Source organism: Pseudomonas chaetocerotis (assembly GCF_015712105.2).
In the GTDB taxonomy this organism is placed as follows: Bacteria; Pseudomonadota; Gammaproteobacteria; order Pseudomonadales; family Pseudomonadaceae; genus Aquipseudomonas; species Aquipseudomonas chaetocerotis.
This window is the reverse complement of sequence record NZ_JACFYX020000003.1, coordinates 1-225,952: the sequence shown is the minus strand read 5'-3', so window position 1 is coordinate 225,952 and position 225,952 is coordinate 1. Positions and strand designations below refer to the sequence as shown.

The following is a 225,952-nucleotide window of genomic DNA, read 5'->3' as shown; positions in this document are numbered from 1 at the left end:
CAGCAATCACCGCTGTTGCTACTCGACGAGCCCACCTCGGCGCTGGACCTGGCGCATCAGTACGAGCTGATGCGCCTGCTGCGCCAACTCAATCGCGACAGCGGACGCGGCATCGTCGCCATCCTCCACGACATCAACCTCACCGCGCGGCATGCCGACCGGGTGATCGCCCTCAAACAGGGGCGGATCTTCTTCGACGGCAGCCCGGATGAGCTGCTTAGCGGGCCGTTGCTCAGCCAACTCTATGACATCGATATCGAACTGATCGAGCAGCCCGGCAGCGCCCGCAAGATTGCCGTGGTGACCTGAGCATGACGGCTGTTTCGGCGCCGTCACGCCACCTTCTGACGCTGCTCGCGTTGCTGCCCCTGGCACTGCTGCATCTGTGGCTGGCGGCCGATCTTGATCCGTTCGAACTGTGGGCGATGCTCGATTCTGCCGAGCACGGCTTCGCGTTTCTCCAGCTGCAATTGTCGGCGCTGCCCAGGCTGAGCATGGCACTGCTGACGGGCGCTGCGCTGGGTTTGTCCGGCAGCCTGCTGCAGCAGATCACGCAGAATCGTCTGGTTTCCCCCATGACCATCGGCGCCTCGTCCGGGGCCTGGCTCGGGCTGGTGCTCGCCACCCTGCTGGTGCCGACCTTCGCCGCCAATCACGGGCAGTGGGCGGCGCTGGTTGGCGCGCTGGTAGCGGTTGGCCTGGTGCTGCTGATTGCCGGGCGCAGCGGCATAGGCGGGCTGCCGCTGGTGCTGGGCGGCATGGCCATGAACCTGCTGCTCGGTGCTTTGGCCGCCGGGCTGGTGCTGATCAACAACCAGTACACCCAGGGCTTGTTCGTCTGGGGCGCGGGTGATCTGGCGCAGATCGACTGGCATTGGGTGCAGTGGCTGTGGCCCAAGCTGTTGCTGGCGATGCCGCTGCTGATCCTCGCGCCGCGCCCGTTGAGCCTGCTGCAGATCGGCAGCGCTGCTGCACAGGCCCGTGGCCTGGCCTTGTGGCCAGTGATGCTGGTGCTGTTTCTGGCGGCGCTATGGCTGTGCTCGGTGTCGATCACGGCGGTCGGCCTCATCGGTTTCATCGGCCTGCTCACACCGAACATGGCGAAGATGCTCGGCGCCCGCACGGCGCGTGACGAGCTTTTCTACAGCGCACTACTCGGCGCCTTGCTGCTACTCGGCACTGACGTTCTGGCGCTGCTGGCCAATAGTGTCAGCGGCCAGATGGTACCCAGTGGTGCCGCAGCAGCGTTGATCGGTGCGCCGGTACTGTTGTGGCTGGCGCGCCGGCACCTGGCGGCGGAAGACCCGCGCGGCCTGCAGTTGCCGCGCGGTACCGAGCGGTTCGGCTGGCGCAGTGGGCTGTGGGTGGCGGCTTTTGCCTTGTTGGCGTTGATCGTGGCGCTCGGGCTGGCCCGTGGTGTCGATAGCTGGCACCTGCAGTGGCCGTCGGCGCTGGTGTGGTCGCTACGCTGGCCGCGTGTACTCACCGCGGCGTCTGCCGGCGCCGGTTTGGCGATTGCCGGTCTGCTGCTGCAGCGCCTGTTGCGTAACCCGCTGGCCAGCCCGGATGTCCTCGGCCTGTCCGCAGGCGCCACGCTGGCGGTGATGCTGGCGCTGATCGTCTTTGGTGGCGCGGTGTTCGGCGCGGTCGCACCGCTGGCAGCCTTCGTCGGTAGCCTGGCGGTGCTGGCGGCGTTGATGCTGCTGGGGCGGCGTCATCACTACTCGCCGGCACTGATGGCGCTGTTGGGTATTTCCCTTGGCGCGCTGCTCAACGCTGCCTTGCAGTTCGTGCTGGCGAAGGGGACCGGGGATTCGTTCGCGTTGCTCGGCTGGCTGGCCGGCTCCACCTATCGCGCCACGCCTGCGCAGGCGTTGTGGCTGACATTTGGCGTGCTGCTGTTCGGTGCCCTGGCACTGCTGTGCCAGCGCGCCCTGACGCTGATCGGCATCGGCGACGGGGTGGCCGCCAGCCGTGGCCTGAACGTGCCGCGTTTGCGTCTGGTGCTGCTGGTGCTGGTGGCACTGTTGTGTGCGCTGGTGACCAGCCTGCTCGGGCCGGTGGCTTTCCTGGGGCTTTTGGCCCCGCATATCGCGGTGATGCTCGGCGCGCGTCGGGTGATGCCGCAGCTGTTGCTGGCAGCCTCGCTGGGCGCGGTGCTGATGCTGCTGGCGGACTGGCTCGGCCGCACCTTGATCTTCCCGCTGCAGATTCCGGTGGGCATCGTTGCGTCGGTGTTATGTGGGGGCTACTTCGTCTTCCTGCTCATTCGTGGGAGGTTGGCGTGAAGCGTTGGTTGCTTGGCTTTCTACTGCTTTGGCTGACGCCTGCCTGGGCCTGCGCCGCGCCACGGGTGGCGGCATTGAGCTGGGAGGCCACCGAGCACCTGCTGATGCTCGACGTGACCCCGCTGACCGTGGCCGATGCTGGCGACTACCGCGCCTGGGTGGTGCGGCCAACGCTGCCCGAAGGCGTGCCGTCGGCCGGTTCGCGTCTGGAGCCCAACCTGGAGTTGCTGGCCGAGTTGCAGCCCGAGCTGATCGTCATTGCGCCTTTGCTGGAAGACATTCGTCCGTTGCTCGAACGTATCGCACCGGTGCAGGTGTATCAGGGTTTCAGCCAGGAGCATGACAATCAGCAGGTGCAGCGCGAGGCGTTTCTCGATCTGGCGCGCTCGCTGGGGCGCGAGACGCTGGCCGAGCAACGCCTGCAGGCGATGGACGCCGAACTGGCGCAGTTGCGTGAGCAGCTAAGGGCACATTACCGGGAGCGTTTGCCAGCGGTCACGGTGATTCGGTTCTCGTCGCCGACAGCTGCCTTCATCAATGGCCCCAACTCCATGCCGCAACATGCGTTGGCGCTGCTCGGCCTGCAGCCGGCCATGGACCTGGCGCCAAGCCCCTGGGGCATCACTCAGGTACCGATCACTGCGCTCGGTCGCATCGAAGAGGGTGTCGTGCTGCATATCGAACCCTTTGCCCAGGCGGCGCAGTTGTTCGCCTCGCCACTGTGGAAGGCGATGCCTTTCGTGCGTGAGCAGCGCTTCGCCGCGATGCCCTCGACCTGGACCTATGGCGGCGTGTTTTCCCTGCAGTATCTGGCCGAGGCCATAGGTGAAGCGCTGCTTAAACTGCCGTCTGAATCTGGAAAAGCGACCCAACAGTCCCTAGAGTAGGGCGATTCGAATATAAGTCTGCCGTGCGTGACGGTGCCATCTGATGGGCTAATGGGGGCCTGGGCGCCGTTCGACAGGGTTCTGGAGTCGTATGTACCGGCTGCTCCTGCTCATCGTGAGCTTCGTTTTTTCCTCGCTCGTGGGCGCCGTTACCTTCGACGAACAGACGCGTGCATTGCCGCTGGGCCAGAGCATGTACGTGTTCGAAGACGTGCGTGGCGACGCCAGCATCGACGATGTTGCCTCGCCGGCCGTGCAAGGCAGCTTCCGCCTGCATGACAAACCCGTGCTCAATGCCGGCTATTCGCGCTCTGTGTTCTGGCTGCGGCTGGATCTACACTACCTGCCGCAGCAGGCGCAGGGCCCCCGCAACTGGTTGCTGGAGCTGGCCTATCCGCCGCTCGATCATCTGGAACTGTATCTGCCGAGCGAAGCGGGCGGCTTCGCCTTGGCTCAACGTACCGGTGATGCCTTGCCCTTCGACAGCCGGCAGATCCGGCAGAACAACTACCTCTTTGAATTGAACCTCGAGCCAAACCAGGAGAAGCGCATTTATCTGCGCCTGGAAAGCCAGGGTTCGATCCAGGCGCCGTTGACCCTGTGGGCGCCCAATGCCTACCTGGAAGAGCAACCGGGACGCATCTACGTGCTCGGCATCATCTACGGCGTGTTGCTGGTGATGCTGGTCTACAACCTGTTCATCTTCCTCAGCGTGCGCGACACCAGCTACCTCTATTACATTCTCTACATCGCCTCGTTCGGTCTGTATCAGGTATCGGTCAACGGTGCCGGTATCGAGTATTTCTGGCCCAACAGTCCCTGGTGGGCCAATGCCGCGACACCCTTCCTGATCGGTTCGGCTGCCTTGTTCGGCTGCCAGTTCGCCCGCAGCTTCCTGCACACCTCCGAGCACAGTCCCTGGGTCGATCGCCTGTTGTTGCTGCTCATGGCCTGTGGTGCCGTGGTGATGATCCTGGCACTGAGCGTCAGCTATGCGACCGCACTGCGTCTTGCCACCTACCTTGCGCTGTTGTTCACCGTGGTGATCTCCGCTGCCGGGGTACTGGCCTGGCTGCGCGGCATGCGCGTGGCGCGCTACTTCATCTTCGCCTGGACCGCCTTTCTCATCGGCGGCCTCGTCAACACGCTGATGGTGCTGGGCTACCTGCCGAATATCTTTCTCACCATGTACGCCAGCCAGATTGGCTCGGCGCTGGAGGTGGGCCTGCTGTCGCTGGCGCTGGCCGACCGCATCAACGCGATGAAGGAAGAACGTACGCGTATCCTCCAGGAAGCCGGACGCAAGCTCGAAACGCTGAACCAGGAATTGGCCGACAGCAACCGCTTCAAGGACGAATTCCTCGCCACCGTCACCCATGAGCTGCGTACGCCGATGAACGGGGTAATCGGCTCACTGGAGCTGATGCAGACGGTCAAAATGGACATCGAACTGGAGCAGTACCAGAAGACCGCCGCAGCGTCCGCGCGCGACATGATGCGCATGGTCAACGACATCCTCGCGCTCACCGAGCTGCAGGCCGGCAAACTCTATCCGCGACGTGAGACGTTCAGCCTGCGCGGGCTGTTCGATGGCCTGCGTGCCCAGTATGCCTCGCGCGCCGAAGACAAGGGGCTGACGTTCGCTCTGGAGCTCGATGACAACCTGCCCGACACCCTGGAAGGGGACGCGACCAAGCTGGCGCAGGCGCTCGGCTATTTGCTGGACAACGCCATCAAGTTCACCAGCGAGGGCGGCGTGACGCTGCAGGTCGGCCTGGCCGGCAACGTGGGTAGCAACCTGCCATTAAGTGTGGTGGTCAGCGACAGTGGTATCGGTTTCGTCCATGAGGGCGATCTGTATCAGCGTTTCCACCAGCTCGACGGTTCAATGACCCGCAAGTACGGCGGTTTGGGCATTGGCCTGGCGATCTGTCGGCAACTGGTCGATCTGCTGGGTGGCAGTCTCAGTCACGAGTCTCAGTCGGGGCAGGGCAGTCGTTTTCGCCTCGATGTGCCGCTGACTCTGCCGCTGCAACCACAGGCCAGCGATGTACGCCCGGCACGGCCACTGGGTGGCGCGCTGCAGCGCCAGGCACAGCAATGCACGGTACTGATCGTCGAGGACAATGCGATCAACCAGCTGGTGACCCGCGGCATGTTGCTCAAGCTCGGCTACCGTGTGCGCACTGCCGACAACGGTGCCGAGGCGCTGGAGTTGCTGCGCGGCGAGGCGGTGGATGCGGTGCTGCTCGACTGCCAGATGCCGGTGATGGACGGTTTTGCCACCTGTCGCGCACTGCGCGCCCTGCCGGGCTGCGCCGAGTTGCCGGTGCTGGCGATCACTGCGCACAGTCACAGTGGCGACCGCGAGCGCTGTCTGGCTGCGGGTATGAGCGACTACCTGGCGAAGCCGGTGAAGTTCGACGAGTTGCGCGTGCTGCTGCATGACTGGGTGCTGTGCCGCCCGGCGACGGTTTCCGGTGGCGCCGCTCCGGTCTGACGCGTCTTCGTCGGGTGTGATGTAGCCGCTCCGCCCTGTAGACGCTGGCTTGCCGGCGATGCCTTGCTCCGGCGTGATCGATACCCGCCAGCCAGCAGACTCCTGCACGTGCCGCATTGCACGAGCCACCCGATTCCCGATTCGGCGGCAGATTTGGCCGTATCGTCCCTTTAGCCATGGTCTGAATCCTGATTCACTGAGCGCAGATGAATCAGGATTCAGATCATGGCTTATCGCACCACCGAAGCTCGACTCGACCGCGACCAGGCGTTGCGCGCGCGTATTCTCGACTGCGCCCTGCTGCGCGTTGCCGAGGGTGGTTTCGCCGCTCTGACCATGCAGGCGCTGGCCGACGATGTCGGCATCGCCACCGGTAGTCTGTACCGCCACTTTCGCAGCAAGGGTGAACTGGCCGCCGAAGTCTTCGCCAGCGCCAGTCAGCGTGAGGTAGATGCCCTGGCCGCCGCCTTGCGCGGGCCGGGCCGCCCCAGCGAGCGCCTGCGCATCGGCCTCGAGCAGTTCGCCGCCCGCGCCTGGCATAGCCGCCGCCTGGCCTTTGCGCTGATCGCCGAGCCGGTCGAACCCGAAGTCGACGAGCAGCGCCTGCTCTATCGCGAAGCCTACGCCGAACTGTTCAGTGACCTGCTGGAGGAGGGCGCCGCTGCCGGCGAGTTTCGAGTCGAGCCGATCGGCCTGATGGCGGCCTGTCTGGTCGGCGCCATTGCCGAAGCGCTGGTCGGTCCGCTGTCGCCACCTGCCCGCGCCGCTCGCGAAGCGGGCCAACCCACTCTGGAGCTGGCGCAGGTCAGCGCCAGCCTTGCCACCTTCTGCCTGCGCGCCGTCGGCGCCAAGGAGCTCGCGCGATGAAACCCAGTCTGCACGCCGAAACCCATGAAGTGTTCAATCAGGTGCCAAGCTTGGACGGCGCCAATCTCTATCGCCTCGACCTGCCGTTGCAGGAGTGGATTCGCCGCTACGACGGCGCCTGGGCGGATGAACGCTTGAGCGCTTATGGCGCCCTGGCAGGCGGTACCCTGATGCAGGCCGGCTTTCTCGCCAACGAGAACAAACCGGTGTTCAAAAGCCACGACCGCTACGGCAACCGTATCGACCTAGTCGAGTTTCATCCGGCCTACCACGAGCTGATGCGCACGGCGGTCGAGCACGGCTTGCCATCGCTGCCCTGGACAGATCCGCGCGCCGGCGCTCATGTCGCCCGCGCCGGGCTGACCTATATGCACAGCCAGGCCGAAGCGGCCAGCGGCTGTCCGCTGACCATGACCTTCGCCGCTGTGCCGGCCATCCGCCTGCAACCCAACGTGGCCGAGCAGTGGCTGCCGAAGATCCTCGCCACCGAGTACGACCCGCGCAACCTGCCGATGGAGCAGAAGTCCGGCGTCACCATTGGCATGGCCATGACCGAGAAGCAGGGCGGCACCGATGTACGCGCGAATACCACACGGGCCTATCCCATCGGTCTTGGCGGGCCGGGACAGGGCTATGAACTGGTGGGGCACAAATGGTTCTGCTCGGCGCCGATGTGCGACGCCTTTCTCACCCTGGCGTACACCGACAAGGGCCTGTCGTGCTTTCTGCTGCCGCGTCACCGGCCGGATGGCACGCGCAACGCGTTCTACATCCAGCGACTGAAGAACAAGCTGGGCAACTGGGCCAACGCCTCCAGCGAGGTGGAATACCGAGGCGCTTTCGCCTGGATGCTCGGTGAGGAAGGGCGCGGCGTGCCGACCATCATCGAGATGGTGGCCATGACCCGCTTCGATTGCATGGTCGGCTCCAGCAGCCTGATGCGCCAGGCGTTGACCCAGGCCGCGCACCACTGCGCGCATCGCCAGGTGGGTGGCAAGCTGCTCGCCGACCAGCCGTTGATGCAGAACGTGCTCGCCGACCTGGCGCTGGAGAGCGAAGCCGCGCTGGCGCTGTGCATGCGCATGGGCCGCGCGCTCGACCATCAGCATGATGAGCAGGAAGACAAGTTTGCCCGTCTGGTTACTGCCGTGGGCAAGTACTGGATCTGCAAGCGCGCGCCGGAAATGATCTACGAGGCCAGCGAATGCATGGGCGGCGCTGGCTACGTCGAGGAAACCATCATGCCGCGCCTGTATCGTGAAGCGCCGGTCAACTCGATCTGGGAAGGCTCGGGCAACGTGCAGTGCCTGGACGTGCTGCGTGCCATGTCCAAGGAGCCCGGCGTGCTCGACGCGCTGTTCGCCGAGCTGGGTGATGGCCACGGCGATGTTCGCCTGAAGGCGCATATCCAGCGGCTGAAGGCCGATTTTTCCGATACCTCCGACATCCATTACCGCGCCCGCCAGCTTACCGAAGACATGGCCGTGGCGTTGCAGGCCAAGCTGCTGCTGGAGGCAGGCAATGCCAATGTGTCCGACGCTTTCATCGCCAGCCGCCTGGAAGGTCGCGGCCGCGTCTATGGCACGCTGCCGCGCGGTGTTGACGTCGAGGCGCTGCTGGCGCGCAGCACGCCCCATCTGCCCTGAGCGAGTGCCGAGGGCGGATTGCCTGGCGCGCTGTTTTTTAGCCGGGCAGGCGAGTAATCTTGCGGCCGATGGTTCTGCGTGCACGCCTGTGGCGCGGATGAAAAGGGAACAGGGTGCGGCGAATCTCGCCAATGCCCTGGCTGCCCCCGCAACTGTAAGCGGCGAACGATGCCCTGATGCCACTGACTTCGGTCGGGAAGGCGGGCGGAGTGCCAAGCCGTGAGCCAGGAGACCTGCCATCGACAACGGGCGTTTCGCCCACTCCCTCATCCGAATCGTCGCGCGGTGGGCGCGGCAAAGGAACTCGCATGCATATCGAACCGGACGTCGTCGAAGGCGCCAAGATCCTGCTTAGCTACGCAACGGCCGTCACTGCCTTCGGCCTGACCGCCAAACTCGCCCAGGACAGCGTACGCAACAACGGCGGTGTCGCTGCCCTGGCGCTCCGCAGCCTGCTGACCACCGCCCTGGTGTTCTGCTTTTTCGAAGTGTTCCCGCATCATGCGGTGGGCGTTTCCGAGGTGCATCTGATCCTCGGTTCGACCCTGCTCCTGCTGTTTGGTGCCGGTGCCGCGGGCATTGGCCTGGCGGCAGGTCTGCTGCTGCAAGGACTGCTGTTCGCTCAGTTCGACCTGCCGCAGTACGGCATGAATGTCACCACGCTGTTGATCCCGCTGTGGGGCATCAGCCTGCTGGCCAAGCGCATCGTCGCGCCGGGCACCGCCTACATCGATCTTTCCTACAAGCAGGCGCTGGCGCTTTCGACCGCTTATCAGGGCGGCATCGTCGCCTGGGTGGCGTTCTGGGCCTTTTACGGCCACGGTTTCTCCAGCGAAAACCTGGCGGCCGTGGGCAGCTTCGGCCTGGCCTACATGAGCGTGATCCTGATCGAGCCGCTGATCGACCTGGGCGTGCTGGCCGGTGCCAAGGCGCTGTCGCGTTTCAGTCAGGGGCCGCTGTTCAACGTGCGTCTGCACCAGCCAGCCTGACCTCGTCGCGCTGACGGTCATGCGCCAAGAAGCGTTCTGGATGATGAAAGCCTGTGCTGCATGCCTGCCCTCATCCGGCGCTTCGCGCCACCTTTTCCAAAGGGAGAGGAGCATGAAGGAAGGCGTCGCTGCGCGACTGTTACGCTAACGGCGGCGCTGCCAGATGATCTTGCCGGTATTGCTTTCGGTGACCAGGTACGGGTCGCTGAAGCGGTAGTAGGCGGCGGGTTGATAGTCGGCGGTGCCTGTCAGGCGCACCATCAGCATGCCGTCCTGGCTGCGCCAGTGGCCGCTGTACTGCACCTCGCCAGGGCTGTCGTAGTTCCAGTCGTTGCCGCCGCCGACCGAGCGAGCCCACTGCGTGACGCTGCCATCGGCGTTCAATTGCAGGGTCATCAGGGTGTTGAACGAGGCGAAGTTGGTGCCGCCGCTGTTGATGATCTTCTCGTGTACCCAGGTGCCAACAAGCGCCGGCTCCTGAGCGCCGGCAGTGGACGGCGTCGCCGCTATGGCTACCGCTTCACGCTGAAAGAGAGCCTGGCGCTCTAACACTTCGCCGTTGCGTGGATCGCGCGCGGCGATGCTGGTATTGAGCATGGCATTGGCATAGGTGGCGTTCATGTTGGCCAGTAGCAGTCCGGTCTGTGGGTCGCTGATTTCGGCACGCAGCAGCTTGCCGTCGTAGTGGCCTTTGACGATCAGGCGCAGGCGCTGGCTTTCCACATACTCGCCTTCCACCACGGAGTCGCTCTGGCGCAGGATCAGCTCGCTCGGCTGGCCGTCGAGGGTTGCTCGGTAATGACCGTCGAGTTCACCGGCCTGAATGCTTGAGCATGAGACCATGGCTAACAGCAGAACGATTGCACGGGGCATGATGGTGATCTCTGACGAGTTGATCCAAGCCTAGTCGCTAGCAGTGATGCGCGAGGGCTGTCGCGCTATGTTTTCGTCACCGTATGCAGGCAAGATAGGGGCGTACGTTCAGTCAGGAAGATGCACTGTGAAAGCCTGCTCAGATGATTTCATCATTGCCCACACCCCCGAAGAGGCGGTCGACCGTCTTGCCGCCCTGCACCAGGAAGCCACCGGTGCGTTGAGCCAGGCGCTCAAGCGTTACCTCAAGGAGCGCATCCGCCCCGATGCCAGCGAGCACTGCCTGTTCCGTTATCCCGAATTGCGCCTGACCTACCTGTGCCAGGGCGAGGTGCCGACCACCGTGCGCGCCTACGCCAAGGTGCAGGTGCCGGGCACCTACGCCATCACCGTGACCCAGCCGGCGGCCTTCCGCAAATACTTGCTGGAGCAGTTGAGCCCGCTGATGAACGACTTCACCCTGCGTGTGGAAGTCGGCCGCAGCCAGCAGAACATTCCCTACCCGTACGTGGTCGAGGGTGGCGATGAGCTGGCTGGCAGTGGCGTAACCGCCGCCGAGTTGGCGCGCGTATTCCCCAGCACCGACCTGTCCGCTGCCACCGACGGCACCGCCGATGGCCTGTACGACTGGGAGAACATCGATCCGCTGCCGCTGGCGCTGTTCGACGCGGCGCGCACCGACTTCTCCCTCAAGCGCATCCAGCACTACACCGGCAGCGACTGGCGCCATGTGCAGCCGTGGATCCTGCTGACCAATTATCACCGCTACGTCGATCAGTTCATTCGCCACGGCCTGGACATGCTGGTGGGCGACTCGCGTTTCACCCGCATGGTGTTGCCGGGCAACGTGGTGATCGAGCGCGGCATGGCCGAAGGTGAGATGCAGGCGATCATCGAAAACGTGGTCTGGCACCGCTACCAGATGCCGGCCTACCACCTGCAGGCTGAGGATGGCCACGGCATCACCCTGGTCAACATTGGCGTCGGTCCGTCCAATGCCAAGAACATCACCGACCACCTGGCCGTGCTGCGCCCGCATTGCTGGCTGATGATCGGCCACTGCGGCGGCCTGCGCCAATCGCAGACCATCGGCGACTACGTGCTGGCCCACGCCTACATGCGCCGCGACGGCATTCTCGACCGCGTACTGCCGCCGCATATCCCGCTGCCGGCATTGGCCGAGGTACAGCAGGCGCTGCAGGAAGCCGCCAAACTGGTGACCGGCGAGCAGGGCGACGAGCTGAAGAAGCGCTTGCGCACCGGCACCGTGCTGACCTACGACGATCGCAACTGGGAGCTGCGCTGGGCCCAGGAGCGGCCGTTGATCAACCTGTCGCGCGCCGTGGCGGTGGACATGGAAAGCGGCACCATCGCCGCGCAAGGCTATCGCCTGCGGGTGCCCTATGGCACGCTGCTGTGCGTGTCGGACAAACCCCTGCACAGCGAGATCAAGCTGCCCGGCGCGGCTGGCGCCTTCTACGAGCGCGCCGTGACCCAGCACCTGCATATCGGTATCGCGGCGCTGGAGCTGATGCGCAGCCAGCTCAACTCGCTGCACTCACGCAAGCTGCGCAGTTTCGACGAGCCTCCGTTCCGCTGAGTCAGGCCGCGACCGGCGCCTCGTCACGCAGCAGTTCGGCCAGCGCGGCGCGGTCTATGTTGGCGCCGCTGAGCACCACGGCCACGCGCTGACCGGCATTGAGCTCGCGCTCTTGCATCAGCGCGGCCAACGCCGCAGCACCGGCACCCTCAGCGAGGTTGTGGGTGTCCTCGTGGTAGGTGCGGATGGCTGTGCGGATTTCCTCATCGCCGACCCGCACGATGCGCGCGGCGCCAGCGCGTATCATGTCCAGCGCCAGTTGCTGCGGCTGACGGCAGGCCATGCCGTCGGCCAGGGTGTCGGCGCGGTCGGTCTGCACCAGGCGGCCCTGCTCGAAGCTCTGCGCATAGGCGTCGGCGCCGCTGGCGACCACGCCGACGATCTCGGTGTCGAGGCCAAGCAGGTCGCGGGTGCGGATCATCCCGCAGATGCCCGAGCCGAGGCCGATGGGCACGTAAACCCGGCGCAGGTCCGGCACCGCCTCCAGCAGTTCCAGTGAGTAGGTTGCCACGCCACGCACCAGGTCCTCGTGCAGTGACGGGACCCAATGCAGGCCGTCGCGTTCGGCCAGGCGCGCGGCCTCGGCGCGCGCTTCGTCGAAGTCGCGACCATGCTCGATCACCTCGGCGCCGAGGGCGCGCATTGCCGCATTCTTCTCGCGGGCGTTGCCGTGCGGCACCAGGATGCGGATCGCCAGTCCCGCCGCGCGCGCAGCCAGCGCCAGGCTCTGGCCGTGGTTGCCACGGGTGGCTGTGACCAGCCCGCGCACCTGCGGTTCGCGGCGCAACAGGGCGTCGATATAGACCAGCCCGCCGCGCACCTTGAAGGCGGCGGTCGGCGCGTGGTTCTCGTGCTTGACCCAGACCTCGCAACCCAGACGCTGGGCCAGCAGTGGCCAGGCCAGTTGCGGTGTGGGCGCCATGTGGCGGTGAACCAGTTCAGCGCTCTGGCGCAGTTGGGCAAGGTCGAACATGACGGGCACTCCGAGTGGTGTTGACCCGGATGCTAGATCGGTACATTGTATGGGTAAATCTTTATATTGCATGGCAAGCAATGTGGCTTCCTGATCTTCAAGACAACGCCCTTCCGACGTATCTCGCGCTGGTCGAGGCCATCGCCGCTGCCGTCGGCCGTGGCGAACTCAAGCCCGGTGAGCGCCTGCCGCCGCAGCGACGCTTGGCCTGGACGCTGGGCATCAATCCGAGCACGGTGATGCTCGCCTACCGCGAGGCGGCGCGTCGGCACCTGGTCTCCGGTGAGGTCGGGCGCGGTACCTACGTACTCGCCAGCAGCCACGAAGCGAGCCTGTTCCGCCTCAAGCAGCCGGCCGCCCAGGGAGAGCTGATCGACCTGTCGACCAACGTGCCGGTGCATGACCCGGATAACCGTGACCTCTCCGTCAGCCTCGCCGCGCTAGCTGCACGTGGCGAACTGGACGCGTTGCAGGCCTACCCGTCGGCAGCACTGATCGAGCGCGCTCACCTGGCTGGCGCCACCTGGCTGCGCCGCCGTGGTCTGAAGCTGGCGCCGGGCGGTCTGCTGCTCTGCGCCGGCGCTCAGCAGGGCGTGTCGGCCGCGCTGCTGGCGCTGTGCGAGGCGGGTGAGCCGATTCTGGTGGAGCGCTACACCGCGCCTGGGATCAAGGCCGCCGCACGTCAGTTGCGTCTGCCGCTGCACGGGGTGGCGATGGACGAGCGCGGCATCCTGCCCGATGACCTCGACCGCCTGGCCCGTGCCACCGGGGCTCGTGTCGCGGTGCTCACGCCCTGTTTGCAGAACCCAACCGGCGCCAGCCTGGACGCCGAGCGCCGCACGGCTATCGCCGAGGTGGCGCGGCGGCGCGGGTTGTGGATCGTCGAGGACGATGTCTACGGCGTGCTGGGCAGCGAGGCGCCTTTGGCAGTGCAGCTTCCCGAGCGCTGCCTGCTGATCAGCAGCCTGTCCAAGAGCGTCGCGCCGGGGTTGCGCCTGGGCTTTATCGCCGGCGCGCCGGAGCTGCTCGAACGCATCGACCCCGAGGCCCAGGCCACGCGCTGGGCGGTGACGCCGCTGAGCTTGGCCTTGGCGTGTGAGTGGATCGAAAGCAGCATTGCCGATCAGCGCCTGGCCTGGCAGATCGGCGAGCTGCAGCAGCGCTGGCGCCTGGCTGCGCGCGTGCTTGGCCCGCGCATGCCGCAGGGTAGGGCGGTGGCGCCGCATTTGTGGCTGGACACTGCAGCGCCTGTCGGTCTGTCTGAAGCCTGTCGACAGCATGGCGTCGAGGTGGTGCCGGCTGAGGTATTCGCGGTCGAGGCCAATCCGGGGCACGCCGTGCGCGTCAGTCTAGCGGCGGCAGCCAGCCGGGTCGAACTCAAGCGGGCGTTGGAAGGGATAGTGGCGGCCTGGCCTGTTTAGCGCTGTAGGGCGTACCGGGACGCCGGCCGCTCGGAAGCAGTACGCCGCCGTGGTGGCAGGCTTGAATCTGGCAATGAAGCGCCGAGGGCGTTTTTCTGGCAAGTGTGTGGTGCCAGCTTTTGCATGGCCCGGCGGGCTGTTCGCTTCGCTACGAGCGGCTGGCGTCCCGGACCTACGTCCTTGCGAGTTTCATATGCAGGATTGGAAAGGGCCGGCCGCCCCCGTCCAGGCGCGAGCGATCGGTCACCACGAATCCCAGGTGTTGGTAGAACCCCACGGCCTGCGGGTTCTGTTCGTTGACGTCGACCCGAGTGGCGCCCAGTTCGTCGACGGCATGGCGCATCAGCCGCTTGCCCACGCCCTGGCCGTGGCAGGCCGGATCGACGAAGAGCATTTCCACCATGCCCTCGGTCGTACCGAGAAAACCCAGTATTCGCCCGGTGTTGTCCCGCGCGCAGGTCAGTTGCACGGCCGGGAAATATTGCTCGCGCAGCAACGGCTTGATCACCTGCAGATCGCTTTCCGGGAGGAAGTGGTGGGTGGCGCGCACGGCAGCCTCCCAGATGTCCACCAGGGTGGGCAGTTCGGCATCGGTGGGGGTGTCGAGCATCGGTGACATGGTGACAGGCATCCAGGATAAAGCTGGGCGCAGAGCATGCCAGCTCTGCGCCCATGCTGTCATTTGCTGGCGTCGAGTACCACGCGGTAGCGCGCCTTGCCGCTGCGCAGGTGGTCGATGGCCGCATTCACCTGGCTCATGGGGAATTGCTCGACCTGCGGCAGGATCTGGTGACGCGCGCAGAACTCCAGCATGGTCGCCATGGTTTTTGGAGAGCCCACTGGCGAGCCGGACAGGCTCTTTTGTTGCGGGATCAGGTTGAACACGTGCACCGGGATGGCGCTGGGCACGATGCCGACGAAGTGCAGCCGGCCCTTGCCACGCAGGGTGCCGATCAGTGCTTGCCAGTCCAGATCGGCGCTGGCGGTGACCAGGAGGAAATCCAGGCTGCCGGCAATCGCCTTCATTGCCGCGCTGTCGGTGGAAGCCACCACCTTGTGCGCGCCCAGGCGTTTGGCTTCGTCCTGCTTGTTCAGCGACGAGGTGAAGGCCGTCACCTCGCAGCCCCAGGCGTTGAGAAAACGCAGCGCCAGGTGACCAAGGCCGCCGATACCAACCACGCCGACGCGGTCGGTGGGTTTGATGTCGTATTCAAGCAGTGGGCTGAACACCGTCGAACCGGCGCAGAACAGCGGTCCCACCAGCGCCGGGTCGAGGCCATCGGGTAGTGGCACGGCCCAGGCCCAGTGCGAACGCAGGCGATCGGCGAAACCGCCATGGCTGCCGACGATGGTCGGCTTCACCGAGCGGCACAATTGGTGTGAGCCTTCCATGCACGAGCCGCAGTGCATGCAACTGCCCTTGTACCAGCCGATGCCGACCCGTTGACCCAGCTTGAGCCCGCGCGCCTGCTCGCCGAGGCGGACAATGGTGCCGACCACCTCATGGCCGGGGATGAAGGGGTAGCGCGCATTGCCCCATTCGTTGTCGATCATCGACTGGTCGGAATGGCAGATGCCACAGTATTCCACCGCCACTTCCACCTCTTCGGCGCCGAGCGGCCCGGGATCGTAGCTCAGCCGCTCCAGCGGTGCCTTGGGTGCGGTGGCGGCCCAGCCGCTGAAGGTGGCGAGTTCGGCACTGTTGCTCATCGGTGGCTCCTGAATGCAGGGGGTGAACCGGCAGCTTAGTCGGTTTGGCTGGGCGTGGAAGCACCATCAGCGGCGCTTATCGTGGGTTACACTGCGCGGCCCAGTTCCATCGAAGCCCGCCGCATGTCTCGCCCGCGTCTACCTGCCAATCACCGTACTGCCGCTCCCCGGCGCGTTGCCAAGGCGCCGCCTGCCCAGCCGCGCCTGCTGGTATTGAACAAGCCGTTCGACGTGCTCACCCAGTTCAACGATGACCAGGGCCGCGCCACGCTCAAGGATTTCGTCGACGTGCCTGGCGTCTATCCGGCCGGGCGTCTGGATCGTGACAGCGAGGGGCTATTGCTACTGACCAATGACGGTCGCCTGCAGGCGCGTATCGCCGACCCTAAACACAAGCTGCCGAAGACCTATTGGGTGCAGGTGGAGGGGGAGCCAAGCGATGAGCAACTGCGTCAGTTGCGCGTTGGCGTGACGCTCAATGACGGCCCGACCCTACCGGCCGAAGCTCGACGGCTGGACGAGCCCGAGCTGTGGGAGCGCAACCCGCCGGTACGCTTTCGCAAGAGCGTGCCGACGGCCTGGCTGGAGCTGGTGATTCGCGAGGGGCGCAATCGTCAGGTGCGGCGCATGACTGCCGCCGTCGGTTTGCCGACCCTGCGTCTGGTGCGCGTGGCCATTGGCCCCTGGCGTCTGGACGGATTGCCGCCCGGTCAGTGGCGCGAGGTGCCGGCGTTATTGCCATAGGGGGCGTCATTGCGGGCGAAGTTGGTGTGCACGGCGCACCCTACGGCCGGCGGTGTCCCTGTAGGGGGCGCCGCGCGCACCAGGTTTACGCCGATAGTTCCCGTGTCGCCGCTGGACGGGTATAGGGGGAGAATGGCGGCGCCCGCGGTGATCAGTGAGGCGCACCGCGCAGCGGACGTTTTGTCGCAGGGCCGGAGCCCTGGCGACATGACCTGAATCAATAACCGGCCTTGATCACGGCGATACCTTTGTTCAGCACTTCACGCCAGGCCTGGCGCACGTCTGCGTCGCACTCCTTGTCGTGTTCGCTGATGGTCAGCAGCAGCGCGTCTAGCCACAGGTCGTAGAGTTCGGGGCGAATGTCCAGGTGCTGGCGCGAGTGCGATTCGCCGAGGGCGCGCAGCTTGGTGTCGGGCATGCCGCGGGCGTGCATCACCAGGTTGAGAATGCCCTGGCGCAGCAGCTGCTTTTGCGCGCCCATGTCGGTGTCGACGAACTTTTCGCGGATCAGCGGCGAGCTGGCGAGGAAGTGGCGGTAGAAGCTGTCGAAGAAATCGGGGCTGGCGCAGCAGCGTCCATAGCTCTGCATCACCAGATTGGCGGCGCTCATGTGTAACTCCTTGAGTAGGCGGCAGGTCGCATCGAGACGATGGCCAGGAGGCGATCAGATGTAGCGCAGGTTACTGCGGTCGTTCAACCGTGAATGCCGCGCGCGGTCTCGATGATGTAAGTGATGATCGGCTTGGCGAGGAATGCGAACAGGCACAGGCCCAGGCCGAGGAACAGGATGGCGGTGCCGAGACGACCCGCCTTGGACTTCTTCGCGAGGTCCCAGATGATGAAGAACATGAACAGCATCAGGCCGCCCACCAGGACGTACATCATCAACGCTTCAAATTGTTCGGTTTCCATGCTGCCTCATGATTCGGACGGAAAACGCAGGGCGGGAATTATACGCGCCCTGACCTGAAGCGCGGCATGATCCGCTTCACCCTGCGACTTTCAGTCGCGCAGGTGCTGCAAGGGCAACTGCGTACTGGAGAGAATCTGCTGCAGCACGAAGCTCGAGCGCACGCTGGAAACGCCGTCGATACGGGTAAGGGTGCCGAGCAGCAGCTTCTGGTAATGATCCATGTCCGGTACCACCACCTTGAGCTGGTAGTCGGCGTCCATCCCGGTCACCAGGCAGCACTCCAGCACTTCGGGACACTTGCGGATTTCATCCTGAAAGTGTTCGAAGCGCTCGGGTGTATGCCGGTCCATGCCGATCAGCACGTAGGCGGTCAGGCTCAGGCCAAGCTTCTTGCGGTCGAGCAGGGCGACCTGGCCAGTGATGTAGCCGTCGTCTTCCAATTGCTTGACCCGACGCGAGCAAGGCGAGGGCGAAAGGCCAATGCGCTCGGCGAGCTCCTGGTTGGACAGGGCAGCGTTGCGCTGCAATTCGGCGAGAATGTTCAGGTCGTAACGGTCAAGTTTGTCCATTTTTCTACTGGCTCATTACTGGATTGCGCTAGATGGTGCTCCTTTAGTTGTTAATTGCGCAATTGGTAATTTTGTAAGCAATCTTAGCAATCTTATTTCGCTGCTCAAGGCGTAAGCTTTCTCTCAGTTTCACGGCCCGGACGACAAGTCCTACCGGCCTCGCCCAACCAGGTGAGCCGGCGCCGACGGTCCTACCGGATCGCACCGGCACCCGGGTCCGCACTGCCCAACCAGGCGGGCGACGAAAGCGGCGACAGCATCGCCAGCACCGGACAGATTTCCCGAAGGGGCCGCAAGGCCCCTTTTTATTGCCTGTGATTTTTGCTGCTTGAGGATCACTGAAAGGCAGGGGAGGGCATCGAGATCAGTGTCGGACCACTTCCGACGGATCGGCGTGTACCAGCACTTCGGCGCGTGGATAGTGTTCATGGATCGCCTTTTCCACGGCCTCGCAGTGCGCGTGTGCGTTGGACAGGCTCATCTCGCCCGGCAGCTCCAGGTGCAACTGGACGAACCAGCGCGTACCAGAAATACGCGTGCGCAGGTCATGGGAGCCGAGCACGCCGGGGACGGCATTGGCCAGCGCGTACATATGCCGAGTGGTTTCGCTGGGGAGTTCTTCATCCATCAGTACGCCGATTGCACCGCGTACGATGCTGATGGCGCTCCAGAAGATGTAGAAGGCGATGCCGATGGCGAAGATCGCATCCATCTGCGGCCAGCCGAAACGGGTCAACAGCAAGGCGATAAGAATACTGCTGTTGAGCAGGATGTCGGAGCGGTAGTGCAGCGAGTCGGCATGAATCGCGGTGGAGCCGGTCTCGCGCACCACTTTGTGTTGGAACATCAACAGCGCGACAGTCAGCGCCAACGACAGCAGCATGACGGCAATGCCGAGGCCTTCGGCCTCCAGCGGCTGTGGCGCTTGCAGACGCTCGATGCCTTGCAGGCCAATGAGGATGGCACTGATACCAATGAACAGCGCCTGGGCCAGACCGGCCAGCGCTTCCGCTTTGCCGTGGCCATAGCGGTGATCCTCGTCCGCAGGACGCAGGGCGAAGTGCACGGCGATCAGGTTGATCAGCGAGGCGGCGCTGTCGAGCAGCGAATCGGTGAGGCCGGCCAGCAGGCTGACCGAACCACTCAACCACCAGGCAATCGCCTTGGCCAGCACCAGCGTCAGCGCTACGGTCAGCGCCGCGCGAGTGGCCAGGCGCATCAGCCTGGCATGCTGCGGGTTGTGCATGGACTCAGGCAGCCGGGCGCAGGCCGTAGGCGGCCAGTTGCTCAGCACTGCCGCTGTGCTGGATCAGGCGCGGGTCGTCCAATGGCAGCTGGTGCCCGGTGCTGGTTTCGATCAGCGTCTTCAGCGCGTACTGATCGACCTTGCCGTCTTTGCCGATCAGTTGCTTGAGCTGCTGCGGGTCGACTTGAACGGTCTGGCCTTCGGGCAGGTAGATGGCGCCGGTGGCGAAGTCCACGGCGAAGGCGATCAGGCCCGGAATCACGTAGAACAGGATGCCGATGGCGTTGGCTCCGGCGATTACCGGGTCGATCCGGCCTTCGATCTGGCCACGCCGATCCGGGTAGAAGATCGAGCCACAGGCGCTCAGTTGAGCGAGCAGGGTAGCGGCGACAACGCCGACAATAACGCGGGATTTCGTGCGCATGAGCACCTCCAGAAAAAAGTGGCGCAACTATACCAAGGCGATGATTGCAAAACTGCAGGGCGCTGTTTCAGACCAGCAAGTTGACAGGCGGTTCGCCGTTATAATCGCCGGCTTGCTGTGGAGAAATCATGAACACCCTGCCTATCGATTCGCTGCTGCCTGATTTGCGCGATGCGCTGAGCGCCCGCCACGAAGTGGTGCTGGAAGCGCCACCCGGCGCCGGCAAGACCACCCGCGTGCCGCTGGCACTGCTCGATGCGCCCTGGCTGGCCGGGCAGTGCATCCTTATGCTCGAACCGCGTCGCCTGGCGGCCCGCGCCGCTGCCGAGCGTCTGGCCAGCGAGCTGGGCGAGCAGGTGGGTGAGACGGTCGGCTATCGCATTCGTCTGGACAGCAAGGTAGGGCCGAACACGCGCATCGAGGTGGTCACAGAGGGCATTCTTGCCCGTCGTCTGCAGGATGATCCGGCGCTGGACGGCGTCGGCCTGGTGATCTTCGATGAATTCCACGAACGAAGTCTGGACGCCGATCTGGCCCTGGCACTGACCCTCAATGGCCGCGCCATGTTTCGCGGTACGGACAGCGGCGAGACGCCGCTCAAGGTGCTGCTGATGTCCGCCACGCTGGAAGGGGAGCGCCTGGCCGCGCTACTCGGCGATGCGCCGGTGCTGCGCAGTGAAGGGCGCATGTTTCCGGTGGATATTCGCTGGGGCTCGCCGCAGGCGCCCGGTGAGTGGATCGAGCCGCGCGTGGTGCAGACGGTGCAGCAGGCGCTGGCCGACGAGCCGGGCAGCCTGCTGCTGTTCCTGCCGGGGCAGGCCGAGATTCGCCGCGTGGCCGAGCAACTGGGGGATGTCCTGGGCGGTCGCGACGACATCCTGCTCTGTCCGCTGCATGGCGAGCTTGATCTGTCCGCCCAGCGCGCGGCCATCGAGCCAGCGCCCGCGGGCAAGCGCAAGGTGGTGTTGGCCACCAACATCGCCGAGACCAGTCTGACCATCGACGGCGTGCGGGTAGTCATCGATGCTGGCCTGGCGCGGGTGCCGCGTTTCGACCCGGCCAGCGGCATGACGCGGCTCGATACCCAGCGCATTTCCCGCGCCTCCGCCACCCAGCGCGCGGGGCGTGCCGGCCGCCTGCAGCCGGGTGCCTGCTATCGGCTGTGGTCGCAGGCGCAGCACGAGCAGCTCAGTGCCTACTCCACTGCGGAAATCCTTGCGGCTGATCTGGCCGGGTTGGCCCTGCAACTGCTGCGTTGGGGCGTGACGCCACAGGAGCTGAGCTGGCTCGATATACCGCCGCCGGCTGCCTACGCCCAGGCGCTCGAGCTGCTCGGCCGACTCGGCGCCCTGGACGAGCGTGGTTCGCTCAATGCCCACGGCCAGGCCATGGCCGAGCTGCCGAGTCACCCGCGCATCGCCCATCTGCTGCTGCGGGGCCAGGCGCTAGGCCTCGGTGCGCTGGCTTGCGACCTGGCGGCGCTGCTGTCCGAGCGCGATATCCTGCGCGGCGGTGGCGCAGACTTGCACAGTCGTCTGGCGCTGCTTAGTGGCGAAAGCCGCGCCGTGCGCTCGGCCCAAGGGGGCGTGCAGAGGGCGCGGCAACTGGCGAAGCAGTTTCAGGGCCTGCTCAAGGGCCGGCCGGTGACCCAGGCCGTAAGCGACCCCGAGCACCCGCGCTGGCTCGGCTGTCTGCTGGCCTTCGCTTACCCGGATCGCATCGCTCAGCAGCGCCGCGCCGGTGGCACCGACTATCGCCTGGCCAATGGTCGCGCCGCGCAGTTCGGTGAAACCGATGCCCTGATGAAGCACGAATGGCTGGTGGTCGCTGATCTGGGCAGCCGCCAGGGCCAGCGTGAGGAGCGCATCTACCTCGCCGCCGATCTCGACCCGGCGCTGTTCGAGCGTGAGCTCGCCGAGCAGGTCGAGGCGCTGGACGTGCTCGACTGGGACGAGCGCGAAGGCGTGTTGCGCGCCGAGCGCCAGCGCAAGGTCGGCGAACTGGTGCTGGAACGCCGGGCGCTGGCTGCGCTGGAAGAGGACGCGCGCAGCCGTGCGCTGGTCGGCCTGGTGCGGCGCAAGGGCCTGGAGCTGCTGCCCTGGACGCCCGAGCTGCGGCAGTGGCAGGCGCGAGTGGCGCTGCTGCGCGAGTTGGACATCCAACAGCAAGGGCAAAGCGAATGGCCGGACCTGTCCGATGTCGCGCTGCTGGCCAGCCTCGAACAGTGGCTGACGCCCTTCTTGGGCAAGGTCAATCGCCTCAGCCACTTCGCCAACCTCGACCTGCCGTCGATCCTGCAGACGCTGCTGCCCTGGCCGTTGCCGCAGCGCCTCGACGAGCTGGCGCCGCGTGCGCTGAACGTGCCGTCCGGTTCACGCATCGCCATCGACTACACGGAGCACCCACCGGTGCTCGCCGTGCGCCTGCAGGAGCTGTTCGGCCTGGCCGCCACGCCGCGCATCGCCGGTGGCCGCCTCGGTCTCAAACTGCACTTGCTGTCACCCGCGCGGCGGCCGGTGCAGGTGACCCAGGATCTGGCCAGCTTCTGGGCCAATACCTACCTGGATGTAAAGAAGGATCTCAAGGGGCGTTATCCGAAGCACTATTGGCCGGATGACCCGCTGATTGCCGAGCCCACCGCACGGGCCAAACCGAGAAAATGAGAAGTCGATGCTGACCCTGGATGTCGGGCCCCTGGCCCTTGGTGTATCCCATGTGCTGCTGTTTGGCAGCCTGCTGCTGGCCACACTGGTTGGCTGGTTGATCGGTCGTCGTCACGGCTGCAATCCGGAAAGTCAGTTGTTCCGGATGCTCATGCTGGGGCTGCTGGTGGCGCGGCTGGCGTTCGTGCTGCTGTATGCCGAGTATTACCGCGATGAACCTTGGCGAGTGGTGGATATCCGCGATGGTGGTTTCATCGCCTGGCCAGGCGTGCTCGCAGGGCTGGCGCTGGGTGCCTGGTATCTCTGGCGTCACGCACAATTGCGTCGGCCGTTGGGGGTGGCGATGAGCGTCGGGCTGGCACTGTGGCTCGGCGGCAACCTGATGTTGCATGCGCTTGAGCAGGGCACGCGGTTGCCCGGTCTGCAGGTGCGGGATATGCAGGGTGAGCCGGTGAACCTGCGTGACTACGCCGGTCAGCCGCTGGTGATCAACCTGTGGGCGACCTGGTGCCCGCCATGTCGGCGCGAGATGCCGGTGTTGATGCAGGCGCAACAACGTGAGGCGGCTATCACCATCTTGTTCGTCAACCAGGGTGAAAGCGCTGCGCTGGTGGATGAGTTCCTCGCCGCGCAGCAACTGAGCCTGGACAACCTGCTGCTCGACGAGCAGGTGCAGCTGGGTCAGTTGGTGGGCTCGCGGGCCTTACCCACCACGCTGTTCTACGACGCCGAGGGCCGACAGGTCGGCAGTCACCTGGGCGAGCTGTCACATGCCAGTCTGGAGCGGGCACTGGCCCGATTGCGGGAAGATTGAAGCGTCAATTCAGCCACAGATCCTCGCCGGCATCCTGCAATTGCTGATACACCCGATCCAGCTCCTCGCGCAGGCGCTCGGCATCAGGCGCATGACGGGAGTGGATCAGCCGCAGCGGCAAGCGCTGTACCTCGACGAAGGGCAGGTCGACCATGCCCAGTGCGCGTTTGGCCTGTTCGACGGGGGCCTGATAGTCCAGCAGGTAGTCGCCGCGTCGGCGCACCAGCATTTCCAGGGCCGAGGTGTGGTTGGCGGTACGGTGATGAGTGATATTGCGCGCCGGATCTTCCAGCCATTGATTGACGTCCTGCCAGTAGCTGTAGCCGGTGATCAGGATCACCCCGCGATCCTGCAGATCATCCGGAATGCGCGGCGCAGGTGTGTCATGGCGAAAATACAGGTTGAGGGTGATCTCCCCCAGCAGGTGCTTGCCTTCGAGGGTGTGCTCGGTCAGCTCCGGCTTGCCTGAGGCGCCGGCCCAGATATGTATGCTGCCGTCGCGCAGACCGCTGTAGAGGCGGGCACCGGGGTAGGAGCGAAAGTCTGCCTGGTATCCCGCCTCGCCGAGCAGGCGCGCGGCCAGCTCCAGGCCCGAGCCGCTGGGCTGGCCTTGCGCGTCGGTATAGGAATAGGGCGGGAACTCGTAGTAACCCACGTGAACGCGTTGCCTGGCCTCGGCAGCATGAGCGGCGTGCAGCCATAGCAGGACGATGAATATCAGGCAGAAGCGTCTTGGCATCCGGGTATTGCGGCTCTTGGCCGTCATTTGTTGTTATCGAGTGGTGCCCCATGAGCATGGACACGTCGCGGTGGACTTGTCCAGTTCTGCACGTTTATTCCTGACTTGGCAGGAAAAAGCGACCGATCACCGGCAAATGGTCGGAAATGGTCAGGGTATCGCGCTGGCGAACCTGGCTGGCGAAGGGCGTCAGGCGCGGGCTGTAGAACAGGTAGTCGAGGGTGCGATCCGGGCCGCTGGCGGCGGGATCATTGGGGTAATGGGTGTACCACCTGGCCTGATCCTCGCCGCTGGCCTGTTGCAGGCTGGGGATCATCGGGTAGCGCTGGGCCAGGTCCTGCAGTTCGCTGTCGGCTGCGTACCAGCTACGTTGATCCTCCGGCAGATGCTGGAACTGGCCGGGCGGCAGCAGGTTGAGATCGCCACCCAGCACCCAGGTCTTGTCGCTGTTTTGCAGCTGCTGGAGCAGGCCGTCGCTCATCTCCACCTGGCGCTGCATGGTGTCCGCGCCCTGGGCGAAGGCATCGAAATGGGTATTGATCGCGACCAGTTCGTCGCCGCCACGAATCGGCAGGTAGCTGACCAGCAGGGCGCGCTTGAGCTGGAACTGACGGCTAAGCAGGTCGCTTTCCAGCATGGGCAGTTGCAGGCGCTCGGCGCGGGCTATCTGGAAGCGGCTGAGGGTACCGAGCTTCATGCCGACGCTGCCGAGGATGCGCGGGTGCGGGACGAAGCCGGCCTTCCAGTAGAACGCCTGGGTGCTGCAGGGGTAAAGGTCGCTCAGGCGCGCCTGCAGCAGGACCAGCTGATCCTGGTAGTCGCTGGCCCTGGCGTTGTCGTGCAGCTCCTGCAGCAGCACGACATCCGGTTGTTCGTCGCGCAGCACGCGCACCACTTCATCCAGGGTGACAGCCAGATCGGCGCTGCTCGGGCGCTCATCCGGGCCATCGCCGCCGGGCAGGTCGTACCAGAATACATAGCGTTTGCCGGCCAGGTACTGCACGTTCCAGGTCATCACCTTGAGTGCCTGACCGGGTTGCAGCTGGGCGACCTGGCCACTGCATGACACGGCTGCCTCCTCACGGGGGAGTGGGCGCCAGGTCAGGCTGTAGACCAGCGCAATCAGCACCGCGAGCAATGGCAGCACAATGAGCAGGAGCAGACGAAGCGGGCGGGGCAGGGACATGGCGAAACGGGCGGCTATGCTGGAAGGAGGCGAGGATACCTGACTGCGGCCTGTCGGCCCAGGCATGCGCGATCCTGCCGGGAGGTTGCGATGAACCAGCCGCTGATCGCCCAGCGTGGCCCCTACGCGGTGGATGTGGAGGCCGGGCGGGATTATTTCTGGTGCCGTTGCGGGCACAGCGCCAGTCAGCCATTCTGCGATGGCAGCCACAAGGGCAGCGGGCTGACGCCACAGAAGTACCATGCCAAGCGCGCCGAACGGGTATTTTTCTGTGGCTGCAAGCACACGGCCACGCCACCCTGTTGCGATGGTAGCCATAACAGGTTGTAGTGTCGGCGAGGCCAGCGCAGCGGGAGCAACGCATGTATCGCAAGGTATTCGCCAACAAGGTGTTCGACCGCAAGGTCGTACTCATCACGGGAGGTTGTGCCGGCATCGGTCGCGCCCTGGCGATGCGCCTGGCCCAGGCCGGTGCGCGGCTGGTGATTCTCGATCTGCAGCAGGCCTCGCTGGACAGCCTGGTGCAGCACCTGGCCGATCATCACAACGCTGAGGCTCTGGGCCTGCTCTGCGACGTCGCTGACGCCGAGGCGGTGCAGCGCGCGGTGGCGCTGGCGGTGGAACGTTTCGGCGGCATCGACGTGCTGATCAACAATGCCGGCATCACCCATCGCAGCACCTTCGCCGAGACCAGTCTGGAGGTCTTCCAGCGGGTCATGGCGGTCAACTATTTCGGTGCGCTTCACTGCACCCAGGCGGCGCTGCCCAGCCTGATTGCTCGGGGCGGACAGATCATCGTGCTCAGTTCGTTGTCTGGTATCGCACCGTTGCTCTATCGCAGCGCTTACAACGCCAGCAAGCACGCGCTGCACGGTTTATTCGAGACACTGCGCTTTGAGCTCAAGGGCTCGGGTGTGAACGTGATGCTGGTGTGCCCTGGCTTTACCGCGACTGATCTGCGCAAGAATGCCCTGGTCGGTGACGGCTCGGTGGCCGCCCAGCCACCCTTGGCGATGGGCAAGGTGGCTTCGCCGCAGGATGTCGCCGAGGCCATCTACCATGGGGCGCTCAAGCGTCGGCGTCTGTTGGTGTTGTCCAACGTCGATTGGCGCGCTCGGGTGCTGGCGCGCTTCTTCCCGAGGCTGTTCGAGCGGGTGCTGCTGCCGCGGCTTTCCGGGTTGCGGCCACAGCGTTCGGGGCGCAATTGATGCGCCTCTGGCTGCTCGCACTGCTGATCCTGGCGCCTCTGTGCCGTGCTGGCGAAGGCGAACCCTTGCGGGTGATCACTGACCTCTGGCCGCCCTTTCGCATGGAAGGCGAGAACGGTCAGTTGCAGGGGCTGGATATCGATCTGCTGGCCGAACTGTCACGGCGCACCGGGCTGCGCTTCGACGTGGAGCGGGCGCCCTGGGCGAGAGGTCTGGCTGCGCTGGAGCAGGGCAAGGCCGACCTGATGACCGGGCTGGCCAGGACGGCGGAGCGTGAGCGTTATATCCAGTATCTGGATGCGCCGTACTACGCGTGTTCGCCGCGTTTCTACGCCAATCCGGTGCTGGCCACGCGCCTGGATGACTACGAGAAGCTTCGCGGGCTGCGCATCGGCCATGTGCTGGAGTCGGTGTACTTCCAGCCGTTCGATGGCGATCAGGCGTTGAACAAGGTCGGTGTCAGTAACGAGAGCCAGTTGCTGCAGATGCTCGTGCGCGGTCGTATCGACGTGCTGGTGGGCACCGACTGCCAGGTCGACTACGCCTTGCTGACCCCCGAACTGGGCGGTCGCATCGTCAAGGCTGCCTACCGTCCCGAGGCGCGCACCGATCTCTACATCGGTTTTTCCCGTCAGCGCCTGGAGCGTCTGCCGCAACTTGCGGCTGCGCTGGAGACCCTGCTACGCGAGGGTTGGGTAGCGCGAGCGGCTCGGCGTTACCAAGTGGTGGTGGCGCATCAATAGCAGGCCCTGTCAGCCATGATCGTGTGGTTCGACGTATAGCTCGTACATCAGCTCCATATCCCAGTAAGCCGCCTCGATCTTGTGGCCGTCGAGGTCCCTGACGAAACAACCGTAGTACGGCTCGCCGTAGTCCGGGCGCGGGCCTGGCTGGCCTTCGTCCGTGCCGCCGGCTGCCAGCGCCGCCTCGTGAAAGGCATGTACCGAGGCCTTGTCCGGGGCGACGAAGCCGAAGTGGCTGCCGTTGCCGAGCGTCGCCGGCTGGCCATTGATCGGCGTCTGCACCCAGAACTCCGGGTACTCGCGGCCGAAGGCCACTGCCCCGGGATGGCGCATGATTTCCCGGCAACCGAGAGTGGCCAGCACCTTGGCGTAGAAGGCGCTGGCAGCGTCGAAGTCATTGGTGCCGATGGAAACGTGGGACAGGATGCTGGGATTCGTTTCGCTCATGGCGCTCTCCTTGATTGGGCCAAAGCTGCAAGCCTAGTCACTGTTCTCGCTATTCGCCGCTTGCTGCGGTTCGAGCAACATGAAAAGGCGAAATAGCACCACGATGGCGAACAGTTGCAGGAAACCGTTGCCGGTCTGATGCAGCACCCATAGCAGGGTGTCGCTCTGGCTCGGTTGCGTCCACCAGTCGAGCAGCCACAGCGGCACCAGCACGTTGGCCAGGCAGGCGAACACCGGCCAGAAGCGCCCTTCGGTCAGCGTGAAGCTGGCCTGCAACGCGCGTAGCGGCGGCTCCTGGCGCAGTACCAGAATCAGTTCGGAGAAGGCCAGGCGCATCATGATCCAGATGCCCGGCACGATGAACAGCGACAGACCGAGCATGATTGCCAGGGTGCTCAATCCGGTCATCAGGGCGAAGGCTGGCCACAGTTGCAGGCCGGCCGCGAACAGCGGCGCGTTGCTGGGCGTCTGGCCGATGCTGCGCGCATGCAGGAAGAGAATCAGCGGCGCGGCATACAGCGGGTAGAAGAGGATGCCGAGTAGCACGCCATAGGCCGGGTTGGCACCTTCGCCGAGCTGGGCGGCGAGGATCGTCTGGGCAATGGCTTCGAGCAGCAACAGCGGCAGGGTCAGGCGGGCAATTGCCAGCAGGTTGTGGCTGGAGAAAAACCAGGCGTCGCGCAGGACGGACAGAGGCTTCATCGGCAGGTTACCAAGTGTGTGGGCGTGGGCGCTGTAGCCGTTCGCCGGGGCAGTCGAATGAGTTCAAGGGTACTCCAGCTGCGCGTTGGGCAGTGCAGCGAGCAGACGCGGTAGTTCGTTACCAGGCACTTCCAGAGTCAGCTCGGGCGGGCCGGGTGAATACAGCAAAAAGTCGCAGGCCAGCACCGCACGATCGATCAGCAGGGTGATGCTGGCGTCATGTCCGAACGGACAGGCGCACATCGGCACGCAGCCGGTGCGCTCGATCAGTTCCTCGTCGCTGGCGATGCGCGGGCGACTACCGAGCAGCGTTTTGAGCCTGGCCCAGTCGGCGCGGGCGCCTTCGACGCTGATCATCATTGTGTATCTCTGCGGCCCAATGCGCAGGAACAGGCTCTTGCTCTCCACGCCGCGCAGCCCAAAACGCTGGCGTACGGCGTGAGCGGTGGGGTAATCCAGCACCGGCTCGTGTTCGACCAGTCGATGAGCGATATCCAGGCGTTGCAGCAGTTCGAGATTGCGCTGGCAAAGCAGTTGTAGAGGCGTCATGGCGGCAAGGATAGGGTCTGCGCCGCGCCAGGGCCAGCCTCGGCCGCATCCGCGGCCCAGCTCTGGCATACTGACGGCTTCGTTGCCCCCGAGGACTCCCGGTGAAGAAGATCGCCGTATTCGCCGATGTGCAGAACCTCTACTACACGGTTCGCCAGGTCTATGGCTGCCACTTCGACTACAGCGTGCTGTGGGCCGAGGTCAGTCGCCGTGGTGTGATCGTCGAAGCGTACGCCTACGCCATCGACCGTGGCGACGCCAAGCAGCAGCAGTTCCAGCAGATCCTGCGCAAGCTGGGCTTCACCGTGAAGCTCAAACCCTACATCCAGCGCAGCGACGGCTCGGCCAAGGGCGACTGGGACGTCGGCATCACCATCGACGTGCTCGATGCCGTCGAGCGCGTCGACGAGATCGTTCTGGCCTCTGGCGATGGCGATTTCGACTTGCTGCTCGAGCGCGTGCGCAGCCGCGGTGTCGAGGCCATCGCCTATGGCGCGCCCGGGCTGACGGCGCAGTCGCTGATCCGCGCCGCCAGCTTGTACGTACCTATCGAGGGTGAACTGTTGCTGCGCAATCACTGAGAACTTGTAAGCAGGTCTACTGCGTTCGGCATCCCGCGCTTCGGCTGTGCTCGCAATGCTCATTTATTTCAATACACTCCGCTTGCTGCGCGCAGGCGAAACCCGACCTGCCTTCGCTTGCGACGACTTCTCAACACGCTCTGAGGTTTTATTTGGAATCCATCGCTGTCATCGACTTCGAAACCACCGGCGTGTCGCCGAGCCAGGCGCGCGCCACCGAGATCGGCGTGGCGATCATCGAGGACGGGCGCATCGTCGACCGCTACCAGAGCCTGATGAATAGCGGCGCCTGGGTGCCGCCATTCATCGAGCAGCTCACCGGTATCAGCAACGCCATGCTGCGCAACGCGCCGCCGTCGGATCAGGTGATGAACGAGGTGGCCAACTTCATCGGGGAAAGGCCGCTGCTGGCGCATAACGCGTCCTTCGACCAGAAGTTCTGGGACGCCGAACTGGCGCGTGTGCGCCGTCGTCGTGCGCAGCCCTTCGCCTGCTCGCTGCTGCTATCTCGACGTCTGTTGCCCGAGGCACCTAGCCACAAGCTGGGCAATCTCAACGCTTGGGCCGGCTTGCCGGACACCGGCCGTGCTCACCGCGCCCTGGCCGATGCCGAGATGGCAGCGAACCTGACGTTGCATCTGTTCGGCCTGCTGCGTGAGCGCCATGGCCGGTACCAGGCCGACCATGCCTTTCTCTGTCAGTTGCAGAATCTGTCAGCTGCCAAGGTACGGGCGCTGCTGGCCGCGGCGTAGCCTGGATTACATTCGGGCCGTGCAGTACGTCGCTTCTTGTGTAGGAGCCCGCTTGCGGGCGATCCGCTGCCAATCGCCCGCAAGCGGGCTCCTACAAGCGGGTTGGCACGGGTAAACTACTCGCCAGTTCTTCTACTTCCTGCGGTTACCCTTCATGACCTTCGCCTCCCTCGGTTTGATCGAGCCGTTGCTGCATACCCTTGCTGATCTCGACTATCAGACGCCGACCCCGGTGCAGACTCAGGCCATCCCAGCCGTACTCAAGGGCCGTGATCTGATGGCCGCGGCGCAGACCGGCACCGGCAAAACCGCTGGTTTCGCCCTGCCGCTGCTGCAGCGCCTGACCCTGGAAGGCCCGCAGGTCGCCGGCAACAGCGTGCGTGCGCTGGTGCTGACGCCAACCCGCGAGTTGGCCGAGCAGGTACTGCAGAGCTTTTTGAGCTACGGCCAGCACCTGCCCCTGACCAGCTATGCGGTGTACGGCGGGGTCAGCATCAACCCGCAGATGATGAGGCTGCGCAAGGGTGTCGACGTGCTGGTGGCCACGCCGGGGCGGCTGCTCGACCTGTATCGGCAGAATGCGGTGAAGTTCTCCCAGTTGCAGACCCTGGTGCTGGATGAGGCCGACCGCATGCTCGACCTGGGTTTTGCCCGCGAGCTGGATGAGCTGTTCAGTGCACTGCCGAAAAAGCGCCAGACCCTGCTGTTCTCCGCCACCTTCTCCGATGCCATCCGGCAGATGGCCGGCGAGTTGCTGCGCGACCCGTTGTCAGTGGAAGTAAGCCCACGCAACGCCGCCGCCAAGAGCGTCAAACAGTGGCTGATTCCGGTGGACAAGAAGCGCAAGAGCGAGTTGTTCCTGCATCTGCTGCAGGAAAACCGCTGGGGCCAGGTGCTGGTGTTCGCCAAAACCCGCAAGGGCGTCGATCAGCTCGAGCAGGAACTGCTGGCGATAGGCGTATCGGCCGATTCGATTCACGGCGACAAGCCGCAGCCGAGCCGCCTGCGTGCGCTGGAGCGCTTCAAGGCCGGCGAGGTGCAGATTCTGGTGGCCACCGACGTGGCCGCGCGTGGCCTGGACATCGACGACCTGCCGCTGGTGGTCAACCTCGACCTGCCGATCAATGCCGAAGACTACGTACACCGCATTGGCCGCACGGGGCGTGCTGGCGCTACGGGCGAGGCGATTTCCCTGGTCTGCGCTGACGAGGTGGATCAGCTGGCGGCGATCGAGAACCTGACCCAGCAATTGATCAAGCGCGTCGACGAGCCGGACTTCATTCCCGATCACCGCGTACCGCAGACGGCGGTCGGTGGTCAGGTGCTGAAAAAACCCAAGAAGCCCAAGCAGAAACTGATCCCTGGCGCGGGCAAACCGGCCGGCAAGGGCAATATCCACCTCGGCCGCTGGTTCGAGGAAGAAGACGCCAAGCCCAAGGCCAAGGCGGTGCGCAAGGTGCCGAGCTTCGGCAGCAAGCCCAAGGGCGGCAAGAAATAGGGGGGCTTGCCATGTGGGAGGGGCTTTAGCGGCGAAAGTGCGCAGGGCGAACAACGCGAAGCTTGTCCGCCAATGAGGCTCAGGTATTCTGGCCGATGCGCCACAGCACGCCGCTGGGGTCGAACACCATGAACTCGCGTATGCCCCAGGGCTGATCCTGCGGCGCGATCACTCGCGTGTCGAACCGTTCATCCAGGCGGGCTGCTTGAATGTGCTCCCACCAGGCATCGACTTCTTCCACCAGCAGATGCATGACGAAGTTCTCCGCCTGTTCCTTCACGTAGAAGTTCTGCAGCAGAAAGGCGCAGTGCTCGCCGTGGCTGAAGTAGGCCAGCTGTTCGTCCGCCCAGCCGAGCTTGAAGCCCATCGTCTGGTAGAAGTCCTTGCTCAGTTCGAAGTCCCGTGCCGGGACGAAGGTTTTCAGTTCAACGCTGCGCAGCATGTAAATCCCTTTTTCGTCAGAACCATAGCCCGGATGCAATCCGGGAGCACCTGGCACCGGCCCCGGATTGCATCCGGGCTACGGCGGTTTCATCGAGCCGGTTGCGCTAGTGCCGCCACGGCAGCAGCGGTCATGTCGTAGATCACCAGACACACATGTTCTACCGGCTGGCCAGCCAGCGGCAACAGGGTGACGTTCTGGTACATGAAATCGGCCTGGCCGGTGATCGGCTGGTAACTCTTGAAACGCATCAGGTACGGGCGTTGCTGCCACAGGCTGAAAGCGCGGGTGCCCAATTGCACCACGCTTTCCACCTTGCGCTCCAGCCAGGGCCGGTCAATGTCCGGGAACAACTCGAACAACGAGCGCCCCTGTACCTTGTCCGGGCCAAGCCCGGAGTGGTTCTCCATGAAGGCATTCCACACTTCGACGCGGTATTGGCGGTCGAGCACCACCACACCGACGTCGATGCATTGCACGATGTCGAGCAGCCAGTGAACTTCCTTGATATCGATCTGTGCGGGCATCGCCTCACTCCATCAGGTAGCCGATCTTGTCGGTCAGGCGTTTGATCGAATCTTCGGTGAACAACAACAGCAGGTCGAAGTGGATGGCATGGCCTTCCAGGCTGTAGCTGATCTCCACGGCCAGGGTCTTGCGCCAGCGCTGGCGGTTGACCTGGATCAGCTGGTCGAGACTGGCATGCTGGCCGAGCAACTGCGGGTGGCCCTGGGAGAAGCGTAAGTCGAGTTGCTCGGCGACGCCGGCCAGGCACGCACCGATCAGGATGCTGGCCAGGTCCAGCAGCATTTCCGAGGTTTGTGCTTCGTTCTCCGGTTGCCAGCCGAGCAGGCGCGCCATGTCGTCCACTTCCGAGTCATGGAACAGCAGCAGCGCCTCGCCGGCGATGGCCTCGCCGATGAAGCCCTGGCAGATGGCGCTGAAGCGCTCGCCGCGTTGGGCGTCGAGCAGGGTCATGTGCAGTTCGCTGACTTCGAAGATGTTCACCTGCGGCACCGGCAATTGCACGAACACTCCCAGTACCTTGGCCAGTAGCGCGGCGGCGCGGCCCATGGCGACGTTGCTGACTTCGCGCAGGGCATCGCGGAAGCTGACCTTGAGTTCCGACAGTGCAGCGGCCTGGGCCTGTGCCGCTGGCGTGGCCTGCGGGTCGAACAGCTTCAGGTCGATCAGTGTCTGGCGCAGGATCTCGGGGTCGGCGGGTTTCTTGAGGAAGGCCAGGGCGCCCAGTTCACGTACGCGGCGTACGGCTTCTTCCTGCACGTCGCCGGACACCACGATGACCTGGCTGCTGAGCCCTTCAGCGCGCAGTGCGGCCAGGGTCTGGTAGCCATCGAGCACCGGCATGGTCAGGTCGAGCAGCATGACCTGGCCCAACCCCTGGCGGATCGATGCCAGCGCCTCTTCGCCGTTGCTGGCCTGGCTGAGGGAAACCGGCCACTCAGCCGGCAGCGCGCGGATCAATTGCTTGCGCGCCATGTTGGAGTCGTCACAGACCAGCAGCGGGATCACGGCGGGGAATTACCTGTGTGGGAAGCGCCAATTCTGAGCATAGACGCAGCCACGCGGCGCAGTAGCCCGGATGCAATCCGGGGAATGTCTGGAGGATGCCCCGGATTGCATCCGGGCTACGAATTGCCTATCGCCCGAGCCAGTTCAGCACGCCCCGCGCCGCTACCCGGCCGCTGGCGAAGCAGGCGGTCAGCAGGTAGCCGCCGGTGGGCGCTTCCCAGTCGAGCATCTCGCCGGCGCAGAACACGCCGGGCAGGGTCTTGAGCATCAGGCCGGCGTCCAGCTCCGCGAAGGGCACGCCGCCGGCGCTGCTGATGGCCTCGTCCAGCGGTCGGGTGCGCAACAGGGTGATTGGCAGCGCCTTGATCCAGGTCGCCAGATCGGCTGGTTCGGCAAAGGCTGCGGCCGGCGCCAGTTCACGCAGCAGGGCCGCCTTCACCCCGTCGAGACCGGCCTGGCGATGCAGATGCTTGGCCATCGAGTGTTTACCGCGCGGTTTGGCCAGCGCCTGTTGCAGTTTTGCCAGCGGCATCTGTGGCAGTAGGTCGAGGCTGATCACGGCCTGGCCATCGGCCTCGATGGTGCGGCGCATGTCGGCGGAAAAGGCGTACACCAGGCTGCCTTCGATACCGCCAGCAGTCAGCACGAACTCGCCGACGCGAGGCGCCTGGTCGGGCAGGCTGAGGGCGACGTTCTTCAGCGGCGCACCGGCGAACTTGTCTCGCAGATACTCGCTCCAGCCGGCGACCTCGAAACCGCAGTTGCTCGGTTTCAGCACCGCCACCTCGACACCGCGCGCTTGCAGCAGGGCCGTCCAGGCGCCGTCGGAACCCAGCCGCGCCCAGCTGCCGCCGCCCAGTGCCAGCAGGCAGGCGTCGGCGGCCAGTGCGCGGTCGCCGTCCACACTGGCGATACGCAGGCTGCCGTCATCGTTCCAGCCCAGCCAGCGGCTGCGCGTGTGGATCGTCACGCCCTGCTCGCGCAGGCGGCGCAGCCAGGCGCGCAGCAGCGGCGCAGCCTTCATGTCGGTGGGGAATACGCGGCCGGAGGTGCCGACGAAGGTGTCGATGCCCAGGCCGTGGATCCAGGCGCGCAAGGCATCGGCGTCGAACTCGCGCAGCAGTGCCGCGACTTCGGTCTGGCGCTCGCCATAACGGCCGATGAAGGCGTCCTTGGGCTCGGCGTGGGTGATGTTCATGCCGCCGACGCCGGCCAGCAGGAATTTACGCCCCACCGAGGGCATGGCATCGAACAGCTCCACGCGCACGCCGCCTTGCGCCAGCACTTCGGCAGCCATCAGCCCGGCAGGGCCGCCGCCGATGATGGCGACGTGATGAGCGGTGGGCTGGGTGGCTGTGGTCATGGCGGCAGGATGGTCAGGGGATGGCCGCGTATTCTACCCGAGTGCTCCCTGGCCTTGTCATTTGCTCAGGCTTAGGGCAGGTTCTGGGCGAACCTTTTCGGCTGGAGCCCGTTATGTCCCAGATCTGCCCCGACATCGATCCCGATGGCCTGATCGAATATTCGGTGGTCTACACCGACCGCTCGCTGAACCATATGTCGCAGTCGTTCCAGGGCGTGATGCGCGATATCTCCGCCACCCTGAAACAGGTCTACAACGCCCATGCCGTAGCGATCGTGCCGGGCAGCGGCACCTATGGCATGGAGGCAGTGGCGCGGCAGTTGGCGACCGATCAGACGTGCCTGGTGATCCGCAACGGCTGGTTCAGCTACCGCTGGACGCAGATCTTCGACATGGGCCGGATTCCCGCCGAGGCGCACGTGCTCAAGGCGCGTCCGGTGGCTGACGGCCCGCAGGCGGCCTTCGCCCCGGCGCCGCTGGACGAAGTGCTGACCACCATCGCCGCCGAGAAACCACAGGTGGTGTTCGCCCCGCATGTGGAAACCTCCTCGGGCATGATCCTGCCGGACGATTACCTGCGTGCGGTGAGCGACGCGGTGCACGCCGTCGGCGGCCTGTTCGTGCTCGACTGCATTGCCTCCGGCACCCTCTGGGTGGACATGCAGGCCTGTGGCATCGACGTGCTGATCAGCGCCCCGCAGAAAGGCTGGAGCGCCTCGCCCTGCTGCGCCCTGGTGATGATGAGTGAAGCGGCTCAGGCGCGTGTCGAAGCGACCCAGAGCACCAGCTTCGCCTGCGACCTGAAGAAGTGGCTGCAGATCATGCAAGCCTACGAGCAGGGCGGCCATGCCTACCACGCCACCATGCCCAGCGACGCCCTGGCGCGTTTCCGCGATGCCATGCTCGAGGCCAAGACCCTCGGTTTTGGCAGGGTGCGCGAGCAACAGCAGGAGCTGGGCGACCGGGTGCGTGCGCTTTTGGCTGCGCGTGGTTTCAGGAGCGTCGCGGCCAAGGGCTTCGAAGCGCCGGGGGTGGTGGTTTGCTACACCGACGACGCGCAGATCAAGAACGGCGCCAAGTTCGCCGCCATCGGCCTGCAGATCGCCGCCGGCGTGCCGCTGCAATGCGACGAGCCGGCGGACTTCCAGACCTTCCGCCTCGGCCTGTTCGGACTGGACAAGCTCGGTAACATCGACCGCACCGTGGCAACGCTGGAGCAGGCGTTGGACAAGGTGCTGGCCGGCTGACCTGGGCTGGGTTCGTCAGCGATTCTTCATGGCCTGCAGCGTGTAGCTCAGCGGCAGGCGCTCGGGCCCTGAACGCAGGCGCCATTCGCCGTCTGCGCCCAGCTGCATCTGTCCGGGCAGCGCTTCCCAGGGCACGCAGTCGTGTTCTTCCAGGGCGGTGAGCGTCATACCATGACGCAGCAAAGCCGAGATGATCTCACCCAGGCCGTGATTCCATTCGTGGGTCACGGTGGCGGTCAGCGTCGCATTGGTCTGCACGTAAGTCTGCTCGTCATCCCAGACCAATGGTTCGCGGTGTTCGAAGTACGGATGGGCGATGCGCAGTTCGTCCTCGCACGTCTCGTCCAGGCTCAGCAGAATGGGGTGCGCCTCGCGCAGAAAAAGCCGCCCACCGGGCTTGAGCAGGGCCGAGACGTTCCGCGCCCAATCATCGATGCGGGGCAGCCAGTTGAGGGCGCCGATGCTCGTGTAGACCAGCTCGTAGCGCTGCTCGCCGAGCACGCGTGCGGCGTCGTAGACCGAGGCTTCGACGAAGCGTATGCCCTGCTGGCAGGCCTCAGCCAGGCGCAGTGCCTGCTCCAGCGAGGCGCAGGAAAAGTCCAGGCCGGTGAGCCGCGCGCCCAGGCGGGCCAGTGACAGGGTATCGGTGCCGATATGGCATTGCAGATGGAGTGCCTCCAGCCCTCGGATATCTCCGAGGCGAGGCAGATCGAAGCGCACGACATCGGACAGGTGTTCGGCCGACTCGATGAATGTCTGCACCTGATAGTCGGGCGAGGCTGCGTGCAGTGCGGCGCGTTCGTTCCAGTTGGCCTTGTTCAGCTCGAATGAGTCATCCATGACGCTGTTTCCATTTAGGGATAAAACACGATTATGCCGAGGTATCGTGAGGTGTGCTCGTCAACCCAACCCACGCGCCGCCCACACCTTTGCCGCGCTGTGGTGCAGGATGCCGTGGCGGCGGGCGAGGGCGGCGTGATCCCTGGAGTAGCCGCCGCCGATCACCCCCAGCACCGGAATATCGCGGCCCAGGCAGTGCTGCAGCACGGCTTCGTCACGGGCGGCCAGGCCCGCGTCGGTGAGTTGCAGGTAGCCCAGAGCATCGTCCTTGTGCACATCGACGCCCGCGTCGTAGAGCACCAGGTCCGGCTGATAGATCGGCAGCAGGTAATTGAGTATGTCGTCCACCACCTTGAGGTAATCCTCGTCGCCCATGCCGCGCGGCAGGGGGATGTCCCAGTCGCTTTGAGCCTTGCGTGCCGGGAAGTTCTGCTCGCAATGCAGTGACACGGTAACGGCATCCGGCTCGTCTTCCAGCAGCCGCGCGGTGCCGTCGCCCTGATGCACGTCGCAATCGAAGATCAGTACCCGGTGCACACGGCCCGCTTCGAGGAGGTAGCGGGCGATCACCGCCAGGTCGTTGAAGATGCAGAAGCCCGAGGGGAAGTCGTAGTGCGCGTGGTGCGTGCCACCGGCCAGGTGGCAGGCCAGGCCATGACGCAGCGCCAGTTCGGCGGTCAGCAGCGAGCCGCCCACGGCGCGCACGGTTCGCCGCGCCAGGGCATCGCTCCAGGGCAGGCCGAGGCGGCGCTGGTCTTCATATGACAGCTCGCCGGCCATGTAACGGGCGATGTAGTCCGGGCAGTGAACCAGGGCGAGGATTTCTGCGGAGCACAGCTCGGGGCGTTGCAGCTCGGCATCGGTGGTCAGGCCACTGTCGATCAGGTGATCGCGCAGCAGGCGGAATTTTTCCATGGGGAAACGATGCCCGACCGGAAACGGCGGGCTGTAATCCTCGTGGTAGACCAAAGGTAGCGGCATGGACTAAGTGCTCATCGAATCGACGGCCTATGGTCGCAGCCAATCGAGGCAATCTCCATGCCCCTGATCGAAACCTGCTTCGAGCGACAGCTGACACTCTGCGCTGACGGCCACTCGTCCACAGCGGCGGACGGAGCCAATGCTATGGACGAGTGGCCTGGTGGGCAATGATCCTGGTGCTGTAATCGGTGACCGAACCGAAGTCGCTTCGATGATCACCGTCAGGGCACGGATGACGCGGGCAGGCTTATTCTCCCGGCCACACGCGCATCACGCGATAAGGCGGTTTGCCGCTGTCGGTGCCACCGGTGAAGGCCGGGGTTTTGTATAGCTGATTGACCGAGATATACAGCCAGCCGTCGTGACCGACATGTACGCTGTCCGGCCAGTCCAGTCGGGCGTCGCGTACCAGCGGCTTGAGCGTGCCATCGGTATCGAGCAGGTCGATGCCGTTGTCGTTGAGGTTGGTGAAAAAATGCCGGCCCTTGGCGTCGGTGCCGGCGCCGTCGGAAACGGGCTTGGCCCCGACTCGCTGTATGGCAGCCGCGATTTGCTCGTCGCTGGCGCCGTCACGCAGCAGCTTGCTGGGCAACGAATACCAGGTCTTGCCGTTCATGGCGCCGAAATACAGGGTGGCATGGTCGGCCGACAGGGTGATCGGATTGACCGCCACGTTGGCTGGTTTGCCCTGGAACTGGATTGGCACGCCGCCGATGATCATCCTGGCGTCGGGCTCTGCTTGCAGCGCGGCATGGCCGCTGAAGCGCCGCGTCTTTCCGCTGCTGATTTCCACGGCGATCAGGCCGGGATTGGCAATGTCCGCCAGGTAGATCCAGCCAGCGTTGTCGTCGACGGCTAGATCCTGAATGAAGCTGCCTTTGGGCGCGATATCGGCAGGCAGCTCGATGCGATACAACTCATCGCCAGTCGCAATATCGAAGCCCCACAGACGTGTTTTGCCCAGGTTCAGGCCCATGTCGGTTATCCACAGGCGGTTCTTGCCATCGATGGCGATACCCAGCGGCGTATCGATCTGCGCATCGTTGGCAGCGGCGGTGCCGCGTTGCACCGTGCTGTTGGGCCAGGGCTTGTAGCTGTCGCGGCCGGTGATTTCGATCAGTTGAGCGGCAGCGGGCGCACCCAGGGGATGGACCGTGGCAAACACCCGGTTGTCCGCGCTGGGGGCGACGTTGCCGGGGCGGATCGGTAGTTCGGCGACTACTTCCAGGTCGCCGACCTTGGCTGCAAGGGCCGAGTTGAAGAACGGTATGGAAAGAGCCAGCAGGGTAGCGCTGGCTGCCCGGCGGATGGGGCGAGAAAGAGACGTCATGACAGGTTTCCTGTTGTGCGCTGGGAAAGGCGAATGCGCTACACAAGCGTTATTCGCCGTTGCGGCTGCCTCGGTGATTGATGGCGGCGAATATTCGCCCTGAGGCCGGTAGGCAGTGAGGTCCAGTGTGGCTTTATCAGCAAAGATGAAAAAGACTGGCCAGGTTGAACGTCTTTCAATCGGCGCACGAAAGTCGTCACAGCACGTAGAACAGAATCGCCACGAAGTGCAGCAGGCTGCCGGCCATGACGAACAGGTGCCAGATGCCATGCCAATGGCGAAAGCGACTGTCGTAGGCGAAGAATATGATGCCCACGGTGTAGAGCACGCCGCCAGCCGCCAGCCATGTGAAACCGGTCATGCCCAGGGCGGCGATCAAGGGTTTTACTGCCACCAGTACGATCCAGCCCATCACCGCGTAGATGATCAACGAGAGCACGCGTGCTTCGGAACGGGGTTTGATTTCCTGCAGCATGCCGATCAGCGCAAGGCTCCATACGATGCCGAACAAGCTCCAGCCCCACGGGCCGCGCAAGGTTACCAGACAGAAAGGGGTGTAACTGCCGGCAATGAGCAGGTAGATCGACAGGTGATCGAGTTTTTGCATCACCCGTTTCGCCGGGCCACGCATGCTGTGGTAGAGAGTGGAGATGCTGTACAGCAATAGCAGGGTGACGCCGTAGATGGCCACCGCGACGATCTTCCAGAGATCGCCCGTGGAGCTGGCCAATGCCAGCAGCCATACCGCACCGATGGCTGCAAGCACAGCGCCGATCAGGTGGCTCCAGGCGTTGAATTTTTCTCCGTGGTACATGCTATCTGCGGTCTTCCGTTACGCCTGGCTTTGCCAGACCTTTTCTGCGCGGGTTTTCGTATGACAGCTCGCCAGCCATGTAGCAAGCCCCGTAGTTGGAGGGCGGGGACCTCCGCTGGAGACCGTTCGGGACGATGCAGTTCAGCATCGGTGGTCAGGCCGCTGTCGACCAGATGCTCGCGCAGCAGGCGGGAAAGGCGGGCTGTAAGCGGCTTACAATAAGTGCTCATCGAGTCGACGCCCTATGCTCGCAGCCAATCGAGACAATCGCCATGCCCCTGATCGAAACCTCCACTGAGCGCCTGCTGCTGCGCACCTGGCGCGACAGTGATCTGTCGGCGCTGGTCGCACTCAATGCCGATGCCGAGGTGATGCGCCATTTTCCCGCTCCTCTGGACGCCGAGCAGAGCGCGCACTTGTTGGCGCGCATACGCACGCACTTCGATGAGCACGGTTTTGGCTTCTGGGCGCTGGAGCGGCGCGACACGGGCGAGCTGATCGGCGTCACCGGGCTGGCGCAGGTCGGTTTCGACGCGCCGTTCGTACCGGCGGTGGAAATCGGCTGGCGCCTGGCGCGGGCGCACTGGCGTCAAGGCTATGCCCGCGAGGCGGCGCGCGCTTCACTGGCCGTGGCCTTCGAGCAGCTTGGGTTGGACGAGGTACTGAGCTTCACTGTGCCGGCCAATCTGCCGTCGCAGGCGGTGATGCGTACTCTCGGCATGCAGCGTGACGAGGCCGCCGATTTTCTCCATCCGCGCGTGCCGGCTGGTCATCCTTTGCAACTGCACGTGCTCTACCGAATAAGCCGCGAGCAGTGGGAGGCGCAGCGATGACTGACGTGCTCGCCTACCACCAACTCAGCAAACACGCACCTGAGCGCTTCGCGCCAGGGCCGGGACAACTGGACTGGGCGACCCAGCCAGCGCCCTTTCGCCGTTACGAGGGGGCTCGGCTGATCGAGCTGTACCACCGCCCGCTGGAGGAGGGGCCGGCTTACGACTGCGCTTTCGCCGGAGCGCAAACGCCGCCCGCGCCACTGAATCGAGCCAGCGTCTCGCAACTGCTGTACGACAGCCTGGCCATTTCCGCCTGGAAGGAGGCCGGCGGCAACCGCTGGGCGCTGCGGGTCAACCCGTCGTCTGGCAACCTGCACCCGACCGAGGCTTATCTGCTGCTGCCGCCGGGTGTCGTCGATGAAAGCGGTGTGCTGGCGCATTACGCGCCGGATCTGCATGCGCTGGAGGTGCGCTGTGACCTGCCTGCGCCGCTCGGCCAGCAGCTTGCCAACAGCCTGCCGCCGGGTGGTTGTCTTCTTGGCCTGAGTAGCATTGCCTGGCGCGAAGCCTGGAAGTATGGCGAGCGGGCCTACCGCTACTGTCAGCACGATCTCGGCCATGCCCTGGCTGCGCTGGCCATCGCCGCCAGCGTGCAGGGCTGGCAGGTGCGCATGCTGCATGGCGTGGCCGAAGTGCATCTGGACGGCCTGCTGGGGCTGGATGATGAGGGCTTTCATGAGGCCGAACATGGCGACTGTCTGCTGTGGATCGGCCCGGCGCAGACGATGGAGTTCGCGCTGCCCGAGCCCCTGCTGACCGGGCTGGCGCAGCTTGAGCGGGCCGGGGTGCCCAATCGTCTGTCACGCGATTATCGCCGCTGGCCCGAGCTGCAGCGCATACATGGGCTATGCCGTGCACCGGCACGTCCTCGCGCCGCCTGGAGCGTAGATGTTGCTGCTGTTCGCAATGACAACCCCGGCCTGCCCTTGAGGCCCATCCTGCATCGCCGGCGCAGTGCGCAGAGCATGGACGGCCGCAGCGGTATTCAGGCTGCACTGCTGCTGGCCTGGCTGCGCCGCCTGATGCCGGTGCAATCGCCGGTGCCGTTCGCCGTCACCGGTGAGCCGAGCGAGATCGACCTACTGCTGTTCGTTCATCGTGTGCAGGGCCTGGCGCCCGGTCTGTACTGGCTGGATCGCACGGGCAGCGGCGTGCAGCCGCTGCGCGAGGACTATCTGTGGCAGCGGGTGGACGACGAACTGCCGCTGTACCGTCTGCTCGAAGGCGACGCCCGTGGTCTGGCGGGCTTTCTCAGTTGCGGTCAGGATATTGCCGCCGACGGTTGTGTGGCCCTGGCCATGCTGGCGCGGGTGGAGAGCACTGTTGCCAATGGCAATTGGCGTTATCCCAGGCTCTACTGGGAATGTGGCCTGATTGGTCAGCTGCTCTATCTGGAGGCCGAAGCGGCCGGGCTTTCCGGCACTGGCATTGGGTGTTATTTCGACGATGCTTTGCGGGAATTGCTCGGAGATGCCGACAGCGGCTGGCAAAGTCTTTACCATTTCACCCTTGGCCGCGCTGTATGGGATGAACGTCTGACGTCCCTGCCGGCCTATTCCCAACCGCGATTACCAGACCGTTGAAAAAACGTAGGCGAGGCAGGCAAGACAATACCGATGGCGGCCCCGCAAAAACGACCGAAAGAGCGCAGTTTAGTATACTAAACGAGCATTTTGAGGGCGTTTTTAACGCAGTGTTGCCAACGCAGGTAGTTTTTCAACGTTCTGTTACCCCCTGCACAAGGAGAGACTCCATGACCCAGGTACTCGACGATCTGGTCGCGCTGCTGAGCCTGGAACAGATCGAGGAAAACCTGTTCCGTGGCCGCAGCCAGGATCTCGGTTTTCGCCAGTTGTTCGGCGGCCAGGTGCTTGGCCAATGCATTTCCGCCGCCAGTCAGACGGTCGAGGAAGCGCGCCACGTGCACTCCATGCACGGCTACTTCCTGCGCCCGGGCGATGCCAGCCTGCCGGTGGTTTATCAGGTCGAGCGCACCCGCGATGGTGGCAGCTTCAGCACCCGTCGCGTGGTGGCGGTGCAGAAGGGCAAGCCGATCTTCTTCTGCAGCGCCTCGTTTCAGTATGACGAAGAGGGCTTCCACCATCAGAGTCAGATGCCGGAGGTCCCCGGCCCCGAGGACCTGAAGTCGGAAACCGAGCTGGCGCGCATGGTCGCGCCGATGATTCCCGAGCGCATGCGTGAGCGTGCGATCAGCGACAAGCCTATCGAGATTCGCCCGGTTACCCTGATCAACCCGTTTGCCCCGCAACCCTGCGATCCGGTCAAGTACGTGTGGTTCCGCGCCGCCGGCGAGCTGCCTGACGACCCGCAGCTGCACAAGTACCTGCTGGCTTACGCCAGTGACTTCAACCTGCTGACCACCTCGATGCAGCCCCACGGTGTGTCGGTGTTCCAGAAATTCATGCAGGTGGCCAGCCTTGACCATTCGCTGTGGTTCCACCGCAACCTGCGAATGGACGACTGGCTGCTGTACGCCATGGACAGCCCCTGGGCCGGCAATGCCCGTGGTTTCTCCCGCGCCAGCATTTACAACCGTCAGGGCGAACTGGTGGCCTCCGTCGCCCAGGAAGGCCTGACCCGCGTGCGTGAGGACTGGAAGTGAAGACACTGCGTGAGGTGCGTCACTGGGTGTTCGACATGGACGGCACCCTGACCCTGGCGGTGCACGATTTTCCGGCGATCAAGCGGACGCTGGGCATTCCCCAGGAGGACGACATTCTCCATCACCTGGCGGCGCTGCCGGCGCAGGAGGCCGCGCAGAAGCATGCCTGGCTGCTGGAGCATGAACGCGAGCTGGCGGTGGCCTCGCGCCCGGCACCAGGTGCCATCGAGCTGGTGCGTACCCTGAGCGAGCGTGGCTGCCAGCTCGGTATCCTGACCCGCAATGCTTACGAACTGGCGCTGCTGACGCTGCAGGCCATCGGTCTGGATGACTGCTTCGCCACGGCGGACGTTCTCGGCCGCGATGAAGCGCCGCCCAAACCCCATCCGGGCGGATTGCTGCACCTGGCCGAGCGCTGGCGCGTCAGGCCGCGTGATCTGGTAATGGTTGGCGACTACCGCTTCGACCTGGAGTGCGCCCAGGCCGCTGGCGCGCGCAGCGTGCTGGTCAACCTGTCGGACAACCCCTGGCCGGAGCTGACAGAGTTACATGCGCATGACTGCGCGCAGTTGCTGGCCGAGCTGAGCTGAGGGCGCACCAGCGTGATGCTGTCCATGCCGCGCCGCCCAGGCAGCGCCAACTGCACCCGGATTTCATCCGGGCTACGGTATGCAGCCCGGTCTCGTCAGACCGCGTAAAAAAACGCCCCCGCAAAGACTGCGGGGGCGGCGCGTTGGATAAGGTCGTCCTTGAAGCGGGTCACGCGCGATCAACCTTGTGGGGTGTGGCTCCCCGTATTGCTCCAGCCACCACCCAGGGCCTTGTACAACTCCACTTCGCTGCTGAGCTGGGCCAGGCGGTCGGCGATCAGTTGCTGGCGCACGCTGAACAGCTGACGTTGGGCGTCGAGCAGGGTCAGGTAGCTGTCCACGCCGGTGCGGTAGCGGCGTTCGGCCAGGTCGTAATAGGTCTCGGTGGTTTCCAGCAGGGCACGCTGGGCGTCCAGTTGCTGGCGGTAGGTGGTACGTGCGGCGAGGCGGTCAGCGACTTCCTGGAAAGCCACCTGAATGGCTTTCTCGTACTCGGCGACGCGGATATCGCTCTGCAGTTCGGCATAGTCGAGGTTGGCGCGCAGACGACCGGCGTTGAAGATCGGCAGGCTGATCTGCGGCTGGAACAGCCAGGTACCCGAGCCGCCGTCGAACAGGCCGGACAACTGGCTGCTGGCGGTACCGGCATTGGCGGTCAGGCTGATGCTGGGGAAGAACGCCGCACGCGCCGCGCCGATATTGGCGTTGGCGGCCTTGAGCTGGTACTCGGCCTGCAGCAGGTCGGGGCGACGCTGCAGCAGGTCGGCGGGCAGGCCAGCCGGCACCTGTTCCAGCAGTTCTGCATTGAGCTTCAGCCCCTGCGGCAGATCGGCCGGTAGGCCAGTGCCGAGCAGTTGAGTCAGGGCGTTGCGATCCTGAGCGACCAGGCGCTGGTATTGCGCCAGGCTGACGCGTGCGCTGTCCACCGCGCTGCGTGCCTGGCTCAGGGCCAGGGCATCGGCGACACCGACGTCGAAGCTGCGCTGAGTCAGCTGGTAGCTTTCCTCGAAGGTCTTCAGGGTGTCCCGGGTCAGCTGCAGCAGCGCCTGGTCCGCCTGCCATTGCAGGTAGGCGCTGGCGACGCTGGCGACCAGGCTGATCTGCGTGCTGCGCTGGGCCTGTTCGGTCGCCAGGTACTGCTGCAGGGCCTGCTCGCTGAGGCTGCGGATACGGCCGAAGAAGTCCAGCTCCCAGGCGTTGACGCCCAGTGTCGCGCTGTACTGACCGCTGGTGCGGGCTTCGCCGGTCTGGCTCAGGTCGGCAGGCAGGCGCTGGCGAGTGCCGGCGCCGTCGGCGGAAACCGAAGGCAGCAGGTCGGCACGCTGGATGCGGTACAGCGCGCGATAAGCTTCGACGTTCAGCGCAGCAACGCGCAGGTCGCGGTTGTTTTCCAGTGCCACCTGCACCAGTTGCTGCAGCGCCGGGTCGCGGAAGAACTCGCGCCATTGCAGGTCGGCCGCCGCACGGCGGCCTTCGCTGGCGGCGCTGCCATAGGCTTCGCCTTGCGGCCAGTCGGCGGCCACCGGAGCGTCCGGGCGCTCATAGTCGGGAATCAGGCTGCAGCCGCTGAGCAGAGCGGCGGCCACGGCCAGGGACAACAGGGACTGCTTCATTGCAGTACCTCCTTCTCGTTTTCACGGGTCGGCTCGGGGCGCTTCTTCTCGAAAATCGAGCAGACCACTACGTAGAACAGCGGAATCCAGAAGATCGCCAGGATCATCGCGCTGAGCATGCCGCCGATCACCCCGGTGCCGATGGCGTGCTTGCTGCCGGCGCCAGCACCGCTGGCGATGGCCAGCGGCAGACAGCCGAGGATGAACGCCAGCGAGGTCATGATGATCGGGCGCAGACGCATGCGGCAGGCTTCGATGGCGGCTTCGGCGAAGGTCATGCCCTGCTCGTACTGGGCCTTGGCGAACTCGACGATGAGAATCGCGTTACGCGCCGACAGACCGATGGTGGTGAGCAGACCAACCTTGAAGAACACGTCGTTGGACAGGCCACGCAACTCGGTGAACAGCAGCGCACCGATGATCCCCAGCGGCACCACCAGCATCACCGCGAACGGGATCGACCAGCTCTCGTACAGGGCTGCCAGGCACAGGAACACCACGATGGCGGAGATGACGAACAATGCAGTGGTCTGCGAGCCTGCCAGGCGCTCCTCGTAGGACAACCCGGTCCAGGAGTAGCCGACGCCCTGGGGCAGCTGCGAGGCGATTTCCTCGACGGCGGCCATGGCATCACCGGTGCTGTAGCCGGGCGCCGGAGCACCGAGGATTTCCACCGCCGACACGCCGTTGTAGCGCGCCAGCTTCGGCGCACCGTAGGTCCATTCACCGCTGGCGAAGGCGCTGAACGGCACCATACGGCCCTGATCGTTGCGCACGTACCACTTGTTCAGGTCTTCCGGGCTCATGCGTGCTTCGGACACACCCTGCAGGTAGACCTTCTTCACTCGACCGCGATCGATGAAGTCGTTGACGTAACTGGCACCCCAGGCAATCGACAGGGTGCTGTTGATATCCGCCAGCGACAGGCCGAGGGCACGGGCGCGCTCGTCATCAATCAGCAACTGGTACTGCGCCTCGTCGCGCAGGCCGTTGGCACGCACGCTGTCGAGCACCGGGTGCTGGTTGGCCAGCTGCAGGAACTTGTCGCGTGCCTCGTTCATCACCTGGTGGCCAACACCCGCCTGATCCTGCAGGAAGAAGTTGAAGCCGGTGGCGTTACCCATCTCCATGACCGCAGGCGGGGCGAAGGCGAACACCATCGCATCGCGGAAGCTGAAGAAGTGCATCTGCGCACGTTGCGCCAGCGCGGCTACGCCATTCTCTTCACCCGGGCGTTCCCCCCAGGGCTTGAGCATGATGAAGGCCATACCGGAGCTCTGACCACGGCCGGCGAAGTTGAAGCCAGTGACGGTGAACACCGACTTGACCGTGCTCGCCTCGTCTTCCAGCAGGTATTGGCGCATTTCGTCGACCACCACCTGAGTACGCTCGGCACTGGAGCCGGACGGTGTCTGCACCTGGGCGAAGAGCACGCCCTGGTCTTCCTCTGGGAGGAAGGCGGTGGGGATGCGGGTGAACATCCACGCCATGATGATGACGATCACCAGGTACAGCAGCAGGTAGGGTGCCTTGCGCTTGATCATGCCCGCAACGCCGCGCTGATAGGCATTGCTGCCGCGCTCGAAGGTGCGGTTGAACCAGCCGAAGAAGCCGCGCTTGGCCTCGTGGTGATCGCCGTCGATGGGCTTGAGCAGGGTGGCGCACAGCGCCGGGGTAAAGATGAGCGCCACCAGCACCGACAGAGCCATGGCTGAGACGATGGTGATGGAGAACTGCCGGTAGATCACCCCGGTGGAGCCGCCGAAGAACGCCATTGGTAAGAATACTGCCGAGAGCACCAGGCCAATGCCCACCAGTGCGCCCTGGATTTGCCCCATGGACTTGCGCGTCGCTTCCTTGGGTGACAGTCCATCCTCGCGCATCACCCGCTCAACGTTTTCCACCACCACGATGGCATCGTCCACCAGCAGGCCGATGGCCAGGACCATGGCGAACATGGTCAGGGTGTTGATGGAGAAACCGAACGCGGCAAGGATACCGAAGGTGCCGAGCAGCACCACCGGCACCGCCATGGTCGGAATGATGGTGGCGCGCAGGTTCTGCAGGAACAGGAACATCACCAGGAACACCAGCACGATGGCCTCGAACAGGGTGTGCACCACCCCTTCGATGGAGGCCGAGATCACCGGCGTGGTGTCGTAGGGGAAGACCACTTCCATGCCGGCCGGGAAGAACGGCTCGAGATTGGAGATGGTTTCACGCACTGCCTTGGCGGTATCCAGGGCGTTGGCACCGGTGGCCAGGCGAATCGCCAGACCGGATGCCGGCAGGCCGTTGAACTGCGCGTTGATGGCGTAGTTCTCGCCGCCCAGCTCGACCTTGGCAATGTCACCCAGGCGTACCTGGGAGCCGTCGGCCTGCACCTTGAGCAGAATCTTGCGGAACTCTTCCGGAGTCTGCAGGCGCGTTTTGCCGATGATGGTCGCGTTGAGCTGATTGCCCGGTACCGCAGGCAGGCCGCCAAACTGGCCAGAGGAGACCTGCACGTTCTGCGCCTGGATGGCGCTGCGCACGTCAACCGGAGTCAGCTGGAAGCTGTTGAGCTTGGCCGGGTCGAGCCAGATACGCATGGCGTACTGCGCACCGAACACCTGGAAGTCGCCGACGCCCTTGGTCCGCGAGATCGGGTCCTGCAGGTTGGAGACGATGTAGTCGGACAGGTCTTCGCGGGTCATGCTGCCGTCATTCGACACCACGCCGATGACCATCAGGAAGTTGCGCACCGACTTGGTCACGCGGATGCCCTGTTGCTGGACTTCCTGTGGCAGCAGCGGTGTCGCCAATTGCAGCTTGTTCTGCACCTGAACCTGGGCAATGTCCGGGTTAACCCCCTGTTCGAAGGTCACGATGATTTCCATGCTGCCGTCGGAGTTGCTCGACGAGCTGACATAGCGCAGGCCGTCGATACCGTTGAGCTGCTGCTCGATCACCTGCACCACGGTGTCCTGCACTGTCTGCGCCGAGGCGCCCGGGTAGCTGACCTGGATGGCAACGGCAGGCGGCGCGATGCTCGGGTACTGGTTGATCGGCAGCTTGAGGATGGACAGGCCACCCGCCAGCATGATCACCAGGGCGATCACCCAGGCGAAGATCGGCCGGTCGATAAAGAATCTGGACATTCAGTACTTCTCCGTTAGTCCTGGCCGCTGGCTTGTTCGGCGTCTTGGGCAGGCTGTTCGGTGTTGACGTTGCCGGCCGGCACGGCCTTGACCTCGGCGCCAGGCTGCACGAACTGCAGGCCCTCGGTGATCAGGCGGTCGCCTTCGTTCAGGCCTTCCTCTACCAGCCAGGCACTGCCGGCGGTGCGATCAGCCTTGAGTACGCGCAGTTCAACCTTGTTGTCGGCACCCACCACCATCGCCGTGGGTTCGCCGCGCTGGTTGCGCGTTACACCCTGCTGCGGGGCGAGGATGGCGTTCTGCTTGACCCCGGAGAGCAACTCGGCATGCACGAACATGCCCGGCAGCAGCAGGTGGTCCGGGTTGGGGAACACGGCGCGCAGGGTCACCGAGCCGGTGCTTTCGTCCACTGCCACTTCGGAGAATTCCAGGGTGCCTTCATGGGCGTAGCGGCTGCCGTCCTCCAGTTTCAGCGCGACCTTGGCGGCGCTGTCGCTGGCTTTCTGCAGGCGACCATCGGCCAGGTCTCGGCGCAGACGCAGCAGTTCCTTGCTCGACTGGGTGACGTCGACGTAGATCGGATCGAGCTGCTGGATGGTGGCCATGGCGCTCGCCTGGCCGTTGCTGACCAGCGCACCTTCGGTCACCGCGGAGCGGCCAATGCGACCGCTGATCGGCGCCATCACTCTGGTGTAGCGCAGGTCGATGCGCGCCTGCTCCAGTGCGGCGTCAGCCTGCAGGGCGGCGGCGCGCGCTTCGTCATAGGCCTGTTGGCTGACGGCCTTGTCGGCGACCAGCAGTTTGTAGCGATCAGCCAGGGACTTGGCGGAAAGCTGCGTAGCCTGGGCGCTCTTGAACGTGGCTTGGTAGGTGGCTGGGTCGATCTGGTACAGCTGCTGACCCGCCTTGACCTCGCTGCCTTCGGTGAACAGGCGCTTCTGAATGATGCCGTTGACCTGTGGGCGCACCTCGGCGATGCGATAGGCGCTGGTACGGCCTGGCACTTCACTGGTCAGTGCAAAGGGTTTGGCTTCGAGCGTGACCACTCCGACTTGCGGGGTTTGCTGGGTCTGTGGGGCGCTGGATTCCTGGCAGCCGGTGAGACTGAGCATTGCCACGGCGATGGCGGAAACCAAGACAGCGAAGGCTGGCTTCGAGTGCATCTGAGAACCTCGTTTTTATCGAATCATGGCCCAAGGGGCGAAGGGGACGAAGGCAGGGGAAAAAATCGATGCAGGAATATACTTACGTACGTGAATGTTTGTAAATGCCTAAAGCTGCCTGCATACTCTCGCCCGTCCTTCCTTACCGAAGGGTTACGGCAAAGCGACAGTAGGTGACAGATGGCCAGAAGAACCAAAGAGGAAGCGCAGGCGACGCGAGTGCAGATACTCGATGCCGCCGAGCGGGTGTTCCATGCCCAGGGCGTTTCCCGTGCCTCTCTGGCGGAAGTGGCGAAAGAAGCCGGCGTCAGCCGCGGCGCCATCTATTGGCATTTCGAGAACAAGATCGACCTGTTTCAGGCGATGCTCGAACGTCTGCGCCTGCCGCTCGAGGAACTGGCGCGTGCCAGCGAGAGCGAGGACGAGCCGGACCCACTGGGCTGCATGCGTGAATTGCTGATCAAGGCGCTGACGCGCCTGGCTTGCGAGCCACAAACTCACCGCATCCATGACATCCTGCGTTACAAATGCGAATACACCGGTGAGCTGCTCGGTCTGCGCGAGCGCATGCAGGCGCTGAGCCTGGAGTGCGATCAGCGTATCGCCAAGGCGCTGAGCAACGCGGTCAACAAGGGCCAGCTGCCGAGCGATCTGGACTGCGCGCGCGCCGCCGTCTGTCTGCATGCCTATATGGAAGGCATCGAGTCGAACTGGTTGCTGGTGCCCAACTTCGACCTGGCGCAGCAGGCGCCGGCACTGGTCGACACCGCGTTGGACATGCTGTGCAGTCCGGCGTTGCGCCTGATGACGGGCGGCCAGGTGCCTGACGAGAGGTAGGGTGCGCCGCGCGCCCCAAGGGCGAGCCCGTTGTTTTCCGGTGCGCACAGCACACCCTACGTCGTCGCAGTCGGCGCTGAGTTCAGCTCGCCTGGCGTTGCGCGGGCCAGTCAGGCAGGCTGTGCGGCGCCCGCAATCGTGCCTGCAGCCTGGCGACGAACTGGTGCGCCTCTGCTTCGCTGCGAAAACTCACACAGTGTTGATCCAGGCGAACCTGCCACAGGCATTCGCCGCCCTGACTCTGTGCTTGGACGACAATCTTCATACTGATCACCTCCTTGGAGCGGCGGCGAGTCGTCGCCGCTACTTGGGGAGCGTCAGGATAGTCCGCTTGCGTGACCCTTTTCTGATCTGGGTCAAATAGCCGATCAGCATGACGGCCGCTTCGCGATAAGCGGTACCGCGAAGGCAGCGTGACAGGGGCAGGCGAGGCGGCAGAAGCAGAGAGGTAGGGTGCGCCGTGCGCATCAGGTGCTAGCCGGTTTTTCGGTGTGCACAGCGCACCCTACGACATCGTAATCAGGGCTGAGATTCAATCTGTAGGGTGGGCCGGGCGGCATTCCGCTTCAGCCCACCACACCGGCTCACCAGATGCGACCCAGCCCCGCATCGCGCCTCAGAACCCTTCGAGCACGATCTTGCCCTTGGCCTTGCCACTCTCCAGCAACGCATGGGCACGACGCAGGTTGGTGGCATTGATGGTGCCGAAGTGCTCACCTAGGGTGGTCTTGATCACGCCGCTGTCGACCAGATCGGATACTCGTTCCAGCAGACGATGCTGCTCGATCATATCTTCGGTCTGGTACAGAGAACGGGTGAACATCAGCTCCCAGTGCAGTGACAGGCTCTTGCGCTTGAGTTGCATCACGTCCAGTGGTTGCAGCGGGTCGTCGATCAGCGCCAGGCGCCCCTGCGGCTCCAGGGATTCGACCAGCTGTGCGTAGTGCTGGTCGGTCTGGGTGAGGCTGGCGACATGGGTGACCTGGCCGATGCCAATGCGCGCCAGTTCCTCGCTCAGCGGCTTGCTGTGATCGATCACATGATGTGCGCCCAGCTCACGGACCCAGGCCTGGGTTTCCGGGCGCGAGGCGGTGCCGATGACGGTCAGGCCGGTCAGGCGACGTGCCAGTTGGGTGAGGATCGAGCCCACACCGCCGGCGGCGCCAACGATCAGCAGACTCTGGCCCTGATCGGTCGAACCCTCGGCAACCTGCAGGCGCTCGAACAGCAGTTCCCAGGCGGTGATGGCGGTCAGTGGCAGGGCCGCAGCTTCGGCGAACGACAGGCTATTGGGCATATGGCCAACGATGCGTTCATCGACCAGATGCAGTTCGCTGTTGGCACCGGCACGGTCGATGGCTCCGGCGTAAAACACCCGGTCGCCGGGCTGGAACAGGCTGACCTCGCTGCCCACGGCCTTGACGATGCCGGTCGCATCCCAGCCCAGCACCTTGGCGGCGCCGTTCTCCGGTTTGACGCCGAGGCGGATCTTGGTATCGACCGGGTTGACCGAGATGGCCCGAACCTCGACCAGTAGATCGTGCGGGCCCGCAGTGGGGTCGGTCAGCTGTACGTCCTGCAGTGCTTCGGGATGGTCGGCAGGCAGGGATTGGTAGTAAGCGACAGCTTTCATGGAAATGGTCCTCTGTGAGATATCAGGCAAGGGGTTGCAGCGATAGCAGATCGATGCCCGTAAGCCGCTCGCCGAATGCGTTGGTGAAATATGGAAAGTGCGGCGCTGCGCGATGCTGATCCAATGCCTCCGCGTCGCGCCATTGTTCGTTCATCACGAACGGGTGCGGGTCCAACTTGTTGCGGTGCAGCGCATACTGCAGACAGCCCGGCTCTGCGCAGGTGGCCGTGACCAGGCGTTGAAGGCCTGCGGCCACTGCCTCGGCATGACCTGGCAGGGCCTTGATGGTGGCGACCGGTGTGAGAGCAGTGGTCATGGCTGGCTCCGGTGGAGTGTTGGAGCCATGCTCGTTTATTTGTGTGGCAAGAAAAAGCGGCGGGTAATAGAGTCTCTTTCATCATTATTTTGAAAGTGAGCGGCCATGCTGCGTTTCGACGACCTGCAACTCTTCGTGCGTACCGCCGAAACCGGCAGCCTGTCCGCTGCGGCGCGCCAGCTGGATGTATCGCCAGCGGTCGCCAGCGCCGCCCTCAAACGTCTGGAGCAGCAACTGCAGGTGCGCCTGCTGGCGCGTTCGACGCGCAGTCTGCGCCTGACGCCCGAGGGCGAGCTGTATCTGGTGCACGCCCGGCTGGCGTTGCAGAGCTTGGAGGAGGGACGTCAGCAACTGGTCGGCAGTCAGGAGGGTATTTGCGGCGTATTGCAGCTTTCTGCGCCCTCGGATCTGGGGCGTAACACGCTGTTGCCCTGGCTCGACGAGTTTCAGGGCGAGCATCCGCAACTGCAACTGCGCCTGCTGCTGGCAGACCGGGTGACCGACCTGTTTCGTGAGCCGGTGGATATCGCCTTGCGCTACGGCGCACCGGAGGATTCAAGCCTGGTGGCACTGCCGGTGGCAGCGGACAATCGTCGGGTGCTCTGCGCTTCACCTTCCTACCTCGCCCGGCACGGTTCGCCGCAGAGCGTGGAGGAGCTGCATCAGCACAACTGCCTGCTCTATATGCTGCATGGTCGCGCGCATGATCGCTGGCGCTTTCAGGACGGCAAACGCGAAGTGCTGATGAACGTCGCGGGCGACCGGGTTTGCGACGATGCCGATGTCACTCGACGCTGGGCCGTGGCCGGGCGAGGTGTGGTGTACAAGTCCTGGCTGGATGTCGCCGAAGACGTTCGCGAAGGACGCCTGCAGGTGCTGCTGCCGAACTGGCTGGGCGAGCCGACGCCTTTGTATCTGGTGTGTGCGCACCGTGCTCAGCTGAGCAAGGCGGTGCATCTGCTGCGCGAATTCGTGCAACTACGCTGCCAGCGTTTGCTGGACGCTGCGCCATGGAGTCAGCACTCGACGCGATAATGCCCTGAGGCACGGTGGTGGTGGTGCGTTACAAACCGGCTGCCTGCAACTGTTCGCCTGATGCAAGTCAGTGCGGCCCCGAAGTGGCGAGTGGCTTTCATGCGTGTCTACCCATTGCCTGCCGGTACTGCTGCGGGGTAAAGCCGGTGAGTTGCTTGAACTTTCGGCTGAAGGCGCTGTGGTCGGTGTAGCCGCATTGCAGGGCGATATCGGTGATGGGCAGATCGGTCAGCAGCAGACCATGGGCATGCTCAAGTCGGGCCTTGCTGATCATCTGTCGGGGCGTGAGATGGAAGACGCGTTTGCAGTAGCGCTCCAACTGGGCGACGGACAGCCCGGCGATCTGCGTCAAGGCTTCCAGGGTGATGGTTTCGTGGAAATGCTGACGAATGTGTTCGTCCACGGCGGCCAGGCGCTCGTAAGCCGGGTGGCTGGCGCTGACCGACTGCAGGTCCACGGAGATGCCTACCAGCCCGATGATGCGCCCGTCGCGATCATGCAACGGGCGCTTGTGCGTCAGGCACCAGCCAGGTTCGCGGCTGCCGTAGAGATGCAGCTCCAACTGGTCTTCCAGCATCTGGCCTTGTTGCAGAACACAGCGATCCTGCTCGGTGTAGCCGGGGCCGAGCTGGGCGGGGAAGACCTCGGCACTGGTCTTGCCCAGCAGGGGGCGCAGGTCCTTCAGCCCGCAGCGCTGAACCAGGGTGCGGTTGGCCAGCAGGTAGCGCGCCCGGGTGTCCTTGATGAAGATCACCGCATTCGGGATCGCATCCAGCATGGGCAGCAGCAACCTGGCGCTGCCCAGTAACTCTTCCATGTTCTTCGGACGCGTCTGCTCGCTCTGCGCGAACAGGACACCGAGCGCGTTTCGCGACATTTTCCTTTCTCCGGCGGTGGGTCTGTTGACGACCGTCCGGCAGGTTGCCCCACGGCCATGGCTGCTGTCGAGAGGCACTCGGCGACATCGCACGGGTGGGGCGCGTTGTGCCGATTTCGTCATGGTGGCCGGGGAAAAGTATCAAGCCCAGGCACGCTTCGCCGGGCCAATCTATGGCCGCTGCAGATGTCGGGAGGCCTTTGGCCCGGCTTCTGGCGGGTGCCTGAATCGTCTCCGAATCAAGACACTGCAGCAGACTCTCTCCAGCCCATCCAAAACATACAAGAGGGCGGCACCATGTCTGGAAAGTTCAAGAAACAACTGTCTCTGACGGACCTCACCTTCATTGGCCTGGGGGCCATCTTCGGTTCCGGCTGGCTGTTCGCTGCCAGCCATGTATCCGCCATTGCCGGTCCGGCAGGCATCATCTCCTGGTTTCTCGGCGGCTTTGCAGTGCTGCTGCTGGGCATCATCTATTGCGAGCTGGGCGCGGCGCTGCCACGTGCCGGTGGAGTGGTGCGCTACCCCGTGTTTTCCCATGGTCCACTGCTGGGCTACCTGATGGGATTCATCACGCTGATCGCCTTTTCCAGCCTGGTGGCGATCGAGGTGGTGGCGGCACGTCAGTATGCAGCGGCCTGGTTTCCTAGCCTGACCCAGTCGGGCAGCAGTAATCCGACGCTGCTTGGCTGGCTGCTGCAATTCGCATTGCTGTGCCTGTTCTTCTGGCTCAACTACCGCAGCGTGAAAACCTTCGCCCGCGCCAACAACCTGGTCAGCGTATTCAAATTCATCGTGCCACTGCTGGTCATCGGTGTGCTCTTCACCTTCTTCAAACCGGCCAATTTCCAGGTACAGGGCTTCGCGCCGTTCGGGCTGTCGGGCATCGAGATGGCGGTGTCGGCCGGCGGCATCATCTTCGCCTACCTGGGGCTGACGCCGATCATTTCGGTGGCCAGCGAGGTCAGGAATCCGCAGCGCACCATTCCCATCGCGCTGATCCTCTCGGTGCTGCTCTCCACGGCTATCTATGTCCTGCTGCAGGTCGCGTTCCTGGGCGCCGTGCCGACCGAAATGCTGGCCAACGGCTGGGCCGGTATCTCCAAAGAATTCGCCCTGCCATACCGCGACATCGCGCTGGTACTCGGGGTGGGCTGGCTGGCCTATCTGGTGGTCGCCGATGCCGTGGTTTCGCCCAGTGGCTGCGGCAACATCTACATGAATGCGACGCCGCGAGTGATCTATGGCTGGGCGCAGACCGGCACTTTTTTCCGCATATTCACTCGCATCGACGAAGCCTCTGGCATTCCGCGTCCGGCACTGTGGCTGACCTTCGCCCTGTCGGTGTTCTGGACCCTGCCATTCCCCTCCTGGGAAGCGCTGATCAATGTGGTGTCCGCCGCGCTGGTACTGAGTTATGCGGTCGCGCCGGTCACGGTGGCTGCGCTGCGCCGCAATGCGCCGGACATGCCGCGGCCGTTTCGTGTGCGTGGCCTGGCGGTGATGGGCCCGCTGTCCTTCGTGATTGCCGCGCTGATCGTCTACTGGTCCGGCTGGGGCACCGTGTCCTGGCTGTTGAGCCTGCAGATTGCGATGTTCGTGATCTACCTGCTGTGCCGCCGCTTCGTGCCGACCGAGCACCTGAGCCTTGCCCAGCAGGTGCGCTCGTCCGCCTGGCTGATCGGCTTCTACGCCGTGACGCTGCTGCTTTCCTGGTTGGGCAGCTTTGGCGGACTGGGTGTGCTCGCTCATCCCTACGACACCCTCAGCGTGGCGCTCTGTGCCTTGGGCATTTACCACTGGGGCGCTGCTACCGGGGTGCCAGCCGAGCTGATTCGCCTGAGCGGCGAGGACGAAAGCGAGGCGGATGATGACGTCGATGTGGTGCCTGCCTCGACGCTGTTCCCCAGCCGCGCCTAGTCGCCATTGACCGGAAGGAGTACGGCCATGACTGATCTCGTCAATCTCAGCCTCGATCAGGTGCACGCGCTCGCGTTGCGTGCCCTGACCGTCAACGGCATGGGCCAGGATCACGCCCGCGCCATCGCTGACACCATCACCCAGGGGCAGCGCGATGAGTGCCATTCCCACGGCTTGTACCGCGTGCTGGTGTGCGTGCACTCGCTGCGCTGCGGCAAGGTGGACCCGCTGGCGCAGCCTCGCGTGAGTCGCCCGGCGCCGGCCATCGTCCGTGTCGACGCGCAGCGGGGTTACTCGCTGCTGGCGTTGCAGACCGGGCTGCCGCTGTTGCTGGAGCAGGCCCGCGAGCTGGGCGTTGCGGCGCTGGTGATCCGCAACTGTTTCCACTTCTCCGCGCTGTGGCCGGAGGTGGAAGCCATTGCCGCCGAGGGACTGGTGGGCCTGGCCATGACCCCGAGTCATGCCTGGGTGGCACCGGAGGGCGGCAGCAAAGGGGTGTTCGGCACCAATCCGCTGGCATTTTCCTGGCCACGCCAGGGCCGTGAGCCCTTCGTCTTCGACTTCGCCACCAGCGCTATCGCCCGAGGCGACATCGAGTTGCATGCGCGCCAGGGCAAGCCGATTCCCCTGGGCTGGGGGCTGGATGCCAACGGGCAGCCCAGCACCGATGCCCGCGCTGTACTGGAAGGCGCCATGCAGACTTTCGGCGGTCACAAGGGCTCGGCCCTGGCGGCGATGATCGAACTCATGGCCGGGGCACTGATCGGTGACCTGACCAGTGCCGAGTCGCTGGCGTTCGACGCAGGTGCCGGAGCGACGCCATGCCATGGCGAGCTGTTGCTGGCGTTCGATCCGGCGCGTTTTCTGGGCAGCGAACTGGAAACCGGACGGCAGCGCGCCGAGACCCTGTTCAGCGCCATGACCGGGCAGGGCGCAAGGTTGCCCTCACAGCGGCGATTCGCGGCCCGCCAGCGCAGCCAGCAGGAGGGTGTCTGGGTAAGCCGGGTGCTGCTGGACGATATCCAACGGCTGATCAATCAGCCTAATTCCCTGATCTGACGGACCTTGCCATGAAACGTATCCATGTCATCGATTCGCACACTGGCGGCGAACCTACGCGCCTGGTCATAGACGGCTTTCCCGAGCTGGCCGGCAGCACCCTGGCCGAGCAGCGCGACAGCTTGCGCAAGCAGCACGACCGCTGGCGCCGTGCCTGTCTGCTGGAGCCGCGCGGCAATGACGTGCTGGTGGGCGCGTTGTACCGTCCGCCGGTTTCGCCCGGCGCAACCTGCGGGGTGATCTTCTTCAACAACGCCGGTTACCTCGGCATGTGCGGCCACGGCACCATCGGCCTGGTGGCGTCCTTGCAGTACCTGGGCCTGATGGCGCCCGGCGAGCACCGCATCGACACACCGGTGGGCACCGTCAGCGCCATGCTGCACGAGGACGGCAGTGTCACCCTCGGCAACGTGCCGGCCTATCGCTATCGCCGTCAGGTGCCGGTGGACGTGCCGGGACACGGCGTGGTCCACGGCGACATCGCCTGGGGCGGCAACTGGTTCTTCCTGGTCAACGACCACGGCCAGACCCTGCACCTGGACAACGTCGACGCCCTCAGCGCATACACCTGGGCGCTGTTGCAGGCCCTGGAGGCACAGGGCATCGGTGGCGAGGACGGCGCACCTATCGACCATATCGAGTTGTTCGCCGAGGACGATGAAGCGCACAGCCGCAACTTCGTCATGTGCCCCGGCAAGGCTTATGACCGTTCGCCCTGCGGCACTGGAACCAGCGCCAAGCTCGCCTGTCTCGCCGCAGACGGCAAGCTCGCTGCCGGGCAGACCTGGGTCCAGGCCAGCATCACCGGCAGTCGCTTCGAGGCGCGTTACCAATGGGAGGGCGAGCGCATTCGTCCCTTCATTACGGGGCGCGCCCATCTGACCGCCGCCAACACCCTGCTCATCGATGAGCAGGACCCCTTCGCCTGGGGCATCTGAGCCCCCTTCGGCCCATTCTCAATCCCTGCTCAAGGAGCGACAGCAATGAATATCGATATCTTCCGTGGCTGCATTCCCGCCCTCATGACGCCCTGCACCGAGACGCGTCAACCCGACTACGATGCCCTGGTTGCCAAGGGCCGCGAACTGATCCAGGCCGGTATGAGCGCCGTGGTCTATTGCGGCTCCATGGGTGACTGGCCGCTGCTCAGCGAAGCGCAGCGTCAGGAGGGGGTGGCGCGTCTGGTGCAGGCTGGCGTGCCCACCATCGTCGGCACGGGGGCGGTGAATACCCGTGAGGCGGTGTCGCACGCGGCCCACGCGGCCAGGGTGGGTGCCCACGGGCTGATGGTGATTCCGCGCCTGCTCTCCCGTGCGGCTTCGCCGGCTGCGCAGAAGGCGCACTTCAGTGCCGTGCTGCAGGCGGCGCCGGAGCTGCCTTCGGTCATCTACAACAGCCCGTATTACAGTTTTTCCACCCGCGCTGATCTGTTCTTCGAATTGCGTGGGCAGCACCGCAACCTGATCGGCTTCAAGGAGTTCGGTGGCGCGGCCGACATGCGCTATGCCGCCGAGCACATCACCTCCCGCGATGACGACGTGATTCTCATGGCCGGTGTCGATACCCAGGTGTTCCACGGTTACGTCAACTGCAACGCCACCGGCACCATCACCGGCATCGGTAACGTGCTGCCTCGTGAAGTCCTGCAACTGGTCGCTCTGAGCCGTCAGGCTGCCAGCGGTGATGCCCGCGCGCGGCGCCTGGCCCTGGAGCTGAGTGCTGCGCTGGAGGTGCTCTCGTCCTTCGACGAAGGCTGCGACCTGGTGCTGTTCTACAAGTACCTGATGGTGCTCAACGGCGACCGCGAGTACCGCCTGCACTTCAACGAGAGCGATGCCCTCAGCGATTCCCAGCGCCGCTATGCCGAGCAGCAGTACAGCCTGTTCCGCCAGTGGTATGCCACCTGGACCGCCGAACACAACCTCGCGTGAGTTCGCCCGCCCCGCCAGCCATCGGTACGGCGGGGCCAACCCCGTAACGCTAAGGATGCACCATGACTCTTACAGGCAAGATGCTGATCGGCGGCGCGGCCGTGTCCGGCGTCGGCAGCGTGTTTCACGCCATCGATCCCGCCACCGACCAGCTCCTCGATCCGGCCTACCACGGCGCCTCTCGCACGCAGGTGGAGCAGGCGTGCGCCCTGGCCTGGGCCGCCTTCGATGACTACCGAGAGACCACGCCGTCAGCCCGTGCGGCCTTTCTGGAGGCCATTGCCGAGTCCATCGAAGCCCTGGGCGAGGCGCTGATCGAGCGGGCCATGGCCGAGACCGGCCTGCCCCAGGCGCGCCTGCAGGGCGAGCGTGCGCGTACCTGTCAGCAACTGCGTACCTTCGCCCGCACCCTGCGCGCGGGTGAGTGGCTGGACGTGCGTATCGACCGCGCGCAACCCCAACGTCAACCCCTGCCGCGACCCGACTTGCGCCAGCGCCAGGTGCCACTGGGGCCGGTGGCGGTGTTCGGCGCGAGCAACTTCCCCCTGGCGTTCTCCGTGGCCGGTGGCGACACCGCCTCGGCGTTGGCGGCGGGCTGTCCCGCGGTGGTCAAGGCCCACGGCGCTCACCCCGGCACCAGTGAGCTGGTCGGCCAGGCGGTGCGTCAGGCGGTGGCGCGCTGCGGTCTGCCCGAGGGTGTGTTTTCGCTGCTGTTCGGTGCCGGGCGTGAGGTCGGCCTCGGCCTGGTCGGTGATCCGCGTATCAAGGCGGTCGGCTTCACCGGTTCGCGCGGTGGCGGTCTTGCCCTGTGCCAGGCGGCCCAGTCCCGACCCGAGCCGATCCCGGTTTACGCCGAGATGAGTTCGATCAACCCGGTGCTGCTGTTTCCGGCCGCGCTTGAGGCGCGCGGTGAGGAACTGGCTCAGGGTTTCGTCGCTTCGCTGACGTTAGGGGCAGGTCAGTTCTGCACCAATCCGGGCCTGCTGCTTGCCCCGCGCGGAGCGGCATTGGATAGGTTTCTCGTGACGGTGGCCGAACAGCTCAGGCAGTGTCCGGCACAGGTGATGCTTACGCCGGGTATCCATCAGGCATTCAGCGCCGGTGTCGAGGCGCTGGCTGCACACCCTCAGGTGACGAAGGTCGCCAGCGGCTTGCCGGGAGACGGGCCGAACCGCTGCCAGGCGCAGGTGTTCATCACGGACGCCGAGGCCTTCCTCGCCGATCAGGCTCTGCATACCGAGGTCTTCGGCGCGGCGGCGCTGCTGGTGCAGTACGACGACGTGGCGCAGGTTCGCCATCTCCTCGACGCGCTCGAAGGCCAGCTCACGGCCACCTTGCAACTGGACGCTGCCGACTTCGACGCCGCTCATGCCCTGTTGCCGGCGCTGGAGCTCAAGGCCGGTCGGGTGCTGGTCAATGCCTGGCCGACAGGTGTGGAAGTGTGTGATGCCATGGTTCATGGCGGGCCGTTCCCGGCCACCTCGGATGCGCGTTCCACCTCGGTGGGCACGGCCTCCATTCGTCGCTTCCTGCGGCCGGTGTGCCTGCAGGGTTTCCCGGATGGGCTGCTGCCGTTGGCCCTGCGCGACGCCAATCCGCTGGGGTTGCGGCGACTGATCGACGGCGAGCGGGAGGTCTGATCGATGAGCGATCACTTGGCGGTCGATGTCGATGTGGCCGTGGTCGGCGCCGGTATCATCGGGGTCGCCTGCGCCTTGCAACTGGCGCGTCAGGGGCTGCGGGTGCAGGTCTTCGATCCGGATGGCATCGGACAAGGCGCCTCGTTCGGCAATGCCGGGCACCTGGCCACCGAGCAGGTGTTTCCGATTGCCGACTTCTCCATCCTCAAGCGTCTGCCCGCCATGCTCCTCGACCCGATGGGGCCGCTGCGTCTGGACTGGACCTATCTGCCGCGCGCCACGCCCTGGTTTCTGCGCCTGCTGCTCAATCTGCGGGCCGCGCCGTTCGCGCGCACCGTGGCCGGGCTGCGCGGGCTCAACGAAGCCAGTCTGAGCGCCTGGCGGCGCACCTTGCAGGCTATCGGTCGGCCAGAGCTGTTGCGTGAGGACGGCTCGCTGCTGGCCTATGAGCACGAGCAATCGCGCCCGGCGCTGCAGGCTCTGCAGGCGCGCATGACGGCGCAGGGTGTCCCGGTCGACTACTGGGACGCGCAAGCCGTGCGCGCGGCGCTGCCCACACTCAGCGATGGCCTGCGCGGTGGGTTGTTCTTTCCCGCCACCGGGCACTTCATCGACCCCTACCGGGTGGTGGCTGAACTGGCTCACGCCGCTCAAGCACTGGGCGTGGTGTTCCATCAACGCCGGGTGGTGGACGGGCACCTGTTGCCGGGCGGCGTTGCGCTGCGCTTCGACGGCGGCGTACTGCGCGCGCGCCAGGTGTTGCTGGCCTGTGGTGCCCACTCGGCCGCACTCACCGCGCGCCTCACCGGCAGGCGGGTGCCGTTGGATACCGAGCGCGGCTATCACCTGATGTTGCCCCGGGAGCAGGGACGCTTACCCTTCGCCCTCACCTCCTTCGAGCGCCGCTTCATCATGACGCCCATGCAGGACGGCCTGCGCCTGGCGGGCACCGTGGAGTTCGCCGGGCTCAACAAGCCTGCGAACATGGCCCGTGCCTGGCAGTTGCAGCGTCTGAGCGAGGGGCTGTTTCGCGATGAGTTGAACCTCGAGGGCGCCAGCCCGTGGATGGGCATGCGGCCTTCGTTGCCGGATTCGCTGCCGGTCATCGATCAGGTCGAACAGGGACGCGTACTGCTCGCCTTTGGCCATCAGCACCTGGGCCTGACGCAGGCTGCCATCACCGCCGAATACATTGCCGAGCTGGTTCGGGGGCAAGCCTTGCCGGAGCTTGCGGCCTATCGGCTGGGGCGCTTCGCCGGCTAGCTGGCGATGGCTCGGGTATCACGATCACGGGCCGGTCGGTGCCGGCCCGATCATGTTGAACGCGGATCAGTCCGCCCCCCATTGCTTTGCTAGACTCTTGCACTCAAGGCCTGCGGCAACGCACCGCAGTGTCGTGCTGACATCCTCTGTTTAGAGTCGCGCCCCATGAAACTGGCTCGCAAAGACCGCTCACTGACCGCCTGGGTGCTGTACTTCAGCATCCTGTTCGGTGCGTTCGTCTGTGCGATCAGCCACGGCCAGATGGCCGGTATGCAGCTCAGTGGCCTGGATGGCCAGTACTGCTCCTTCGATGGCAATTTCGGTGCTGGCGCCGACCTCGATGGCTCCGGCATCGTCGCGCCGAACCCGGCTACCGGTTCCAACTGTGCGCTGGCCAGCCTGTTCAGCGCGATCATTCTCGCCGCCTTCTTCGGCTTGCTGGGGCTGCTGGTTGCCGAGCGCATACGCCCGCTGGCGGCTCTGCATATCCCCCGTCTGGCCCGCTATCGCTGGCCTCCTGCCAACCCCCGCGCTTCTCCTTTTCTCGCCTGATCCGTCCGCCCGTTCAGGGCGTCCCTATCATGCGAATGCCTCGCCCTGTGTCCATGACTGCGGCAGGCTGGAGAAAGCTCCATGGCGTCTTCCCCCGATTGCACCGCACCCGCCCGTGAGCGTGCGGCGTCCTCGTTCTACAACCTGGCCTGGCGCTGGCACTTCTATGCCGGGCTGTTCGTCATCCCGTTCATGATCCTGCTGTCGATCACCGGGATCATCTACCTGTTCAAACCGCAGCTCGACGTCTGGATGTACGCCGAGCTGATGCACGTACCGGTCGCCGAGCAGCGCCTCAGCGCCGATCAACAACTGGCCATCGTCCGTGAAGCCTACCCGCAGGCAGTGGTCAGCCAATATCTGCCGCCCGCTGCGGCGGATCGCAGTGCGCAGTTCGTGATCGATCAGAACGGCCAGGTGTTGAACCTGTTCGTCGATCCCTACAGCGGTAGCCTCCTTGGCAGCCAGGATGCGCTGTGGAACCTGCAGGCGGTGGTGCGCAAGCTGCACGGTGATCTGCTGATCGGTACCGTCGGCGACCGGCTGATCGAACTGGCCGCTGGCTGGGGCATCGTGCTGGTGGTGTCCGGGATGTACCTGTGGTGGCCGCGCGGCAGCAGTTGGGCGGGTGTGCTGTGGCCACGCCTGAGCGCGCGAGGGCGCCTGTGGTGGCGCGACCTGCATGCGGTGACCGGCTTCTGGGGCAGCGCGTTGCTGCTGTTCATGCTGCTCACCGGCATGACCTGGACGGGCTACTGGGGCGCGCAGTTCGCCGGCGCCTGGAACCACTTTCCCGCCGCGATGTGGGATGACGTGCCCAAGTCCGGGCAACTGACCGGAAGCCTCAACAGCAGCAGCCAGCAAACCGTGGCCTGGGCGGTGGAAGTCACGCCGCTGCCAGCGTCCGACCCGCATGCCGCGCATCACGGCCATGCCGGGCATCAGGCCGCAGCGGCCTCCACCAGCCTGCTGCAGCATGTGGTCGACAGCGCCGCCGAGCGCGGTGTTCAGCCCGGCTACAGCATCAGTCTGCCGAAAGGCGAGCAGGGCGTTTATACCGTGGCGTTGTTCGCTGACGACCCACGTAACGACGCCACGCTGCATTTCGATCAATACAGCGGTGCGGTACTCGCCGACGTGCGCTGGAAGGACTACGGCCCAGTGGCGAAAACCGTGGAAACCGGTGTGATGCTGCATGAAGGCAAGCTGTTCGGCCTGGCCAACCAACTGCTGATGGCGGCGATCTGCATGCTGATCATCTTCAGCTCCGTCAGTGGCTTGGTGCTGTGGTGGAAGCGCCGCCCTGCCGGACGCTTCGGTGTGCCGCCGCTGCGCCACGACCTGCCGCGCTGGAAGACCGCCATCGGCGTGATGATCGTGCTCGGCGTGATCTTCCCGCTGGTCGGTGCTTCGCTGTTACTGGTCTTCGCTCTTGACGGGCTACTCTCGCGCTTTCGCCAGCTGCGGCCAGCGACCCGGCCGCTGGCATGAGTGAAAGTGAACAGTTCCATCGTCGCAAGACCTCATAGGCGCGACCCATGATTCGATTTCAAACCCGGAGGTAATACCATGACCCTGAAGAAAACCCTGCTCGGCCTGACGCTGTTGCTGCCGGCGCTGTTCGCTCAAGCCCACGAGTACGAAGCCGGCCAACTGCATATCGACCATCCCTGGTCGCGCGAGATGCCGCCGGTGGCGCCGACTGCCGCCGCCTACTTCGTCATCCACAACAAGGGCAGCGAAGCGGATCGCCTGCTCGCCGTGAGCACCCCGGTAGCCGGCAAGGCCGAGTTGCACGAGCATGTGCATGCAGGTGGCGTAATGAAAATGCAGCAGGTGCAGGACGTGGCCATCCCCGCAGGTGGCGAGGTGAAGTTCGAGCCCATGGGCTATCACGTCATGCTGTTCAACCTGAAGCAGCAGGCCAAGGACGGTGAGCGCTTCCCGCTGACCCTGACCTTCGAGAAGACCGGTGCTGTCGAGGTCGAGGTCGCCGTGCAGAAAGACGCGCCGGCGGGCCATGATCATGGCGACGCTCACGACCACGGCAAGCACCAGCACTGATGCTGTTCACGGCGCGCAGGCGCACGTTCGCCGCCCAGCTTGGGCTGCTGGCGTTCGTCCTTATCGTGCTGGCGCCCCTGGCGTCGCAACTGCGTGCCGAGCCGGCTGACTGGCGCTGGCTGAGCGAGCTTGGCTGTCATGACGGTTCGGGCAGCGTGCCGGCCTCGTTCGACAGGAGCGAGCCGGTGCTGCAGGCGGATGCCTGCGGCTACTGTTCGTTGTTCTCCCACTGCCCGGCGCTGGCCGACGACAGCTTGTCGGTTGCAAGGTGGCAGGGGCCGCTTCAGCAAACGGGCAGCGTGCAGCCGACACAGCCACTGCCTCGCGCTCATTTCCCACACGCGTTGTCACGCGCACCGCCGATGCGCGCCTGAAGTCACCCTTCCCATGAGGCAATGACCAGGCCTCTCCGCCAATCGACTTATCAGGTATTCGCATGTCCGTTTCCTTCGTTTCGGGCGCTGCTTCCGTGCGCCCTCGTTTTCCCCTGTCCGCCTTGGCTGTCGCCTGCGGCCTGTGTTCCATCCCGGCTCTGCAGGCTGCCGAGGCGCCTGTGCACGAACTGCCACCCAGTGTGATCACGGCGATCCAGCAAAGCTCGCCGCTGACCGTTGTGGCCAATCCCAAGGACCCGCGTCAGCCGGTGCCGGCCAGCGATGCGGCGGATTATCTGAAGACCATTCCCGGTTTCTCCGCGATTCGCAGCGGCGGCAGCAACAGCGATCCGGTGTTGCGCGGCCTGTTCGGCTCGCGCCTGCTGCTGCTCACCGATGGCGGGCAGATGATCGGCGCCTGCCCGGGCAGGATGGACGCGCCCAGTTCCTACATTTCGCCGGAAACCTACGATCTGCTGACCGTCACCAAGGGGCCGCAAACCGTGATCTGGGGGCCGGGCGCTTCGGCTGGGGTGGTGCGCTTCGACCGCGAGCCGGAACGTTTCGGTGAGCAGGGCACGCGCCTGCATGCCAGTGTACTGGCCGGCTCCAATGGCCGCTTCGACCGCCTGATCGATGGCGCCGTCGGCAGCGAACAGGGCTATCTGCGGGTGATGGGCAACCGCTCGCAGTCGGATGATTACGACAACGGTGACGGCGACACCATCGCCTCGCGCTGGGACAAGTGGAACGGTGACGTGGCCCTGGGCTGGACGCCGGATGCCGATACCCTGATCGAATTCAGCGCCGGCCGTGGCGATGGCGAGGCGCGCTACGGTGGTCGTGGCATGGACGGCACCCAGTTCAAGCGCGAAAGTCTCGGCCTACGCATCGAGCGCAGCAACCTCGGCGGTGTGCTGGATAAGGTCGAGGCCAAGGTCTACTACAACTACGCCGACCACATCATGGACAACTTCCGCCTGCGCGTGCCGGACCCGAGCAGCATGATGGCCGGGCCCATGGCTTCGCAGGTCGACCGTCGTACCCTGGGCGCACGCCTGGCTGCGACCTGGAAGTGGGACGACGTCGAGCTGATCACCGGCGTTGACGCTCAGCGCAGTGAGCACCGTGGTCGCCGCTCCAGCTACAGCATGATGAACGGCTACACGGACGCCGATCGCTATCCGTGGAACAAGGATGCGCTGATGCACAATTACGGCGTGTTCGCCGAGGCCGTCTGGAGTCTCGCCGAGCGTGATCGGCTGATCTCCGGCGCACGCCTGGATCGCGCTTCTGCCAGGGATTACCGGCAGCGTTTTAGCAGCATGATGGGCATGTCGCGGCCCAATCCGACGGCGGACCAGACGCGCGCCGAGACCCTGCCCAGCGGTTTCGTGCGCTACGAGCACGATCTGTCCGGCTCGCCGACCACCGTCTATGCCGGCATCGGCCACGTGCAGCGCTTCCCCGATTACTGGGAGCTGTTCTCCGCTGGTCTCAATGGCCCGGCCGGCGCGGACAACGCCTTCGCTGGAATCGAGCCGGAGAAGACCACCCAGCTCGATATCGGCATCCAGTATCAGGACGACACGCTGCAGGCCTGGGCCTCCGCCTATGCCGGGCAGATCCGCGACTACATCCTGTTCGACTACCGTGGCATGAGCACCCGTGTCGACAACGTCGATGCGCGCATCATGGGCGGCGAGTTGGGTATGGCTTACGCCTTCGATTCCAACTGGAAGGCCGACGCGACCCTGGCCTACGCCTGGGGCAAGAACAGCAGCGACGGTGAGGCGCTACCGCAGATGCCGCCGCTGGAAGCGCGCCTGGGCCTGACCTACCAGCGCGACGACTGGAGTGTCGGTGCGCTGTGGCGCGTGGTCGACGGCCAGGGGCGCATCGCCGAAGGGCGGGGCAATGTGGTGGGACAGGACCTCGACGACAGCGCCGGCTTCGGCGTGCTCTCGCTCAATGGCGCCTACCGCGTCAGCCAGCAGGTCAAGCTCAGCGCCGGTGTGGATAACCTGCTCGACAAGCGCTACGCCGAGCACCTCAACCTGGCCGGCGACGCCGGCTTCGGCTTCCCGGCTGAGACCCGCATCGACGAGCCGGGCCGCACCCTCTGGGCCAAGGTCGATTTCGACTTCTAAGGCGCTTGATTGTGGGAGGGGCTTCAGCCGCGACTGGCAGGGCCCCAGTCCCTCCCTGGGTCGTAGCCCGGATGCAATCCGGGAGTTTCCCTGCCGACCTCCCCGGATCGCATCCGGGCTACTGATTTGCATGCGCTAAGAGAGTCTTAAGGTTCAGGCGCCAGAGTACTCCCCGCAGACATACTTTCCCCTGCATCGAAGAGGACTCCACCATGCGCAAACTGCTTCTGCTATCCCTGGCTCTGGCCAGCCCGCTGACCTTCGCCGCCACCGAATGCACCACCGCCGACAAGGCTCAGTGGCAGGATCAGGACAAGTTCCAGGCCGGCCTCAAGGCCCAGGGCTACGAGATCAACAAGTTCAAGGTCACTGACGGCAACTGCTACGAAATCTACGGTTTCAACAAGGACGGCAAGAAGGTCGAGATCTACTTCGACCCGGTCAGCGGTAACGCCGTCAAGAGTGACGTGGAAAGCTGATGAGCGCACCGACCACGCGCTTGTGGGACCCAGTGGTGCGCTTGTTCCACTGGTCCTTGGCCGGCGCTTTCCTGGCCAACTACTTCTTCACCGAAGAGGGCGAGAGCTGGCATCGCTGGCTCGGCTATTACGCTGTGGCCTGGCTGGCGATTCGTCTGGTATGGGGCTTCGTCGGTACGCCGGCGGCGCGCTGGGCGGATTTCTGGCCGAGCCGTGCGCGTTTGAGCGAGCACCTGCGCGCACTGGTTTCCGGGCAGCCATATCACCGCCTGGGGCATTCGCCGCTGGGCGCGCTGGTGATGCTCCTGATGATGACGCTGATGCTTGGCCTGGGTGTGACCGGCTTTCTGATGGAGGAGGTCGATTATTTCTGGGGGGCGGACCTGCCGCTGCAGATCCATGAATTCTGTGCCAACGGCCTGATGGCGCTGGTCGGCCTGCATATCGCCGCGGCGTTGTTCGAGAGCTATCGGTTGCGCGAGAACCTGCCGCTGTCGATGGTGACTGGCAAGCGGCGCACGCTCTCGGAACACTGATACCACAGTCGCGGCTGAAGCCCCTCCCACAACTCATGGGCACCGTGGGAGGGGCTTCAGCCGCGACGCTCTTGCTCAGACCAGTCGCGCGTCCAGGCTGTTCTGCGCCAGACGCCTGGCCTGGTCTTCGGTCATGCCCAGGTGTTCGTGCAGGGCGGCGAAGTTCTCGCCGACGTAGCCGCCGAAGTAGGCTGGATCGTCCGAGTTCACCGTCACCTTAACGCCGCGCTCGAGCATCTCGAGGATGTTGTGCTGGCCCATGTGCTCGAACACGCAGAGCTTGATGTTCGACAGCGGACAGACGGTCAGCGGGATCTGCTCGTCGATGATGCGCTGCATCAGGCGTTCATCCTCGATGGCGCGCACACCATGGTCGATGCGCTTGATCTTGAGCAGGTCCAGCGCCTCCCAGATGTATTCGGGTGGGCCTTCCTCGCCAGCGTGCGCCACCGCGTGCAGGCCTTCGCTACGTGCCTTGGCGAACACCCGCTCGAACAGCCGGGGCGGGAAGCCCTTCTCCGAACTGTCGAGGCCGACGCCGATGAAGGCATCGCGGAACGGCATGGCCTGCTCCAGGGTCTTGAAGGCTTCTTCTTCGGGTAGATGACGCAGGAAGCTGAGGATCAGGCCGTGGCTGATGCCCAGTTGCTTCTCGCCGTCGAGCAGCGCCTGCTGAATACCGCGCAGCACCACCTCGAAGGGAATGCCACGGTCTGTGTGGGTCTGCGGGTCGAAGAAGGGCTCGACGTGGATGACGTTCTGCGCCTTGCAGCGTTGCAGATAGGCCCAGGTCAGGTCATAGAAGTCCTGCTCGGTGCGCAGCACGTTGGCGCCAGCGTAATACAGGTCGAGAAATTCCTGCAGGTTGTTGAAGGCGTAGGCTGCGCGCAGGGTCTCGACATCGGCCCAGGGCAGGGTGATCTGGTTGCGTTCGGCCAGGGAGAACAGCAGCTCAGGCTCCAGCGAACCCTCCAGATGCAGGTGCAGTTCAGCCTTGGGCAGGGCATTCAGCCATTCGGGCATGTTCGGTTCTCGTTGTCAGGCTTGGGAATCGGCAAAGTTTAACCGCTGGGACATGATCGTGCTGCGTCGCCTAGCCCGCTGCGTAGGGTGGACACCGCTTTTCATGTCCACCGATTTGCAGGCTCCGATGCTGAAGCGGTGGATGAAAAAAGCGTCATCCACCCTACGTGGCAGTCAGCCCTATCAGGCCGTTGAATAACGTAGGCGAGGCAGCCAGTGCAAGGCAAAAACAGGCGTAAAAGCGCAGTTTACGAGTTGTAAATGAGCATTTTGAGCCTGTTTTAACGCAGCAATGGCAACGCAGGTAGTTTTTCAACAGCCTGCTATGCCTCCTCACGCCGGTAGGCATAGGTGTCGGCGAAGCGCGACAGCAGGTACTCGGCGCTGGTCACAGGCGAATACTTGGCCGGGTTGCCTGCGCTGGAACAGTTCGGCAGGCAGTCGATCAGCGTGTCGGGATGCGGTTCGGCGAAGAACGGCATGGAGTAGCGATCCACCCCCAGCGGGCTGATCACCCGATGCGGCGTGGAGGTGTAACGGTCGTTGCTCCAGCGCGCCATCATGTCGCCGATGTTGACCACGAAGCTGCCGGCAATCGGCGGCGCGTCGATCCACTCGCCACCGCGCGCGCGCACCTGCAGGCCACCGGCATCATCCTGGTAGAGCAGGGTGATGCAGCCGTAATCGGTATGCGCGCCGGCGCCTTGCTGGGAGGCCGAGCTGGCGGTGTGACGCGGCGGATAGTGGATCAGGCGCAATACGCTGATCGGCTCGTGGAAGCGTACGTCGAAGAAGTCGTGCTCGATGTCCAGGGCCATGGTCATGGCCCGCAGCAGGGTCTTGGCCAGCTCGTGCATGTCGCTGTAATGCTGTTCCATAAGCGCGGACCAGCCGGGTATGTCGGGGTGACGATTCGGCCCGCGCAGCGGTTTGCCGGCCAGCACCTCGGGGTGATCGGCGGGCATGTGGAAACCCATGTCGAAGGTTTCCTTGAGGTCGCTCGGCTTGTTCGGGTCGAGCTGCTCGGTGGCAATCGCCCCGTAGCCACGGTGGTGGGTGGTCCGGGTGATATCGATCTTGAGTTTTTCCTCGGCGGGCAGGGCGAAGAAGCGCTTCGCCGCAATGAGCAGGGCGTCGATGCGCTCCCTGCCGATTGGGTGGCCGATGATGTAGAAGAAGCCCCAGTCGCGGCAGGCGCGGTCGATCCGCTCGGCTACGGCAGGCCAGGCCGACGCGTCGTCTGTGTAGAGAGGGGCGATGTCGATGATGGGTAATGCGTTCATGTTGAGCCTCGGGTGGGCGTTGCTGCGAGTCTTCTCGTACCCAGGGCAGCGGTACGTGGCGCCGAAGACCGGCGCCACGGTGATGCGGTTCTGCTGAGACAAGCAGGGACGGCATCGGTAATTGCAAGGCGGCGGGTTTCACCTGCCCTACGATCGCATGTAGGGTGGGTGCAACCCGCCAGCCACTTACTTCGGTATTTCGGCCTTCACGTTTTCCACGTAGTAATTCATCGAGGCCAGTTCGGCGTTGGTCGCGCTCACGCCTTCGGCGATGCGCACCGCGCCGCTCTGATCCTTGATCGGGCCGGTGAAGGGGTGGAACTTGCCGCTGCGAATGTCGGCGATGATCTGCTCGGCCTCGCTCTTCACATCAGCCGGCACCAGGTCGCTGATCGGCAGTGAGAGGGTGTCTTCGGCCAGGCCGCCCCAGAAATCTTCGGATTTCCAGGTGCCGTCGATCACCGCCTGGGTGGATTTCACGTAGTGCGGGCCCCAGTCGTTGACGATCGACGTGAGCACGGCTTTCGGCCCGAAGTGGGCCATGTCCGAGGCGTAGCCGACGGAGTAGATGCCACGGCGCTCGGCGGTCTGGATCGGCGCCGGGCTGTCGGTGTGCTGGAACATCACGTCCACGCCCTGGTCGATCAGCGCATTGGCAGCGTCGGACTCCTTGCCCGGATCGAACCAGGTGTTGACCCACACCACTTTGATCTCGGTGCCTGGGTTGTACTTGTCCAGCGCCAACTGGATGGCGTTGATATCGCGGATCACCTCGGGGATCGGGAAGGAGGCGACGTAGCCGACCTTCTTGGTCTTGGTCATCTTCGCCGCGAGGAAGCCGCCGACGTAGCGACCTTCATAGGAGCGCGACAGGTAGGTGCCGACGTTCTTGTCCTGCTTGTAGCCGGTGGCGTGCTCGAAGGTGACCTTGGGGAATTGCTTGGCCACCTTGATGGTCGGGTTCATGTAGCCGAAGGAGGTGGTGAAGATCAGGTCGAAGCCGCCCTTGGCCATGTTGCGGATCACCCGCTCGGCGTCGGCACCCTCCGGTACGTTCTCGACGAAGCTGGTGGTGACCTTGTCGCCCATTTCCTTGATCAGCATCTGCCGGCCTTGTTCATGCTGGTAAGTCCAGCCATGGTCGCCGATGGGGCCGATGTAGACGAAGCCGACCTTCAGCGGGTCGGCGGCGGACGCGCTGAGCATGGTGCCAAAGCCCAGGGCGGCGACGAGGGTGCGCAGCAGCGGTTTCTTGCTCTTCTTGTGCATGGTGGGTACAGCTCCAGTCTTGGTGTTGGGATGGCCGTTGGTTGGCTGATCCCCTGACTGCAAAAAGCTGACCAACAAGACAGATAGCCGTACTGAAAGCTTTTGTGGGCAAGAGCGGAGAATGGTGTGGAGCGCTATTGGTGCGATGGGCCTGCAGATGCTGCGTTGTGGTGCGATTGCCCTGCTGCAAACCGTAGGGTGCGCCATGCGCACCGGCAGTTTCCGGTGCGCACGGCGCGCCCTATGGTTCAGGATCAGGCGTTGACCAACTGCTTCGCTGCCTGGCGGTGATCGGCGATCAGCTGCGCCACGTCCAGCCCTTCGATCTGCCCATCGATGACGCGCCAGGTGCCGCCGATCATCACCCGGTCGGCGCGGTCGGCGCCGCACAGCAGCAGTGCGGACAGCGGATCGTGACTGCCGGAGAAACGCAGCTCATCGAGTCTGAACAGCGCCAGGTCGGCCTGCTTGCCCGGCGCCAGCTCGCCGATATCGCTGCGGCCCAGCAGTTTCGCCGAGCCCTTGCTGGCCCAGCCGAGCACGCGTTGCGGGGTGATCTGCTCGGCACCGTAGCGCAGGCGCTGGATGTACAGGGCTTGGCGCGCTTCGAGGATCATGTTCGAGGCATCGTTGGAGGCCGAGCCGTCGACGCCCAGGCCCAGCGGCGCGCCAGCGGCCTCCAGTTCCACACTGGGACAGATGCCCGAGGCCAGGCGCATGTTGGAGCTGGGGCAATGGCAGATGCCGGTGCCGGCAGCGCCCAGGCGGGCGATTTCGTCGGGGTTGAAGTGGATGCCGTGGGCCAGCCAGGTGCGCGGACCGAGCCAGCCGACGCTGTCCAGATAATCCACCGTGCGCAGGCCGAACCGTTGCAGGCAGAAATCTTCCTCGTCGAGGGTTTCGGCCAGGTGGGTATGCAGGCGCACGTCCAGTTTCTCGGCCAGCTCGGCGCTCTGGCGCATGATCTCCTGGGTCACCGAGAAGGGTGAGCAGGGCGCCAGGGCGATCTGAATCTGCGCGCCATCGCCGCGCTGGTGGTACTGGCTGATCAGGCGCTGGCTGTCGGCCAGGATCACTTCGCCTTGCTGCACCGTCTGCTGCGGCGGCAGGCCCCCGTCGGCTTCGCCCAGGCTCATGGAGCCGCGCGTGAGCATGGCGCGCATGCCCAGTTCACGAACTGCTTCGACCTGCACGTCGATGGCATTTTCCAGACCGCCGGGGAACAGGTAATGGTGATCGGCAGCCGTGCTACAGCCGGAGAGCAGCAGCTCGGCCAACGCCACCTTGCTGGCCAGAGCCAGTTTCTCGGGCGTGAGGCGCGCCCAGACCGGATAGAGCGTCTTCAGCCAGGGGAACAGCGGCTGATTGACCACCGGCGCCCAGGCGCGAGTGAGGGTCTGGTAGAAGTGATGGTGGGTGTTGACCAGGCCGGGCAGCACCACGTGCTCGCGGGCATCGAAGGTTTGCTCGCAGGGGGTTGACGGCTGCTGGCCGGCACCGAGCACTTCGGCGATGCGGCCATCCTCGATCACCAGGCCGCCGGTAGCGTCCAGGTCGTTGGCGGTGAAGATGGCGAGAGGGTTCTTGATCCAGATACGGGTAGCTGCCATGAGCAGGCTCCTCTGAGGTTGATGTCAGGTAAGCCAGCTCAGTGTTGACCCTGTCTGCTGATCCAGGTGCGCCGGAACGGCGTGCAGCGCACGATAGCTGACTCGTGAGTCAGGTGCAATGTCCGGTGCGCACGGCGCATCCTAACTGGCTGCGCGCACCGTTGTTCATCTCAATGCCCCGGCTGCCAAGGCTGGCCCAGCGACACCGGCGCATACAGCCGGGTCTTGATCGCGTCGCGCGAGAGCAGCACCAGCACCACGATGGTGGCGACATAGGGCAGCATGGCCAGCAGGTTCGACGGGATCGACAGGCCGATGCCCTGTGCCACCAGGTGGAGGATGCTGGCCAGACCGAACAGGTAGGCGCCGAGCAGCACGCGCAATACGCGCCAGCTGGCGAATACCACCAGCGCCAGGGCGATCCAGCCGCGTCCGGCGGTCATGTTCTCTGCCCACATCGGCGTGTAGGCCAGTGAAAGGTAGCCGCCCGCCAGGCCGGCCATGGCGCCGCCGAACATTACTGCCAGAGTCCGCACGCGCAGCACCGGCAGGCCCATGGCGCTGGCAGCGTCCGGGTTCTCGCCGACGGCCTGGATGATCAGGCCGATGCGGCTTTTCAGCAGCACCCAGGCCACCAGGGCGAACAGGGCGAAGGACAGGTAGATCAGCATGTCCTGGGCGAACAGCATGCGCCCGATCAGCGGGATGTCAGACAGCAGCGGGATGACGATGGGCTCGAAGCCGGACAGCGGCTTGCCGACCCAGGCGGCGCCGACGAAAGTGGACAGGCCGACGCCGAAGATGGTCAGGGCCAGGCCGGTGGCCACCTGGTTGGCGTTGAAACCCAGCGCCACGGCGGCGAACAGCAGCGACAGCAGCATACCGGCGGCGATTGCCAGCAACACGCCGAGCCACAGACTGCCCGTGCTGAAGGCGACGATGAAGCCGATCACCGCGCCGAACAGCATCATGCCTTCCTGGCCGAGGTTGAGCACACCGCTCTTCTCGCACACCAGCTCGCCCAGGGCCACCAGCAGCAGCGGCGTGCCGGTGCGCACCATGGCGTAGAAGATATTGGTCAACAGATCGAGATCCATGGGGATTCCTTTGCGTGTAGCTTTTTGGGAGCGAGGGGGACGCCCAGTTCCTGCTCAAGATCAGTGTCGTCAAGGATCGCGAGCACGCTCGCTCCTACAGGTTCTTTGTCAGGCCATGGCCTCGGTGTTGTTCTTGGCGTCGCGCCTCACCCATTTCCACTTCAGCCGTGGCCGGTAGAGGATCAGCACGTCGCAGGCCAGCAGGTAGAACAGCATCATTCCCTGGAACAGCTGGGTGATCGCCTGCGGCAGGTTGAGGTTCATCTGCGCGTTCTCGCCGCCCAGGTAGAGCAACGCCATGAGCAGGCTGGCCGCGACGATGCCGAGCGGATTGAGGCGACCGAGAAAAGCCACGGTGATCGCCGCATAGCCATAGCCGGGCGAGACCTGCGGCACCAGTTGACCGATGGGCCCGGCCACTTCGCCAACGCCGGCCATGCCGGCCAGCGCGCCGCTGACCAGCAGGGCGAACCACACCAGACGCTTCTCGCGAAAGCCGACGAAGCCGGCGGCGCGGTTATCAAGGCCCAGTACCTTGATCTGGAAACCAAGAAAGCTCTTGTGCAGCAGCACCCACACCGCCACCAGGGCCAACAGCGCCAGGTACAGGCCGCCGTGCAGGCGACCGTCCTCGCTGACCAGCGGCAGGCGGCTGGCATCGCCGAACATCGCCGATTCGGGGAAGTTGAAGCCTGCCGGGTCTTTCAGCGGCCCATGCACGAAGAACAGCAGCAGGTTCAGCGCGATGTAGTTGAGCATGATGCTGGTGAGAATTTCGTTGGCGTTGAACTGCGTGCGCAGCCAGGCGGTGAGCCCGGCCCAGGCGGCGCCAGCGCAGGTGCCGGCCAATACCACCCAGGCCAGTGCCCAGCGGCTGTCCCAGTCGATCAGTTGCAGAGCCATGGCGCTGCCGGCCAGCGCGCCCATCAGCAGTTGGCCTTCGGCTCCGATGTTCCAGATGCGCGCCTGGTAGGCCACCGCCAGGCCCAGGGCGCAGAGCAGAATCGGCAGTGCCTTGACCAGCAGTTCGGACACGCCATACCAATCGCTGACCGGGGCGATCAGCAGGGTGTGCAGGGTTTGCAGCGGGTCATGGCCGAGCAGGGTGAACAGCAGCATGCCGCTGATCAGGGTCAGTACGGCGGCCAGCAGCGGCGACAGCCAGAGCATGGGGCGCGACTCCTGGCCGCGCGGTTCCAGGGATAACAGCATGACGGGCTCCGTCAGCAGGCCGCAGCAGCGGCGGGTTGATCGAATTCACCGGCCATCCAGCGGCCGACTTCCACGGTATTGACCTGTGCGGTGTCGACCAGCGGCGATAACCGCCCGCTGCACAGCGCGCCGATGCGGTCGCTGATCTGGAACAGCTCGTCGAGGTCTTCGGAGATCACCAGGATCGCCGCGCCGGCATCGCGCAGGGCGATCAGGGCGCGGTGGATGGCGGCGGCTGCGCCGACGTCCACGCCCCAGGTCGGGTGCGCCGCCACCAGCAGCTTGGGCTGTTGCAGGATTTCCCGGCCGAGGATGAATTTCTGCAGGTTGCCGCCAGACAGGCTGCGCGCCGCCGTATCGGCATTCGGCGTTTTCACCGCGAAGCGGCGGATGATCTCCTCGGCCAGCGCGCGAACCTTGCCACGCTGCACCAGGCCGCCCTTGACCAGGCCCTGGCCGAAGGCGGTGAGCAGGGCGTTGTCCACCAGGCTCATTTCCGGTACGGCGCCATGACCCAGACGCTCGGCCGGCACGAACGCCAGGCCCAGCCCCCGCCGTGCATCGGGATGCAGGTTGGCCACCGGCGCGGCATCGATGCTCACCCGTTCGCGTTCGCCACGCGGCAGGGGTGTTTCGCCGCTGAGCAGGGCGAGCAACTCGTCCTGGCCATTGCCAGCCACGCCGGCGATGCCGACGATCTCGCCGCTGCGCACTTCCAGGCGAATGTGCTCGAGCGAGCAGCCAAAGGGGTCGGGGTTGTGCCAGCTGAGGTCATCGACGCGCAGCCGTGGCAGGCCGCCGCTGACCTTCGGGTAGCTGCTTTCCAGTCCCTCGGCATCACCGACCATCAGTCGCGCCAGCTGCAGATCCGAGCACTCGGCCGGTACGCAATGACCGGACACCCGGCCGCCACGCAGCACCGTGGCGCTCTGGCATAGCGCGCGTACCTCGCCGAGTTTGTGGCTGATAAACAGAATGCTGCAGCCCTCGGCGGCCAGGCGGCGCAGGGTGACGAACAGCTCGTCGGCCTCCTGTGGAGTGAGCACCGAGGTGGGCTCATCGAGGATCAGCAGTTTGATGTCCTGCATCAGGCAGCGGACGATCTCGACCCGCTGGCGCTCACCGATGGACAGGCTGTGCACCAGGCGCGTCGGCTCCAGCGCCATGCCGTAGCGCTGCGACACCTCGCGGATCTTCGTCTCCAACTGCTTCGGTGTACCGGCCTGCGCGCCCATGGCCAGGGCGATGTTCTCGGCAACGGTCAGCGTCTCGAACAGGGAGAAATGCTGGAACACCATGCCGATACCCAGGCCGCGCGCCATGGCCGGATCGCGCATCGTCAGCCGCTCGCCCTGCCAGCGGATTTCGCCGCTGCTGGGTTGGGTGACGCCGTAGATGATCTTCATCAGGGTGCTCTTGCCTGCACCGTTCTCGCCCAGCAGGGCGCGGATCTCGCCGGGGGCGATGGCCAGGTCGATACGATCATTGGCCAGGCAACCGGGGTATTGCTTGCTGATGGCTGTCAGGTGCAAGCGTGTGGCATCGGGTGAGGCAGGCATGGAAAACGCTCATGGCAATAACTGAGCAGGGCTAAAGCAAAAACTTGGCCAGGAGGTCAGAAAAGCCTGCGGCGTGTGATTACGCCAGCGACCTGTTTTTGATCCATGCACACAGTTGGTGCTATCCGTCTCGTAGAGTGCGCCATGCGCACCGCATTCGGGCGCCTGTTGCAGGTGACATCGGTGCACACGGCGCCCCCTGCGGTCGTGGCCGTAGCCCGGAGGCAATCCGGGAATGGCTCGAAGCCACAGCCTGCGGCCACCAGAAAAGCAAGTAGTCTGGCTTGAGCGCAGCGATACCGGGGGCGGCTTTAATGCTGCTCAACCCATCTTGTGATTGCCACGTCTGCGCTTGGGCTTCAGAGAAATACACCGACCAGAACGAGCAGCCACAGCAACGCGCCAGGGATGATGAACAGCAGGTTCAGGCCGCTGATTCGCGCGTTGCTTTGCCCTGATTCATCGCCGCTCGCCTGGTTGGCTTGCTGTTGAATGTGCGCGAGGGGAAAGGCTGGAACCATCACGCAACCGATCAACAGCAGCAGGTCAAGGATCTCGTTTTGGGCCTCCATGCGTGCCAGGCCATTACTGGCGATGGTCAGGCCGACATAGAGCCAGGCGGTGCTTGAGTAGTCCCAGGCCATCTGACCCAGGCGCTGCTTGTGTTCGTTGATCAGCCTGCATAACGAATGGGTGAAGAATATCTGAAAGACCGAGCGCGCCGCCGGCCATATCTTTTTCGGCAGCATTGCGGCGCGCTGGCTGTCCCACTGCTTGTAGAACCAGTAGATGGAATACAGGCTGAAGGTTACGAAGTACAGCAGGTAGAGCTTGTTCGGTGAGGTGACGAAGAATGCGTCACGGGGAGAGGAATGTTCGTCCAGCAGTTCGGCTTTAGGGGGCTGATAAAGGTTATCCATTGACCTAGGTCCATATAGCGTTTTCAGAAGGCTCGCATCCAGCGAGTGCTCATGGCGCGGCGTATTATACGGATGTCACGATACAGGCGGAGTGCGACATGGCGCGCATGGTGCTTGGACGGCTCGTGGCAATGCAGGTATCGACGTTACAGCGCCTGGTAGTGGACAGCGGCCTATATCTGAACAGGTAGCGACGCAGAGCGTCGCTGTATTGCTCGGCCCGGATAGCGTGGGCCGGGCAGACCACGCTGGCACTTACCAGGGGAGCGGAGTGCCCTCATGGTCCAGGTAGCGCAAGCCTGATTGGCCGACAGCAGCGCTGACCTGTTGGGCCATGCCCTTGCAGCTGCTGGCGATGTCCAGCGGGGCGTCGCCGCCGCCCATGTCGGTGCGCACCCAGCCTGGGTGCATCAGCAGTACGCCGAGCTTGGGGTTGTCCTGAGTGCGCACGAAGCACTGCGCCAGGTGGTTGAGCGCCGCCTTGCTGGCGCCGTACAGCGGCATGCCAAGGCCGGCGCCCGCCTCGATGCTGCCGAGGATCGAGCTCATGAACACGATCAGCCCGTGCTCGGCGACCAGGTTCGGCAGCAGGCGCTCGGCCACGCGTAGCGGGGCGACTGCGTTGGTCAGGAACAGCTGGCCCATTTCCTCGGCCGTAGCTTGTGCGGCGCTGTGGTGTGTCGGACCGGCGACCCCGGCGTTGACGAAGATGACATCGAAGCGTTGCCCGCCGAGACGTTCGGCCAGTTGTTCGAGGCTGGCCGGGTCGGTCATTTCCAGCTGCTGCACGTGCACGCCGGGCAGTGCCTGCAACGGCGCTTGCTGCGCGGCGTTGCGCACGGTGGCAGTAACGGCCCAGCCCTGGGTGGCGAATTCACTGGCCAGACCAAGACCTAGGCCGCGTGAAGCGCCGATGATCAGAATGGATCGGGAGGCAGTCATGTCAGGCTCCATGGCGGATGAGAAAAGAAGGTCAGCATAGCGAATGCCGATCGAATAAGCCCGGCACGGCAATCCTCAGCAGGAGCCCCGCCCCGACTCGGGACGAAGCATTCCGAGTCCTTCCAGCGACGATCCGCGGTGTGCCAGGCCCCTGCATTTTGCTGCAGTGTCATTCTGTCAGCCAGGCACCCTGCGTGCGGCCGTGACCGGTTTGCCGGTCATACTGCCGCTCCTGCTCTATATGGCGCTGCAGGATGGCGTTGGCGCGCTGGTTGGCTTGCCGTTGCAGCTCGGCACAGCTGGGGTACTCAGGTGTCTGCCGCAGAGCCGTATCGATCTTTGCGGCGGCTGCCTGGCCGATGCGGTAGTGGCCTAATTCATGTTCGCGCAGCGCGTTCAGGTACATTGCAAAACGCTGACGCTGCTGGGCGTCGCCACCACCGAGACGGGGCAGTGTGATGGTGGCGTTCAACCGGGTGCGGGTGAGATCTATTCGGCAGCGCCCGTCACGCTGTTCGCGCCACCAGAAATTCCACTGCACCTGCCAACGTGCGTAAGCGTGGTAGATCTGGCCGTTCTGGCGAATTGGCGAGGCCTCGTTGAGGGCGCGGTTCAGGGATTGGCCGGAGACCACCTGCACGTCGTAGTACTGCTCCTGCAGGTGCTCTTGCACCTCGGCCCGGGTCGGCAGGGCCAGCCACAGCAGCAGAGGCAGAAGGGTAATGATCGTCCGCTTCATGGTGCCCTCAGCGTCTCGCGGCCTCGGCTGATGTCGCCAAGAAGGCGCTCCAGCGCAGCGTGCTCGTTCGGCACGACGGCCAGTTGCAGACGGGCACCCGTGGAGTCGTAGTGTTCGCTTTCGATCAGGCTGCCGAACTCGTTCAGGCGCGCCTTGAACACGGGCAGCTCGGCGAACTGCAAATGGCAGGTGAAGGATAGGCGCAGCACCAGTTCGCGCCGCTCGCCGGCCTGCAGGCATCTGGCTGCGCTACCGCCGTAAGCGCGGACCAGACCGCCGGTGCCGAGCTGAATACCGCCGTACCAGCGGATCACCAGCACCACCACCTGATCGCAGTCCTGCCCCTCGATAGCCGCGAGGATCGGCCTGCCAGCGGTGCCGCTCGGTTCGCCGTCGTCGTTGAAACGATACTGGTTGCCGACCTTCCACGCCCAGCAGTTGTGCGAGGCGGCCAGGTCGCTGTTGCTGTCGATGAAGGCTTGCGCCTCGACCGCGCTGGCAATCGGCGCGGCGAGGGCGATGAAGCGGCTCTTGCGAATCTCCTCGCGGTATTGGCAAGGACCGAGCAGGGTGAACGCCATCAGGCTTTGGCGGCAGGTGTCAGGCCGCAGCCCTTGAGGATGACCTGTACAAGCTGGTCGGATGCTTGCTCGAAGTCCTGCTTGGTCAGGCGTGAGCTCTGCTTCACGCGGCAGATCTGCGAGGCGAAGTCGGCATAGTGCTGGGTGCTGCTCCACAGCAGGAAGATCAGGTGAAGCGGGTCGACCGGGTCCATCTTGCCGGCGGCGATCCAGCCTTCGAACACGGCGGCGCGACCACGGAACCAGTCCAGGTAGTTCTGGTTGAAGTACTGCGACAGGCATTCGCCACCGCTGATCACTTCCATGGCGAAGATGCGCGAAGCCTTCGGCTGGCGCCGGGAGAATTCCATCTTGGCGCGGATGTAACGCTCCAGCGCTTCGGCCGGGTCGTCATCGATGCTCAGATTGTTGAAGGTGCTGTCCCACAGTTCGAGGATATTGCTCAGCACCGCCAGGTACAGCCCCAGCTTGTTATTGAAGTAGTAGTGCAGATTGGCCTTGGGCAGGCCGACGTTCTGCGCGATGGTATTCATGCTGGTGCCCTTGAAGCCATGCCGGGCGAACTCTTCCTCGGCAGCCTTGATGATGGCTTCTTCGTTCTTCTGGCGAATGCGTCCGGCGGGCTTGCCGTTGGCGCTGTGGGCGGGGACTTCGAAGGTCATGGGGTGATTCCGAACTGATCAGGGAGCCGAGCGATTGCACAGATACCCCAGCCTTGGCTGGGTGACAAGCATTACGGTGTGAAAAAGCCCGTTTGTGTCAGGCGCGTGACCCTGCACAGGCGATCTGCCCGCTTTTTTCTCTCCGAGAAGGGGCATTTGCCAGTGCGCACCTCAGGCTTCGGCCAGGGCTTCGAGAAAGCTCTCCAGCACCAGGTGTGCGCGGCGGCCCTTGCGCGTTACTGCTGCCAGGTTGATGTCGTAGTAGCGCGTGGACGCCTTGAGCGCGCGCAGACGCCCCTGCTGCACCCAGGCCTGGGCGTAGTGGTCGGGCAGGTAGCCGATATAGCGCCCGGTCAGAATAAGGAAGGCCATGCCCTCGCGGTCCGAGGCGCTGGCGGTGCAGTTCAGCGCCTGGTAGTGGCTCTGCACCTCCGGCGGCACGCGAAAGGTCGGGGCGATGGCCTCCTGGGCATTGAGTCGTTCGTCCTCGAGCTGCTGGTCATCGACGTAGAATAGCGGGTGGCCGACGGCGCAGTAGAGCAGTGAGCGCTCGTCGTACAGCGCCTGATATTCCAGGCCGGAGAGGGCGCCGACCTGCGGTACCACGCCGATATGCAGGCGACCGTCGAGCACGCCCTGTTCCACTTCCGAGGGCGGCGTCATGCGGATATGGATGCGCACGTCCGGACCTTGCACCTTGAGGCGCGCCAGGGCATTGGTGATGCGCATGTGCGCGATGGTCACCAGGTTGTCGGTCAGGCCGATGTTCAGCTCGCCGCGCAGGTGCTGGTGCAGACCGTTGACCTCGGTGCGAAAGCTCTCCAGCGCCGCCAGCAGCTGCAGGGTGCTCTGGTACACCTCGCGGCCTTCCTCGGTCAGGGCGAAGCCGGCACGGCCACGCTGACACAGGCGCAGGCCAAGGCGCTGTTCCAGGTCGCTCATCTGCTGGCTGATGGCCGAGCGGCCGATGCCCAGCGCGCTTTCCGCCGCGGAAAAACCGCCGCATTCCACCACGCTGCGAAACAGTTTGAGCAGGCGGATTTCAAAGTCGCTGACCTGGGCCAGCGGATCGGGACGACGGCTGCTCATTTGTTTAGTAGGCCTTGAACTGAAGATAAGAAGAGTGTTGTTTTACTGACTCTATGCCCGTGGCACCTTTGCTGGCAACTACCCTGTAGGAGCTGGCTTGCCGGCGATCATCGCCCGCAAGCCGGCTCCTACATCCGATTGCCTGCCCGAGTGAGGCTCCCAATGAACATGCCGCAGACCGCAACCCCGTCCCTGGCCAGCCAGCTCAAGCTGGATGCGCACTGGATGCCGTTCTCCGCCAACCGCAACTTCCAGCGTGACCCGCGCCTGATCATGGCGGCCGAGGGCAACTGGCTGACCGACGACCAGGGCCGCAAGATCTACGACAGCCTGTCCGGCCTGTGGACCTGTGGTGCCGGCCACTCGCGCAAGGAAATCCAGGAAGCCGTGGCCAAGCAGCTCGGCACCCTCGATTATTCGCCGGGCTTCCAGTACGGCCATCCGCTGTCGTTCAAGCTGGCCGAACAGGTCGCCGACCTGATGCCGGGCGAGCTCAATCACGTGTTCTTCACCGGCTCCGGCTCCGAGTGCGCCGACACCGCGGTGAAGATGGCCAAGGCCTACTGGCGCCTGAAAGGCCAGGCCTCCAAGACCCGCTTCATCGGACGTGCCCGTGGCTACCACGGCGTCAACATCGCCGGCACCGCGCTGGGCGGCATCGGCGGCAATCGCAAGATGTACGGCCAGCTGATGGACGCCGACCACCTGCCGCACACCCTGCAACCGGGCATGGCTTTTACCAAAGGCATGGCCGAGACCGGCGGCGTGGAGCTGGCCAACGAGCTGCTCAAGCTGATCGAACTGCACGACGCTTCCAACATCGCTGCGGTGATCGTCGAGCCGATGTCCGGCTCGGCCGGTGCCATCGTGCCGCCGGTGGGCTACCTGCAGCGCCTGCGCGAGATCTGTACGCAGCACAACATCCTGCTGATCTTCGATGAAGTGATCACCGGCTTCGGCCGCATGGGCAAGTGGAGCGGCGCGGAGTTCTTCGGCGTCACCCCGGATCTGATGAACGTCGCCAAGCAGATCACCAACGGCGCCATCCCGCTGGGCGCGGTGGTCGCCAGCAGCGAGATCTACAACACCTTCATGCAGCAGCCGTCGCCGGAGCACATGATCGAGTTCACCCATGGCTACACTTACTCGGCGCACCCGGTGGCCTGTGCCGCCGGTCTGGCGACGCTGGAGTTGCTCAAGCGCGAGAACCTGATCCAGCAGTCCGCCGAGCTGGCGCCGAAGTTCGAGGCCGCGCTGCATGGCCTGAAGGGCACCAAGCACATCGTCGACATCCGCAACTGCGGCCTGGCTGGCGCCCTGCAGATCGCTCCGCGTGATGGCGACGCCGTGATCCGTCCGTTCGAGGCCGGCATGGCCCTGTGGAAGGCCGGTTTCTACGTGCGCTTCGGTGGCGACACCCTGCAGTTCGGCCCGACCTTCAACGCCAAGATGGAAGACCTCGACCGCGTCTTCAACGCTGTCGGCGACGTGCTGAACAAACTGGATTAAGCGAACACCGATCACCCGTAGGGTGGATGACGCCTTTTTCATCCACCAATTACCAAAGCCGCAACGGTGGATGAGAAGAGCGTCATCCACCCTACGCCAGATTTCTATTGAGGAGCTTCCCCATGAGCCATATCCCGCACCTGATCAACGGCGAGCGCGTTGCCGGCAACGGTCGCAGCGCTCCGGTGTATAACCCGTCCACCGGCGACTCCACCAGCGCCGTTGGCCTGGCTGATCGCGCCACCATGCAACTGGCCATCGACGCCGCCAAGGCCGCTTTCCCGGCCTGGCGCAACACACCGCCGGCCAAGCGCGCGCAGATCATGTTCCGCTTCAAGCAACTGCTGGAGCAGAACGAGAACGAAATCGCCGCGCTGATCAGCGCCGAGCACGGCAAGACCCTCGAAGACGCCGTCGGTGAACTCAAGCGCGGTATCGAGAACGTCGAATTCGCCTGCGCCGCCCCGGAAATCCTCAAGGGCGAGTACAGCCGCAACGTCGGCCCGAACATCGACGCCTGGACCGATCTGCAGCCTATCGGTGTCGTGGCAGGGATTACCCCGTTCAACTTCCCGGCCATGGTGCCGCTGTGGATGTACCCGCTGGCCATCGTCTGCGGCAACTGCTTCATCCTCAAGCCGTCCGAGCGTGACCCCAGCTCCACCCTGTTCATCGCCGAACTGCTGAACCAGGCCGGCCTGCCCAAGGGCGTGCTGAACGTGGTCAACGGTGACAAGGACGCGGTCGATGCGCTGATCGAAGCGCCCGAGGTCAAGGCCCTGAGCTTCGTCGGCTCGACCCCGATCGCCGAGTACATCTACAGCGAAGGCACCAAGCGCGGCAAGCGCGTGCAGGCCCTGGGCGGCGCCAAGAACCACGCCGTGCTGATGCCCGACGCTGACCTGGACAACGCTGTCAGCGCGCTGATGGGCGCGGCCTACGGCTCCTGTGGCGAGCGCTGCATGGCCATCTCCGTAGCCGTGTGCGTGGGCGACCAGATCGCCGACGCGCTGGTCGAGAGGATCGTTCCGCAGATCCAGGCACTGAAGATCGGTGCCGGCACCTCCTGCGGCCTGGACATGGGCCCGCTGGTCACCGCCGCTGCGCGTGACAAGGTCAAGGGCTACATCGATGCCGGTGTCGCCCAGGGCGCCAAGCTGGTAGTCGATGGTCGTGGCCTGGTGGTGCCGGGTAATGAAAATGGCTACTTCGTCGGCGGCACCCTGTTCGATCGGGTGACGCCGGAGATGACCATCTACACCGACGAAATTTTCGGCCCGGTGCTGTGCATCGTTCGCGTCGGCAGCCTGGAAGAAGCCATGCAACTGATCAACGATCACGAGTACGGTAACGGCACCTGCATCTTCACCCGCGACGGAGAAGCAGCGCGCCTGTTCTGCGACGAGATCGAAGTGGGCATGGTCGGCGTCAACGTGCCGCTGCCAGTGCCGGTGAGCTACCACAGCTTCGGTGGCTGGAAGCGCTCGCTGTTCGGCGACTTGCATGCCTACGGCCCGGATGGCGTGCGCTTCTACACCCGCAAGAAGGCCATCACCCAGCGCTGGCCGGCACGCAAGAGCCACGAAGCGGCGCAGTTCGCCTTCCCCAGCAATGGCTGAGTGAGCTGCAGCGTTGAATAAGAAGGCCGGTCGCAAGATCGGCCTTTTTGCTATCGGCCCTATGCATATCTCCCATCTGCCGCCTCTGGTACAACAGCCGGCAGGTAGAAAGGGAGAAACACCATGACCGAAGCATTCAAGCTGGATCTGCACACATACCTCGGGCGCCTGGGCTACTCGTCGGCGCCTCCAGCGACCCTCGACACCCTGCGCGAGCTGCAGGCGCGGCACACTGCCGAATTCCCCTTCGAAACCCTGACCAGCATGCTGCGCGTGCCGGTCGAGGTCGAACCCGCCGCGATTCAGGACAAGCTGCTGCGCCAGGGCCGTGGCGGTTACTGCTTCGAACTCAACCGCCTGTACCTGCTGCTGTTGCAGGCGTTGGGGTTCGACGCGCGCGGGCTGACCGGCCGCGTGGTCATGGGCGGCCCGGAAGATGCCCTGCCGGCGCGCACCCATATGCTGGTGCTGGTGAACATCGATGGTGTGCGCTACATCACCGACGTTGGTTTCGGCGGCATGGTGCCGACCGGTCCCTTGCAGCTCGATAGCGAGGCCGAACAGGCCACGCCGCATGAGCCCTATCGGCTGACGCTGGTGGACGGCACCTACACCCTGCGCGCATTGGTGGCGGGTAGCTGGCGGGCAATGTACGTGTTCGATCTGCAGAAGGTGGCGGATATCGATTACGTGGTGGGCAACTGGTACGTGTGCACCCACCCGGATTCGCCCTTCCTCGGCCAGATGATCGCTGCGCGCACCGGCCCAGGCTTGCGCAAGACCCTGAATAACGGCAGCTTCGCCATTCACCGCCTGGGGCAGCCCAGTGAGCGGGTGCAGTTGCAGAGTGTCGATGAGGTGCTGAGGGTATTGCGAGATGAGTTTGGCATTCAGGTGCCGGAGCATCCTGAGCTACGGCAGATCATCGAGCGGTTGATTGTGGGGGCGTGAAGGCAAGGGCGGCTGATAGCGCCATGCTCTTGTGGGAGGGGCTTCAGCCGCGACCCGAAGCCACCCAAATCTGTAGGGGCGGCTTCAGCCGCGAAACTCTCGGAAGCCCCGAAAGCCTGCTGAGATTGTTGAAGGACCGCGATCAGCAAGTAGCCCGGATTTACGTAGGGTGGACAACGCGAAGCTTGTCCACCGTTTCATTCAGGGACAGGACGCGTTCGCCCAGTCGGTTGGCCTGGTGTTGCAGACACACCTGCCTCCCGCTCTAGCTGCATGCACTCTTGGCTTTCGCCCGACCCTGGCGTTCAGGCCAGTGCGGTGCGCTGTCGGCCCTCTACCCGGCGCTTCAACGCCGCACCTTCGACGATTTCCAGCCCGCCACCCTGGGCGCGAGCGGAGCGGCCCCAGTCTTCCAGCAGCTCCATGCAGGCATGGTCGATGTAGCTGACCCGCGCCAGGCTCAGGTGCAGGCGGGTGCCCGGCTCGACACTGGCCAGCAACTTGGCCAGTTGTGGCACGCGGAGGAAGGTGGCGGCGCCGCTCATGCGCAGCTCGGCGCTGTTCGGGCCGGTGGGTACCAGTTTCACGCGCAGGCGCGAGGCACTCCAGACCAGTTTCAGCAGCGTCAGGCCGAAGCCCACCAGCACGCCGGTCAGCAAGTCGGTGAAGACGATGCACAGCGCCGTGGCGGCGTAGATGAACACCGGGGCACGGCCGTACTGACCGAGGTTGCGCATGGCCTTGGGGTCGACCAGTTTGCAGCCGGTGTACACCAGGACCGCGCCGAGGCTGGCCACCGGGATGCTCTGCAGTACGACCGGCAGCAGAGCGACCAGGGCCAGTAGCCAGGCGCCGTGGAGGATGGTCGAGGTGCGGCCGCGAGCGCCGGCCTGGACATTGGCCGAGCTGCGTACGATCACGCCGGTCATCGGCAGGGCGCCGACCGCGCCGCAGAGCATGTTGCCGATGCCCTGGGCGGACAGTTCGCGGTTGAAGCGCGCACGCGGGCCATCGTGCATGCGGTCGACGGCGGCGGCAGACAACAGCGTCTCGGCGCTGGCGATAAAGGCCAAGGCGAGGGCGGCGATCAGCAGTTGCGGATCGGCCAGGCTGGCCAGGCCCTGTGGGGTGATCCAGTCAATGGCATCGCCGAGATTGGCCGGCAGTTCGACGCGCTTGACCGGCAGAGTCAGCCACAGGCTGGCCAGAGTGGCGAGCGTTACGCCGACCAGTGCGCCAGGCAGAAAGCGCAGCGGTGCCGGGCGAAAACGCTCCCACAGCCAGATGCTGGCGATGGTGCTGAGGCTCACTGCACCGGCGATCATGGCGTTGCTGCCGAGCAGGCTCAGCGCATCACGCACGGCGCCCGGGAAGGCCAGCAGGTTGTCCAGGCCGGAGGCCTTGGGCGCGGCATCGATCATCACGTGCACCTGCGACAACACGATGAGGATGCCGATGCCGGCGAGCATGCCGTAGACCACTGCAGGCGCGGTAACGCGAAACCAGCCGCCCAGGCGCAAGGCGCCGGCGACCAACTGGATCAGTCCGGCCAGCAGCAATACCGGGCCTAGCGCGGCCATGCCGTGAGTACGCACCAGTTCGAACACCAGTACGGCGAGGCCGGCAGCCGGGCCGCTCACCTGTAGTGGCGCACCGGCGATGAAGCCGACTACCAGGCCGCCGATGATGCCAGTGATCAGTCCCTTGGCCGGTGGCATGCCGGAGGCGATGGCGATGCCCATGCACAGCGGCAGGGCGACGAGAAAGACCACCACGGACGCCAGCGCGTCCCGTGGCAGTGTGCGAAATATATTCATGGGGAATCTCCTTGCCCATTTCTTGGGCAAAAGCAGCCCGTGCCCGCGCGCTCTGTTCGCGCAGGCTCGGGGGAAACGGATGGATCAGGCGTTGGCGTAGCGGGGTTGCGGTGTGGCGCAGGGCTGCTCGTCGCCGTCGAGCGCGAGGAAGTGGCCCGAGGCGGCGTCGTAGGCGCGGATGCCGCCGCTGTCGATGTCGTAGACCCAGCCATGGATCTGCAACTGGCCACTGGCCAGACGGGCGGCGACGGAAGGGTGAGTGCGCAGGTGGTCGAGTTGGGCCATTACGTTTTCTTCGGTCAGCACACCGAGGGTTTCATGGGCGCTGCCGCAGTTGCAGTTGTCCGCTACCACACTGCGGGCCACCTCGGCGTGACGCAGCCAGGCGCGTACCGTGGGCATGCCGTCGAGGCTATCCGGGTTGAGCACCGCCTTCATCGCGCCACAGTCGGAATGGCCGCAGACGATGATGTGCTGTACGCCGAGCGCCAGTACGGCGTACTCGATGGCGGTGGATACGCCGCCGTTCATCTGTCCGTAGGGCGGTACCACGTTACCCACGTTGCGGGTGACGAACAGGGTGCCGGGGTCGCTCTGGGTGATCAGCTCCGGCACGATGCGCGAGTCGGCGCAGGTGATGAACATCGCGCTGGGCGATTGCGCCGAGGCAAGACGCTTGAACAGCGCCTGCTGCTGCGGGTAGACCTCCTGGCGGAAACGCCGAAAACCCTGCAGCAGTTGTTGCAGGGCGGCCTGAGCGCTGTCCTTGGCGACGGGGCGCAGGGTGTTGCCGGTTCGGGAAGCGGTTGAGTTCATCGTTGCATCTCCTGTGATTTTCATCGGTGACGTTCTCGACTGCCAGCCAAACGCCTGTGACCAACCGGTCACTTCCAGGGCAACGATAAGGATTATTACTTAATCAAAACTGAACGAGAGGCTCTAAAACGCCACTATGCGGGTGATGCTGTCCACAGAAGAAATGGCCGGACGCGATCAGTCCCCTCGCCCCTCTGGGGGAGAGGGTTAGGGCGGGCCGCGTTCGGAGAGCGAAGCTAAGCGCACGCAGCCTTGAGTGAACAGCATTGCACTTATGCGGGCACTTTCAGGGGCTTGGCCCTTGTGACGGTCGGGCGGGGAATGGGGGATACGAATGAGCAGTACGGCTACTCGAGCAGCATGGGTGCAAGTGTCAGAAGCTGACGCCTGGCGGGCCACCTGCGGATGCAGATCAGCCCGCTTGGCGAGGCCTGATCGTGGGGGCTTACTGCTCGCCCTTCATCGCACCACTGAGGCCGAACATCAGCACAAGCAGGTTGGCGTCCGGTTTGGCGGCGGGTTGTACCTGCTTACGCAAAGGTGCGGTTGAGCAGGGTTGCACAGCGGTGCAGGCCTGTGCTTCCAGTACGCGGGGGCCGGGCTCCTGCCAGGCTGCGGCAGCGATTGCCGTTACGCTGAGTGCGAGGCCAAGGAACAAACCTCGTGCTATTTCTAATTTCATTTTGCTAACCCCTTGAAAGCGCTGCCAAACGCTGTTCGCTAAACCTAGATCACCCATTGCTTTGTCGTCGTCTCATGCGACGAACGGTCTTAGCGCGTAGCTGACACCAGCCGGGGCTGTGCTGGGACACGGGCCTTGTTGGGTGGTTCAACAATGGTGCGGGTAACGTATCGACGTAACCTTAGGTGCCTGTTACGGCCCCCTGTAACAGCCGGCCCTGGCAGTTGCAATCGCCTGCAGCTTTTCTTGCTACCCAGCGCAAAGGTGCAAGGTAGAGCCACTTCCTGGTGGGGATGATGCGGATGGAACGACGTGTTGCGGATAAAACACTGCCGGCCCTGGACTGGCAGCCGTTTACTCAGGCAATAGACGTGCCGAGGTCCTTGACGCCACCGGCGAAAATCTGGCGATAGCCCTGCAGCAGTCGCTGCCAGTCGTCGTCGGACCAGGGGCTGTGACGTCGTAGTTGAGACAGGTCGTGCTGAGCGGCCCGGGCGCGAGTCAGGCGGCGCCGGCTTTTCTCCAGATCCAGCAGAGCAACCTGCGGCGTTTCGTCGACAAGGTTGACGAAGATATGTTTGGCATACAGGCAACCGTGCTGCCAGCGCCCCAGATGCATACGCGCCAGAGTCGCGCCAACAAGTTGCAGCAGCCGGGCATGTACCGCTTCGCCACAGGCTTCGCGGCCGCCTTTGGCGTACCAGCTTTCGATATCCATGAAGCCTTCGAGCTCTGCGGTCACCAGCAGGCCGCGCCAGCCTTGCTGTGGGTCGTGTTGGACGCCGCAGTAGATCAGCTGGGGAACGGGCACGCCGAGTGCATCCAGAGCCAGCAATGCACTGCGCTCGCGCAGTACGGTCGGGCGTCCTTTTGGGTGCAGCAGGCTGCGATAGATGTGGCCGATCTGTTTCTTGGCGTAGAGCACGCCGGTTTCATCCAGTAGGCGCTGCACGCCACTCTCGCCGCCACGGCGAACGTTGGGCTCTTCGACCCAATCACCTTGCTGTTGCCACCAGTGTTGGAATGCCTGCTGAGGGATTTCGCTCGTACTGCAAAGGGCCATATTTTTTGTTCTTCTATTTGGAGGTTGGCGCAGCGCCGTCTCGTGAACGGCTGCTACGTCGTTCAGGGTGGTAACGAAACATATGCAAACAACGTTCCCGAGTCCACCGGCAATGTCATCGGATTTTTCGGCCTGTATCGCTTTTCATCGGGCATAAAAAACCCCGCGACAGGCGCGGGGTTCTTGGTACTGCGTAGGGTGCCGGTCGGCTTACATCATGCCGCCCATGCCACCCATACCGCCCATGCCACCCATGTCAGGCATGGCCGGAGCCTTGTCGTCAGCCGCTTCGGCAACCATGGCCTCGGTGGTGATCATCAGGCCGCCGATGGAGGCAGCAGCCTGCAGGGCCGAACGGGTGACCTTGGCCGGGTCGAGAATACCCATCTCGATCATGTCGCCGTAGGTGTCGGTAGCGGCGTTGAAGCCGAAGTTGCCCGAACCCTGCTTGACCTTGTCGACCACTACGCTCGGCTCGCCGCCGGCGTTGGCAACGATCTGACGCAGCGGCGCTTCGACAGCGCGGCGCAGCAGAGCGATACCGACGTTCTGGTCTTCGTTGTCGCCTTTCAGCTCGTCGATGGCCAGCAGAGCGCGAACCAGGGCCACGCCACCGCCAGGTACCACGCCTTCTTCCACAGCAGCGCGGGTAGCGTGCAGGGCGTCTTCAACACGGGCTTTCTTCTCTTTCATCTCGACTTCGGTGGCTGCGCCAACCTTGATCACGGCAACACCGCCAGCCAGTTTGGCCAGACGCTCTTGCAGCTTCTCCTTGTCGTAGTCGGAAGAGGTTTCTTCGACCTGCTTGCGGATCTGTGCAACGCGGGCTTCGATGTCGACCTGGGCACCAGCACCATCGATGATGGTGGTGTTGTCCTTGTTCAGCACGACGCGCTTGGCGTTACCCAGGTGCTCCAGGGTGGCGCTTTCCAGGGACAGGCCAACTTCTTCGGAGATCACGGTACCGCCGGTCAGGATGGCGATGTCCTGCAGCATGGCCTTGCGGCGGTCGCCGAAGCCCGGAGCCTTGACGGCTGCGACTTTGACGATGCCGCGCATGTTGTTGACGACCAGGGTAGCCAGGGCTTCACCTTCGACGTCTTCAGCCACGATCAGCAGCGGACGGCCAGCCTTGGCAACGGCTTCCAGAACCGGCAGCAGTTCGCGGATGTTGCTGATCTTCTTGTCGACCAGCAGCAGCAGCGGGCCTTCGAGTTCGGCAACCATGGTGTCCGGCTTGTTGATGAAGTACGGCGACAGGTAGCCACGGTCGAACTGCATGCCTTCTACGACGGACAGTTCGTTTTCCAGGCCCGAGCCTTCTTCAACGGTGATGACGCCTTCTTTACCGACCTTTTCCATGGCTTCGGCGATGATGTCACCGATGGAGTGGTCGGAGTTGGCGGAGATGGTGCCTACCTGAGCGATGGCCTTGGTGTCGGTGCACGGCTTGGCCAGCTCTTTCAGTTGGGCAACGATGGCGATGGTGGCCTTGTCGATGCCGCGCTTCAGATCCATCGGGTTCATGCCGGCAGCGACGGACTTCAGGCCTTCGTTGACGATGGCTTGAGCCAGAACGGTAGCGGTGGTGGTGCCGTCACCGGCAGCGTCGTTGGCCTTGGACGCTACGTCCTTGACCAACTGGGCGCCCATGTTTTCGAAGGCGTCTTTCAGTTCGATTTCCTTGGCAACCGAAACACCGTCTTTGGTGATGGTCGGGGCTCCGAAGGATTTGGCCAGCACCACGTTACGGCCTTTCGGGCCGAGGGTGGCTTTGACGGCGTCGGCCAGTACGTTGACACCAACGAGCATTTTCTTGCGGGCGGAATCGCCAAACTTGACTTCTTTAGCAGCCATGTTGATCAGTCCTCAAATTCTTGAAGGTTAAAACGGAGATTCGTGGGAATCAGGCTTCGACGACAGCGAGGATTTCGTTCTCGCCCATTACCAGCAGGTCTTCGCCGTCGACTTTGACGGTGTTGCTGCCGGAGTAAGGGCCGAATACCACCTTGTCACCGACCTTGACGGCCAGCGGACGGACTTCGCCGTTATCCAGAACCTTACCGGTACCGACGGCAACGACTTCACCCTGGTTCGGCTTCTCGGCGGCCGAACCCGGCAGCACGATGCCGCCTGCGGTTTTGGTCTCTTCTTCGCTGCGACGGATCACGACGCGGTCATGCAGAGGACGAAGCTTCATTGTCGATCTCTCCTAACAATTGAATGGCCAACTTGCCGACTCTTGATTGGTCGGCGGGTTTGTAAAATCCGGCGAGGCCGGGCGCGGCACGCTGGGCGCACCGCGAAAGTCGGACTGCCTCAGAGGGCAGGCACCTTGCGGTGACTGCTACATGTGGGCGGGCAAAGGCATTTCAAGGGGCGGGGGTGAAATTTTTTGCGTAAGAGCAGGGGATATCGCACGGGCCGGCTCGGCGTCAGTGGTGCTATCGAGCAAGAGCCGGCTTGCCGGTGATCAGCCTCTGGGGGGGATCGCCGACAAGCTGCGCAGCATGCTCAGTCGCGGCGCTCGTACTCGCCTTCGAGTACATTGGGGCGGGTTTGCCCGGAACGGGCGGCTTGGTCATCGAAGAAGGCGCGTTGGCGCAGGGCCTGCTCCTCGGCGCGGCGGCGAATCTTGCCCACCACGAGGCGACGGGTGAAGGGAATCAGGCAGAGCACACCGAAGATGTCGCTGATGAAGCCCGGCAGCAGCAGCAGGCCACCGCCGACTGCGATCAGCAAACCTTCGAGCATTTCCTGCTCGGGCAGCTCGCCGCGCGAAAGTTTTTCACGGGCGCGCCAGGCTGTGGCGACACCTGCAACGCGCAGCAGCACGCTGCCGAGGATGGCGGTGCCGATCACCAGCAGGAGCGTGGGCAGCACGCCAATGGCGCTGCCAACCTTGATCAGCAAGGCCAGCTCGATGATCGGGAACAGCAGGAAAAGAAACAGAAACGCGCGCATTTTCAGAGGGTCCTTGGCGGAAGCGAGCTTCCAATAGGGAGTAAGTATGGGGTGATGGTCTGAATTCAAGCTTAAGCCAAATCATCGGTCGGCCAGCTCTCGGCGCGAGCCAGCTTTACCAGGGCTTCACGCACCTGTCCCGGGTTGTCGCAGGATGTTGGAAAGGCCAGCCAGTAGAGGCTCTGGCCAATGCGTAGATGGAAGCCTTCCCTGTCGACACCGACCATCTGCGCGGGTTCGTGCTGCGGCAGGCCGGCCAGTTCGACGTAATGCGTGATGGCCTTGGCGTGATCGTCGTTCATGTGCTCGACCATGCTCGCTTCGCTGCCGTCTGTCGCGAAGGGATTGGCCAGGGCGACCTGGTCGATCCAGTGAATGGCGCCGAAACCGCCGATGAAGCGCCAGCGCACCGGCTCCAGGCGCCAGAAATCGAAATCATGCGCCCGATGGTAGTCGCGCGACTGGGGGAAAAAACGGTAATAACGCTGTGCGGCCGCTTCGATTTCGCTTTCGTCATGCAACTGTCGTGCTACGGCGAGCAAAGTGAGGCGGCCGACCGCCTGCACATCCTCTGCGCCACGTTCGCCGACCAGTAGCGAACATTTGGCGTCCTGCCCGAGATTATGGGTGTGCTGGGCGATGCGGCTGATCAGGATCAGTGGGCGGCCTTCGGCGTCCAGGCAGTAGGGCACCACCGATCCGAAAGGGAAACCCGGCATGGCCTTGGAGTGGGTGCTGAGCACGCCACGGTATTCCTTGAGCAGCAATTCTCGTGCATGCTTGCCGGCTTTCACGCTCACCTTATGACTCCTCGCAAAGAATCCGTCAGAAACGGACAGACGCCCTAGCATAGCGGTTAGCGGGCATCAGCGGGGTCGGTAAATGCTGCACCTTGAGGGGATAAAGCGATGCAACTGAAAGACAAAGTCATCATCATCACTGGCGGTTGCCAGGGACTGGGCCGCGCCATGGGTGAGTACCTGGCAGCCAAGGGCGCCAGGCTGGCGCTGGTCGATCTGAACCAGGAAAAACTCGACGAAGCAGTGGCTGCCTGCAAGGCCGCCGGTGGCGATGCCCGCGCCTATCTGTGCAACGTGGCCGATGAAGAGCAGGTGACCCATATGGTCGCCCAGGTGGCCGATGACTTCGGCGCCATCAACGGGCTGGTCAACAACGCCGGCATCCTGCGCGATGGCCTGACCATCCGCGTGAAGGATGGCGAAATGACCAAGATGAGCCTGGCGCAGTGGCAGGCGGTGATCGATGTCAACCTGACCGGTGTGTTCCTCTGCACGCGTGAAGTGGCGGCTAAGATGATCGAACTGAAGAATGAGGGCGCGATCGTCAACATCTCTTCCATTTCCCGCGCGGGCAACATGGGGCAGGCCAACTACTCCGCTGCCAAGGCCGGCGTCGCTGCCGACACCGTGGTCTGGGCCAAGGAGCTGGCGCGTTACGGTATTCGCGTGGCAGGCGTGGCACCGGGCTTCATCGAGACCGAGATGACCAGCAGCATGAAGCCGGAAGCGCTGGAGAAGATGACCTCGGGCATTCCGCTCAAGCGCATGGGCAAGCCGGCCGAGATCGCGCACTCGGTGGCCTACATTCTGGAAAACGACTACTACACCGGTCGCATTCTGGAGCTGGACGGCGGTCTGCGTCTGTAATCCGCCAGGCCTGAACGCAAAACGCCCCGACTGGTTCGGGGCGTTTTCGTTTCTGGCAGCGGGTGCGCACGGCGCACCCTGTGGGCATGATGCACGCGACTTTCCGTAGGATGCGCCGTGCGCACCGCTGCTTTCAATGCGTGCGAGCGACAGCGAAACGGCTCAGCTCGACCAGTGCCTCGCGATATTCCCCGGTCGGCAGCACTTCCAGGCAGGCAACTGCGCGTTCGGCGTAGTCGCGAGCGAGCCTGGCGGTGTAATCCAGAGCGCCGGCGGCATCCACGGCGGCGCGGATGCTTTCCAGGTCTTCGATACCGCCTTTCTGAATCGCGCGGCGCACCAGTGCTGCCTGTTCCTCGGTGCCTTCACGCATGGTGTAGATCAGCGGCAGCGTCGGCTTGCCCTCGGCGAGATCATCACCGACGTTCTTGCCCAGCTCGGCTGCGTCACCCTTGTAGTCGAGCAGGTCGTCGACCAGTTGGAAGGCGATGCCCAGGTGATCGCCGAAGGTGCGCAGGGCTTCGCGTTGCGCTTCGTTGGCGCCGGCCAGCGCGGCGGCGGCATGAGTCGAGGCTTCGAACAGCATCGCGGTCTTGCCGCGGATGACTTCCATGTAGGTCTCTTCCGTGGTGCTGGCGTCGCGTACCTTGGACAGTTGCAGCACTTCGCCTTCGGCGATCACTCGCGTGGCGTGGGAGAGAATCTTCATCACCGGCATGGAGCCGAGCTCGACCATCATTTCGAACGAGCGTGAATAAAGGAAGTCGCCCACCAGTACGCTCGGTGCGTTGCCCCACTGGGCATTGGCGGTGCTGCGGCCACGGCGCATGTCGGACATGTCGACCACGTCATCATGCAGCAGAGTGGCGGTATGCAGAAACTCGATGGTGGCGGCCAGCAGGCGCAGGTCGTCGGCCTGGTAGCCCAGCGCGCGACCGCTGAGCAGCACCAGCAGCGGGCGCAGGCGTTTGCCGCCAGCGGAAATGATATAGTCGCCGATCTTTTCCACCAGCGGCACGCGGGAAACCACCTGTTGGCGAATGATGCCATCGACGGCGGTGAAATCGTCCGCTACCACGCGGTAGAAAGCCTGGGGTTGCATCGGCGACAGGTGCTCCTTTGAGGTTGCGCGGCATGCTAGGTGGCGGGGTGGGGGCTGTCAAGGCAAGTGCCTGTGGGCCTTGCGAAGCGGTCTGCGCTTGCGTACAATCGCGCACCCTGAACTTCCCCCTGGGCATTTCCCTGCCTTACGCAATTGCAAGGGTGTCACTTCCGGCCCCAAGCAGCCATGCCAGCCAATAACGACTTTTCTAAAGCGCTGGGTGAGCAGGATCAACGGAGATTTACCATGTACGCAGTAATTGTTACTGGTGGCAAGCAATACAAGGTCACCGAAGGCGAATTCCTCAAGATCGAGAAGCTCGAAGTCGCCACCGGCGAAGCCGTGACTTTCGATCGCGTTCTGCTGATCGGCAATGGCGACGACGTTCAGATCGGCGCTCCGGTCGTAGATGGCGCTAAAGTGGTTGCCGAAGTCGTTTCGCAAGGCCGTCACGACAAAGTGCGCATCATCAAGTTCCGCCGTCGTAAGCACCACATGAAGCGTCAGGGCCACCGTCAGTGGTTCACTGAGATCAAAATCACCGGTATCCAGGCCTGATTCGTCGGCCCCGATCCTTTATAGGAGTATTGACTCATGGCACACAAAAAAGCTGGCGGTTCTACCCGTAACGGCCGCGATTCCGAAAGTAAACGCCTTGGCGTGAAAATGTATGGTGGTCAGGTCATCAAGGCCGGCAACATCATCGTTCGTCAGCGCGGCACCGAGTTCCATGCCGGTTTCGGCGTGGGCATGGGCAAAGACCACACCCTCTTCGCTAAAGTCGAAGGCGTGGTCAAGTTCGAAGTGAAGGGCGCTTTCGGCCGTCGCTACGTGAGCGTCGTTCAGGCCTAATCGCCTACGCGCTGGAAAAGCCCTGTCCGTAGGACGGGGCTTTTTTATTGGCCCGCCGTCCATGGCGGCAACCCTCCGGGCCGTCGCAAGCGACGTTAAAAAACGCTCCAGGCGTTTTTTTTGTTTCTGTATCCTTGGGTTCTTGCCCGATCACCCGTAACGCCACGCTGTTTGCGTGGGGTCATCCGGCAAGGGCCTTTACGTTGTTCTGTTGACCCGCAGCGCTTGCGGGAGGCGTATCCATGAAATTTGTCGACGAAGTTTCGATTTTTGTAAAAGCCGGTGACGGCGGTAACGGCATGATGGCCTTCCGTCGCGAGAAATTCATCGAGAAAGGCGGCCCCAACGGTGGCGACGGTGGCGACGGCGGCTCGGTATTCCTCGAGGCCGACGCCAACCTCAACACCCTGATCGATTACCGCTATACGCGTAAATTCAACGCGCAGAATGGCGAGAAGGGTGGCAGCACCGATTGCACTGGGGCCAAAGGCGAGGATCTGATCCTGCCGGTACCGGTCGGCACCACGGTGATCGATGTGGCTACTCAGGAAGTGATTGGTGACCTGGTCAAGGCAGGTCAACGCCTGATGGTTGCCCAAGGTGGCTGGCACGGCCTGGGCAACACCCGCTTCAAGTCCAGTACCAACCGTGCGCCGCGCCAGACCACGCCGGGCAAACCGGGCGAGTCGCGCGATCTCAAGCTCGAGCTGAAAGTGCTGGCCGACGTCGGTCTGCTCGGCCTGCCCAATGCCGGCAAGAGCACCTTCATTCGCGCCGTTTCCGCTGCCAAGCCGAAAGTCGCCGATTACCCCTTCACCACCCTGGTGCCGAACCTGGGCGTGGTCAGCGTCGATCGCTTCAAGAGCTTCGTCGTCGCCGACATTCCGGGGCTGATCGAAGGCGCTTCGGACGGTGCTGGCCTGGGTATTCGCTTCCTCAAGCACCTGGCGCGTACTCGCCTGCTGCTGCATCTGGTGGACATGGCGCCGCTGGACGAGAGCGATCCGGCCGAGGCTGCACAGGTCATCATCGACGAGCTGGGGCGCTTCAGCCCGGCGTTGGCCGAGCGCGATCGCTGGCTGGTGCTGAACAAGATGGACCAGGTGCCCGAGGACGAGCGTGAAGCACGCAAGGCCGATATCGTTGCCCGTCTGAACTGGCAGGGTCCGGTTTACGTGGTTTCGGCCATCAGCCGCGACGGCACCGAGCGCATCAGCCGCGACATCATGCATTACCTGGAGGTACGTGCCGAGCGCATCGCCGAGGACCCGGTATTCGCCGAGGAGCTGGCCGAGCTGGATCAGCGCATCGAAGACGAGGCGCGTGCCCGTCTGCAGGCACTGGACGATCAGCGTGCGCTGCGTAAATCCGGTGTGCGCAGTGTCGATGATATCGACGAGGACGATGACTTCCTCGACGAAGAAGACGACGATGGCCCGGAAATCATTTACGTCCGGGATTAAGCAAATTTCCAACGCCGCTTAATTGCGGCGTTTTTGTAGGTGGGGTGGACCCCATCATTTTCTGGCTAAGGTTGGAAGATCATGCGTGACAAGGTGACCGGCGCGCGGCGCTGGGTGGTGAAGATCGGCAGTGCGCTGCTGACCGCCGATGGGCGTGGCCTGGATCGTGCGGCCATGGCGGTGTGGGTCAAGCAGATGGTCGCGCTGCGGGAGCAGGGCGTGGAGCTGGTGCTGGTGTCCTCCGGCGCTGTGGCGGCCGGTATGAGCCGCCTGGGCTGGACCAGCCGACCGAGCGCGATGCACGAGCTGCAGGCCGCTGCCGCCATTGGCCAGATGGCCCTGGTGCAGGCCTGGGAGTCGAGCTTTGCCGAACACGGCCGCCGTACCGCACAGGTGCTGCTGACGCACGACGATCTCTCCGACCGCAAGCGCTATCTCAACGCGCGCAGCACCTTGCGCACCTTGGTGAATCTCGACGTGATCCCGGTGATCAACGAGAACGACACCGTGGTCACCGATGAAATCCGCTTCGGCGACAACGACACCCTGGCCGCGCTGGTGGCCAACCTGGTGGAAGCCGATCTGCTGGTGATCCTCACCGACCGCGACGGCATGTACAACGCCGACCCGCGCCACAACCCCGATGCTGAACTGATCTTCGAAGCCCGCGCCGATGATCCGGCACTGGATGCGGTGGCCGGTGGCGTCGGTGGTGCGCTGGGGCGTGGCGGCATGCAGACGAAGTTGCGCGCCTCGCGTCTGGCTGCGCGCTCCGGCGCGCATACGGTGATCGTCGGTGGTGCCATCGAGCAGGTGCTGGCGCGGCTCAAGGCTGGCGAACGCTTGGGCACGCTGCTGGCCCCCGAGCGTGGCTTGCTGGCGGCGCGCAAGCAATGGCTGGCTGGCCACCTGCAGACCCGTGGCACGCTGGTGCTGGATGCCGGTGCGGTCAAGGCGCTGAGCCAGGATCGCAAGAGCCTGCTGCCGGTCGGCGTGAAGGCTGTGCAGGGTAGCTTCCGCCGTGGCGAGATGGTGGTCTGCGTATCGCCTGACGGCCGTGAGATCGCGCGCGGCCTGGTCAACTACAGTGCGCTGGAAGCACAGAAGATCATCGGCCAGCCGTCGGACGCCATCGAGAAGCTGCTGGGCTATGTCGATGAACCGGAACTGGTGCACCGCGACAATCTGATCCTCGTATGAAGGAGACGCTCATGCGACTGTTCAAGGGTATTGCCTTGGGTGTGCTGATGCTGCCTGGCCTGGCGCTGGCCGAAACCATCGGTGAGGTGTCGACGGTGTTCAAATGGGTCGGGCCCAACGACAAGATCGTCGTCGAGGCATTCGATGACCCCAAGGTTGATGGGGTGACCTGCTACCTGTCGCGCGCCAAGACCGGCGGAGTGAAGGGGGGGCTGGGGTTGGCCGAGGATCGTGCCGAAGCCTCCATCGCCTGCCGCCAGGTCGGCCCCATTGCATTCAAGGGCACGCTCAAGGACGGTGAGGAGGTGTTCAAGGAGCGCACTTCGCTGGTGTTCAAGACCATGCAGGTGGTGCGTTTCTTCGACAGCAAGCGCAACACGCTGGTGTATCTGGTCTACAGCGACCGGGTGATCGAGGGCAGCCCGCAGAATGCGGTGACAGCCATTCCGATCCTGCCCTGGGGCCAACCGTAGGGTGCGCCGTGCGCGCCGAACATCCCATGCATGATGGTGCGCAAGGCGCACCCCGCGTCTAAAAGAAAACCGCCCCGAAGGGCGGTTTTTTCATGCGCGATGATCAGGCGCTGGGGGTATCCAGCTGCAGGCGCTGGTTCGATTGCGTTTGCACTTCGTGGTAGCGCTCGGCGTCGTTGGACAGAACATCGGCCATGGCCGGGAAGATCTGGTCCAGCTTGCTGCGCCAGTCTTCGCTCTTGGCCTGCTCGGGGAAGCAGCGACGGATCAGGTCGAGCATGATCGACACAGTGACCGATGCACCCGGCGAGGCGCCGAGCAATGCGGCGATGGTGCCGTCGGCTGCAGCCACCAGTTCGGTACCGAACTGCAGCACGCCGCCGTTCTTGCTGTCCTTCTTGATGATCTGCACGCGCTGGCCAGCCACTTCCAGGCGCCAGTCCTCTGCCTTGGCTTCGGGGTAGAAGCCGCGCAGGGTGTTCAGGCGCTGTTCCTCGGACTGCATCACTTCCTTGATCAGGTAGCGGGTCAGGTCCAGGTTGTCGCGCGCCACCGCCAGCATCGGGCCGAGGTTGTTGGGGCGTACCGACAGCGGCAGGTCGAGGAACGAGCCGTGCTTGAGGAACTTGGTGGTGAAGCCGGCGTACGGGCCGAACAGCAGAGATTTCTTGCCGTCCACTACGCGGGTATCGAGGTGCGGCACGGACATCGGCGGCGAGCCTACGGCAGCCTGGCTATAGACCTTGGCCTGGTGCTGCTTGACGATTTCCGGGTTGTCGCAACGCAGCCACTGACCACTCACCGGGAAGCCGCCAAAGCCTTTGCCTTCTGGGATGCCGGACAGTTGCAGCAGCGGCAGCGCGCCGCCGCCAGCACCGAGGAAGACGAACTTGCTCTTGAGCTTGCGCGTGGCGCCGGAGCGGGTGTCCTTGATGTCCACCAGCCAGCCTTCACCGTCGCGCTTGAGGTCGGTGACCCTCTGGTTGCAGGTGACCTTGGCGTTGGGCTGCGTGGTCAGGTAGGCGAGCATCTGCTCGGTGACCGCGCCGAAGTTGACGTCGGTACCGGCCTGCACACGGGTCATCGCCAGCGGCTCGTTGCTATCACGACCCGGGATCAGCAGCGGCGCCCATTCGGCGATGGTGGCGCGATCCTCGGTGTACTCCATCTCGGTGAAGGCGTGATGCTGACGCAGGGCCTCGAAACGCTTCTTGAGGAAGGCGATGCCGCTTTCACCGCGCACGAAGCTCATGTGCGGGACCGGGTTGATGAAGGTCTTCGGCGAGTTGATCGCGCCTTTTTCGATCAGGTAAGCCCAGAACTGCTTGGACTCCTCGAACTGGGCGTTGATGCTCACCGACTTCTTGATGTCGATGCTGCCGTCAGCGCCTTCCGGGGTGTAGTTCAGCTCGCACAGCGCGGCGTGACCGGTGCCGGCGTTGTTCCAGGGGTTGGAGCTTTCCACTGCGCCGGACTCGCGCAGCTCTACCACTTCCAGCGTGATGCCGGGGTTGAGTTCCTTGAGCAGCACGCCCAGGGTCGCGCTCATGATGCCAGCGCCAACCAGCACCACATCTACGCTTTGGTAATCGTTATGCGCCATTAACCTCTCTCCAAGAAAACTGCACCAGATGGACGGCCGTTCGGCCTTTCAGGGCGATACCGGCAGACTCAGGCGTGATGCCCTGTCGTTCGGCGGGGAGGGTCAAGGCTGGGATTTGCGGACGCAAAACTGTTCATTTGTTCGCCACACTCTTGTGAAGTTGTAAAAACCGTTTTTTCACGCTCTTTTGGAGCGGTGAACCTCAAAAGCTCGACTGCCTCGGCACGCTTTTGCCCGTGCAAATCATGCAACGCATGGCTGCTATCGGCTCTGCATATGGGCTGAAAGCGGCTGGCCGGAAGCGGCAGCTCGAAGTGGGCGACTCTCTGGGGCGGGGCGATGACGTTGCATCGGCGAGGTCGTGCGGCCCGATCAGGAGACGTCCTTATAATCGGGGCGCGATTATAACGGTGAATGAGGGGAAATTGGTCGCCCCTGCGTGACTTTTATTCTTCCGCCGGTCAGGCCGCCAACGGGCGAGCGGCTGGTGCGTGTGTGACGACCGGGGTGATCCGGGCACCGGCGGGCAGGTGGCAGCCCAACCAGGTGATGCTCGGCTCGTGAACTTCCACCCAGCCAGCCTGGCTCGGGTGTTCCTGCATCTGCCGCAGGGCGCGGCAAAGACCCTCACCATCGATCAGGGCAAAGTGGCGTATCGGGCGAGCGCGGCTGAACAGGCGGCGCAAAAGCATGGCGAAGGCTCCGGCGAATTGACAGGTACTTTTATGCCAGGGCGCGGTGACAGACTGATGACAGGAACCGCAACGCTGTGCTGACGGTCCTATGCGGCACTACTGTCGGCCTCAGGCCGCGCTGGGTATACTGCCGGCCACTTTTACCTCACTCGGAGAGATGAGCATGCTGCACCGTGCGTTGATCGCCTTGCTTGCTGCCGCCAGCCTGACTCTGGCCGGTTGCGCCCTCAGCCCTCAGCAACTCACCCCGCAACCCAAGCTCACCAGCTCGCTGACCGCTGTGGGTCAGGGCCAGCCGGTGGTGGTGCGTGTGGTCGACGGCCGTCCTTCGCCGGTGCTTGGCACCCGCGGCGGCCTGTACCCTGAAACCAGTTCCATCAGCGTCAGCCCTGAATATGTGCTGCCCAGGCTGCAGGCTGAGGCCGAGGCTGCTGTACGCCTGCTCGGCTTCACCCCGTCGGCCAACGCCTACAACGCGCCACAGCTGACCATCACCCTGGCGGAACTGAAGTATCAGTCGCCCAAAGAGGGTATGTACGTCACCGAGGCAGATATCTCCGCCTCCATTCGTGCCGACGTGCAAGGTGGCAGCCGCCGTTATACCGGCCGTTACGGCGCCTCGCTGAACCAGCGCTTCGGCACCGCACCGAACCAGCAGACCAACACCAAGCTGGTGGGTGACGTGCTCAGCGACGCGCTGACCCGCGCGTTCAAGGACCCGACCATCGGCCAGGTTCTGCTTCAGTAGTTGCTGGCGACGCTACGAAAAACGCCCCGCATTGCGGGGCGTTTTCATTTGTCCTGGGTCTTCATGCTGCTTCCGCGTAGAACTCTGGCAGGCTCATGCCGGTACGGTTGTCGATGTCCGGCAGGTCGTAATGCTCATGGCCGCCAAGGGCGCAGTACACCAGCCAGTGCTGATCCTGCACGTTGAAGGAGAGTTCGTCGACCACGGCGTTTACTTCATCCAGCGAGTCGATCAGGTAATCGCGATCCAGCGGTTGTGAATTAAGCATGGCAGGTCCTCCAGGGACGTTGGGTTTTGGCTCCAGTAACAGTCGTGACTGCTTGGTCACTGTTGGAGATACAAACCCTAGGCCAGACATATGACAGTTTTCAGACGATTTCGGGATAGCGGGCTGCGTTCGTCGGAAACGAACCTTATAAAAGCGGTATTTCAGTACACTGCGCGACGACTTTTCGAGAGCTGAGACGTACCGTTTCTCGGCAAAAATCCCCATTCTGGTGCAGTGGCGGGGTGGCTGCACCATGCTGTTCCCGAGGTGTTGCATGTCGCTGCAGGTGTTGTGGTCGCTGTTTCTCGCCCATCCGGCCGGAGCGGTCAATTCGTTGGCATTGTTCTTCGCTGTAGCCGGTGCCTGGCTGTGTCTGATGACCCGCTTGCGTGAGCAGCGCGGTATGGCGCGAGTGCTGGCTCAGGGCGAGCTGGATGAAGCCGAGATTCAGGATGAGCGCACCCTGCGGATCAATCGCTTCTTCTATCGTTTCGGTGCCGTCTGCCTGGGCGCAGCCCTGATACTGTCCTGGGCCAGCACGCGGTTTTGACACCTGGGTGATAAACGACAACGGCAGCCAGATGGCTGCCGTTTTCGCTTGTAGCTCGGGGTTTTTACAGGGGGAGCCCCGCCTTGATCCGGTACTGGTTCCGCACCGGATTGGCGTACTGCAGGATCAGGAACGGCTTTTCTTCGGCGCTGCAGGCGGCCAGGCGTTTGTTCCACTGCGCTTCGGCCTTGGCCAGCTCTGCGGCATCGAACATGTCGCTTGCTGCTGGTACGTTGAGCTCTGCCTCGCGGCCTTCCCACATGGCGTAGGCCAGGTAGTGCACGGGGAACAGGCGATACTGGCCGAGAATGTGACGATCCATCTCCTGTGCAAGCTGCTTGGTGTCTTCCAGGCCAGCGACAGGCGGACTGAAGTGCAGGTGCACGCGCCCTTTGTAACCGGTGATGCCCAGGGCGATGCTGGCGTCGTCTTCGCCCGGCGCCTTGGTATAGCTGCCCGTGGTGGCACGCACGCACAGTTCGCGGGCCTTGGCCAGGTCGCAAGGATCGTACTCGTAGCTGATCGACACCGGGATCAGGTTCAGCGACGCGATCACGTCTGCGAACGGCTCGTCCTTGCGGCTCATGTGGAACATCTTGAGGATGGCCGAGTCGGTACGGTCGTCACCGTCCTTGGCGCGCCCCTCGGCCTGGGCGATCCAGATCGACTCGCCATCATTGCGGATCGAGTGGTTGATATAGGCCGAGAGCAGTTGATAGGCCGCCAGCTTCTCGCGTCGCCCGCTGATCGAGCGGTGCACGATGAAACTCTTGTTCAGGCGCATCAGGTCGCTGACGAAGGGACGCTGCAACAGGTTGTCGCCGATGGCGATACGTGGCGTCTGCAGGCCGGCATGGTAGACGGCGTAATTGACGAAGGCCGGGTCCATGACGATGTCGCGGTGGTTGGCCAGGTACAGGTAGGGCTTGCCGGGCTGCAGGTGTTCCAGGCCGGAATAGCTGATGCCATCACTGGCGTGCTCGATGGTGCGGTCGATGTAGGGCTCGATCTTCTCTTGTAGCTTGGTGACCGAGTCGACGCTGGCGAACTCGCTGCGCAGGCGTGCGGCGATCAGCGGCTTGAGCAGCCAGCCCAACGGCCCGGCCAGGCGCGGGAAGCGAAAACGGGTGAGGGTGCCGAGAAACGCCGGGTCGGCGAGCAGGCGCGCCAGTACGGGGCGCACTTCTGCATCGGCATAGGGTCGGATGGCATCGAATGCGCCCATCATGCTCTCTTGTTCTAGAACGGCTAAGGTTGAAAGGGTGTCTGCTTAAACAGGGTGAGCAGTAGACCGGCGATTATACCGCCAAGTCACAAGGAGGCCGCGATGCTGGAAAGCGAGTCGTATTATTGCCCCTATTGCGGCGAACCGGCCGAGGCGCTGCTGGATCTGTCGGGCGGTGACCAGTCTTACATCGAGGACTGTCCGGTATGCTGTCGGCCGATTCAGTTCGAGTTGCGTACGGACGGCACCGAATGGGAGTTGGACGTTCGCGGGGAGAACGACTGATGCAACGAATCTACGAACCGGAAAACCTCCTGGAAGGGCAGATGCTGCTGGACATGCTGGCCAGTGAGGGCGTCGAGGCGCACCTGCTCGGGCAGCATCTGGTCGGCGCGGTGGGTGAGTTGCCGGCATGCGGGTTACTCGGTTTGGTCGTCGCTGATCCTTACGCCGAGCGGGCGCGTACGCTGATCGCTGAGTACAATGCGGCGCAACCTGTGCCTGGCGATGAGCCAGAGTCCTTTCAGGGTGTGTTGCTCTGTTGACGCGCCCCCTGCCTGTCGAGTCGTGTCATGTGTGGACGTTATGCCCTGTTTCGCTGGTCGCCCGCTTTTGCGGCGTTGCCCGGCTTTCCCGCTGACCAGAAGCCCCACTGGAACCTGGCACCCAATGGCCAGGTGCTGATGCTGCGTGCTGGCGAACAGGGGCCGCAAGCGGCAGCGGCGCGTTGGGGACTGACGCCGTCCTGGCTCAAGGACCTGTCCAAGACCCCGGCTCATGCGCGCGCCGAAACCCTGGCCGAGCAGCCTATGTTCCGTGAGCCCTTTCGTCAGCGCCGCGCGCTGCTGCCGGCCAACGGCTTTTATGAGTGGCGTGGGGGGGCGCGCAAGCGGCCTTACTGGATGAGCAACGGTGACCCGCTGATGTATTTCGCGGCGTTGTGGGAGCTTTATCCGGTGGGCGGGCAGGAGTACCTGAGTGTGGCATTGATCACACAGGAAGCCGCCACGCTGCGGCGGCCGTTGATTCTGAGTGAGCACGAACAGGCATTGTGGTTGAGCAATGACACGCCGCCCGAGCAACTGGCGGCACTGTTGGCCAAGCCGCAGATGGCGTTGCGTGAACGCGCGCTGGCAACGCTGGTCAACGATCCAAAGCTGGATGCGCCGGAGTGCCTGACGCCGGCTTGAGCTTGCGTAGGGTGTCGCGTCACAGCCCGGGTCGTGCGCACTGCGACTGATGCGAAATCGGTGTGCGCGGCGCACCCTACTCGCTGTGCCTCCCTCACACCTTGAACTGGTTGATCAGACGGCGCTGCTGTTCGGCCAGTTTGGTCAGTTGGGCACTGGCCTGACTGGCTTCGTCGGCACCGCCGGCCACTTCGTTGGCGACCTTGCCGATGTTGGTGACATTGCGGTTGATGTCCTCGGCCACGGCGCTTTGCTCTTCCGCTGCACTGGCGATCTGCGTGTTCATGTCATTGATCACCGACACCGCCTGGGTGATGGACTCCAGCGATTGGGCCGCCTGGTTGGCGTGCTCCACACTGTCATCGGTCTTGCTCTGGCTCTGCTCCATCACCTTGACCACTTCGCGTGTGCCTTGCTGCAGCTGCTGGATCATGTTCTGGATTTCTTCGGTGGCTTGCTGGGTCTTCTGCGCCAGGTTGCGCACCTCGTCGGCGACCACGGCGAAGCCGCGACCCTGTTCGCCAGCGCGGGCTGCCTCGATGGCGGCGTTGAGTGCCAGCAGGTTGGTCTGCTCGGCAATGCCGCGAATGGCGACGAGGATGGCGTTGATGTTCTCGCTGTCCTTGGCCAGGTTCTGCACCACGCCCACGGCGCGGCCGATTTCGCTGGCCAGGGCTGCGATGGCGGTGGAGGTTTCCTGTACCACCTGCTTGCCCTGATTGGCCGCGTGGTCGGCGTGGTTGGCCGCCTCGGCAGCATGAGTGGCGTTGCGCGCGACGTCCTGGGCGGTGGCAGTCATCTCATGCACGGCAGTGGCCACGAGTTCGATCTCGGCCAGTTGCTTCTGTACGCCCTGGTTGGTGCGGATGGCGATATCGGCCGTGTGCTCGGAGGAGTCGCTGACCTGCTGCACCGAAGTCACCACGGAGGCGATCATGCTTTGCAGCTTGCTCAGGAAGGCGTTGAAGCCGGCGGCGATCTGGCCGAGTTCGTCCTTGCGATCAACCTTCAGGCGTACCGTCAGGTCGCCGTCGCCCTTGGCGATGTCATCGAGCATGCCGACCATCTGCCGCAGCGGACGGGCGATGCCGTAGCCGACGAACCAGATCACCAGCAGGCCCAGGCCGGCGATCAGCAGTCCCACCAGCGCCATGCCCAGCGTGTCGCCGTTGCGTTGGGTGACAAGCTCAGCCTGTAGTTGGCGCAGGTCAGCCATCACGGTGTCCAGCGGCAGTACCAGCATCAGCACCCAGCGCGTGTCGGTCTGGCCGATGGTGAAGCTGAGAAACAGCTCGATGTGGCTGTCGGCGGGATCATCCTCGACATGCACGTCGTACTTCGGCAGGCCTGGCTGCAGGCTGCTCAGGTTGGCCAGCTCGTTGGCGCCGGAAAAACTCGGTGGCTGGCTCACCGAGTTTTTCCGGCGCCTGGGTCGAGGCGACCAGCCGACCGTTACTGGCGATCAGCGCCATTTCACCTGCGCCGCCATAGAGCTGGGCGTCGGCCTTGACCAGCAGTTCCTGAATGAAGTTGACCGCCAGGTCGGCGCCGGCGATACCACGAAACTCGCCGTTGACCAGAATTGGTGAGGTAAAGGAGGCGAGCATGGTCATCTTGCCGCCGACATCGTAGGGAGCAGGATCGATCACGCAAGGGCGTTTACGTTCCTTGGGGCACAGGTAGTACTCGCCGGCGCGCACACCGGTCGGTAGTAGCTCCTCGCTTTCGGTCGAGCCAATGGCATCGACACCGAGGCTGCCGTCGGCATTGCGGTACCACCAGGTCAGGAAGCGGCCGGTACCGTCGTAACCATTCTCCTTGCTGCCGGCATACATATCGTCGCTGGCGTCGAAGGCGTTTGGCTCCCAGCCCAGGTAACTGCCGAGCAGCTTGGGGTTCTGCGCCGTGGTTTCGTGCACCAGATTGGCCAGTTCTTCGCGGCTGATGCTGAGCAGCGGGCTGCCATTGCCATCGGTCATGCCGAGCATGGCATTGACCCGCGCCAGGTCGGCGGTGATCTGCAGGGGCGCTTCCAGTTCTCGCTGGATTTCGCTGACTTGCGCATGCGCCAGCGAGGAAAGACGCTGCTCGATGACCTGCTCGAGCAGGACCTGGGTGCGTTGCTGCACCAGATTCTGGGTTCGGTCACTGGCGAACAGGGCGTAGAGCACCAATGCCACGACCACGGCCAGCACGCTGGCTCCGGCGAGGAATGCGACGGAAAACTGGATCGACTTGAACTTCATGGGAGCTCCCGAACGCAGCGTGTCCTGTTACGGGCTATCGGCCGTGACAGGGAAAAACCTTAATGGGCTGATGCGAAATATCTGGCTGCTGCTGCATTCAGCAAAGATGGCGCACGGCCATCGTGCAAGTGACGCTGTTGCTCGTACTACCTGGGCGGCCTAGCATAGGACGCTCGATTCAAGGAGGTAGCTCGATGAGCAAGGTTCTATATCTGAGTGGCTTGGCGGTGGCTCTGCTGCTGGCGGGTTGTCAGGCCGTCAATACCACCAGTGGTGGTGCGGTTGGTGTGGAGCGCAAGCAGTACATGTTCAGCATGCTGTCAGCCGAAGAAGTCAATCAGATGTACGCGCAGTCCTATCAGCAAACGCTGAGCGAGGCCTCGGGCAAGGGCGTGCTGGACAAGAGCAGCGCTAACGCCAAGCGTCTGCAGACCGTCGCTGGTCGCCTGATTCCGCAGGCGCCGCGTTTTCGTCCGGATGCGGCCAACTGGCAGTGGGAGGTCAATCTGATCAAGAGCCCCGAGCTCAATGCCAACTGCGGTCCGGGCGGCAAGATCATTTTCTACAGCGGCATCATCGAGCAGCTAAAGCTGACTGACGATGAGATCGCCGCGATCATGGGCCACGAGATGGCGCATGCTCTGCGTGAGCACAGCCGTGAGGCTATGTCCAAGGCTTACGGTATCGAGGTAGCCAAACAGGGCGCCAGTGCCTTGCTCGGACTGGGTGAGAGTGGCATGGCACTGGCCGATACCGTGGTGCAGTACAGCCTGACCCTGCCCAATAGTCGGGGTAACGAGAACGAAGCCGACCTGATCGGTCTGGAACTGGCTGCCCGTGCGGGTTACAACCCGAATGCGGCCATCAGCCTGTGGCAGAAGATGGAGGCCGCCGGTGGTGGTGCGCCGCCCGAGTTCATGAGTACTCACCCATCGTCCAGCAGTCGAATCGCTGCACTGCAGGCGGCGATCCCCAAGGTGATGCCGCTGTACGAGCAGGCCAGAGCCGGGCGTTAATTTTGGACCCAGGAACGGCGCGACGTGATGGTTCACGGCGCGCCGTTTGCGTTTCAGGGCAGGGCGGTTTCGGCAAGTGGACGGGTCTGCAGGCCCAACTGAGCACGGAAGCTTTCCATGTCGAACATGGTGCAGATTTCCTGGACTTCGTTGCCGGGGGTGAGCGTCCAGAACGCCATGGCCGAGATGCTTAGCACCTTGTCGCTGGGCGGGTAGCCCAGCGCCGGTTTCTGGATGGTGCCGATCAGTGTGCTCCAGGTCACCACCTTGTAGCCCTCGGCGATGCACTCCTCGACCACTACCTGCAGGTCCGGCATTGCAAGGCGGATGTCCTGCACCATCTGCACGAAGCCGGCGCTGTCAAGTGGTCGGCCAATGAATGAGCTTTTATAGAGAAAGTCGCGGCTGTGCAGTTGTTCAGCCAGCGCCAGGCGTCCCTTGTTCCAGGTCAGGTCGATGTGCTGGCACACCACCTTCTTGCGATCATCCAATGACATGCTGCCCTCCTGACTGCAGGCCTGAACCAGTGATGTGGCACTTTAGCATCAGGCAGGAGGGGGCTGGGATTGGCCGAAGTGCCGGTCTGTTGACGTCGGCGATTCGTCAGGTCAGGCCGCTCAGCTTCAACGCCTGGTAGCCGGCATAGATTGCCAGAGCGGCGAAGGCGCACGCGGCCAGGCGGCGGATCAGGGTCAGCGGCAGGCGCTCGGCCGCGAAATTGCCCGCCAGTACCACCGGCACGTTGGCGATCAACATGCCCAGGGTGGTGCCGACCACCACCAGGATGAAGTGCGGGTACTGCGCGGCCAGCATCACGGTCGCGACCTGCGTCTTGTCGCCCATCTCGGCGAGGAAGAAGGCGATCAGGGTGGTGAGGAATGGACCGTATTTCTTCAGGCCGGATTCTTCGTCGTCGTCGAGTTTGTCCGGTACCAGGGTCCAGGCCGCTACGGCGACGAAACTGGCAGCAAGAATCCAGCTCAGGGTGGCCGGGGAAAAGAAACCAGCGACCCAGTTACCCACGGCGCCAGCAGCGAAGTGGTTGGCCAGGGTGGCGACGACTATGCCCCAGATGATCGGCCAGGGTTTGCGAAAACGGGCGGCCAGTAGCAGGGCGAGTAGCTGGGTCTTGTCGCCGATTTCGGCGAGGGCAACGATCAGGGTGGGGACGAACAGCGATTCCAGCATCAGGTTTCCTACAGGGGGCGGGTCAACACGGCTTATGACACGAACGACCTTCCCGCCCCGGGTATAGGTTGTGCGTGTCATAGGTCTTGTCAAACCGCAGGCCTCTTTGTGAAGGCCTTGGGTCGTATACGCCATGCTCTGCGGAGCAAGTGTGTTGACGTATACCGGGCGAGCAGGGCGCTCGCGGGAGACTACTCCCCTAGGACGGGCGCAATTGTGCCCAAGCGCCGCGTTGGGAGCAACCTCAATTCACTGTCTGGCGCTGTAGATGCGAAATCCATCGGTGTCTGCCAGGGTGCGGCAGGGGCCGAGATGACGCTCAATCAGGGGGGGATACTTGAGGAAGCTGTTGGCCACCAGGCGCAGCTCGCCACCTTTTACCAAGTGGCGAGCCGCCTGGCTCAGCAGGTTCTCGCTGGCCTGGTAGTCGGTATGCACGCCCTGATGGAACGGCGGGTTGCTGATGATGGCGCTGAGTCCCTCGGGCGCCGATTCGATGCCCGTGCCGGCGATCAGGTTGGCTGACAGGCCATTGCGCGCGAGGGTCAGCCGGCTGCTTTCCAGGGCGAAGGCGTCGACATCCAGCAGGCTCAGCTCGTTGTCTGGGTAACGTCGTTTGAGCGCGGCGCCGAGCACGCCAGCGCCGCAGCCGAAATCGAGCATGTGGCCGCTCGGTAGGTCATCCAGGTGTTCGAGCAGCAGCGCGCTGCCGCGATCCAGGCGGCCATGGGCGAATACACCGGGCAGGGTAACGATCTCCAGTGCATCGTCGGCCAACTGCAATGGATAGCTCTGCGCCAGAGCGTGCAGGTCCGGTACTGCTGGCGCCTGTACCACCTCGACGCACCAGAGTTGGCAATGTCTCGCGCTGTCGAGCTTGCGCGGCTTGCCATAGGCGGCCAGCTGTTTCGCCGCGCGTTCGATACCGCCACGTTTTTCACCGACCAGGTACAGCGCTTTGCCTGCCAGGCGTGAGGCCAGTGCTTGCAGCAGGTAGTCAGTCAGCTCGCGTGACTTGGGCAGGAACAGCACAGCGGCGCGGTAGTCGCCTTCCGGCATGCGTGTATCAAAGTGGCTGCGACCGGCAAAGCGCGCAGCGAGCAGTGTCTGATCGCCCGCATGCCAGTTCCAGCCATGTGCCTGCGGCAGGGCGCCAAGCAGGTCGTCAGCCGGCAGACCTGCCAGCAACAGCTCGTCACTGAACAGCTCGGCCTGACGCAGGAGAACTTCGCTTCGCGGGTCCATGGTGCTTCCTGAAATCTGTGATGCGGAAAAGTAAGAGGGGCGGGAGCGATCTAGGCTCGCGAAATCTGGGCACCGCTGTTAAAGCGCAGCGCTGGCCCGTCGCTCCCTGAAAAAGCTGCGCAGCTTACCCGACGACTCGCAGCGGCGCACCGGCGAAGAAACCAGCGGCGTTTTCCACGACCTGGCCGACGATGCGCTGGCGCGCTTCCTGGCTGCCCCAGGCGCTGTGCGGGGTGACGATCAGGCGGGGAATATCGGCAGCCAGCAGCGGGTTGCCGTCCTTCGGCGGCTCCTGCAGCAGCACGTCGGTCGCCGCGCCGCCCAGATGGCCACGGCGCAGGGCATCGGCCAACGCCTGTTCATCGACCAGACCGCCGCGTGCGGTATTGATCAGGAAGGCGCGCGGCTTCATCAGTGCCAGCTCCTCGGCGCCGATCATGTTGCGCGTCTGTTCATTGAGCGGGCAGTGCAGGGTCAGGGCATCGACCTGGGGCAGCAGTTCGTGCAGCGGCAGGCGATCGGCGCGCGCCGGGCGGCCGGGCAGTTGGCCAAGCAGCACGCGCATGCCGAAGGCTTCGGCCAGACGGGCGACGGCGCCGCCCAGTTCGCCATGGCCGAGCATGCCCAGCGTCTTGCCTTCGAGTTCGACGATGGGGTGATCGAGCAGGCAGAACTGGCTGGCCTGCTGCCAACGACCTGCGGCGATGTCGCGCTGGTAATCGGGCAGGCGCGTGGCCAGGGCCAGCAGCAGCATCAAGGTGTGTTGTGCCACGGACGGGGTGCCATAGCCCTGGCAGTTGCAGACGGTCACGCCATGGGCACTGGCGGCTTTCAGGTCTATGTTGTTGGTGCCGGTAGCGGTTACCAGAACCAGTTTCAGGTCAGGGCAGGCGGCGAAGGTGGTGGCGTCCAGCGGTACCTTGTTGCTGATGGCGACCTGGGCACCTTGCAGGCGTTCGGCGACCTGATCCGGACGCGTGTGCGCGTGCAGGGTCAGCTCGGCGAACGCCTGATGCAGCGGTTGCATGTCGAGGTCGCCAAGGTCGAGGGAGGCATGGTCGAGGAAGACGGCGCGTGGACTGTTGCTCATCAGCTGTACCTTTTCGCAGGAGGGTCGCAAGAGTAGATTGGCGAGCCTACCAGACCTTCAGCGTCGATGCGGAGCCACCATGTACTGGACTGAATTTCTCACCGTTGCCCTGATTCATCTGCTGGCGGTGGCCAGCCCCGGGCCTGATTTCGCCATCGTCGTGCGCGAGAGCGTCGGCTACGGTCGACGCGCTGGGTTGTTCACCGCTTTTGGTGTGGGTACCGGAATTCTGGTCCACGTGACTTATTCGTTGCTGGGTATCGGCCTGATCGTGTCGCAGTCCATCGTGCTGTTCAACGCGCTGAAGTGGCTGGCGGCTGCTTATCTGCTGTATATCGGCATCAAGGCGCTGCGTGCGCGTCCTGCCGACCCGGCCAGTGCCGAGCTGAATCTGGCAGCAGGCGAGCGCAGCGGGCGTGGTGCTTTCGTCACGGGGTTCATCACCAATGGCCTGAATCCCAAGGCGACTCTGTTCTTCCTGTCGCTGTTCACCGTGGTGATCAATCCGCATACCCCAGTGGCGGTTCAGGCCGGCTATGGACTCTATCTGGCCTTGGCCACGGCTTTCTGGTTCTGCCTGGTGGCCTGGCTGTTCAGCCAGCCACGCGTGCGCGCCGGTTTCGCCCGTATGGGGCATTGGTTCGATCGGCTGATGGGCGCAGTGTTGGTGGGTATCGGTGTGAAGCTGGCGCTGAGCGAGATGCGCTGAACGAAAGAGCCCCGCAATTGCGGGGCTCTTTCGTGATGGGCTGGCTTACAGCAGTTCGATGGCGACTGCAGTGGCTTCGCCGCCACCGATGCACAGCGAGGCGACCCCGCGTTTGCCGCCTTTCTTCTGCAGGGCGTTGATCAGGGTGAGGATGATTCGCGAGCCGGTGGAGCCGACCGGATGACCCTGGGCGCAAGCACCGCCGAAGACGTTGACATTGGCGTGGTCCAGGCCGTGCTCGCGCATGGCCAGCATGGTCACCATGGCGAAGGCTTCGTTGATCTCGAACAGGTCGATCTCGTCCTTGTTCCAGCCGGTCTTCTTCAACAGGTTGCTCATGGCGCCGATGGGCGCCAGGGTGAACTCGCTCGGGTCCTGACTCTGGGTGGCATGAGCAACCACTTTGGCCAGTGGCTTGAGGCCGCGCTTGGCGGCTTCATCAGCTGTCATCAATAGCAGTGCGCTGGCGCCGTCGGAAATAGAACTGGCGTTAGCGGCGGTGATGGTGCCGTCTTTCTTGAAGGCAGGTTTGAGCGCAGGAATCTTGTCCAGGTTGGCCGTCAGCGGCTGTTCATCATCCTTGACCACCACCTCGCCCTTGCGCGAGGTGACGGTGATCGGGACGATCTCGGCATCCAACGAACCGTCCTTGATCGCTGCCTGTGCGCGGCGCAGCGATTCGATGGCGTAGGCATCCATTTCCTCACGACTGATGCTGTACTTGTCGGCTGTCTCCTGGGCGAAGGAGCCCATCAGGCGACCTGTGCGCGCGTCTTCCAGGCCGTCGAGGAACATATGGTCCTTGATCTCGCCATGGCCCATGCGCAGGCCGGTGCGGGCCTTTTCCAGCACATAGGGCGCGTTGGACATGCTTTCCATGCCACCGGCGATCATTACCTGGTTGCTGCCGGCCTTGAGCGAGTCGAAGGCCATCATCACCGCCTTCATGCCCGAGCCGCACAGCTTGTTGATGGTGGTGCAACCGGTGGCGGAGGGCAGGCCGGCATTGAGCGACGCCTGGCGGGCCGGGCCTTGCTTGAGACCAGCAGGCAGTACGCAGCCCATGATCACTTCCTGCACGTCGGCTGGCTCGATACCGGCACGCTTGACTGCCTCACGAATAGCGGCAGCGCCCAGCTCGACAGCTGGCACGCTGGCCAGGCTGCCTTGAAAACCGCCCATGGGAGTGCGGGCGCCGCTGACAATGACGATATCGGACATGGTGTTACCTCGAGCGAAAGTATGGGGCGATGAAGCCTGTTTCAGGACTGACTAGCTGGATTGATTCTAACCTGTGACCAAAAGTGGCCATAGGGTCACGTGGCAAATCATTCTTTGGGCTGATTTCGCTATGCAGGAGCCGCTCTAGAGTCGCTGCATACCTACTCCTCGCGTGCCTCAAGGTGACTTCATGCTGCAGACTCGACTGATCCCTCCCGCCAACAACGCCCACGCCTATCCGTTGCTGATCAAGCGCCTGCTGCTCTCCGGTAGTCGTTACGAGAAGACCCGCGAAATCGTCTATCGCGACAAGCTGCGTTACAGCTATGCGACCTTCAACGAACGTGTCGCGCGCCTGGCCAACGTGCTCAGCGAGGCAGGGGTCAAGGCCGGCGATACCGTGGCGGTCATGGATTGGGACAGCCACCGCTATCTCGAATGCATGTTCGCGATTCCCATGCTCGGCGCGGTGCTGCATACCATCAACATTCGCCTGTCGCCGGATCAGATCCTCTACACCATGAACCACGCCGAAGACCGCTTCGTGCTGGTCAACAGTGAGTTCGTTCCGCTTTACAACGGCATTGCCGGGCAGCTCACCACTGTCGAGAAGACCCTGCTGTTGACCGATGGCGAGGACAAGAGCGCCGAGCTGCCTAACCTCGTTGGCGAGTACGAGAGCCTGCTGGCCGCAGCCAGCCCGCACTACGACTTCGCCGATTTCGATGAGAACTCGGTGGCTACGACCTTCTATACCACTGGCACCACTGGTAACCCCAAGGGCGTGTACTTCACTCATCGGCAACTGGTGCTGCACACCATGTCCATGGCGACCACCATGGGTGGCCTGGACAGCATCCGCCTGCTGGGCAACGACGATGTCTACATGCCCATCACGCCGATGTTCCACGTGCATGCCTGGGGCGTGCCATACGTCGCCACCATGCTTGGGGTCAAGCAGGTATATCCCGGCCGCTACGAGCCGGACATGCTTTGCCGCCTGATCAAGGAAGAGAAGGTCAACTTCTCGCACTGCGTTCCGACCATCCTGCAGATGGTGCTGAGTGCGCCGGGGGCTCAGGGCCATGATTTCGGTGGCATGAAAATGATCATTGGCGGCAGTGCGCTCAATCGCTCTCTTTACGAGGCGGCCAAGGCGCGCGGTATTCAACTGACGGCGGCCTACGGCATGTCCGAGACCTGTCCACTGATCTCCTGTGCCTATCTCAACGAAGAGTTGCGTGCTGGGGGGGAGGACGAGCGCACCACTTACCGGATCAAGGCCGGTATTCCGGTGCCGCTGGTTGAGGCCGCGATCATGGATACGGACGGCAAATTGCTGCCGAGCGATGGCGAATCCCAGGGCGAGCTGGTGCTGCGTGCGCCCTGGCTGACCCAGGGCTATTTCCGTGAGCCCGAGAAGGGCGAGGAACTCTGGGCTCACGGCTGGCTGCACACCGGCGACGTGGCAACCATCGATGGTATGGGTTTCATCGAAATTCGTGATCGCATCAAGGATGTGATCAAGACTGGCGGCGAATGGATTTCCTCGCTGGAACTGGAGGACCTGATCAGCCGTCATGCTGCGGTGCGTGAGGTGGCTGTGGTGGGGGTGCCCGATCCGCAGTGGGGCGAGCGCCCGTTTGCGCTGCTGGTACTGCGTGAAGAGCAGGAACTGGATGCCAAAGGCTTGAAGGACCATCTCAAGCCTTTCGTCGAGCAAGGCCACATCAACAAGTGGGCGATTCCCACGCAGATCGCCCTTGTTACTGAAATTCCCAAGACCAGCGTCGGCAAACTGGACAAGAAGCGCATTCGCGTCGAAATCGCTCAGTGGCAGGAGGCTGGCAGCGCATTCCTGTCCACGCTGTGAGGTGCGAACTGGCTGGGTGGTGAAAGTGACCGCTCAGTCAAACAAGCGTTTGGCTTGCTAATTGCTGTTTCACGTCCATGCTTGGCTAGGGGCAGGACCTGAAACCTGCGAGCCAGAGTGCCTGGGGGCTGCAAATCACACTTTCGAGGGATCAAGCAGTACCACCTGCTGGCTATAGTCCAAGCATCCATAACAAAAAACACATGGAGTAGCGTCGATGACAACAAAAACAAAACCCTACTGGCGCCTGGCAAAACTGCCGCTGGCCGTCAGCCTCGCTTCCACCCTTGCCGCTCCGGCATTCGGCGTCACTTTCAATATCGGCGAGATCGAAGGGCAGTTCGACTCGTCGCTGTCGGTCGGTGCTAGCTGGTCGACTGAAAGCGCGGATAAAGACCTGATCGGCGTGAATAACGGTGGTCGTGGTCTGTCGCAGACCTCCGATGATGGTCACCTGAACTTCAAACGAGGAGAGACTTTCTCGAAAATTTTCAAGGGTATTCATGACCTTGAACTGAAATACGGTGATACCGGCGTATTCGTGCGCGGCAAGTACTGGTATGACTTCGAGTTGAAGGATGAAAGTCGTCAGTTCAAGGACATCAGCGACAGTAATCGCAAGGAGGGAGCACAGTCCTCTGGCGGTCAGATACTCGATGCATTTGTCTATCACAACTACGCAATTGGTGACCAGCCTGGCTCCGTACGCCTGGGTAAGCAGGTCGTAAGCTGGGGTGAAAGTACCTTCATCGGCAACAGCATAAACTCCATCAACCCAATTGACGTATCAGCGTTCCGTCGTCCTGGTGCAGAAGTCAAGGAAGGTTTGATTCCAGTTAATATGTTTTACGTCTCGCAGAGCCTGACAGACAATCTTTCTGCTGAGGCTTTTTATCAAATCGAATGGGATCAGACCGTTGTCGATAACTGCGGTACATTCTTTTCCCAGGCAGATATCGTCTCTGATGGATGCGACGACAATCTTCGAGTGTTGAACAAACGTTCCACTCTGAGCGGTCCTGCTCTTGCGGGATTGTCCGCCTTTGGCGTCGATGTAAACGAAGAGGGTGTTCGTGTAGCTCGCGCAGGTGATCGCGATGCCCGTGATAGCGGTCAGTGGGGTGGTGCCTTCCGCTACTTTGCCGAAAATATCGACACGGAATTTGGCCTTTACTTCATTAACTACCATAGTCGTGCGCCGATTTTCAGTGCTACAGGCGCACCTGCATCCCTTTACACGGCTGTGGCAGCTAGTCCGCTTGCTCCGCTTATCATTGCCGGTAATTCCTCTTACTTCATGGAGTACCCAGAGGACATCCAACTTTACGGCCTTAGCTTCTCCACCACGCTACCTACGGGCACTGCTTGGAGTGGCGAGTTCAGCTACCGTCCAAATGCGCCAGTGCAATTAAATAGTACAGATATCCTGTTCTCTGGCCTGACGCCTTTGCCCGGTCGCAGTGGGGTATCTTTGCTGCAAGGGGTTCCTGGGCAGGATCAGCATGGCTATCGTCGCAAAGAGATAAGTCAGTTCCAGACGACCTTTACTCACTTCTTCGATCAGGTAATGGGTGCGTCTCGCTTGACTCTGGTGGGTGAGATTGGCGTTGTTCATGTTGGCGGCCTGGAGAGCAGTTCAGATGTTCGCTACGGGCGTGATCCCGTTTATGGTCCGGGACCTCTCGCCGGTGCAACTTGCCAAGGGTTGAACGCCAACACCGTTGCAGGTGCGGGAGCCGGCGCTTCTTCGGCGAACGTTTCTAAGTACTGTGAAGACGATGGTTTTGTCACCAGTACTTCCTGGGGCTACCGCGCCCGGGCCATCTGGAACTACCCGAACGCCATCGCCGGCGTCAACCTGAACCCCAGCGTCGCCTGGTCTCATGACGTAGAGGGTTATGGCCCCAATGGACTGTTCACCGAAGACGCTAAAGCGATCAGTCTGGGCCTCAACGCCGAGTACCAGAACACTTACACGGCCGACCTTTCGTACACCAGCTTCTTCGGCGGAAAGTACAACACCTCCATTGACCGCGACTTTGTTGCTCTCAGCTTCGGTATGAACTTCTAAGCGGCCAGGAATTTCGAGGAATCATGATGCAAATGAAAACAACAAAAAAACTGTGGCAAAGCGGTGTCCTGACCCTGTCTCTGCTGGCGACCAGCGTGATGGCGGCAGTGTCGCCTGACGAGGCGGCGAAGCTGGGCAACACCCTGACTCCGGTAGGCGCCGAGATGGCAGGCAATGCCGATGGCTCGATCCCGGCCTGGACCGGCGGCCTGCCGGCCAACGCCGGTGCGGTCGATCCGCGTGGCTTTTTGGCCGATCCGTTCGCCAACGAGCAGCCACTGTTCACCATCACCGCGCAGAACGTCGACCAGTACAAGGACAAGCTGACTCCCGGCCAGCTGGCGATGTTCAAGCGCTACCCGGAAAGCTACAAGATGCCGGTTTTTCCGACTCACCGTTCGGCCAGCCTGCCGGCTGCGGTGCTGGAGGCGACCAAGCAGAACGCGGTGAACACCAAGATGGTGGAAGGTGGCAACGGCCTGGAGAACTTCCAGACCGCCAACCCCTTCCCGATCCCGCAGAACGGTCTGGAAGCGATCTGGAACCACATCACCCGCTACCGCGGCGGCAGCGTGCGTCGTCTGGTGACCCAGGCGACGCCGCAGGCGAACGGTTCCTACTCGCTGGTCTACTTCCAGGACGAGTTCACCTTCCGTGATGCGCTGACCGACTTCGATGCGAGCAAGGAAAGCAACGTACTGTTCTACTTCAAGCAGCGCGTAACCGCTCCGTCGCGTCTGGCCGGTAACGTGCTGCTGGTGCACGAAACCCTCAACCAGGTGAAGGAGCCGCGTCTGGCGTGGCTGTACAACGCTGGTCAGCGTCGCGTGCGCCGTGCTCCGCAGGTGTCCTACGATGGTCCGGGTACCGCCGCTGACGGTCTACGTACTTCCGACAACTTCGACATGTACAACGGTGCGCCGGATCGCTACGACTGGCAGCTGGTCGGCAAGAAGGAGATCTACATCCCCTACAACGCCTACAAGCTGGACTCGCCGAGCCTGAAGTACTCCGACATCATCAAGGCCGGCCACATCAACCAGGATCTGACTCGTTACGAGCTGCACCGCGTATGGCACGTGACCGCGACCCTGAAGTCTGGTGAGCGTCACATCTACGCCAAGCGTGACTTCTATATCGACGAGGACACCTGGCAAGCCGCTCTGATCGACCACTACGACGGCCGTGGCACCCTGTGGCGTGTAGCTGAGGCGCATGCCCAGTACTACTACGACAAGCAAGTGCCGTGGTACACCGTGGAAACCCTGTACGACCTGCTGTCCGGTCGCTACCTGGCCCTGGGTATGAAGAACGAGGAGAAACAAGCCTACGACTTCAACTACAAGGCCGCTGGCAGCGATTACACCCCGGCTGCTCTGCGTCAGGCTGGCGTTCGCTAAAACCTGCCTCAGGCAACACGACGAAGCCGGCCTTGTGCCGGCTTTTTCGTTACGGACTGTAGCGGGCGCTTCAAATGGCCATTGCAAGTCGCTAGGCTGGGTTCAGATCGAGCCCGCCGATGCACCTAGAAGACTTCCAAGAATAGGCCGATGACAGATCTCTCCCGCTCGCCAGGTTTTCCCTACACGCCGGCCACACCGGTGGAAGCGCGTTTCTATCGTCCGCCACTGCCGGCAGGGCATATGCCGCGGCCCAGGCTGTGTGAGCGTCTTGAAGAGGGACTGCAAGGGCGCTTGCTGCTGGTCAGTGCGCCAGCGGGTTTTGGCAAAAGCTCACTGGCCATCGAGTTCTGCGAACGGCTACCCGATCACTGGCACAGTCTCTGGCTCGGGCTGAGCGAGCGCGATCATGATCCGGGGCGCTTTCTCGAGCGTCTCCTGCATGGGCTGCAGCAGTTCTACCCTGGCCTCGGCGAGGAAGCGCTCGGGCTGTTGAAGATGCGCCAGCGACACCAACCCTTCGCATTCGAGCAGTGGCTCGACGGCTTGCTCGATGAGCTGACCCAGCAACTCGATGATGGTCAACCACTGTTGCTGGTGCTGGACGACTACCATCTCGCGCAGGGGCCGGTGCTGGACCGTTGTCTGCAATTCTTCCTCAACCATTTACCCCCTGGTGTGCTGTTGTTGGTCACCAGCCGTCAGCGGCCTGACTGGCATCTGGCGCGCCTGCGTCTGTCGCGACAGTTGCTGGAACTCAACGAACAGGACCTGCGTCTGACGGCTGCCGAACTCGACGCGCTGTTGGCGAGTCAGGGCGCGCGTCTCGAGAAGGAGCAGGTCACCGGGATTCTGCGGCGCAGCGAGGGATGGATCGCTGGCTTACGCCTCTGGCTGTTGGCTGTCGAGGAGCTGGCGGAAGCTGGCGACGGGCTTCAATTGCATGGCGGTGAAGGGCTGATCCGTGAATACCTGCTCGAGGAAGTCATCGAGCGGCAGCCCACCGAGGTGCAGCAGTTCCTCTATGACACCGCCTGCATGGAGCGCTTCTGCGCTGAGCTGTGCGATGCGGTTCGTGACAGTCATGATAGCGCCGCGATCATCCGCCATTTGCAGGCCAATCAGGTGTTTCTGGTGCCGCTTGATGAACAGGGGCACTGGTTTCGCTATCACCACCTGTTCTCCGACTTGCTCAATGCGCGCTCTGCCGACGGATTGAGTCGTTCGCGCGGTAGCGCCCACCTGCGTGCCTGTCGCTGGTTTGCTGCGCAAGGCATGCTGGATGCCGCCATCGAGCAGGCGCTGCTGGCGGGGCAGGCTGACGTGGCCGCCAGCCTGGTGCAGAACCTGTCCGAGGAGCAGATGCTGGCGGAACAGAACGTCGCCATGCTGCTGCGCTGGAAAACCAATCTGCCGGACGATCTGCTGGCCAGCACACCACGACTGATCATGCTCTATGGCTGGGCACTGGCATTGGCCTGCCAGCTGGATGCCGCCCAGGAGTTGCTTGACCAGCTCGCACGCTTCCTGCCGGCTGCCGAGCCTGCCGCCCAGCGCAGTCTACTGGCGCAATGGCAGGCTCTCGATGGAGTCATCGCTCGTGGCCGTGGCGATGGAGCCCGCGCCGAACAGCAATGCAGCGAGGCCCTGGCCGGTTTACCGGCGGAGCGTTACGGTCCGCATTTCATGTGCCTGTCGGCGTTGTCCAACCTGGCCATGGTGCGTGGCGATCTGTGGCGTGCGCGTGGGCTGAACCGCGACGCCCTGGAGCTGGCGCAGCGTATCGACAACCCTCTGCTCGAGGCGCTTGCCCACTATGAACGCGCACGCGTGTTGCAGGCCCGTGGTGAGGTGCTGCGCGCACAGGAGGAGGTGCACCAGGGATTGCTGCTGGTGCAGCGTCTGCCTGCACAGCGTAGTTACTCGGTGCGGGCGCGCTTGACGATTTATGAGGGCTATCTGCTCAGTCTGCGTCTGCAGCCTCAGGCCGTGGAGCGCTTACGGGTGGGGATTGCCGAAGCCAGGGCTTGCCGCGACGTCGGTGCGTTGATTGGCTATTGCGTGCTGGCCAGCCTGGAAGGGCGTGATGGACGGCCTGCCGAGGCGTTTGCCCTGCTGGGTGAGGCCGAACGCTTGATGCATGTCTGGGATGTGCCGGCGATCTACTACCTGGCGATGATCACGCTGATCAAGTGTGAGCTGTGGCTGCGGCAAGGACAGGTCGAGTTGGCTGCCGCCTGGCTGCCTCAACTGGCGGAAACCTATGGTGAGCAGGGGCGGGCATTGGCGCCGGAGTTTCACCCGCAGTTGGCGTTGCATATCGATCTGCAGCAGGCGGCTCTGGAGCGCTTGCAGGGCGAGCTGGAGCATGCGGAGCGCCGTCTGCGTCTGTTGCAACAGCGTGCACAGGCGCTGGGTGGTCAGTTGGTCGCCCTGGCGGCACAGGCGCAGCTCGCCCAATTACTGAAGCAGACCGGGCGAGAGCGGGAGGCGCAGCAGCAGCTCGACAGTTGTCTGGATCTCGCTCAGGGCGGCGCGCTGCTACCTTTCATCGAGCTGTTGCAGCATCAGCCGCGCTGGCTGCGCGAGCGTCTGCAGTTGCGTCCGCCGTGTCCGCTGCGCGACGCGCTGCTCGCGCAGTTGCCAGGCAGCCGGGATTCGGACGAGGAGGTGGTCGTAGAGGCGGGCGGTCTGACGGAAAAACTCAGTGGCCGCGAGTTGGCCGTGCTGCAGTTGATCGCGCGTGGCTGTTCCAATCAGGAGATCAGCGAGCGTCTGTTCATCTCCTTGCACACGGTCAAGACCCACGCCCGTCACATCAACAGCAAACTCGGTGTCGAGCGGCGCACTCAGGCGGTAGCGCGGGCCAAGGGCCTCGGTCTGCTGCGCTGATGTAGGCATTGCAGCAGCCGATCAAGACGGTGCTTGGCTCAACCTAGGTTGGGAAGTGTTTGGCGCCTACTCATGCTCTGATCACGGATACCTATTGCAAGAATCAAGGTATCGCGCATGTCCGCCAATAGACTGTCTCTGCAAATGCCGCTGGCTGCCGGCTTCGCCCGTCTGGGCTTCGGGCCTCTGCCGCTGGAGCGCCTGAAATCGCGTTATGGCAACCCGACTCAAGGTTCTCGCTATGTCGAAATCGACGGCTTCGATGTCCATTACCGTGACGAAGGTAGTCGTGACAAACCGGCGTTGGTACTGATCCACGGCGTCGTCGCTTCGCTGCACACCTGGGACGGGTGGGTGCAGGCCTTCGCCCCGCATTACCGCATCATCCGCTTCGACGTCCCGGGGTTCGGCCTCACCGGTCCGGCGCGCGACGGTGTCTATTCGGTCGAGCGAATGATGCACGTGCTTGGCCAACTGCTCGATTACCTGCAGGTGGGCAAGGCGGATATCGCCGGCAACTCCCTTGGTGGCTATATCGCCTGGAACTTCGCCCTGGTGCTGCCGCAGCGTGTCGGCAAGCTGGTGCTGATCGACCCGGCCGGTTATCCCATGCACAAGGTACCGTGGATGATCGCTGCGGCCGCGCTGCCCGGTGCGACTGTCGCGATGCCGATGTGGATGCCACGCGCCTTGATCTCCCTGGGCATCAAGGAGGTCTACGGTGAGCCGGGGCGAATCAAAGCGGGCGTGGTCGAGCGCTACTACGACCTGTCGCGACGCCCGGGTAACCGCCGCGGCATGATGGAGATCTTCCGCGTGCTACTGAAGGTCAACAAGGAGGAGCTGCACACGACGCCAGAGCGGGTTGCGCTGATCAAGGCGCCAACTCTGCTCATGTGGGGTGATCGCGATCGTTGGATCTCACCCAAACATGTGCCGCTTTGGCAGCGTGATCTGCCGGGTGTTCAGGTCAGGGTCTATCCGGGTGTCGGGCATATCCCCATGGAAGAAATTCCCGAGCAGAGCGCGGCCGATGCAATGAGATTTCTGCTGGGTTGAGTGGGCCCTGGAAATAGTCCAGAGAAAATCGGGGCCACGAAACAAGCCCGGACAGATTCCGGGCTTGTTTGTATTACGTGGCAGGGGCTGCGTTTCAGGCGGCTCCGGCCTGAAGCGGGGTACCGTCAAACTCCTCGCGGGTGGCGTGCAACAGATCCAGGTTGTTGTGTTTCCAGGGGTGGAAGCCGTCCTTGAAGAAGTCCAGATAAGTGCTGATCAGCGGGCGGAACACGCCTTCCTTGCCCCACATCCAGCGGATGCCGTTGCGCCATACGCGCCAGTTCCACAACAGGCCGTCCACTTTGAGCATGTGCGCCAAGCCGCGGGTGGTATCGAGCACGAAGAAGAAGGTGCCCATGAGCATCGCCCGGCGCAGCAGCTTGCGGCTGCCGCATACCTGGTTGTAAACGTCGAATGCCACCGCCTTGTGCTCGGTCTCCTCGAGCGCATGCCAACGCCACAGGCGGGCCAAGACCGGGTGAGCGTCGGCCATGTACGCGTCATTTCTCAGCAAGCCATCGGCCATGATCGCGGTGATGTGCTCCAGCGCTGCGGTTGCGGCCAGCTGGCGTTGTGGAGAGAACTTCTTCTGGGTGTAGCGGATGCGCGTCCGGGCGCGTTTCTCGATGCGCTCTACGTCGTAACCCAGGTCGCGCAGGCGCTGGCTGTACTCGAGATGTTCACGGCTGTGGTGGCCTTCCTGGCCGATAAAGCCGCGAATCTGTTCATTGAGTACCGGGTCGTCGATGCGGTCGCGGAACTGGCGCACCGAATCGATGAAGAACCGCTCACCGTCGGGAAACAACACCGACATGGCATCGAACAAATGGGTCTTGAAGGCGTCGCCGCCGTTCCAGTGGCGCGGCAGCGGGTTGGGCAGATCGAAATCCATGTGTCTTGGACGAATCTGCAATCCTTCCGGTGTAGTGCTGGCCATGAGAACTCCATCGTGCTGTTTGACGGGTTCCCACTATGGTCGTCATGCGCCGCTGGGCACAGGTTCGTAACAGCCAAGGTGACAGTCATATCCGGCCAGTGCGTTATTCCAGTAGAAAGTTGGGGCAACAGCAGGGCAACGAGCAGGGATTCGCTGAGCTAAGGTTCGCAATCGAGAAGGTCATTTGCGGCCAGTCACCAGAACAACGAACTCATGAAACAAACCCTCAACCTCACCGCCGAACTGGTTCCCGTGGCCTACGCCGAGGCATTGCTGGCGCTGGCGGAAGAGTTCGACCTGGCGCGTGCCGAGCTGTTTGCTGCTGCACGGGTCCGCCCTGAAGTGCTTGGCAGTCCTAATGGTCGACTGTCCTTTCTCGACTTTCATCTGCTGACGCAGACCGCCTTGGAGCGTTGCGGCGAACCGGCGCTTGGCCTGGTATTGGGCCAGCGCCTGAACGTCTCGACCCACGGCATCCTCGGTTACGCAGTGCTGTCCAGTGCCAACCTGGGCAAGGCGCTGCAGTTCGCCCTGAAGTACTACCGGGTGCTCGGCCTGGCATTCGAGCTGGAACTGGTGGAACAAGAAGAGGATATGCAGTTGCGTGTGCTCGAGTCCTTTCCCATGGGGCCACAATCGCGCTTCGCCGCCGAGGGCCTGTTGACCAGCATCCATACCATTGCGCGCTTTCTTGTGGGGGAAGAGTTGCGGGGCTTGGCCGTTGGTTTCGCGTATCCCACGCCGGACTATGCTGAGCGCTATGCCGAGGTATTCGGTGTGGCCGCGCAGTTCGAACAGCCCTGGCACTGGCTGCGCTTGCCCCGCCACTACCTGCAACGGCCCATGGCGCTGGCCAACCCGGCCACGGTGCAGATGTGCGAGCAGCAGTGCGAAGCGCTGCTGGTCAGCCTCGATGTGCAGGATGGCCTGCTCACTCGGGTGCGCCGATTGTTACTGGCGCGTCCAGGCGACTTCCCCGACCTGGAAAGCGCCGCTGGTGCCCTGCATACCAGCGGCCGCAGCCTGCGCCGGCACTTGGCGCAGCTGGGCACCAGCTATCAGCAGGTGCTCGACGACGTGCGCAAGCGCCTGGCCCTGCAGTACCTGACCACCACGCATTTGCCGCTGTATGAAATCGCTCAGTTGCTGGGTTTCAGCGACCCGTCCAACTTCCGCCGTGCATTCCGCAAATGGACCGGTAAACTGCCCGGCGATTACAGAAACGAGGTTCCCTGATGAGCTCTGCTGAACGTCCTGCCCTGATTCGCGAAACCTTCCCCGTCGGCCCTTTGCAGTGCAACTGCACCATCATCGGTGACCCGATTACGAAGAAGGCCATCGTGGTCGATCCGGGTGGTAATCCCGATCTGATCATGGCGCGTCTGGAGGCTCATGGTCTCAAGGTGGTGAGCATCATCCACACCCATGCGCACCTCGATCACTTTCTTGCCTCGGGGCAGATGAAGGAGAAGACCGGTGCCACGCTGCACCTGCACAAGGAAGATCAGTTCCTCTGGGACAATCTGGAGATGCAGTGCAGCATGTTCGGCGTGCCTTACACGCCCGTGCCGGCGCCGGATCGCTGGCTGGCCGATGACGAGGAGTTGGCCTGCGGCTGCGGTGTGGCGCTGCATACACCTGGGCACACGCCGGGTTCGATGAGTTTCTGGTTCGAGGATGCCAAGCTGTTGATTGCTGGTGACACGCTGTTCCGTCGCGGTATCGGCCGTACCGACCTGTGGGGCGGTGATTACGCCACTATCGAACGTTCGATCCAGCAGCGCCTGTACCGCCTCGATGAGGACGCCACCGTGGTCACCGGCCATGGCCCGGATACCCGCCTCGGTGATGAAATGCGTGAGAACCCCTTTATTCGCGCGTGACAGGGCACTAATGGCCGAGCTGGAACTCAAAGAGCCATCATCCACCGTTCATGGAGATTCCTTCATGTTCCGCCTTTCTTTGATTGCCCTTTGCTCGTCCGCGCTGCTAATCAGCGGCTGCGCCTCGCAGAACCCCTATGATCAGAGCGCGCCGAGCTCCAACCGTACCGCCACCTACGGTGGTATCGGTGCGTTGGCCGGTGCGGCTGCCGGTGCGCTGATCAACCATGACAATCGCGGCAAGGGCGCCTTGATCGGTGCTGCGGTGGCCGGTGCCGCAGCGGCGGGTTACGGCTATTATGCCGACAAGCAGGAAGAAGAACTCCGTCGCAGCATGCAGGGCACAGGCGTCGAGGTGCAGCGCCAGGGCGATGTGATTCAATTGATCATGCCGGGCAATATCACCTTTGCCACCGACTCGGCGCAGATCGCCAGCAGCTTCTATCAGCCGCTGAACAACCTGGCCAATTCCTTCCGTCAGTACAACCAGAACAGTATCGAGGTGGTCGGGCATACCGACAGCACCGGCTCGCATAGCCACAACATGGGGCTGTCGCAGCGTCGTGCGCAAAGCGTGGCCGATTATCTGCTGGCGCAAGGGGTCGACCCCAGCCGCATGAGTACCCGTGGTATGGGGCCGGATCAGCCGGTGGCCAGTAACGCTACCGTCGAAGGGCGTGCGCAAAATCGCCGTGTCGAAGTGACACTGCGACCGCTGCCAGGCGTGGAGTAAGGTACGTATCGGGCTGATCTGCTTTGCGTCGCAGTTCTGATATCCGCAGGTTGATAAGCTTGGGCGGAACTTCACCGCGCCTTGGCGGCTCGAAGTCTGCGGCATGTCTGCCCGATACCAGAAGAAATCCTAAGGAAAATTTATGAAGACCAGGCGTAATCTGATCGCAGCCACTGCGCTCATGGCCTTGCTGGCCGGCTGTACCACCAACCCTTACACCGGCGAAAGCCAGGCCGGCAAAGCCGGCATCTATGGCGGTATCGGCGCAGCGACTGGTGCGGTGATCGGTGCTGCGACTTCGAGCAAGAAGGATCGCGCCAAAGGCGCTCTGATCGGTGCGGCTGTTGGTGGTGCCGCCGGTGGCGGTTACGGCTATTACGTCGATACCCAGGAGGCCAAGCTGCGGCAGACCCTGCAGGGCACTGGCGTGCAGGTGCAACGCAACGGCGATGATCTGAAGCTGATCATGCCGGGCAACATCACCTTCGCCAGTAACTCGGCGGATATCTCCAGCAGTTTCTACCCGACCCTCAATTCGCTGGTACTGGTGTTCAAGGAGTTCAACAAGAACGGCGTGAACATCGTCGGTCACACCGACAGCACCGGCTCGCAGGCGCTTAATCAGAGCCTGTCGCAGCGTCGCGCTCAGAGCGTGGCCAACTACCTGACCGCCAATGGCGTGCCGGGTCAGCGCATTTCTGCATACGGTGCTGGCCCGAGCCAGCCGATTGCCAGCAACGCTACCGATGCTGGTCGTGCGCAGAACCGTCGTGTCGAGATCAACCTGCGTCCGCTTTAAGGCCTCGTCGCGTTAAATCAAAGCCTCCCTCTGGGAGGCTTTTTTATGTCGCTGAAATTCATGGCTGCGGACGTATGTAGCCGAGGCGCCAGAAGGCGTTTGCGTCAATGTCCGTGACCGCCTGTCGAGTCTCTTCTGGCAAAAGGCCACTCATTCAAATCCTGACTAGACTGCTTGCTGTGGTTCTGTGATGTCCGCGTGCGGTTGCACCGTACGCGTTGGTTCTGGATGACCGAAGGAGAGCGAATGGACGACAGAGCTGTCGAGCGGCCGCCAAGGCCATGGACGCCGCTGCTGGTTGCGCTTGGTTTGCTGCTGGGTCTGGGTGGCCTGATTTTCTGGCAGTGGAATACTTTGCAGGAGCGTGAGGACGAGGACAGTTACCGCCGCTTTCAGTTGGATGCTCAGGACGTAAGCCAGCGGGTGCTGGCGCGTATGCGCACATACGAGATGGTCTTGCGCGGCGTATCCGGTCTTATGATAGGCAGTGATCAGGTCTCGCTCGTCGAGTGGGAACGTGCTCTGGATCAGTTGCAGGTTCAGGATCGCTATCCCGGTATTCAGGCCGTGGCCTGGTCACGTTATCTGCTGCCGGAGCAACTGGCTGACTTCGCCGCCGAGGTGGCTGCTGACGGCCGCCTCGACTATCAGATCTTCCCTTCCGGTGAGCGTGAGCATTATCTACCCATCGATTACGTCAGCCCCGTTGATTGGCGCAATAGACGCGTGCTTGGCTTCGACATGCTCAGCGAAGCAGTGCGGCGAACCGCTGTCGAGCGTAGTGTGGAGACCGGCGAAGCCAGCCTCAGCGCGCCGCTGATATTGCGCCAGGAGGTCGATGTAGACGTGCAGTCTGGCGTACTGCTCTACCTGCCGGTGTTTCGCCCAGGGTTACCCGTCAATACCGCAGAGCAGCGGCGATCTGCATTGCTGGGCCTGGTGCATGGGGCGTTTCGCAGCCATGACCTGATCGACGGGATTCTTGGCGCTCAGGGCCGTCTTTTCGACATCATCCTGAAAGACCTGCACGCGACCGATTTGCAGATGATCAGTGGTGAAACCAAGGTCAACGGTTGGCAGCCAAGATTTCGCAGTCAGCAGGTGTTATCCCTGTATGGCCGCACTTGGGCGCTTGAGGTGATCGGCACCCCTGAATACGAGCGCGGCCTTATCAATCGCACCAGCATGTTAGGTCTATGGGCGGGGCTGGCTGCGACGCTGCTGCTGTCGATTCTAGTCGGCGGTTTTCTCTATCAGCGTGAGCGCAAGTTGCAGATCAGTGAGCGGGCAGCCGTGGCCCTGAGCGAGCGCGAAGAGCGTTTTCGTCTATTGGTCGAACGGCTGCCGGTGGCGACCCTGCTCTGTGATGAAGGGGGGCGCATCGAAATGGCTAATCGCAGCGCTGCCGAGCTGTTCGACTGCCCGCTCAAGGCCTTGCCGGGTGAGACCGTGTTGCGCGTGCTGCCCAATATCGAGTCGCCGAAAGACCTGCAGGCGCAGTTGGCCGAGAGTGACGAACGCATGGTCCGCACGTTACGCGGAGAGTCGATTCCGGTCAGCATCAGTCTCAACCCGTTGCACGAGGGCAGCAGCTACCTGATCAATCTGGTGGACCTGCGTGCACGCAAGGGGGCCGAGGAGCGTTTTCGTCTGGTGGTCGAGGCGTCGCCCAATGCCATCGTGCTGGTCGATGCGCTAGGGCGCATCGCCATGGTCAATCGACAGACCGAGTTGCTGTTCGGATACGAACGGCAGATGTTGCTCGGTGAACCGGTGGAAATGCTCCTGCCGGCGGCGCAGCGCGGCAGCCATGTGGCGCTGCGTCGCGGTTATCAGGCCATGCCCGAACAGCGCCGCATGGGCGGCAATCGCGAGTTGTTCGGGCAACACCGTGAAGGCCGCATGATTCCTCTGGAGGTCGGCCTGTCCCCCATCCGCAGCGGCGATGAAAACCTGGTGCAGGCGGTGATCATCGATATCAGCGAGCGTAAGGCTGCCGAGCAGAAACTGCGTGAGCAGGCCGAGCAACTGTTGTTGGCCAACCGCTACAAATCCGAGTTCCTCGCCAACATGTCCCATGAGCTGCGCACGCCGCTCAATAGCATCCTGATTCTCAGCGATCAACTGCGCCAGAATCTGGCGGGCAATCTTACCGAGAAGCAGACCAAGCACGCCGATATCGTGCACCGCGCCGGCAGTGATCTGCTGCAACTGATCAACGACGTACTCGACCTGGCCAAGGTCGAGTCGGGACGCATGCAGCTCAAGCTGGAGCCGATCAACATGCAGGACGTGTTGGTGGAACTCGATGCCAGCTTGCGGCCGATGGCCGAACTCAAGGGCTTGCGCCTGCTCACCCAACTGGAGGCCGGCGTGCCGCGGGTTATCCATACCGATCGCGTGCGCCTGCATCAGATCCTGCGCAATTTGCTGTCCAACGCGTTGAAGTTCACCGATCAGGGTGAGGTGGCGCTTAGCGTCAGCAGTCAGGGGCGCCAGGAGGATGAGCGCGAGCTGCTCTGCTTCAGCGTGCGTGATACCGGCATTGGCATTGATCCGGCTCAGCATGGACAGGTCTTCCAGGCTTTTCAACAGATCGACGGTTCTACCAGCCGGCGTTTCGGCGGTACCGGCCTGGGGCTGGCCATCACTCGTCAGCTGGTGCTGGCCCTGGATGGCGATATCAGCCTGCAGAGTGCGCCGGGGCAGGGGTCTACATTCACCGTCAGATTGCCGGTGCAGGCGGGCTCACTCAATGTCGAAGCGCCGCTCGAGGGGCCGCAGCGTGCAGGTGAAGGCCCGCCGCTTTTGATCATTGAGGACGATGCCAATTTCGCTGCGGTGATCGCCGAGGAGGCTCATGCTCATGGCTTCTCCAGCGTGCACTGCCGCACCGGGCTGCAGGCACTGGGGCTGCTGCAAGAAGAGTCGTTCAATGCGGTGATTCTCGACATCCTGCTGCCTGATCTCAGTGGCTGGCAGCTGTTCCGGCGTCTGCGCGCCCAGCCGGGCCATCGATATACGCCAGTGCACATCATTTCCTGCGTCCCGCAGCCGGTGGGTTGGAACGACGATGGCACGCGCTATCTGGTCAAGCCCATCGGTCGCGATGAGCTGGAGCAGGTGTTCATCGAACTGCAGCATGGCGCGCAACAGGAGCAGGCATTGCTGTTGGTGGAGGATGTCGAGGTAGAGCGCGAGCACTACCGCGAGCAACTGACGGAACTGGGTTTTCAGGTCATCGCCTGCGCCGATGGTGAGCAGGCACGCGCGGCCTATGCGCAGGGCCAGTTCTGCGCACTGGTGATCGATCTCGATCTGCCGGATCAAGATGGTTTTGCCTTGCTCGACAGCCTCAACAAGTTGCGCCCGTTGCAAGGTACGCGCGTGGTGATCAACACCGGTGTGGACGTTACTCAGCATACCCTGCAGCGGCTGCGGCGCTACAGCGCCGTCGTGGTGCGCAAGCATGGCGACGACAGCGACGCGCTGTGTCAGGCGGTTCAGGGCTTTCTCGGTGACGTGCGGGCGCCGCAACCGGCTCATGCGCGGCTCAACCCGTTACAGGGAAAGCGCATCCTGCTGGTGGATGACGACGTGCGTAACGTCTATGCGCTGACCGCGCTGCTGGATGAAGTAGGGCTGCATGTGAGCTCCGCCAAGGATGGTCTGGAGGCCATCGCCAGTTACCAGCGCGATCCCTTCGACCTGATTCTGATGGACATGGCCATGCCCAAGATGGATGGCTACACCGCCACGCGTCTGCTCAAGCAGGAGCATGGCTGTGTGATCCCCATCATCGCGCTCACCGCTCACGCCATGAAGGGCGACCGGGAAAAATGCATCACTGCCGGTGCGGACGACTACATGGCCAAGCCGATCAATCGTGATGAGCTGCTGGCACTGCTGGAGCGCTGGTTGGCGATGCCGGTCATGCTTTCGTCTGGCGATGGACTACCCTGATGGCAGGAGTGACTAGTGCAAGGGCAGATGGATAGGGGAGTGATGATGGCCCAGGCGCAGAGCAAGAACGCCGCCGTACCCGCCAGGCAGGTTCTGCTGGTGGTGGATGACCGTATGGAAAACCTCGAGGCCATGCAGGCGCTGCTCGAAGATGGCGAGTGGCGTCTGCGTTGTGCCAGATCCGGTGAGGAGGCGCTGCGCTGTCTGCTTGAAGAGGATGTCGGGCTGGTGCTGCTCGACGTGCAGATGCCAGGCATGGATGGCTTCGAAGTCGCTCGGTTGATGCGCGGCAATCCGCGTACGAGGCTGACGCCGATCATCTTCGTTTCCGCCATCTCTCAGACTCACGATGCCGTGTTGCGAGGCTACAGCACTGGCGCCGTGGACTTCGTGCTCAAACCGTTCGATCCAGCCGTGCTGCGCCACAAGATCCAGAGCCTGCTGGAGCATGAGCACAATCGCTGCGAATTGCAGGCGCTTTCCCAGCAACTGGAAAGAGCGAGAGCTTTCAACGCTTCGGTGCTGGCCAATGCCGCCGAGGGTATTCTGGTGGTCGGCGAGGATGGTCGCATCCAGTTCGCCAACCCAGCCATGGCCAAAATGCTCGATGGCGAGGTAGGCGATCTCGAGGGCGTCGATCTGCTGTCGTTTCTCAAGAATCCCGCCAGTGAAGACGGCTGGCAGCACTCCGAGTTCTACCTGCACTTCAAGCGCGAGGCGACCTACCGCGTGCACGAAGCGATGATGCGCACGTTCAAGGGCGGTTGCCTGCCCGTGGCGTTGTCCTGCTCGCCGCTACCGCGGCAGCAGCGCGCCATGGTGGTGATCGCCCTGGACATGTCGGTGGTGCGCAATCTGCACGCGCAGCTGGAGTCGCAGGCTGTTACTGACGCGCTGACCGGTCTGCTCAATCGTCGTGGCTTTCATCAGGCACTGGAGTCGGCTCTGGCGCGTATCGAACGCAGCGGTCAGCGGGTCGCGGTGCTGTACCTGGATCTGGACGGTTTCAAACGCATCAATGACTCGCTGGGCCATGATGTCGGCGATCAGCTGCTGCGTCGTGTCGGTGAGCAGCTCAAGGCCTGCCTGCGCCCCTACGACAGCCTGGCGCGCATCGGTGGTGACGAATTCACCGCGCTGCTGGACAACCTCGGCCATCCCGAGGATGCAGCCAAGGTCGCGGAGAAGCTGATCGAACTGGTCTCGGTGCGGCACACCCTCGATGGTATGGATATCACCCTCGGCGCCAGTGTCGGCATCGCCTGCTTTCCCGAGTGTGGGCAGAGTGTCGAGGGCTTGCTGCGCTCCGCCGACATGGCAATGTACGAAGCCAAGCGCGCCGGTCGCCAGCAGTACCGTTTCTTCTCTCCAGAAATGAACGGGCGCGCGCGTTCACGACTGATGCTCGAAGAGAGCCTGCGCCACGCCATCGAGAACGATGACTTCGTGCTGGTCTATCAGCCCCAGTTCCATCTCGATAACGGGCGCTTGCGCGGCTTCGAGGCCTTACTGCGCTGGCAGCATCGTGTCGCGGGTACCGTTGCGCCGAACGTGTTCATACCGTTACTCGAAGAAACCCGCCTGATCAATCGTCTCGGCGAATGGATCTTCCGTGAGGGCGCCAGGCAGTTGGCGGACTTCAAACAACAGTTTGGCGAAGACATGGTGCTCAGTCTCAATGTCAGCCCGGTACAGTTCGGTATGCCGCAACTGGTGGCGGATCTGCAGCGCGTACTCGATCTCCATGGTCTCAAGCCCAGCCAACTGGAAGTGGAAGTTACCGAGAGTGCGCTGATGCAGGACCTGGAGCTGACTCAGGCGCAGCTGCGTCATCTGCGTGAGCTGGGGGTGAAGATCGCCATCGATGACTTTGGCACCGGTTACTCGTCACTGGCGTATCTACGGCATTTCGAACTGGACACGCTGAAGATCGACCGCCTGTTCATCTCCAACATGCTCGACTCACCGCGCGACGCCGCGGTGGTCAGCACCATCATCGATCTGGGGCGTCATCTGGGGCTGGAAGTCATCGCCGAGGGCGTCGAAACCCAGGCGCAGCGCGAGTGGTTGACGCAACACCATTGCAGCATCATGCAAGGATTTCTGGTGGCGCCGGGGGTGTCGGCCAGCACTGCCATGCAGGTGCCGGCACAACTGGACTGGAGCAAGCTGCCCCTACCACGCGGTGAATGAAGCGCCGAGGACGTTTCAGGCTTGCTGATGAAGTCTGGCGAGTTCCGCGTCCTTCTCTTCCCACAGGCGATTGACCCACTGCTGGAAGGCCAGACGGTAGTCATCGTCCTGATCGTAATTGCGGCCGATGAATTCGCGCGGAATCTCGACCTGTTTGAAAAACACCTGCACGGCATCCAGGCGGCCACAGAGCAAGTCCCAAAAGCCTGGCACACCATGTGGGTAATGAATGGTGACGTTGACGATGGCGTGCAGTTGCTCACCCATCGCGTCGAGCACGAAGGCGATACCGCCCGCCTTGGGCTTGAGCAGGTACTTGAACGGCGACTGCTGCTGCGCATGCTTGGCCGGGGTCAGGCGGGTGCCCTCGAGGAAGTTGAATACCGCCACGGGGTTGGTCTTGTAACGCGCGCAGGCCTTACGCGTGGTGGCCAGGTCCTGGCCGCGCTTTTCCGGGTACTTGGCCAGGTATTCCTTGCTGAAGCGCTTCATGAAGGGAAACTCCAGCGCCCACCAGCACAGGCCGATCACCGGCACCCAGATCAGCTCCTGCTTGAGGAAGAACTTCAGCAGCGGCATACGTTGGTTGAGCAGGTACTGCAGCACCAGAATGTCTACCCAGCTCTGGTGGTTGCTGGTCACCAGATAGGAGTGACGGGTATCGAAGCGTTCCAGCCCCTGAACCTTCCATTCAATATGGCCAACCAGGCGCATCCAGAACTTGTTGATGCCGATCCAGCTTTCGGCGATGGCATGCATGACGAAGCGCAGCGCGCGCTGGATCGGCGCGAAGGGCAGCAGCAGCTTGAGCAGGGCGACGAAGAACAGCGGCCAGCACCAGAACAGGGTATTGAGAGCCAGTAGCAGGCTCGCGATCAGGCCGCGCAGTGGCGCGGGAAGAAAGTGCAGCATCGGGCGAACGCCTCCATAAGCAGGCTGCACGCCCGGCGGGCAGCCTGAGAAAGGGGCTTTCTCTGCGCCCCGTATCAGTCGAAAGAGCTGCGGCGTTCCGTGCAGCGAGCTGGTTCGGCGCCAAGGGTAACGGTTGTGCACTGACCTGCAAGTGCCAGTACTGACTCGTGGGTTTCGGTGGCTCGTAGGGTGCGCCGCGTGCACCGGCTATTGTGGCCGGCGCGCACCCAGCTTTCCATGGTGCGCACAGCTCACCCTACGGCCTCTCTAGCTCGGCAGATCAGCCGCCTGAATGGCCGTCAGCGCGATGGTATAGACGATGTCGTCGACCAGCGCACCGCGCGACAGGTCATTCACCGGCTTGCGCAGGCCCTGCAGCATTGGGCCGACGCTGATGCAGTCGGCGCTGCGCTGCACCGCCTTGTAGGTGGTGTTGCCGGTGTTCAGGTCAGGGAATACGAACACCGTGGCGCGACCGGCTACCGGGCTGTTCGGTGCTTTCTGCCGACCGACGCTCTCGATGGCCGCTGCGTCGTACTGTAGCGGGCCGTCGAGTAGCAGGTCGGGGCGCTTCTCGCGTGCCATGCGGGTGGCAGCACGTACCTTTTCTACCTCCTCGCCGCTGCCGGAATCACCGGTGGAGTAGCTGAGCATGGCCACGCGCGGCGGAATGCCGAAGGCCTGCGCCGAGGCGGCGCTCTGCAGGGCAATCTCCGCCAACTGCTCGGCGTTGGGATCGGGGTTCACCGCGCAGTCGCCATAGACCAGCACCTGGTCCGGCAGCAGCATGAAGAATACCGAGGACACCAGGTTGTAACCCGGCGCAGTCTTGATCAGCTGCAGCGCCGGGCGAATGGTGTTGGCAGTGGTGTGGATGGCGCCGGAGACCAGGCCGTCCACCTCGTCCAGCGCCAGCATCATGGTGCCGAGCACCACGGTGTCTTCCAGTTGCGCCTCGGCCATCGGCGCGTTAAGGCCCTTGCCCTTGCGCAGCTCGACCATCGGCTCGATGTAGCGACCGCGAATCAGATCCGGGTCGAGAATTTCCAGGCCTTCCGGCAGCTCGATACCCTGGGCGCGGGCGACTGCATGCACGTCTTCCGGCTTGGCCAGCAATACGCAGCGGGCGATGCCGCGCGCCTGGCAGATGGCGGCTGCCTGCACCGTGCGAGGTTCGCTGCCCTCGGGCAGGACGATACGCTTGGCGGCGGCCTTGGCTCGTTGCACCAGTTGGTAGCGGAAGGCCGGGGGCGACAGGCGCAGCTCGCGCGGTGTGCCGCAGCGGGCGCTCAACCAGTCATGATCGATATGCCCGGCAACGAAGTCGGAGACCTTCTCCGCACGCTCGCGGTCATCCAGCGGGATTTCCTTGTTCAGGCGGTTGAGGTGGGTGGCGGTATCGTAGGAGCCCGTGCCCACGGTCATCACCGGCAGGCCGCTGGCCAGGGCGCCCTGGCACAGTTCCATGATGCGTGGGTCGGGGGCGAAATCGCTGCACAGCAGCAGGCCGGCCAGCGGCACGCCATTCATCGCCGCGAGGCTGGCAGAGAGGATGATGTCGTCGCGATCACCCGGCGTCACCACCAGGGTGCCTGGTTTGAGCAACTGCACGCTATTGGCCACAGCGCGGGCGCAGAGCACGATCTTCAACATGCGTCGCTGCTCGTAATCGCCAGCGTTGAGGATGCGCGCGCCGAGCAGCTCGGCGATGTCCTTGGTGCGCGGCGCGTTCAGTTCGTCCTGCCAGGGAATGCAGCCGAGCAGGCGGAAGTCCTGGCTCTTGAGCAGTGGTGAGAGTTCCAGCAGGCGCTCGGCAAAGGCGGTGATGCCATCTTCGCTGCGCACCTTGTTGAGAATCACGCCGAGCACCTTCGGGTCCTTCGGCCCGCCGAATAGCTGCGCCTGGATTTCGATGCGGTCGGACAGTTCGGTGAGGTTCTCGTCTTCCGGAGCGCTGACCAGGATCACGTCGGCGTCCAGGCTCTTGGCCAAGTGGAAGTTGACTCGCGCGGCGTAACTGGCGTGACGCGTCGGCACCATGCCTTCGACGATGACGACGTCCTTGTCAGCGGCCGCTTGCTGATAGAGGCTGATGATTTCTTCCAACAGTTCATCCAGCTGGCCGTCGCCGAGCATGCGTTCGACGTGGCTGAGCGGCAGCGGCTTGGGCGAGTTCAGGCCGTGGGTGCGGGCGATCAGCTCGCTGGAGCGCTCTGGGCCGAGGTCGCCGGCATGCGGCTGGGCGATGGGCTTGAAGAAGCCGACCTTGAGGCCGCTGCGCTCCAGCGCGCCGACCAGGCCGAGACTGATGGAGGTAAGGCCGACACCGAAACCGGTGGGAGCGATGAAGAAGGTATGCATGAAAAAGCCTCAGTCGAGCAGGGCAAGGGTATCGAGGGCGATCTGCCGCTCTTCATTGGTGGGTACCACCAGTACGCGCGGATGGCCGTCGGCGTGAATGGTACCGGCGACGCCGCGCACGCAGCGGGCGTTGGCCTGGGCATCCAGCTGCAGCCCTAGCAGGCTAAGGTGATCCACGGTCCTGCTGCGGATCAGCGTCGAGTTCTCGCCGATACCTCCGGTGAAGATCAGGCCATCGAGACGGCGCAGCGCGCAGCTCATCGCCGCCAGCGACTTGGCCAGGCGGTAGCAGAACACCTCGATGGCCAGGGTCGCGCCGGCATGGCCCCGCTCGCGAGCCTGCTCCAGCGTGCGCATGTCGTTGGACAGACCGGACAGACCGAGCAGGCCGCTGTCCTTGTTGAGCATGCTGTCGATCCTCTCCAGGCTCCACCCCAGAGTGCGTGCCAGGTGGCCGTGCAGGTTGGGGTCGACATCGCCGCTGCGTGTGCCCATCACCAGGCCCTCCAGCGGAGTCAGCCCCATGCTGGTGTCGCGGCTGTGGCCGTTTTCCACGGCGCAGGTGGAGCTGCCATTGCCAAGGTGCGCGACCAGCCAACTGCTGGCGTCGAATGCCAGGCCGCTCATCTGCGCGGCCTTGCGGCTGACATAGTGGTGACTGGTGCCGTGGAAGCCATAGCGGCGCACGCCGTGTTCGGCGTAGAGCGCCTGCGGTACGGCGTAGCGGTAGGCGTGCTCGGGCAGGCTTTGGTGAAAGGCGGTATCGAATACCGCCACATGGATCAGGTCCGGGAACAGCTTCATCGCCGCCTCGATGCCCTGCAGATTCGCAGGGTTGTGCAGGGGCGCCAGCGGCGCGACTTCGCGGATGGCCTGCAGGCTGGCGGTGTCCAGACGAGAGGCGCCGGAGAAATGCTCGCCGCCATGTACCACTCGGTGGCCGATGCCGTGCAGCTCGCCGGCTGCAGCCTGCTGTACCACAGGTAGAAGATGAGACAGGGCCAGGCGGTGGTCGGCGCCAGGCAGGACCAGGCTGTCCTTTTGTTCGCCTTGTTGCCAGTGCAGCACCGCCTCGGGGCTGCCAAGACGCTCGGCCAGGCCGCTGAGCATGAAGATTTCCTGCGCTTCGTTGACCAGGGCGAACTTGATCGACGAGCTGCCGCAGTTGATCACCAGAATGTTGCGTGCAGACATTTAAGCTTCCTTGGATTCATCGTGCGACCGATCCGTGGCGCACCAGCCACACGGGAAGAGGCTTCCCAGCTTGAGTTGGCGCTGCTCGGGATCGAGTACCCAGGGCCGATTCTGCCAGGGCGGTTGGTGGCGTACATGCTGAGTATGGCCACAAGACAAGACTGCCACCCAGTCGCCGTGATCATCCTGACGAAAATCAACGATACGCACGGCCCGTTTGTCTGGGCTCGGGTCGCAATCCAGGCTGGCCTTGGTTAAACTTGCCCGTTCATTTATCTTTTGCAAAAGGTCTCCCCATGCTGATCGCCGCCAACAAGGCCGTCTCCATCGACTATACCCTGACCAACGATGCCGGTGAGGTGATCGACAGCTCCAGTGGCGGCGCGCCGCTGGTCTATCTGCATGGTGCCGGCAATATCATCGCCGGTCTCGAGAAGGCCCTGGTTGGCAAGCAGATTGGCGATGAGCTGGACGTTTCCGTCGAGCCGGAAGAAGCCTACGGCGAGTACAGCGCCGAGCTGGTCGCGACGCTGAGCCGCGCCATGTTCGAAGGCGTCGACACTCTGGAAGTGGGCATGCAGTTCCACGCTTCGGGCCCGGACGGCAGCATGCAGATCGTTACCATCCGCGATATCGACGGCGACGACGTGACTGTCGACGGCAACCACCCGCTGGCTGGTCAGCGCCTGAACTTCAAGGTCAAGGTCGTAGGCGTGCGTGACGCCAGCGAAGAAGAAGTGGCTCATGGTCATATCCATGGCGAAGGTGGTCACCACCACTGAGTCGCCTGTCAGGCGACTTGCGGTCGTTCCGACTGGATCAACCGCTGCTAAGCTCAAACTTGCGATAAAGGCGCCTCAGGGCGCCTTTTTCATGTATGTCGGCGTGCTCATTCGCAGCCGCCTTGATGATTTACGGGGCCTTGCGCCCGCTGCACTGAATTCGCTGAGGAAGTTCGTCATGAGTGCCTTTCACGATCTCAATCTGCGTGCTCTGGACGGCCAGGAACTGCCGTTGGCGCCCTACAAGGGCCAGGTGGTGCTGGTGGTCAACGTGGCCTCCAAGTGCGGCCTGACGCCTCAATACGCCGGGCTGGAAAAACTCTATCAGCAGTACAAGGGCAATGGTTTCACCGTTCTGGGCGTACCCTGTAACCAGTTCGCCGGCCAGGAGCCCGGCAGCGAAGCGGAAATTCGCGATTTCTGCACCCTCAACTACGGCGTCAGTTTCCCGCTGGGCAGCAAAATGGAGGTCAACGGCCCGGCTCGTCACCCGCTCTATCGTCTGCTGGCCGGTGAGGGCGCCGAGTTTCCGGGTGATGTCACCTGGAATTTCGAGAAGTTTCTGGTCGGCCAGGATGGCCGTGTGCTGGCGCGTTTCTCGCCGCGCACCACACCGGACGATCCGACCTTGATCCAGGCCATCGAAAAAGCTCTGGGCCTCTGAAATAGCGACGCCTGCGCCCTCTATCCCGGGCGCAGGTGAGGCTAATCGGCCAAACCCGCGGTCATTTCCCTTTGCGCTCTTGTTCGCATCGTCATCCGGTTGCTTAATCGGCCGACATGCCGAGGAGTGCCCCATGACCAGCTTTCCCAACGAGCAACTGCCTGCCATGGCCTCTCCGGCCGAGTTGCGTGCACTGATCGAAAGCCGCCGCGCAGTGCGTCGTTTTACGCCTGAGCCGGTGCCCGAGGATGTGATTCGCGATTGCCTGGAGCTGGCCGTGCTGGCGCCAAATTCCTGCAACCTGCAGCCCTGGAGTTTCCAGGTAATTCGCGATCCGGCGCTGCTGGCGCAGCTGCACCCGGTATGCATGAGCCAGAACGCCGCTCGCGCGCCGCTGATCATCGCCGTGCTGGCGCGCCCGGACACCTGGCGTCAGGCCTGTCGCAACGTCATCGATTACTGGCCGGAGGCCGAGGTGCCGGCGCGCATCCGCAATTTCTACAGCAAGACCGCGCCCTTCCAGTACAACCAGGGGCCGCTGGGCTTGCTGGGTTTGTTCAAGCGTCAGTTGGTGCGCCTGATGGGTGTGCGCAAACCCTTGATGCGCAAGCCCAACAGCAAGGCCGACATGCGCCTGTGGGCGGTGAAGTCCACCGCGCTGGCGGCGGAGAACCTGATGCTGGCCTTTCAGAGCCATGGCTATGCCACCTGTCCGATGGAAGGTTTCGACGAGGTGCGTTTGCGTCGTGTGCTCGATATCCCTCGTCATGCCATCCCCATCATGTTGCTGGCCGTCGGGCGGCAGGGCGAGAAGGGCGTGTACAACCCACGGTTGCGCTTTCCGCTGGAGCAGCAGGTGATCTGGCGCTGATCTGGATCAAGTTGTCATGTCTTGAATACGGCGTAATCGTCCTTATCTAGTCTGCATCTCAGCGAGTTTCTTTTTTCGGGGATGTTGTCCCGGCTCGCCACTCTGGAGGAAGGACATTTATGCGTATCGATCGTTTGACCAGCAAGCTGCAACTTGCACTCTCCGACGCCCAATCCCTGGCGGTGGGCATGGACCACGCCGCCATCGAGCCGCTGCACCTGATGCAGGCGCTGCTCGAGCAACAGGGTGGTTCGATCAAGCCGCTGCTGATGCAGGTTGGTTTCGACATCAACAGTCTGCGGCAAGCCCTGACCCGAGAAATGGATCAGCTCGGTAAACTGCAGAACCCCACCGGCGACATCAACCTGTCGCAGGATCTGGCGCGTTTGCTCAACCAGGCCGACCGCCTGTCACAGCAACGCGGTGACCAGTTCATTTCCAGCGAGCTGGTGCTGCTCGCGGCGATGGACGAGAACACCAAACTGGGCAAGCTACTGCTTGGCCAGGGCGTGTCGAAGAAGGCCCTGGAAAACGCCATCGCCAATCTGCGCGGCGGCCAGGCGGTCAACGACCCCAATGTCGAGGAGTCACGCCAGGCGCTGGACAAGTACACCGTCGACCTGACCAAGCGTGCCGAGGAGGGCAAGCTCGACCCGGTGATTGGCCGTGACGACGAGATTCGTCGCACCATTCAGGTGTTGCAGCGCCGCACCAAGAACAACCCGGTGCTGATCGGCGAACCCGGCGTCGGCAAGACGGCCATCGCCGAGGGCCTGGCCCAGCGCATCATCAATGGCGAAGTACCCGATGGTCTGAAAGACAAGCGCCTGCTGTCGCTGGACATGGGCTCGCTGATCGCCGGCGCCAAGTTCCGTGGTGAGTTCGAGGAGCGTCTGAAAGCCGTGCTCAACGAGCTCTCCAAGCAGGAAGGGCGCATCATTCTGTTCATCGACGAGCTGCACACCATGGTCGGTGCCGGCAAGGCCGAGGGCGCCATGGACGCCGGCAACATGCTCAAGCCAGCCCTGGCCCGTGGTGAGCTGCACTGCGTCGGTGCCACCACGCTGGATGAGTACCGCCAGTTCATCGAGAAGGACGCCGCGCTGGAGCGCCGCTTCCAGAAGGTGCTGGTGGACGAGCCGAGTGAGGAGGACACCATCGCCATCCTGCGTGGCCTGAAGGAGCGCTACGAGGTGCACCACGGCGTGACCATCACCGATGGCGCGATCATTGCCGCGGCCAAGCTCAGCCATCGCTACATCACCGACCGCCAGCTGCCGGACAAGGCCATCGACCTGATCGACGAGGCCGCCAGCCGCATCCGCATGGAGATCGACTCCAAGCCGGAGGAACTCGATCGCCTGGATCGTCGCCTGATCCAGTTGAAGATCGAGCGCGAAGCGCTGAAGAAGGAAGACGACGACGCGGCCCTCAAGCGCCTGGAAAAACTCAAGGAAGACATTGCCCGGCTGGAGAAGGAATACGCCGACCTGGAGGAAATCTGGAAGTCGGAGAAAGCTGAAGTTCAGGGTTCGGCGCAGATCCAGCAACGCATCGAGCAGGCCAAGACCGAGCTCGAGGCGGCACGGCGCAAGGGTGACCTCAACCGCATGGCGGAGCTGCAGTACGGCATCATTCCGGATCTCGAGCGCAGCCTGCAGATGGTCGACCAGCACGGCAAGAGCGAGAACCAGCTGCTGCGCAACAAGGTCACCGATGAAGAGATCGCCGAAGTCGTGTCCAAGTGGACCGGTATTCCGGTGAGCAAGATGCTCGAGGGCGAGCGCGAAAAATTGTTGAAGATGGAAGGGCTGCTGCACCAGCGTGTGATCGGCCAGGACGAAGCGGTGGTCGCCGTTGCCAACGCCGTACGCCGCTCGCGTGCCGGCCTGGCTGACCCCAACCGGCCGAGCGGCTCGTTCCTCTTCCTCGGTCCGACCGGGGTGGGCAAGACCGAGCTGTGCAAGGCGCTGGCCGAGTTCCTCTTCGACACCGAGGAGGCGCTGGTGCGTATCGACATGTCCGAGTTCATGGAGAAGCACAGCGTCGCTCGCCTGATCGGTGCGCCCCCCGGCTATGTTGGCTACGAAGAAGGTGGTTACCTGACCGAAGCGGTGCGCCGCAAGCCGTACTCCGTGGTACTGATGGATGAAGTCGAGAAGGCTCACCCGGACGTATTCAACGTGCTGCTGCAGGTACTGGAAGATGGTCGCCTCACCGACAGCCATGGCCGCACCGTGGACTTCAAGAACACGGTGATCGTGATGACCTCCAACCTCGGTTCGGCGCAGATCCAGGAGCTGGTCGGCGACCGCGAAGCCCAGCGCGCGGCGGTGATGGATGCGGTGAGCAGCCACTTCCGTCCCGAGTTCATCAACCGTATCGACGAAGTGGTGGTGTTCGAACCGCTGGGCCGCGAGCAGATCGCTGGTATCGCCGAGATCCAGCTAGGACGTTTGCGTGGTCGTCTGGCCGAGCGTGAGCTGAGCCTGGAGCTGACACCGGAGGCGCTCGACAAGCTGATCGCCGTCGGCTACGACCCGGTGTACGGCGCGCGCCCGCTCAAGCGTGCGATCCAGCGCTGGATCGAGAACCCGCTGGCGCAACAGATACTCTCCGGCGATTTCGCCCCGGGGGCTGTGGTGCATGCCAAGGTCGACGGCGAGGAGATCGTCTTCGCCTGATCGAGTGCCGCGTTAAAACAAAGGCCCGCCAATTTGGCGGGCCTTCGCTTTTGTGGGAGGGGCTTTAGCCGCGACTGTCGCCGCTAGGATTGCATGGACACAGGATGCCCTAGCCGAAAGCGCCTGATGCATCCGCCGCCATGGCGGGTCGATAAAGCGTGATCCACGAAGCTGACGTGACACGCGTAGGGTGCGCCGTGCGCACCGGGGCAACGGTGGCGGTTAGAAGGTGCGCACAGCCTGGGCGACCCCCGCGATACCCTGGTGGATCATTGAGTCTGCGCCATGGTGGATGTAAAGAGCGACATCCACCCTTGCACGTAACGCCTTAGCAGCAATTCCCCCAATGCTTTTTCTTCGATGTCTGACCGATGCCGGGGTTGAAGGTGTTGGTCGGGTCGAGCTCGCGGTAGAACCCCGCCAGCGCCGGCTTGGCCACGTACAGGTGGCCGACGTTGTGCTCGGCCGGGTACTCGGCGCGGCGTTCGTCCAGCAGCTTCCACATGCGGTGCTCCATCTCGATCGGGTCGACGCCCTTCCTGACGATGTAGTCCTGATGGAACACATGGCAGAAGAAGTGCCCGTAGTAGAGTTTGTGGATGATCTGCTCTTCCATCTCCTGCGGTAACGTCTCGACCCAGTCACGATCATTGCGGCGCAGGGCGATATCCAGGGCGAGGATGTCCTCGACGCTGCTGCGGTGCGACTCGCGGTAACGAATGGCCGCACCGGCCACGGCGAAGCGATGCAGGAAGGCCTTGCGCCCTTCATCGGCATCACACTCGAAATAGGCGCCGCTGGTGCTGTCGGTGAAGTATTCGGCGAGGAAGGCGCGGGTCTGCTCCAGCGTGTCGTTGGAGACGCGCACCAGCAGGTGGTGCTCGAAGCGGTCGCGGTATTCGCGCATGCGTGCCGGCAAATGGCTTGGCAGCAGGTTCATCAGGGTTTGGATCACCTTGTCGGTCACACCGCGCAGGCCGAAGCGTTCGAAGAAGCCGTCGACCCGGCTCTTCATGGCGAAGGCCGCCGGTACCCTGGACGTACCGAATTTGTCGATTACCAGGAAGGTGTCCTTGCCGTACTTCTCGCCGATGTCGAAGGCCGTGCGGTGAATGTACTCACCCGCAATCGGCAAGCGCGGTAGCCTGGCCAGCAGGTGACGGCGCACTTCGGTCAGGTCGTGCGGGTCGTTGCTGCCGATGTAGAACACCGTGCTCGGCTCTTTCGGGAAGGTGTCCAGGCGCACCGCGAACAGGCACAGCTTGCCGGCCGAACCGGAGGCTTCGAACAGTCGCGATGGGTCGGCGTTGAAGCGCGCCGGAGTGTCGGCATCAACATCGCGCACGTGCTCGCCGTAGCGCGCGTCGGAGGCCTTTGCCGTTTCTTCGTTGCGCACCTGCTGCTGTGTGTAGTCGCCGTTCTGCAGGCGGGTGAGGATTTCCTCCGGATCGTTGCCCAGCTCGATCCCCAGGTGGTTGACCAGTTCAAGCGAACCGTCATCTTTAACCTGTGCGTACAGCGCCAGCTCGGTATAGGCCGGGCCACGGCGCACCAGGGCGCCCCCTGAGTTGTTGCAGACACCGCCTAGCACCGAGGCGCCGATGCAGGACGAGCCAATCACCGAGTGCGGTTCGCGATTCAGCGGCGCCAAAGCCTGTTCCAGACGATCCAGGGTCGCGCCGGGCAGGCACACCACCTGCTCACCTTCGTTGATCAGTTGTACGCCAGTGATGCGCAGGGTGCTGATCAACACGATCTCGCGGTCGTAATCGGCACCGTCGGGGGTGGAGCCGCCGGTGAGGCCAGTATTGGCGGCCTGCATGATGACGATGCGGTCGGCTGCTACTGCCGCCTGCAGGATGCGCCACTGCTCCAGCAAGGAGCCGGGGCGCACCACCGCCAGCACGTTTCCTTCACCCGTACGGTGGCCCTTGCGGAAACGCCGTGTGGCTTGCTCGTCGGTCAGCACGTGGCTGCCACCGACGATCTGGCGCATCTGCGCCAGCAGGGCGTCACGGGTGACGGAGGTGGTGACGGCAGCAGTCATTGGCTCAACGCTCCTTTACCAGCAGATTCGGAGTGATTTCGGCGATGGACTTGGCACCGGTCAGCACCATGGCCACGCGCATTTCCTTCTCGATCAGGTCGAGCAGGTTGCTCACCCCGGCGCCACCGGCTGCGGCCAGAGCATAGAGGAAGGCGCGGCCGAGCAGCACGGTGTCCGCGCCAAGGGCGAGCATGCGCACCACGTCGAGGCCGGTGCGGATGCCGGAGTCGGCGAGAATCTTCAGCTCGCCCTTGACCGCGTCGGCGATGGCCGGCAGGGCGCGGGCGCTGGACAGCACACCGTCGAGCTGACGACCGCCGTGGTTGGACACGATGATGCCGTCGGCGCCGAAGGTCACGGCATCTCGGGCGTCTTCGGGGTCGAGGATGCCCTTGATCACCATCGGGCCGTCCCAGAAGTCGCGGATCCATTCCAGGTCCTTCCAGGAAATCGACGGGTCGAAGTTGGCGCCCAGCCAGCCGATATAGTCGGCCAGGCCGGTCGGATTGCCGCGGTAGGCGGAGATGTTGCCCAGGTCATGCGGTTTGCCCATCAGGCCGACGTCCCAGGCCCATTGCGGGTGAGTCATGGCCTGCAGCATGCGGCGCAGTGCAGCGTTCGGGCCACTCATGCCGGAGTGCGCGTCACGGTAGCGGGCGCCGGGCACGGGCATGTCGACGGTGAACACCAGCGTCGAGCAGCCGGCGGCCTTGGCGCGCTCCAGTGCGTTCTTCATGAAGCCGCGGTCTTTCAGCACATAGAGCTGGAACCACATCGGCCGATCAATGGCTGGGGCCACTTCCTCGATCGGGCACACTGAAACGGTGGACAGGGTAAAGGGAATACCCTTGGCCGCTGCTGCCTTGGCGGCCTGTACTTCGCCACGACGAGCGAACATGCCGGTCAGGCCAACAGGTGCCAGGCCTACCGGCATCGACATCTTCTCGCCGAACAGCTCGGTGGACAGGTCCAGCTCGGACATGTTCTTCAGCACGCGCTGGCGCAGTTCGATGTCCGACAGATCGGCGACGTTGCGGCGCAGGGTGTGCTCGGCGTAGGCGCCGCCATCGGCGTAATGGAACAGGAAGGGTGGCAGCCTGCGTTGAGCGGCAGCGCGATAGTCGGTCGAGGCAGAAATGATCATGGGCTCATCCTGTTGCTGAAAAGGGGAAGCGTAGCCTGACGGCAAATGCCCCGACGATGTCGGGGCGGGCACTATCGGTGCATCAGCGAGGCATCAGCGGATCGCTGACACCCAGCACATAGATCGCGATCATCGCGATGATGCCGGTGAACAGCAGGTAATACAGCGTCGGCCAGATGGTCTTGCGCAGGGTACTGCCTTCACGGCCGAGCAGGCCAACGGTGGCCGAAGCCGCTACCACGTTGTGGATCGCCACCATGTTGCCGGCGGCGGCGCCAACGGCCTGGACCGCGACGATCAGCGCGCTGGAGATACCCAGGCTGCTGGCCACGCCGAACTGGAACTGGCTGAACATCATGTTGCTGACGGTGTTGGAGCCGGCGATGAAGGCACCCAGGGCGCCGATGCTCGGGGCCAGCAGCGGATAGATGCCGCCAACGCTGTCGGCCACCCAGCGCGCCATGAGGATCGGCATGCTGGCCAGCTCGGCGCCGTTGACGCCGGAGTTGATCAGGATACGTACCATCGGCACGGTGAACAGCAACACGAAGCCGGCACTGAGCAATACGCTGGACGACTCTTTCACCGCCTTGCCCAGGTCACGTGCCTTCATGCCATGCAGGAAGAAGGTGGCCAGCACCACGGCAACCAGAATGCCGCCCGGCAGGTACAGCGGCTGGAAGTTGGCGCTGACACCGGCTTCGCCCATCAGGTCCGGGAAATTCACCACTACCGCTTTCAGCGCGTTGCCCACTTCCGGGAATACACGGCTGATAACCAGCAGGGCGCCGACCAGCACATAGGGTAGCCAGGCGCGCAGTGCGCTCATCGGTTTGGCGGTCAGTTCGTCCAGTTTCATCTCGACGGTGCCCAGCCACTCGCTCGGCCATTTGTCCGCCGGGGCGAAGTCCCAGGTCTTCTTCGGCACCAGGAAGCCAAATCGTGCGGCGCTGGTGACGATGGCCAGGCCGATCAGTCCGCCCAGCAGCGACGGAAATTCAGGGCCGAGGAAGACGCCGGTGAATACATACGGTACGACGAAGGCCAGCCCGGCGAAAATGGCGAACGGCATGACCTCCAGGCCAGCTTTCCAGCTTTTCTCCTGACCGAAGAAGCGCGTCAGCATCATCGCCATGATGACCGGCATGACCACGCCAACGGTGGCATGGATGATCGCCACTTCACTGGTGATCAACTGCAGGAACTGCGCCCAGGACGACCCCTGCTCGACCAGCTGTGCACCAATGGTGGCGGTATCCAGGCCGGTATTGAGGCCGACGATGATCGGTGTACCGACGGCGCCGAAGGATACCGGCGTGCTTTGTACCAGCATGCCCATCAGCACGGCTGCCATCGCCGGGAAACCGATGGCCACCAGCAGCGGTGCAGCGATGGCGGCTGGCGTACCGAAGCCCGATGCGCCCTCGATGAAGCAACCGAACAGCCAGGCGATGATGATCGCCTGGATGCGCCGGTCAGGACTGATGGTGGTGAAGCCGGCACGAATGGCGGTGATGCCACCGGAGTGCTTGAGGGTGTTCAGCAGCAGGATGGCGCCGAAAATGATCCACAGCAGGCCAAGGGTGATCAGCAAGCCTTGCAGGGTGGAGGCCAGGACGCGGTTGAAGGTCATGTCCCAGGCGAACAGGCCGACAGCGGCAGTCACCAGGTAGACCAGCGGCATGGCGTGTTTGGCCGGCCAGCGCAGACCGATCAGCAGAACGGCAGCGAGCAGAATCGGCGAGAACGCCAGCAGAGCGAGAATTCCGTTGGACATTGAGTCTTACTCCACACGAACGCGCAGCTGGCGCGGCAGGGATGAGGCGTGATCGAACAGGCTTGCAGCGCGTAGGGCTGTCATGGCGTGACCTCGATGGTTTGTTGTTCTTGTTGGTTAAATTGGTAATACCAATTTACAAAGTAGCGGGCTCAGGTTAAAAGTTGCTCAATGGACTGTCAAATCGGGAGGCTAAGACTTTGGTCGTAGTGTGCTTGCTTGTTCAGCGAAGAAGGGCGCTATAGGCTTGCCCTGTCAGGCCTTCAGCCTGGTCAAACCAATGGAGATGTGGGTGATGGAAGTAGGTCAGGTGCGGCAGCGTCGTCTCTCCGATGACATCGTCGCGCAACTGGAAACCATGATTCTCGAGGGCACCTTGCGTGCCGGTGAGAGACTGCCTGCAGAGCGTGCGCTGGCCGAGCAGTTCGGTGTATCTCGTCCGTCCCTGCGTGAAGCGATCCAGAAACTGGTGGCAAAGGGGCTGCTGGTCAGTCGCCAGGGTGGCGGTAACTATGTCGCCGAATCACTCGGCTCGACCTTCAGCGACCCGCTGTTGCAGCTGCTGGAGCACAAGGAAGACGCTCAGCGCGACCTGCTGGAATTTCGTCACACGCTGGAAGGCTCTTGCGCCTACTACGCGGCCAGGCGCGCCACCGATATCGACCGCCAGCGTCTAACCGAGGCGTTCGAAGCCTTGCTGGATTGCTACGCGCGAGTCGGCAAGGTGACTCGCGCCGAAGAGGGCGCTGCCGATGCGCGTTTTCACCTGGCGATCGCCGAGGCCAGCCACAACGCCGTTCTGCTGCACACCATTCGTGGCTTGTTCGACCTGCTCAAGCGCAACGTGGTGACCAACATCGGCGGCATGTATGCCCAGCGCGAAGAGACCCGCGACATGCTGATCGAGCAGCATCGCGCGCTGTACAAGGCGATCATCGAAGGTCGCGCGGAAGACGCCCGCGAGCTCTCCAATCAGCACATCGACTATGTGCAGGAAGTGCTCTCGGAAGTGCAACTGGAGGCGCGGCGGGTGGAGCGGGCGCAGCGGCGCGGGGCTGTCAGGCCGTAGGCACGCTCTGCGCACGGCTGCTGGCCCTCGTTGCGCTATCCGGTTGTGACTCGAAGGGAGATTTTGGTGCGCATGGCGCACCCATCAGTGATGTTGTGGCCGAGGCCGTAGGGTGCGCCGCGCGCATCGCACCAGCGGCGGCTTGCGTTGCGGCGGACTCTCTGCCCGCGTTCCGCTTCGCCCTACGTCTTGAGCTTTTCTTAAGGCTTGCGGCTTGAAGCTTGCAGCTGCTCTTAGTCGTCCTTGCCCTTGCTGCGCATCGCGCGCTGAACCTCGCGGTCGGCGTCACGTTCCTTCTCGGTGTGGCGCTTGTCGAAGTCCTTCTTGCCCTTGGCCAGGGCAATCTCGCATTTGACCAGATGCTGCTTCCAGTACAGCGACAGCGCCACGGCGGTGTAGCCCTTCTGCTGTACGGAGCCGAACAGCTTTTCCAGCTCGCGTTTGTTCAGCAGCAGCTTGCGCGTGCGGGTCGGGTCGGCGATGACATGGGTGCTGGCAGTTTTCAGTGGCGTGATGTGGCAGCCCATCAACCAGGCCTCATCATCCTTGAGTAGCACGTAGCTGTCGACCAGCTGTGCCTTGCCGGCACGCAGGCTCTTCACTTCCCAGCCGGACAGCACCAGGCCGGCCTCGAACTTGTGTTCGATGAAATAGTCATGCAGCGCCTTTTTGTTCAGCGCGATGGTGCCTTGAGGATGTTTCTTTTGCTTAGCCATAGGGCGCGCATTATAGGGAGTCGTCCGCGCCTGCGCTATGGGGCTCTCCTGGCCGGTTGCCGGCTTACGCTTGAGCCTGCCGGGTGAATCTCCGACAATGCGCGATCTTTTTTTCCCGCAGTATGGGGTCTTGGCCGCAATGGCGAGCGACAACGTTTCGATTCATGGTGCCTGGGCCAGTCGCTGGGTGTTCATTCTGGCAGCGACCGGTTCGGCGGTCGGTCTCGGCAATATCTGGAAATTCCCTTATATGACCGGGGTCTACGGCGGTGGTGCGTTCGTCGTCATGTACCTGTTCTGCATCGCCCTGGTGGGTGTGCCGATCATGCTGGCGGAAACTCTGATCGGTCGCCGTGGCCGGCAGAGCCCGGTCAATGCGATGAAGAGCCTGGCGATCGAAGCCGGAGCCTCGAAGCACTGGTCGCTGGCTGCGCTGATGGGGATGGTCGCCGCGCTACTGATACTGTCGTTCTACAGCGTGGTCGCCGGTTGGTCGCTGGATTACATCATCGGCATGGGCCGTGGCGACTTCACCGGCATCAGCGCCGATGGGGCTGGTGCGGCGTTCGGCGGTCTGACTTCCGATCCGTGGCGGCTGACCCTGTGGCATAGCCTGTTCATGCTGATCACCGCGTTCGTCATCGCCAAGGGGGTGGTGGCGGGTCTGGAGCGCAGCTTGCGTATCATGATGCCGCTACTGTTCGTGCTGTTGCTGGTGCTGTTGGGCTACAGCTTTACCACCGGGCATTTCCGCGAAGGTTTCGACTTCCTCTTCCATTTCGACCCGAGCAAGGTGCAGGACGGCATTCTGGCTGCCATGGGTCATGCCTTCTTCACTTTGAGCGTGGGTGTGGGTTCGATCATGGTCTACGGCGCCTACATGCCGAAGAAGGCCTCGATCGGCGCTACGGTGCTGACCGTTGGCGTGCTCGATACCCTGGTGGCGCTGACTGCGGGTCTGGCGCTGTTCCCCATCGTCTTTGCCGCCGGCCTGGAGCCGGGTGGCGGGCCGGGGTTGATGTTCGTCACCCTGCCGATTGCCTTCGGTAATATCGCTTTCGGTCAGGTGATGGGGTTGATCTTCTTCGTGCTGGTGGCTGTTGCAGCATGGAGTTCGTCGATCTCCATGCTGGAGCCGGCCGTGGCCTACTTCGTCGAGAAAACAGGGCGTGGCCGCGCGCAGGTAACCGCCGTGCTGGCGCTGCTGTGCTGGCTGGTCGGGATGGGCACGGTGCTGTCGTTCAATCTTTGGGCCGAGGCCAAGTTCTTCGTCTTCGCCGGGGACGGTTTCCATCTGTTGCAGTGGGGGGCCGAGGGCGGCAAGACGTTCTTCGACAGCATCGATTACCTCACCAGCCGTATCCTGCTGCCGCTCGGCGGGCTGTCTTTCGCCATGTTCGCCGGATGGGTGCTGAGCCGTGATGCTGTGCGTGAAGAGTTGTCCATCAGAAGCCCGCTGCTGTTCAATCTGGCCCTCTGGCTGATTCGCGTCGTGGCACCAATCGGCGTGCTGATCGTTTTCATCGCGGAGCTGAGCAAGTAAATGGCTACTCGAATCCAGCGTTCGGCGTTGCTGCCGTACCCGGCTCAGGCACTGTTCGATCTCGTCAACGATGTGGCTGGTTACCCGCGATTTCTGCCCTGGTGCAGCGCCAGTGAGGTATTGGAGGTCAGCGAGACGCACATGCTGGCCAGCCTCGAAGTGGCCAAGGGCGGCATTGGCCAGCGCTTCGTCACGCGTAATGTCCTGCAGCCTGGGCAGCGTATCGAGATGAACCTGCAGGAAGGGCCTTTCACCAGCCTGCATGGCGTCTGGGAATTCAAGGCGTTGGGTGACAAGGCCTGCAAGATCAGTCTGGACCTGACCTTCGACTATGCCGGGCCACTGGTGCGTGCCACGCTGGGACCGTTGTTCAATCAGGCGGCCAATACCATGGTCGATGCCTTCTGCCAGCGAGCCAAACAGCTGTATGGATAAGCCCAGTATCGCCATCGAAGTGGTCTACGCCCTTGCCGAACGGCAGAAGCTCCTGCGTCTGTCCGTACCTGCAGGCACCACGGTGCGCGAGGCCGCGCTGCGTTCTGGTATGCAGCAGTTCTTTCCGGAGCTGGATCTGAGCCAGGCGCCACTGGGTATTTTTGGCAAGGCGGTAGGCAAGCCGGAAGAGCGAGTGCTGGAGGAAGGGGAGCGAGTCGAGATCTATCGGCCGTTGATCGCCGACCCGAAGGAGGTACGCAAGCAGCGTGCGGCCAAAGCCAAGGCCAGGGAAGAAGGCGAAGAGTCGAACTGACCCAGCAGGTCGTAAGGCGGTAGATATGAAAAAGCCCGGATTCGCTTCGGGCTTTTTCGTGTCCGCGTGTTACTGCGGCTCGGTGTCCAGCGGCTCGGGAGTCGGGACCGGAACGGTTTCGACCTGATCCACCTCACGCTGAATCTGCTCCAGCAACGAGCCTGGCGCCGGCGGGGTTTCGTCCTGTGGTTTGGCTTGCGGCTGCGCACTGCTGGTGTCGCTGCCTTCGCCCATGATGGCCTGGTCACGGCTGACGCCGGGCATGAAATCGCCGGCCAGACCGACCAGTTGGTCGCTGCCGTCGAATACCAGGCTGACGCGTTCCTGCAGGCGCTGCCCACCGCCAGGCTGGAGGCTGTACAGATAATCCCAGCGATCGGCATGGAAGGTGTCGGTGATCAACGGGTTGCCCATGATAAACCGCACTTGGCGTCGGGTCATTCCCGGGCGCAGCTGGTCTATCATGTCCTGTGTCACGACATTGCCCTGTTGAATGTCGATCTTGTAAACCCCGGGGAATGAACAACCGGCGAGTGCGAAGAGCCCGGTCAGCGACAGGCTGGTCAGCAAGAGCTTGGTTTTTTGCATCGGAGGGTGACTTCCACTATCTTGGGCAACTTGAACCCCGGATCATACCCGTATTGAAGGGTGCTGCGAAGCAGCATCCATGAGAAAGCAGACCATGGTTGAAAATAACGAACTGCGCAAAGCTGGACTGAAGGTGACTCTGCCACGAGTCAAAATCCTGCAAATGCTCGACAACGCCGAGCACCGCCACATGAGTGCGGAGGATGTCTACAAGGCCCTGATGGAGGCGGGTGAGGACGTTGGCTTGGCCACCGTGTACCGCGTGCTGACTCAGTTCGAGGCTGCCGGCCTGGTGGTGCGTCACAACTTCGATGGCGGCCATGCCGTATTCGAGTTGGCTGACAGCGGCCATCACGACCATATGGTCTGTGTCGACTCCGGTGAAGTGATCGAGTTCTTCGACGCCGAGATCGAAAAGCGCCAGAAGGAGATCGTCAAAGAGCACGGTTTCGAGCTGGTCGATCACAACCTGGTGCTGTACGTGCGCAAGAAGAGCTGATTCTTCTGCTGTAATGAGAAAGGCGACCCAGGGGTCGCCTTTTTGCTTTGTCGTGGCCCGGACTGCACCCGGGCTACGTTGCGTCAGGCAGCCTGGGCGCTGGTGACCATCTTGCGGGCGTGAGCCAGGGATTCCTCGGTCAGGTCGACGCCGCCGAGCATGCGGGCGATTTCCTCGACGCGGCCGCTCTCGTCCAGCTTGCTCACGGCGGTAGACGTGGCATCTTCGCCGCGGCGCTTGTGCACGAACAGATGTTGATGGCCCTGCGCGGCGACTTGCGGCAGGTGGGTGACGCACAGTACCTGACCGCGTTCGCCAAGGCGGCGCAGCAACTGCCCGACCACTTCGGCGGTCGGGCCGCCGATACCGACGTCCACTTCGTCGAATACCAGGGTTGGTACGCGCGAGGTCTGTGCGGTGATCACCTGGATCGCCAGGCTGATACGTGACAGTTCACCGCCGGATGCTACCTTGGCCAAGCCGCGTAGCGGCTGGCCAGGGTTGGCGCTGACCAGGAACTCCACTGTCTCCAGGCCGCTGGCATGGGGCTCTTCGTTGCTCATGGCCTGGAGCTGGATGTTGAAACGCCCGCCAGGCATGCCGAGTGCCTGCATTTCCTGCGCAACTGCAGCGGCCAGGCGTTCGGCAGCATTGCTGCGCAGTGTGCTGAGCTCGACAGCCTTTTCCTGGTAATGGCGTTCATAGGCTGCCAGCTCTTCGGCCAGGCGTTCGCTGGCCTGGTCGTCGGCATTCAGGCCCTCAAGCTCTTCGAACAACTGCTGCTGCAGGGCGGCCAGTTCGGCTGGCTGAATGCGGTGCTTGCGGGCCAGGGTGTAGATGCTGTCCAGGCGCTCTTCGAGAAACTGCTGACGCTCCGGGTCGGCATCGAAGTGATCGAGGAAGCGATTCAGCTCGCCGACGGCTTCTTCCACCTGGATCTGTGCACTGGCCAGCAGGTTGCTGGCTTCGTTCAAGGCGCCGCCCTGGCCACCAAAGGCGCCCAGGCGGTTGAGGCTGGCGGTCAGAGCCGACAGCACGTTGCCGGCATCGCTCTCGCTGCACAGGTCGAGCACCTGGCGACAGGCCGCAAGGAGCGCTTCAGCATTGCTCAGGGCCTTGTGTTCCTGTTCCAGCTGTTCCAGTTCGTTGTCGCCCAGCGCCAGATTTTCCAGCTCTTCGAGTTGATAGCTGAGCAGTTGGTGGCGCGCGCGCTGCTCGTCGCCCTGACTGGAAATACGTTCCAGCTCGTTGCGCGTCTGCTTCCAGCGCTGCGCGGCGAGTTGCACCTGGCGCGCGAGATCCTGGCTGCCAGCGTATTCGTCGAGCAGGCGACGGTGGGTATCGGTCTTGAGCAGCGACTGATGCTCGTGCTGGCTGTGGATATCGATGATCAGCTCGCCAAGGGCCTTGAGGTCGGCCTGCGGGCAGGGGCTGCCGTTGATATAGCCGCGCGAGCGGCCTTCGGCGGTGATCACCCGACGCAGGATACACGGGCCGTCGTTGTCCAGATCCCGCTCGGCGAGCCAGCTACGGGCTTCGGGAATGTCCGCCAGATCGAAGCTGGCGAGAATGTCAGCCTTGTCTGCGCTCGGGCGTACCACGCCGCTGTCGGCGCGATCACCCAGGCACAGGCCGAGGGCGTCGAGCATGATCGACTTGCCGGCACCAGTCTCGCCGCTGATGGCGCTCATGCCGGCATCTAGCTCGAGATCCAGGTGGTCGACGATGGCGTAGTTGTGAATGGACAGGTGCACCAGCATGGCGAACGCTCCCGAATTGAAGTCTGTTTATTTATACAGTGTTTTTTCTTTCTCTGGCAATCCTCCCTATTGCCCCTTGAAACCTGTGGAATTGACTCCATATAGGCGGCAGGAGCGCGAGTCGGTATCGCGCCAGTTTTTTCGAGAGGAGAAAGGCATGGCTGACGAACAGACCCTGGATACGCAGAATCCCGAGGTGCAGGCAGCAGAAGCTGTGGCGCCTGGTGACGAGCTGGCTGCTCGCGTGCAAACGCTGGAAGAGCAACTGGCCGCTGCGCAGGATCAGTCGCTGCGCATGGCTGCCGACCTGCAGAACGTGCGTCGTCGCGCGGAGCAGGATGTAGAGAAGGCACACAAATTTGCGCTGGAAAAGTTCGCTGGCGATCTGCTGCCGGTAATCGACAGCCTGGAGCGCGGCCTGGAGCTGTCCAGCCCTGACGACGTATCGATCAAGGCCGTGCGTGAGGGCATGCAACTGACCCTCAAGCTGTTCCATGACACCCTGGCTCGCTACAACCTGGAAGCCATCGACCCGCATGGTGCGCCGTTCAACCCGGAGCATCACCAGGCCATGGCCATGGAAGAGAGTATTCATGCTGAGCCGAACTCGGTGCTCAAGGTGTTCCAGAAGGGCTATCTGCTCAATGGTCGCCTGCTGCGTCCGGCCATGGTCGTGGTCAGCAAGGCGCCAATGACGCCGCCGCCGAGTATCGACGAGCAGGCTTGAAATCAGCCTTAACGACCCCATTTTTAAGTCAAGCGTTTTAGTGCTGCCGGCGCCCGAGAAACGAGGCGACGGAAAAATCAAAGTTTCGGGAGAACATTCATGGGCAAAATTATCGGTATCGACCTGGGGACCACCAACTCCTGTGTCTCTATTCTGGAAAATGGCAACGTCAAGGTAATCGAGAACGCCGAAGGCGCGCGCACCACGCCGTCTATCATCGCTTACGCCAACGACGGTGAAATCCTTGTGGGGCAGTCGGCCAAGCGTCAGGCTGTGACCAACCCGCACAACACCCTGTATGCGGTGAAGCGTCTGATCGGTCGTCGCTTCGACGAAGAAGTCGTACAGAAAGACATTCAGATGGTGCCGTACAAGATCGCCAAGGCTGACAACGGTGACGCCTGGGTTGAAGTGAACGGCCAGAAGATGGCGCCGCCGCAAATCTCGGCTGAAATTCTCAAGAAGATGAAGAAGACCGCCGAAGACTATCTCGGCGAAGCGGTCACCGAAGCGGTCATCACCGTTCCGGCCTACTTCAACGATAGCCAGCGCCAGGCAACCAAGGACGCTGGTCGTATCGCCGGTCTGGACGTCAAGCGCATCATCAACGAGCCGACTGCTGCTGCGCTGGCCTATGGCATGGACAAGGCCAAGGGCGACCACACCGTGATCGTCTATGACCTGGGTGGCGGTACCTTCGACGTTTCCGTGATCGAAATCGCTGAAGTCGATGGCGAGCACCAGTTCGAAGTGTTGGCCACCAACGGTGACACCTTCCTTGGCGGCGAAGACTTCGATATTCGTCTGATCGACTACCTCGTCGACGAATTCAAGAAAGAAACCGGCATGAACCTCAAGGGCGACCCGCTGGCCATGCAGCGCCTCAAGGAGGCCGCCGAGAAGGCCAAGATCGAGCTGTCCTCGAGCCAGCAGACCGACGTCAACCTGCCGTACATCACTGCAGATGCCACCGGTCCGAAGCACCTGAACGTGAAGATCTCCCGTTCCAAGCTCGAATCGCTGGTCGAAGACCTGGTGCAGCGCACCATTGAACCTTGCCGTATCGCGCTGAAGGATGCCGGTGTCGACGTCGGCTCGATCAACGATGTGATCCTGGTCGGTGGTCAGACCCGCATGCCGCTGGTGCAGAAGCTGGTGACCGAGTTCTTCGGCAAGGAAGCGCGCAAGGACGTCAACCCGGACGAAGCCGTTGCCATGGGCGCAGCGATTCAGGGCGCCGTTCTGGCCGGTGACGTCAAGGACGTGCTGCTGCTGGACGTATCTCCGCTGACCCTGGGTATCGAAACCATGGGTGGCGTGATGACCGCGCTGATCGAGAAGAACACCACCATTCCGACCAAGAAGTCGCAGGTGTTCTCCACTGCCGATGACAACCAGAGTGCCGTGACCATTCACGTGCTGCAGGGTGAGCGCAAGCAGGCCGCACAGAACAAGTCGCTGGGCAAGTTCGACCTGGCCGAAATTCCGCCGGCTCCGCGTGGCGTGCCGCAGATCGAAGTGACCTTCGACATCGATGCCAACGGTATCCTGCACGTTTCCGCCAAGGACAAGGCCACTGGCAAGCAGCAGTCCATCGTGATCAAGGCCAACTCCGGTCTGTCCGATGATGAAATCGAGCGTATGGTGCGCGACGCCGAGGCCAACGCCGAGGAAGACCGCAAGTTCGAAGAGTTGGCCACTGCGCGTAACCAGGGCGATCAGCTGGTGCACGCCACCCGCAAGATGCTCACCGAGGCTGGCGACAAGGCCACTGCCGACGAGAAAGCGGCCATCGAGAAGGCCATTGGCGAACTGGAAGTGGCCGTGAAAGGCGACGACAAGGAAGCCATCGAGGCCAAGATGAACGCACTGTCCGAGGCCACCACGCCGCTGGCGCAGAAGATGTATGCCGAGCAGCCACAGGGCGGTGCCGCCCAGGCTGACGCTGGCGACGCCAAGGATGCCGGTGACGACGTGGTCGACGCTGAGTTCGAAGAGGTCAAGGAGAACAAGTAAGGGATGCGGCCTGCTCGGCGGGCCGCCTCTTCTTCACGCTCCACCGTCGCTCGCGACGGGCAGGATTCGCCGCGCGGGAGCCTTCTCCCGCGTCGGCGTATCTGGAGCTCACGAATCTGAGAGTGCAGCACAACTATGGCAAAACGTGATTATTACGAGATCCTGGGGGTCGAGCGCGGCGCTAGTGAAGCCGAGCTGAAGAAGGCCTACCGGCGCCTGGCGATGAAATATCACCCGGACCGCAACCCGGACGACAAAGACGCCGAAGAGAAATTCAAGGAGGCCAACGAGGCCTACGAAGTACTTTCTGACGCGGCCAAGCGCTCGGCCTACGACCAATACGGCCACGCCGGGGTCGACCCGCAGATGGGCGGCGGTGGTGGCGCTGGTTTCGGTGGCGCCAACTTCTCCGATATCTTCGGTGATGTGTTCAGCGACTTCTTCGGCGGTGCTCGCGGCGGCTCGCGTGGCGGTGCCCAGCGCGGCTCGGACCTGCGCTATACCCTCGAGCTGGATCTGGAAGAAGCGGTGCGCGGCACCACCGTGACCATCCGCGTGCCGACCCTGGTCGGCTGCAAGACCTGCGATGGTTCAGGCGCCAAGAAGGGCACCAGCCCGGTCACCTGTACCACTTGTGGTGGCATCGGTCAGGTGCGCATGCAGCAGGGCTTCTTCTCCGTGCAGCAGACCTGCCCGCGTTGCCACGGCAGCGGCAAGATGATCACCGACCCTTGTGGCAGCTGCCATGGCCAGGGGCGCGTGGAAGAGAGCAAGACGCTGTCGGTCAAGGTGCCGCCAGGTGTCGACACCGGTGATCGCATTCGTCTGTCCGGCGAAGGTGAGGCCGGCACGCATGGCGGTCCGGCCGGTGACCTGTATGTGGTGGTCAACGTCCGTGAGCATGCGATCTTCCAGCGTGACGGCAAGCATCTGTACTGCGAAGTGCCGATCAGCTTCGCCGATGCGGCGCTGGGCGGCGAACTGGAAGTGCCGACCCTTGATGGTCGGGTCAAGCTGAAGATTCCGGAAGGTACTCAGACCGGCAAGCTGTTCCGTCTGCGTGGCAAGGGCGTGGCTCCAGTGCGCGGTGGTGCGGCGGGTGATCTGATGTGCCGCGTCGCGGTGGAAACGCCGGTCAACCTGAACAAGCGCCAGCGCGAGCTGCTCGATGAGTTCCGCAAGTCGCTGCAGGGTGACGATTCCCACTCGCCCAAGGCCAGTGGCTGGTTCGAGGGCGTGAAGCGCTTCTTCGGCGACGTTTAATCCCAAAGCGCCCCGGTGATGCCGGGGCGACAGCTTGGAGCTGATGTATGCAACGTATTGCAGTGATGGGCGCCGCCGGGCGTATGGGCAAGACCCTGATCGAAGCTGTCAGTCAGGCCGAGGGTGCCAAGCTCAGTGCCGCCATCGACCGCGCCGACAGCAGCCTGATCGGTGCCGATGCCGGTGAGCTGGTAGGGCTGGGCAAGATCGGAGTGACCCTGGCGGGCGATCTGAGCACGGTGGTCGATGATTTCGACGTGCTGATCGACTTCACTCATCCCTCGGTGACGCTGAAGAACCTGGAAGTCTGCCGCCAGGCGGGCAAGGCCATGGTGATCGGCACTACGGGCTTCACTGTTGAGGAGAAGCAGCTACTGAGCGAGGCAGGCAAGCAGATTCCTATCGTCTTTGCCGCCAACTTCAGCGTCGGCGTCAACCTGTGCCTGAAACTGCTGGATACCGCTGCCCGTGTATTGGGTGATGACGTGGATATCGAGATCATCGAAGCTCACCACCGGCACAAGGTCGATGCGCCATCCGGCACCGCGCTGCGCATGGGTGAAGTGGTTGCTGATGCTCTGGGGCGTGATCTGCGGAAGGTCGCTGTCTACGGTCGCGAGGGGCAGACGGGCGCGCGTGAGCGTGAAACCATTGGTTTCGCCACCGTGCGTGCCGGTGACGTGGTGGGTGATCACACCGTGCTGTTCGCTGCCGATGGCGAGCGCGTCGAGATCACGCACAAGGCCTCCAGCCGCATGACCTTTGCCAAGGGCGCGGTACGTTCTGCGCTATGGCTGCAGCAGCGTTCGCCTGCTCTGTATGACATGCAGGACGTGTTGGGCCTGCGTTGACGCAAATGTGTGACTGAGGCGTCTTATCGGGTGGACCGAAAAAGGGTTTTCCTGTAAGCTTCCTGTTTTAGTGTGTCCACTAAAAGTTACGCAGAATGGCTCAAATAAAAAAGCGGGATGACCTTCACACGTCATCCCGCTTTTTTACAACCTGCGTTTGCTTCAAGCCTTGATCGAGACGGAGGTCTTCTTGACTAAGCCAGCCCCCAAACCTGCCATTTTGGCCCTTGCTGACGGCAGCATTTTTCGCGGCGATTCCATCGGGGCCGATGGCCAGACGATCGGAGAGGTGGTGTTCAACACCGCCATGACCGGCTATCAGGAAATCCTTACCGATCCATCCTATGCCCAGCAGATCGTTACCCTGACTTACCCGCACATCGGCAACACCGGCACCACGCCGGAAGATGCCGAGTCCAACCGCGTTTGGGCCGCTGGCCTGATCATTCGTGACCTGCCGCTGATCTCCAGCAACTGGCGCGACAAGCAACCGCTGGACGAATACCTGAAGGCCAACGGCACCGTCGCTATCGCCGGCATCGATACTCGCCGGCTGACTCGCATCCTGCGCGAGAAGGGTTCGCAGAATGGCTGCATCCTGGCCGGTGACGACGCCACGGAAGAGAAAGCACTGGAGCTGGCGCGCAGCTTCCCGGGCCTCAAGGGCATGGACCTGGCCAAGGTAGTCAGTTGCACCGAACGCTACGAGTGGCGCGAAAGCACCTGGAACCTGCAGTCCGACAGCCATCCGGAAATTCCGGCCAGTGAGCTGCCTTATCACGTGGTCGCCTACGACTACGGCGTGAAGCTGAACATCCTGCGCATGCTGGTCGAGCGTGGCTGCCGCCTGACTGTGGTACCGGCGCAAACTCCGGCCAGCGACGTGCTGGCGCTCAATCCTGATGGTGTGTTCCTCTCCAACGGTCCTGGCGATCCCGAGCCGTGCGACTACGCGATCAAGGCGATCAAGGACGTTCTGGAAACCGATATCCCGGTATTCGGCATCTGCCTCGGCCATCAGTTGCTGGCCCTGGCTTCCGGTGCCAAGACCCTGAAAATGGGCCACGGCCACCACGGCGCCAACCACCCCGTGCAGGATCTCGACAGCGGCGTGGTGATGATCACCAGCCAGAACCACGGTTTCGCCGTGGACGAAAGCAGCCTGCCAGGCAACCTGCGTGCGATCCACAAGTCGCTGTTCGATGGCACCCTGCAGGGCATCGAGCGTACCGACAAGGACGCCTTCAGCTTCCAGGGCCACCCTGAGGCTAGCCCAGGCCCGCACGATGTCGCCCCGCTGTTCGACCGCTTCATCGAAGCCATGGCCAAGCGCCGCTAAGCCCGCCGACTGACCTACGGATTCGAGAGAGAAAAAATGCCAAAACGTACAGATATCAAAAGTATCCTGATCCTCGGTGCCGGCCCCATCGTCATCGGCCAGGCCTGCGAGTTCGACTACTCCGGTGCCCAGGCCTGCAAGGCGCTGAAGGAAGAAGGTTTCCGCGTCATCCTGGTGAACTCCAACCCGGCCACCATCATGACTGACCCGTCGATGGCCGACGCCACCTACATCGAACCGATCAAGTGGGCCACAGTGGCCAAGATCATCGAGAAGGAGCGCCCCGACGCCCTGCTGCCGACCATGGGTGGCCAGACCGCTCTGAACTGTGCGCTGGATCTGGAGCGCCATGGTGTGCTGGAGAAATTCGGCGTCGAGATGATCGGTGCCAACGCCGACACCATCGACAAGGCTGAAGACCGTTCGCGCTTCGACAAGGCGATGAAGGACATCGGCCTGGCCTGCCCGGTATCCGGCATCGCCCACAGCATGGAAGATGCCTACGGCGTGCTGGAGAAGGTCGGCTTCCCGTGCATCATCCGTCCGTCCTTCACCATGGGTGGCACCGGTGGCGGCATCGCCTACAACCGTGAAGAATTCGAAGAAATCTGTGCCCGCGGTCTGGACCTGTCGCCGACCAGCGAGCTGCTGATCGACGAGTCGCTGATCGGCTGGAAGGAATACGAGATGGAGGTGGTCCGTGACAAGAAGGACAACTGCATCATCGTCTGCTCCATCGAGAACTTCGACCCGATGGGCGTGCACACCGGTGACTCGATCACCGTCGCGCCGGCACAGACCCTGACCGACAAGGAATACCAGATCCTGCGTAACGCATCCTTGGCGGTGCTGCGCGAGATCGGCGTGGAAACCGGCGGCTCCAACGTGCAGTTCGGTATCTGCCCGAACACCGGCCGTATGGTCGTGATCGAGATGAACCCGCGCGTCTCCCGCTCCTCGGCGCTGGCCTCCAAGGCCACCGGCTTCCCGATCGCCAAGATCGCCGCCAAGCTGGCTGTCGGTTACACCCTCGACGAGCTGAGCAACGACATCACTGGCGGGCGTACCCCGGCGTCGTTCGAGCCGGCCATCGACTATGTGGTAACCAAGGTACCGCGCTTTGCCTTCGAGAAATTCCCGAAAGCCGACGCCCGCCTGACCACCCAGATGAAGTCCGTGGGCGAAGTCATGGCCATCGGCCGCACCTTCCAGGAGTCCATGCAGAAAGCCCTGCGCGGCCTGGAAGTGGGTGTTGCCGGCTTCGATCCGAAGCTCGACCTGAACGACCCGGAAGCCGAAAGTACCCTGCGCCGCGAACTGACCGTACCCAGTGCCGACCGCATCTGGTACGTGGCCGATGCCTTCCGTGCCGGCAAGAGTGTTGCCGAGGTGTTCGAGCTGACCCGTATCGACGAGTGGTTCCTGGTGCAGATCGAGGATCTGGTCAAGGACGAGGCCACCGTGCAGACCCTGGGTCTGTCGGCCATCGATCGCGACCTGATGTTCAAGCTCAAGCGCAAGGGCTTCTCCGATGCGCGCCTGGCCAAGCTGCTCGGTGTGTCCGAGAAGAGCCTGCGTGCCCATCGCCACAAGCTCAAGGTGCTGCCGGTGTACAAGCGCGTGGACACCTGCGCCGCCGAGTTTGCCACCGACACCGCCTACATGTACTCGACCTACGAGGAAGAGTGCGAGGCCAATCCGTCGAGCCGCGAGAAGATCATGATCCTCGGTGGCGGCCCCAACCGTATCGGTCAGGGCATCGAATTCGACTACTGCTGCGTACATGCTGCGCTGGCCATGCGTGAAGACGGCTACGAGACCATCATGGTCAACTGCAACCCGGAAACCGTCTCCACCGACTACGACACGTCCGACCGCCTGTACTTCGAGCCGGTGACCCTGGAAGACGTACTGGAAATCGTCCGCGTCGAGCAGCCCAAGGGCGTCATCGTGCAGTACGGCGGCCAAACCCCGCTGAAGATCTGCCGCGCGCTGGAAGAAGCGGGCGTACCGATCATCGGCACCAGCCCCGAGGCCATCGACCGCGCCGAAGACCGCGAACGCTTCCAGCAGATGGTTCAGCGCCTGAACCTGCGTCAGCCGGCCAACGCCACGGCGCGCAGCGAAGACGAAGCGCTGGCCTTGTCGAAGAACATCGGTTACCCGATGGTGGTGCGTCCGTCCTATGTACTGGGCGGCCGGGCGATGGAAATCGTCTACCAGGAAGAAGAGCTCAAGCGCTACATGCGCGAAGCGGTGAAGGTCTCCAACGACAGCCCGGTGCTGCTCGATCGCTTCCTCAACTGCGCCATCGAAGTGGACGTGGATGCGGTGTGCGACGGCGAGACTGTGGTGATCGGCGCGATCATGCAGCACATCGAACAGGCTGGCGTGCACTCCGGTGACTCCGCTTGCTCGCTGCCGCCTTACTCGCTGCCGATGCACATTCAGGACGAGATCCGCGACCAGGTCAAGAAAATGGCCCTGGAACTCGGCGTGGTCGGCCTGATGAACGTACAGATGGCCGTGCAGGGCGAAGACATCTACGTCATCGAGGTGAACCCGCGCGCCTCGCGTACCGTGCCGTTCGTCTCCAAGTGCGTCGGCGAGTCGCTGGCCAAGGTGGCTGCCCGCGTCATGGCTGGCAAGAGCCTGGCCGAGGCCGGTTACAGCAAGGAAATCATCCCGCCGTTCTTCAGCGTCAAGGAAGCGGTGTTCCCCTTCGCCAAGTTCCCCGGCGTCGACCCGATCCTCGGCCCGGAGATGAAATCCACCGGTGAAGTCATGGGTGTCGGTGACACTTTCGGCGAAGCCTTCGCCAAGGCCCAGCTGGGTGCCAGCGAAATTCTGCCGAACTCCGGTTGCGCCTTCATCAGCGTACGTGAAGATGACAAGCCGGAAGCCGTGCAGGTCGCTCGTGATCTGGTCGCACTGGGCTTCGAAGTGGTTGCCACTGCCGGCACCGCCAAGGTGATCGAGGCGGCTGGTCTGCCGGTTCGCCGAGTGAACAAGGTGACCGAGGGTCGTCCTCACGTGGTCGACATGATCAAGAACGACGAAGTGACCCTGATCATCAATACCACCGAGGGGCGTCAGTCCATCGCTGACTCCTACTCGATCCGTCGTAACGCCCTGCAGCACAAGATCTACTGCACCACCACCATTGCGGCGGGTCAGGCGGTCTGTGAAGCGCTCAAGTTCGGCCCGGAGAAGACTGTGCGCCGGCTGCAGGATCTGCATGCAGGAATCAAGGCATGATCAAATACCCAATGACCGTCCAGGGCGCTCGCGCCCTGGAAGAAGAGCTGGCGCACCTGACCAAGGTGGTTCGCCCGAAACTCAGTCAGGACATCGGTGAGGCCCGCGAGCTGGGTGATCTCAAGGAAAACGCCGAGTACCATGCCGCGCGTGAGCAGCAGGGCATGGTCGAAGCGCGTGTGCGTGATATCGAAGGTCGTCTGCAGAACGCAGTGATCATCGATGTCACTACCATCGAGCACACCGGCAAGGTGATCTTCGGCACCACGGTGGAAATCGCTAACGTCGAGACAGACGAGAGCGTGACCTACCAGATCGTTGGCGAGGACGAAGCCGACATCAAGCAGCGCAAGATCTCCGTCGGTTCACCCATTGCCCGTGCCCTGATCGGCAAGAGCGAGGGTGATGTGGTGGCGGTGCAGACCCCCAGTGGCCTGATCGAGTACGAGATTGTCGAAGTCCGTCATATCTAAATCGCAACAACCGTCTCGGGCGGCTGCCGTCAGTTGGCAGCTGGCCCAGACCCTCTGGGTGGGCGGTTTGTGGTTGTTGCAGTTCGTCATTCTGCCGGCTATTGGCCAAAGCGGTCTGGCGCCTCTGCTGGTGCAGGAGATATCAGCGCAGCTGGTGCCGTTGTTGGTTGGTCTGACAGCGGTGTGCGTTGCGCTGCAGGCTTTTGCCTTGTTGCGCGGTGAAGGTCTGTCGAGCCTGTTACGGGATATGCGCGGGCAACTGCTGCTGACCGTTGCGGTCATGGCCCTGAGCTACTTCGCAGTGTTGCGCTACCGGCCCGAGGTCGAGTACTGGCTGCGCTTCAGCTACCTGGTGATGGCATTTTGCGGGTTGCTGCTGGTGCTGCAGCCCGTGCCAGGGGCGCCGGCCAGGCGCTAACGGCGCTTGCAGGCGTGAATTCATTCGCGATCCGGGCGCGCTATGCTTGCCCGTGATCGCGATGCAGCGCCTCAACCCTGGTAACGAATAACGTTGGACAGGTTGCGATTCGGCTTGGAGTTCTTGCGATAGAGCAGGGCGACCTTGCCAATCGACTGGACCAGTTCCGCGCGTCCGTTTTCGCACAGGGCTACAATGGCTGCCTGGCGATCCTCGCGTTCGGTGATGCGCAGCTGTACCTTGATCAGCTCGTGATCGTTTAGGGCGCGGTCCAGTTCGGCCAGCACGCCCTCGGTCAAACCATTGTCAGCCACGATCAATACAGGTTTCAGGTGGTGGCCGATAGATTTGAATTGCTTCTTCTGCTCTTGAGTGAGCGGCATAATCGTTAGTACCTAATTCGGTCTGGAAAACGGCGCCTATCTTACCCGAGCCCGCGCAGTTATTCATGACCCGTTGAGTCAGAGGTTTCAGTGGCACGTTCCAAGACCAGCCAGCGTTGGCTGAAAGAACATTTCGATGATCCATACGTGAAGATGGCGCAGAAGGACGGCTATCGTTCGCGCGCCAGCTACAAGCTGCTGGAAATCCAGGAGAAGGATCGCATCCTGCGCCCTGGCATCACCGTGGTCGACCTCGGCGCTGCGCCAGGCGGCTGGTCGCAGGTCACCAGTCGAGTGATCGGCGACAAAGGGCGGCTGATCGCCTCGGATATTCTGGAGATGGACAGCATTCCCGATGTTACCTTCATTCAGGGTGATTTCACCGATGACGCGGTGTTTGCGCAGATTCTCGAGGCCATCGGCGAAAATCCGGTCGACCTTGTTATTTCCGATATGGCCCCCAATATGAGTGGGGTAAGAACTGCCGATCAGGCACGTGCGATGTATCTGTGCGAGCTGGCGTTGGATCTGGCTGGGCGTGTCTTGCGTCCAGGTGGCGATTTTCTGATCAAGATTTTCCAGGGTGAAGGTTTCGACGCTTACCACAAGCAGGTGCGCGAGACGTTCGACAAGGTGCAGATGCGCAAGCCGCTGTCCTCGCGTGATCGCTCTCGTGAGCAATATCTGTTGGCGCGCGGCTTTCGCGGGATGTGAGTTGAAACGGGTGTCCGCCCTGTCGGTCTCAGTGGCAGAAACCTCATAAAGGGTTACAGACGGCGCCTGCGGGACGCGGGCGTTTGGTGTAAGTTAGTCGGTATATCATTGGTCGTCATGGGAAGCCCGCTTCGCCACGAGGCCTGCTTCAGAGGGTAGCTAATTGAACGACATGGCAAAGAATCTGATCCTGTGGCTGATCATCGCGGCGGTGCTGGTTACCGTGATGAACAACTTCTCCAGCCCGAGCGAGCCGCAGACCCTGAGCTACTCGCAATTCATCGAACAGGTGAAGGAAGGGCGCGTCGAGCGCGTGACTGTCGATGGTTACGTGATTACCGGCAAGCGTACCGACGGCGAGGGATTCAAAACCATCCGTCCGGCGATTCAAGACGGCGGCCTGATTGGCGACCTGATCGACAACAACGTGGTCATCGAAGGCAAGCAGCCTGAACAGCAGAGTATCTGGACTCAGCTGTTGGTGGCGAGCTTCCCGATCCTGGTGATCATCGCCGTATTCATGTTCTTCATGCGCCAGATGCAAGGTGGCGCCGGCGGCAAGGGCGGGCCGATGAGCTTCGGCAAGTCCAAGGCGCGTCTGCTCTCCGAAGATCAGGTCAAGACCACCTTCGCCGACGTCGCCGGTTGCGACGAGGCCAAGGAAGAAGTCAGCGAACTGGTCGAATTCCTCCGCGATCCGGGCAAGTTCCAGCGCCTGGGTGGTCGCATCCCGCGTGGCGTGCTGATGGTTGGCTCGCCGGGTACCGGCAAGACCTTGCTGGCCAAGGCCGTGGCCGGTGAGGCGAAGGTGCCGTTCTTCACCATTTCCGGTTCCGACTTCGTCGAGATGTTTGTCGGGGTGGGAGCCAGTCGTGTTCGCGACATGTTCGATCAGGCCAAGAAGCACGCGCCGTGCATCATCTTCATCGACGAGATCGACGCCGTGGGTCGCCATCGTGGCGCCGGCATGGGTGGCGGTCACGACGAGCGTGAGCAGACCCTCAACCAGTTGCTGGTGGAGATGGATGGCTTCGAAATGAATGACGGCATCATCGTCATCGCAGCCACCAACCGTCCGGACGTTCTCGACCCTGCGCTGCTGCGTCCTGGCCGCTTTGACCGTCAAGTGGTCGTCGGCCTGCCGGATATCCGCGGTCGCGAGCAGATTCTGAAAGTGCACATGCGCAAGGTGCCGATGGGTGACGACGTCAATCCGGCGGTCATTGCACGTGGTACTCCGGGGTTCTCCGGTGCTGATCTGGCCAACCTGGTCAACGAAGCCTCTTTGTTCGCCGCTCGCGCTGGCAAGCGCCTGGTGGAAATGAAGGAGTTCGAACTGGCCAAGGACAAGATCATGATGGGCGCCGAGCGCAAGACCATGGTCATGTCCGACAAGGAGAAGCTCAATACCGCCTTCCACGAGGCAGGCCACGCCATCGTTGGTCGTCTGGTGCCCGAGCATGATCCGGTATACAAGGTTTCCATCATTCCGCGTGGTCGTGCCCTGGGTGTGACCATGTTCCTGCCGGAAGAAGATCGTTACAGCCTTAGCAAGCGTGCCCTGATCAGCCAGATCTGTTCGCTGTTCGGTGGTCGTATCGCCGAAGAGATGACCCTCGGCTTCGATGGTGTCACCACGGGCGCCTCGAACGACATCATGCGCGCCACCCAGTTGGCCAAGAACATGGTCACGAAGTGGGGCCTGTCCGAGAAGCTGGGCCCGCTGATGTATGCCGAAGAAGAGGGTGAAGTGTTCCTCGGTCGTAGCATGGGCAGCCAGGCCAGCAATGTGTCCGGCGAGACTGCCAAGCTGATCGACGAGGAAGTGCGCCGCATCATCGATGAATGCTACGCCACGGCCAAGAAGCTGCTGGTGGAGAACCGTGACAAGCTCGATGCCATGGCCGAAGCGCTGATGAAGTATGAAACCATCGACGCCGAGCAGATCGACGACATCATGAATGGTCGCGAGCCTCGTGAGCCTCGCGGCTGGGATGGTGGCGGTGACTCCGGTGCTCCGCAGGCCAAGGTCGACGAACCAGATCGTTCTGAAAAGCCCATTGGTGGGCCGGCGGCCGAGCACTAAGGTTTCATATGTCTCAAGCGCAACACCTGAGCCGGCTGCCCTGTGGTAGCCGGCTTCTTGATTTGTCCCGTCCGCAAGTGATGGGCATCCTCAATGTCACCCCCGATTCCTTTTCCGACGGTGGGCGCTTCACGGTGCGCGATGCTGCGTTGCGTCACGCCGAGCAGATGGTCGCCGCAGGCGCGACGTTGATCGATATCGGTGGTGAATCCACCCGCCCTGGGGCGCGAAGCGTTTCGCCGACCGAGGAGCTGGAGCGGGTCGCGCCGATGGTCGAAGCCATCGCCCGTGAGCTTGACGTGATCATTTCCGTGGATACCTCGACGCCTGCAGTCATGCGCGAAAGTGCAAGGCTGGGTGCGGGCCTGATCAATGATGTGCGTTCGTTGCTGCGTGATGGCGCTCTGGATGCGGCGGCAGACACTGGTTTGCCTGTGTGTCTGATGCATATGCGCGGTGAGCCCGGCAACATGCAGGATGATCCGCAGTATCCGGATATCGTCGCTGAGGTGCGTGACTTTCTCGTCGAGCGCATGGCTGTCTGCGCGACAGCCGGTATTCCCGCTGAGCGGATCCTGCTCGATCCGGGCTTTGGTTTTGCCAAGACCCTGGAGCACAATCTCGCCCTGTTCAGGCGCATGAGTGAGCTCTCTGCGCTGGGGCGGCCCTTGCTGGTTGGTGTCTCGCGCAAGAGCATGATCGGCAAGGTGCTCGGTCACGAAGTTGGCGGTCGCCTCTACGGTAGCCTGGCATTGGCTGCTTTGGCGTTGACCAAGGGCGCACATATTCTGCGTGTGCACGATGTCGCCGAAACGGTGGATGTGGTGCGCATGATCGCTGCGGTTGAAGCGGCGCAATAACAAGGAAAGCGTTATGGCTAGAAAATACTTCGGCACCGACGGTATTCGTGGTCGTGTCGGCCAGTTCCCCATCACTCCGGATTTCATGCTCAAGCTGGGCTGGGCTGCTGGCATGGCGTTTCGCAAGCAGGGCAAGTGCCGCATTCTGATCGGCAAGGACACGCGTATTTCCGGCTACATGTTCGAGTCCGCCCTTGAGGCGGGGCTGGCTGCGGCGGGTGCGGACGTGCAGTTGCTCGGGCCGATGCCGACGCCGGCCATTGCCTATCTGACGCGTACTTTCCAGGCCGATGCCGGTATTGTCATCAGTGCGTCGCACAATCCGCACGACGATAACGGCATCAAGTTCTTTTCCAGTGAAGGCACCAAGCTCCCGGATGACGTCGAAGCGATGATCGAAGAGCTGCTCGATCAGCCGATGACCGTGGTCGAATCTGCCGGTATTGGCAAGGCTTCGCGGATCAACGATGCCTCCGGTCGCTACATCGAGTTCTGCAAGGGCAGCGTGCCCAGTGGCACAAGCTTCAAAGGCCTGAAGATCGTCATCGATTGCGCCCATGGTGCTGCCTACAAGGTTGCGCCTAGTGTGTTTCGCGAGCTGGGTGCCGAGGTTCGAGTCATTTCGGCGCAGCCCGATGGGCTCAATATCAATGATGCTTGTGGCTCCACGCACATTGCAGCACTGCAGGCTGAAGTAGTCGCGCAGCAGGCTGATCTGGGTATCGCCTTCGATGGCGATGCCGATCGTGTGCTGATGGTCGACCAATATGGTGCGGTGGTCGATGGTGATGAGCTGTTGTTCATCATTGCGCGTGATCTGCAGGAGCGTGGGCGGCTGCGCGGTGGTGTGGTCGGCACGCTGATGAGCAATCTCGGGCTGGAACTGGCTCTGGCCGATCTGAACATCCCGTTCATTCGTGCCAATGTGGGCGATCGCTATGTGATCGCTGAACTGCTGGCGCGCAACTGGCAGCTCGGTGGCGAGAATTCCGGGCACCTGGTGTGCTTTCAGCACACCACGACTGGCGATGCGATCATCGCGGCCCTGCAGGTGCTGATGGCACTCAAGCGCCGAGGCCAGAGCCTGGTTGATGCGCGCAGCGATCTGAAGAAGTGTCCGCAGGTGCTGGTCAATGTGCGTTTCTCCGGTGCGCTCGATCCGCTCGAACATCCTTCGGTGAAGGAGGCCTGTGCGCGGGTTACCGAGAGCATGGCTGGGCGCGGTCGAGTGCTGCTGCGCAAGTCCGGCACCGAGCCATTGGTGCGAGTGATGGTCGAAGGTGACGAGGAAAGTTCGGTTCGCGGCTATGCCGATGAATTGGCTAAGATTGTTGCCGAAGTCTGTGCTTGATTGAGCTTGCTACCGAGGGTGCTCTTGGGTAACATCTGCGCCCTCTTTGATCGACGAGGTAAAACATGCGTCGCGCCTTAGTCGCTGGTAACTGGAAAATGCACGGTACCCGCGCAAGCGTCGCAGAGCTGATCGAGGGGTTGCGTCAGCAGGAATTACCTGCCGATGTGGATGTAGCTGTGTTTCCCTCCAGCCTGCACATCGCTCAGGTCGCCGAAGGCCTGAATGCTAAAGCGGTGAAGGTTGGGGCGCAGGACTGTGCGGCACAAGTAGAGCAGGGTGCCTTGACCGGTGAGCTGGCAGTCAGTCAGTTGGTCGATGGCGGTTGTGAGCTGGTGCTGATTGGCCACTCGGAGCGTCGCCTGATTCTGGGTGAAAGCGATGAAGTGGTTGTGCGCAAATTTGCGGCCGTGCAGGCTGCAGGCTTGACCCCTGTGCTCTGTGTTGGTGAGACCCGCGAGCAGCGTGAGGCGAATGCAACGCTGGATGTAGTGGGTGGTCAGTTGGCCGCAGTGATCGATGCGCTGGGTGTCGATGCGCTTAAAGGCGCCGTAGTGGCCTATGAGCCTGTATGGGCTATTGGCACCGGGTTGACCGCTACGCCTGAGCAGGCTCAGGAAGTGCATGCGGCTATTCGCGCGCAAGTTGCGCGGCTCGATGCTGGTGTCGCGAGTGGGTTGAGAATTCTTTATGGCGGCAGTGTGAAGGCCGCCAGTGCTGCCGAGTTGTTCGGCATGCGGGATATCGATGGGGGGCTCGTAGGTGGCGCCTCTCTGAATGCGGATGAATTCGGTGCGATCTGTCGCGCTGCAGGAAACTGAAGAATGCTGGAAACAGTCATTGTTGTTCTGCACCTGCTGGGTGCGATCGGGGTTGTAGTACTGGTGCTGTTGCAGCAGGGTAAAGGCGCTGACGCGGGTGCGTCGTTCGGTTCGGGTGCTTCGGCAACTGTATTCGGAAGCCAAGGTTCCTCTACCTTTCTGAGTAAGTTTACTGGTATACTCGCCGCGGCTTTTTTCATTACTAGCTTGGGTTTAGCGTTCTTTGCTAAAGAAAAAGCTGATGCACTGACTCAAGTTGGTCTGCCAGATCCAGCGGTTCTGGAAGTTCAACAAAAACCGGCTGTCGAAGACGTGCCGGTGCTCGAAGAGCAAGTTCCAGCGTCCGATGCTTCGGATGTGCCGGAAGCTCCAGAGCAGTAACAGTTTTGCCGAGGTGGTGGAATTGGTAGACACGCTACCTTGAGGTGGTAGTGGCCATAGGCTGTAGGGGTTCGAGTCCCCTCCTCGGTACCATACTCAAGAAAGCCCGCAGTTCGCGGGCTTTCTTGTTGCTGGAGTGTTTGGTTGACCCTCGCCAGGGGGTGGCCGTATAATTCCGGCCCAGCTTTGACGCGGGGTGGAGCAGTCTGGTAGCTCGTCGGGCTCATAACCCGAAGGTCGTAGGTTCAAATCCTGCCCCCGCAACCAGTTTCAGCAGGCCCCTTTTCAGGGGCTTTTTGTTAGCTGAAAGACAGTGTCCGTTGGTATTTACGGCGGATTGAAGGGATGGGCGTTTCGCCCATTTTTTATTTGCACAGCATGCACGAGGGCCGTTAAGTGTCGAGCAAGCTAGAACAGTTGCAGGCCTTGTTGGCCCCAGTAATCGAAGCGCTCGGTTACCAATGCTGGGGCATCGAGTTCCTGTCGCAGGGGCGTCATTCGCTGCTGCGTGTCTATATCGATAAAGCCGATGGCATCCTGATCGATGATTGTGAAGTCGTCAGCCGTCAGCTCAGTGGTGTACTCGATGTCGAGGATCCGATTGCTTCGGAGTACACACTGGAAGTTTCTTCTCCTGGCATGGATCGTCCGTTGTTCACCCTTGAACAGTTTGCGACGCATGCCGGTGAACAGGTGAAGATCAAGCTGCGTTCGCCTTTCGACGGGCGTCGTAACTTCCAGGGCCTCCTTCGCGGTGTGGAGGAGCAGGACGTGGTGGTTCAGGTGGATGACCACGAGTATCTGTTGCCGATCGACCTGATCGACAAGGCCAATATCATCCCCCGATTTGATTGAGATGCGAATTCTGTGGCGCTGCTGGACTGCCGATTGCCGGCGCAGCGCGAGCGACACAGATGGCGCGAAGGTAGCGCGGCGGCTCACGAAGATAGCGCCAATGGCGTGAACGTGACGCGGACTGCGCAGAACCAATGGATTGCGAAAGGCGAGGCGTACGATGAGCAAAGAAGTACTGCTGGTTGTTGAGTCGGTATCCAATGAAAAGGGTGTACCGGCTGGCGTGATTTTCGAGGCGCTGGAGCTGGCTCTGGCGACCGCCACCAAGAAACGTTTCGAGGACGAAGTCGATCTGCGCGTGTCGATCAACCGTCAGAACGGTAGCTACGAAACTTTCCGACGCTGGACCGTGGTCGACGAGTCCGAGTTCGAGGACCCGGCCTACCAGGTGACTGAGGATATGCCGCAGGCCGTCGAGGCCAACGCCAAGATCGGCGCTGTGCTCGAAGAGAAGGTCGACTCCATCGAGTTCGGGCGCATCGCCGCGCAAACTGCCAAGCAGGTCATCGTGCAGAAAGTGCGCGAAGCCGAGCGTGCTCAAGTCGTTGACGCCTACCGCGAACGCCTGGGCGAGATCATCTCCGGCACCGTGAAGAAGGTCACCCGCGACAACGTCATCGTTGATCTCGGCAACAACGCCGAGGCGCTGCTGGCCCGTGAAGACATCATCCCGCGTGAGACTTTCCGCGTGGGTGTGCGTCTGCGTGCTCTGCTCAAGGAAATTCGTACCGAGAACCGCGGTCCGCAGCTGATCCTGTCGCGTACCGCTCCGGAAATGCTGATCGAGCTGTTCCGCATCGAAGTACCGGAAATCGCCGAAGGGCTGATCGACGTCAAGGCTGCCTCCCGTGATCCGGGCTCGCGCGCCAAGATCGCCGTGCGCTCCAAGGACAAGCGTATCGACCCGCAGGGCGCCTGCATCGGTATGCGTGGTTCGCGCGTCCAGGCCGTTTCCGGCGAACTGGGCGGTGAGCGCGTCGATATCGTGCTGTGGGACGACAACCCTGCACAGTTCGTCATCAATGCCATGTCGCCGGCTGAAGTGGCTGCGATCATCGTCGATGAAGATGCCCATGCCATGGACATCGCCGTTGGCGAAGACAACCTGGCCCAGGCCATTGGTCGTGGCGGTCAGAACGTGCGTCTTGCCAGTCAGTTGACCGGCTGGACCCTGAACGTGATGACCGAAGCAGACATCCAGGCCAAGCAGCAGGCAGAGACCGGTGACATCATGCAGTCCTTCATCGACGAGCTGGAAGTCGATGAAGAACTGGCTCAAGTCCTGGTCGAAGAGGGTTTCACCAGTCTCGAAGAGATTGCCTACGTACCCATGGAAGAAATGCTCAGTATCGATGGCTTCGACGAGGAGATCGTCAATGAGCTGCGTGCACGGGCTAAGGATCGTCTGCTGACCAAGGCGATCGCCAACGAGGAGAAGTTGGCCGATGCCCATCCGGCAGATGATTTGCTGGAACTGGAAGGCATGGACAAGGCGCTGGCTCTAGAGCTTGCGCTGCGCGGCGTGATTACCCGTGAAGACCTGGCCGAGCAGTCGATTGACGACCTGCTCGACATCGACGGCATCGACGAAGAGCGTGCCGGCAAGCTGATCATGGCCGCCCGAGCCCATTGGTTCGAATAAGCGGTTGCGGCCTGAGGAGAAAGATGCATGACGCAAGTCACGGTGAAAGAACTGGCCACAGTGGTCGACACCCCGGTTGAGCGCCTGCTGCAGCAGATGCGTGAAGCTGGCCTGTCCCACGACAGTGCCGAACAAGTAGTGACCGATAGTGAGAAACAGGCCCTGCTGGCCCATCTCAAGAGCAGTCACGGCGACAAGGTCGAAGAGCCGCGCAAGATTACCTTGCAACGCAAGACCACCAGCACGCTGCGCGTTGCTGGTAGCAAGACCATCAGTGTCGAAGTGCGCAAGAAGAAGACCTTCGTCAAGCGCAGCCCGGAAGAGCTGGAAGCCGAGAAGCAGCGCGAGCTGGAAGCTCAGCAGGCCGCTGCCGAGGCCGAGCGCCTGAAGGCCGAGGAAGAAGCCAAGCGCAAGGCCGAAGAAGAAGCCAAGCGCCAGGCTGCAACTGCAACTACCGATACTGCCGCACCTGCTTCTGCACCGACGTCTGTCAGCGAGCCGGTGGTTGCCGCTCCGGTCGTCGAAGTCGAGCGCAAGAAAGAAGAAGTGCGTCGCCCCGAGAAGGCGCGCTCTGATGAAGATGAGCGTCGTGATCGCAAGCACACCCAGCATCGCCCCGCTACCAAGGAGAAGGCGCCGGCTCCGCGCGTCGCTCCGCGTAGCGTCGATGAAGAAAGCGACGGTTTCCGTCGTGGTGGCCGCGGCAAGTCGAAGATGAAGAAGCGCAACCAGCATGGCTTCCAGGCTCCGGCCGGTCCGGTGGTGCGTGAAGTGGCGATTGGCGAAACCATCACGGTGGGCGATCTGGCTCAGCAGATGTCGGTCAAGGCCGCCGAAGTCATCAAGTTCATGTTCAAGATGGGCACCCCGGCTACCATCAACCAGGTGCTGGATCAGGAAACTGCCCAGCTGATCGCCGAAGAGTTGGGCCACAAGGTCAAGCTGGTCAGCGATACCGCCCTGGAAGATTCCCTGGCCGAGTCGCTGAAGTTCGAAGGTGAAGCCTTCTCCCGTGCTCCGGTCGTGACCGTAATGGGCCACGTTGACCACGGTAAGACCTCGCTGCTCGACTACATTCGTCGCGCCAAGGTGGCTTCCGGTGAAGCGGGTGGCATCACCCAGCATATCGGTGCTTACCACGTGGAAACCGAGCGTGGCATGGTCACCTTCCTTGATACCCCCGGTCACGCTGCGTTTACCGCCATGCGTGCGCGTGGTGCCAAGGCGACCGACATCGTCATCCTGGTCGTTGCAGCTGACGACGGCGTAATGCCGCAGACCCAGGAAGCCGTACAGCACGCGAAAGCGGCTGGCGTGCCGATCGTGGTCGCGGTGAACAAGATCGACAAGCCCGATGCCAACCCGGACAACATCAAGAACGGCCTGGCCGCTCTCGACGTGATCCCGGAAGAGTGGGGCGGCGATGCACCTTATGTGCATGTGTCGGCCAAGATGGGTACCGGCATCGACGAGCTGCTCGAAGCCGTACTGCTGCAGGCTGAAGTCCTCGAACTGAAAGCCACTCCGTCGGCCCCGGGTCGTGGTGTGGTGGTCGAATCGCGTCTGGACAAGGGCCGTGGCCCGGTGGCCACCGTGCTGGTTCAGGACGGTACCCTGCGTCAGGGTGACATGGTCCTGGTCGGCGTCAACTATGGCCGCGTGCGTGCCATGCTTGACGAGAACGGCAAGCCGATCAAGGAAGCCGGTCCGTCCATTCCGGTCGAAATCCTCGGCCTCGATGGTACGCCGGATGCCGGTGACGACATGACTGTGGTCGCCGACGAGAAGAAGGCCCGCGAAGTTGCCCTGTTCCGTCAAGGCAAGTTCCGTGAGGTCAAGCTGGCCCGTGCTCACGCCGGCAAGCTGGAGAACATCTTCGAGAACATGGGCCAGGAAGAGAAGAAAACCCTCAACATCGTGCTCAAGTCCGATGTGCGTGGTTCTCTGGAGGCCCTGCAAGGCTCGCTCAGCACCCTGGGTAACGACGAAGTGCAGGTGCGTGTGGTCGGCGGCGGCGTCGGTGGTATCACCGAGTCCGATGCCAACCTGGCGCTGGCTTCCAACGCCGTGCTGTTCGGCTTCAACGTTCGTGCTGACGCCGGTGCGCGCAAGATTGTCGAGGCCGAAGGTCTGGACATGCGCTACTACAACGTCATCTACGACATCATCGAAGACGTCAAGAAGGCGCTCACCGGTATGCTCGGCAGCGATGTTCGCGAGAACATTCTGGGCACCGCCGAAGTGCGTGACGTGTTCCGTTCGCCGAAGTTTGGCGCGGTTGCAGGTTGCATGGTCATCGAAGGCACTGTCTTCCGTAACCGTCCGATCCGCGTACTGCGTGAAGACGTGGTGATCTTCGAAGGTGAGCTGGAATCGCTGCGTCGCTTCAAGGACGACGTCGCCGAAGTGCGTAATGGCATGGAGTGCGGTATCGGCGTTAAGAGCTACAACGACGTCAAGGTCGGCGACAAGATCGAAGTGTTCGAGAAAGTCCAGGTGGCTCGCAGCCTGTAATCGCGAGTCGCAACACGCAGCGCCCGGCCCCGCATTCGCGCGGCCGGGCGTTTGCCGCTTTTGAGTCTGCTGGCGAATAGACGGCGGGCGAAGTAAAGGTAAGTAGAAAATGGCCAAAGATTACAGCCGTACCCAGCGTATCGGCGACCAGATGCAACGCGAACTGGCCCAGCTTATCCGGCGTGAGGTCAAGGATCCGCGTCTGGGGCTGGTGACCATCACCGCAGTCGACGTCAGTCGTGATATCGGTCACGCCAAGGTCTTCATCACCGTCATGGGACAGGATGATGCCGAGGCGATCAAAGAGAGCCTCAAGGTACTCAACGACGCGGCAGGCTTCCTGCGCATGCAGCTGGGTAAGGCGATGAAGCTGCGCAGCGTTCCACAGCTGCACTTCCACTACGACGAGAGCGTCCAGCGCGGTGCTCACCTGTCGGCACTGATCGAGCGTGCCGTTGCGGAAGATCGTCTGCACGACGACACCGCAGGTTCCAAGGAGTAAGGCGTGGCGCAGGTCAAACGTATTCGCCGCAAGGTCGACGGCATCATCCTGCTCGACAAGCCGCACGGTTTCACGTCCAACGCCGCGCTGCAGAAGGTGCGTTGGCTGCTCAATGCCGAGAAGGCTGGCCATACCGGCAGCCTCGACCCGTTGGCCACCGGTGTGTTGCCGCTGTGCTTCGGTGAGGCAACCAAGTTCTCCCAGTATCTGCTCGACGCTGACAAGGGCTACGAGACTGTCGCTCAGTTGGGCGTCACCACCACCACTGGCGATGCCGAAGGCGATGTCATCGAGCGTCGCCCGGTGACCGTCGGTCGCACCGAGATCGAGGCGCTGTTGCCGCGTTTTCGCGGTGAAATCAAGCAGATACCGCCGATGTACTCGGCGTTGAAGAAGGATGGTCAGCCACTCTACAAGCTGGCGCGTGCGGGTGAAGTAGTGGAGCGCGAAGCGCGTTCTGTTACTATTGCGCGCCTGGAACTGCTGGCCTGCGAAGGCGAGCAGGCCCGTCTGGCGGTTGATTGCAGCAAAGGCACCTATATTCGTACGCTGGTCGAGGATCTTGGCCAGTTGCTCGGCTGTGGTGCACATGTCGCCGAGCTGCGCCGGACCAAGGCGGGCCCGTTCGACCTGACGCGTACCGTGACACTGGAAGAACTGGAGGCCGCACACGCCGAAGGGGGTAACGAGGCGCTGGATCGCTTCCTGCTACCGGCCGATAGCGGTCTGCAGGACTGGCCGCTGCTGCAGTTCTCCGAGCACAGCGCGTTCTACTGGTTGCAAGGGCAGCCGGTGCGATCGCCGGAGGCACCGAAGTTCGGCATGGTACGGGTGCAGGATCACAATGGTCGCTTCATCGGGATCGGTGAGGTGAGTGACGATGGGCGTATCGCCCCGCGTCGATTGATTTATACCGGTGCGTAGCACCGAACGGTTCGGCCGAGAAGGCTGAAAGCCTGATGCTGACGACGTCGTCATCAGGTGCTGCGAGGGTGGCTGTTAGTAGGCACGGTCATACCTCTTTTTAAAACACGGGAAGCGATTCCCGGCCTATTGAGACTGCTTCGGCAGTTTCCAGATGAGAGGAAGCCAACATGGCACTCAGCGTTGAAGAAAAAGCCCAGATCGTTAACGACTACAAGCAAGCTGAAGGCGATACCGGTAGCCCGGAAGTGCAGGTTGCCCTGCTGACCGCCAACATCAACAAGCTGCAAGGTCACTTCAAGGCCAACGGTAAGGATCACCACAGCCGTCGTGGTCTGATCCGTATGGTTAACCAGCGTCGTAAGCTGCTGGACTACCTGAAGGGCAAAGACACCAGTCGTTACAGCGCCCTGATCGGTCGCCTGGGCCTGCGTCGTTAATAGACGCGAGCTGCACAAGTTGGAAGCTGGGAGTTCGGCGTCGCGAGTGGGGATTGATCCTCACCTCGTGGCGCTGGGCTTCCAGCTTTTGGCTTTTCGAGGGATGCACCGGGTCCGACTCCCGCGCTTCTTTCCAATTTCCCCCAAGGCAACAAAGAGAAGGAAAACACCGTGAACCCGGTAATCAAGAAATTCCAGTTCGGTCAGTCGACCGTTACCCTCGAGACTGGCCGTATTGCCCGTCAAGCCTCCGGCGCAGTGCTGGTCACCGTTGACGACGACGTCAGCGTGCTGGTTGCCGTAACCGGCGCCAAGACTGCCGACCCAAGCAAAGGCTTCTTCCCGCTGTCCGTGCACTACCAGGAAAAAACCTACGCAGCCGGCAAGATTCCCGGTGGTTTCTTCAAGCGTGAAGCGCGTCCTTCCGAGAAAGAAACCCTGACCTCGCGTCTGATCGACCGCCCGATCCGCCCGCTGTTCCCGGAAGGTTTCCAGAACGAAGTGCAGGTCATCTGCACCGTCGTTTCCACCAGCAAGAAGACCGATCCGGACATCGCTGCGATGATCGGTACCTCGGCTGCTCTGGCCATCTCCGGTATCCCGTTCAGCGGCCCGATCGGTGCCGCGCGCGTCGCCTTCCATCCGGAAACCGGCTACCTGCTGAACCCGAATTACGAGCAGCTCAAGGCCTCGAGCCTGGACATGGTCGTGGCCGGTACCAAGGACGCCGTGCTGATGGTCGAGTCGGAAGCCAAAGAGCTGACCGAAGACCAGATGCTGGGCGCCGTGCTGTTTGCCCATGAGGAGTTCCAGGTGGTCATCCAGGCTGTCGCCGAGCTGGCTGCCGAAGCCGGCAAGCCGACCTGGGACTGGCAGCCGAAGCCGGAAAACACCGCACTGCTGAACGCCATCCGTGGCGAGTTCGGTGACGCGATTTCCCAGGCCTACACCATCACCATCAAGCAGGACCGCTACGCGCGCCTGGGCGAGTTGCGCGATCAGGTCGTGGCCAAGTTCTCCGGTGAAGAAGGTCAGCCTACTGCCGGTGAAGTCAAGGAGGCCTTCGGCGAGATCGAATACCGCACCGTGCGCGAGAATATCGTCAACGGCAAACCGCGTATCGATGGTCGTGACACCCGCACCGTGCGTGGCCTGAACATCGAAGTCGGTGTACTGGACAAGACCCACGGTTCGGCGCTGTTCACCCGTGGCGAAACCCAGGCGCTGGTCGTTGCCACCCTCGGTACCGCCCGCGACGCACAGTTGCTGGACACCCTCGAGGGCGAGAAGAAAGACCCCTTCATGCTGCATTACAACTTCCCGCCGTACTCGGTCGGTGAGTGTGGTCGCATGGGCGCTACTGGCCGCCGCGAAATCGGCCACGGTCGTCTCGCCCGTCGTGGCGTTGCCGCCATGCTGCCGAGCGCCGACGAGTTCCCGTACACCATCCGCGTGGTGTCGGAAATCACCGAGTCCAACGGTTCTTCCTCCATGGCTTCGGTGTGCGGCGCCTCCCTGGCGCTGATGGACGCCGGTGTGCCGATGAAGGCACCGGTTGCCGGTATCGCCATGGGTCTGGTGCTGGAAGGTGAGAAATTCGCCGTGCTGACTGACATCCTCGGTGACGAAGATCACCTGGGCGACATGGACTTCAAGGTAGCCGGTACCGCCAAAGGCGTCACCGCGCTGCAGATGGACATCAAGATCCAGGGCATCACCGAAGAAATCATGGAGCAGGCGCTGGAGCAGGCGCTGGAAGCTCGCCTGAACATCCTCGGCCAGATGAACCAGGTCATCGCCCAATCGCGCAGCGAGCTGTCGGCCAACGCGCCGACCATGATTGCGATGAAAATCGACCAGGACAAGATCCGCGACGTCATCGGTAAAGGCGGCGCCACCATCCGTGGTATCTGCGAAGAAACCAAGGCTTCGATCGACATCGAAGACGATGGCTCGATCAAGATCTTCGGTGAAACCAAAGAAGCTGCCGAAGCTGCCAAGCAGCGCGTTCTGGCCATCACTGCCGAAGCCGAGATCGGCAAGATCTACGTCGGCAAGGTCGAGCGCATCGTCGACTTCGGTGCCTTCGTCAACATCCTGCCGGGCAAGGACGGTCTGGTGCACATCTCCATGCTGAGCGATCAGCGCGTGGAGAAGGTCACCGACGTGCTGCAGGAAGGCCAGGAAGTGAAGGTTCTGGTACTGGACGTGGATAATCGCGGCCGTATCAAACTGTCGATCAAGGACGTAGCTGCTGCCGAGGCCTCTGGCGTCTAAGCACGGTTCGCCTGTTCGAACGAGAAGGGCTCCTGCGGGAGCCCTTTTTTGTGCCTGATCATCAGGGAGAGCGCAGTTGCCCTTAACCTGTGCCAGCGATGCATCCATGAGTTTATGCGGTCATGCCGGGTACTTCGCATCATGCAAATTGCCCGAGAGTTTTTGTGCGACTCGGCGAAATGCAATCAAAATCATATTTTCTATATGAATTAAGCATTTGTTTTTAAAGGGTTTTATTTAAATTAAGGACCTGGCACAGCCCCTGCAACAGTACTGGTGAACCTGCAACCAGGAGTTGGTTTGCAGATTGTCTGGAATGTACAGGAGTCGAATCATGAAACAGCCAATCAACCGTTTTGCCGCTACCGCCCTGACCGCTGCCGTGCTGAGCATGTCGCTGGCCTCGGCAGCCTTCGCCGCAGAGCCGGCCATGCTGGCGGCCAATGACACTGTGGATAAAGCCGAGCAGGCGGTGTCCGACACCTGGATCACCAGTAAAGTGAAGTCCACCTTCGTCGCTGACTCGGACCTCAGCGCGCTGGATATCAAGGTTGAGACCAACCAGGGCGTGGTTTCCCTGTCCGGTGTGGTAGCAACCGACGCCGAGCGTGATCTTGCTATCGCCAAGACCAAGGAAATCGAGGGTGTGCGTGACGTGTCCGCCGATGCCCTGAAGACCGCTGACTGATAGTCGAGCCGGCCGGGCTAGCGCCCGGCTCCACCTTCTGTCACTGGGAGAATGACCATGAATAGCGACATCATCAAAGGCAAATGGAAGCAGCTCAACGGTCGCATGAAAGAGCGTTGGGGCAACCTGACCGATGACGACCTGGACGTCGCCGAGGGCCACAGTGAATACCTGGCCGGCAAGCTGCAGGAACGTTACGGCTGGACCAAGGAAAAGGCCCAGCAAGAGCTGCGCGATTTCAGCGACAAGCTCTGAGCACGGATTGTCGGGTAAGGATGCCCTGCGCACGGATAGCTTCAGAAACGGATGTCTCTTCAGCACGGATCGCTACTGGCAGGACGCCTGATCAGCACGGACAGCGATAAGCATGGATGCGCAAAGGCCCCGCCGGTCACACTGGCGGGGCCTTGGTTTTTTGTGCCGGGTGCTCGAGATGCTTCAGGAACGTGCGCCCTGCATGCAGTGTTACGTCAGCTACCGCGCTTGCTGCGGATTTCGGTCAGGCGGCCGCCCTCGAAGCGTAGAAAGTGGTACATGCCGCTTTTCGGGCCGTAGACCCACTCCTCGACGCTCACCTCGTTGCGAAAGCCGTAGCTATCGACCACTTCCTTGTAACCAAGAAAATCGCGGCTGGAAGGCTCGCCACATTTGTTCAGCACCTCTGCGGCGGGCGCTGTCTTGCTGACCAAGGCGCTACCGCAGCGGTAGGTGGAGGACGCCTCAGCCATAAGGGGCAGACACAGCAGAGTGAGCAGGTAGCTGAAGTTGCGCATGAGAACCTCCTGCTCAGCGTTCGCGACGACGTTCGATGGTGGTCAGACGGTTACCCTCGAAGCGCAGGATGCTGAGCATGCCGTTGCTCGGGCCGTATACCCATTCCTCGATCATGTACTCGCGACGATCATAGGAGCCCAGCGTGTAGCCGACCGGATCACGGTGCACTGGTGCGCCACATTTGCGCTCGACCTCGAACGTGCGGTCGCCAAGGCTGACCAGGGAGCTGCCACAGCGCAGCGTGTCGGCCTGCGCGCCGATGCTGATCAGGCCGGCAGCCAAGATGGTGAGCGTGGTGATGGATAGGCGGCGCATGATCATTGGCTGTCCAGGTGCAAGGTGGTGAACACGCGGCCATCGGCTTCGGGTTCACCCAGGTTGGCATCGATCAGGTAGACGCGTTCATCGTACAACCCACCTTGCTCAACCAGATAATCCTTGATCGTTGCAGCACGTTGCTGAGCCAGTTGGCGCAACAGCAGCTTGCTTTGAGCCCAGGAGTCCAGCACCGCCTTGCGCATGTTCTGCTGGCGTTGCTCGCTGTCCAGCTCGCTCCATTCGGCAGGCGGCTGCTGCTTGAGCCGCGTGCGATAGATGCCTTCGAGCAGCGCGGCCTGTTCGTCTTCAGCGACCGTCAACTCATCGGGGCTGGCGGGCACCTTGTCACCGCGGCGTTGCAGCACCTTGTACCAGGTTTCGCGAAATTCGCGTTGCAGACGCTGTTCGGCCAACAGCGGGCCGTCGGCACTCTGCGCGGCCTGGCCTTCAACCTCCAGGCGCAGATTCGGGCGTTCCTCGAGCGCTTTGGCCAGCGTGTCCAGTGCCTGGCGCGCGTCTGCCTCCAGCTCTGCAGAGCCAGCGACGAACGGCACGGTGCTGAGATCGACGTTGCTGCCACCTACCAGCCCTGCGATGAACTTGAATGGCGCCTGGGCTGCACGTAACACCAGATTGCGCAGGGTCTGCCAGACGATGGGCATGACGCTGAACTGCGGATTGTTGAGATCACCCTGTACCGGCAACTCGATGGCGATGCGCCCCTGGGTGTCCTTGAGCAGGGCGACTGCCAGGCGAATCGGCAGGTCCACTGCGTCGGGGCTGTCGACACGTTCGCCCAGCTGCAGGTTTTCCACCAGCACCTTGTTCTCGGCATTTAGCTGGCCCTTCTCGATGCGGTAGTGCAGGTCGAGGTTGAGGCGGCCCTTGCGGATGCGATAACCGGCGAATTTGCCGGAGTAGGGGGTGACGGTGGTCAGCTCGACATTCTTGAAGCTGGTGGCGATGTCCAGGCTGTTGAGCGGATCGAACGGCGTCAGCTTGCCCTTGATGCTCATTGGCGCGTAGCGGTCGACCTTGCCCCGGATATCGACGCTGGCGGCTTGCGGCTTCTGATTGTCGAGTACGCCGATGCGTCCGTTCATCTGCTGAACGGCGGTGGCAAAGCTGGGTGTCAGGCTGAAATCGGCGAAGTTGGCCGAGCCGTCGTTGATGGCCACGGCGCCGATACGGATCGCCAGCGGCTTGCCCGCATCGGTCTTGCTCTCCTTCGGTGCCGCCGGCTGCGGCACGATCAGCTCGCTGACGTTGGTGGTCAGATTCTCGTTGATCACGAAGCGCGCATAGGGCTGATCCAGCTCCACGCGTTCGATGGCCAGGCTTTCGCCGTGGCGGTAGTCGAGACCATTGACCCTTACCTGCTTCCAGCGCACGAAATCGCGTTCGCGCAGGGTATCCAGGGTGTGCAGCTGATCGACGTGAGCGCTGCCGGTGACGCTGAGCGCCAGCGGCTCGGTACTCTTGAGCTGCACGTCGAGGTCGCTGCCGAGCAGGCCGCTACGCAGTTCCAGGCGAATGAAAGGGCTCAGGTAGGCCTGCGCCAGGCGCAGATCGATGTCCTGGGTGGCGACCTTGAGCTGAGCACTGGGTGGGCTCAGTTGTACGTTGCCGGCCGCCTGCAGCTTGCCCTGCTTGCCGAGGCCGGTGTCGAGCCTGAGGTCGAAAGGTTTGTCGCCGAGGCTGTCGAAGTTCTTCAGGTCGAGGTTCAGCGGGCCGATCTCCACAGCCACTTCCTGCTGCGGTACGCGGTCGGCCAGGTGGGCCTTGTAGTCGCGCAGTTGCACATCCTGCAGCAGTACCTGCCAGGGCTTGCTTGCGCCGGCCTGCTCCGTGGGGGCGGGGGCCTGGCTCTGGGGGCTTTCGGGTTTGGCGAACAGTTTCTGCCAGTCCAGTTGGCCGTCGGCTTCGCGCGCCGCCCAGGCCACCAGGCCCTGGCTGCGCACCTGGCCGACCACCACCTGCTGCTTGGCCAGGTCGAGGCTGGTGTTGTCGATATCCAGACGTTGCAGGCGTACCAGCGGTTTGCCTTGCGGATCGTCGACGGCGAAGGGGGCCAACTGCACCTTGATCTTGCTCAGTTGCAGTTCGGTGCCGCTGGACAGGTCGAGGCGATAGTCGCTGCTGAGATCGACCTGGCCCTCCTTGAGCACTAGCGGCAAGGCGTCGCGCACGTAAGGCCAGAAGGTGCTCAGGCGGCCATCGCTGACGCTCAGGCTGCCGCTGGAGGTGATCGGCGTCAGGCTGACCTGGCCGCGCCAGTCTATCCTGGCGCCGTGCGGGCCACTGGCGGTCATGGTCATTTCCGCGTTGTCGCCGGCCAGGGTGCTGAGGTTGTTGAGTTCCAGGTCGAGTGCGTCATAGGCGAATTCGACCGCCTCGCTTGGGCGCAGGTCCTGGAAGCGCAGTGACTTTTCGCGCAGACGAATGCTGTCGATGCGCAGCGGGAAGGGCTCGCTATTCTCGGCCTTGGGTTCGGCCTGGCTTTCCGGCAGGTTGAACAAACGGGTGAGATTGAGCGTGCCATCTTTGCTGAAGAGTATCTCGGTGCGCGCGCCGTCGAGCTCGACGTCACTCAGGTGCAGGGCACCGCTCCACAGGCTGTCGCTCTGCAGATTGGCGTAGAGGCGCTGGAAGCTGAGCTGCTCCTGGTCAGTCTCCCCGACACGCAGGCCCCAAAGGCTCAGCTCGAGCGTGAAGGGGTTGAGCTGCACGCGCTGCAGCGAGGCGGGCACGGTGGCGTAATGCGCCAACTGCTGATTGGCGATACGCAGGGCGATGCCCGGCAGAATCAGAAAGCCGATCAGGCTGTAGAGGAAAACGGTGATCAACAGTGCGCTCAGCGCGCGCTTCAGTCCTTTGGGCATGGCTTGGCGTCATCTATCCAGACGAGGAGACGATTTGGAGTATGGCACGACGGTTCAGTTCCGGTCGTTATAGCCGTATTCGCAGTGAATGATTTTTCCCGTTTCACAAATGCAGGATCAGGGTTTTCAGGGGCGGTCTGGCGTCTTGCGAAGGGAAGTCCGGCGCAGGGACTATCACCTGGCAATCCTGCACCGGGCGGCCGAGCTTCTCGGCGCAGCGCAGCACTTGCGTGCGCCAGTCATTCATCTCCACCTTCGCCAGGTTGTTGTTGCACACCAGCGTACCGCCCTCGGCAGTGGCCAGGAGTGCCGGTTTGAGCAGGCTTTGATAGTCGCGCAGCAAATCGACGGTGCCAAAAGCGCTCTTGGCCCAGGCGGGCGGGTCGAGGAAAACCAGGTCGAACTGGCGCGGCTGCAGGCGCGGATAGCTCGGCAGTTTTTGCCCGCGGCGGCTGCTGATCGGTAGATCGGCCAGTTGACGAATCGCCGGAAAATAGTCGGACTGGATGAACTGCATGGCGGGTAGCTCGGGATTGAGTGCGCCGTTCTCGCGGCCCACGGCGAGGTTGCCCTGCGCGAAGTCGAGGTTGCTTACCTCGCGTGCACCGCCCGCTGCGGCGCATAGACCGACGCCGCAGGTATAGGCGAACAGGTTGAGCACGGAGTTGCCGGCGCTGTTGGCCTTGATCCAGCCACGGGCGTTACGCAGGTCGAGAAACAGCAGCGGGTCCTGTCCGGCATGCCGACCGCGTACGCGGTAATTCAGCCCCCATTCGCGGCCGACCATGTCCTCCAGTGCCGCATCGTCGGCCTGGAATAGGCTCGGGTCGCGATCGATCCGCGAATTGCCCTTGGAGCGGTCGTTGTAGACCGGTAGCAGCGGCTGTCCCAGATGGGTTTCGACGCTGTCGATGATGTTGTGCAGATCACTGGCTGCAAGCGGCTGATGAAAGCTCTGCACCAATAGCTGTGGGCCGTAGCGGTCGACGGTCAGGCCAGGCGCGCCTTCCTGACTGCCGTGGAACAGCCGGTAGCAGTCGGTGCCCTGGGCGTGCAGGTCTGCGAGCAGGTTTTCGCGAGTGGCGAGGGCGGCGCGCAGCGCCTGGTCAAGAGAAGGCATGCGCGGCGTCTCGGAGAAAGGAAAGGGCAGCAGTCTAGCAAGAAAAGCCGCTGCTCGAGAGCGTGGCGCATGCTGGCGGCGGGTCGTACCTCTGCCCTACGAGATTGGCAGCAGACGACGGTGGGCGCGCTGTGCGGCGCTGTTACGAATCGCCCAGCGCAGCAGCGAGGCGGTGCGTTGTACGCTGCTGCGAATCAGCGGACGGCGCCAGGGAGCCTGATGTTCGCCGAGCAGATCGCTGGCCCAGTCCGGCAGCAGGTCAACGCCGGCCTGCATCATCAGGTTGCCGAAAGGCTTGGCGAGGATATTGGGCATCGGTGCGGCATACAGCAGTCGCACCACTTCGCGGGTGCGCTCGTCACACAGCAACTGCGCACGCATATGCTCGAGGTAGTCACTGATGGCCTGGCGCGACGTGGGCACGTCCTGTGCGCCGAGGTGCTCGGCGATCAACGCCACTTCGCGGTAGTAGCGATCCTGCTCGGCAACCGCTAGCTGCGGGTCGACATAACGCAGGTAACCGGCGAGAAACTGGCTGACCTCGGAGACATGCACCCAGGTCAGCAGCTCGGGATCGCTGGCGGCATAAGGGCGGCCGTCCGGCGCGCTGCCGATCACCTGCAGATGGATGGTGCGCACCTTGTCGATCAGTCGCTCGGCGTCGTGCAGGCCACCGTAAGTGGTACCGGCGATGAACAGGCTGGTGCGGCGCAGGCGGCCGAGCATGTCCTGGCGGAAGGTGGAGTGGTCCCACACGCCGGCAAGCGCCAGCGGGTGGAGCATCTGCAGGAGCAGGGCGGAGATGCCGCCGACCATCATCGCGGTAAAGTCGGCGTGGACTTTCCAAACCATCGACTCGGGGCCGAACAGGCCGGCATCACCGCGCGGCTGGTCGAGGTCGAGCACGCCCAGCGAAGCGCCGGTGAGGCTGTGCACCTGTTTTTCGATCTGACGACGTAGGCTTTCCATGGCGCGCAGTTTCAGCGCTTGGCAGGCACAAGGCAAGATGCGCCCGGCCCTTTCAGGCCGGGCGTGAGTCTCAGCGGTTGAGGCGCTGCTCGATCAGGCTGTCGACCACGCTCGGGTCGGCCAGGGTCGAGGTATCGCCCATGTTCTCCAGCTCGTTGCAGGCGATCTTGCGCAGGATGCGCCGCATGATCTTGCCCGAGCGGGTCTTGGGCAGACCCGGCGCCCACTGGATCAGCTCCGGCTTGGCGAAGCTGCCGATCTCCTTGCCGACCAGGGCTAGCAGATCCTTCTTCAGCTCGTCGGATGGCTCCTGGCCATTCATCAGGGTGACATAGGCGTAGATGCCCTGGCCCTTCACGTCGTGCGGGTAGCCGACCACTGCCGCCTCGGCCACTGCATCGTGCAGTACCAGGGCACTTTCCACCTCGGCAGTGCCGATGCGGTGCCCCGAGACGTTGATCACGTCGTCCACGCGCCCGGTGATCCAGTAGTAGCCGTCCTCGTCGCGGCGTGCGCCGTCACCCGTGAAGTAGTAGCCGGGGTAGGGCTTGAAGTAGGTGTCGATCATGCGCTGATGATCGCCGTAGACGCTGCGGATCTGGCTCGGCCAGCTGGCCTTGATGGCCAGCACGCCGCTGCCGGGGCCGTCGATCTCCTTGCCCTGTTCGTCGAGCAGCACCGGCTGCACGCCGAAGAAGGGGCGGGTGGCCGAGCCCGGCTTGAGGTCGGTGGCGCCGGGCAGCGGGGTGATCAGGATGGAGCCGGTTTCGGTCTGCCACCAGGTGTCGACGATGGGGCAGCGGGTATCGCCCACCACATGGAAGTACCATTCCCAGGCTTCCGGGTTGATCGGTTCGCCTACCGTGCCGAGCAGGCGCAGGCTGCTGCGCGAGGTGCTCTTGACCGGCGCCTCGCCTTCGCGCATCAGCGCGCGCAGGGCAGTGGGAGCGGTGTAGAAGGTGTTGACCTGGTGCTTGTCGATCACCTGCCAGAAGCGCGAGGCGTCCGGGTAGTTGGGTACGCCTTCGAACATCAGCGTGGTGGCGGCGTTGGCCAGCGGGCCGTAGACGATGTAACTGTGCCCGGTGACCCAACCGACATCGGCGGTGCACCAGTAGATGTCGCCCTCGTGGTAGTCGAACACGTACTTGTGGGTCATCGCCGCGCCGAGCAGGTAACCGCCGGTGGTGTGCAGCACGCCCTTGGGTTTGCCGGTCGAGCCCGAGGTGTAGAGGATGAACAATGGATCCTCCGCGTCCATCGGCTCGGCCGGGCAGTCGGCATCGACTTCCTTGAGCGCCTGGTGGTACCAGAGGTCACGGCCCTCCACCCAGGCGACGTCACCCTGAGTGCGCTCGACCACCACCACGGTGGAGACGTTCGGGCAGCTCTGCAGGGCCTTGTCGACGTTGTTCTTCAATGGGATGTACTTGCCGCCACGCACACCCTCGTCGGCGGTGATCACGGTGCGGCAGTCGGCATCGAGAATGCGGTCGCGCAGGGCATCGGGGGAGAAACCGCCGAATACCACCGAATGCACCGCGCCGATGCGCGCGCAGGCGAGCATGGCGTAGGCCGCCTCTGGCACCATCGGCATGTAGATGCACACCCGGTCGCCCTTTTTCACGCCGCGGCGCTTGAGCACGTTGGCCAGGCGACTGACGTTGTGGTGCAGTTTGTTGTAGGTGATATGCGCCGATTCGGCCGGATTGTCGCCTTCCCAAATGATGGCGACCTGCTCGCCGCGCTGTTGCAGATGGCGGTCGATGCAGTTGTAGGCGACGTTGAGCTGGCCGCCCTTGAACCACTCGGCGCGGCCCTGTTTCAGGTCGCTGCTGTGGACCTGATCCCAGGGCTTGAACCAGGTGAGGAAGGCCTTGGCCTGCTTGGCCCAGAAGGTATCGGGTTGCTCGACGGACTGCTGGTATAGGCGCAGATAGGCGTCGTTATCCAGGTGTGCACGCTGGCGCACCGCGTCGGCCACGGGGTGACGGGTGATCTCGAACATGGCGGGGTCCTTGTAATTGTTTGTCCGCAACAGGCACAAGGGTGCACCCAAGCAGGTGCTTGGTTCAAGGGGCGATGTTCCAGGGAAAGGGCGTAGTCGAGGCGACGAAAGCAGGGGCGCAGCCCAGCGCTTGGCGCCGGGCTGCGACAAGAGGTGGGATCAGCCGCGATGATGCTCGCGGAAATGGGCGATCAGACCCTGGGTCGAGGCATCCGATGCGCTACCGTCGAGCTGGCCTGTCAGGCGCTGATAGACCTCCTTGCCCATCTCCTTGCCCAGCTCCACGCCCCACTGGTCGAAGGCATTGATGCCCCAGATCGCGCTCTGCACGAATACCTTGTGTTCGTACAGCGCTACCAGCGCGCCCAGCTCGAACGGCGCGATGCGATTCATCACCAGGATGTTGCTCGGACGGTTGCCGGGGATCACCTTGTGTGGCGCCAGGCGCTGCACCTCGTCTTCGCTCAATCCCTTGGCGCGCAGTTCGGCTTCGGCCTCTTCGCGCGTCTTGCCCTGCATCAATGCCTGGGCCTGCGACAGGCAGTTGGCGAACAGCCACTGGTGATGGTCGGAGAGCGGGTTGTAGCTGTTGACCGGGACGATGAAGTCCGCCGGGACCAACAGGCGGCCCTGATGCAGCAGCTGGTGGTAGGCATGCTGGCCGTTGCAGCCGACGCCGCCCCAGATGATCGGCCCGGTGGCGATGTCCAGTGACGTGCCGTCCTGGCGCACGCTCTTGCCGTTGGACTCCATGTCCAACTGTTGCAGGTGCTTGGTGAAGTTACGCAGGTAATGATCATAGGGCAGGATCGCGTGGCTCTGCGCACCCCAGAAATTGGTGTACCAGATGCCCAGCAGGGCCATCAGCACCGGCATGTTCTCGGCCAGTGGCGCCTGGGTGAAGTGCTGGTCCATGGCGTAGGCGCCGGCCAGCAATTCCTTGAAGTTGGACACGCCGATGGCCAGGGCGATGGGCAGGCCGATGGCCGACCACAGCGAGTAACGCCCGCCGACCCAGTCCCACATGGGGAATATGTTCTCTTCGCCGATACCGAATTCGATGGCGGCCTTGCGGTTGCTGGTCACCGCGATGAAGTGGCGGTGCAACTGCTCTTCCGGGCCGCCCATGGCCAGGTACCAGTCGCGCGCGGCCAAGGTGTTCTTGAGGGTTTCCAGGGTGCCAAAGGACTTGCTGGAAACGATGAACAGGGTGGTTTCCGGATCGAGGCGGGCGGTCAGCTCGCGGAATTCGCTGCCGTCGATATTGGCCAGGTAGTGGCAGCGCACACCGCGCTGCGTGAACGGGCGCAGCGCTTCGGAAACCAGTTGCGGACCGAGGAACGAGCCACCAATGCCGATGTTGACCACTTCCTTGATCGGTTTCTCGCTGTAGCCGCGCCACAGGCCGCTGTGAATGCGACTGACCAGCTCGGTGACCTGATTCAGAACGCGATGGACCTCGGGGATGATGTCATGGCCGTCGACCAGCAGACGGCGGCCGATCGGGCTGCGCAGCGCCGTATGCAGCGCGGCGCGGCCTTCCGAAGCATTGACCTGCTCACCGTTGTACAGGTTGGCGATGGACTCCTGCAGACCGGCCTGCTCGGCCAGTTGAATCAGCAGCTCGAGGCCGCGCTCATCGATCAGGTTTTTCGAGTAATCCAGCAGCAGCCCGCAGCTGTCGAGAGAAAAACGCTGGTAGCGCCTCGTGTCCGCAGCGAAGGCCTCGCGCATGCTGAAACCGGCCATCTCGGTACGATGTTGCTGCAGGGCCTGCCAGGCGGGCAGGGTGGTGACGTCTTGAGGCTGCTGGTAATAGGCCATCGGAGCTCCTGATCCACAAAAGCAAAAGGCCCGGATCGATCCGGGCCTTTGAGAGTTTAACCGGCTGCCTTTGCAGGCAGCTACTGGCGTGGCAGTTCAACCACCAGATTGTCTATCAGGCGGGTGCTACCCAGCTGCGCGGCGGTCAGAATCACCAGGTGATGGTCGTCGAGCTGTGCCGGACGCAGATTCACCGCATTGCGGATTTCCAGGTAATCGGGGATGAAACCAGCGGCGCGTTGCTGCGCCTGAGTGCTGTCGATAAGCCGTGCGTAGTCGCGAGCGCCACGGCGCAGTTCTTCGGCAATCGTTTGCAGGCCCCGATACAGCGCAGGGGCGGTGGCGCGTTGTGCGTCGCTGAGGTAGCCGTTGCGCGAGGACAGGGCAAGGCCGTCCTCGGCGCGTTGAGTCGGCGCACCGATGATCTGGATCGGCATGTTCAGGTCCTGCACCAGTGCGCGGATTACCGCCAGTTGCTGGTAGTCCTTCTCGCCGAACACGGCCAGATCAGGCTGGACCATGTTGAACAGCTTGGTCACCACCGTCGCGACGCCCTCGAAATGCCCCGGGCGACTCGCGCCACAGAGCCCCTCGGAAACACCGGGCACGCTGACGCGGGTCTGGTCACCCATGCCGTGCGGATAGATTTCCGCGACATCGGGGTGAAACAGCAGGTGGCAGCCTGCTGCCAGCAGTTTTTCCTGGTCGGCGGCCAGGGTGCGCGGATATGTGTCCAGGTCTTCGCCAGCACCGAACTGCAGTGGATTAACGAAGATGCTGGCGACCACGAAGTCGGCGCGTTGGGCGGCGATCTCCACCAGCGAAACGTGGCCCGCGTGCAGATTGCCCATGGTCGGCACGAAGCCGATCTGCTTGCCTTCAGCTCGTGCCTGGGCAATGGCTGCGCGCAATTCGCGCAAGGTCTTCACCATGTTCATGCGGAGAAACCATGCTCGGCTGCAGGAAAGCTACCGTCCTTCACGGCCGTTACATAAGCGCTGAAGGCACTCTGAATGCTATTTTGGCCTTCCATGAAGTTACGCACGAACTTCGGTGCGCGGCCCGATAGCGACAGCCCGAGCATGTCGTGCTGCACCAGTACCTGACCATCGGTGGCGCTGCCAGCGCCGATGCCGATCACCGGAATCTTCACCGCCTGGGTGATTTCTGCGGCCAGTTCGCTCGGCACGCATTCGAGCAGCAGCATGGCCGCGCCGGCCTGTTCCAGCGCCATGGCATCGGCGCGCATCTGGCGTGCCTGCGCCTCCTGACGACCCTGAACCTTGTAGCCGCCGAGAATGTTAACCGCCTGCGGGGTCAGGCCCAGATGCGCACACACCGGCACGCCACGTTCGGCCAGCAGCCGAATCGGCTCAGCCAGCCAGCCAGCGCCTTCAAGTTTGACCATGTGGGCACCGGCTTGCATCAGCCTGGCGCTGTTGTGCAAGGCCTGCTCGGTGGTGGCGTATGCCATGAATGGCAGATCGGTGACGATCAGTGCGCCCTGGTTGCCGCGTTTGACGCAGGCAGTGTGATAGGCCATTTCCTCAACGCTGACCGGCAGGGTGCTGTTGTGGCCCTGCAGGACCATGCCCAGGGAGTCGCCGACCAGCAACACGTCGACACCCGCCTGGCAGGCCGCATGGGCGTAGGTGGCGTCATAGCAGGTCAGCATGGCGATCTTTTCACCGTTCTGCTTGAGGCTCTGCAGGGTGGTCAGGGTAACGTCAGGCATTTCAAAGGTCCTCGCTCAGGCTCGGTATACCGCTTCTATCTGGCTGCAATCCGGCCTGGATTGGCATCAAAGGTGCGCCCCGCGCAGGGCGGCGGGACGCCTATAGTCCTGATGGGGGGGCGTGAAGTCAATTGCAGGTGTTACCGCTCTGTTACTAGCGTTACCGCCAATGCGCGGGATGTCGGGGGGCGCAAGGGACCGCCCTGTGGGATGCGCTTCTGCGGCGAGCTTGTCGGGTCGCGGCTGAGGCCCCTGCCACAGAGGCCGGCTGGGCTACTCGGCCAGGCGTTCCAGGCCGGTAAATGGACAGTCTTGCAGCATCGCATCGAGGCTGCGGCCATCCGGCAGTTGCAGCTCAGCGGCCAGTTCGGCCAGCGGATAGAGCACGAAGGGGCGCGCCTGCATGTGGTAGTGCGGCACGGTCAGACGCTCATCGTCGATCAGGCGCTCACCGAATAGCAGGATGTCCAGGTCCAGTGTGCGTGGGCCCCAGCGCTCGGCCTTGCGTACGCGGCCTTGCTCCTGCTCGATGCGTTGCAGTGCGTCGAGCAACTGCCACGGCTCCAGATCGGTATCCAGCGCCGCCACGGCATTGACGTAACGCGGTTGATCCGCCGGGCCAAGAGGATCGCTGATGTAGAACGACGAATGCCCCTGTAATTGGCTGTGCGGCAATTGCGCGATGGCGTGCAAGGCCGCGCGCAGCTGTTGCAGTGGTTCGGCCAGGTTGCTGCCGAGGCCGATGTAAACCCGCTCCATCACTCGCCGCCGCTTTCGTCGCTGCGCTTACGGCGATTGTTGCTGCTGCGGCGACGTTTGCGCGGCGCGTTGCCGGCGCTTTCGCCTTTGCTGGCGAGGTCGCGAATCATCTGCCGACGCTCGCTGTCGTTGGCGTCCTGATAGTCCGTCCACCATTCGCCCAGGCCGCCGGTGTCTTCTCCGGCCAGTTCACGCAGCAGAAGGAAGTCGTAGCCAGCGCGAAAGCGTGGGTTTTCCAGCAGCAGGTCGGCGCGTTTACCGCTGCGGCGCGGCAGGCGCTCCTGCATGTCCCAGATCTCGCGAATCGGGATGGTGAAGCGCTTGGGTACGGCGATGCGCTGGCACTGCTCGGCGATCAGTTCATGGGCGGCTTCCTGCATCGCCGGAATCGGCGGCATGCCCTTGTTCTGCAGTTGCAGCACGCGGGCCGGCAGCGCAGGCCACAGTAGTGCGGCGAAGAGAAAGGCTGGCGTGACCGATTTGCCATCATGGATGCGGTCGTCGGTGTTGATCAGCGCCTGGCGAATCAGCTTCTCGGTGTACTGCGGATTCTGCTTGAGCGCCGCGCCGCTGGCCGGGAAGAGCTGGGCAAACAGATCGTGCTCAAGCAGAAGGTCGAAGGTGTACTCGGCATAACCGGCGAGGAACAGCTTGAGCACTTCGTCGAACAGACGCGCTGAGGGAATGTCGCGCAACATTGGCGCCAGACGGCGAATCGGCGCGGCGCTGTGCTTCTCGATCTCGAAGTCGAGCTTGGCAGCGAAACGCACCGCACGCAGCATGCGCACCGGGTCTTCCAGGTAACGCTGTTCCGGGTCACCGATCAGCCGCACCAGATGGTTGCGCACATCGTGCATGCCGCGGGCGTAGTCGAGGATATGTTCCTGGGTCGGATCGTAGTACAGCGCATTGATGGTGAAGTCGCGGCGCTGAGCATCGTCTTCCAGTGTGCCGTAGACGTTGTCGCGCAGAATGCGGCCGCTCTCGTGGCGTGACGCCAGATTGCTGTTCTCTTCCTCATCACCCTGAGGGTGATTGGCGCGGAAGGTGGCCACCTCGATGATCTCGCGACCAAAATGAACGTGTACCAGCTTGAAGCGGCGGCCGATCACCCGTGCGTTACGGAATTCGGCGCGGACCTGTTCGGGCGTGGCACTGGTGGCCACGTCGAAATCCTTGGGGTCAATATCCAGCAGCAGGTCGCGTACACAGCCGCCGACCAGATAGGCCTGGTAGCCGGCCTTCTGCAGGCGTTCGACCACACTTATGGCATGACGGCTGATTTCGTTGCGCTTGAGCGGGTGTTGACGACTGCTCAGCACTTCGGGAGTGCTGCGTGGACGTGGTGCACGGCGCAGAGGTGAGTGGAAAGATTTGAACAGCTTTTTCAGCATGGGATGCACTGTTTGGAGTAGTGGTCGGCCTGCTGCGCATGCGCTTGAAAATCAAATTGCGTGAGCATCACGGCGTTAAAAGCAGTTTGCTTCGGCAAGGTTTTTCAACTGCATGCGAAACGATGACCGCATGATTGCAGCGGATTCTAGCATCGTGTAGGGAGAAGGTGTGTAGAAGGGCGGCAGGCGGGGATTCGAGGACCGTAAGCTACTGGGGGAGCCGAAGCTCCCCCCCAAGTTGGTGCGTGCTATGTTTTTATTGTTGTTGAGGGCCTGTTGTTTTTGTTGTTCGGCCCTTCCCGGCTTGCCGTGGCTTACCGGGTGCTCCCCAGAGAGGGGAGCCAATAGCAAACGGATTTCTTTGGACGCTGATGCTGCCTTAATCAACCAGTTCCGGCGCTGCCTTGAGGCAGTTTTATTGTTCTCAGTCTGGTCGCTGGGGCGAACCCCTCGTGGCAACTCCTCTCCAAAAGAATCAGTTAGCTGCGCCTCCGTACCTTGTTGTTTTTGTTGTTCTGGAGTCGTTACGTCTTGTTCTTATTGTGTAGGGCATTGCTTGTTATTGTTGTTGTGCCAGAGATAAAGCAGATGCCGTGCCAGTTTTTGCGAATCCTTGTAAATCAAGGGTTTGCGGCAATCATGGGGGTTCGGTGGGGGAGAAAAAGGCCGGGCTTTCGTTACCGATAGACCCGGCCTTTGTTACGAGATATTGAAACGGTAACAACTTGTGGAACCCGTGCGCGGGCAGGTTGTCACCGAGGTCGTGGCGTCAAGGGCCGCTGGTCACACCGGATTTGCGTCGCGGAATGCCCAGGCGTTGACGCCGTTCCCACAGGCATTTGCGACTGATGCCCAACTTGCGGGCCAGCTCGGTCTCGGTCATGTGGTCCTGATGCTCGAGGACGAAGTGCTGGAAGTAGTCCTCCAGTGACAGATCCTCGGTAGGTTCGTGGCTATTGCCACTGCTCTGTCCGCCTGCCGCCGGCAGGCCGAAGTCCTCGTCATCCAGATCGTCCAGCTCGATGTCGATGCCCAGCAGGTCCGCGGAAATTTCCGCACCCTCGCAGAGAATCACCGCACGCTCGATGGCGTTCTCCAGTTCACGCACGTTACCCGGCCAGGGATAGTGGCGGATCGCCTGCTCGGCGTCATGAGCGAAACGCAGCGGCTCGCGGCCCATGCGTGTGTACTGGCGCACCAGGAAGGCTTGGGCGATTTCGATCACGTCGCTGCCTCGTTCACGCAATGCTGGCAGCTTGAGCGCGATGACGTGCAGACGATAATAAAGGTCTTCACGGAACTGGCCGGTCTTGGCCAGTGTCTTCAGGTCGCGGTGGGTGGCGGCGATCAGGCGCACATCCACTTTCTGCGACTGCACCGACCCGACCCGACGAATTTCGCCTTCCTGCAGTACGCGCAGCAAGCGCGCCTGGGCTTCCAGCGGCAACTCGCCAATCTCGTCGAGGAACAGCGTACCGCCATCGGCCGCTTCGACCAGGCCGGCGCGTCCGGCACTGGCGCCGGTGAAGGCGCCTTTCTCGTGGCCGAACAGCTCGGACTCGATCAGGGTTTCCGGAATGGCGGCGCAGTTCACCGAAATCAGCGGGGCCTTGGCGCGCTTGGAAAGGTTGTGCAGGGCGCGCGCAACCAGCTCCTTGCCCGTGCCGGACTCACCCTGCACCAGCACATTGGAGTCGGTGGGGGCTACCTTGCGAATCTTGCTATAGAGCTCCTGCATGGCCGCGCAGGAACCGATGATGCCGATCTCGCCATTGGCGTTGTCCACCACCTTTTCGGCATTGCCGCTGCGCGCGTTGCTGGCAGCAGTAGGCGTCGGTGCGCTTTTGGCTTCCTGGCGGTCGCGCAGGATGCGGGCGACGGCCTGTAGCATTTCATCGTGGTCGAAGGGCTTGGCGATGTAATCGACTGCGCCCATCTTCATCGAGTCCACCGCCGAGCGCAGGCTGGCGTAGCTGGTCATGATCAGCACCGGGGTGCCTTCGGCCAGTTTGATCAGTTCGGTGCCCGGTGCACCGGGCAGGCGCAGGTCGCTGACGATCAGGTCGAAGGTGGGAATGCTGTAGCGTTCCTGGGCTTCCTGTACCGAGCCAGCTTCGCTGACCTGGTATTGATTGCGTTCGAGCAGGCGGCGCAAGGCAGAGCGGATAATGGTTTCGTCTTCGACGATAAGAATATGTGGCATCAATTCGGTCTCTCGACGGTCACGGAGGTGCCATTGGCAGCCTCTCTCGCTGTTTACATCGCTACGGACGTCGCCTCGACATGCCTTGGCAGGGTGACCCGAATTCGAGTGCCCAATTGGCGCTCGGGGTCAGCCGGGCTGTCGATTGTTATCTGTCCATAATGCTCTTCCACGATCGAATAGACCAGCGCGAGGCCCAGGCCGGTCCCCTCGCCGGGGTCCTTGGTGGTGAAGAAAGGTTCGAACAGGCGGTCGATGATCGCTTTGGGAATACCGCTGCCTTCATCCTCGACGATCAGGTCGACGGTATGTTCGCTGGCTTCGCTGCGCACGCGGATGGCGCCGCCCGGAGGCGAGGCGTCGCGGGCGTTGGACAGCAGGTTGATCAGTACCTGAGCCAGGCGCTGCGGATCGCCACAGGCCCAGTGCTGCGGATCGCAGAGGTTGTAGAACTGGATGTCGAAGTTGCGCTTGTTCAACGACAGCAGGCCGATGGCGTCCTGCGCCACGTCGGCCAGGCACACCGGCTCGTCGCTGCGTTGGTGGCTGCCGGAGTGGGCGAAGCTCATCAGCGACTGGACGATACGCGACACGCGTTTGGTCTGTTCGAGGATCTGCCCGCTGATTTCGGTCAGTTCGGCGTCGGTCTCGCGCTCTTCGCGCATATTTTGCGCCAGGCAGGCGATACCGGTGATGGGGTTGCCGATCTCGTGGGCCACGCCAGCAGCGAGGCGGCCGATGCTGGCCAGGCGCTCGGAGTGCACCAGTTTGTCTTCGAGCATCTGGGTTTCGGTCTGGTCCTCGACCAGCAGCACCAGGCCGCTGTTACCGGGCGCCAGCGGTTCGTTGATGGCTGCCTTGTGCAGGTTTAGCCAGCGAATCTGGCCGTCGAGCGCCAGGTGCTGTTTATGCAGATGCTGGTCCGGGCGTTCGATGAAGTCCTGCAGCAGGCTCTGCCAGGGCTCGCTCAGGGTGCTCAGGCGCGAGCCGACGATACGTTGTGCGGGAATATCGGTGAGCTCTTCCATAGCCCGGTTCCACATCAGGATCTCCTGGTCCTTGGCCAGCGAGCACACGCCCATTGGCAGCTCCTGCAGTGTCTGGCGGTGGTACCGGCGTAGCGCGTCGAGCTCAGCGGCGAGGCCGGTGAGGCGCGACTGGTAGTCTTCCAGGCGGCTTTCGATGAAATGAATGTCCTCGGTGACATAGCCCTCGCTGCCGGATTTGTAGGGCAGGAAGGTTTCCACGATGTCCTGTGCCACGCTCGGCCCCATAAGGCCTGACAGGTTGGCCTCGATGCGGTCGCGCAGGCGGCGCAGGGCATAGGGGCGGCTTTCGTCGAAGGGCAGATGCAGATCGCGCAGGGCCTGCTCGACTTCGCGTTGAGCGGTCTTGGCGCCGAGCGGCTTGGCCAATTGCGCGGCAAAGTCCTGCGGCGAAACGGCGACCAACTCGCGCCGTTGCGGGCGGCGCACGTTGTCCACCGCGCAGGCTTCGGCGGCGCTCTTTTCCTCGGGGCTGGCTTCGGTGAACAGCGACACCAGGGTGAATACCAGTACGTTGGCGGCGAGCGAGGCGATGGCGGCGAGGTGCCAGCTGGCATCGTCGAGTACATAGATGACGTTGAACAGCGGCAGGTAGAAGCCTTCCAGGTTGCCCAGCAGCGGCAGCAGCATGGTCACTGCCCAGACGCTGATGCCGGCCAGCAAACCGGCGATGAAGCCGCGGCGATTGGCCGTTTGCCAATACAGTACCGAGAGCACGCCGGGAAGGAACTGCAAAGTGGCGACGAAGGCGACGATGCCCAGATTGGCCAGGTCCTGCTGCGCCCCCAGCAGCAGATAGAAGCCGTAGCCGGCCATGATGATGCAGGCGATCAGCGTGCGGCGTGTCCACTTCAGCCAGCGGTAGATGTTGCCCTCGGCCGGTGGCTGGTAGAGCGGCAGCACCAGGTGGTTGAGGGCCATGCCCGACAGCGCCAGGGTCGAGACGATGATCAGGCCGCTGGAGGCCGACAGTCCGCCGACATAGGCGAGCAATGCCAGGGTCTCGCTGTTGACCGCGATACCCAGGCCCAGGGTGAAGTATTCGGGGTTGGTGGTCGCCCCGAGCTTGAGGCCGGCCCAGAGGATCAGCGGGACGGCCAGACTCATCAGCAGCAGGAACAGCGGCAGGCCCCAGCTGGCGCTGACCATGGCGCGCGGATTGAGGTTCTCGGTGAAGGTCATGTGGTACATGTGCGGCATGACGATGGCCGAGGCGAAGAACACCAGCAGCAGGGTGCGCCACGGGCCCTCCTGCAGCGGCGTGTGCAGCGTGGCTAACGCCGCCTGGTTCTGTACCAGCCACAATTCCAGTTCACGTGGGCCACCGAACACCTGGTACAGCGCGTACCAGCCGATCACGCCCAGAGCGACCAGCTTGACCAGCGATTCGAAGGCGATGGCGAACACCAGGCCCTCGTGTTTTTCACGCGTGGCGATATGACGCGCGCCGAACAGGATGGTGAACAGGATGATCAGGCCGCAGTAGCTCAGCGCGACTTTTTCCTGTAGCGGCTCGCGGCTGAGGATGCCGATGGAGTCGGCCACCGCCTGGATCTGCAGGGCCAGCAACGGCAGCACACCGATCAGCATGAACAGCGTGGTGAGTGCGCCGGCCCAGGTGCTGCGAAAGCGGAAGGCGAACAGGTCGGCCAGCGATGAAAGCTGGTAGGTGCGTGTGATGCGCAGGATCGGGTAGAGCAACACCGGCGCGAGCAGGAAGGCCCCGGAGACGCCGAGGTAACTGGCGAGGAAGCCGTAGCCGTACTGGTAGGCCAGGCCCACCGTGCCGTAGAAGGCCCAGGCGCTGGCGTAGACGCCCAGCGACAGGGTATAGGTCAGCGGGTGGCGGATGATCCAGCGGGGGATAAGACCGTGTTCACTGACCCAGGCGACGCCGAACAGCACCAGCAGATAGCCGGCGCTGATCAGGATCAGCTCGCTCAGGCTAAAGCTCGTCAGCATCGCGTTGGCTCTGAAGAATGAAGGTGACGACGATCAGGATCAGCCACAGCAGATAAGGCCGGTACCAGGCGCCATTAGGGTCGATCCACCAGTCCATGATGGCCGGGGAGAACAGGTAGATCCCCACTACCAGGATCAGAACCAGTCGGTAGATATACATGTGACATCTCGTCGAAAGATGCCGCGATGGTAAAGGAAGCCGCGCGTTCCAAGCCACAAACTTGAAATCGGAGGATGTAGGGTGCGCCGCGCATACAGGCTCAGTGCAACACTCTGCTCTAACGAATCGCGACACCATCCATATCGCCCGGTGCGCATGGCGCACTCTACGGCACGTCGTGCAGCCTCTCTCGAATCGTCTTGCGATGATCCCCGTAGGGTGCGCCGCACGCACCGGCTCTTTGTAGCGCCGTGCCCGAATGAATCGCGACACCATTGATATCGCTCGGTGCGCATGGCGCACCCTACCCTGTGGACTGGAGACTTAGCGCAATTGTGCTTCGGCCAGGGTACGGCTGCGTGGAATGCGCGTGGCGTCCCAGTTGGCGATGCCCCAGGCCAGCAGTTCGCCGGGGCTGGCACCTTGCAGCTCGGTCGTGGGTTGCTGGCCCAACGCACGCAGGGCGCGCAGCAGCAGAGGACTGGCCTGTTCAACCGGTAGTGGCGGGGAGCGATAACTCTTGCCCAGTTTGTGCCCGTCCGGCTGGATGATCAGCGGCACGTGCAGGTAACGCGGTTGCTGCAGCCCGAGCAATTCCTGCAGATAGAGCTGGCGCGGGGTCGAGTCGAGCAGGTCGGCGCCGCGCACCACATCGGTAACACCCTGCCAGGCATCGTCCAGTACCACCGCAAGCTGATAGGCGAACAGGCCGTCACGGCGGCGAATCACGAAGTCGCCGACTTCTCGGCCCAGGTGCTGGCGAAATTCGCCCTGCACGCGGTCGATGAAGTGGTAGTCCAGCTCCGGTACGCGCAGGCGAATGGCAGCGTCATGATCAGGATGGCAGGCGTTACGGCAGAACCCCGGATAGATGCCGGCGTAGCCTTCCAGTTGCTTGCGCGAGCAGGTGCAGGCATAGGCCAGGCCCTGACTGAACAGGCGGGCGATTACTGCGGCGTATTCGATATGCCGCTCGCTCTGGCGCACCAGTTCGCCGTCCCACTCGAAACCGTAGGTCTCCAGCGTGCGCAGGATCGCATCCTGTGCGCCAGGTATTTCCCGTGGCGGATCGAGATCCTCCATGCGCAGCAGCCAGCGGCCGCCGACGGCGCGGGCATCGAGGTAGGAGGCTAGGGCGGCGACCAGCGAGCCGAAGTGCAGGTAGCCGCTGGGCGTAGGGGCGAAGCGCCCGATATAGGCAGTGTTCATGGGGCCAAGGCCAGAAACAGAGCGGGGCGCCTAAGCGCCCCGTCGTCAGATCAGGAACCGATCTGCTTTTCCTTGATTTCCGCCAGCGTCTTGCAGTCGATGCACAGAGTCGCAGTCGGGCGGGCTTCGAGGCGGCGAATGCCGATTTCGACGCCACAGGAGTCGCACCAGCCGTAATCGTTGTCTTCGATCAGTTGCAGCGTCTCGTCGATCTTCTTGATCAGCTTGCGCTCGCGGTCACGGGCGCGCAGTTCCAGGCTGAATTCTTCTTCCTGGCTGGCGCGGTCGGCCGGATCCGGGAAGTTGGCCGCTTCGTCCTGCATATGGTGCACGGTACGATCGACTTCCTGCATCAGCTCCAGCTTCCACTTATTGAGGATGCTGGTGAAGTGAGCGCGCATCGGCTCGCTCATGTATTCCTCGCCCTTCTTCTCTTGATAAGGCTCGAAACCACGAATCAGCTGGCTGGTGCTTTTGGCTTTTTCTTTTGTGGGCATGGATGACGCCTCTCACTCTTTCTAATCCACCGCGCAGGTTATTCCATTGCCAGGCGTTTGTCCGGCCCTGCGACTGCAAGCCGGCGAACTTACCAGATCGAATCGGGGCGCGCTACTCCCGGTTGTCTCTACCCTGTCCGGGGTGTGAACGAAATCTGTATGAGACTGGCCAGTAAGCGTAGCGGCGCTTTGACGCCCTTGCCGCGGGCTGAAGCTGCCCTGCTAGAATCCGCGCCTCGCAACTCTGAAGACAGACCCATGGCTCAGCTCTACAGTGCGCGCAGTCGCGCCATCGAACCCTTCCATGTGATGGCCTTGCTGGCGCGTGCCAACGAATTGCAGGCGGCGGGTCACGATGTGATCCACCTGGAGATCGGCGAGCCGGACTTCACCACCGCCGAGCCGATCATCCGTGCTGGCCAGGCCGCGCTGGCTGCCGGGCATACCCGTTACACCGCTGCTCGCGGCCTGCCGCAGCTACGTGAGGCCATCGCTGGCTTCTATGCCGAACGTTACCGGTTGAATGTCGACCCGCAGCGCATTCTGGTGACGCCCGGCGGCTCTGGTGCGTTGCTGCTGGCCGCCAGCCTGCTGGTCGATCCTGGCAAGCACTGGTTGCTGGCCGACCCCGGCTACCCGTGCAATCGCCACTTCCTGCGCCTGGTCGAGGGCGCCGCGCAACTGGTGCCAGTTGGCCCGGACGTGCGCTACCAGCTCACCCCGCAACTGGTGGAGCGGCATTGGGATTCAGGTAGCGTCGGTGCCTTGGTCGCCTCGCCGGCCAACCCGACCGGCACCTTGCTGCACAAGGATGAGCTGGCGGCCTTGTCGACCTGTCTCAAGCAGCGTGGCGGCCATCTGGTGGTGGATGAGATCTACCACGGCCTGACCTACGGCTGTGATGCACCGAGTGTGCTGGAAGTGGATGACGACGCCTTCGTACTCAACAGTTTCTCCAAATATTTCGGCATGACCGGCTGGCGTCTGGGCTGGCTGGTGGCGCCCGAGGCGGCCGTGCCGGAGCTGGAAAAACTGGCGCAGAACCTCTACATCAGCGCGCCGAGCATGGCGCAGCATGCCGCACTGGCCTGCTTCGAGCCGGCCACGCTGGCGATCCTCGAAGAGCGTCGTCACGAGTTCCAGCGCCGCCGCGACTACCTGCTGCCGGCGTTGCGTGCGTTGGGCTTCGGTATTGCCGTGGAGCCGGAAGGTGCCTTCTATCTATATGCAGACATCAGTGCCTTCGGCGGCGATGCCTTCGCCTTCTGCCGGCACTTCATCGAAACCGAACATGTGGCCTTCACTCCGGGCCTGGACTTCGGTCGCTATCAGGCCGGGCACCATGTGCGTTTCGCCTACACGCAGAATGTCGAGCGCCTGCAGCAGGCGGTCGAGCGTATCGCTCGTGGCCTGAAGAGCTGGAAGCCCGATGCGCTTTGACCCGCCGCTGGAAGAAGGGCGCCTGCTGCGTCGCTACAAGCGCTTTCTCGCCGATATAGAGACCGCCGGCGGCGAGCAGATGACCATCCACTGCGCCAACACCGGCTCGATGCTCAATTGCATGAGCGAAGGGTGCCGGGTGTGGTTCAGCCGCAGCAGTGATCCCAAGCGCAAGTTACCGGGCAGTTGGGAGATCAGCGAAACGCCGCAGGGGCGGCTGGCCTGTATCAACACCGCGCGAACCAATGCGCTGGTGGAAGAGGCGCTGCGTGCCGGACTGATCGTCGAGCTGGCCGGCTTTACTGCGCTCAAGCGCGAGGTGCCTTACGGGGTGGAGAACAGCCGCGCCGACTTTCGTCTGGATTACCCGGATGGTCAAGTCTATGTCGAGGTCAAGAGCGTGACGCTGGGTTTCGCTGGCAGCGACGTGGCGGCCTTTCCCGATGCGGTCACGCAGCGCGGCGCCAAGCATCTGCGCGAGCTGGCTGCGCTGGCGCGTGCTGGTGTGCGGACCGTGCAGCTGTATTGTGTGAACCTCTCCGGTATCCGCGCTGTGCGGGCTGCCGAGGAAATCGACCCGACCTACGCCGCCGGCCTGCGTGAAGCCAAGGCTGCGGGTGTGGAGGTGCTGGCTTACGGCGCCGAGCTTAGCCCCGAGGGGATCGCCCTGGTTCGCCAGTTGGAGGTACTGGGGTAGGGTGCGCCGCGCGCACCGGCTTTTTGATACATCCTGTCCGCAACAATCGCGACATCATCGATATCGCCCGGTGCGCATGGCGCACCCTACGGCGCGATCCAGATCCCGTTTGCATCTTCCCTGCACATAAGCACCTGCAGTGCCTGCCCCTCGCAGGGACCCGCCACGCATTCACCGTTCTCGACCAGAAACAGTGCGCCATGGGTCGCGCAGCGGATCAGGCTGCCGCTGTCATCGAGGAAATCGTCCTTCTGCCATTCCAGGGCAATGCCGCGATGCGGGCAGCGGTTGAGGTAGGCGTACACCTGGCCGTCCCTGCGCACGGCAAGCAGGTTCAGCTGGTCGATCTCAAAGCCCCGACTCTGACCTTCGGCCAGTTCATCCGGGGCGCACAAGCGAATCATCGAGGTTTCCCATTGGCGTGTTAGTTGCTGAGCCGCGACCCGTGATGATCGTCTCCCTTTGGAGGCGATGGCGCACATCGCCTCAAGAGGCGCGGATTATCCCGCAAGAACAATGGCAGCGCATCCATGCTCAGATACGACGGGAGCAGGCAGTCTGTGCTGCAAACCTTTTAGCAGGTGCTTCGTGGTGTTGGGCATTCGTTCGGGGGGCAGTTGTTACCAAGCTTGGCCGGCGTCACGCCTTTAACAACAGCGCCTGCGAGCTCGGGAGTCGCAAACGCAACGAGGCTTGAGCGAGGCCGAGCGACACGTGCGCTTCGGAACGCGTCACTGCATCCAGATTCACAACGGTAAGACACACAATCTGCGTTTGATCGACAGTCGGCTCAACGGGCTCTTGGGCTTCGTGCACTGGATGGACTGGCGATGCTCGCAGCAGGCTTTTATCCTGCTAGCCCATCTCCGATAGACGAAGCCAAGCGCGAGCCATGACCTCACCTTTTTCGACGCGCCCATTGTTCATCACGCTGGGCCTGTTGCTCGTGCTCGTGCTGTGGCTCTCGCTGGCGCTCGGGCCGGTCAGCCTGCCATTGGGCGATACCCTGCGTGCAGCGTTGCGTTTGCTGGGCCTGCCTCTCGCGGCGGACGCATCGGTACAGCAGGCCGAACTGATCCTGTCGCAGATCCGCATGCCGCGCACCTTGCTTGGGCTGGCCGTAGGCATGGTGCTGGCGCTCTGTGGCGTGGCGATGCAGGGGTTGTTTCGCAATCCACTGGCTGACCCCGGTCTGGTCGGCGTTTCCAGCGGTGCCGCGCTGGGCGCAGCGGTGGCCATTGTCGGCGGCGCCGCGTTCGGTGGTTTACCGGATGTCTTCGCGCCCTATCTGCTGTCGGTCTGTGCCTTCTTCGGTGGCTTGCTGGTGACGGCGCTGGTCTACCGCCTGGGGCGGCGTGACGGGCAGACGAATGTGGCGACCATGCTCCTGGCAGGTATCGCATTGACCGCGCTGGCGGGTGCGGCCATCGGCCTGTTTACCTACCTGGCGGACGATGCGACCCTGCGCACCCTGACCTTCTGGAACCTGGGCAGCCTCAATGGCGCCAGTTATTCGCGACTCTGGCCGTTGCTGCTGGCCACGCTGGCCGTGGCGCTGTGGTTGCCAAGACGGGCGCGTGCGTTGAACGCGCTGCTGCTGGGTGAGTCGGAGGCGCGTCATCTTGGTTTCGATGTGGAGCGACTCAAGCGCGAGCTGGTGTTCTGCACGGCACTGGGTGTCGGTGCTGCGGTGGCGGCCGCCGGCTTGATCGGTTTCATCGGCCTTGTGGTGCCGCATCTGATGCGCCTGCTGGTGGGCCCCGATCATCGCCTGTTGCTCCCTGCATCCGCGCTTGCCGGTGCGAGCCTGTTGCTACTGGCCGATCTGGTCGCGCGCCTGGCACTGGCACCTGCGGAGTTGCCGATCGGCATTGTCACGGCGCTGATCGGCGCGCCATTCTTTCTCTATCTGCTGGTGCGGGGGCGAAGCTGATGCTGCGGGTCGAACAGCTGGAAGTCCGCCGCGGCCAGGGCGTGGTGCTCAGTGGCATCGATCTGCAGTTGCACCCCGGCGAAGTGCTGGGTGTGCTGGGGCCCAACGGTGCGGGCAAGAGCACTTTGCTGGCGGCGATGACCGGCGAGCTGCCGGCCAGCGCCGGGCAGGTGACGCTGGATCAGCGCGCGCTCGATGACTGGGCCGGGCCGGAGCGGGCCAGGCGTCTGGCCGTGTTGCCGCAGAGTTCCAGTCTGAATTTCGCCTTTCGTGTCGAGGAAGTGGTCGCCATGGGCCGCCTGCCGCATGACAGCGGGCGCGTGCGCGATACGCAGATCGTGCAGCAAGCGTTGCTGGCAGCCGATGCTGTTCACCTGGCGGGGCGCAGCTACCTGGCGTTGTCCGGCGGCGAACGCCAGCGCGTGCACCTAGCGCGGGTGCTGGCGCAGCTATGGCCGGGCGGCGAGGGGCAGACCCTGCTGCTCGATGAGCCGACCTCGATGCTCGATCCGCTGCATCAGCACACCTGCCTGCAGGCGGTTCGCCGTCTGGCCGAATCCGGCGCGGCGGTACTGGTGATCCTCCATGATCTCAATCTGGCCGCGCGTTACTGTGATCGCCTGTTGCTGCTGGAACAGGGCCGGGCGCATGCGCTGGGTACCCCTGCCGAAGTATTGCGGGCCGAGCCCCTGCAGGCCGTGTTCGGTCTGGAAGTGCTGGTGCAGACTCATCCCGAACGCGGCCACCCGCTGATCGTCGCGCGCTGAATCTTGGAGACCCCGATGCGAGTCGTTCTGTTGAGCTGTCTGATGCTGCTGGCCGCCTGTCAGAGTCGAAATGTGCTGCCGCCGCCGGCGCCGCTCGCAGCGCTGGGACGCGAGCATGCCGATTTGGGTCGCATCGTCGATCTGGCCAGCGGGCAGAGCATCAGCCCTGAGCAACTGCTGAGTCGTCTTGCACCGGCTCAGCGGGTGCTGGTCGGCGAGCAGCACGACAATCCCGATCACCATGCCTTGCAGCTCTGGCTGTCGCGCGAGTTATCCAGGTTGCGCCCGCAGGGCAGCATGCTGATGGAGATGCTCAACCCCGATCAGCAGAACAAGGTCGATCAGGCCCAGAAAACCGCGCGCGCTGGTCAGGCGATTACCGATCCGTTCGACGCCCTGGCCTGGCAGCCGGGATGGGGCTGGTCGCTGTACGGGCCGCTGGTGTTGCATCAATTGCGTCAGTCCTATCCCTTGCTCGCGGCCAATCTGGATCGCACCGAGATCATGCAGATCTATCGCCGGCGGCCGACGCTTGCGGGGCAGCGCTCAGGAGCAGCCGAGGTGCAGGCGCGTTTGCTGGCCGATATCCGCGAGTCGCACTGCGGCCTGCTGCCGGACAGCCAGTTGCCGGCGATGCTGGCCGTGCAGCAGCAGCGTGACCGGCGCATGGCCGAGGCGCTGATGGCGGCGCCGCAGCCAAGCCTGCTGCTGGCCGGCGCCTTTCATGCGCGCAAGGACCTCGGTGTCCCCTTGCATCTGGCCGACCTTGGCGCGCAGTCTGGCAACGCGGTACTGATATTGGCTGAAGTCGGTCGCTCGGTGGACGCCTCCATGGCCGATTACGTCTGGTTCACTGCCGCGCAGCCGGAGCAGGATCACTGCGCCAAACTGCGACCCTAGCCGCCTTTCGTGGGCTGCCTGCACGGCATCCTCGGCGCTTTGCCGATTCGGAGCCTGGCCTATGTCCACAGACGTTCGCGACCTGCTGCAAGGTTATTTCAACGCCCTCAATGATCGGGATATCCGCGCCTGTCTGGCGCTGGTCAGCGACGGACTGATTCTGCAGCCCAATCAGGGTTTCACCGAGCATGGGCGCGACGCATTCGCGGCTTTTCTTGAACGGCAACTGCTTTGCTATCGCGAGATGATCGAGTCGCTGGTGATCCTGGTCGAGCCGCAAGGGCGGCATGCCGCCTGCGAGTACCGCGTCATCGGTGAATACCTGGCGACTGACGATGGCCTGCCGGAAGCCTGTGGGCAGCGTTACGAGATGCGCATGGGGGCCTTCTTCGAGATCCAGGACGGGCTGATCGCGCGCATCAGCCTGCATTTCAATTTGCCGGACTGGCTGGCGCAGGTCGACGGCTGAGGTCCGCTGCGGACGGTATGCCGGGTGCGGCAGGGCACACTTTCGGCCAGGCAAAAAAAGACCCGGCAAGAGCCGGGTCAATAACCGTGATTAGCCTGATGAGGAGATAATCTGAAGAGTCCGACTGAATGGTCTCTTTAGCTTATCGGCTGATCTCGCGACCAGTTGAGATAATAATAACAATTCTCATTCAATAGTCAATGCCCTTTTGAGAACTTTCCTCAGAAAGTTTTTGCCGGGCCCATACATGCAAAACCCGGCTCTGGGCCGGGTTCGCTGATGCGGGTGGAGACTCAGGATTCCCCAGGCAAGCGCAATTGAGTGACTTCCTTGTTCAGCAGATCGATGCGTCGAGCCATGCTCTCGATCAGGCTGTGAGCGATGCGCGGGTTGCTTTGCATCAAGCTGAGGAATTGCTCCTTGGGAATCACCATGACCGTGCAAGGTTCGCTGGCGACCACCGTGGCGCTGCGTTTCTCGCGAGTGAATACCGCCATGGCGCCGAAGATTTCGTCCTTTTGCACATCGCCGACCTTCTGGCCGTCGACGTAGGCCTCGGCGTGGCCCTCGATGATGATGAACACGTGGTCGGCTTCATCACCCTGATGAATCAGCTCCTCGCCGGCAGCGAAATGCTGGAAGCCGGTCGCCGGACGGATCTCCGGTTGTTTCAGGCGTGCCAGTGCGTCGGACAGCAGAGCGGTGTGGCCGATCAGATATTGAATGAACTGTTCCTGGCGCTGCTCGCTGGCATAGATGTGCTGGAACGTTTCGCTGCGCGAGTAGGGAATCAGGCTGATGGGTTCTTCACTGCTGTAGCGGCAGGAGGGGAGGTCGATGCCCTGGCGCAGGCCAACCAGATCGCCCTCCTGCAGATAGAACAGCGGGCGTTCATCGACCAGCGCATGCAGCAGCCCGTTCTCGATGATGAACAGCTGGTTGCCAGGCAGTACCTGAGCCAGATCATCGACACGCTCCAGACGCAGCGGCTCACCCGCGGGTTGCAGCCCTTCCAGCAACTGAGTGGGGATACTCTGCAGGCGATTGATCAACTGATCGGCGTAGGCCGGTTGCTCCCCGAGTAAATACATAACCGTAATTCCTTGAACTGGCTGGACTGGCTGACCACACGAAGGTCCCTGAAACAATAGGCTGTGCGGCTCTTCGAGTAAATCACCTTGCGCTGGTGTTGTGAGCTAGCTCTTGTTGTGGCCTTGGGCTTCGTCCAGCTTGCCGTTCAGTTCGGCCTTGTGTGCGGGGGGGAGCTCACTCCAATGCACATTGAGCAGAGCTCCCTCGATGGCGTAAAGCAGCACCTTGGATGCGCGAAAGCCGCGCGCCCTGACCGCGCGATAGGCTCCCACAGCGCCATAGCGACGCAGGTCGTTGGCGCTGTGAATCCCCACGGCGTGCAGCCATTGCGCCGAGGTCTTGCCCAGGTTCTTCAGGTGTTGCAGTTCGTCGTTCATCGGGCCTCCATGCGTGCGGGTGAAAGGTTCACGTTGGCGTGCCTGCCAAAAAGTGTAGCGGCCAATTGCCTGAGTGCTTCGCGTCGACGTTCGTAGAGGTCTACTTGGTGCGATAGCGCAGGCGGGTGCCGAAATTGACCGACATGAGAATCTCGTCAGCGGTCAGTTCGACGGGGAAGTAGGCGCCGGAAATCTGCGCGTGGGCCAGGCTGGCGCCTTCGATCCTGGCGTTACGGAAATCCAGGCCGCGCAGGTCTGCCCCACGGAAGTAGGCATCGGTGAAATTGACGGCGTCGGTGTCCATGTTGCGCAGATCGAGCCCGCGAAAATCGCCACCGGACAGATCGACTTCCACGTCCTTCGGCTTCTGTACATTGAAGCCCTTCACATCGTCGTTATGCAGGAGGTGGTAGAGCGGATGATCAAGCTGGCGTGGCTGACTCATGGCAGATACCAGTGGTGGCTTCACCGGCAGTATAGAAGTCCTGCCAGGGTTTGCCTGGCAGGGCGTGCCAACTGTTTGCAGGCTGTGTGGAAACTACCGCGCTCGGCCATGCTGCGTTAAAAAAACGGCTCGTGCGCGAGTCCGATCAAAATGCTCATTCACAACCCGTAAAACTGCGCTTTTCGCCGTTTTTTGCCTTGCCTGACCTTCGCTCGCTGCGCTTGCACACGGCCTGCTCGGGACGATGCTCAGATCCCAGGCAGGCGCTGGCGAATACGCTCGACCAGGCTGTCCAGGCTTGCGCTGTCATGTGTGTCGACGCGTTTACTGTGGCTCTGCTCCTCGTCGTCGAGTGGCTCGCGGCTGGCTTGCTGGGCCTGGATCACTTCCAGCGTCGCATCGGACGGATCCTGGCCTTCGCTGCGGCGCTGCTCCAGCCAACTGGCGATCACGGCTTGTGGCGCATGGCAGTCGAGAATCAGGAAGGGCGCGCCGGTCTCTTCGGCGATTTCGCTGGCGGCCTGGCGTTGTGCTGCCTTGAGATAGGTTGCGTCGATCACCACGGGGAAGCCTGCCAGTAGTGTCTGGCGCGCAAGTTGGTGCAGGCGCTGGTAGGTCGCCTGGCTGGCGTCAGTGTTGTAGATACCGGCGGCCAGCTGATCCTTGGCTTCGGCGCTCTGCTCGCCGAACAGACGCTTGCGCTCGATGTCGGAGCGCAGGCGAATGGTGCCCAGCGCTTCCACCAGACGCATGGCGACGTGGCTCTTGCCGACTGCCGAGACACCATGGGTGATGGCCAGGAAAGGCGATGGAATGGCGCTGTAGCTCTCTGCCAGTGCGGCATAACCACGGTACTGGCGCAGGATCACCGCCCGCTGCACCGAGTCCTGTTCCTGCCCCAGGCGGAACAATGCGACTTTGCCGCGGACCATGGCACGGTAAGCCTTGTAGAAGTTCAGCAGTTCCAGTGCTGCATAATCGCCAGTGCGCTCCAGCCAGCCGCTTATGAAGCGTCGGGCCAGGCACTTGAGGCCACGGTCTTCGAGGTCCATGGCCAGGAAGGCGATATCTGCGGTGACGTCGGTGAAACGGAAGGGCTCGTTGAACTCGATGCAGTCGAACAGAACTACGCGGCCGTCGATCTGGGCGGCGTTACCCAGGTGAATGTCGCCGTGGCATTCGCGAATGAACCCCTGCGCCTTGCGTTCGCTCAACAGTGGTTGCAGGCGTTCGTAGCTGGACTGGGCCCACGCCTCAAGGGCATCGAGTTGCTGCAGGTCTGCCTTCTCGCTGAGCATCGGACGAATCTGCTCGAAATTCTGCTGCACCGGAACCATTACCGCTTCTGCGCTACCCAGCGGATGCTCCTGCGGCACCTGCGGTGCGCCCAGGTGAAAGGTGGCGATCTGTTCGGCCAGGGCGTCGATATGAGCGTCGTTCAGCTCGCCGCGTGCCTGAATGGCGCTGAGCAGTTGTTCCTGCGGGAACTGGCGCATTTTCAGTGCGTATTCGATGGCGGGGGTGCTGCCGTCGAAGCTGGGAGCGTTTTCACTACCACCGATCGGCAATACGTCCAGATACAAATCCTCGGTCAGGCGCTGGTTGAGGCGCAGCTCTTCTTCGCAGAAATGACGGCGTGCATCCAGCTCGGTGAAGTCGAGAAAACCGAAGTTGACCGGCTTTTTGATCTTGTAGGCGTAGGGGCCAGTGAGCAAAACCCAGGAAATGTGGGTCTCAATGACCTGAAACCCATCCACGGGATGCGGATACAGGGCCGGGTTCTGCAATGCGGCAATCAGGGCTTGGCTCACGTTCGATCCTTGTTCTAGACGCTGTTCGAGCTGGGCATTATGGCCGCTGTGAGCTGCTCTGCAAACCATCCAGGCGGCCTGCTGGCCCCCATGTAAAGTGCGTATAATCCCGCCATGACTCGAAAACGCTCCCCCCGCTCCAAAAAAAAATCCCGCTCGTCCGGTATGCGTCCCTGGCTTGCCTGGGGCCTCAAGCTCGGTCTGGTTGGCCTGGTGATCCTGGCTGGCTTTGCCGTTTATCTCGATGCCGTGGTGCAGGAGAAGTTCTCCGGCAAGCGCTGGACGGTGCCCGCGAAGGTCTATGCCAGGCCGCTCGAACTCTTCGTCGGGCAGAAGCTGGCCAAGGACGATTTCCTGCGTGAACTCGATGCGCTGGGCTACCGCCGCGAGAGCGCGGTCAATGGGCCGGGCGCAGTGTCCGTAGCCGGTAATAATATCGAGCTGCACAGTCGCGGCTTTCAGTTCTACGAAGGTGTCGAACCGTCACAGAAGGTGCGCGTGCGTTTCTCTGGTGATTACGTTGCCGGTCTGACCCAGGCCAACGGCGGCAACCTTGCCGTGGCAAGACTGGAGCCGCTGCTTATTGGCGGGCTTTATCCGGCGCATCAGGAGGATCGCATCCTGATCAAGCTGGATCAGGTGCCGGCCTATCTGATCGATGCGCTGGTGGCAGTCGAGGACCGTGACTACTTCGATCACTTCGGCGTGTCGCCCAAGGGCATCGCCCGCGCGATGTGGATCAACGCCACATCCGGGCGCCTGGTACAGGGCGGTAGTACGCTGACCCAGCAGTTGGTGAAGAACTTCTACCTGACCAACGAGCGCACCCTGGTGCGTAAAGCCACCGAAGCGATGATGGCGGTGCTGCTCGAGCTGCACTACGACAAGCGCGAAATTCTCGAAGCCTATATGAACGAGGTGTTCCTCGGTCAGGACGGCCAGCGCGCGGTACATGGCTTTGGTCTGGCCAGCCAATACTTTTTCAGTCAGCCTGTTTCCGAGCTCAAGCTGGAGCAGGTCGCGCTGCTGGTGGGCATGGTCAAGGGCCCCACCTACTTCAACCCACGGCGCAATCCCGAGCGAGCGCTGGCGCGCCGCAATCTGGTGCTCGATCTGCTTGCCGAGCAAGGCTCGATCACTCCCGAGGAAGCCACTGCAGCCAAACAGAAACCGCTCGGTGTGAGTTCGCGCGGCAGCATGGCTGACAGCTCGTTCCCGGCTTTCCTCGATCTGGTCAAGCGTCAGCTGCGTGAAGATTATCGTGAGCAGGATCTGACTGAAGAAGGCCTGCGCATCTTTACCAGTTTCGATCCGATTCTGCAGCTCAAGGCCGAAGAGGCGCTGGCCGAGACGCTCAAGCGCCTGGCCGGGCGCAAGGGTGTGGACCAAGTGCAGGCCGGTATGGTGGTGACCAATCCCGAGACCGGTGAAATTCAGGCATTGATCGGCAGCCGCCAGCCACGCTTTGCCGGTTTCAACCGTGCGCTGGACGCCGTAAGGCCGATTGGCTCGCTGATCAAACCGGCTATTTATCTGTCTGCTTTGGAGCGTCCGAGTCAGTACACCCTGACCAGTTGGCTGGAGGATGAAGCGTTCTCCATCAAGGGCCAGGATGGCCAGGTCTGGACGCCACAGAATTACGACCGCAAGGCTCATGGCACCATCTACCTGTATCAGGGGTTGGCGCAGTCCTACAACCTGTCCACGGCCAAGCTCGGCCTGGAGATCGGCGTGCCCAATGTGCTCAAGACGCTTGAGCGACTGGGTGTCGAGCGTAAATGGCCGGCCTACCCGTCGATGCTGCTGGGTGCTGGGGCTCTGACGCCGATGGAAGTGGCGGGTATGTATCAGACTCTGGCCAACGGTGGCTTCAATACGCCCTTGCGCGGTATTCGCAGCGTGCTGACCGCCGATGGCGAGCCGCTCGGCCGTTATCCGTTCCAGATCCAGCAGCGCTTCGATCCGGGTGCCATTTATCTGGTGCAAAACGCCATGCAGCGCACCATGCGTGAAGGCACTGGTCGCTCGGTTTACAGCCAACTGCCCAGTTCGCTTAATCTGGCGGGCAAGACCGGGACCAGTAACGACTCACGTGACAGCTGGTTCGCTGGCTTCAGTCAGGATTTGCTGTCGGTTGTGTGGCTGGGGCGTGACGACAATGGCCCGACCCCACTGACCGGTGCGACCGGTGCACTGCAGGTCTGGACCGGGTTCATGCGCAAGGCGGACCCGCTGCCATTGGATATGCCGATGCCGGACAACGTCACCCAGGCCTGGGTGGATCGTCAGACTGGTCTGGGCTCGGCTTCGGGCTGCCCGAATGCGGTACAGATGCCTTATATTCGCGGCAGTGAACCTGCCGCCGGTTCCGCGTGCGGTATCCAGGCACCAGTCGAGTCGGTGATGGACTGGGTGCGAGGCTGGTTGGAATAACGGCCGGGTCGAGTGATTCGGTGTTACCTAAGAGGATTGGATGTGAACAAGAAGTGGCTTGCCACTATGCTGGCAACGGCGGTGTTGGGTGGTTGCAGTACGGTGCCGCAGGGTTCGATTCCGGTGATCGACGCCGGCTCTCCGCTGTCTTCGGGCGGGGCTGGCCCGGCGACTGGTCCGGGTCCTGCAGCTGCACCGCAGCGTATCGAGGAAGATTCCGGTGTCGTTGTGATGGTGCCGCAGGGAGCTGTCTCGACGCCGTTGCAGACCGACTCTCAGCCGATCACCTCCAGTGGCGGACTGACCTTCGACCCGCCCGTGCCCAGTCAACCGTCCGCAACGAGTCAGGGCAGCTTCGGCTCTTCGGCGCCGAGCATGCCTAGCGGCATTCCCAGTGGCGGCGGCCTGGCTGCAGACGAGCAACTGGATGGCCCGGTTCTCGCGCTGTTGACCACCGCTCAACAGCAGCAGGGCGGTGGCGATCTGAATGGCGCTGCCTCCAGCCTGGAACGTGCCCAGCGCATTGCGCCGCGTGAGCCGCAGGTGCTTTATCGTCTTGCCGAGGTTCGCCTGGCTCAGGGCGATGCTGCCCAAGCCGAGCAGTTCGCCCGTCGCGGCCTGACTTACGCCAACGGTCGTCCGGCGTTGCAAGCCAGTCTGTGGGATCTGATCGCCCAGGCACGCGAGCGTCAGGGTGATCCCGCTGGTGCTGCACAGGCCCGTGAACGCGCACGAGTAAACCTCTGATGGATGCTCGTGCCAGTGCGCTAGCCGAACACCTGCTGCTGATCGAGCGCGAGTTACGTGTGCAGGGTTGGTGGCAGGAGGAGGCGCCGAGCGCCGAGGCCCTGGCCAGCCCGGAGCCGTTCTGTGTCGATACGCTGGCGTTCGAGCAATGGCTGCAGTGGATTTTTCTGCCGCGTATGAAGGTTCTGCTGGAAACCGGCGCCGCGTTGCCCTCGGTATCGGGTATTCAGGCTATGGCAGAGATGGTCTATCAGCAGCAGGCGAGCACTGCGCGTCGGTTGCTTGAGCTGCTCGGCGAGTTCGATCGCCTGCTTACGCGCACGCCTTGAGGGCGTTCGCGTAGTGCATCATTTGCAATTTTCTGCGATGGACTTCTTCAGCTCGGTGATGCGTTCCTGACGTTCATCCTCGCCAATACGACGCAACTCGCCACCATCTTCGATCCTGACGCGTGGGTTGATTTCCAACTGAGCAAGGTTATTACGTGCTGTCTCACAGTACTGCTTGCGCTCGGCTTCCTGCTTCGCCACATCTGCCTTGACCTTCTTGTCGATGGCCGCCTGCTTGGGGTCGAGCTGATCTTCTATGCTCGGCGCCGGCTCACTTGGCGCAGGTCGTGGAGGCGGGGCAGCAGTATTGATGGTCGTGGCTTCTTGGCCCTGCGGAGGTTGCGCGCCGAAGTGGGTCACGCCTTTGTCATCTACCCACTTGTAAACCTGGCTGGCCATGGCGGATGTGCTCAAAGCGAGCATCAGGGTGCCAGTAAGAATCATGTGGCGCATGCTGTTTCCTTTATCGAGAGCGGCGGTGCTGATGGTTACTATAACCAAAAGCCGGCAATCTTCATCCTGCGCTGCGTCACAGCAGCAGGTTGAATAATAGGTCAGTCATCGCTTGACTTGCCCTCGCCGAACCCGAACAATCCAGCCTTCCCCCGTAGTGGAGTCCGCCGCAAGCGTCCTCCAGCTCGGGGAAAAGAGGCGCTACCCGCGCCGAACCGTGACACCCGCAACGCGTTACCTCGCGCTGGGAGGGTCAGCCCCGCAAGACCATGGGCTGCTCCGTTACTCGTCAAGCTGATGTTCCGAATCCACGATCACCGTCGTGCGTGTCCGCTGACAGTAAGACCTACTTAGGGCTACCCGTTGTCGGGTGGCATACTGGCGTTCAAGAGGTGAACAACGTGGAGCTTTTATCCGGCGCTGAAATGGTCGTCCGCTTCCTGCGTGACGAAGGCGTTAAGCATATCTATGGGTACCCCGGTGGTGCTCTCCTGCATATCTACGATGCCCTGTTCAAAGAACCGGAAGTGACTCACATCCTGGTCCGTCACGAACAGGCGGCGACCCATATGGCTGACGGCTATGCCCGCGCCACCGGCAAGGCCGGTGTGGTGCTGGTGACCTCTGGCCCCGGCGCGACCAATGCCATCACCGGTATTGCCACCGCCTACATGGACTCCATTCCGATGGTGGTGATCTCCGGCCAGGTGCCGAGCGCCATGGTCGGTACCGATGCCTTCCAGGAAACCGACATGGTCGGTATTTCCCGCCCGATCGTGAAGCACAGCTTCATCATCAAGCACCCGTCGGAAATCCCCGAAGTGCTGAAGAAGGCGTTCTACCTCGCCGAATCCGGTCGTCCTGGTCCGGTCGTGGTCGACATTCCGAAGGACATGGGTGATCCCACCCAGAAGTTCGAGTACGTCTATCCGAAGAAGGTCAAGCTGCGTTCCTACAGCCCGGCGGTACGTGGTCACTCCGGCCAGATCCGCAAGGCTGCCGAGATGCTCCTGGCCGCCAAGCGTCCGGTCATGTACTCCGGCGGTGGCGTGATCATGGGTGGCGCTTCCGCGCCGCTGACCGAGCTGGCGCAGATGCTCAACCTGCCAGTGACCAACACCCTGATGGGCCTTGGTGGCTACCCGGGTACCGACCGCCAGTTCATCGGCATGCTCGGTATGCACGGCAGCTACACCGCCAACCTGGCGATGCACCATGCCGACGTGATCCTGGCTGTCGGTGCGCGCTTCGATGACCGTGTGATCAACGGTGCGGCCAAGTTCTGCCCGAACGCCAAGATCATCCATATCGACATCGACCCGGCTTCGATCTCCAAGACCATCAAAGCCGACATCCCGATCGTTGGACCGGTGGACAGCGTGCTGACCGAGATGGTCGCCATCCTCAAGGAAATCGGCGAAACCCCGAACAAGGACACCGTTGCCAGCTGGTGGAAGCAGATCGAAGAGTGGCGTGGTAGCGGCCGTCTGTTCCCTTACAACGAGGGCGACGGTTCGATCATCAAGCCGCAGACCGTGATCGAAACCCTATGTGACGTGACCAAGGGCGATGCATTCATCACCTCCGATGTCGGTCAGCACCAGATGTTCGCTGCGCAGTATTACCGATTCAACAAGCCCAATCGCTGGATCAACTCCGGCGGCCTGGGCACCATGGGCTTCGGTTTCCCTGCCGCGATGGGCATCAAGCTGAACTTCCCGGAAGCCGACGTGGCGTGCGTCACCGGCGAGGGCAGCATCCAGATGAACATCCAGGAGCTGTCGACCTGCCTGCAGTACGACCTGCCGGTGAAGATCGTCAACCTGAACAACGGCACCCTCGGCATGGTTCGCCAATGGCAGGACATGCAGTACAACAGCCGTTATTCGCACTCCTACATGGAGTCGCTGCCGGACTTCGTCAAACTGGCCGAGGCCTATGGCCATGTCGGCATGCGCATCACTTCGCTGAAGGACCTCAAGCCCAAGCTGGAGGAAGCCTTCGCCCTGAAGAATCGCCTGGTGTTCCTCGACATCGCGGTGGACTCCAGCGAGCACGTCTACCCGATGCAGATCAGAGACGGTGCGATGCGTGACATGTGGCTGAGCAAGACGGAGCGGACCTAAGATGCGACACATCATTTCCCTGCTGCTGGAAAACGAGCCGGGCGCACTGTCGCGCGTGGTTGGTCTGTTCTCCCAGCGTAACTACAACATCGAAAGCCTCACCGTTGCGCCAACCGAGGACCCGACGCTGTCGCGTCTGACCCTCACCACCGTTGGTCAGGATGAGGTGATCGAGCAGATCACCAAGAACCTCAACAAGCTGGTCGAGGTGGTCAAGCTGGTCAATCTGTCGGAAAGCGCTCACATCGAGCGCGAGCTGATGCTGGTGAAGATCAAGGCCACCGGCGCTCAGCGTGCCGAGGTCAAGCGTACTACCGACATCTTCCGCGGCCAGATCGTGGATGTGACCAGCAGCGTCTACACCGTGCAGCTGACCGGTACCACCGACAAGCTGGACAGCTTCATTCAGGCCGTCGGTACTGCGTCGATCCTGGAAACTGTACGCAGTGGTGTCACGGGAATCGCTCGCGGCGACAAGGTGCTGAGTATCTGATCGCTTTGGCAAACAAAACCCCGCCTGGTGCGGGGTTTTTTATTGCTCGAATTCAGCGTTGGCGATTCCAGAAGGCCGCGATCAGCGGATCCTTGAGGCGCTTTTCCAGTGCGAACAGACCAATGTCATAGGCGGTGAGCGGTGGCTGGATATCGTAGATACGGATGCGGGCAGTCAGCGGGCTGTTGTCCAGCACGATCTGCGGCACCACTCCGATACCGAAGCCCAGACTGACCATGCTGACGATCGCTTCGTTGCCGCTGACCTGGGCATAGATGCGCGGTTTGATGTTGTGGCTTTTCAGCCAGCGGTCGGTGCGTGTCCGGGCCAGGCCTTCCTCGGAGAGAATCATCGGCACGTCCTTCCAGCTTTCTGAAGTTGGGTTGCGCAGTTGTTCCTCGTTCAACAACTGGGGAGCCTGTGGACCGATGAAGCGCAACTCGGAACGCGTGATCGACTGAAACTCCACTCCGCTCGGCAGGCTGTCGGGGAGGGCGCCGATGGCCAGGTCCTCCAGTCCTTGCTGCACCCGTTCGACGGCTTTCGCCGGGTCGCCGGTATGCAGTTTCATTTCGATGCGTGGGTAGTCCTGGCGAAAGCTGCTGAGAATGTCATAGAGGAAGCTGTAGCTTGCCGTGACCGAGCAATACAGCGACAGCTCGCCATGCAGATTCAACTGGTCCTGCATGAAGGTCTGGCGAATCGCCTGCCAACCATTGATGACCTCGCTCGCATATTCGCGAAACTGCTGGCCCTCGCGAGTCAGGCGCACCGAGCGGTTGTCTCGCACGAATAGCACGGCGCCGAGTTCGTCCTCGAGCTGCTTGATGCTGCGGCTGAGCGCGGAAGGGCTGACGTGCTGCTCGCGGCTGGTTCGGCCGAAGTGCAGGTTGTCTGCCAGGGAGAGAAAAAGCCTGAGGGAATGGCTGTTCATTTATGTTTCATATATTGGCATGTCGTGTTGCAAATATATCATTTTACGCAATGGTGCGGATCACATAAGGTGTCTTCGTCGCGGTGCTTCGCACCCCATTCCTTTCGATTCAAAAGAGCCAAGAACATGAAAGTTTATTACGACAAAGATTGCGACCTCTCCATCATCCAGGGCAAGAAAGTCGCCATCATCGGTTACGGCTCCCAGGGCCACGCCCAGGCCTGCAACCTGAAAGACTCCGGCGTCGATGTCACCGTTGGCCTGCGTAAAGGCTCCGCTACCGTTGCCAAGGCTGAAGCTCACGGCCTGAAAGTTGCCGACGTGGCTTCTGCCGTCGCTGCCGCTGACCTGGTCATGATCCTGACCCCGGACGAATTCCAGGGCCAGCTGTACAAGAACGAGATCGAGCCGAACATCAAGAAGGGCGCCACCCTGGCCTTCTCCCACGGCTTCGCCATTCACTACAATCAGGTCGTTCCGCGTGCCGACCTCGACGTGATCATGATCGCGCCGAAGGCTCCGGGCCATACCGTACGTACCGAGTTCGTCAAAGGCGGCGGCATTCCTGATCTGATCGCCGTTTACCAGGACGCCTCCGGCAATGCCAAGAACGTCGCGCTGTCCTACGCTTCGGGCGTTGGTGGTGGTCGTACCGGCATCATCGAAACCACCTTCAAGGATGAGACCGAAACTGACCTGTTCGGTGAGCAGGCCGTTCTCTGTGGTGGCACCGTCGAGCTGGTCAAGGCCGGTTTCGAAACGCTGGTCGAAGCTGGCTACGCGCCGGAAATGGCCTACTTCGAGTGCCTGCACGAACTGAAATTGATCGTTGACCTCATGTATGAAGGCGGCATCGCCAACATGAACTACTCGATCTCCAACAACGCCGAGTACGGCGAGTACGTGACCGGTCCGGAAGTGATCAACGCCGAATCCCGTCAGGCCATGCGCAACGCCCTCAAGCGCATCCAGGACGGCGAGTACGCCAAGATGTTCATCAGCGAAGGCGCCACTGGCTACCCGTCGATGACTGCCAAGCGTCGTAACAACGCCGCTCATGGTATCGAAGTCATCGGCGAGCAGCTGCGCTCGATGATGCCGTGGATCGCTGCCAACAAGATCGTCGACAAGGCCAAGAACTGAGGTCTGCGATGTGCGAAAGAACGCGGCTATATGCCGCGTTTTTTCATTCTGTGGCGAGGCTTCTGGTATAAAGCCAGCTCGATGAGCGGCGAACTGAGTTCAGTCGCCCCGTTCGAAATTCGTCAAACCCGTTGCAAGGTGCTGTTCATGAGTGAAGGTCCCGAGGATCAAAAGCCGGCTGGCGACAACCTGGAAAGCCTGCTGCCGATCGACGAGCACATAGAGGAAGGGCAGGACGCGGAAGGGCGCAAGGTGCGTCACCGCGGCATCTACCTGCTGCCCAATCTGTTCACCACGGCAAACCTGTTCGCCGGTTTCTACTCCATCATCAACGCGATGAATGGCAATTTCTACGTGGCTGCCGCTGCGGTGTTCGTCGCCATGGTGCTCGACGGTCTGGACGGTCGCGTGGCGCGCCTGACCAACACGCAAAGTGCATTCGGCGCCGAGTATGATTCGCTCTCGGACATGGTGGCTTTCGGCGTTGCACCGGCTCTGCTCGCATTCGAATGGGCGCTGGGTAGCATGGGCAAGGTGGGCTGGATGGTCGCCTTCATCTATGTCGCTGGCGCGGCATTGCGCCTGGCGCGCTTCAATACGCAGATCGGCAGCGTCGACAAGCGCTACTTCATCGGTCTGGCCAGTCCGGCTGCCGCGGGTGTCGTTGCCGGAACGGTCTGGGCATTCAGCGACTTCGGCATCAAGGGCTCGAACATGTCCTTCGCCGTGGCGCTGCTCGTTGCCGCCGCTGGCTGCCTGATGGTCAGTAACATCAAGTACTACAGCTTCAAGGACCTGGACCTGAAAGGGCGCGTGCCCTTCGTGGCCATTCTGGCCGTGGTGCTGGTGTTCGCGGTGGTGTTCAGCGACCCACCCCGTATCCTGCTATTGATCTTCCTGGCTTATGCGGCTTCCGGCCCGATCCAGTATCTGCTGCAATTGCGTCGTCGAAAATCTGTCTGACGCTGCTGTAATTTCTTCTGCGCTCCGTGGTCTACAGTTCGTTTCTCGAACTGTAGTCGCGGAGTCGTTATGCTCATCCGAGTTCCTCCTTCCTCTCGGACCCTCGAGTCCGAAGTCACCCCCGAGTCGGTCTATCTCTCTCGTCGCAAGCTGATGCAGGGCTCGTTGGCGCTGGCGGCCATGGCTGCTATGCCGGGTCTGGCCAGTGCTGACGCTCAAGGTGTCTATGCCGATGTTGAGCCGTCGAAGGCACCGGGGTGGTTCGACGAGAAGCTGGCAGGCGCACGCTGGCAAGCAATCACTGCCAAGGGTGAAAGCATCACGCCCTTCAAGGACGCCACGCACTACAACAACTTCTATGAGTTCGGCACGGGTAAGGGCGACCCTGCAGCCAATGCCGGCAAGCTGCAGGTCGAGCCCTGGACGGTGATGGTCGATGGCGAGGTGAGCAATCCGGGGCGCTATTCCATCGAGGATCTGGTCAAGCCACATGCATTCGAAGAGCGCATCTACAGGCTGCGCTGCGTCGAGGCCTGGTCCATGGTAATACCCTGGCTGGGCTTTTCTTTGGCTGATCTGCTCAAGCAGGTCGGACCAACCTCGGCGGCGCGCTATGTGCGCTTCGAAACGCTGGTCGATCCTGAGCGCATGCCGGGCCAGCGCTCGGGTTTTTCGCTGATCGATTGGCCCTATGTCGAGGGGTTGCGTCTGGATGAGGCCATGCACCCGTTGGCCTTCATGGCCGTCGGCATGTACGGACGTGTTTTGCCAAACCAGAACGGGGCCCCCCTGCGCCTGGTAGTGCCTTGGAAGTACGGGTTCAAGAGCATCAAGTCCATTGTGCGTATCAGTTTGGTAAGTGAGGCCCCCCAAACCACCTGGGAGCGCATCGCGCCGAACGAGTATGGTTTCTACGCCAACGTCAATCCGCAGGTGGACCACCCGCGCTGGTCGCAGGCGACCGAGCGGCGCTTGCCCAGTGGTCTGTTCAGTCCGAATGTGATCGATACCCGGATGTTCAATGGCTATGAGGAGGTCGCTGGTCTCTACACGGGGATGGATCTGGCGAGGTATTACTGATGCGCTACAGGCTCTGGCGCGTCGGCGTGTTCCTGGCTGCATCGGTACCGCCGCTGTATTGGCTGTACTGCGCCGTCTTCAATCTGCTGGGGCCTGACCCCGGCAAGGTGTTGGTGGATAATCTGGGGCTCGGAGCCCTGATCCTTCTGTTTATCACCTTGGCCATGACACCTCTGCAGCAGTTGACTCGCTGGGGAGGCTGGATTGCCGTGCGGCGACAGCTAGGGCTCTGGTGCTTTACCTATGTCGCTCTGCACCTATCGGGCTATGCCCTGTTTATCGCCGGGTTGCGTCTGGAGTTGGTGCTGCGCGATCTTTCCGAGCGGCCCTACATAATCGTGGGGGCATTGGCTTTCATTGGCTTGCTTGCCCTGGCGGTTACTTCCAATCGCTTCAGCATCAGAAAGCTGGGCCGTAAGTGGAAGACGCTGCATCGCCTGGTTTACGCCATCCTGCTGCTGGCCTTGCTGCATATGCTCTGGGTGGTGCGTGCTGATCTGGGGGAGTGGCTCGCTTATGCGTTGATCGGTGGTGCGCTGCTGCTGATGCGTCTCTCCGTTGTCGCGGGTGCATTGCAGCGAGCGGGCGCCCTTTTCCGAGATAATCCAAAGAAAATTGAAATATAAGCTTGACGCGCATTCTAT

At 62.8% G+C, this 225,952-nt stretch carries 208 protein-coding genes, 2 tRNA genes, 2 pseudogenes and 2 riboswitches (1 of these 214 cut by a window edge); of the genes and pseudogenes, 115 read left to right on the top strand and 97 right to left on the bottom strand.

Annotated features, from left to right (window positions below; translation table 11 throughout):
* From H3221_RS07315 to H3221_RS07285, 7 genes are all read left to right on the top strand, one after another.
* Window positions 1-309, top strand: the final stretch of a protein-coding gene (locus H3221_RS07315) for an ABC transporter ATP-binding protein (RefSeq protein ID WP_196473470.1). It extends 459 nt beyond the left edge of the window; 309 of the gene's 768 nt are visible here — the last part of the coding sequence; the start codon falls outside the window, past its left edge; its stop codon occupies window positions 307-309.
* A gap of 2 nt (window positions 310-311) precedes the next feature.
* Window positions 312-2,288: a Fe(3+)-hydroxamate ABC transporter permease FhuB gene (gene fhuB / locus H3221_RS07310; RefSeq protein ID WP_196473471.1), complete on the top strand. Its 1,977-nt coding sequence runs from the start codon at window positions 312-314 to the stop codon at window positions 2,286-2,288.
* Entirely contained in the window at window positions 2,285-3,175 is an 891-nt protein-coding gene (locus H3221_RS07305) for an ABC transporter substrate-binding protein (protein ID WP_196473472.1), read from the top strand. The genes fhuB and H3221_RS07305 overlap by 4 nt, the downstream gene beginning before the upstream one ends.
* Before the next feature lie 91 nt (window positions 3,176-3,266).
* Window positions 3,267-5,675, top strand: coding sequence for a hybrid sensor histidine kinase/response regulator (locus H3221_RS07300; RefSeq protein ID WP_196473473.1), 2,409 nt, complete (start codon window positions 3,267-3,269; stop codon window positions 5,673-5,675).
* Between the two features lie 225 nt (window positions 5,676-5,900).
* The gene (locus tag H3221_RS07295; protein WP_196473474.1) at window positions 5,901-6,542 is read left to right on the top strand and encodes a TetR/AcrR family transcriptional regulator; all 642 of its coding nucleotides are present in this window, start codon (window positions 5,901-5,903) and stop codon (window positions 6,540-6,542) included.
* Window positions 6,539-8,188, top strand: coding sequence for an acyl-CoA dehydrogenase family protein (locus H3221_RS07290; protein ID WP_196473475.1), 1,650 nt, complete (start codon window positions 6,539-6,541; stop codon window positions 8,186-8,188). The genes H3221_RS07295 and H3221_RS07290 overlap by 4 nt, the downstream gene beginning before the upstream one ends.
* A 52-nt stretch (window positions 8,189-8,240) precedes the next feature.
* A riboswitch (cobalamin riboswitch) is annotated at window positions 8,241-8,443 on the top strand.
* A 53-nt stretch (window positions 8,444-8,496) separates the two neighbouring features.
* Window positions 8,497-9,177, top strand: coding sequence for an energy-coupling factor ABC transporter permease (locus H3221_RS07285; protein WP_196473476.1), 681 nt, complete (start codon window positions 8,497-8,499; stop codon window positions 9,175-9,177).
* Window positions 9,178-9,321: 144 nt separating this feature from the next.
* Here H3221_RS07285 and H3221_RS07280 read toward each other — a convergent pair whose 3' ends face one another.
* The gene (locus tag H3221_RS07280) at window positions 9,322-10,050 is read right to left on the bottom strand and encodes a hypothetical protein (protein WP_196473477.1); all 729 of its coding nucleotides are present in this window, start codon (window positions 10,048-10,050) and stop codon (window positions 9,322-9,324) included.
* A gap of 67 nt (window positions 10,051-10,117) precedes the next feature.
* Here H3221_RS07280 and amn point away from each other — a divergent pair, with 67 nt between their 5' ends.
* Window positions 10,118-11,650 (top strand): AMP nucleosidase, encoded by a 1,533-nt coding sequence (gene amn / locus H3221_RS07275; protein ID WP_178094595.1) that lies wholly within the window; start codon window positions 10,118-10,120, stop codon window positions 11,648-11,650.
* Between the two features lies 1 nt (window position 11,651).
* On the opposite strand, the gene H3221_RS07270 is transcribed toward amn, so the two are convergent.
* Complete coding sequence (locus H3221_RS07270; protein WP_196473478.1) at window positions 11,652-12,623, bottom strand: threonine dehydratase; 972 nt, start codon at window positions 12,621-12,623, stop codon at window positions 11,652-11,654.
* A gap of 80 nt (window positions 12,624-12,703) precedes the next feature.
* On the opposite strand from H3221_RS07270, the gene H3221_RS07265 reads away from it, so the two are divergent.
* Complete coding sequence (locus H3221_RS07265; RefSeq protein ID WP_196473479.1) at window positions 12,704-14,044, top strand: aminotransferase-like domain-containing protein; 1,341 nt, start codon at window positions 12,704-12,706, stop codon at window positions 14,042-14,044.
* A gap of 172 nt (window positions 14,045-14,216) precedes the next feature.
* On the opposite strand, the gene H3221_RS07260 is transcribed toward H3221_RS07265, so the two are convergent.
* Entirely contained in the window at window positions 14,217-14,663 is a 447-nt protein-coding gene (locus H3221_RS07260) for an acetyltransferase (RefSeq protein WP_196473480.1), read from the bottom strand.
* Between the two features lie 59 nt (window positions 14,664-14,722).
* Entirely contained in the window at window positions 14,723-15,754 is a 1,032-nt protein-coding gene (gene ahr / locus H3221_RS07255) for an NADPH-dependent aldehyde reductase Ahr (RefSeq protein ID WP_196473481.1), read from the bottom strand.
* Window positions 15,755-15,877: 123 nt separating this feature from the next.
* Here ahr and H3221_RS07250 point away from each other — a divergent pair, with 123 nt between their 5' ends.
* On the top strand, window positions 15,878-16,498 hold the full coding sequence (locus H3221_RS07250; protein ID WP_196473482.1) for a pseudouridine synthase: 621 nt from the start codon (window positions 15,878-15,880) through the stop codon (window positions 16,496-16,498).
* A gap of 217 nt (window positions 16,499-16,715) precedes the next feature.
* On the opposite strand, the gene H3221_RS07245 is transcribed toward H3221_RS07250, so the two are convergent.
* From H3221_RS07245 to H3221_RS07225, 5 genes are all read right to left on the bottom strand, one after another.
* Window positions 16,716-17,108 (bottom strand): globin, encoded by a 393-nt coding sequence (locus H3221_RS07245; RefSeq protein WP_074679218.1) that lies wholly within the window; start codon window positions 17,106-17,108, stop codon window positions 16,716-16,718.
* An 83-nt stretch (window positions 17,109-17,191) separates the two neighbouring features.
* Entirely contained in the window at window positions 17,192-17,410 is a 219-nt protein-coding gene (locus tag H3221_RS07240; protein ID WP_003240295.1) for a DUF2788 domain-containing protein, read from the bottom strand.
* 90 nt (window positions 17,411-17,500) lie between these two features.
* Window positions 17,501-17,980 (bottom strand): Lrp/AsnC family transcriptional regulator, encoded by a 480-nt coding sequence (locus H3221_RS07235; protein ID WP_004424680.1) that lies wholly within the window; start codon window positions 17,978-17,980, stop codon window positions 17,501-17,503.
* Between the two features lie 364 nt (window positions 17,981-18,344).
* Complete coding sequence (locus H3221_RS07230) at window positions 18,345-19,226, bottom strand: cation diffusion facilitator family transporter (protein ID WP_196473483.1); 882 nt, start codon at window positions 19,224-19,226, stop codon at window positions 18,345-18,347.
* Between the two features lie 4 nt (window positions 19,227-19,230).
* Window positions 19,231-19,650 carry a polyribonucleotide nucleotidyltransferase gene (locus tag H3221_RS07225; protein WP_196473484.1) on the bottom strand — a complete coding sequence of 140 codons (420 nt, stop codon included), beginning with the start codon at window positions 19,648-19,650 and terminating at the stop codon, window positions 19,231-19,233.
* Between H3221_RS07225 and H3221_RS07220 the strand changes: the two genes are divergently transcribed.
* Genes H3221_RS07220 through H3221_RS07210 form a run of 3 tightly spaced genes read left to right on the top strand, consistent with a single transcriptional unit; the run spans window position 19,649 to window position 23,127 of the window.
* Entirely contained in the window at window positions 19,649-19,813 is a 165-nt protein-coding gene (locus tag H3221_RS07220; RefSeq protein WP_196473485.1) for a hypothetical protein, read from the top strand. The genes H3221_RS07225 and H3221_RS07220 overlap by 2 nt on opposite strands.
* Complete coding sequence (hrpB, locus tag H3221_RS07215; RefSeq protein ID WP_196473486.1) at window positions 19,779-22,313, top strand: ATP-dependent helicase HrpB; 2,535 nt, start codon at window positions 19,779-19,781, stop codon at window positions 22,311-22,313. Before H3221_RS07220 ends, hrpB begins: the two co-directional genes overlap by 35 nt.
* A gap of 7 nt (window positions 22,314-22,320) precedes the next feature.
* Entirely contained in the window at window positions 22,321-23,127 is an 807-nt protein-coding gene (locus H3221_RS07210; protein WP_160017147.1) for a TlpA disulfide reductase family protein, read from the top strand.
* Window positions 23,128-23,131: 4 nt separating this feature from the next.
* Here H3221_RS07210 and H3221_RS07205 read toward each other — a convergent pair whose 3' ends face one another.
* Both H3221_RS07205 and H3221_RS07200 read right to left on the bottom strand, forming a co-directional pair.
* Window positions 23,132-23,866, bottom strand: coding sequence for a substrate-binding periplasmic protein (locus H3221_RS07205; protein ID WP_196473633.1), 735 nt, complete (start codon window positions 23,864-23,866; stop codon window positions 23,132-23,134).
* A gap of 94 nt (window positions 23,867-23,960) precedes the next feature.
* Window positions 23,961-25,052: an endonuclease/exonuclease/phosphatase family protein gene (locus tag H3221_RS07200; protein ID WP_196473487.1), complete on the bottom strand. Its 1,092-nt coding sequence runs from the start codon at window positions 25,050-25,052 to the stop codon at window positions 23,961-23,963.
* Between the two features lie 90 nt (window positions 25,053-25,142).
* Between H3221_RS07200 and H3221_RS07195 the strand changes: the two genes are divergently transcribed.
* From H3221_RS07195 to H3221_RS07185, 3 genes are read left to right on the top strand one after another with little or no spacing between them, the layout of a single operon-like run.
* A complete protein-coding gene (locus H3221_RS07195) occupies window positions 25,143-25,382 on the top strand; it encodes a CDGSH iron-sulfur domain-containing protein (RefSeq protein ID WP_196473488.1) in 240 nt (79 codons plus the stop codon).
* A 32-nt stretch (window positions 25,383-25,414) separates the two neighbouring features.
* Window positions 25,415-26,260 carry an SDR family oxidoreductase gene (locus H3221_RS07190; RefSeq protein WP_196473489.1) on the top strand — a complete coding sequence of 282 codons (846 nt, stop codon included), beginning with the start codon at window positions 25,415-25,417 and terminating at the stop codon, window positions 26,258-26,260.
* Entirely contained in the window at window positions 26,260-27,003 is a 744-nt protein-coding gene (locus tag H3221_RS07185) for a substrate-binding periplasmic protein (RefSeq protein ID WP_196473490.1), read from the top strand. Before H3221_RS07190 ends, H3221_RS07185 begins: the two co-directional genes overlap by 1 nt.
* A 9-nt stretch (window positions 27,004-27,012) precedes the next feature.
* Here H3221_RS07185 and H3221_RS07180 read toward each other — a convergent pair whose 3' ends face one another.
* The 3 genes from H3221_RS07180 to H3221_RS07170 all read right to left on the bottom strand — a co-directional run bounded on the left by H3221_RS07180 (window position 27,013) and on the right by H3221_RS07170 (window position 28,701).
* Complete coding sequence (locus H3221_RS07180) at window positions 27,013-27,450, bottom strand: VOC family protein (RefSeq protein ID WP_160017152.1); 438 nt, start codon at window positions 27,448-27,450, stop codon at window positions 27,013-27,015.
* Window positions 27,451-27,483: 33 nt separating this feature from the next.
* Window positions 27,484-28,152 (bottom strand): YciC family protein, encoded by a 669-nt coding sequence (locus tag H3221_RS07175; RefSeq protein ID WP_196473491.1) that lies wholly within the window; start codon window positions 28,150-28,152, stop codon window positions 27,484-27,486.
* Window positions 28,153-28,215: 63 nt separating this feature from the next.
* Complete coding sequence (locus tag H3221_RS07170) at window positions 28,216-28,701, bottom strand: YbaK/EbsC family protein (RefSeq protein WP_196473492.1); 486 nt, start codon at window positions 28,699-28,701, stop codon at window positions 28,216-28,218.
* Between the two features lie 101 nt (window positions 28,702-28,802).
* Here H3221_RS07170 and H3221_RS07165 point away from each other — a divergent pair, with 101 nt between their 5' ends.
* From H3221_RS07165 to H3221_RS07155, 3 genes are all read left to right on the top strand, one after another.
* Window positions 28,803-29,282 carry a LabA-like NYN domain-containing protein gene (locus H3221_RS07165; protein ID WP_075749683.1) on the top strand — a complete coding sequence of 160 codons (480 nt, stop codon included), beginning with the start codon at window positions 28,803-28,805 and terminating at the stop codon, window positions 29,280-29,282.
* A 152-nt stretch (window positions 29,283-29,434) separates the two neighbouring features.
* Window positions 29,435-30,034, top strand: a complete 600-nt coding sequence (locus H3221_RS07160; protein ID WP_196473493.1) for a 3'-5' exonuclease — start codon at window positions 29,435-29,437, stop codon at window positions 30,032-30,034.
* Window positions 30,035-30,188: 154 nt separating this feature from the next.
* Window positions 30,189-31,532 carry a DEAD/DEAH box helicase gene (locus H3221_RS07155; protein WP_196473494.1) on the top strand — a complete coding sequence of 448 codons (1,344 nt, stop codon included), beginning with the start codon at window positions 30,189-30,191 and terminating at the stop codon, window positions 31,530-31,532.
* A gap of 79 nt (window positions 31,533-31,611) precedes the next feature.
* Here the strand turns inward: H3221_RS07155 and H3221_RS07150 are convergent, their stop codons facing one another.
* The 4 genes from H3221_RS07150 to H3221_RS07135 all read right to left on the bottom strand — a co-directional run bounded on the left by H3221_RS07150 (window position 31,612) and on the right by H3221_RS07135 (window position 34,870).
* Window positions 31,612-31,974 carry a VOC family protein gene (locus tag H3221_RS07150; protein ID WP_196473495.1) on the bottom strand — a complete coding sequence of 121 codons (363 nt, stop codon included), beginning with the start codon at window positions 31,972-31,974 and terminating at the stop codon, window positions 31,612-31,614.
* Between the two features lie 89 nt (window positions 31,975-32,063).
* Window positions 32,064-32,501, bottom strand: coding sequence for a PAS domain-containing protein (locus tag H3221_RS07145; RefSeq protein WP_196473496.1), 438 nt, complete (start codon window positions 32,499-32,501; stop codon window positions 32,064-32,066).
* A gap of 4 nt (window positions 32,502-32,505) precedes the next feature.
* On the bottom strand, window positions 32,506-33,507 hold the full coding sequence (locus H3221_RS07140) for a response regulator (RefSeq protein WP_196473497.1): 1,002 nt from the start codon (window positions 33,505-33,507) through the stop codon (window positions 32,506-32,508).
* Between the two features lie 127 nt (window positions 33,508-33,634).
* Window positions 33,635-34,870 carry a TIGR03862 family flavoprotein gene (locus tag H3221_RS07135; RefSeq protein WP_196473498.1) on the bottom strand — a complete coding sequence of 412 codons (1,236 nt, stop codon included), beginning with the start codon at window positions 34,868-34,870 and terminating at the stop codon, window positions 33,635-33,637.
* A 113-nt stretch (window positions 34,871-34,983) separates the two neighbouring features.
* Between H3221_RS07135 and H3221_RS07130 the strand changes: the two genes are divergently transcribed.
* Window positions 34,984-36,117 carry an aminotransferase class V-fold PLP-dependent enzyme gene (locus H3221_RS07130; RefSeq protein ID WP_196473499.1) on the top strand — a complete coding sequence of 378 codons (1,134 nt, stop codon included), beginning with the start codon at window positions 34,984-34,986 and terminating at the stop codon, window positions 36,115-36,117.
* Between the two features lie 15 nt (window positions 36,118-36,132).
* Here H3221_RS07130 and H3221_RS07125 read toward each other — a convergent pair whose 3' ends face one another.
* The 5 genes and pseudogenes from H3221_RS07125 to H3221_RS07105 all read right to left on the bottom strand — a co-directional run.
* On the bottom strand, window positions 36,133-36,957 hold the full coding sequence (locus H3221_RS07125; RefSeq protein ID WP_196473500.1) for a class I SAM-dependent methyltransferase: 825 nt from the start codon (window positions 36,955-36,957) through the stop codon (window positions 36,133-36,135).
* Window positions 36,958-37,017: 60 nt separating this feature from the next.
* Window positions 37,018-37,938: a histone deacetylase family protein gene (locus H3221_RS07120; RefSeq protein WP_196473501.1), complete on the bottom strand. Its 921-nt coding sequence runs from the start codon at window positions 37,936-37,938 to the stop codon at window positions 37,018-37,020.
* 247 nt (window positions 37,939-38,185) lie between these two features.
* A complete protein-coding gene (locus H3221_RS07115) occupies window positions 38,186-39,268 on the bottom strand; it encodes an L-dopachrome tautomerase-related protein (protein WP_196473502.1) in 1,083 nt (360 codons plus the stop codon).
* A gap of 196 nt (window positions 39,269-39,464) precedes the next feature.
* Entirely contained in the window at window positions 39,465-40,082 is a 618-nt protein-coding gene (trhA, locus tag H3221_RS07110) for a PAQR family membrane homeostasis protein TrhA (RefSeq protein ID WP_196473503.1), read from the bottom strand.
* Between the two features lie 34 nt (window positions 40,083-40,116).
* A pseudogene (locus tag H3221_RS07105) lies at window positions 40,117-40,273 on the bottom strand (histone deacetylase); the annotation flags it as partial.
* A gap of 81 nt (window positions 40,274-40,354) precedes the next feature.
* On the opposite strand from H3221_RS07105, the gene H3221_RS07100 reads away from it, so the two are divergent.
* The 4 genes from H3221_RS07100 to H3221_RS07085 all read left to right on the top strand — a co-directional run bounded on the left by H3221_RS07100 (window position 40,355) and on the right by H3221_RS07085 (window position 44,131).
* Window positions 40,355-40,915, top strand: coding sequence for a GNAT family N-acetyltransferase (locus H3221_RS07100; protein WP_196473504.1), 561 nt, complete (start codon window positions 40,355-40,357; stop codon window positions 40,913-40,915).
* Window positions 40,912-42,501, top strand: coding sequence for a SagB/ThcOx family dehydrogenase (locus tag H3221_RS07095; protein WP_196473505.1), 1,590 nt, complete (start codon window positions 40,912-40,914; stop codon window positions 42,499-42,501). The genes H3221_RS07100 and H3221_RS07095 overlap by 4 nt, the downstream gene beginning before the upstream one ends.
* 170 nt (window positions 42,502-42,671) lie before the next feature.
* A complete protein-coding gene (tesB, locus tag H3221_RS07090) occupies window positions 42,672-43,541 on the top strand; it encodes an acyl-CoA thioesterase II (RefSeq protein WP_196473506.1) in 870 nt (289 codons plus the stop codon).
* A complete protein-coding gene (locus tag H3221_RS07085) occupies window positions 43,538-44,131 on the top strand; it encodes an HAD family hydrolase (RefSeq protein WP_196473507.1) in 594 nt (197 codons plus the stop codon). The genes tesB and H3221_RS07085 overlap by 4 nt, the downstream gene beginning before the upstream one ends.
* 179 nt (window positions 44,132-44,310) lie before the next feature.
* On the opposite strand, the gene adeC is transcribed toward H3221_RS07085, so the two are convergent.
* The 3 genes from adeC to H3221_RS07070 are packed head-to-tail and all read right to left on the bottom strand — an operon-like array spanning window position 44,311 to window position 50,047.
* Window positions 44,311-45,744 (bottom strand): AdeC/AdeK/OprM family multidrug efflux complex outer membrane factor, encoded by a 1,434-nt coding sequence (gene adeC / locus H3221_RS07080; RefSeq protein ID WP_196473508.1) that lies wholly within the window; start codon window positions 45,742-45,744, stop codon window positions 44,311-44,313.
* The gene (locus tag H3221_RS07075) at window positions 45,741-48,884 is read right to left on the bottom strand and encodes an efflux RND transporter permease subunit (RefSeq protein WP_196473509.1); all 3,144 of its coding nucleotides are present in this window, start codon (window positions 48,882-48,884) and stop codon (window positions 45,741-45,743) included. Before H3221_RS07075 ends, adeC begins: the two co-directional genes overlap by 4 nt.
* Window positions 48,885-48,898: 14 nt before the next feature.
* Window positions 48,899-50,047: an efflux RND transporter periplasmic adaptor subunit gene (locus tag H3221_RS07070; protein ID WP_196473510.1), complete on the bottom strand. Its 1,149-nt coding sequence runs from the start codon at window positions 50,045-50,047 to the stop codon at window positions 48,899-48,901.
* 180 nt (window positions 50,048-50,227) lie between these two features.
* Between H3221_RS07070 and H3221_RS07065 the strand changes: the two genes are divergently transcribed.
* A complete protein-coding gene (locus tag H3221_RS07065) occupies window positions 50,228-50,884 on the top strand; it encodes a TetR family transcriptional regulator (RefSeq protein ID WP_196473511.1) in 657 nt (218 codons plus the stop codon).
* Window positions 50,885-50,966: 82 nt separating this feature from the next.
* On the opposite strand, the gene H3221_RS07060 is transcribed toward H3221_RS07065, so the two are convergent.
* The 3 genes from H3221_RS07060 to H3221_RS07050 all read right to left on the bottom strand — a co-directional run bounded on the left by H3221_RS07060 (window position 50,967) and on the right by H3221_RS07050 (window position 52,833).
* Window positions 50,967-51,149 carry a hypothetical protein gene (locus H3221_RS07060; RefSeq protein WP_196473512.1) on the bottom strand — a complete coding sequence of 61 codons (183 nt, stop codon included), beginning with the start codon at window positions 51,147-51,149 and terminating at the stop codon, window positions 50,967-50,969.
* A 351-nt stretch (window positions 51,150-51,500) separates the two neighbouring features.
* Complete coding sequence (locus H3221_RS07055; RefSeq protein WP_196473513.1) at window positions 51,501-52,517, bottom strand: zinc-binding alcohol dehydrogenase family protein; 1,017 nt, start codon at window positions 52,515-52,517, stop codon at window positions 51,501-51,503.
* Window positions 52,518-52,539: 22 nt separating this feature from the next.
* Window positions 52,540-52,833, bottom strand: coding sequence for a putative quinol monooxygenase (locus H3221_RS07050; protein ID WP_196473514.1), 294 nt, complete (start codon window positions 52,831-52,833; stop codon window positions 52,540-52,542).
* Between the two features lie 105 nt (window positions 52,834-52,938).
* Between H3221_RS07050 and H3221_RS07045 the strand changes: the two genes are divergently transcribed.
* The gene (locus H3221_RS07045; protein ID WP_196473515.1) at window positions 52,939-53,868 is read left to right on the top strand and encodes a LysR family transcriptional regulator; all 930 of its coding nucleotides are present in this window, start codon (window positions 52,939-52,941) and stop codon (window positions 53,866-53,868) included.
* Window positions 53,869-53,965: 97 nt separating this feature from the next.
* On the opposite strand, the gene H3221_RS07040 is transcribed toward H3221_RS07045, so the two are convergent.
* Window positions 53,966-54,745, bottom strand: a complete 780-nt coding sequence (locus H3221_RS07040) for an AraC family transcriptional regulator (RefSeq protein WP_196473516.1) — start codon at window positions 54,743-54,745, stop codon at window positions 53,966-53,968.
* Between the two features lie 297 nt (window positions 54,746-55,042).
* On the opposite strand from H3221_RS07040, the gene H3221_RS07035 reads away from it, so the two are divergent.
* The 13 genes from H3221_RS07035 to H3221_RS06975 all read left to right on the top strand — a co-directional run bounded on the left by H3221_RS07035 (window position 55,043) and on the right by H3221_RS06975 (window position 68,713).
* A complete protein-coding gene (locus H3221_RS07035) occupies window positions 55,043-56,665 on the top strand; it encodes an APC family permease (RefSeq protein WP_196473517.1) in 1,623 nt (540 codons plus the stop codon).
* A gap of 27 nt (window positions 56,666-56,692) precedes the next feature.
* Window positions 56,693-57,724 carry an Ldh family oxidoreductase gene (locus H3221_RS07030; RefSeq protein ID WP_196473518.1) on the top strand — a complete coding sequence of 344 codons (1,032 nt, stop codon included), beginning with the start codon at window positions 56,693-56,695 and terminating at the stop codon, window positions 57,722-57,724.
* Window positions 57,725-57,735: 11 nt separating this feature from the next.
* Complete coding sequence (locus tag H3221_RS07025) at window positions 57,736-58,662, top strand: 4-hydroxyproline epimerase (RefSeq protein ID WP_196473519.1); 927 nt, start codon at window positions 57,736-57,738, stop codon at window positions 58,660-58,662.
* Between the two features lie 45 nt (window positions 58,663-58,707).
* Window positions 58,708-59,655, top strand: coding sequence for a dihydrodipicolinate synthase family protein (locus H3221_RS07020; RefSeq protein ID WP_196473520.1), 948 nt, complete (start codon window positions 58,708-58,710; stop codon window positions 59,653-59,655).
* Window positions 59,656-59,717: 62 nt separating this feature from the next.
* Window positions 59,718-61,295 (top strand): aldehyde dehydrogenase (NADP(+)), encoded by a 1,578-nt coding sequence (locus H3221_RS07015; protein WP_196473521.1) that lies wholly within the window; start codon window positions 59,718-59,720, stop codon window positions 61,293-61,295.
* A gap of 3 nt (window positions 61,296-61,298) precedes the next feature.
* On the top strand, window positions 61,299-62,558 hold the full coding sequence (locus H3221_RS07010) for an NAD(P)/FAD-dependent oxidoreductase (RefSeq protein ID WP_196473522.1): 1,260 nt from the start codon (window positions 61,299-61,301) through the stop codon (window positions 62,556-62,558).
* Window positions 62,559-62,723: 165 nt separating this feature from the next.
* Window positions 62,724-63,110 carry a DUF2946 domain-containing protein gene (locus H3221_RS07005; RefSeq protein ID WP_196473523.1) on the top strand — a complete coding sequence of 129 codons (387 nt, stop codon included), beginning with the start codon at window positions 62,724-62,726 and terminating at the stop codon, window positions 63,108-63,110.
* Between the two features lie 81 nt (window positions 63,111-63,191).
* The gene (locus tag H3221_RS07000) at window positions 63,192-64,601 is read left to right on the top strand and encodes a PepSY-associated TM helix domain-containing protein (RefSeq protein WP_196473524.1); all 1,410 of its coding nucleotides are present in this window, start codon (window positions 63,192-63,194) and stop codon (window positions 64,599-64,601) included.
* Window positions 64,602-64,679: 78 nt separating this feature from the next.
* Window positions 64,680-65,174 (top strand): copper chaperone PCu(A)C, encoded by a 495-nt coding sequence (locus H3221_RS06995; protein ID WP_196473525.1) that lies wholly within the window; start codon window positions 64,680-64,682, stop codon window positions 65,172-65,174.
* A complete protein-coding gene (locus tag H3221_RS06990; protein ID WP_196473526.1) occupies window positions 65,174-65,548 on the top strand; it encodes a DUF2946 domain-containing protein in 375 nt (124 codons plus the stop codon). Before H3221_RS06995 ends, H3221_RS06990 begins: the two co-directional genes overlap by 1 nt.
* A 62-nt stretch (window positions 65,549-65,610) precedes the next feature.
* Complete coding sequence (locus H3221_RS06985; RefSeq protein WP_196473527.1) at window positions 65,611-67,698, top strand: TonB-dependent copper receptor; 2,088 nt, start codon at window positions 65,611-65,613, stop codon at window positions 67,696-67,698.
* 212 nt (window positions 67,699-67,910) lie between these two features.
* Complete coding sequence (locus H3221_RS06980; protein ID WP_196473528.1) at window positions 67,911-68,177, top strand: PepSY domain-containing protein; 267 nt, start codon at window positions 67,911-67,913, stop codon at window positions 68,175-68,177.
* Window positions 68,177-68,713: a cytochrome b/b6 domain-containing protein gene (locus H3221_RS06975; RefSeq protein ID WP_196473529.1), complete on the top strand. Its 537-nt coding sequence runs from the start codon at window positions 68,177-68,179 to the stop codon at window positions 68,711-68,713. The genes H3221_RS06980 and H3221_RS06975 overlap by 1 nt, the downstream gene beginning before the upstream one ends.
* Window positions 68,714-68,788: 75 nt before the next feature.
* Here H3221_RS06975 and H3221_RS06970 read toward each other — a convergent pair whose 3' ends face one another.
* From H3221_RS06970 to H3221_RS06910, 13 genes are all read right to left on the bottom strand, one after another.
* Window positions 68,789-69,736 (bottom strand): adenosine deaminase, encoded by a 948-nt coding sequence (locus tag H3221_RS06970; RefSeq protein WP_196473530.1) that lies wholly within the window; start codon window positions 69,734-69,736, stop codon window positions 68,789-68,791.
* Between the two features lie 323 nt (window positions 69,737-70,059).
* Entirely contained in the window at window positions 70,060-71,019 is a 960-nt protein-coding gene (locus tag H3221_RS06965) for a 2-oxoglutarate and iron-dependent oxygenase domain-containing protein (protein ID WP_196473531.1), read from the bottom strand.
* A gap of 186 nt (window positions 71,020-71,205) precedes the next feature.
* Window positions 71,206-72,288 (bottom strand): BMP family ABC transporter substrate-binding protein, encoded by a 1,083-nt coding sequence (locus tag H3221_RS06960; RefSeq protein ID WP_196473532.1) that lies wholly within the window; start codon window positions 72,286-72,288, stop codon window positions 71,206-71,208.
* 254 nt (window positions 72,289-72,542) lie between these two features.
* Entirely contained in the window at window positions 72,543-73,898 is a 1,356-nt protein-coding gene (locus H3221_RS06955; RefSeq protein ID WP_196473533.1) for an 8-oxoguanine deaminase, read from the bottom strand.
* A 170-nt stretch (window positions 73,899-74,068) separates the two neighbouring features.
* Entirely contained in the window at window positions 74,069-74,995 is a 927-nt protein-coding gene (locus tag H3221_RS06950; RefSeq protein ID WP_196473534.1) for an ABC transporter permease, read from the bottom strand.
* 108 nt (window positions 74,996-75,103) lie between these two features.
* Window positions 75,104-76,207 carry an ABC transporter permease gene (locus H3221_RS06945; RefSeq protein ID WP_196473535.1) on the bottom strand — a complete coding sequence of 368 codons (1,104 nt, stop codon included), beginning with the start codon at window positions 76,205-76,207 and terminating at the stop codon, window positions 75,104-75,106.
* Between the two features lie 11 nt (window positions 76,208-76,218).
* Window positions 76,219-77,766, bottom strand: coding sequence for an ABC transporter ATP-binding protein (locus H3221_RS06940; RefSeq protein ID WP_196473536.1), 1,548 nt, complete (start codon window positions 77,764-77,766; stop codon window positions 76,219-76,221).
* Between the two features lie 359 nt (window positions 77,767-78,125).
* A complete protein-coding gene (locus tag H3221_RS06935) occupies window positions 78,126-78,686 on the bottom strand; it encodes an MFS transporter permease (protein ID WP_196473537.1) in 561 nt (186 codons plus the stop codon).
* A 255-nt stretch (window positions 78,687-78,941) separates the two neighbouring features.
* Window positions 78,942-79,628 carry an SDR family oxidoreductase gene (locus H3221_RS06930; RefSeq protein ID WP_196473538.1) on the bottom strand — a complete coding sequence of 229 codons (687 nt, stop codon included), beginning with the start codon at window positions 79,626-79,628 and terminating at the stop codon, window positions 78,942-78,944.
* Window positions 79,629-79,797: 169 nt separating this feature from the next.
* Complete coding sequence (locus tag H3221_RS06925) at window positions 79,798-80,367, bottom strand: DUF922 domain-containing protein (protein WP_196473539.1); 570 nt, start codon at window positions 80,365-80,367, stop codon at window positions 79,798-79,800.
* On the bottom strand, window positions 80,364-80,948 hold the full coding sequence (locus H3221_RS06920) for an IMPACT family protein (RefSeq protein ID WP_196473540.1): 585 nt from the start codon (window positions 80,946-80,948) through the stop codon (window positions 80,364-80,366). The genes H3221_RS06925 and H3221_RS06920 overlap by 4 nt, the downstream gene beginning before the upstream one ends.
* A complete protein-coding gene (locus tag H3221_RS06915; protein WP_196473541.1) occupies window positions 80,948-81,610 on the bottom strand; it encodes a TetR/AcrR family transcriptional regulator in 663 nt (220 codons plus the stop codon). The genes H3221_RS06920 and H3221_RS06915 overlap by 1 nt, the downstream gene beginning before the upstream one ends.
* A 171-nt stretch (window positions 81,611-81,781) precedes the next feature.
* Window positions 81,782-82,699 carry a LysR family transcriptional regulator gene (locus H3221_RS06910; RefSeq protein WP_196473542.1) on the bottom strand — a complete coding sequence of 306 codons (918 nt, stop codon included), beginning with the start codon at window positions 82,697-82,699 and terminating at the stop codon, window positions 81,782-81,784.
* Between the two features lie 162 nt (window positions 82,700-82,861).
* Between H3221_RS06910 and H3221_RS06905 the strand changes: the two genes are divergently transcribed.
* From H3221_RS06905 to H3221_RS06895, 3 genes are all read left to right on the top strand, one after another.
* Window positions 82,862-84,208: an aspartate aminotransferase family protein gene (locus tag H3221_RS06905; RefSeq protein ID WP_196473543.1), complete on the top strand. Its 1,347-nt coding sequence runs from the start codon at window positions 82,862-82,864 to the stop codon at window positions 84,206-84,208.
* A 122-nt stretch (window positions 84,209-84,330) separates the two neighbouring features.
* Complete coding sequence (locus tag H3221_RS06900; protein ID WP_196473544.1) at window positions 84,331-85,827, top strand: CoA-acylating methylmalonate-semialdehyde dehydrogenase; 1,497 nt, start codon at window positions 84,331-84,333, stop codon at window positions 85,825-85,827.
* Window positions 85,828-85,950: 123 nt separating this feature from the next.
* Window positions 85,951-86,778 carry an arylamine N-acetyltransferase family protein gene (locus tag H3221_RS06895; RefSeq protein ID WP_196473545.1) on the top strand — a complete coding sequence of 276 codons (828 nt, stop codon included), beginning with the start codon at window positions 85,951-85,953 and terminating at the stop codon, window positions 86,776-86,778.
* Between the two features lie 305 nt (window positions 86,779-87,083).
* On the opposite strand, the gene H3221_RS06890 is transcribed toward H3221_RS06895, so the two are convergent.
* The 8 genes from H3221_RS06890 to H3221_RS06855 all read right to left on the bottom strand — a co-directional run bounded on the left by H3221_RS06890 (window position 87,084) and on the right by H3221_RS06855 (window position 94,920).
* Window positions 87,084-88,595 carry a SulP family inorganic anion transporter gene (locus H3221_RS06890; protein WP_196473546.1) on the bottom strand — a complete coding sequence of 504 codons (1,512 nt, stop codon included), beginning with the start codon at window positions 88,593-88,595 and terminating at the stop codon, window positions 87,084-87,086.
* Window positions 88,596-88,679: 84 nt separating this feature from the next.
* Window positions 88,680-89,411 carry a carbonic anhydrase gene (locus tag H3221_RS06885; RefSeq protein WP_318011430.1) on the bottom strand — a complete coding sequence of 244 codons (732 nt, stop codon included), beginning with the start codon at window positions 89,409-89,411 and terminating at the stop codon, window positions 88,680-88,682.
* Window positions 89,412-89,856: 445 nt separating this feature from the next.
* Entirely contained in the window at window positions 89,857-90,093 is a 237-nt protein-coding gene (locus H3221_RS06880) for a hypothetical protein (protein ID WP_160017218.1), read from the bottom strand.
* 358 nt (window positions 90,094-90,451) lie between these two features.
* The gene (locus H3221_RS06875; RefSeq protein WP_196473547.1) at window positions 90,452-91,156 is read right to left on the bottom strand and encodes a lipopolysaccharide kinase InaA family protein; all 705 of its coding nucleotides are present in this window, start codon (window positions 91,154-91,156) and stop codon (window positions 90,452-90,454) included.
* A gap of 210 nt (window positions 91,157-91,366) precedes the next feature.
* Window positions 91,367-93,013, bottom strand: a complete 1,647-nt coding sequence (groL, locus tag H3221_RS06870) for a chaperonin GroEL (RefSeq protein ID WP_074679360.1) — start codon at window positions 93,011-93,013, stop codon at window positions 91,367-91,369.
* Window positions 93,014-93,062: 49 nt separating this feature from the next.
* Window positions 93,063-93,356 carry a co-chaperone GroES gene (locus tag H3221_RS06865; protein ID WP_017675400.1) on the bottom strand — a complete coding sequence of 98 codons (294 nt, stop codon included), beginning with the start codon at window positions 93,354-93,356 and terminating at the stop codon, window positions 93,063-93,065.
* A gap of 314 nt (window positions 93,357-93,670) precedes the next feature.
* Complete coding sequence (locus H3221_RS06860; RefSeq protein ID WP_196473548.1) at window positions 93,671-94,120, bottom strand: FxsA family protein; 450 nt, start codon at window positions 94,118-94,120, stop codon at window positions 93,671-93,673.
* A 71-nt stretch (window positions 94,121-94,191) separates the two neighbouring features.
* On the bottom strand, window positions 94,192-94,920 hold the full coding sequence (locus tag H3221_RS06855) for a HugZ family pyridoxamine 5'-phosphate oxidase (RefSeq protein ID WP_196473549.1): 729 nt from the start codon (window positions 94,918-94,920) through the stop codon (window positions 94,192-94,194).
* 108 nt (window positions 94,921-95,028) lie between these two features.
* On the opposite strand from H3221_RS06855, the gene H3221_RS06850 reads away from it, so the two are divergent.
* Window positions 95,029-95,787 carry an SDR family oxidoreductase gene (locus tag H3221_RS06850; protein ID WP_196473550.1) on the top strand — a complete coding sequence of 253 codons (759 nt, stop codon included), beginning with the start codon at window positions 95,029-95,031 and terminating at the stop codon, window positions 95,785-95,787.
* 133 nt (window positions 95,788-95,920) lie between these two features.
* Here H3221_RS06850 and H3221_RS06845 read toward each other — a convergent pair whose 3' ends face one another.
* A complete protein-coding gene (locus H3221_RS06845) occupies window positions 95,921-96,889 on the bottom strand; it encodes a polyprenyl synthetase family protein (protein WP_196473551.1) in 969 nt (322 codons plus the stop codon).
* 246 nt (window positions 96,890-97,135) lie between these two features.
* Between H3221_RS06845 and rplU the strand changes: the two genes are divergently transcribed.
* The 5 genes from rplU to H3221_RS06820 all read left to right on the top strand — a co-directional run bounded on the left by rplU (window position 97,136) and on the right by H3221_RS06820 (window position 100,877).
* On the top strand, window positions 97,136-97,447 hold the full coding sequence (gene rplU / locus H3221_RS06840) for a 50S ribosomal protein L21 (protein WP_004424548.1): 312 nt from the start codon (window positions 97,136-97,138) through the stop codon (window positions 97,445-97,447).
* A gap of 36 nt (window positions 97,448-97,483) precedes the next feature.
* Window positions 97,484-97,741: a 50S ribosomal protein L27 gene (gene rpmA, locus H3221_RS06835; protein ID WP_004424545.1), complete on the top strand. Its 258-nt coding sequence runs from the start codon at window positions 97,484-97,486 to the stop codon at window positions 97,739-97,741.
* Window positions 97,742-97,983: 242 nt separating this feature from the next.
* Window positions 97,984-99,204: an Obg family GTPase CgtA gene (gene cgtA / locus H3221_RS06830; RefSeq protein ID WP_106733579.1), complete on the top strand. Its 1,221-nt coding sequence runs from the start codon at window positions 97,984-97,986 to the stop codon at window positions 99,202-99,204.
* 81 nt (window positions 99,205-99,285) lie between these two features.
* Window positions 99,286-100,404, top strand: a complete 1,119-nt coding sequence (proB, locus tag H3221_RS06825) for a glutamate 5-kinase (RefSeq protein ID WP_160017224.1) — start codon at window positions 99,286-99,288, stop codon at window positions 100,402-100,404.
* An 11-nt stretch (window positions 100,405-100,415) separates the two neighbouring features.
* A complete protein-coding gene (locus H3221_RS06820) occupies window positions 100,416-100,877 on the top strand; it encodes a CreA family protein (protein WP_196473552.1) in 462 nt (153 codons plus the stop codon).
* 103 nt (window positions 100,878-100,980) lie between these two features.
* On the opposite strand, the gene mqo is transcribed toward H3221_RS06820, so the two are convergent.
* Together mqo and H3221_RS06810 are read right to left on the bottom strand one after the other, a co-directional pair.
* Window positions 100,981-102,480, bottom strand: coding sequence for a malate dehydrogenase (quinone) (gene mqo / locus H3221_RS06815; protein WP_196473553.1), 1,500 nt, complete (start codon window positions 102,478-102,480; stop codon window positions 100,981-100,983).
* 461 nt (window positions 102,481-102,941) lie between these two features.
* On the bottom strand, window positions 102,942-103,172 hold the full coding sequence (locus tag H3221_RS06810; RefSeq protein ID WP_160017227.1) for a hypothetical protein: 231 nt from the start codon (window positions 103,170-103,172) through the stop codon (window positions 102,942-102,944).
* Window positions 103,173-103,338: 166 nt separating this feature from the next.
* Between H3221_RS06810 and H3221_RS06805 the strand changes: the two genes are divergently transcribed.
* Entirely contained in the window at window positions 103,339-103,923 is a 585-nt protein-coding gene (locus tag H3221_RS06805; RefSeq protein ID WP_192980714.1) for a YajG family lipoprotein, read from the top strand.
* A gap of 61 nt (window positions 103,924-103,984) precedes the next feature.
* On the opposite strand, the gene H3221_RS06800 is transcribed toward H3221_RS06805, so the two are convergent.
* Entirely contained in the window at window positions 103,985-104,191 is a 207-nt protein-coding gene (locus H3221_RS06800) for a hypothetical protein (protein ID WP_196473554.1), read from the bottom strand.
* A gap of 274 nt (window positions 104,192-104,465) precedes the next feature.
* On the opposite strand from H3221_RS06800, the gene H3221_RS06795 reads away from it, so the two are divergent.
* On the top strand, window positions 104,466-104,741 hold the full coding sequence (locus tag H3221_RS06795) for a hypothetical protein (RefSeq protein ID WP_196473555.1): 276 nt from the start codon (window positions 104,466-104,468) through the stop codon (window positions 104,739-104,741).
* Between the two features lie 64 nt (window positions 104,742-104,805).
* Here H3221_RS06795 and H3221_RS06790 read toward each other — a convergent pair whose 3' ends face one another.
* Complete coding sequence (locus H3221_RS06790; protein WP_196473556.1) at window positions 104,806-105,969, bottom strand: 1-acyl-sn-glycerol-3-phosphate acyltransferase; 1,164 nt, start codon at window positions 105,967-105,969, stop codon at window positions 104,806-104,808.
* Between the two features lie 99 nt (window positions 105,970-106,068).
* Here H3221_RS06790 and H3221_RS06785 point away from each other — a divergent pair, with 99 nt between their 5' ends.
* The 3 genes from H3221_RS06785 to H3221_RS06775 are packed head-to-tail and all read left to right on the top strand — an operon-like array spanning window position 106,069 to window position 107,156.
* A complete protein-coding gene (locus H3221_RS06785; RefSeq protein ID WP_160017231.1) occupies window positions 106,069-106,251 on the top strand; it encodes a CPXCG motif-containing cysteine-rich protein in 183 nt (60 codons plus the stop codon).
* Window positions 106,251-106,511: a putative signal transducing protein gene (locus H3221_RS06780; protein ID WP_160017232.1), complete on the top strand. Its 261-nt coding sequence runs from the start codon at window positions 106,251-106,253 to the stop codon at window positions 106,509-106,511. Before H3221_RS06785 ends, H3221_RS06780 begins: the two co-directional genes overlap by 1 nt.
* Window positions 106,512-106,538: 27 nt before the next feature.
* Window positions 106,539-107,156: an SOS response-associated peptidase gene (locus H3221_RS06775; RefSeq protein ID WP_196473557.1), complete on the top strand. Its 618-nt coding sequence runs from the start codon at window positions 106,539-106,541 to the stop codon at window positions 107,154-107,156.
* Window positions 107,157-107,250: 94 nt separating this feature from the next.
* On the opposite strand, the pseudogene H3221_RS06770 reads toward H3221_RS06775, so the two are convergent.
* Window positions 107,251-109,402 (bottom strand): annotated as a pseudogene (locus tag H3221_RS06770) (methyl-accepting chemotaxis protein).
* A gap of 194 nt (window positions 109,403-109,596) precedes the next feature.
* On the opposite strand from H3221_RS06770, the gene H3221_RS06765 reads away from it, so the two are divergent.
* A complete protein-coding gene (locus H3221_RS06765) occupies window positions 109,597-110,418 on the top strand; it encodes a M48 family metallopeptidase (protein ID WP_196473558.1) in 822 nt (273 codons plus the stop codon).
* A gap of 53 nt (window positions 110,419-110,471) precedes the next feature.
* On the opposite strand, the gene H3221_RS06760 is transcribed toward H3221_RS06765, so the two are convergent.
* The 4 genes from H3221_RS06760 to H3221_RS06745 form a co-directional block, all read right to left on the bottom strand.
* Window positions 110,472-110,915: a ketosteroid isomerase-related protein gene (locus H3221_RS06760; RefSeq protein WP_196473559.1), complete on the bottom strand. Its 444-nt coding sequence runs from the start codon at window positions 110,913-110,915 to the stop codon at window positions 110,472-110,474.
* Window positions 110,916-111,021: 106 nt separating this feature from the next.
* On the bottom strand, window positions 111,022-111,603 hold the full coding sequence (locus H3221_RS06755) for a TMEM165/GDT1 family protein (RefSeq protein WP_196473635.1): 582 nt from the start codon (window positions 111,601-111,603) through the stop codon (window positions 111,022-111,024).
* 94 nt (window positions 111,604-111,697) lie between these two features.
* Window positions 111,698-111,818, bottom strand: a riboswitch (yybP-ykoY riboswitch).
* Window positions 111,819-111,855: 37 nt separating this feature from the next.
* Window positions 111,856-112,851 (bottom strand): class I SAM-dependent methyltransferase, encoded by a 996-nt coding sequence (locus H3221_RS06750; protein ID WP_196473560.1) that lies wholly within the window; start codon window positions 112,849-112,851, stop codon window positions 111,856-111,858.
* A gap of 124 nt (window positions 112,852-112,975) precedes the next feature.
* Window positions 112,976-113,941, bottom strand: coding sequence for a 2-hydroxyacid dehydrogenase (locus H3221_RS06745; protein ID WP_192980644.1), 966 nt, complete (start codon window positions 113,939-113,941; stop codon window positions 112,976-112,978).
* Between the two features lie 79 nt (window positions 113,942-114,020).
* On the opposite strand from H3221_RS06745, the gene H3221_RS06740 reads away from it, so the two are divergent.
* Window positions 114,021-114,650 carry a LysE family translocator gene (locus H3221_RS06740; RefSeq protein WP_192980645.1) on the top strand — a complete coding sequence of 210 codons (630 nt, stop codon included), beginning with the start codon at window positions 114,021-114,023 and terminating at the stop codon, window positions 114,648-114,650.
* 45 nt (window positions 114,651-114,695) lie between these two features.
* Here the strand turns inward: H3221_RS06740 and H3221_RS06735 are convergent, their stop codons facing one another.
* Complete coding sequence (locus tag H3221_RS06735; protein ID WP_196473561.1) at window positions 114,696-115,871, bottom strand: thiolase family protein; 1,176 nt, start codon at window positions 115,869-115,871, stop codon at window positions 114,696-114,698.
* 190 nt (window positions 115,872-116,061) lie between these two features.
* On the opposite strand from H3221_RS06735, the gene H3221_RS06730 reads away from it, so the two are divergent.
* From H3221_RS06730 to H3221_RS06710, 5 genes are all read left to right on the top strand, one after another.
* Window positions 116,062-117,744 carry a fatty acid--CoA ligase gene (locus H3221_RS06730; protein ID WP_196473562.1) on the top strand — a complete coding sequence of 561 codons (1,683 nt, stop codon included), beginning with the start codon at window positions 116,062-116,064 and terminating at the stop codon, window positions 117,742-117,744.
* A 217-nt stretch (window positions 117,745-117,961) separates the two neighbouring features.
* Window positions 117,962-119,815 carry a DUF1302 domain-containing protein gene (locus tag H3221_RS06725; RefSeq protein ID WP_196473563.1) on the top strand — a complete coding sequence of 618 codons (1,854 nt, stop codon included), beginning with the start codon at window positions 117,962-117,964 and terminating at the stop codon, window positions 119,813-119,815.
* 32 nt (window positions 119,816-119,847) lie between these two features.
* Window positions 119,848-121,215 (top strand): DUF1329 domain-containing protein, encoded by a 1,368-nt coding sequence (locus H3221_RS06720; protein ID WP_031306640.1) that lies wholly within the window; start codon window positions 119,848-119,850, stop codon window positions 121,213-121,215.
* Window positions 121,216-121,365: 150 nt separating this feature from the next.
* Window positions 121,366-124,107 carry a LuxR C-terminal-related transcriptional regulator gene (locus tag H3221_RS06715; RefSeq protein WP_196473564.1) on the top strand — a complete coding sequence of 914 codons (2,742 nt, stop codon included), beginning with the start codon at window positions 121,366-121,368 and terminating at the stop codon, window positions 124,105-124,107.
* Window positions 124,108-124,224: 117 nt separating this feature from the next.
* Complete coding sequence (locus tag H3221_RS06710; RefSeq protein WP_196473565.1) at window positions 124,225-125,166, top strand: alpha/beta fold hydrolase; 942 nt, start codon at window positions 124,225-124,227, stop codon at window positions 125,164-125,166.
* A 94-nt stretch (window positions 125,167-125,260) separates the two neighbouring features.
* Here H3221_RS06710 and H3221_RS06705 read toward each other — a convergent pair whose 3' ends face one another.
* A complete protein-coding gene (locus tag H3221_RS06705) occupies window positions 125,261-126,103 on the bottom strand; it encodes a metal-dependent hydrolase (RefSeq protein ID WP_196473566.1) in 843 nt (280 codons plus the stop codon).
* Window positions 126,104-126,316: 213 nt separating this feature from the next.
* On the opposite strand from H3221_RS06705, the gene H3221_RS06700 reads away from it, so the two are divergent.
* From H3221_RS06700 to H3221_RS06675, 6 genes are all read left to right on the top strand, one after another.
* Complete coding sequence (locus H3221_RS06700) at window positions 126,317-127,339, top strand: AraC family transcriptional regulator (RefSeq protein ID WP_196473567.1); 1,023 nt, start codon at window positions 126,317-126,319, stop codon at window positions 127,337-127,339.
* Window positions 127,339-127,986 (top strand): MBL fold metallo-hydrolase, encoded by a 648-nt coding sequence (locus H3221_RS06695; RefSeq protein ID WP_196473568.1) that lies wholly within the window; start codon window positions 127,339-127,341, stop codon window positions 127,984-127,986. Before H3221_RS06700 ends, H3221_RS06695 begins: the two co-directional genes overlap by 1 nt.
* Window positions 127,987-128,050: 64 nt before the next feature.
* Window positions 128,051-128,719, top strand: a complete 669-nt coding sequence (locus H3221_RS06690) for an OmpA family protein (RefSeq protein WP_196473569.1) — start codon at window positions 128,051-128,053, stop codon at window positions 128,717-128,719.
* Between the two features lie 142 nt (window positions 128,720-128,861).
* Entirely contained in the window at window positions 128,862-129,518 is a 657-nt protein-coding gene (locus tag H3221_RS06685) for an OmpA family protein (protein WP_196473570.1), read from the top strand.
* Between the two features lie 246 nt (window positions 129,519-129,764).
* The gene (locus H3221_RS06680; RefSeq protein ID WP_196473571.1) at window positions 129,765-133,481 is read left to right on the top strand and encodes a response regulator; all 3,717 of its coding nucleotides are present in this window, start codon (window positions 129,765-129,767) and stop codon (window positions 133,479-133,481) included.
* A gap of 45 nt (window positions 133,482-133,526) precedes the next feature.
* Window positions 133,527-135,674, top strand: coding sequence for a putative bifunctional diguanylate cyclase/phosphodiesterase (locus tag H3221_RS06675; protein ID WP_196473636.1), 2,148 nt, complete (start codon window positions 133,527-133,529; stop codon window positions 135,672-135,674).
* A 15-nt stretch (window positions 135,675-135,689) separates the two neighbouring features.
* On the opposite strand, the gene H3221_RS06670 is transcribed toward H3221_RS06675, so the two are convergent.
* The 4 genes from H3221_RS06670 to H3221_RS06655 form a co-directional block, all read right to left on the bottom strand.
* Complete coding sequence (locus tag H3221_RS06670; protein WP_196473572.1) at window positions 135,690-136,586, bottom strand: acyltransferase; 897 nt, start codon at window positions 136,584-136,586, stop codon at window positions 135,690-135,692.
* A gap of 267 nt (window positions 136,587-136,853) precedes the next feature.
* A complete protein-coding gene (pta, locus tag H3221_RS06665) occupies window positions 136,854-138,947 on the bottom strand; it encodes a phosphate acetyltransferase (RefSeq protein ID WP_196473573.1) in 2,094 nt (697 codons plus the stop codon).
* Between the two features lie 9 nt (window positions 138,948-138,956).
* Window positions 138,957-140,141, bottom strand: a complete 1,185-nt coding sequence (locus H3221_RS06660; RefSeq protein WP_196473574.1) for an acetate kinase — start codon at window positions 140,139-140,141, stop codon at window positions 138,957-138,959.
* Window positions 140,142-140,426 (bottom strand): DUF3565 domain-containing protein, encoded by a 285-nt coding sequence (locus tag H3221_RS06655; protein WP_196473575.1) that lies wholly within the window; start codon window positions 140,424-140,426, stop codon window positions 140,142-140,144. It abuts the gene before it with no gap.
* 11 nt (window positions 140,427-140,437) lie between these two features.
* Here H3221_RS06655 and H3221_RS06650 point away from each other — a divergent pair, with 11 nt between their 5' ends.
* The 4 genes from H3221_RS06650 to clpB all read left to right on the top strand — a co-directional run bounded on the left by H3221_RS06650 (window position 140,438) and on the right by clpB (window position 145,142).
* Window positions 140,438-140,923: an FKBP-type peptidyl-prolyl cis-trans isomerase gene (locus tag H3221_RS06650; RefSeq protein WP_021489343.1), complete on the top strand. Its 486-nt coding sequence runs from the start codon at window positions 140,438-140,440 to the stop codon at window positions 140,921-140,923.
* 178 nt (window positions 140,924-141,101) lie between these two features.
* On the top strand, window positions 141,102-141,587 hold the full coding sequence (locus H3221_RS06645) for a glutathione peroxidase (RefSeq protein ID WP_192980661.1): 486 nt from the start codon (window positions 141,102-141,104) through the stop codon (window positions 141,585-141,587).
* A gap of 133 nt (window positions 141,588-141,720) precedes the next feature.
* Entirely contained in the window at window positions 141,721-142,458 is a 738-nt protein-coding gene (locus H3221_RS06640) for a nitroreductase family protein (protein WP_196473576.1), read from the top strand.
* Between the two features lie 119 nt (window positions 142,459-142,577).
* A complete protein-coding gene (gene clpB, locus H3221_RS06635; RefSeq protein WP_196473577.1) occupies window positions 142,578-145,142 on the top strand; it encodes an ATP-dependent chaperone ClpB in 2,565 nt (854 codons plus the stop codon).
* 328 nt (window positions 145,143-145,470) lie between these two features.
* Here clpB and dld read toward each other — a convergent pair whose 3' ends face one another.
* From dld to H3221_RS06620, 3 genes are all read right to left on the bottom strand, one after another.
* Complete coding sequence (gene dld, locus H3221_RS06630; RefSeq protein WP_196473578.1) at window positions 145,471-147,189, bottom strand: D-lactate dehydrogenase; 1,719 nt, start codon at window positions 147,187-147,189, stop codon at window positions 145,471-145,473.
* 4 nt (window positions 147,190-147,193) lie between these two features.
* A complete protein-coding gene (gene lldD / locus H3221_RS06625) occupies window positions 147,194-148,333 on the bottom strand; it encodes an FMN-dependent L-lactate dehydrogenase LldD (RefSeq protein ID WP_196473579.1) in 1,140 nt (379 codons plus the stop codon).
* Window positions 148,334-148,415: 82 nt separating this feature from the next.
* Window positions 148,416-150,110, bottom strand: coding sequence for an L-lactate permease (locus H3221_RS06620; RefSeq protein WP_196473580.1), 1,695 nt, complete (start codon window positions 150,108-150,110; stop codon window positions 148,416-148,418).
* Window positions 150,111-150,405: 295 nt separating this feature from the next.
* Here H3221_RS06620 and H3221_RS06615 point away from each other — a divergent pair, with 295 nt between their 5' ends.
* Entirely contained in the window at window positions 150,406-151,179 is a 774-nt protein-coding gene (locus H3221_RS06615) for an FCD domain-containing protein (protein ID WP_196473581.1), read from the top strand.
* 233 nt (window positions 151,180-151,412) lie between these two features.
* Here the strand turns inward: H3221_RS06615 and smpB are convergent, their stop codons facing one another.
* On the bottom strand, window positions 151,413-151,895 hold the full coding sequence (gene smpB, locus H3221_RS06610; RefSeq protein WP_017675350.1) for an SsrA-binding protein SmpB: 483 nt from the start codon (window positions 151,893-151,895) through the stop codon (window positions 151,413-151,415).
* A gap of 139 nt (window positions 151,896-152,034) precedes the next feature.
* On the opposite strand from smpB, the gene H3221_RS06605 reads away from it, so the two are divergent.
* Genes H3221_RS06605 through H3221_RS06595 form a run of 3 tightly spaced genes read left to right on the top strand, consistent with a single transcriptional unit; the run spans window position 152,035 to window position 154,186 of the window.
* The gene (locus tag H3221_RS06605; RefSeq protein WP_196473582.1) at window positions 152,035-153,438 is read left to right on the top strand and encodes a sodium-dependent transporter; all 1,404 of its coding nucleotides are present in this window, start codon (window positions 152,035-152,037) and stop codon (window positions 153,436-153,438) included.
* A complete protein-coding gene (locus H3221_RS06600; RefSeq protein WP_196473583.1) occupies window positions 153,439-153,873 on the top strand; it encodes a type II toxin-antitoxin system RatA family toxin in 435 nt (144 codons plus the stop codon).
* Window positions 153,866-154,186 carry an RnfH family protein gene (locus H3221_RS06595; RefSeq protein ID WP_160017271.1) on the top strand — a complete coding sequence of 107 codons (321 nt, stop codon included), beginning with the start codon at window positions 153,866-153,868 and terminating at the stop codon, window positions 154,184-154,186. Before H3221_RS06600 ends, H3221_RS06595 begins: the two co-directional genes overlap by 8 nt.
* Before the next feature lie 69 nt (window positions 154,187-154,255).
* Here the strand turns inward: H3221_RS06595 and H3221_RS06590 are convergent, their stop codons facing one another.
* Complete coding sequence (locus H3221_RS06590) at window positions 154,256-154,774, bottom strand: outer membrane protein assembly factor BamE (RefSeq protein WP_196473584.1); 519 nt, start codon at window positions 154,772-154,774, stop codon at window positions 154,256-154,258.
* 94 nt (window positions 154,775-154,868) lie between these two features.
* Between H3221_RS06590 and fur the strand changes: the two genes are divergently transcribed.
* A complete protein-coding gene (gene fur, locus H3221_RS06585) occupies window positions 154,869-155,273 on the top strand; it encodes a ferric iron uptake transcriptional regulator (protein ID WP_003240531.1) in 405 nt (134 codons plus the stop codon).
* An 83-nt stretch (window positions 155,274-155,356) separates the two neighbouring features.
* Here the strand turns inward: fur and recN are convergent, their stop codons facing one another.
* Window positions 155,357-157,033 carry a DNA repair protein RecN gene (gene recN / locus H3221_RS06580; RefSeq protein WP_196473585.1) on the bottom strand — a complete coding sequence of 559 codons (1,677 nt, stop codon included), beginning with the start codon at window positions 157,031-157,033 and terminating at the stop codon, window positions 155,357-155,359.
* Here recN and grpE point away from each other — a divergent pair.
* The 8 genes from grpE (at window position 157,014) to H3221_RS06540 (ending at window position 167,378) form a co-directional block, all read left to right on the top strand.
* Complete coding sequence (gene grpE, locus H3221_RS06575) at window positions 157,014-157,760, top strand: nucleotide exchange factor GrpE (RefSeq protein WP_318011426.1); 747 nt, start codon at window positions 157,014-157,016, stop codon at window positions 157,758-157,760. The two genes, recN and grpE, sit on opposite strands and share 20 nt — an antisense overlap.
* A gap of 99 nt (window positions 157,761-157,859) precedes the next feature.
* A complete protein-coding gene (dnaK, locus tag H3221_RS06570; RefSeq protein WP_192980671.1) occupies window positions 157,860-159,776 on the top strand; it encodes a molecular chaperone DnaK in 1,917 nt (638 codons plus the stop codon).
* A 135-nt stretch (window positions 159,777-159,911) separates the two neighbouring features.
* The gene (gene dnaJ / locus H3221_RS06565) at window positions 159,912-161,039 is read left to right on the top strand and encodes a molecular chaperone DnaJ (protein WP_021489335.1); all 1,128 of its coding nucleotides are present in this window, start codon (window positions 159,912-159,914) and stop codon (window positions 161,037-161,039) included.
* 47 nt (window positions 161,040-161,086) lie between these two features.
* Entirely contained in the window at window positions 161,087-161,890 is an 804-nt protein-coding gene (gene dapB / locus H3221_RS06560) for a 4-hydroxy-tetrahydrodipicolinate reductase (protein WP_196473587.1), read from the top strand.
* A 190-nt stretch (window positions 161,891-162,080) separates the two neighbouring features.
* A complete protein-coding gene (carA, locus tag H3221_RS06555; protein WP_196473588.1) occupies window positions 162,081-163,229 on the top strand; it encodes a glutamine-hydrolyzing carbamoyl-phosphate synthase small subunit in 1,149 nt (382 codons plus the stop codon).
* A 36-nt stretch (window positions 163,230-163,265) separates the two neighbouring features.
* Entirely contained in the window at window positions 163,266-166,487 is a 3,222-nt protein-coding gene (carB, locus tag H3221_RS06550) for a carbamoyl-phosphate synthase large subunit (protein ID WP_196473589.1), read from the top strand.
* Entirely contained in the window at window positions 166,484-166,960 is a 477-nt protein-coding gene (gene greA, locus H3221_RS06545; protein WP_196473590.1) for a transcription elongation factor GreA, read from the top strand. Before carB ends, greA begins: the two co-directional genes overlap by 4 nt.
* Entirely contained in the window at window positions 166,938-167,378 is a 441-nt protein-coding gene (locus H3221_RS06540; protein ID WP_196473591.1) for a DUF4149 domain-containing protein, read from the top strand. The genes greA and H3221_RS06540 overlap by 23 nt, the downstream gene beginning before the upstream one ends.
* A 71-nt stretch (window positions 167,379-167,449) precedes the next feature.
* Here H3221_RS06540 and yhbY read toward each other — a convergent pair whose 3' ends face one another.
* Entirely contained in the window at window positions 167,450-167,761 is a 312-nt protein-coding gene (gene yhbY / locus H3221_RS06535) for a ribosome assembly RNA-binding protein YhbY (RefSeq protein ID WP_196473592.1), read from the bottom strand.
* 90 nt (window positions 167,762-167,851) lie between these two features.
* Between yhbY and rlmE the strand changes: the two genes are divergently transcribed.
* From rlmE to H3221_RS06450, 17 genes are all read left to right on the top strand, one after another.
* Complete coding sequence (rlmE, locus tag H3221_RS06530; RefSeq protein WP_196473593.1) at window positions 167,852-168,475, top strand: 23S rRNA (uridine(2552)-2'-O)-methyltransferase RlmE; 624 nt, start codon at window positions 167,852-167,854, stop codon at window positions 168,473-168,475.
* A gap of 172 nt (window positions 168,476-168,647) precedes the next feature.
* Window positions 168,648-170,561 (top strand): ATP-dependent zinc metalloprotease FtsH, encoded by a 1,914-nt coding sequence (ftsH, locus tag H3221_RS06525; RefSeq protein WP_059392582.1) that lies wholly within the window; start codon window positions 168,648-168,650, stop codon window positions 170,559-170,561.
* Window positions 170,562-170,569: 8 nt separating this feature from the next.
* Window positions 170,570-171,421, top strand: a complete 852-nt coding sequence (gene folP, locus H3221_RS06520; protein ID WP_196473594.1) for a dihydropteroate synthase — start codon at window positions 170,570-170,572, stop codon at window positions 171,419-171,421.
* 13 nt (window positions 171,422-171,434) lie between these two features.
* Window positions 171,435-172,772: a phosphoglucosamine mutase gene (gene glmM, locus H3221_RS06515; protein WP_196473595.1), complete on the top strand. Its 1,338-nt coding sequence runs from the start codon at window positions 171,435-171,437 to the stop codon at window positions 172,770-172,772.
* Window positions 172,773-172,837: 65 nt separating this feature from the next.
* Entirely contained in the window at window positions 172,838-173,593 is a 756-nt protein-coding gene (tpiA, locus tag H3221_RS06510; protein ID WP_196473596.1) for a triose-phosphate isomerase, read from the top strand.
* A gap of 3 nt (window positions 173,594-173,596) precedes the next feature.
* The gene (gene secG, locus H3221_RS06505; protein WP_160017286.1) at window positions 173,597-173,974 is read left to right on the top strand and encodes a preprotein translocase subunit SecG; all 378 of its coding nucleotides are present in this window, start codon (window positions 173,597-173,599) and stop codon (window positions 173,972-173,974) included.
* A gap of 7 nt (window positions 173,975-173,981) precedes the next feature.
* Window positions 173,982-174,067: transfer RNA gene (locus H3221_RS06500), tRNA-Leu, on the top strand.
* 97 nt (window positions 174,068-174,164) lie between these two features.
* A tRNA-Met gene (locus H3221_RS06495) sits at window positions 174,165-174,241 on the top strand.
* A gap of 129 nt (window positions 174,242-174,370) precedes the next feature.
* Window positions 174,371-174,829, top strand: a complete 459-nt coding sequence (gene rimP, locus H3221_RS06490) for a ribosome maturation factor RimP (RefSeq protein WP_196473597.1) — start codon at window positions 174,371-174,373, stop codon at window positions 174,827-174,829.
* Window positions 174,830-174,989: 160 nt separating this feature from the next.
* On the top strand, window positions 174,990-176,471 hold the full coding sequence (gene nusA, locus H3221_RS06485) for a transcription termination factor NusA (RefSeq protein WP_143506227.1): 1,482 nt from the start codon (window positions 174,990-174,992) through the stop codon (window positions 176,469-176,471).
* A 27-nt stretch (window positions 176,472-176,498) separates the two neighbouring features.
* On the top strand, window positions 176,499-178,985 hold the full coding sequence (infB, locus tag H3221_RS06480; RefSeq protein ID WP_196473598.1) for a translation initiation factor IF-2: 2,487 nt from the start codon (window positions 176,499-176,501) through the stop codon (window positions 178,983-178,985).
* 109 nt (window positions 178,986-179,094) lie between these two features.
* On the top strand, window positions 179,095-179,487 hold the full coding sequence (rbfA, locus tag H3221_RS06475) for a 30S ribosome-binding factor RbfA (protein ID WP_004424397.1): 393 nt from the start codon (window positions 179,095-179,097) through the stop codon (window positions 179,485-179,487).
* 3 nt (window positions 179,488-179,490) lie between these two features.
* Window positions 179,491-180,411 (top strand): tRNA pseudouridine(55) synthase TruB, encoded by a 921-nt coding sequence (gene truB / locus H3221_RS06470; protein WP_196473599.1) that lies wholly within the window; start codon window positions 179,491-179,493, stop codon window positions 180,409-180,411.
* A gap of 170 nt (window positions 180,412-180,581) precedes the next feature.
* On the top strand, window positions 180,582-180,851 hold the full coding sequence (gene rpsO, locus H3221_RS06465) for a 30S ribosomal protein S15 (protein WP_004424394.1): 270 nt from the start codon (window positions 180,582-180,584) through the stop codon (window positions 180,849-180,851).
* 171 nt (window positions 180,852-181,022) lie between these two features.
* Complete coding sequence (pnp, locus tag H3221_RS06460; protein WP_143506231.1) at window positions 181,023-183,128, top strand: polyribonucleotide nucleotidyltransferase; 2,106 nt, start codon at window positions 181,023-181,025, stop codon at window positions 183,126-183,128.
* A gap of 334 nt (window positions 183,129-183,462) precedes the next feature.
* The gene (locus H3221_RS06455) at window positions 183,463-183,816 is read left to right on the top strand and encodes a BON domain-containing protein (protein ID WP_196473600.1); all 354 of its coding nucleotides are present in this window, start codon (window positions 183,463-183,465) and stop codon (window positions 183,814-183,816) included.
* Window positions 183,817-183,873: 57 nt separating this feature from the next.
* Complete coding sequence (locus H3221_RS06450) at window positions 183,874-184,071, top strand: CsbD family protein (RefSeq protein WP_196473601.1); 198 nt, start codon at window positions 183,874-183,876, stop codon at window positions 184,069-184,071.
* Window positions 184,072-184,286: 215 nt separating this feature from the next.
* Here H3221_RS06450 and H3221_RS06445 read toward each other — a convergent pair whose 3' ends face one another.
* The 16 genes from H3221_RS06445 to dksA form a co-directional block, all read right to left on the bottom strand.
* Entirely contained in the window at window positions 184,287-184,589 is a 303-nt protein-coding gene (locus tag H3221_RS06445) for a DUF2845 domain-containing protein (RefSeq protein ID WP_196473602.1), read from the bottom strand.
* Between the two features lie 13 nt (window positions 184,590-184,602).
* Entirely contained in the window at window positions 184,603-184,911 is a 309-nt protein-coding gene (locus H3221_RS06440; RefSeq protein ID WP_196473603.1) for a DUF2845 domain-containing protein, read from the bottom strand.
* The gene (locus H3221_RS06435) at window positions 184,908-187,790 is read right to left on the bottom strand and encodes a DUF748 domain-containing protein (protein ID WP_196473604.1); all 2,883 of its coding nucleotides are present in this window, start codon (window positions 187,788-187,790) and stop codon (window positions 184,908-184,910) included. The genes H3221_RS06440 and H3221_RS06435 overlap by 4 nt, the downstream gene beginning before the upstream one ends.
* A 103-nt stretch (window positions 187,791-187,893) precedes the next feature.
* Complete coding sequence (locus tag H3221_RS06430; RefSeq protein ID WP_196473605.1) at window positions 187,894-188,910, bottom strand: class I SAM-dependent rRNA methyltransferase; 1,017 nt, start codon at window positions 188,908-188,910, stop codon at window positions 187,894-187,896.
* Between the two features lie 96 nt (window positions 188,911-189,006).
* Window positions 189,007-189,879, bottom strand: coding sequence for an oxygenase MpaB family protein (locus H3221_RS06425; RefSeq protein WP_196473606.1), 873 nt, complete (start codon window positions 189,877-189,879; stop codon window positions 189,007-189,009).
* Between the two features lie 70 nt (window positions 189,880-189,949).
* Window positions 189,950-191,887, bottom strand: coding sequence for an acetate--CoA ligase (acs, locus tag H3221_RS06420; RefSeq protein ID WP_196473607.1), 1,938 nt, complete (start codon window positions 191,885-191,887; stop codon window positions 189,950-189,952).
* Between the two features lie 159 nt (window positions 191,888-192,046).
* On the bottom strand, window positions 192,047-193,711 hold the full coding sequence (pgi, locus tag H3221_RS06415) for a glucose-6-phosphate isomerase (protein WP_196473608.1): 1,665 nt from the start codon (window positions 193,709-193,711) through the stop codon (window positions 192,047-192,049).
* A gap of 80 nt (window positions 193,712-193,791) precedes the next feature.
* Complete coding sequence (gene panC, locus H3221_RS06410) at window positions 193,792-194,649, bottom strand: pantoate--beta-alanine ligase (protein ID WP_196473609.1); 858 nt, start codon at window positions 194,647-194,649, stop codon at window positions 193,792-193,794.
* On the bottom strand, window positions 194,646-195,446 hold the full coding sequence (panB, locus tag H3221_RS06405; protein WP_196473610.1) for a 3-methyl-2-oxobutanoate hydroxymethyltransferase: 801 nt from the start codon (window positions 195,444-195,446) through the stop codon (window positions 194,646-194,648). Before panB ends, panC begins: the two co-directional genes overlap by 4 nt.
* Before the next feature lie 273 nt (window positions 195,447-195,719).
* Window positions 195,720-196,205: a 2-amino-4-hydroxy-6-hydroxymethyldihydropteridine diphosphokinase gene (gene folK / locus H3221_RS06400; RefSeq protein WP_196473611.1), complete on the bottom strand. Its 486-nt coding sequence runs from the start codon at window positions 196,203-196,205 to the stop codon at window positions 195,720-195,722.
* Complete coding sequence (locus H3221_RS06395) at window positions 196,205-197,599, bottom strand: polynucleotide adenylyltransferase PcnB (RefSeq protein ID WP_196473612.1); 1,395 nt, start codon at window positions 197,597-197,599, stop codon at window positions 196,205-196,207. Before H3221_RS06395 ends, folK begins: the two co-directional genes overlap by 1 nt.
* Before the next feature lie 769 nt (window positions 197,600-198,368).
* Entirely contained in the window at window positions 198,369-199,802 is a 1,434-nt protein-coding gene (locus H3221_RS06390) for a sigma-54-dependent transcriptional regulator (RefSeq protein ID WP_196473613.1), read from the bottom strand.
* 53 nt (window positions 199,803-199,855) lie between these two features.
* Window positions 199,856-202,810, bottom strand: coding sequence for a sensor histidine kinase (locus tag H3221_RS06385; protein ID WP_196473614.1), 2,955 nt, complete (start codon window positions 202,808-202,810; stop codon window positions 199,856-199,858).
* A complete protein-coding gene (locus tag H3221_RS06380; RefSeq protein WP_003244646.1) occupies window positions 202,794-202,970 on the bottom strand; it encodes a hypothetical protein in 177 nt (58 codons plus the stop codon). Before H3221_RS06380 ends, H3221_RS06385 begins: the two co-directional genes overlap by 17 nt.
* A 324-nt stretch (window positions 202,971-203,294) precedes the next feature.
* Entirely contained in the window at window positions 203,295-204,179 is an 885-nt protein-coding gene (gluQRS, locus tag H3221_RS06375) for a tRNA glutamyl-Q(34) synthetase GluQRS (protein WP_196473615.1), read from the bottom strand.
* A 50-nt stretch (window positions 204,180-204,229) separates the two neighbouring features.
* On the bottom strand, window positions 204,230-204,676 hold the full coding sequence (gene dksA, locus H3221_RS06370) for an RNA polymerase-binding protein DksA (RefSeq protein ID WP_017675309.1): 447 nt from the start codon (window positions 204,674-204,676) through the stop codon (window positions 204,230-204,232).
* Window positions 204,677-204,934: 258 nt separating this feature from the next.
* Here dksA and H3221_RS06365 point away from each other — a divergent pair, with 258 nt between their 5' ends.
* Window positions 204,935-206,116: a pyridoxal phosphate-dependent aminotransferase gene (locus tag H3221_RS06365; protein WP_196473616.1), complete on the top strand. Its 1,182-nt coding sequence runs from the start codon at window positions 204,935-204,937 to the stop codon at window positions 206,114-206,116.
* Window positions 206,106-206,813, top strand: coding sequence for a DNA/RNA nuclease SfsA (gene sfsA, locus H3221_RS06360; protein ID WP_196473617.1), 708 nt, complete (start codon window positions 206,106-206,108; stop codon window positions 206,811-206,813). Before H3221_RS06365 ends, sfsA begins: the two co-directional genes overlap by 11 nt.
* Window positions 206,814-206,899: 86 nt before the next feature.
* Here the strand turns inward: sfsA and H3221_RS06355 are convergent, their stop codons facing one another.
* The gene (locus H3221_RS06355; RefSeq protein WP_196473618.1) at window positions 206,900-207,217 is read right to left on the bottom strand and encodes a Rieske (2Fe-2S) protein; all 318 of its coding nucleotides are present in this window, start codon (window positions 207,215-207,217) and stop codon (window positions 206,900-206,902) included.
* A 542-nt stretch (window positions 207,218-207,759) separates the two neighbouring features.
* Between H3221_RS06355 and H3221_RS06350 the strand changes: the two genes are divergently transcribed.
* From H3221_RS06350 to H3221_RS06335, 4 genes are all read left to right on the top strand, one after another.
* Window positions 207,760-208,746, top strand: a complete 987-nt coding sequence (locus H3221_RS06350; protein ID WP_196473637.1) for a FecCD family ABC transporter permease — start codon at window positions 207,760-207,762, stop codon at window positions 208,744-208,746.
* Window positions 208,746-209,513: a heme ABC transporter ATP-binding protein gene (locus H3221_RS06345; RefSeq protein ID WP_196473619.1), complete on the top strand. Its 768-nt coding sequence runs from the start codon at window positions 208,746-208,748 to the stop codon at window positions 209,511-209,513. Before H3221_RS06350 ends, H3221_RS06345 begins: the two co-directional genes overlap by 1 nt.
* Before the next feature lie 15 nt (window positions 209,514-209,528).
* Window positions 209,529-210,413, top strand: a complete 885-nt coding sequence (locus H3221_RS06340) for a ChaN family lipoprotein (protein ID WP_196473620.1) — start codon at window positions 209,529-209,531, stop codon at window positions 210,411-210,413.
* A 61-nt stretch (window positions 210,414-210,474) separates the two neighbouring features.
* Window positions 210,475-210,882 carry a nuclear transport factor 2 family protein gene (locus H3221_RS06335; RefSeq protein WP_196473621.1) on the top strand — a complete coding sequence of 136 codons (408 nt, stop codon included), beginning with the start codon at window positions 210,475-210,477 and terminating at the stop codon, window positions 210,880-210,882.
* Window positions 210,883-211,175: 293 nt separating this feature from the next.
* Here H3221_RS06335 and H3221_RS06330 read toward each other — a convergent pair whose 3' ends face one another.
* The 4 genes from H3221_RS06330 to H3221_RS06315 all read right to left on the bottom strand — a co-directional run bounded on the left by H3221_RS06330 (window position 211,176) and on the right by H3221_RS06315 (window position 214,607).
* Entirely contained in the window at window positions 211,176-211,973 is a 798-nt protein-coding gene (locus H3221_RS06330; RefSeq protein ID WP_017675299.1) for a cyclic nucleotide-binding domain-containing protein, read from the bottom strand.
* A gap of 105 nt (window positions 211,974-212,078) precedes the next feature.
* Window positions 212,079-212,351: a TfoX/Sxy family protein gene (locus H3221_RS06325; RefSeq protein WP_074679532.1), complete on the bottom strand. Its 273-nt coding sequence runs from the start codon at window positions 212,349-212,351 to the stop codon at window positions 212,079-212,081.
* Window positions 212,352-212,451: 100 nt separating this feature from the next.
* Window positions 212,452-212,796 carry a pentapeptide repeat-containing protein gene (locus tag H3221_RS06320; RefSeq protein ID WP_169971216.1) on the bottom strand — a complete coding sequence of 115 codons (345 nt, stop codon included), beginning with the start codon at window positions 212,794-212,796 and terminating at the stop codon, window positions 212,452-212,454.
* 248 nt (window positions 212,797-213,044) lie between these two features.
* Window positions 213,045-214,607 carry a bifunctional aminoglycoside phosphotransferase/ATP-binding protein gene (locus tag H3221_RS06315; protein ID WP_196473622.1) on the bottom strand — a complete coding sequence of 521 codons (1,563 nt, stop codon included), beginning with the start codon at window positions 214,605-214,607 and terminating at the stop codon, window positions 213,045-213,047.
* 114 nt (window positions 214,608-214,721) lie between these two features.
* Here H3221_RS06315 and mrcB point away from each other — a divergent pair, with 114 nt between their 5' ends.
* From mrcB to H3221_RS06300, 3 genes are all read left to right on the top strand, one after another.
* A complete protein-coding gene (mrcB, locus tag H3221_RS06310) occupies window positions 214,722-217,040 on the top strand; it encodes a penicillin-binding protein 1B (protein WP_196473623.1) in 2,319 nt (772 codons plus the stop codon).
* Between the two features lie 66 nt (window positions 217,041-217,106).
* A complete protein-coding gene (locus tag H3221_RS06305; protein ID WP_196473638.1) occupies window positions 217,107-217,787 on the top strand; it encodes a tetratricopeptide repeat protein in 681 nt (226 codons plus the stop codon).
* On the top strand, window positions 217,787-218,116 hold the full coding sequence (locus tag H3221_RS06300) for a YqcC family protein (RefSeq protein ID WP_196473624.1): 330 nt from the start codon (window positions 217,787-217,789) through the stop codon (window positions 218,114-218,116). The genes H3221_RS06305 and H3221_RS06300 overlap by 1 nt, the downstream gene beginning before the upstream one ends.
* Window positions 218,117-218,134: 18 nt before the next feature.
* Here the strand turns inward: H3221_RS06300 and H3221_RS06295 are convergent, their stop codons facing one another.
* Entirely contained in the window at window positions 218,135-218,569 is a 435-nt protein-coding gene (locus H3221_RS06295; RefSeq protein WP_196473625.1) for a DUF4124 domain-containing protein, read from the bottom strand.
* Between the two features lie 401 nt (window positions 218,570-218,970).
* Here H3221_RS06295 and H3221_RS06290 point away from each other — a divergent pair, with 401 nt between their 5' ends.
* Both H3221_RS06290 and ilvN read left to right on the top strand, forming a co-directional pair.
* Complete coding sequence (locus tag H3221_RS06290) at window positions 218,971-220,695, top strand: acetolactate synthase 3 large subunit (RefSeq protein ID WP_026088417.1); 1,725 nt, start codon at window positions 218,971-218,973, stop codon at window positions 220,693-220,695.
* 1 nt (window position 220,696) lies between these two features.
* Window positions 220,697-221,188, top strand: coding sequence for an acetolactate synthase small subunit (ilvN, locus tag H3221_RS06285; protein WP_160017320.1), 492 nt, complete (start codon window positions 220,697-220,699; stop codon window positions 221,186-221,188).
* A 52-nt stretch (window positions 221,189-221,240) separates the two neighbouring features.
* Here the strand turns inward: ilvN and ilvY are convergent, their stop codons facing one another.
* A complete protein-coding gene (gene ilvY, locus H3221_RS06280) occupies window positions 221,241-222,122 on the bottom strand; it encodes an HTH-type transcriptional activator IlvY (RefSeq protein WP_196473626.1) in 882 nt (293 codons plus the stop codon).
* Between the two features lie 126 nt (window positions 222,123-222,248).
* Between ilvY and ilvC the strand changes: the two genes are divergently transcribed.
* From ilvC to msrQ, 4 genes are all read left to right on the top strand, one after another.
* Window positions 222,249-223,265, top strand: coding sequence for a ketol-acid reductoisomerase (gene ilvC, locus H3221_RS06275; RefSeq protein ID WP_037001483.1), 1,017 nt, complete (start codon window positions 222,249-222,251; stop codon window positions 223,263-223,265).
* Window positions 223,266-223,412: 147 nt separating this feature from the next.
* The gene (pssA, locus tag H3221_RS06270; RefSeq protein WP_041980762.1) at window positions 223,413-224,228 is read left to right on the top strand and encodes a CDP-diacylglycerol--serine O-phosphatidyltransferase; all 816 of its coding nucleotides are present in this window, start codon (window positions 223,413-223,415) and stop codon (window positions 224,226-224,228) included.
* Window positions 224,229-224,297: 69 nt separating this feature from the next.
* Window positions 224,298-225,308 carry a protein-methionine-sulfoxide reductase catalytic subunit MsrP gene (msrP, locus tag H3221_RS06265; protein WP_196473627.1) on the top strand — a complete coding sequence of 337 codons (1,011 nt, stop codon included), beginning with the start codon at window positions 224,298-224,300 and terminating at the stop codon, window positions 225,306-225,308.
* Entirely contained in the window at window positions 225,308-225,934 is a 627-nt protein-coding gene (gene msrQ, locus H3221_RS06260; protein WP_196473628.1) for a protein-methionine-sulfoxide reductase heme-binding subunit MsrQ, read from the top strand. The genes msrP and msrQ overlap by 1 nt, the downstream gene beginning before the upstream one ends.
* The last annotated feature ends 18 nt before the right edge of the window (window positions 225,935-225,952 follow it).

Excerpts from the sequence above, each read along its gene's own strand:
- H3221_RS07195 (WP_196473488.1), top strand. The coding sequence starts at position 25,143 with ATGAACCAGCCGCTGATCGCCCAGCGTGGCCCCTACGCGGTGGATGTG.
- H3221_RS06425 (WP_196473606.1), bottom strand. The coding sequence starts at position 189,879 with ATGGAAAGCCTACGTCGTCAGATCGAAAAACAGGTGCACAGCCTCACC.
- H3221_RS06320 (WP_169971216.1), bottom strand. The coding sequence starts at position 212,796 with ATGAGTCAGCCACGCCAGCTTGATCATCCGCTCTACCACCTCCTGCAT.
- H3221_RS06925 (WP_196473539.1), bottom strand. The coding sequence starts at position 80,367 with ATGAAGCGGACGATCATTACCCTTCTGCCTCTGCTGCTGTGGCTGGCC.
- pta (WP_196473573.1), bottom strand. The coding sequence starts at position 138,947 with ATGCATACCTTCTTCATCGCTCCCACCGGTTTCGGTGTCGGCCTTACC.
- H3221_RS06970 (WP_196473530.1), bottom strand. The coding sequence starts at position 69,736 with ATGCCCGAATGGCTGAATGCCCTGCCCAAGGCTGAACTGCACCTGCAT.
- H3221_RS06930 (WP_196473538.1), bottom strand. The coding sequence starts at position 79,628 with ATGACTGCCTCCCGATCCATTCTGATCATCGGCGCTTCACGCGGCCTA.
- H3221_RS07290 (WP_196473475.1), top strand. The coding sequence starts at position 6,539 with ATGAAACCCAGTCTGCACGCCGAAACCCATGAAGTGTTCAATCAGGTG.
- H3221_RS06750 (WP_196473560.1), bottom strand. The coding sequence starts at position 112,851 with ATGGACCCGCGAAGCGAAGTTCTCCTGCGTCAGGCCGAGCTGTTCAGT.
- H3221_RS06435 (WP_196473604.1), bottom strand. The coding sequence starts at position 187,790 with ATGCCCAAAGGACTGAAGCGCGCGCTGAGCGCACTGTTGATCACCGTT.
- nusA (WP_143506227.1), top strand. The coding sequence starts at position 174,990 with ATGAGCAAAGAAGTACTGCTGGTTGTTGAGTCGGTATCCAATGAAAAG.
- H3221_RS07100 (WP_196473504.1), top strand. The coding sequence starts at position 40,355 with ATGCCCCTGATCGAAACCTCCACTGAGCGCCTGCTGCTGCGCACCTGG.
- smpB (WP_017675350.1), bottom strand. The coding sequence starts at position 151,895 with ATGGCTAAGCAAAAGAAACATCCTCAAGGCACCATCGCGCTGAACAAA.
- H3221_RS06430 (WP_196473605.1), bottom strand. The coding sequence starts at position 188,910 with ATGCCTTCTCTTGACCAGGCGCTGCGCGCCGCCCTCGCCACTCGCGAA.
- H3221_RS07210 (WP_160017147.1), top strand. The coding sequence starts at position 22,321 with ATGCTGACCCTGGATGTCGGGCCCCTGGCCCTTGGTGTATCCCATGTG.
- greA (WP_196473590.1), top strand. The coding sequence starts at position 166,484 with ATGATCAAATACCCAATGACCGTCCAGGGCGCTCGCGCCCTGGAAGAA.
- H3221_RS06990 (WP_196473526.1), top strand. The coding sequence starts at position 65,174 with ATGCTGTTCACGGCGCGCAGGCGCACGTTCGCCGCCCAGCTTGGGCTG.
- H3221_RS07000 (WP_196473524.1), top strand. The coding sequence starts at position 63,192 with ATGGCGTCTTCCCCCGATTGCACCGCACCCGCCCGTGAGCGTGCGGCG.
- H3221_RS06900 (WP_196473544.1), top strand. The coding sequence starts at position 84,331 with ATGAGCCATATCCCGCACCTGATCAACGGCGAGCGCGTTGCCGGCAAC.
- H3221_RS06880 (WP_160017218.1), bottom strand. The coding sequence starts at position 90,093 with ATGAAATTAGAAATAGCACGAGGTTTGTTCCTTGGCCTCGCACTCAGC.
- H3221_RS06795 (WP_196473555.1), top strand. The coding sequence starts at position 104,466 with ATGTCGCTGCAGGTGTTGTGGTCGCTGTTTCTCGCCCATCCGGCCGGA.
- rbfA (WP_004424397.1), top strand. The coding sequence starts at position 179,095 with ATGGCCAAAGATTACAGCCGTACCCAGCGTATCGGCGACCAGATGCAA.
- H3221_RS06915 (WP_196473541.1), bottom strand. The coding sequence starts at position 81,610 with ATGACCTTCGAAGTCCCCGCCCACAGCGCCAACGGCAAGCCCGCCGGA.
- H3221_RS06695 (WP_196473568.1), top strand. The coding sequence starts at position 127,339 with ATGAGCTCTGCTGAACGTCCTGCCCTGATTCGCGAAACCTTCCCCGTC.
- H3221_RS06330 (WP_017675299.1), bottom strand. The coding sequence starts at position 211,973 with ATGTATTTACTCGGGGAGCAACCGGCCTACGCCGATCAGTTGATCAAT.
- tpiA (WP_196473596.1), top strand. The coding sequence starts at position 172,838 with ATGCGTCGCGCCTTAGTCGCTGGTAACTGGAAAATGCACGGTACCCGC.
- H3221_RS06680 (WP_196473571.1), top strand. The coding sequence starts at position 129,765 with ATGGACGACAGAGCTGTCGAGCGGCCGCCAAGGCCATGGACGCCGCTG.
- H3221_RS06685 (WP_196473570.1), top strand. The coding sequence starts at position 128,862 with ATGAAGACCAGGCGTAATCTGATCGCAGCCACTGCGCTCATGGCCTTG.
- H3221_RS07190 (WP_196473489.1), top strand. The coding sequence starts at position 25,415 with ATGTATCGCAAGGTATTCGCCAACAAGGTGTTCGACCGCAAGGTCGTA.
- H3221_RS06760 (WP_196473559.1), bottom strand. The coding sequence starts at position 110,915 with ATGTCATTGGATGATCGCAAGAAGGTGGTGTGCCAGCACATCGACCTG.
- H3221_RS07250 (WP_196473482.1), top strand. The coding sequence starts at position 15,878 with ATGTCTCGCCCGCGTCTACCTGCCAATCACCGTACTGCCGCTCCCCGG.
- proB (WP_160017224.1), top strand. The coding sequence starts at position 99,286 with ATGCGTGACAAGGTGACCGGCGCGCGGCGCTGGGTGGTGAAGATCGGC.
- dnaJ (WP_021489335.1), top strand. The coding sequence starts at position 159,912 with ATGGCAAAACGTGATTATTACGAGATCCTGGGGGTCGAGCGCGGCGCT.
- H3221_RS06300 (WP_196473624.1), top strand. The coding sequence starts at position 217,787 with ATGGATGCTCGTGCCAGTGCGCTAGCCGAACACCTGCTGCTGATCGAG.
- H3221_RS06730 (WP_196473562.1), top strand. The coding sequence starts at position 116,062 with ATGCTGCAGACTCGACTGATCCCTCCCGCCAACAACGCCCACGCCTAT.
- infB (WP_196473598.1), top strand. The coding sequence starts at position 176,499 with ATGACGCAAGTCACGGTGAAAGAACTGGCCACAGTGGTCGACACCCCG.
- H3221_RS07185 (WP_196473490.1), top strand. The coding sequence starts at position 26,260 with ATGCGCCTCTGGCTGCTCGCACTGCTGATCCTGGCGCCTCTGTGCCGT.
- H3221_RS06890 (WP_196473546.1), bottom strand. The coding sequence starts at position 88,595 with ATGAATATATTTCGCACACTGCCACGGGACGCGCTGGCGTCCGTGGTG.
- H3221_RS06340 (WP_196473620.1), top strand. The coding sequence starts at position 209,529 with ATGCGAGTCGTTCTGTTGAGCTGTCTGATGCTGCTGGCCGCCTGTCAG.
- lldD (WP_196473579.1), bottom strand. The coding sequence starts at position 148,333 with ATGATCATTTCTGCCTCGACCGACTATCGCGCTGCCGCTCAACGCAGG.
- H3221_RS06675 (WP_196473636.1), top strand. The coding sequence starts at position 133,527 with ATGGCCCAGGCGCAGAGCAAGAACGCCGCCGTACCCGCCAGGCAGGTT.
- H3221_RS06305 (WP_196473638.1), top strand. The coding sequence starts at position 217,107 with ATGCTGGCAACGGCGGTGTTGGGTGGTTGCAGTACGGTGCCGCAGGGT.
- folK (WP_196473611.1), bottom strand. The coding sequence starts at position 196,205 with ATGGAGCGGGTTTACATCGGCCTCGGCAGCAACCTGGCCGAACCACTG.
- H3221_RS06620 (WP_196473580.1), bottom strand. The coding sequence starts at position 150,110 with ATGTCCAACGGAATTCTCGCTCTGCTGGCGTTCTCGCCGATTCTGCTC.
- glmM (WP_196473595.1), top strand. The coding sequence starts at position 171,435 with ATGGCTAGAAAATACTTCGGCACCGACGGTATTCGTGGTCGTGTCGGC.
- dapB (WP_196473587.1), top strand. The coding sequence starts at position 161,087 with ATGCAACGTATTGCAGTGATGGGCGCCGCCGGGCGTATGGGCAAGACC.
- H3221_RS06885 (WP_318011430.1), bottom strand. The coding sequence starts at position 89,411 with ATGAACTCAACCGCTTCCCGAACCGGCAACACCCTGCGCCCCGTCGCC.
- H3221_RS07005 (WP_196473523.1), top strand. The coding sequence starts at position 62,724 with ATGAAACTGGCTCGCAAAGACCGCTCACTGACCGCCTGGGTGCTGTAC.
- ilvN (WP_160017320.1), top strand. The coding sequence starts at position 220,697 with ATGCGACACATCATTTCCCTGCTGCTGGAAAACGAGCCGGGCGCACTG.
- H3221_RS06950 (WP_196473534.1), bottom strand. The coding sequence starts at position 74,995 with ATGGATCTCGATCTGTTGACCAATATCTTCTACGCCATGGTGCGCACC.
- H3221_RS07010 (WP_196473522.1), top strand. The coding sequence starts at position 61,299 with ATGAGCGATCACTTGGCGGTCGATGTCGATGTGGCCGTGGTCGGCGCC.
- pgi (WP_196473608.1), bottom strand. The coding sequence starts at position 193,711 with ATGGCCTATTACCAGCAGCCTCAAGACGTCACCACCCTGCCCGCCTGG.
- H3221_RS06780 (WP_160017232.1), top strand. The coding sequence starts at position 106,251 with ATGCAACGAATCTACGAACCGGAAAACCTCCTGGAAGGGCAGATGCTG.
- folP (WP_196473594.1), top strand. The coding sequence starts at position 170,570 with ATGTCTCAAGCGCAACACCTGAGCCGGCTGCCCTGTGGTAGCCGGCTT.
- H3221_RS06865 (WP_017675400.1), bottom strand. The coding sequence starts at position 93,356 with ATGAAGCTTCGTCCTCTGCATGACCGCGTCGTGATCCGTCGCAGCGAA.
- msrP (WP_196473627.1), top strand. The coding sequence starts at position 224,298 with ATGCTCATCCGAGTTCCTCCTTCCTCTCGGACCCTCGAGTCCGAAGTC.
- rpsO (WP_004424394.1), top strand. The coding sequence starts at position 180,582 with ATGGCACTCAGCGTTGAAGAAAAAGCCCAGATCGTTAACGACTACAAG.
- H3221_RS06920 (WP_196473540.1), bottom strand. The coding sequence starts at position 80,948 with ATGGCGTTCACCCTGCTCGGTCCTTGCCAATACCGCGAGGAGATTCGC.
- H3221_RS07065 (WP_196473511.1), top strand. The coding sequence starts at position 50,228 with ATGGCCAGAAGAACCAAAGAGGAAGCGCAGGCGACGCGAGTGCAGATA.
- H3221_RS06935 (WP_196473537.1), bottom strand. The coding sequence starts at position 78,686 with ATGGATAACCTTTATCAGCCCCCTAAAGCCGAACTGCTGGACGAACAT.
- H3221_RS07270 (WP_196473478.1), bottom strand. The coding sequence starts at position 12,623 with ATGTTCGACCTTGCCCAACTGCGCCAGAGCGCTGAACTGGTTCACCGC.
- H3221_RS07115 (WP_196473502.1), bottom strand. The coding sequence starts at position 39,268 with ATGACGTCTCTTTCTCGCCCCATCCGCCGGGCAGCCAGCGCTACCCTG.
- H3221_RS06295 (WP_196473625.1), bottom strand. The coding sequence starts at position 218,569 with ATGCGCCACATGATTCTTACTGGCACCCTGATGCTCGCTTTGAGCACA.
- H3221_RS06820 (WP_196473552.1), top strand. The coding sequence starts at position 100,416 with ATGCGACTGTTCAAGGGTATTGCCTTGGGTGTGCTGATGCTGCCTGGC.
- H3221_RS06450 (WP_196473601.1), top strand. The coding sequence starts at position 183,874 with ATGAATAGCGACATCATCAAAGGCAAATGGAAGCAGCTCAACGGTCGC.
- H3221_RS06790 (WP_196473556.1), bottom strand. The coding sequence starts at position 105,969 with ATGATGGGCGCATTCGATGCCATCCGACCCTATGCCGATGCAGAAGTG.
- H3221_RS06720 (WP_031306640.1), top strand. The coding sequence starts at position 119,848 with ATGAAAACAACAAAAAAACTGTGGCAAAGCGGTGTCCTGACCCTGTCT.
- H3221_RS07055 (WP_196473513.1), bottom strand. The coding sequence starts at position 52,517 with ATGAAAGCTGTCGCTTACTACCAATCCCTGCCTGCCGACCATCCCGAA.
- H3221_RS07050 (WP_196473514.1), bottom strand. The coding sequence starts at position 52,833 with ATGACCACTGCTCTCACACCGGTCGCCACCATCAAGGCCCTGCCAGGT.
- H3221_RS07230 (WP_196473483.1), bottom strand. The coding sequence starts at position 19,226 with ATGCACAACCCGCAGCATGCCAGGCTGATGCGCCTGGCCACTCGCGCG.
- H3221_RS06905 (WP_196473543.1), top strand. The coding sequence starts at position 82,862 with ATGAACATGCCGCAGACCGCAACCCCGTCCCTGGCCAGCCAGCTCAAG.
- ilvC (WP_037001483.1), top strand. The coding sequence starts at position 222,249 with ATGAAAGTTTATTACGACAAAGATTGCGACCTCTCCATCATCCAGGGC.
- H3221_RS06745 (WP_192980644.1), bottom strand. The coding sequence starts at position 113,941 with ATGAGCAACAGTCCACGCGCCGTCTTCCTCGACCATGCCTCCCTCGAC.
- H3221_RS06385 (WP_196473614.1), bottom strand. The coding sequence starts at position 202,810 with ATGCTGACGAGCTTTAGCCTGAGCGAGCTGATCCTGATCAGCGCCGGC.
- H3221_RS06440 (WP_196473603.1), bottom strand. The coding sequence starts at position 184,911 with ATGATCATGCGCCGCCTATCCATCACCACGCTCACCATCTTGGCTGCC.
- H3221_RS06615 (WP_196473581.1), top strand. The coding sequence starts at position 150,406 with ATGGAAGTAGGTCAGGTGCGGCAGCGTCGTCTCTCCGATGACATCGTC.
- H3221_RS06910 (WP_196473542.1), bottom strand. The coding sequence starts at position 82,699 with ATGAGCAGCCGTCGTCCCGATCCGCTGGCCCAGGTCAGCGACTTTGAA.
- H3221_RS06805 (WP_192980714.1), top strand. The coding sequence starts at position 103,339 with ATGCTGCACCGTGCGTTGATCGCCTTGCTTGCTGCCGCCAGCCTGACT.
- H3221_RS06945 (WP_196473535.1), bottom strand. The coding sequence starts at position 76,207 with ATGCTGTTATCCCTGGAACCGCGCGGCCAGGAGTCGCGCCCCATGCTC.
- H3221_RS07095 (WP_196473505.1), top strand. The coding sequence starts at position 40,912 with ATGACTGACGTGCTCGCCTACCACCAACTCAGCAAACACGCACCTGAG.
- H3221_RS07280 (WP_196473477.1), bottom strand. The coding sequence starts at position 10,050 with ATGCCCCGTGCAATCGTTCTGCTGTTAGCCATGGTCTCATGCTCAAGC.
- H3221_RS06740 (WP_192980645.1), top strand. The coding sequence starts at position 114,021 with ATGTACTGGACTGAATTTCTCACCGTTGCCCTGATTCATCTGCTGGCG.
- H3221_RS07075 (WP_196473509.1), bottom strand. The coding sequence starts at position 48,884 with ATGTCCAGATTCTTTATCGACCGGCCGATCTTCGCCTGGGTGATCGCC.
- H3221_RS07260 (WP_196473480.1), bottom strand. The coding sequence starts at position 14,663 with ATGTCACCGATGCTCGACACCCCCACCGATGCCGAACTGCCCACCCTG.
- H3221_RS06325 (WP_074679532.1), bottom strand. The coding sequence starts at position 212,351 with ATGAACGACGAACTGCAACACCTGAAGAACCTGGGCAAGACCTCGGCG.
- H3221_RS06355 (WP_196473618.1), bottom strand. The coding sequence starts at position 207,217 with ATGATTCGCTTGTGCGCCCCGGATGAACTGGCCGAAGGTCAGAGTCGG.
- H3221_RS06605 (WP_196473582.1), top strand. The coding sequence starts at position 152,035 with ATGGCGAGCGACAACGTTTCGATTCATGGTGCCTGGGCCAGTCGCTGG.
- H3221_RS06850 (WP_196473550.1), top strand. The coding sequence starts at position 95,029 with ATGCAACTGAAAGACAAAGTCATCATCATCACTGGCGGTTGCCAGGGA.
- H3221_RS07265 (WP_196473479.1), top strand. The coding sequence starts at position 12,704 with ATGTGGCTTCCTGATCTTCAAGACAACGCCCTTCCGACGTATCTCGCG.
- H3221_RS06600 (WP_196473583.1), top strand. The coding sequence starts at position 153,439 with ATGGCTACTCGAATCCAGCGTTCGGCGTTGCTGCCGTACCCGGCTCAG.
- H3221_RS06345 (WP_196473619.1), top strand. The coding sequence starts at position 208,746 with ATGCTGCGGGTCGAACAGCTGGAAGTCCGCCGCGGCCAGGGCGTGGTG.
- H3221_RS06705 (WP_196473566.1), bottom strand. The coding sequence starts at position 126,103 with ATGGCCAGCACTACACCGGAAGGATTGCAGATTCGTCCAAGACACATG.
- H3221_RS06735 (WP_196473561.1), bottom strand. The coding sequence starts at position 115,871 with ATGTCCGATATCGTCATTGTCAGCGGCGCCCGCACTCCCATGGGCGGT.
- H3221_RS07145 (WP_196473496.1), bottom strand. The coding sequence starts at position 32,501 with ATGCCCGCACAGATCGATATCAAGGAAGTTCACTGGCTGCTCGACATC.
- rpmA (WP_004424545.1), top strand. The coding sequence starts at position 97,484 with ATGGCACACAAAAAAGCTGGCGGTTCTACCCGTAACGGCCGCGATTCC.
- ilvY (WP_196473626.1), bottom strand. The coding sequence starts at position 222,122 with ATGAACAGCCATTCCCTCAGGCTTTTTCTCTCCCTGGCAGACAACCTG.
- fur (WP_003240531.1), top strand. The coding sequence starts at position 154,869 with ATGGTTGAAAATAACGAACTGCGCAAAGCTGGACTGAAGGTGACTCTG.
- H3221_RS06455 (WP_196473600.1), top strand. The coding sequence starts at position 183,463 with ATGAAACAGCCAATCAACCGTTTTGCCGCTACCGCCCTGACCGCTGCC.
- acs (WP_196473607.1), bottom strand. The coding sequence starts at position 191,887 with ATGTTCGAGATCACCCGTCACCCCGTGGCCGACGCGGTGCGCCAGCGT.
- H3221_RS07220 (WP_196473485.1), top strand. The coding sequence starts at position 19,649 with ATGAGCACCTCCAGAAAAAAGTGGCGCAACTATACCAAGGCGATGATT.
- H3221_RS07070 (WP_196473510.1), bottom strand. The coding sequence starts at position 50,047 with ATGCACTCGAAGCCAGCCTTCGCTGTCTTGGTTTCCGCCATCGCCGTG.
- H3221_RS07235 (WP_004424680.1), bottom strand. The coding sequence starts at position 17,980 with ATGGACAAACTTGACCGTTACGACCTGAACATTCTCGCCGAATTGCAG.
- H3221_RS07135 (WP_196473498.1), bottom strand. The coding sequence starts at position 34,870 with ATGACCACAGCCACCCAGCCCACCGCTCATCACGTCGCCATCATCGGC.
- ahr (WP_196473481.1), bottom strand. The coding sequence starts at position 15,754 with ATGAGCAACAGTGCCGAACTCGCCACCTTCAGCGGCTGGGCCGCCACC.
- H3221_RS07045 (WP_196473515.1), top strand. The coding sequence starts at position 52,939 with ATGCTGCGTTTCGACGACCTGCAACTCTTCGTGCGTACCGCCGAAACC.
- H3221_RS06725 (WP_196473563.1), top strand. The coding sequence starts at position 117,962 with ATGACAACAAAAACAAAACCCTACTGGCGCCTGGCAAAACTGCCGCTG.
- H3221_RS06995 (WP_196473525.1), top strand. The coding sequence starts at position 64,680 with ATGACCCTGAAGAAAACCCTGCTCGGCCTGACGCTGTTGCTGCCGGCG.
- H3221_RS06960 (WP_196473532.1), bottom strand. The coding sequence starts at position 72,288 with ATGCACAAGAAGAGCAAGAAACCGCTGCTGCGCACCCTCGTCGCCGCC.
- H3221_RS07125 (WP_196473500.1), bottom strand. The coding sequence starts at position 36,957 with ATGGATGACTCATTCGAGCTGAACAAGGCCAACTGGAACGAACGCGCC.
- fhuB (WP_196473471.1), top strand. The coding sequence starts at position 312 with ATGACGGCTGTTTCGGCGCCGTCACGCCACCTTCTGACGCTGCTCGCG.
- recN (WP_196473585.1), bottom strand. The coding sequence starts at position 157,033 with ATGCTGGTGCACCTGTCCATTCACAACTACGCCATCGTCGACCACCTG.
- H3221_RS06875 (WP_196473547.1), bottom strand. The coding sequence starts at position 91,156 with ATGGCCCTTTGCAGTACGAGCGAAATCCCTCAGCAGGCATTCCAACAC.
- clpB (WP_196473577.1), top strand. The coding sequence starts at position 142,578 with ATGCGTATCGATCGTTTGACCAGCAAGCTGCAACTTGCACTCTCCGAC.
- H3221_RS06785 (WP_160017231.1), top strand. The coding sequence starts at position 106,069 with ATGCTGGAAAGCGAGTCGTATTATTGCCCCTATTGCGGCGAACCGGCC.
- H3221_RS06985 (WP_196473527.1), top strand. The coding sequence starts at position 65,611 with ATGTCCGTTTCCTTCGTTTCGGGCGCTGCTTCCGTGCGCCCTCGTTTT.
- cgtA (WP_106733579.1), top strand. The coding sequence starts at position 97,984 with ATGAAATTTGTCGACGAAGTTTCGATTTTTGTAAAAGCCGGTGACGGC.
- mqo (WP_196473553.1), bottom strand. The coding sequence starts at position 102,480 with ATGGCGCATAACGATTACCAAAGCGTAGATGTGGTGCTGGTTGGCGCT.
- H3221_RS06645 (WP_192980661.1), top strand. The coding sequence starts at position 141,102 with ATGAGTGCCTTTCACGATCTCAATCTGCGTGCTCTGGACGGCCAGGAA.
- H3221_RS06980 (WP_196473528.1), top strand. The coding sequence starts at position 67,911 with ATGCGCAAACTGCTTCTGCTATCCCTGGCTCTGGCCAGCCCGCTGACC.
- H3221_RS07245 (WP_074679218.1), bottom strand. The coding sequence starts at position 17,108 with ATGAGCGCCGCCAATCTGGTGATGCAGAGCTATGGACGCTGCTGCGCC.
- groL (WP_074679360.1), bottom strand. The coding sequence starts at position 93,013 with ATGGCTGCTAAAGAAGTCAAGTTTGGCGATTCCGCCCGCAAGAAAATG.
- H3221_RS06765 (WP_196473558.1), top strand. The coding sequence starts at position 109,597 with ATGAGCAAGGTTCTATATCTGAGTGGCTTGGCGGTGGCTCTGCTGCTG.
- H3221_RS06690 (WP_196473569.1), top strand. The coding sequence starts at position 128,051 with ATGTTCCGCCTTTCTTTGATTGCCCTTTGCTCGTCCGCGCTGCTAATC.
- H3221_RS07015 (WP_196473521.1), top strand. The coding sequence starts at position 59,718 with ATGACTCTTACAGGCAAGATGCTGATCGGCGGCGCGGCCGTGTCCGGC.
- rplU (WP_004424548.1), top strand. The coding sequence starts at position 97,136 with ATGTACGCAGTAATTGTTACTGGTGGCAAGCAATACAAGGTCACCGAA.
- H3221_RS07040 (WP_196473516.1), bottom strand. The coding sequence starts at position 54,745 with ATGTCGCGAAACGCGCTCGGTGTCCTGTTCGCGCAGAGCGAGCAGACG.
- H3221_RS07240 (WP_003240295.1), bottom strand. The coding sequence starts at position 17,410 with ATGGAAACCGAACAATTTGAAGCGTTGATGATGTACGTCCTGGTGGGC.
- adeC (WP_196473508.1), bottom strand. The coding sequence starts at position 45,744 with ATGAAGCAGTCCCTGTTGTCCCTGGCCGTGGCCGCCGCTCTGCTCAGC.
- H3221_RS06390 (WP_196473613.1), bottom strand. The coding sequence starts at position 199,802 with ATGCCACATATTCTTATCGTCGAAGACGAAACCATTATCCGCTCTGCC.
- trhA (WP_196473503.1), bottom strand. The coding sequence starts at position 40,082 with ATGTACCACGGAGAAAAATTCAACGCCTGGAGCCACCTGATCGGCGCT.
- H3221_RS07225 (WP_196473484.1), bottom strand. The coding sequence starts at position 19,650 with ATGCGCACGAAATCCCGCGTTATTGTCGGCGTTGTCGCCGCTACCCTG.
- H3221_RS06860 (WP_196473548.1), bottom strand. The coding sequence starts at position 94,120 with ATGCGCGCGTTTCTGTTTCTTTTCCTGCTGTTCCCGATCATCGAGCTG.
- H3221_RS06395 (WP_196473612.1), bottom strand. The coding sequence starts at position 197,599 with ATGCTGAAAAAGCTGTTCAAATCTTTCCACTCACCTCTGCGCCGTGCA.
- H3221_RS07060 (WP_196473512.1), bottom strand. The coding sequence starts at position 51,149 with ATGAAGATTGTCGTCCAAGCACAGAGTCAGGGCGGCGAATGCCTGTGG.
- H3221_RS07150 (WP_196473495.1), bottom strand. The coding sequence starts at position 31,974 with ATGCTGCGCAGCGTTGAACTGAAAACCTTCGTCCCGGCACGGGACTTC.
- dld (WP_196473578.1), bottom strand. The coding sequence starts at position 147,189 with ATGACTGCTGCCGTCACCACCTCCGTCACCCGTGACGCCCTGCTGGCG.
- H3221_RS07205 (WP_196473633.1), bottom strand. The coding sequence starts at position 23,866 with ATGCCAAGACGCTTCTGCCTGATATTCATCGTCCTGCTATGGCTGCAC.
- H3221_RS06715 (WP_196473564.1), top strand. The coding sequence starts at position 121,366 with ATGACAGATCTCTCCCGCTCGCCAGGTTTTCCCTACACGCCGGCCACA.
- msrQ (WP_196473628.1), top strand. The coding sequence starts at position 225,308 with ATGCGCTACAGGCTCTGGCGCGTCGGCGTGTTCCTGGCTGCATCGGTA.
- H3221_RS07020 (WP_196473520.1), top strand. The coding sequence starts at position 58,708 with ATGAATATCGATATCTTCCGTGGCTGCATTCCCGCCCTCATGACGCCC.
- secG (WP_160017286.1), top strand. The coding sequence starts at position 173,597 with ATGCTGGAAACAGTCATTGTTGTTCTGCACCTGCTGGGTGCGATCGGG.
- pssA (WP_041980762.1), top strand. The coding sequence starts at position 223,413 with ATGAGTGAAGGTCCCGAGGATCAAAAGCCGGCTGGCGACAACCTGGAA.
- H3221_RS06365 (WP_196473616.1), top strand. The coding sequence starts at position 204,935 with ATGGCTCAGCTCTACAGTGCGCGCAGTCGCGCCATCGAACCCTTCCAT.
- H3221_RS06895 (WP_196473545.1), top strand. The coding sequence starts at position 85,951 with ATGACCGAAGCATTCAAGCTGGATCTGCACACATACCTCGGGCGCCTG.
- H3221_RS06710 (WP_196473565.1), top strand. The coding sequence starts at position 124,225 with ATGTCCGCCAATAGACTGTCTCTGCAAATGCCGCTGGCTGCCGGCTTC.
- panB (WP_196473610.1), bottom strand. The coding sequence starts at position 195,446 with ATGCCTGACGTTACCCTGACCACCCTGCAGAGCCTCAAGCAGAACGGT.
- H3221_RS07120 (WP_196473501.1), bottom strand. The coding sequence starts at position 37,938 with ATGCCGCTACCTTTGGTCTACCACGAGGATTACAGCCCGCCGTTTCCG.
- H3221_RS06670 (WP_196473572.1), bottom strand. The coding sequence starts at position 136,586 with ATGCTGCACTTTCTTCCCGCGCCACTGCGCGGCCTGATCGCGAGCCTG.
- H3221_RS07200 (WP_196473487.1), bottom strand. The coding sequence starts at position 25,052 with ATGTCCCTGCCCCGCCCGCTTCGTCTGCTCCTGCTCATTGTGCTGCCA.
- yhbY (WP_196473592.1), bottom strand. The coding sequence starts at position 167,761 with ATGCCGCTCACTCAAGAGCAGAAGAAGCAATTCAAATCTATCGGCCAC.
- H3221_RS06445 (WP_196473602.1), bottom strand. The coding sequence starts at position 184,589 with ATGCGCAACTTCAGCTACCTGCTCACTCTGCTGTGTCTGCCCCTTATG.
- H3221_RS06590 (WP_196473584.1), bottom strand. The coding sequence starts at position 154,774 with ATGCAAAAAACCAAGCTCTTGCTGACCAGCCTGTCGCTGACCGGGCTC.
- H3221_RS07130 (WP_196473499.1), top strand. The coding sequence starts at position 34,984 with ATGTCCCAGATCTGCCCCGACATCGATCCCGATGGCCTGATCGAATAT.
- hrpB (WP_196473486.1), top strand. The coding sequence starts at position 19,779 with ATGAACACCCTGCCTATCGATTCGCTGCTGCCTGATTTGCGCGATGCG.
- ftsH (WP_059392582.1), top strand. The coding sequence starts at position 168,648 with ATGGCAAAGAATCTGATCCTGTGGCTGATCATCGCGGCGGTGCTGGTT.
- H3221_RS06940 (WP_196473536.1), bottom strand. The coding sequence starts at position 77,766 with ATGCCTGCCTCACCCGATGCCACACGCTTGCACCTGACAGCCATCAGC.
- grpE (WP_318011426.1), top strand. The coding sequence starts at position 157,014 with ATGGACAGGTGCACCAGCATGGCGAACGCTCCCGAATTGAAGTCTGTT.
- H3221_RS06660 (WP_196473574.1), bottom strand. The coding sequence starts at position 140,141 with ATGTCTGCACGCAACATTCTGGTGATCAACTGCGGCAGCTCGTCGATC.
- H3221_RS06775 (WP_196473557.1), top strand. The coding sequence starts at position 106,539 with ATGTGTGGACGTTATGCCCTGTTTCGCTGGTCGCCCGCTTTTGCGGCG.
- mrcB (WP_196473623.1), top strand. The coding sequence starts at position 214,722 with ATGACTCGAAAACGCTCCCCCCGCTCCAAAAAAAAATCCCGCTCGTCC.
- H3221_RS07285 (WP_196473476.1), top strand. The coding sequence starts at position 8,497 with ATGCATATCGAACCGGACGTCGTCGAAGGCGCCAAGATCCTGCTTAGC.
- H3221_RS06975 (WP_196473529.1), top strand. The coding sequence starts at position 68,177 with ATGAGCGCACCGACCACGCGCTTGTGGGACCCAGTGGTGCGCTTGTTC.
- dnaK (WP_192980671.1), top strand. The coding sequence starts at position 157,860 with ATGGGCAAAATTATCGGTATCGACCTGGGGACCACCAACTCCTGTGTC.
- H3221_RS07180 (WP_160017152.1), bottom strand. The coding sequence starts at position 27,450 with ATGAGCGAAACGAATCCCAGCATCCTGTCCCACGTTTCCATCGGCACC.
- carB (WP_196473589.1), top strand. The coding sequence starts at position 163,266 with ATGCCAAAACGTACAGATATCAAAAGTATCCTGATCCTCGGTGCCGGC.
- H3221_RS06965 (WP_196473531.1), bottom strand. The coding sequence starts at position 71,019 with ATGAACGCATTACCCATCATCGACATCGCCCCTCTCTACACAGACGAC.
- H3221_RS07170 (WP_196473492.1), bottom strand. The coding sequence starts at position 28,701 with ATGACGCCTCTACAACTGCTTTGCCAGCGCAATCTCGAACTGCTGCAA.
- H3221_RS06335 (WP_196473621.1), top strand. The coding sequence starts at position 210,475 with ATGTCCACAGACGTTCGCGACCTGCTGCAAGGTTATTTCAACGCCCTC.
- amn (WP_178094595.1), top strand. The coding sequence starts at position 10,118 with ATGTTTTCGTCACCGTATGCAGGCAAGATAGGGGCGTACGTTCAGTCA.
- H3221_RS07030 (WP_196473518.1), top strand. The coding sequence starts at position 56,693 with ATGACTGATCTCGTCAATCTCAGCCTCGATCAGGTGCACGCGCTCGCG.
- sfsA (WP_196473617.1), top strand. The coding sequence starts at position 206,106 with ATGCGCTTTGACCCGCCGCTGGAAGAAGGGCGCCTGCTGCGTCGCTAC.
- panC (WP_196473609.1), bottom strand. The coding sequence starts at position 194,649 with ATGAACATGGTGAAGACCTTGCGCGAATTGCGCGCAGCCATTGCCCAG.
- H3221_RS06650 (WP_021489343.1), top strand. The coding sequence starts at position 140,438 with ATGCTGATCGCCGCCAACAAGGCCGTCTCCATCGACTATACCCTGACC.
- H3221_RS06595 (WP_160017271.1), top strand. The coding sequence starts at position 153,866 with ATGGATAAGCCCAGTATCGCCATCGAAGTGGTCTACGCCCTTGCCGAA.
- H3221_RS06380 (WP_003244646.1), bottom strand. The coding sequence starts at position 202,970 with ATGTATATCTACCGACTGGTTCTGATCCTGGTAGTGGGGATCTACCTG.
- H3221_RS07300 (WP_196473473.1), top strand. The coding sequence starts at position 3,267 with ATGTACCGGCTGCTCCTGCTCATCGTGAGCTTCGTTTTTTCCTCGCTC.
- H3221_RS06955 (WP_196473533.1), bottom strand. The coding sequence starts at position 73,898 with ATGGCAGCTACCCGTATCTGGATCAAGAACCCTCTCGCCATCTTCACC.
- H3221_RS06800 (WP_196473554.1), bottom strand. The coding sequence starts at position 104,191 with ATGCTTAATTCACAACCGCTGGATCGCGATTACCTGATCGACTCGCTG.
- H3221_RS07295 (WP_196473474.1), top strand. The coding sequence starts at position 5,901 with ATGGCTTATCGCACCACCGAAGCTCGACTCGACCGCGACCAGGCGTTG.
- H3221_RS06845 (WP_196473551.1), bottom strand. The coding sequence starts at position 96,889 with ATGCAACCCCAGGCTTTCTACCGCGTGGTAGCGGACGATTTCACCGCC.
- H3221_RS06640 (WP_196473576.1), top strand. The coding sequence starts at position 141,721 with ATGACCAGCTTTCCCAACGAGCAACTGCCTGCCATGGCCTCTCCGGCC.
- dksA (WP_017675309.1), bottom strand. The coding sequence starts at position 204,676 with ATGCCCACAAAAGAAAAAGCCAAAAGCACCAGCCAGCTGATTCGTGGT.
- H3221_RS07155 (WP_196473494.1), top strand. The coding sequence starts at position 30,189 with ATGACCTTCGCCTCCCTCGGTTTGATCGAGCCGTTGCTGCATACCCTT.
- H3221_RS07025 (WP_196473519.1), top strand. The coding sequence starts at position 57,736 with ATGAAACGTATCCATGTCATCGATTCGCACACTGGCGGCGAACCTACG.
- gluQRS (WP_196473615.1), bottom strand. The coding sequence starts at position 204,179 with ATGAACACTGCCTATATCGGGCGCTTCGCCCCTACGCCCAGCGGCTAC.
- H3221_RS06700 (WP_196473567.1), top strand. The coding sequence starts at position 126,317 with ATGAAACAAACCCTCAACCTCACCGCCGAACTGGTTCCCGTGGCCTAC.
- H3221_RS07175 (WP_196473491.1), bottom strand. The coding sequence starts at position 28,152 with ATGAAGCCTCTGTCCGTCCTGCGCGACGCCTGGTTTTTCTCCAGCCAC.
- H3221_RS06810 (WP_160017227.1), bottom strand. The coding sequence starts at position 103,172 with ATGCTTTTGCGCCGCCTGTTCAGCCGCGCTCGCCCGATACGCCACTTT.
- H3221_RS07035 (WP_196473517.1), top strand. The coding sequence starts at position 55,043 with ATGTCTGGAAAGTTCAAGAAACAACTGTCTCTGACGGACCTCACCTTC.
- tesB (WP_196473506.1), top strand. The coding sequence starts at position 42,672 with ATGACCCAGGTACTCGACGATCTGGTCGCGCTGCTGAGCCTGGAACAG.